Source organism: Pseudomonas sp. B1(2018), from assembly GCF_003097365.1.
GTDB lineage: Bacteria > Pseudomonadota > Gammaproteobacteria > Pseudomonadales > Pseudomonadaceae > Aquipseudomonas > Aquipseudomonas laurylsulfatiphila.
On the sequence record NZ_PYUK01000005.1, the window covers coordinates 115344 to 340473 of the forward strand.

232 protein-coding genes, 4 tRNA genes, 1 pseudogene and 2 riboswitches (2 of these 239 only partly in view) are annotated in these 225130 nt (G+C 59.2%); of the genes and pseudogenes, 102 read left to right on the forward strand and 135 right to left on the reverse strand.

Translation table 11 applies throughout. The features are described from left to right. The 4 genes from C9422_RS09515 to C9422_RS09530 all read left to right on the forward strand — a co-directional run. Positions 1-364, forward strand: the 3' portion of a protein-coding gene (locus C9422_RS09515) for a sugar phosphate isomerase/epimerase (protein ID WP_116580463.1). 419 nt of this gene lie to the left of the window's left edge; the window shows 364 of its 783 coding nt (coding positions 420-783); its start codon lies beyond the left edge, outside the window; the stop codon is at positions 362-364. Beyond that, positions 357-1343 (forward strand): sugar kinase, encoded by a 987-nt coding sequence (locus tag C9422_RS09520; RefSeq protein WP_116580464.1) that lies wholly within the window; start codon positions 357-359, stop codon positions 1341-1343. Before C9422_RS09515 ends, C9422_RS09520 begins: the two co-directional genes overlap by 8 nt. Positions 1344-1446: 103 nt before the next feature. Then, on the forward strand, positions 1447-2745 hold the full coding sequence (locus C9422_RS09525; protein ID WP_007970960.1) for an MFS transporter: 1299 nt from the start codon (positions 1447-1449) through the stop codon (positions 2743-2745). 21 nt (positions 2746-2766) lie between these two features. Continuing rightward, the gene (locus tag C9422_RS09530; protein WP_116580465.1) at positions 2767-3744 is read left to right on the forward strand and encodes a D-glycerate dehydrogenase; all 978 of its coding nucleotides are present in this window, start codon (positions 2767-2769) and stop codon (positions 3742-3744) included. A gap of 51 nt (positions 3745-3795) precedes the next feature. Here C9422_RS09530 and C9422_RS09535 read toward each other — a convergent pair whose 3' ends face one another. The 3 genes from C9422_RS09535 to C9422_RS09550 form a co-directional block, all read right to left on the reverse strand. Further along, positions 3796-4983 carry a pyridoxal phosphate-dependent aminotransferase gene (locus C9422_RS09535; protein WP_116580466.1) on the reverse strand — a complete coding sequence of 396 codons (1188 nt, stop codon included), beginning with the start codon at positions 4981-4983 and terminating at the stop codon, positions 3796-3798. A 210-nt stretch (positions 4984-5193) separates the two neighbouring features. Beyond that, positions 5194-6336, reverse strand: a complete 1143-nt coding sequence (locus C9422_RS09540) for a glycerate kinase (protein WP_116580467.1) — start codon at positions 6334-6336, stop codon at positions 5194-5196. Between the two features lie 196 nt (positions 6337-6532). Then, positions 6533-7657 carry a sugar diacid recognition domain-containing protein gene (locus C9422_RS09550; RefSeq protein WP_116580468.1) on the reverse strand — a complete coding sequence of 375 codons (1125 nt, stop codon included), beginning with the start codon at positions 7655-7657 and terminating at the stop codon, positions 6533-6535. A 170-nt stretch (positions 7658-7827) separates the two neighbouring features. On the opposite strand from C9422_RS09550, the gene C9422_RS09555 reads away from it, so the two are divergent. From C9422_RS09555 to rarD, 3 genes are all read left to right on the forward strand, one after another. Then, entirely contained in the window at positions 7828-9138 is a 1311-nt protein-coding gene (locus C9422_RS09555) for an MFS transporter (protein WP_116580469.1), read from the forward strand. 184 nt (positions 9139-9322) lie between these two features. Continuing rightward, positions 9323-10336, forward strand: coding sequence for an aldo/keto reductase (locus C9422_RS09560; protein WP_116580470.1), 1014 nt, complete (start codon positions 9323-9325; stop codon positions 10334-10336). 197 nt (positions 10337-10533) lie between these two features. Next, the gene (gene rarD, locus C9422_RS09565; RefSeq protein ID WP_007979058.1) at positions 10534-11415 is read left to right on the forward strand and encodes an EamA family transporter RarD; all 882 of its coding nucleotides are present in this window, start codon (positions 10534-10536) and stop codon (positions 11413-11415) included. Between the two features lie 126 nt (positions 11416-11541). Here rarD and hppD read toward each other — a convergent pair whose 3' ends face one another. Then, positions 11542-12618, reverse strand: a complete 1077-nt coding sequence (gene hppD / locus C9422_RS09575) for a 4-hydroxyphenylpyruvate dioxygenase (RefSeq protein WP_007979060.1) — start codon at positions 12616-12618, stop codon at positions 11542-11544. Positions 12619-12868: 250 nt separating this feature from the next. Continuing rightward, on the reverse strand, positions 12869-13813 hold the full coding sequence (locus C9422_RS09580) for a DMT family transporter (protein ID WP_116580471.1): 945 nt from the start codon (positions 13811-13813) through the stop codon (positions 12869-12871). Positions 13814-13891: 78 nt separating this feature from the next. Between C9422_RS09580 and C9422_RS09585 the strand changes: the two genes are divergently transcribed. The 3 genes from C9422_RS09585 (at position 13892) to C9422_RS09595 (ending at position 17005) form a co-directional block, all read left to right on the forward strand. Continuing rightward, complete coding sequence (locus C9422_RS09585) at positions 13892-14764, forward strand: LysR family transcriptional regulator (protein ID WP_116580472.1); 873 nt, start codon at positions 13892-13894, stop codon at positions 14762-14764. 112 nt (positions 14765-14876) lie between these two features. Beyond that, positions 14877-16409 (forward strand): EAL domain-containing protein, encoded by a 1533-nt coding sequence (locus tag C9422_RS09590; RefSeq protein WP_116580473.1) that lies wholly within the window; start codon positions 14877-14879, stop codon positions 16407-16409. 233 nt (positions 16410-16642) lie between these two features. Beyond that, positions 16643-17005 (forward strand): histone-like nucleoid-structuring protein, MvaT/MvaU family, encoded by a 363-nt coding sequence (locus tag C9422_RS09595; protein WP_008065377.1) that lies wholly within the window; start codon positions 16643-16645, stop codon positions 17003-17005. A 163-nt stretch (positions 17006-17168) separates the two neighbouring features. Here the strand turns inward: C9422_RS09595 and C9422_RS09600 are convergent, their stop codons facing one another. Next, complete coding sequence (locus tag C9422_RS09600; protein ID WP_116580474.1) at positions 17169-17687, reverse strand: DUF4946 domain-containing protein; 519 nt, start codon at positions 17685-17687, stop codon at positions 17169-17171. Between the two features lie 144 nt (positions 17688-17831). Here C9422_RS09600 and gloA point away from each other — a divergent pair, with 144 nt between their 5' ends. After that, positions 17832-18353, forward strand: coding sequence for a lactoylglutathione lyase (gene gloA / locus C9422_RS09605; protein WP_116580475.1), 522 nt, complete (start codon positions 17832-17834; stop codon positions 18351-18353). Between the two features lie 129 nt (positions 18354-18482). On the opposite strand, the gene ahpF is transcribed toward gloA, so the two are convergent. The 3 genes from ahpF to C9422_RS09620 all read right to left on the reverse strand — a co-directional run bounded on the left by ahpF (position 18483) and on the right by C9422_RS09620 (position 21825). After that, positions 18483-20045 carry an alkyl hydroperoxide reductase subunit F gene (gene ahpF, locus C9422_RS09610; RefSeq protein ID WP_116580476.1) on the reverse strand — a complete coding sequence of 521 codons (1563 nt, stop codon included), beginning with the start codon at positions 20043-20045 and terminating at the stop codon, positions 18483-18485. Between the two features lie 139 nt (positions 20046-20184). Beyond that, positions 20185-20748: an alkyl hydroperoxide reductase subunit C gene (gene ahpC / locus C9422_RS09615; RefSeq protein ID WP_007975937.1), complete on the reverse strand. Its 564-nt coding sequence runs from the start codon at positions 20746-20748 to the stop codon at positions 20185-20187. Between the two features lie 138 nt (positions 20749-20886). Next, positions 20887-21825 carry a site-specific integrase gene (locus C9422_RS09620; RefSeq protein ID WP_116580477.1) on the reverse strand — a complete coding sequence of 313 codons (939 nt, stop codon included), beginning with the start codon at positions 21823-21825 and terminating at the stop codon, positions 20887-20889. A gap of 178 nt (positions 21826-22003) precedes the next feature. Here C9422_RS09620 and C9422_RS09625 point away from each other — a divergent pair, with 178 nt between their 5' ends. Beyond that, complete coding sequence (locus C9422_RS09625; protein WP_116580478.1) at positions 22004-23014, forward strand: DNA-binding protein; 1011 nt, start codon at positions 22004-22006, stop codon at positions 23012-23014. Here C9422_RS09625 and gorA read toward each other — a convergent pair. Together gorA and galU are read right to left on the reverse strand one after the other, a co-directional pair. After that, positions 23011-24369: a glutathione-disulfide reductase gene (gorA, locus tag C9422_RS09630; RefSeq protein ID WP_116580479.1), complete on the reverse strand. Its 1359-nt coding sequence runs from the start codon at positions 24367-24369 to the stop codon at positions 23011-23013. The genes C9422_RS09625 and gorA overlap by 4 nt on opposite strands. Positions 24370-24499: 130 nt before the next feature. Beyond that, positions 24500-25339: a UTP--glucose-1-phosphate uridylyltransferase GalU gene (gene galU / locus C9422_RS09635; protein ID WP_102702148.1), complete on the reverse strand. Its 840-nt coding sequence runs from the start codon at positions 25337-25339 to the stop codon at positions 24500-24502. Positions 25340-25629: 290 nt separating this feature from the next. On the opposite strand from galU, the gene C9422_RS09640 reads away from it, so the two are divergent. The 3 genes from C9422_RS09640 to C9422_RS32845 all read left to right on the forward strand — a co-directional run bounded on the left by C9422_RS09640 (position 25630) and on the right by C9422_RS32845 (position 26780). Then, a complete protein-coding gene (locus tag C9422_RS09640) occupies positions 25630-25818 on the forward strand; it encodes a hypothetical protein (protein ID WP_007975950.1) in 189 nt (62 codons plus the stop codon). A gap of 420 nt (positions 25819-26238) precedes the next feature. Next, a complete protein-coding gene (locus C9422_RS09645) occupies positions 26239-26520 on the forward strand; it encodes a hypothetical protein (protein WP_007975951.1) in 282 nt (93 codons plus the stop codon). A gap of 17 nt (positions 26521-26537) precedes the next feature. After that, positions 26538-26780, forward strand: coding sequence for a hypothetical protein (locus C9422_RS32845; RefSeq protein ID WP_371924707.1), 243 nt, complete (start codon positions 26538-26540; stop codon positions 26778-26780). A gap of 54 nt (positions 26781-26834) precedes the next feature. On the opposite strand, the gene C9422_RS09655 is transcribed toward C9422_RS32845, so the two are convergent. Further along, a complete protein-coding gene (locus C9422_RS09655; protein ID WP_007975953.1) occupies positions 26835-27191 on the reverse strand; it encodes a hypothetical protein in 357 nt (118 codons plus the stop codon). Positions 27192-27392: 201 nt separating this feature from the next. On the opposite strand from C9422_RS09655, the gene C9422_RS09660 reads away from it, so the two are divergent. The 5 genes from C9422_RS09660 to ada all read left to right on the forward strand — a co-directional run bounded on the left by C9422_RS09660 (position 27393) and on the right by ada (position 30544). After that, complete coding sequence (locus tag C9422_RS09660; RefSeq protein ID WP_007912251.1) at positions 27393-27695, forward strand: DUF1883 domain-containing protein; 303 nt, start codon at positions 27393-27395, stop codon at positions 27693-27695. A gap of 37 nt (positions 27696-27732) precedes the next feature. After that, positions 27733-27900 carry a hypothetical protein gene (locus C9422_RS32175; protein ID WP_007975954.1) on the forward strand — a complete coding sequence of 56 codons (168 nt, stop codon included), beginning with the start codon at positions 27733-27735 and terminating at the stop codon, positions 27898-27900. Between the two features lie 117 nt (positions 27901-28017). Continuing rightward, positions 28018-28722, forward strand: a complete 705-nt coding sequence (locus C9422_RS09665; RefSeq protein WP_116580480.1) for a 2OG-Fe(II) oxygenase — start codon at positions 28018-28020, stop codon at positions 28720-28722. Then, a complete protein-coding gene (gene alkB / locus C9422_RS09670; RefSeq protein ID WP_116580481.1) occupies positions 28712-29392 on the forward strand; it encodes a DNA oxidative demethylase AlkB in 681 nt (226 codons plus the stop codon). Before C9422_RS09665 ends, alkB begins: the two co-directional genes overlap by 11 nt. An 87-nt stretch (positions 29393-29479) precedes the next feature. Continuing rightward, positions 29480-30544 (forward strand): bifunctional DNA-binding transcriptional regulator/O6-methylguanine-DNA methyltransferase Ada, encoded by a 1065-nt coding sequence (gene ada, locus C9422_RS09675; RefSeq protein WP_116580482.1) that lies wholly within the window; start codon positions 29480-29482, stop codon positions 30542-30544. On the opposite strand, the gene C9422_RS09680 is transcribed toward ada, so the two are convergent. After that, a complete protein-coding gene (locus tag C9422_RS09680) occupies positions 30545-31528 on the reverse strand; it encodes an MDR family oxidoreductase (RefSeq protein ID WP_116580483.1) in 984 nt (327 codons plus the stop codon). 213 nt (positions 31529-31741) lie between these two features. On the opposite strand from C9422_RS09680, the gene C9422_RS09685 reads away from it, so the two are divergent. The 8 genes from C9422_RS09685 (at position 31742) to C9422_RS09720 (ending at position 37714) form a co-directional block, all read left to right on the forward strand. Further along, a complete protein-coding gene (locus tag C9422_RS09685; RefSeq protein ID WP_116580484.1) occupies positions 31742-32809 on the forward strand; it encodes a nitronate monooxygenase family protein in 1068 nt (355 codons plus the stop codon). A gap of 125 nt (positions 32810-32934) precedes the next feature. Beyond that, a complete protein-coding gene (gene modA, locus C9422_RS09690; RefSeq protein WP_116580485.1) occupies positions 32935-33702 on the forward strand; it encodes a molybdate ABC transporter substrate-binding protein in 768 nt (255 codons plus the stop codon). A 1-nt stretch (position 33703) separates the two neighbouring features. Further along, positions 33704-34384: a molybdate ABC transporter permease subunit gene (modB, locus tag C9422_RS09695; RefSeq protein WP_007975967.1), complete on the forward strand. Its 681-nt coding sequence runs from the start codon at positions 33704-33706 to the stop codon at positions 34382-34384. Between the two features lie 3 nt (positions 34385-34387). Then, the gene (gene modC, locus C9422_RS09700; RefSeq protein ID WP_116580486.1) at positions 34388-35467 is read left to right on the forward strand and encodes a molybdenum ABC transporter ATP-binding protein; all 1080 of its coding nucleotides are present in this window, start codon (positions 34388-34390) and stop codon (positions 35465-35467) included. A gap of 75 nt (positions 35468-35542) precedes the next feature. Further along, complete coding sequence (locus C9422_RS09705) at positions 35543-36568, forward strand: DNA topoisomerase IB (RefSeq protein WP_116580487.1); 1026 nt, start codon at positions 35543-35545, stop codon at positions 36566-36568. Positions 36569-36640: 72 nt separating this feature from the next. After that, a complete protein-coding gene (locus C9422_RS09710) occupies positions 36641-36862 on the forward strand; it encodes a hypothetical protein (RefSeq protein WP_007975974.1) in 222 nt (73 codons plus the stop codon). Between the two features lie 129 nt (positions 36863-36991). Continuing rightward, positions 36992-37222: a hypothetical protein gene (locus C9422_RS09715; RefSeq protein ID WP_007975977.1), complete on the forward strand. Its 231-nt coding sequence runs from the start codon at positions 36992-36994 to the stop codon at positions 37220-37222. Between the two features lie 207 nt (positions 37223-37429). Then, positions 37430-37714, forward strand: coding sequence for a hypothetical protein (locus tag C9422_RS09720; RefSeq protein WP_007975979.1), 285 nt, complete (start codon positions 37430-37432; stop codon positions 37712-37714). Between the two features lie 16 nt (positions 37715-37730). Here the strand turns inward: C9422_RS09720 and C9422_RS09725 are convergent, their stop codons facing one another. Then, on the reverse strand, positions 37731-38387 hold the full coding sequence (locus C9422_RS09725; protein WP_116580488.1) for a TetR/AcrR family transcriptional regulator: 657 nt from the start codon (positions 38385-38387) through the stop codon (positions 37731-37733). Positions 38388-38566: 179 nt separating this feature from the next. Between C9422_RS09725 and C9422_RS09730 the strand changes: the two genes are divergently transcribed. Together C9422_RS09730 and C9422_RS09735 are read left to right on the forward strand one after the other, a co-directional pair. Next, on the forward strand, positions 38567-39409 hold the full coding sequence (locus C9422_RS09730; protein ID WP_116580489.1) for an NAD(P)H-binding protein: 843 nt from the start codon (positions 38567-38569) through the stop codon (positions 39407-39409). A gap of 93 nt (positions 39410-39502) precedes the next feature. Further along, positions 39503-39691, forward strand: coding sequence for a hypothetical protein (locus C9422_RS09735; RefSeq protein ID WP_116580490.1), 189 nt, complete (start codon positions 39503-39505; stop codon positions 39689-39691). A 36-nt stretch (positions 39692-39727) separates the two neighbouring features. On the opposite strand, the gene C9422_RS09740 is transcribed toward C9422_RS09735, so the two are convergent. From C9422_RS09740 to C9422_RS32180, 3 genes are all read right to left on the reverse strand, one after another. Next, on the reverse strand, positions 39728-40333 hold the full coding sequence (locus tag C9422_RS09740; protein ID WP_116580491.1) for a hypothetical protein: 606 nt from the start codon (positions 40331-40333) through the stop codon (positions 39728-39730). Positions 40334-40799: 466 nt separating this feature from the next. Next, the gene (locus C9422_RS09750; RefSeq protein ID WP_116580492.1) at positions 40800-42347 is read right to left on the reverse strand and encodes a phospholipase D family protein; all 1548 of its coding nucleotides are present in this window, start codon (positions 42345-42347) and stop codon (positions 40800-40802) included. A 251-nt stretch (positions 42348-42598) separates the two neighbouring features. Then, a tRNA-OTHER gene (locus C9422_RS32180) sits at positions 42599-42676 on the reverse strand. Between the two features lie 286 nt (positions 42677-42962). On the opposite strand from C9422_RS32180, the gene C9422_RS32000 reads away from it, so the two are divergent. From C9422_RS32000 to C9422_RS09760, 3 genes are all read left to right on the forward strand, one after another. Continuing rightward, entirely contained in the window at positions 42963-43361 is a 399-nt protein-coding gene (locus C9422_RS32000) for a hypothetical protein (protein WP_133249002.1), read from the forward strand. A 285-nt stretch (positions 43362-43646) separates the two neighbouring features. Then, the gene (locus C9422_RS09755; protein WP_116580493.1) at positions 43647-43856 is read left to right on the forward strand and encodes a hypothetical protein; all 210 of its coding nucleotides are present in this window, start codon (positions 43647-43649) and stop codon (positions 43854-43856) included. Positions 43857-43931: 75 nt separating this feature from the next. After that, positions 43932-44876, forward strand: coding sequence for a hypothetical protein (locus tag C9422_RS09760; protein ID WP_116580494.1), 945 nt, complete (start codon positions 43932-43934; stop codon positions 44874-44876). Positions 44877-44971: 95 nt separating this feature from the next. On the opposite strand, the gene C9422_RS09765 is transcribed toward C9422_RS09760, so the two are convergent. The 4 genes from C9422_RS09765 to C9422_RS09785 form a co-directional block, all read right to left on the reverse strand. Beyond that, complete coding sequence (locus C9422_RS09765; RefSeq protein ID WP_116580495.1) at positions 44972-46879, reverse strand: ATP-binding protein; 1908 nt, start codon at positions 46877-46879, stop codon at positions 44972-44974. Then, on the reverse strand, positions 46866-47318 hold the full coding sequence (locus C9422_RS09770) for an ABC-three component system middle component 5 (RefSeq protein WP_218279141.1): 453 nt from the start codon (positions 47316-47318) through the stop codon (positions 46866-46868). The genes C9422_RS09765 and C9422_RS09770 overlap by 14 nt, the downstream gene beginning before the upstream one ends. Before the next feature lie 41 nt (positions 47319-47359). Beyond that, positions 47360-47920, reverse strand: a complete 561-nt coding sequence (locus C9422_RS32005; protein ID WP_133249003.1) for an ABC-three component system protein — start codon at positions 47918-47920, stop codon at positions 47360-47362. 344 nt (positions 47921-48264) lie between these two features. After that, entirely contained in the window at positions 48265-49059 is a 795-nt protein-coding gene (locus C9422_RS09785) for a DNA adenine methylase (protein ID WP_116580498.1), read from the reverse strand. Between the two features lie 242 nt (positions 49060-49301). On the opposite strand from C9422_RS09785, the gene C9422_RS09790 reads away from it, so the two are divergent. Continuing rightward, entirely contained in the window at positions 49302-49637 is a 336-nt protein-coding gene (locus C9422_RS09790; RefSeq protein WP_116580499.1) for a GrlR family regulatory protein, read from the forward strand. Positions 49638-49729: 92 nt separating this feature from the next. On the opposite strand, the gene C9422_RS09795 is transcribed toward C9422_RS09790, so the two are convergent. The 25 genes from C9422_RS09795 to C9422_RS32505 all read right to left on the reverse strand — a co-directional run bounded on the left by C9422_RS09795 (position 49730) and on the right by C9422_RS32505 (position 72271). Then, the gene (locus C9422_RS09795; protein ID WP_116580500.1) at positions 49730-50773 is read right to left on the reverse strand and encodes a phage late control D family protein; all 1044 of its coding nucleotides are present in this window, start codon (positions 50771-50773) and stop codon (positions 49730-49732) included. A gap of 82 nt (positions 50774-50855) precedes the next feature. Next, positions 50856-51062, reverse strand: a complete 207-nt coding sequence (locus C9422_RS09800) for a tail protein X (protein WP_104449514.1) — start codon at positions 51060-51062, stop codon at positions 50856-50858. Continuing rightward, positions 51037-51894 (reverse strand): phage tail protein, encoded by an 858-nt coding sequence (locus tag C9422_RS09805; RefSeq protein WP_116580501.1) that lies wholly within the window; start codon positions 51892-51894, stop codon positions 51037-51039. The genes C9422_RS09800 and C9422_RS09805 overlap by 26 nt, the downstream gene beginning before the upstream one ends. 9 nt (positions 51895-51903) lie before the next feature. Then, entirely contained in the window at positions 51904-54249 is a 2346-nt protein-coding gene (locus C9422_RS09810; RefSeq protein WP_116580502.1) for a phage tail tape measure protein, read from the reverse strand. 143 nt (positions 54250-54392) lie between these two features. Next, a complete protein-coding gene (locus tag C9422_RS09815) occupies positions 54393-54701 on the reverse strand; it encodes a phage tail assembly protein (RefSeq protein ID WP_116580503.1) in 309 nt (102 codons plus the stop codon). 11 nt (positions 54702-54712) lie between these two features. Beyond that, on the reverse strand, positions 54713-55216 hold the full coding sequence (locus tag C9422_RS09820) for a phage major tail tube protein (RefSeq protein WP_085725766.1): 504 nt from the start codon (positions 55214-55216) through the stop codon (positions 54713-54715). Between the two features lie 12 nt (positions 55217-55228). Further along, positions 55229-56392, reverse strand: a complete 1164-nt coding sequence (locus tag C9422_RS09825) for a phage tail sheath family protein (protein WP_116580504.1) — start codon at positions 56390-56392, stop codon at positions 55229-55231. 102 nt (positions 56393-56494) lie between these two features. Next, positions 56495-57082: a hypothetical protein gene (locus C9422_RS09830; protein ID WP_116580505.1), complete on the reverse strand. Its 588-nt coding sequence runs from the start codon at positions 57080-57082 to the stop codon at positions 56495-56497. Further along, a complete protein-coding gene (locus C9422_RS32365) occupies positions 57082-59391 on the reverse strand; it encodes a phage tail protein (protein WP_116580506.1) in 2310 nt (769 codons plus the stop codon). The genes C9422_RS09830 and C9422_RS32365 overlap by 1 nt, the downstream gene beginning before the upstream one ends. Further along, positions 59384-59995: a phage tail protein I gene (locus C9422_RS09840; RefSeq protein ID WP_116580507.1), complete on the reverse strand. Its 612-nt coding sequence runs from the start codon at positions 59993-59995 to the stop codon at positions 59384-59386. The genes C9422_RS32365 and C9422_RS09840 overlap by 8 nt, the downstream gene beginning before the upstream one ends. Before the next feature lies 1 nt (position 59996). Continuing rightward, the gene (locus C9422_RS09845; RefSeq protein WP_116580508.1) at positions 59997-60875 is read right to left on the reverse strand and encodes a baseplate J/gp47 family protein; all 879 of its coding nucleotides are present in this window, start codon (positions 60873-60875) and stop codon (positions 59997-59999) included. Continuing rightward, entirely contained in the window at positions 60872-61198 is a 327-nt protein-coding gene (locus C9422_RS09850) for a GPW/gp25 family protein (RefSeq protein ID WP_043302559.1), read from the reverse strand. Before C9422_RS09850 ends, C9422_RS09845 begins: the two co-directional genes overlap by 4 nt. A gap of 13 nt (positions 61199-61211) precedes the next feature. Beyond that, complete coding sequence (locus C9422_RS09855; protein WP_116580509.1) at positions 61212-61433, reverse strand: hypothetical protein; 222 nt, start codon at positions 61431-61433, stop codon at positions 61212-61214. Between the two features lie 56 nt (positions 61434-61489). Beyond that, positions 61490-62050: a phage baseplate assembly protein V gene (locus tag C9422_RS09860; protein ID WP_116580510.1), complete on the reverse strand. Its 561-nt coding sequence runs from the start codon at positions 62048-62050 to the stop codon at positions 61490-61492. Further along, positions 62017-62568, reverse strand: a complete 552-nt coding sequence (locus C9422_RS09865) for a hypothetical protein (protein ID WP_116580511.1) — start codon at positions 62566-62568, stop codon at positions 62017-62019. The genes C9422_RS09860 and C9422_RS09865 overlap by 34 nt, the downstream gene beginning before the upstream one ends. After that, on the reverse strand, positions 62561-62887 hold the full coding sequence (locus C9422_RS09870; RefSeq protein WP_256355916.1) for a hypothetical protein: 327 nt from the start codon (positions 62885-62887) through the stop codon (positions 62561-62563). The genes C9422_RS09865 and C9422_RS09870 overlap by 8 nt, the downstream gene beginning before the upstream one ends. 35 nt (positions 62888-62922) lie before the next feature. Further along, positions 62923-63243: a capsid cement protein gene (locus C9422_RS09875; protein WP_116580513.1), complete on the reverse strand. Its 321-nt coding sequence runs from the start codon at positions 63241-63243 to the stop codon at positions 62923-62925. 69 nt (positions 63244-63312) lie between these two features. Next, positions 63313-65379, reverse strand: coding sequence for a ClpP-like prohead protease/major capsid protein fusion protein (locus C9422_RS09880; protein WP_116580514.1), 2067 nt, complete (start codon positions 65377-65379; stop codon positions 63313-63315). Continuing rightward, complete coding sequence (locus C9422_RS09885; RefSeq protein ID WP_116580515.1) at positions 65342-66892, reverse strand: phage portal protein; 1551 nt, start codon at positions 66890-66892, stop codon at positions 65342-65344. Before C9422_RS09885 ends, C9422_RS09880 begins: the two co-directional genes overlap by 38 nt. Beyond that, positions 66889-67101, reverse strand: a complete 213-nt coding sequence (locus tag C9422_RS09890; RefSeq protein WP_116580516.1) for a primosomal replication protein PriB/PriC domain protein — start codon at positions 67099-67101, stop codon at positions 66889-66891. The genes C9422_RS09885 and C9422_RS09890 overlap by 4 nt, the downstream gene beginning before the upstream one ends. Further along, positions 67092-69173 (reverse strand): phage terminase large subunit family protein, encoded by a 2082-nt coding sequence (locus tag C9422_RS09895; RefSeq protein WP_116580517.1) that lies wholly within the window; start codon positions 69171-69173, stop codon positions 67092-67094. The genes C9422_RS09890 and C9422_RS09895 overlap by 10 nt, the downstream gene beginning before the upstream one ends. After that, positions 69136-69690 (reverse strand): terminase small subunit, encoded by a 555-nt coding sequence (locus tag C9422_RS09900; RefSeq protein WP_008015854.1) that lies wholly within the window; start codon positions 69688-69690, stop codon positions 69136-69138. Before C9422_RS09900 ends, C9422_RS09895 begins: the two co-directional genes overlap by 38 nt. A 162-nt stretch (positions 69691-69852) precedes the next feature. Then, the gene (locus C9422_RS09905) at positions 69853-70593 is read right to left on the reverse strand and encodes a hypothetical protein (RefSeq protein ID WP_116580518.1); all 741 of its coding nucleotides are present in this window, start codon (positions 70591-70593) and stop codon (positions 69853-69855) included. Between the two features lie 70 nt (positions 70594-70663). Further along, on the reverse strand, positions 70664-70987 hold the full coding sequence (locus tag C9422_RS09910; RefSeq protein ID WP_008015856.1) for a phage holin family protein: 324 nt from the start codon (positions 70985-70987) through the stop codon (positions 70664-70666). A 909-nt stretch (positions 70988-71896) separates the two neighbouring features. Then, the gene (locus C9422_RS32505) at positions 71897-72271 is read right to left on the reverse strand and encodes a MerR family DNA-binding transcriptional regulator (RefSeq protein ID WP_256589895.1); all 375 of its coding nucleotides are present in this window, start codon (positions 72269-72271) and stop codon (positions 71897-71899) included. A 125-nt stretch (positions 72272-72396) separates the two neighbouring features. On the opposite strand from C9422_RS32505, the pseudogene C9422_RS32510 reads away from it, so the two are divergent. Beyond that, positions 72397-72642 (forward strand): annotated as a pseudogene (locus tag C9422_RS32510) (GDCCVxC domain-containing (seleno)protein); the annotation flags it as partial. An 839-nt stretch (positions 72643-73481) separates the two neighbouring features. Here the strand turns inward: C9422_RS32510 and C9422_RS09930 are convergent. From C9422_RS09930 to C9422_RS09995, 12 genes are all read right to left on the reverse strand, one after another. Further along, positions 73482-74644 (reverse strand): IS3 family transposase gene (locus C9422_RS09930; protein ID WP_116580520.1). Its coding sequence is split into 2 segments (ribosomal slippage): positions 73482-74389 and positions 74389-74644, totalling 1164 coding nucleotides; the frame shifts between segments, so codons are not numbered across the junction. Between the two features lie 59 nt (positions 74645-74703). Continuing rightward, complete coding sequence (locus C9422_RS32195) at positions 74704-75075, reverse strand: hypothetical protein (RefSeq protein WP_165824760.1); 372 nt, start codon at positions 75073-75075, stop codon at positions 74704-74706. A gap of 566 nt (positions 75076-75641) precedes the next feature. After that, on the reverse strand, positions 75642-76097 hold the full coding sequence (locus tag C9422_RS09945; RefSeq protein ID WP_116580523.1) for an Hsp20 family protein: 456 nt from the start codon (positions 76095-76097) through the stop codon (positions 75642-75644). A 435-nt stretch (positions 76098-76532) separates the two neighbouring features. Continuing rightward, entirely contained in the window at positions 76533-76922 is a 390-nt protein-coding gene (locus C9422_RS09950; protein ID WP_178082417.1) for an antiterminator Q family protein, read from the reverse strand. A gap of 4 nt (positions 76923-76926) precedes the next feature. Then, positions 76927-77247 carry a hypothetical protein gene (locus C9422_RS09955; RefSeq protein ID WP_116580525.1) on the reverse strand — a complete coding sequence of 107 codons (321 nt, stop codon included), beginning with the start codon at positions 77245-77247 and terminating at the stop codon, positions 76927-76929. A gap of 39 nt (positions 77248-77286) precedes the next feature. Then, a complete protein-coding gene (locus C9422_RS09960) occupies positions 77287-78564 on the reverse strand; it encodes a site-specific integrase (protein ID WP_116580526.1) in 1278 nt (425 codons plus the stop codon). Next, a complete protein-coding gene (locus tag C9422_RS09965) occupies positions 78561-78770 on the reverse strand; it encodes a hypothetical protein (protein ID WP_116580685.1) in 210 nt (69 codons plus the stop codon). Before C9422_RS09965 ends, C9422_RS09960 begins: the two co-directional genes overlap by 4 nt. A 29-nt stretch (positions 78771-78799) precedes the next feature. Then, a complete protein-coding gene (locus C9422_RS09970; RefSeq protein ID WP_116580527.1) occupies positions 78800-79300 on the reverse strand; it encodes a hypothetical protein in 501 nt (166 codons plus the stop codon). Continuing rightward, on the reverse strand, positions 79300-80082 hold the full coding sequence (locus C9422_RS09975; RefSeq protein WP_116580528.1) for an ATP-binding protein: 783 nt from the start codon (positions 80080-80082) through the stop codon (positions 79300-79302). The genes C9422_RS09970 and C9422_RS09975 overlap by 1 nt, the downstream gene beginning before the upstream one ends. Continuing rightward, positions 80063-80914, reverse strand: a complete 852-nt coding sequence (locus C9422_RS32515) for a DNA-binding domain-containing protein (RefSeq protein ID WP_256589896.1) — start codon at positions 80912-80914, stop codon at positions 80063-80065. Before C9422_RS32515 ends, C9422_RS09975 begins: the two co-directional genes overlap by 20 nt. Position 80915: 1 nt before the next feature. Continuing rightward, positions 80916-81413, reverse strand: a complete 498-nt coding sequence (locus C9422_RS09990) for a YmfL family putative regulatory protein (protein WP_008015871.1) — start codon at positions 81411-81413, stop codon at positions 80916-80918. Between the two features lie 40 nt (positions 81414-81453). After that, positions 81454-81675 (reverse strand): Cro/CI family transcriptional regulator, encoded by a 222-nt coding sequence (locus tag C9422_RS09995; RefSeq protein WP_116580529.1) that lies wholly within the window; start codon positions 81673-81675, stop codon positions 81454-81456. Positions 81676-81781: 106 nt separating this feature from the next. Here C9422_RS09995 and C9422_RS10000 point away from each other — a divergent pair, with 106 nt between their 5' ends. From C9422_RS10000 to C9422_RS10045, 10 genes are all read left to right on the forward strand, one after another. Further along, positions 81782-82504 carry a S24 family peptidase gene (locus C9422_RS10000; protein WP_116580530.1) on the forward strand — a complete coding sequence of 241 codons (723 nt, stop codon included), beginning with the start codon at positions 81782-81784 and terminating at the stop codon, positions 82502-82504. Between the two features lie 162 nt (positions 82505-82666). Next, complete coding sequence (locus C9422_RS10005; RefSeq protein ID WP_116580531.1) at positions 82667-82915, forward strand: DUF1654 domain-containing protein; 249 nt, start codon at positions 82667-82669, stop codon at positions 82913-82915. 321 nt (positions 82916-83236) lie between these two features. Continuing rightward, positions 83237-83686: a tellurite resistance TerB family protein gene (locus tag C9422_RS10010; RefSeq protein ID WP_116580532.1), complete on the forward strand. Its 450-nt coding sequence runs from the start codon at positions 83237-83239 to the stop codon at positions 83684-83686. Further along, a complete protein-coding gene (locus C9422_RS10015) occupies positions 83683-83886 on the forward strand; it encodes a hypothetical protein (RefSeq protein WP_116580533.1) in 204 nt (67 codons plus the stop codon). Before C9422_RS10010 ends, C9422_RS10015 begins: the two co-directional genes overlap by 4 nt. Before the next feature lie 65 nt (positions 83887-83951). Further along, positions 83952-84152, forward strand: a complete 201-nt coding sequence (csrA, locus tag C9422_RS10020; protein WP_116580534.1) for a carbon storage regulator CsrA — start codon at positions 83952-83954, stop codon at positions 84150-84152. Between the two features lie 150 nt (positions 84153-84302). Beyond that, positions 84303-84575, forward strand: coding sequence for a hypothetical protein (locus tag C9422_RS10025; protein WP_116580535.1), 273 nt, complete (start codon positions 84303-84305; stop codon positions 84573-84575). Next, entirely contained in the window at positions 84572-85033 is a 462-nt protein-coding gene (locus tag C9422_RS10030) for a hypothetical protein (protein ID WP_116580536.1), read from the forward strand. The genes C9422_RS10025 and C9422_RS10030 overlap by 4 nt, the downstream gene beginning before the upstream one ends. 434 nt (positions 85034-85467) lie before the next feature. After that, positions 85468-85746 (forward strand): hypothetical protein, encoded by a 279-nt coding sequence (locus tag C9422_RS10035; RefSeq protein ID WP_116580537.1) that lies wholly within the window; start codon positions 85468-85470, stop codon positions 85744-85746. A gap of 43 nt (positions 85747-85789) precedes the next feature. After that, positions 85790-85996, forward strand: a complete 207-nt coding sequence (locus tag C9422_RS10040; protein ID WP_116580538.1) for a DUF4224 domain-containing protein — start codon at positions 85790-85792, stop codon at positions 85994-85996. Between the two features lies 1 nt (position 85997). After that, positions 85998-87029 carry a tyrosine-type recombinase/integrase gene (locus C9422_RS10045; RefSeq protein ID WP_116580539.1) on the forward strand — a complete coding sequence of 344 codons (1032 nt, stop codon included), beginning with the start codon at positions 85998-86000 and terminating at the stop codon, positions 87027-87029. 82 nt (positions 87030-87111) lie between these two features. Here C9422_RS10045 and C9422_RS10050 read toward each other — a convergent pair. Together C9422_RS10050 and C9422_RS10055 are read right to left on the reverse strand one after the other, a co-directional pair. After that, positions 87112-87198: transfer RNA gene (locus C9422_RS10050), tRNA-Leu, on the reverse strand. Positions 87199-87672: 474 nt separating this feature from the next. Next, positions 87673-88404, reverse strand: coding sequence for a hypothetical protein (locus tag C9422_RS10055; RefSeq protein ID WP_116580540.1), 732 nt, complete (start codon positions 88402-88404; stop codon positions 87673-87675). A gap of 345 nt (positions 88405-88749) precedes the next feature. Here C9422_RS10055 and C9422_RS10060 point away from each other — a divergent pair, with 345 nt between their 5' ends. Next, on the forward strand, positions 88750-88959 hold the full coding sequence (locus tag C9422_RS10060) for a hypothetical protein (protein ID WP_116580541.1): 210 nt from the start codon (positions 88750-88752) through the stop codon (positions 88957-88959). 114 nt (positions 88960-89073) lie between these two features. Next, complete coding sequence (locus C9422_RS32010) at positions 89074-89835, forward strand: hypothetical protein (protein WP_133249005.1); 762 nt, start codon at positions 89074-89076, stop codon at positions 89833-89835. A gap of 214 nt (positions 89836-90049) precedes the next feature. Here the strand turns inward: C9422_RS32010 and C9422_RS10065 are convergent, their stop codons facing one another. Then, positions 90050-91234, reverse strand: a complete 1185-nt coding sequence (locus C9422_RS10065) for a DUF4263 domain-containing protein (protein ID WP_116580542.1) — start codon at positions 91232-91234, stop codon at positions 90050-90052. Between the two features lie 192 nt (positions 91235-91426). Next, a complete protein-coding gene (locus tag C9422_RS10070; protein ID WP_116580543.1) occupies positions 91427-92221 on the reverse strand; it encodes a DNA adenine methylase in 795 nt (264 codons plus the stop codon). A 265-nt stretch (positions 92222-92486) separates the two neighbouring features. Between C9422_RS10070 and C9422_RS10075 the strand changes: the two genes are divergently transcribed. Then, positions 92487-92840 carry a hypothetical protein gene (locus C9422_RS10075; RefSeq protein ID WP_116580544.1) on the forward strand — a complete coding sequence of 118 codons (354 nt, stop codon included), beginning with the start codon at positions 92487-92489 and terminating at the stop codon, positions 92838-92840. Between the two features lie 141 nt (positions 92841-92981). Here the strand turns inward: C9422_RS10075 and C9422_RS10080 are convergent, their stop codons facing one another. The 31 genes from C9422_RS10080 to C9422_RS10225 all read right to left on the reverse strand — a co-directional run bounded on the left by C9422_RS10080 (position 92982) and on the right by C9422_RS10225 (position 120937). Continuing rightward, entirely contained in the window at positions 92982-94202 is a 1221-nt protein-coding gene (locus C9422_RS10080) for a HEPN domain-containing protein (protein ID WP_116580545.1), read from the reverse strand. 101 nt (positions 94203-94303) lie between these two features. Further along, on the reverse strand, positions 94304-94819 hold the full coding sequence (locus C9422_RS10085; protein WP_116580546.1) for a lysis system i-spanin subunit Rz: 516 nt from the start codon (positions 94817-94819) through the stop codon (positions 94304-94306). Next, entirely contained in the window at positions 94816-95241 is a 426-nt protein-coding gene (locus tag C9422_RS10090; RefSeq protein WP_116580547.1) for a cell wall hydrolase, read from the reverse strand. The genes C9422_RS10085 and C9422_RS10090 overlap by 4 nt, the downstream gene beginning before the upstream one ends. Before the next feature lie 132 nt (positions 95242-95373). Next, positions 95374-97572 (reverse strand): hypothetical protein, encoded by a 2199-nt coding sequence (locus C9422_RS10095; protein ID WP_116580548.1) that lies wholly within the window; start codon positions 97570-97572, stop codon positions 95374-95376. 12 nt (positions 97573-97584) lie between these two features. Continuing rightward, a complete protein-coding gene (locus C9422_RS10100) occupies positions 97585-100122 on the reverse strand; it encodes a phage tail protein (protein WP_165824761.1) in 2538 nt (845 codons plus the stop codon). Then, positions 100094-100564, reverse strand: coding sequence for a CHAP domain-containing protein (locus tag C9422_RS10105; RefSeq protein WP_116580550.1), 471 nt, complete (start codon positions 100562-100564; stop codon positions 100094-100096). Before C9422_RS10105 ends, C9422_RS10100 begins: the two co-directional genes overlap by 29 nt. Continuing rightward, positions 100561-101418 (reverse strand): DUF2163 domain-containing protein, encoded by an 858-nt coding sequence (locus C9422_RS10110; RefSeq protein ID WP_116580551.1) that lies wholly within the window; start codon positions 101416-101418, stop codon positions 100561-100563. The genes C9422_RS10105 and C9422_RS10110 overlap by 4 nt, the downstream gene beginning before the upstream one ends. Then, positions 101415-102065 (reverse strand): DUF2460 domain-containing protein, encoded by a 651-nt coding sequence (locus C9422_RS10115; RefSeq protein WP_116580552.1) that lies wholly within the window; start codon positions 102063-102065, stop codon positions 101415-101417. The genes C9422_RS10110 and C9422_RS10115 overlap by 4 nt, the downstream gene beginning before the upstream one ends. A 9-nt stretch (positions 102066-102074) precedes the next feature. After that, the gene (locus C9422_RS10120; protein WP_116580553.1) at positions 102075-104852 is read right to left on the reverse strand and encodes a hypothetical protein; all 2778 of its coding nucleotides are present in this window, start codon (positions 104850-104852) and stop codon (positions 102075-102077) included. A gap of 68 nt (positions 104853-104920) precedes the next feature. Next, positions 104921-105124 (reverse strand): hypothetical protein, encoded by a 204-nt coding sequence (locus C9422_RS10125; RefSeq protein ID WP_133249006.1) that lies wholly within the window; start codon positions 105122-105124, stop codon positions 104921-104923. 65 nt (positions 105125-105189) lie between these two features. Further along, positions 105190-105537, reverse strand: a complete 348-nt coding sequence (locus C9422_RS10130; RefSeq protein ID WP_116580555.1) for a hypothetical protein — start codon at positions 105535-105537, stop codon at positions 105190-105192. Further along, complete coding sequence (locus tag C9422_RS10135) at positions 105534-106289, reverse strand: hypothetical protein (RefSeq protein ID WP_116580556.1); 756 nt, start codon at positions 106287-106289, stop codon at positions 105534-105536. Before C9422_RS10135 ends, C9422_RS10130 begins: the two co-directional genes overlap by 4 nt. 10 nt (positions 106290-106299) lie before the next feature. Then, a complete protein-coding gene (locus C9422_RS10140) occupies positions 106300-106752 on the reverse strand; it encodes a hypothetical protein (RefSeq protein ID WP_116580557.1) in 453 nt (150 codons plus the stop codon). 5 nt (positions 106753-106757) lie between these two features. Continuing rightward, the gene (locus tag C9422_RS10145) at positions 106758-107045 is read right to left on the reverse strand and encodes a hypothetical protein (RefSeq protein ID WP_116580558.1); all 288 of its coding nucleotides are present in this window, start codon (positions 107043-107045) and stop codon (positions 106758-106760) included. After that, positions 107038-107250, reverse strand: a complete 213-nt coding sequence (locus C9422_RS10150; RefSeq protein WP_116580559.1) for a hypothetical protein — start codon at positions 107248-107250, stop codon at positions 107038-107040. The genes C9422_RS10145 and C9422_RS10150 overlap by 8 nt, the downstream gene beginning before the upstream one ends. After that, positions 107240-107488 carry a hypothetical protein gene (locus tag C9422_RS10155; RefSeq protein WP_116580560.1) on the reverse strand — a complete coding sequence of 83 codons (249 nt, stop codon included), beginning with the start codon at positions 107486-107488 and terminating at the stop codon, positions 107240-107242. Before C9422_RS10155 ends, C9422_RS10150 begins: the two co-directional genes overlap by 11 nt. Positions 107489-107522: 34 nt before the next feature. Next, positions 107523-108467 carry a Mu-like prophage major head subunit gpT family protein gene (locus C9422_RS10160; protein ID WP_116580561.1) on the reverse strand — a complete coding sequence of 315 codons (945 nt, stop codon included), beginning with the start codon at positions 108465-108467 and terminating at the stop codon, positions 107523-107525. 54 nt (positions 108468-108521) lie between these two features. Then, the gene (locus C9422_RS10165; RefSeq protein ID WP_116580562.1) at positions 108522-108938 is read right to left on the reverse strand and encodes a cytoplasmic protein; all 417 of its coding nucleotides are present in this window, start codon (positions 108936-108938) and stop codon (positions 108522-108524) included. Between the two features lie 41 nt (positions 108939-108979). After that, on the reverse strand, positions 108980-110329 hold the full coding sequence (locus C9422_RS10170; RefSeq protein WP_116580563.1) for a S49 family peptidase: 1350 nt from the start codon (positions 110327-110329) through the stop codon (positions 108980-108982). Positions 110330-110331: 2 nt separating this feature from the next. Next, positions 110332-111942: a phage portal protein gene (locus tag C9422_RS10175; RefSeq protein WP_116580564.1), complete on the reverse strand. Its 1611-nt coding sequence runs from the start codon at positions 111940-111942 to the stop codon at positions 110332-110334. Continuing rightward, positions 111939-112160: a DUF6148 family protein gene (locus C9422_RS10180; protein ID WP_085715656.1), complete on the reverse strand. Its 222-nt coding sequence runs from the start codon at positions 112158-112160 to the stop codon at positions 111939-111941. The genes C9422_RS10175 and C9422_RS10180 overlap by 4 nt, the downstream gene beginning before the upstream one ends. Positions 112161-112163: 3 nt before the next feature. After that, on the reverse strand, positions 112164-114245 hold the full coding sequence (locus C9422_RS10185) for a phage terminase large subunit family protein (protein WP_218279142.1): 2082 nt from the start codon (positions 114243-114245) through the stop codon (positions 112164-112166). After that, positions 114208-114666 carry a hypothetical protein gene (locus C9422_RS10190; RefSeq protein ID WP_133249007.1) on the reverse strand — a complete coding sequence of 153 codons (459 nt, stop codon included), beginning with the start codon at positions 114664-114666 and terminating at the stop codon, positions 114208-114210. Before C9422_RS10190 ends, C9422_RS10185 begins: the two co-directional genes overlap by 38 nt. Positions 114667-114881: 215 nt before the next feature. Continuing rightward, positions 114882-115598, reverse strand: a complete 717-nt coding sequence (locus tag C9422_RS10195; protein ID WP_116580566.1) for a hypothetical protein — start codon at positions 115596-115598, stop codon at positions 114882-114884. 11 nt (positions 115599-115609) lie between these two features. Next, on the reverse strand, positions 115610-115957 hold the full coding sequence (locus C9422_RS10200; RefSeq protein ID WP_116580567.1) for a phage holin family protein: 348 nt from the start codon (positions 115955-115957) through the stop codon (positions 115610-115612). Between the two features lie 260 nt (positions 115958-116217). After that, complete coding sequence (locus C9422_RS10205) at positions 116218-116706, reverse strand: hypothetical protein (RefSeq protein WP_116580568.1); 489 nt, start codon at positions 116704-116706, stop codon at positions 116218-116220. After that, positions 116703-117038: a hypothetical protein gene (locus tag C9422_RS32015; protein ID WP_133249008.1), complete on the reverse strand. Its 336-nt coding sequence runs from the start codon at positions 117036-117038 to the stop codon at positions 116703-116705. The genes C9422_RS10205 and C9422_RS32015 overlap by 4 nt, the downstream gene beginning before the upstream one ends. After that, positions 117035-119734, reverse strand: a complete 2700-nt coding sequence (locus tag C9422_RS10210; RefSeq protein ID WP_116580569.1) for a DUF5906 domain-containing protein — start codon at positions 119732-119734, stop codon at positions 117035-117037. Before C9422_RS10210 ends, C9422_RS32015 begins: the two co-directional genes overlap by 4 nt. Beyond that, entirely contained in the window at positions 119731-119937 is a 207-nt protein-coding gene (locus C9422_RS10215; RefSeq protein WP_116580570.1) for a TraR/DksA C4-type zinc finger protein, read from the reverse strand. Before C9422_RS10215 ends, C9422_RS10210 begins: the two co-directional genes overlap by 4 nt. Beyond that, entirely contained in the window at positions 119930-120418 is a 489-nt protein-coding gene (locus tag C9422_RS10220; protein ID WP_116580571.1) for a phage regulatory CII family protein, read from the reverse strand. The genes C9422_RS10215 and C9422_RS10220 overlap by 8 nt, the downstream gene beginning before the upstream one ends. A gap of 330 nt (positions 120419-120748) precedes the next feature. Then, complete coding sequence (locus C9422_RS10225; protein ID WP_116580572.1) at positions 120749-120937, reverse strand: hypothetical protein; 189 nt, start codon at positions 120935-120937, stop codon at positions 120749-120751. A gap of 12 nt (positions 120938-120949) precedes the next feature. On the opposite strand from C9422_RS10225, the gene C9422_RS10230 reads away from it, so the two are divergent. The 10 genes from C9422_RS10230 (at position 120950) to C9422_RS10285 (ending at position 126796) form a co-directional block, all read left to right on the forward strand. Further along, a complete protein-coding gene (locus C9422_RS10230; protein WP_116580573.1) occupies positions 120950-121699 on the forward strand; it encodes an XRE family transcriptional regulator in 750 nt (249 codons plus the stop codon). 350 nt (positions 121700-122049) lie between these two features. Continuing rightward, positions 122050-122616, forward strand: coding sequence for a deoxynucleotide monophosphate kinase (locus tag C9422_RS10240; RefSeq protein WP_116580575.1), 567 nt, complete (start codon positions 122050-122052; stop codon positions 122614-122616). Positions 122617-122626: 10 nt separating this feature from the next. Continuing rightward, positions 122627-122902, forward strand: coding sequence for a hypothetical protein (locus C9422_RS10245; RefSeq protein ID WP_116580576.1), 276 nt, complete (start codon positions 122627-122629; stop codon positions 122900-122902). Further along, a complete protein-coding gene (locus C9422_RS10250) occupies positions 122899-123282 on the forward strand; it encodes a hypothetical protein (RefSeq protein ID WP_116580577.1) in 384 nt (127 codons plus the stop codon). Before C9422_RS10245 ends, C9422_RS10250 begins: the two co-directional genes overlap by 4 nt. Then, positions 123279-123524, forward strand: a complete 246-nt coding sequence (locus C9422_RS10255; RefSeq protein ID WP_116580578.1) for a pyocin activator PrtN family protein — start codon at positions 123279-123281, stop codon at positions 123522-123524. The genes C9422_RS10250 and C9422_RS10255 overlap by 4 nt, the downstream gene beginning before the upstream one ends. Positions 123525-123583: 59 nt before the next feature. Then, the gene (locus C9422_RS10260) at positions 123584-123925 is read left to right on the forward strand and encodes a hypothetical protein (RefSeq protein WP_116580579.1); all 342 of its coding nucleotides are present in this window, start codon (positions 123584-123586) and stop codon (positions 123923-123925) included. 50 nt (positions 123926-123975) lie between these two features. Then, positions 123976-124785, forward strand: coding sequence for a DUF2303 family protein (locus C9422_RS10265; RefSeq protein ID WP_116580580.1), 810 nt, complete (start codon positions 123976-123978; stop codon positions 124783-124785). An 80-nt stretch (positions 124786-124865) separates the two neighbouring features. After that, entirely contained in the window at positions 124866-125285 is a 420-nt protein-coding gene (locus C9422_RS10270) for a hypothetical protein (protein ID WP_116580581.1), read from the forward strand. A 206-nt stretch (positions 125286-125491) separates the two neighbouring features. After that, complete coding sequence (locus C9422_RS10280) at positions 125492-125728, forward strand: DUF4224 domain-containing protein (RefSeq protein WP_116580583.1); 237 nt, start codon at positions 125492-125494, stop codon at positions 125726-125728. 3 nt (positions 125729-125731) lie between these two features. Beyond that, a complete protein-coding gene (locus C9422_RS10285; protein ID WP_116580584.1) occupies positions 125732-126796 on the forward strand; it encodes a tyrosine-type recombinase/integrase in 1065 nt (354 codons plus the stop codon). Positions 126797-126824: 28 nt separating this feature from the next. Here C9422_RS10285 and C9422_RS10290 read toward each other — a convergent pair whose 3' ends face one another. The 9 genes from C9422_RS10290 to C9422_RS10330 form a co-directional block, all read right to left on the reverse strand. Then, positions 126825-127190 (reverse strand): hypothetical protein, encoded by a 366-nt coding sequence (locus C9422_RS10290; protein ID WP_116580585.1) that lies wholly within the window; start codon positions 127188-127190, stop codon positions 126825-126827. Beyond that, entirely contained in the window at positions 127187-127597 is a 411-nt protein-coding gene (locus C9422_RS10295; protein ID WP_133249009.1) for a hypothetical protein, read from the reverse strand. The genes C9422_RS10290 and C9422_RS10295 overlap by 4 nt, the downstream gene beginning before the upstream one ends. Before the next feature lie 289 nt (positions 127598-127886). Continuing rightward, positions 127887-127960 (reverse strand) — tRNA-Cys (locus tag C9422_RS10300). Between the two features lie 47 nt (positions 127961-128007). Continuing rightward, a tRNA-Gly gene (locus C9422_RS10305) sits at positions 128008-128083 on the reverse strand. A 63-nt stretch (positions 128084-128146) separates the two neighbouring features. Continuing rightward, positions 128147-128707, reverse strand: coding sequence for a CDP-diacylglycerol--glycerol-3-phosphate 3-phosphatidyltransferase (gene pgsA / locus C9422_RS10310; protein WP_102702169.1), 561 nt, complete (start codon positions 128705-128707; stop codon positions 128147-128149). Positions 128708-128739: 32 nt separating this feature from the next. Further along, a complete protein-coding gene (gene uvrC / locus C9422_RS10315; protein WP_007974717.1) occupies positions 128740-130563 on the reverse strand; it encodes an excinuclease ABC subunit UvrC in 1824 nt (607 codons plus the stop codon). Between the two features lie 2 nt (positions 130564-130565). After that, positions 130566-131207, reverse strand: coding sequence for a UvrY/SirA/GacA family response regulator transcription factor (gene uvrY, locus C9422_RS10320; protein WP_008015884.1), 642 nt, complete (start codon positions 131205-131207; stop codon positions 130566-130568). Positions 131208-131343: 136 nt separating this feature from the next. Continuing rightward, on the reverse strand, positions 131344-131778 hold the full coding sequence (locus tag C9422_RS10325) for an N-acetyltransferase (RefSeq protein WP_116580587.1): 435 nt from the start codon (positions 131776-131778) through the stop codon (positions 131344-131346). Beyond that, positions 131778-132536 carry a carbon-nitrogen hydrolase family protein gene (locus tag C9422_RS10330; RefSeq protein ID WP_116580588.1) on the reverse strand — a complete coding sequence of 253 codons (759 nt, stop codon included), beginning with the start codon at positions 132534-132536 and terminating at the stop codon, positions 131778-131780. Before C9422_RS10330 ends, C9422_RS10325 begins: the two co-directional genes overlap by 1 nt. A 161-nt stretch (positions 132537-132697) precedes the next feature. On the opposite strand from C9422_RS10330, the gene C9422_RS32520 reads away from it, so the two are divergent. After that, positions 132698-132826 carry a hypothetical protein gene (locus C9422_RS32520; protein ID WP_256589904.1) on the forward strand — a complete coding sequence of 43 codons (129 nt, stop codon included), beginning with the start codon at positions 132698-132700 and terminating at the stop codon, positions 132824-132826. A 337-nt stretch (positions 132827-133163) separates the two neighbouring features. Further along, on the forward strand, positions 133164-134243 hold the full coding sequence (locus C9422_RS10335; RefSeq protein ID WP_116580589.1) for a 3-deoxy-7-phosphoheptulonate synthase: 1080 nt from the start codon (positions 133164-133166) through the stop codon (positions 134241-134243). A 56-nt stretch (positions 134244-134299) separates the two neighbouring features. Here C9422_RS10335 and C9422_RS10340 read toward each other — a convergent pair whose 3' ends face one another. Next, on the reverse strand, positions 134300-135364 hold the full coding sequence (locus tag C9422_RS10340; protein WP_116580590.1) for a hypothetical protein: 1065 nt from the start codon (positions 135362-135364) through the stop codon (positions 134300-134302). A 338-nt stretch (positions 135365-135702) separates the two neighbouring features. Between C9422_RS10340 and C9422_RS10345 the strand changes: the two genes are divergently transcribed. From C9422_RS10345 to C9422_RS10405, 12 genes are all read left to right on the forward strand, one after another. Beyond that, the gene (locus C9422_RS10345; protein ID WP_116580591.1) at positions 135703-136584 is read left to right on the forward strand and encodes a triacylglycerol lipase; all 882 of its coding nucleotides are present in this window, start codon (positions 135703-135705) and stop codon (positions 136582-136584) included. Positions 136585-136691: 107 nt separating this feature from the next. Next, positions 136692-136973, forward strand: a complete 282-nt coding sequence (locus C9422_RS10350) for a peptidylprolyl isomerase (RefSeq protein WP_007974703.1) — start codon at positions 136692-136694, stop codon at positions 136971-136973. A 135-nt stretch (positions 136974-137108) separates the two neighbouring features. After that, positions 137109-138977 carry an extracellular solute-binding protein gene (locus tag C9422_RS10355; protein WP_116580592.1) on the forward strand — a complete coding sequence of 623 codons (1869 nt, stop codon included), beginning with the start codon at positions 137109-137111 and terminating at the stop codon, positions 138975-138977. Beyond that, positions 138977-140038, forward strand: coding sequence for a microcin C ABC transporter permease YejB (locus tag C9422_RS10360; protein ID WP_116580593.1), 1062 nt, complete (start codon positions 138977-138979; stop codon positions 140036-140038). Before C9422_RS10355 ends, C9422_RS10360 begins: the two co-directional genes overlap by 1 nt. Beyond that, positions 140038-141060, forward strand: coding sequence for an ABC transporter permease (locus tag C9422_RS10365; RefSeq protein ID WP_116580594.1), 1023 nt, complete (start codon positions 140038-140040; stop codon positions 141058-141060). Before C9422_RS10360 ends, C9422_RS10365 begins: the two co-directional genes overlap by 1 nt. 13 nt (positions 141061-141073) lie before the next feature. Further along, positions 141074-142651 carry an ABC transporter ATP-binding protein gene (locus C9422_RS10370; RefSeq protein ID WP_116580595.1) on the forward strand — a complete coding sequence of 526 codons (1578 nt, stop codon included), beginning with the start codon at positions 141074-141076 and terminating at the stop codon, positions 142649-142651. A gap of 79 nt (positions 142652-142730) precedes the next feature. Beyond that, a complete protein-coding gene (locus C9422_RS10375; protein ID WP_116580596.1) occupies positions 142731-144146 on the forward strand; it encodes a sigma-54-dependent Fis family transcriptional regulator in 1416 nt (471 codons plus the stop codon). Positions 144147-144427: 281 nt separating this feature from the next. Next, a complete protein-coding gene (locus C9422_RS10380) occupies positions 144428-145819 on the forward strand; it encodes a GntP family permease (protein ID WP_116580597.1) in 1392 nt (463 codons plus the stop codon). A 7-nt stretch (positions 145820-145826) separates the two neighbouring features. Further along, on the forward strand, positions 145827-146600 hold the full coding sequence (locus tag C9422_RS10385; RefSeq protein WP_102702090.1) for a 3-hydroxybutyrate dehydrogenase: 774 nt from the start codon (positions 145827-145829) through the stop codon (positions 146598-146600). A gap of 224 nt (positions 146601-146824) precedes the next feature. After that, positions 146825-148780, forward strand: a complete 1956-nt coding sequence (locus C9422_RS10390; protein WP_116580598.1) for an acetoacetate--CoA ligase — start codon at positions 146825-146827, stop codon at positions 148778-148780. A 207-nt stretch (positions 148781-148987) separates the two neighbouring features. Then, positions 148988-151525 carry a PAS domain-containing protein gene (locus tag C9422_RS10400; protein WP_116580599.1) on the forward strand — a complete coding sequence of 846 codons (2538 nt, stop codon included), beginning with the start codon at positions 148988-148990 and terminating at the stop codon, positions 151523-151525. A 66-nt stretch (positions 151526-151591) separates the two neighbouring features. Then, positions 151592-151867 carry a peptidylprolyl isomerase gene (locus tag C9422_RS10405; RefSeq protein ID WP_007898282.1) on the forward strand — a complete coding sequence of 92 codons (276 nt, stop codon included), beginning with the start codon at positions 151592-151594 and terminating at the stop codon, positions 151865-151867. 122 nt (positions 151868-151989) lie between these two features. On the opposite strand, the gene C9422_RS10410 is transcribed toward C9422_RS10405, so the two are convergent. From C9422_RS10410 to C9422_RS10445, 8 genes are all read right to left on the reverse strand, one after another. After that, on the reverse strand, positions 151990-152925 hold the full coding sequence (locus C9422_RS10410; RefSeq protein WP_116580600.1) for a sugar kinase: 936 nt from the start codon (positions 152923-152925) through the stop codon (positions 151990-151992). Positions 152926-153065: 140 nt separating this feature from the next. Next, complete coding sequence (locus C9422_RS10415) at positions 153066-154283, reverse strand: amino acid deaminase (protein ID WP_104448353.1); 1218 nt, start codon at positions 154281-154283, stop codon at positions 153066-153068. A 39-nt stretch (positions 154284-154322) separates the two neighbouring features. Beyond that, positions 154323-155087, reverse strand: coding sequence for an IclR family transcriptional regulator (locus tag C9422_RS10420; RefSeq protein WP_102702095.1), 765 nt, complete (start codon positions 155085-155087; stop codon positions 154323-154325). 132 nt (positions 155088-155219) lie between these two features. Next, entirely contained in the window at positions 155220-155609 is a 390-nt protein-coding gene (locus C9422_RS10425) for a RidA family protein (RefSeq protein WP_116580601.1), read from the reverse strand. Positions 155610-155639: 30 nt separating this feature from the next. Continuing rightward, positions 155640-156434 carry an amino acid ABC transporter ATP-binding protein gene (locus tag C9422_RS10430; protein ID WP_116580602.1) on the reverse strand — a complete coding sequence of 265 codons (795 nt, stop codon included), beginning with the start codon at positions 156432-156434 and terminating at the stop codon, positions 155640-155642. Next, positions 156431-157093: an amino acid ABC transporter permease gene (locus C9422_RS10435; RefSeq protein WP_104448356.1), complete on the reverse strand. Its 663-nt coding sequence runs from the start codon at positions 157091-157093 to the stop codon at positions 156431-156433. Before C9422_RS10435 ends, C9422_RS10430 begins: the two co-directional genes overlap by 4 nt. A gap of 9 nt (positions 157094-157102) precedes the next feature. Continuing rightward, entirely contained in the window at positions 157103-157765 is a 663-nt protein-coding gene (locus C9422_RS10440; protein ID WP_116580687.1) for an amino acid ABC transporter permease, read from the reverse strand. Positions 157766-157816: 51 nt separating this feature from the next. Then, a complete protein-coding gene (locus tag C9422_RS10445) occupies positions 157817-158665 on the reverse strand; it encodes a transporter substrate-binding domain-containing protein (protein ID WP_116580603.1) in 849 nt (282 codons plus the stop codon). 499 nt (positions 158666-159164) lie between these two features. Here C9422_RS10445 and wecB point away from each other — a divergent pair, with 499 nt between their 5' ends. The 6 genes from wecB (at position 159165) to C9422_RS10480 (ending at position 168500) form a co-directional block, all read left to right on the forward strand. Then, positions 159165-160319 carry a non-hydrolyzing UDP-N-acetylglucosamine 2-epimerase gene (wecB, locus tag C9422_RS10455; protein WP_116580605.1) on the forward strand — a complete coding sequence of 385 codons (1155 nt, stop codon included), beginning with the start codon at positions 159165-159167 and terminating at the stop codon, positions 160317-160319. Next, positions 160316-162490: a cyclic di-3',5'-guanylate-activated glycosyltransferase NrfB gene (gene nrfB / locus C9422_RS10460; protein WP_116580606.1), complete on the forward strand. Its 2175-nt coding sequence runs from the start codon at positions 160316-160318 to the stop codon at positions 162488-162490. The genes wecB and nrfB overlap by 4 nt, the downstream gene beginning before the upstream one ends. Then, a complete protein-coding gene (locus C9422_RS10465; protein WP_116580607.1) occupies positions 162487-165651 on the forward strand; it encodes a tetratricopeptide repeat protein in 3165 nt (1054 codons plus the stop codon). The genes nrfB and C9422_RS10465 overlap by 4 nt, the downstream gene beginning before the upstream one ends. Further along, positions 165651-166529, forward strand: a complete 879-nt coding sequence (locus C9422_RS10470; protein ID WP_116580608.1) for a DUF4434 family protein — start codon at positions 165651-165653, stop codon at positions 166527-166529. The genes C9422_RS10465 and C9422_RS10470 overlap by 1 nt, the downstream gene beginning before the upstream one ends. After that, complete coding sequence (locus C9422_RS10475; RefSeq protein WP_116580609.1) at positions 166513-167589, forward strand: diguanylate cyclase; 1077 nt, start codon at positions 166513-166515, stop codon at positions 167587-167589. Before C9422_RS10470 ends, C9422_RS10475 begins: the two co-directional genes overlap by 17 nt. Before the next feature lie 185 nt (positions 167590-167774). Next, entirely contained in the window at positions 167775-168500 is a 726-nt protein-coding gene (locus C9422_RS10480; protein ID WP_116580610.1) for a hypothetical protein, read from the forward strand. A gap of 12 nt (positions 168501-168512) precedes the next feature. Here the strand turns inward: C9422_RS10480 and C9422_RS10485 are convergent, their stop codons facing one another. Further along, positions 168513-168917, reverse strand: a complete 405-nt coding sequence (locus tag C9422_RS10485; RefSeq protein WP_116580611.1) for a MerR family transcriptional regulator — start codon at positions 168915-168917, stop codon at positions 168513-168515. A 76-nt stretch (positions 168918-168993) separates the two neighbouring features. Between C9422_RS10485 and C9422_RS10490 the strand changes: the two genes are divergently transcribed. Then, positions 168994-170217, forward strand: a complete 1224-nt coding sequence (locus C9422_RS10490; protein ID WP_116580612.1) for an NADH:flavin oxidoreductase/NADH oxidase family protein — start codon at positions 168994-168996, stop codon at positions 170215-170217. Between the two features lie 122 nt (positions 170218-170339). On the opposite strand, the gene C9422_RS10495 is transcribed toward C9422_RS10490, so the two are convergent. The 4 genes from C9422_RS10495 to cobW form a co-directional block, all read right to left on the reverse strand. Next, a complete protein-coding gene (locus C9422_RS10495) occupies positions 170340-170885 on the reverse strand; it encodes a VWA domain-containing protein (protein WP_165824762.1) in 546 nt (181 codons plus the stop codon). A 119-nt stretch (positions 170886-171004) separates the two neighbouring features. Beyond that, a complete protein-coding gene (locus tag C9422_RS10500; RefSeq protein WP_116580614.1) occupies positions 171005-172012 on the reverse strand; it encodes an ATP-binding protein in 1008 nt (335 codons plus the stop codon). A 149-nt stretch (positions 172013-172161) separates the two neighbouring features. Continuing rightward, entirely contained in the window at positions 172162-176010 is a 3849-nt protein-coding gene (gene cobN, locus C9422_RS10505; protein WP_116580615.1) for a cobaltochelatase subunit CobN, read from the reverse strand. 3 nt (positions 176011-176013) lie between these two features. After that, positions 176014-177084, reverse strand: a complete 1071-nt coding sequence (gene cobW, locus C9422_RS10510) for a cobalamin biosynthesis protein CobW (protein WP_102702111.1) — start codon at positions 177082-177084, stop codon at positions 176014-176016. 101 nt (positions 177085-177185) lie between these two features. Next, positions 177186-177398: riboswitch (cobalamin riboswitch) on the reverse strand. A 180-nt stretch (positions 177399-177578) separates the two neighbouring features. Further along, positions 177579-177805, forward strand: a riboswitch (cobalamin riboswitch). 121 nt (positions 177806-177926) lie between these two features. Here cobW and C9422_RS10515 point away from each other — a divergent pair. The 4 genes from C9422_RS10515 to cobM all read left to right on the forward strand — a co-directional run bounded on the left by C9422_RS10515 (position 177927) and on the right by cobM (position 180077). After that, positions 177927-178118 (forward strand): CbtB-domain containing protein, encoded by a 192-nt coding sequence (locus C9422_RS10515; protein WP_007974650.1) that lies wholly within the window; start codon positions 177927-177929, stop codon positions 178116-178118. A gap of 11 nt (positions 178119-178129) precedes the next feature. Beyond that, positions 178130-178837 (forward strand): CbtA family protein, encoded by a 708-nt coding sequence (locus tag C9422_RS10520; protein WP_116580616.1) that lies wholly within the window; start codon positions 178130-178132, stop codon positions 178835-178837. Then, complete coding sequence (locus C9422_RS10525) at positions 178834-179247, forward strand: cobalamin biosynthesis protein (RefSeq protein ID WP_116580617.1); 414 nt, start codon at positions 178834-178836, stop codon at positions 179245-179247. The genes C9422_RS10520 and C9422_RS10525 overlap by 4 nt, the downstream gene beginning before the upstream one ends. Positions 179248-179330: 83 nt before the next feature. Continuing rightward, positions 179331-180077, forward strand: a complete 747-nt coding sequence (cobM, locus tag C9422_RS10530; protein ID WP_116580618.1) for a precorrin-4 C(11)-methyltransferase — start codon at positions 179331-179333, stop codon at positions 180075-180077. A 169-nt stretch (positions 180078-180246) separates the two neighbouring features. On the opposite strand, the gene nfuA is transcribed toward cobM, so the two are convergent. Together nfuA and C9422_RS10545 are read right to left on the reverse strand one after the other, a co-directional pair. Then, complete coding sequence (nfuA, locus tag C9422_RS10535; protein WP_007912592.1) at positions 180247-180831, reverse strand: Fe-S biogenesis protein NfuA; 585 nt, start codon at positions 180829-180831, stop codon at positions 180247-180249. A 200-nt stretch (positions 180832-181031) separates the two neighbouring features. After that, complete coding sequence (locus C9422_RS10545; protein WP_116580619.1) at positions 181032-183329, reverse strand: fatty acid cis/trans isomerase; 2298 nt, start codon at positions 183327-183329, stop codon at positions 181032-181034. Positions 183330-183485: 156 nt separating this feature from the next. Between C9422_RS10545 and metH the strand changes: the two genes are divergently transcribed. Then, positions 183486-187196, forward strand: a complete 3711-nt coding sequence (gene metH / locus C9422_RS10550; protein WP_116580620.1) for a methionine synthase — start codon at positions 183486-183488, stop codon at positions 187194-187196. A 193-nt stretch (positions 187197-187389) separates the two neighbouring features. Next, on the forward strand, positions 187390-187608 hold the full coding sequence (locus tag C9422_RS10555) for a DUF2970 domain-containing protein (protein WP_007980782.1): 219 nt from the start codon (positions 187390-187392) through the stop codon (positions 187606-187608). A 6-nt stretch (positions 187609-187614) separates the two neighbouring features. Here the strand turns inward: C9422_RS10555 and C9422_RS10560 are convergent, their stop codons facing one another. Beyond that, the gene (locus C9422_RS10560) at positions 187615-188700 is read right to left on the reverse strand and encodes an ABC transporter substrate-binding protein (protein ID WP_116580621.1); all 1086 of its coding nucleotides are present in this window, start codon (positions 188698-188700) and stop codon (positions 187615-187617) included. A 522-nt stretch (positions 188701-189222) separates the two neighbouring features. Here C9422_RS10560 and C9422_RS10565 point away from each other — a divergent pair. Both C9422_RS10565 and C9422_RS10570 read left to right on the forward strand, forming a co-directional pair. Beyond that, a complete protein-coding gene (locus tag C9422_RS10565) occupies positions 189223-190881 on the forward strand; it encodes a nitrite/sulfite reductase (RefSeq protein WP_116580622.1) in 1659 nt (552 codons plus the stop codon). Beyond that, positions 190865-191359, forward strand: a complete 495-nt coding sequence (locus C9422_RS10570; RefSeq protein WP_007976503.1) for a DUF934 domain-containing protein — start codon at positions 190865-190867, stop codon at positions 191357-191359. Before C9422_RS10565 ends, C9422_RS10570 begins: the two co-directional genes overlap by 17 nt. A 52-nt stretch (positions 191360-191411) precedes the next feature. Here the strand turns inward: C9422_RS10570 and C9422_RS10575 are convergent, their stop codons facing one another. Together C9422_RS10575 and sohB are read right to left on the reverse strand one after the other, a co-directional pair. After that, entirely contained in the window at positions 191412-195299 is a 3888-nt protein-coding gene (locus C9422_RS10575; protein WP_116580623.1) for a dermonecrotic toxin domain-containing protein, read from the reverse strand. 429 nt (positions 195300-195728) lie between these two features. Next, the gene (gene sohB / locus C9422_RS10585; RefSeq protein ID WP_116580625.1) at positions 195729-196751 is read right to left on the reverse strand and encodes a protease SohB; all 1023 of its coding nucleotides are present in this window, start codon (positions 196749-196751) and stop codon (positions 195729-195731) included. Positions 196752-196952: 201 nt separating this feature from the next. Here sohB and C9422_RS10590 point away from each other — a divergent pair, with 201 nt between their 5' ends. Next, positions 196953-197663: a histidine phosphatase family protein gene (locus C9422_RS10590; protein WP_015094879.1), complete on the forward strand. Its 711-nt coding sequence runs from the start codon at positions 196953-196955 to the stop codon at positions 197661-197663. Positions 197664-197727: 64 nt separating this feature from the next. Further along, the gene (locus tag C9422_RS10595; protein WP_007987439.1) at positions 197728-198042 is read left to right on the forward strand and encodes an SCP2 sterol-binding domain-containing protein; all 315 of its coding nucleotides are present in this window, start codon (positions 197728-197730) and stop codon (positions 198040-198042) included. A gap of 81 nt (positions 198043-198123) precedes the next feature. Here the strand turns inward: C9422_RS10595 and C9422_RS10600 are convergent, their stop codons facing one another. Further along, on the reverse strand, positions 198124-198720 hold the full coding sequence (locus C9422_RS10600; RefSeq protein WP_133249010.1) for a hypothetical protein: 597 nt from the start codon (positions 198718-198720) through the stop codon (positions 198124-198126). Between the two features lie 186 nt (positions 198721-198906). Here C9422_RS10600 and C9422_RS10605 point away from each other — a divergent pair, with 186 nt between their 5' ends. From C9422_RS10605 to C9422_RS10615, 3 genes are all read left to right on the forward strand, one after another. Continuing rightward, positions 198907-199770, forward strand: a complete 864-nt coding sequence (locus C9422_RS10605) for a LysR family transcriptional regulator (protein WP_116580627.1) — start codon at positions 198907-198909, stop codon at positions 199768-199770. A gap of 106 nt (positions 199771-199876) precedes the next feature. Beyond that, complete coding sequence (locus C9422_RS10610) at positions 199877-201022, forward strand: SRPBCC family protein (RefSeq protein ID WP_116580628.1); 1146 nt, start codon at positions 199877-199879, stop codon at positions 201020-201022. Further along, the gene (locus tag C9422_RS10615) at positions 201019-202098 is read left to right on the forward strand and encodes an SMP-30/gluconolactonase/LRE family protein (protein ID WP_116580629.1); all 1080 of its coding nucleotides are present in this window, start codon (positions 201019-201021) and stop codon (positions 202096-202098) included. Before C9422_RS10610 ends, C9422_RS10615 begins: the two co-directional genes overlap by 4 nt. A 60-nt stretch (positions 202099-202158) precedes the next feature. Here C9422_RS10615 and C9422_RS32200 read toward each other — a convergent pair whose 3' ends face one another. Together C9422_RS32200 and C9422_RS10620 are read right to left on the reverse strand one after the other, a co-directional pair. Beyond that, on the reverse strand, positions 202159-202320 hold the full coding sequence (locus C9422_RS32200; protein WP_007976519.1) for a hypothetical protein: 162 nt from the start codon (positions 202318-202320) through the stop codon (positions 202159-202161). Between the two features lie 109 nt (positions 202321-202429). Further along, positions 202430-202663 (reverse strand): DUF465 domain-containing protein, encoded by a 234-nt coding sequence (locus C9422_RS10620; RefSeq protein ID WP_116580630.1) that lies wholly within the window; start codon positions 202661-202663, stop codon positions 202430-202432. On the opposite strand from C9422_RS10620, the gene C9422_RS32205 reads away from it, so the two are divergent. Then, positions 202662-202838: a hypothetical protein gene (locus C9422_RS32205; protein ID WP_165824763.1), complete on the forward strand. Its 177-nt coding sequence runs from the start codon at positions 202662-202664 to the stop codon at positions 202836-202838. The genes C9422_RS10620 and C9422_RS32205 overlap by 2 nt on opposite strands. 43 nt (positions 202839-202881) lie before the next feature. Further along, entirely contained in the window at positions 202882-203403 is a 522-nt protein-coding gene (locus C9422_RS10625; protein WP_116580631.1) for a DUF4142 domain-containing protein, read from the forward strand. Positions 203404-203578: 175 nt separating this feature from the next. Here the strand turns inward: C9422_RS10625 and C9422_RS10630 are convergent, their stop codons facing one another. Both C9422_RS10630 and C9422_RS10635 read right to left on the reverse strand, forming a co-directional pair. Then, positions 203579-205690, reverse strand: coding sequence for a PAS domain-containing sensor histidine kinase (locus tag C9422_RS10630; protein ID WP_116580632.1), 2112 nt, complete (start codon positions 205688-205690; stop codon positions 203579-203581). 169 nt (positions 205691-205859) lie between these two features. Beyond that, positions 205860-206549 (reverse strand): GntR family transcriptional regulator, encoded by a 690-nt coding sequence (locus C9422_RS10635; RefSeq protein ID WP_007973313.1) that lies wholly within the window; start codon positions 206547-206549, stop codon positions 205860-205862. 140 nt (positions 206550-206689) lie between these two features. Here C9422_RS10635 and C9422_RS10640 point away from each other — a divergent pair, with 140 nt between their 5' ends. The 7 genes from C9422_RS10640 to C9422_RS10670 all read left to right on the forward strand — a co-directional run bounded on the left by C9422_RS10640 (position 206690) and on the right by C9422_RS10670 (position 214076). Further along, the gene (locus C9422_RS10640; RefSeq protein WP_015094871.1) at positions 206690-207775 is read left to right on the forward strand and encodes an ABC transporter ATP-binding protein; all 1086 of its coding nucleotides are present in this window, start codon (positions 206690-206692) and stop codon (positions 207773-207775) included. A 1-nt stretch (position 207776) separates the two neighbouring features. After that, entirely contained in the window at positions 207777-208694 is a 918-nt protein-coding gene (locus C9422_RS10645; RefSeq protein WP_116580633.1) for an ABC transporter permease, read from the forward strand. Next, entirely contained in the window at positions 208691-209479 is a 789-nt protein-coding gene (locus tag C9422_RS10650) for an ABC transporter permease (protein WP_007995935.1), read from the forward strand. Before C9422_RS10645 ends, C9422_RS10650 begins: the two co-directional genes overlap by 4 nt. 17 nt (positions 209480-209496) lie before the next feature. Continuing rightward, positions 209497-210564, forward strand: coding sequence for an extracellular solute-binding protein (locus C9422_RS10655; RefSeq protein WP_116580634.1), 1068 nt, complete (start codon positions 209497-209499; stop codon positions 210562-210564). 156 nt (positions 210565-210720) lie between these two features. Beyond that, positions 210721-211917, forward strand: coding sequence for an amidohydrolase family protein (locus C9422_RS10660; protein ID WP_116580635.1), 1197 nt, complete (start codon positions 210721-210723; stop codon positions 211915-211917). Continuing rightward, a complete protein-coding gene (locus tag C9422_RS10665) occupies positions 211914-213401 on the forward strand; it encodes an amidohydrolase family protein (RefSeq protein ID WP_116580636.1) in 1488 nt (495 codons plus the stop codon). The genes C9422_RS10660 and C9422_RS10665 overlap by 4 nt, the downstream gene beginning before the upstream one ends. Before the next feature lie 12 nt (positions 213402-213413). Then, positions 213414-214076 carry a flavin reductase family protein gene (locus C9422_RS10670; protein WP_007973324.1) on the forward strand — a complete coding sequence of 221 codons (663 nt, stop codon included), beginning with the start codon at positions 213414-213416 and terminating at the stop codon, positions 214074-214076. Positions 214077-214325: 249 nt separating this feature from the next. Here C9422_RS10670 and C9422_RS10675 read toward each other — a convergent pair whose 3' ends face one another. Genes C9422_RS10675 through lexA form a run of 4 tightly spaced genes read right to left on the reverse strand, consistent with a single transcriptional unit; the run spans position 214326 to position 220057 of the window. After that, complete coding sequence (locus C9422_RS10675; protein WP_165824764.1) at positions 214326-217424, reverse strand: error-prone DNA polymerase; 3099 nt, start codon at positions 217422-217424, stop codon at positions 214326-214328. Continuing rightward, entirely contained in the window at positions 217400-218815 is a 1416-nt protein-coding gene (locus C9422_RS10680) for a DNA polymerase Y family protein (protein ID WP_007973326.1), read from the reverse strand. Before C9422_RS10680 ends, C9422_RS10675 begins: the two co-directional genes overlap by 25 nt. Positions 218816-218822: 7 nt before the next feature. Further along, positions 218823-219440: a translesion DNA synthesis-associated protein ImuA gene (gene imuA, locus C9422_RS10685; RefSeq protein ID WP_116580638.1), complete on the reverse strand. Its 618-nt coding sequence runs from the start codon at positions 219438-219440 to the stop codon at positions 218823-218825. Continuing rightward, a complete protein-coding gene (lexA, locus tag C9422_RS10690) occupies positions 219440-220057 on the reverse strand; it encodes a transcriptional repressor LexA (protein ID WP_116580639.1) in 618 nt (205 codons plus the stop codon). The genes imuA and lexA overlap by 1 nt, the downstream gene beginning before the upstream one ends. 1239 nt (positions 220058-221296) lie before the next feature. On the opposite strand from lexA, the gene C9422_RS10700 reads away from it, so the two are divergent. Then, positions 221297-222016 (forward strand): ATP-binding cassette domain-containing protein, encoded by a 720-nt coding sequence (locus C9422_RS10700; protein ID WP_116580641.1) that lies wholly within the window; start codon positions 221297-221299, stop codon positions 222014-222016. Between the two features lie 64 nt (positions 222017-222080). On the opposite strand, the gene C9422_RS10705 is transcribed toward C9422_RS10700, so the two are convergent. The 5 genes from C9422_RS10705 to C9422_RS10725 form a co-directional block, all read right to left on the reverse strand. After that, positions 222081-222359, reverse strand: a complete 279-nt coding sequence (locus C9422_RS10705) for a DUF971 domain-containing protein (protein WP_116580642.1) — start codon at positions 222357-222359, stop codon at positions 222081-222083. Next, the gene (locus C9422_RS10710; protein ID WP_116580643.1) at positions 222356-223318 is read right to left on the reverse strand and encodes a HEAT repeat domain-containing protein; all 963 of its coding nucleotides are present in this window, start codon (positions 223316-223318) and stop codon (positions 222356-222358) included. The genes C9422_RS10705 and C9422_RS10710 overlap by 4 nt, the downstream gene beginning before the upstream one ends. After that, entirely contained in the window at positions 223315-224163 is an 849-nt protein-coding gene (locus C9422_RS10715) for an ABC transporter ATP-binding protein (RefSeq protein WP_116580644.1), read from the reverse strand. Before C9422_RS10715 ends, C9422_RS10710 begins: the two co-directional genes overlap by 4 nt. After that, positions 224163-224945, reverse strand: coding sequence for an ABC transporter permease (locus C9422_RS10720; RefSeq protein ID WP_116580645.1), 783 nt, complete (start codon positions 224943-224945; stop codon positions 224163-224165). Before C9422_RS10720 ends, C9422_RS10715 begins: the two co-directional genes overlap by 1 nt. A 140-nt stretch (positions 224946-225085) precedes the next feature. Beyond that, a protein-coding gene (locus tag C9422_RS10725) for an ABC transporter substrate-binding protein (RefSeq protein WP_165824765.1) crosses the window boundary here: on the reverse strand, positions 225086-225130 show its 3' end. It continues 1362 nt past the right edge of the window; 45 of the gene's 1407 nt are visible here — the last part of the coding sequence; its start codon lies off the right edge, out of view; it ends in the stop codon at positions 225086-225088.

Genomic DNA, 225130 nt, shown 5'->3' on the forward strand with positions numbered 1-225130 from the left:
ACCCTTCCAGCGTTTTTTCACTGAAGTCGAGCAACACCACTTGCCGATCAAAATGACCTTCGATATCGGCAACTGGCACTGGCAGGACCAGTCTGCCGCCAGCGCCGCGCGCCTTCTCGGACGCCACGTCGGCTATGTGCACTGCAAAGCGGTTACGCGTCGCGCCGACGACAAGCTGGTCGCCATCCCGCCGACCGCCAGCGACTTGCAACAGTGGGAGCAGCTGCTGCAGCACATGGCCCAAGGTGTCATGCGGGCCGCGGAATATCCGCTGCAAGGCGATGACCTGGTGCAACTGACCCGCGAACACGTGGCGGCCCTCGCCCGCCTCGGCCAGTCGCAACGGGAGAATGCTCATGTCTGAGATCGATATTCTGTCCTTCGGCGAGACCATGGCAATGTTCGTCGCCGAGCAGGCTGGCGACCTGGCCAGCGTTGGCGCTTTCCACAAACGCATTGCCGGGGCTGACAGCAACGTCGCCATTGGCCTTTCCCGACTGGGCTTTAACGTGGCATGGCTGAGCCGTGTCGGTGCCGATTCGTTGGGCCGGTTCGTGGTCGACACCCTGGAAAAAGAAGGCCTGGATTGCCGCCACGTCGACATCGACACCGCCCACCCGACCGGGTTTCAACTCAAGTCCCGTACCGACGACGGCAGCGATCCGCTGGTCGAGTACTTCCGCCGTGGTTCGGCGGCCAGTCACCTGTCGCCGCAATCGATCGTGCCCGAGTTGCTCAAGGCCCGGCACCTGCACGCCACCGGCATTCCCCCGGCGCTGTCGGAGTCGGCGCGGCAGATGTCGTTCGAGTTGATGACCCGCATGCGCGAGGCCGGGCGCAGCGTGTCCTTCGACCCGAACCTGCGCCCGAGCCTGTGGGCCAGCGAACGACAAATGATCACCGAGATCAACCGCCTCGCCGCCCTCGCCCATTGGGTGCTGCCGGGCTTGAGCGAAGGTCGCTTGCTGAGCGGTTTCGAAGACCCGGCCGACATTGCCGCCTTCTACCTCGACCAGGGCGCCGAAGCCGTGGCGATCAAGCTTGGCCCGCACGGTGCTTACTACCGCACCCATCTTGATCAAGGTTTCGTCGCTGGCGTGCCGGTGGCCACGGTGGTCGATACGGTGGGCGCCGGCGATGGTTTTGCCGTCGGCATGATCAGCGCGCTGCTGGAAAACCACAGCTTTGCCGAGGCCGTGAAACGCGCCAACTGGACTGGCAGCCGTGCGGTGCAGAGCCGGGGGGATATGGAGGGGTTGCCTACCCGATCCGAAATGCTCAGCGAATTCGAGGCCGCCATCGCGAGCAAGCTCGCTCCCACAGGGGATTTATGTCGAACGTAGATCCAATGTGGGAGCGAGCTTGCTCGCGATGAGGCCAGTACAGGCACTGAAGATCCAACCGTTACCTGCTGCGACAAAAACAACAAGCTCAGGAGCACCACTCATGAAAACCGCAACGCTCGCCACCCGCCGCTGGTGGTACATCATGCCCATCGTGTTCATCACCTACAGCCTGGCGTATCTGGATCGCGCCAACTATGGGTTCGCCGCCGCGTCCGGCATGGCGGCGGACTTGATGATCACACCAGGCCTGTCGTCGATGCTCGGCGCGCTGTTCTTCCTCGGCTACTTTTTCTTCCAGGTGCCCGGCGCGATCTACGCGCAGAAACACAGTGTGAAGAAGCTGATTTTCGTCAGCCTGATCCTCTGGGGCAGCCTGGCGACCTTGACCGGGATTGTCTCCAATGCCTACTGGCTGATCGTCATTCGCTTCATGCTCGGCGTGGTCGAAGCGGCCGTGATGCCGGCGATGCTGATCTACCTGTGCCACTGGTTCACCCGCGCCGAACGCTCGCGGGCCAACACCTTCCTGATCCTCGGCAACCCGGTGACCATGCTCTGGATGTCGGTGGTCTCGGGCTACCTGGTGCAGCACTACAGCTGGCGCTGGATGTTCATCGTCGAGGGATTGCCGGCAGTGTTGTGGGCATTCATCTGGTGGCGCCTGGCCGATGATCGTCCGTCACAGGCCAAGTGGCTCAACGATCAGGAAAAGCAGGATCTGGAAAGCGCACTGGCCGCCGAACAGGTCGGCATCAAGGCCGTGAAGAACTACGCCGAAGCCTTCCGCTCTCCCAAAGTGATCATCCTGGCCCTGCAGTTTTTCTGCTGGAGCATTGGCGTGTACGGTTTCGTGTTGTGGCTGCCGTCGATCCTCAAGGCCGGCGCGCAGATGGATATGGTCCAGGCCGGCTGGCTGTCGGCGCTGCCGTACCTGGCGGCGGTGATCGGCATGCTGCTGGTGTCCTGGGGTTCGGACAAACTGCAAAAACGTAAACGTTTCGTCTGGCCGCCACTGCTGATTGCCTCGATCGCCTTCTATGGCTCCTACGCCCTGGGTGCCGAACACTTCTGGTGGTCCTACACCCTGCTGGTGATTGCCGGCGCCTGCATGTACGCGCCTTACGGCCCCTTCTTCGCGATCATCCCGGAGATCCTCCCGGCCAACGTCGCGGGCGGCGCCATGGCGCTGATCAACAGCATGGGCGCCCTTGGCTCGTTTGGCGGGTCCTATCTGGTCGGTTACCTGAACAGCTCCACCGGCTCGCCGGGCGCGTCGTACCTGTTGATGAGCGGCGCGTTGATGTTCTCGGTGGTACTGACGATTTTCCTCAAGCCCGGCGCCAGCGACCGGGAGCGGCCCTCGGCCACGTTAACGCGCGCCGCCACGGCACATTCCTGAACTGAAATCGAGATCTCGAAGATGAAAAAGCAGGTCGTCCTCTACAAGAAACTCTCGCCGCTATTGATGGCTCGCCTGCACGAGCAGGCCGAAGTGACGCTGATCGAAAACCTTGATGCCGAGGGCCTGGGCAAACTGCGCGATGCCCTGCCCCGCGCTCACGGTTTGCTCGGTGCCAGCCTGAAACTGGATGCCGAACTGCTCGACCTGGCGCCCGACCTTCAAGCCATTGCCAGCGTCTCGGTGGGCGTCGACAACTACGACATCGACTACCTCACCGAACGGCGAATCCTGCTGAGCAACACGCCGGATGTGCTCACCGAAACCACCGCCGACACGGGTTTTGCGCTGATCCTGGCGACTGCCCGACGGGTGGTGGAACTGGCGAATATGGTTCGCGCCGGCCAATGGCACCGCAACATCGGCCCTGCGCATTTCGGCAGCGACGTGCACGGCAAAACCCTGGGCATCATCGGCATGGGCCGTATTGGCGAGGCCCTCGCGCAGCGCGGGCATTGCGGGTTTGGCATGCCTGTGATCTACCACAGCCAGTCACCGAAACCGGCAGTGGAACAGCGGTTCAATGCGCACTATCGAAGCCTGCCGGAACTGTTGCAACAGGCCGATTTCGTTTGCCTGACGTTACCGCTGACCGCTGAAACCCAAGGGCTGATCGGCGCAGAGCAGTTCGCCCAGATGCGTCCGGAGACCATCTTCATCAATATTTCGCGGGGCAAAGTGGTGGACGAAGCGGCGCTGATCGACGCCTTGCGCACGGGTCGGATTCGCGCGGCGGGGCTGGACGTATTCGACCGCGAACCCTTGAATCAGGACTCGCCATTGCTGCAGTTGAACAACGTGGTGGCGACACCCCACATCGGCTCGGCCACCCATGAAACACGGGAGGCCATGGCCAGGTGCGCGGTGGACAACCTGTTGGCGGCACTGGCCGGTGAGCGGCCGGCCAATCTGGTGAACGCTCGAGCGTGGAAGGGCTGAGGTAGTCGGCGCCTGTCAGGCAGCCTTCGCGAGCACAGGCGACACAACCCTTCAGGCCCGCCGCACCTCCAGCAAATCCGTCGCACACAAAGCAATGCGCCGGCATGCATCAGCCAGCTTCATCTGATCCACCACCAGACCGATGCGGATATGCCCCGCCGCACTCGGCCCGAAAGCTTCACCGGCCAGCACCGACACGCCATAACCTTCCAGCAGTCGCTCGGCGAAGCGCTGGGCCGACAGCCCGGTCTGGCGCACATCGACCATCACGAACATTCCGCCGTCCGGGCGTATCGGCTTGAGCCCCGGGCATTGCCCCAGGCTTGCACACACCAGGTCGCGGCGCTGGCGATACTCTTCACGCATCGAGGCCACTTCCGGCAGGTCCCGGTCCAGCGCCAACTGCGCAGCGTTCTGCACGAAATCCGGAATGCCGAACAGCATGCTCAGCGACAAATTGACCAGGTGACCCGCCATGGGTTTGGGCCCGATCACCCAGCCCACCCGCCAACCGCTCATGGCGTGGGACTTGGACAGGCTGTTGATCGTCGCGGTGCGCTCGGCCATGCCCGGCAGACTCGCCGGACTGATGTGCTGGCCTTCGAACAGCAAGTCGCTGTAGACCTCGTCGCTGATCAGCCACAAATCGTGACGAATGCACAGCGCCGCCAGCTCCTGCCAGATGGCCAGTGGCAAACTGGCGCCGGATGGATTGTTCGGACTGTTGAGCAGTATGGCGCGTGTCCTGGGCGTGATCCGCGCCGCGACATCCAGCGGGTCGACGCGAAACCCGTTCTGCGGGCGCACGGGCACCGGGACCACGGTAGCCGCACACGCGCCGATCACGCCTTCATAGGTCACGTACATCGGCTCGGCGACAATCACTTCATCGCCCGGGTCGAGCAGGCACTGCGCCACCGAATACACCGCGCACTGCGCCCCCGGAAAGACGATCACATGTTCGCCATCCACCACCTGGCCGCTGCGTTGCCGATGCCGGCGGGCAATGCTGTCGCGCAGCCCTCGACTGCCGCGCACTTCAGGATAGTGCGTATCACCGGCCAACAGGCTGGCGATGGCGGCCTGGACAATGGGTTGCGGCGTATCGAAGTCGGGGTCGCCAATGGACAACAGCAGGACGTCGACGCCCTGTTCGCGCAAATGCAGCGCTCGATCGTGAATCTGCCAGGCCGCCGCTCCGTCACCGGCGATTCGTTGGGTCAAGGCTGAGTAGCGCATCTCGTTCTCCTGTCGCGCGGGTGCTCCAAGCCACAACCCTATCTCAAATCACGAAACGCGCCAGCATGGCGTTCAAATCCAGCCTCAAAATTGCCATCGGCGCTTTTTGTGGCGAGGGAGCTTGCTCCCGCTCGGTTGCGCAGCAACCGCCATTGAATGGGGCCGCTGCGCAGCCCAACGGGAGCAAGCTCCCTCGCCACAGAAAAACCCTCAGTCGCAGCGGACGGCCATCCGCCAGACACGCGCGATGTCGGTTGCCCGCTCACGCAGCAAGCGCGGCGCCTCGGCGCAGGCCTGTTCCAGGGTCATCGGCCCGCTTGCCAGGGCGAACGCAGCGTCAATGCCGTGCTCATAAAGCGCCTGGTACCCCTCGCCCAGCGTACCGGCGATGACGATGACCGGCACGTCGTGCTGCCCGGCGACACGCGCCACACCAAATGGCGTCTTGCCACGCAAGGTTTGCGCATCGAAACGCCCTTCGCCGGTGATCACCAGGTCGGCGCCTGCAACCGCCTCGGCCAGGCCCACCAGTTCGCCGACCACCTCGACCCCGGCCTTGAACTGCGCGCCCAGGAACGCCTTGGCGGCAAACCCCAGGCCACCCGCCGCGCCACTCCCCGGTTCGTCGCGAACGTCGTTGCGCAAAGCGACCGCGCAATGGTCGGCAAAGTGGCCCAGCGCCCGGTCCAGTTGTTCGACTTGCACGGGCGAGGCGCCCTTTTGCGGGCCGAAAATCGCCGAGGCGCCGTGGGGGCCGCACAGCGGGTTATTGACGTCGGCGGCGATGTCGAAGCGCACCTGTGCCAGACGCGGATCGATGTCGCTCAGGTCCACGCGGGCCAATTGCGCAAGGGCGAGTCCGCCCGGTGACAGGGTCTGTCCCTGAGCGTCGAGCAATTTAACGCCCAGGGCCTGCATGGCACCGGCGCCGCCGTCGTTGGTCGCGCTGCCGCCAATCGCCAGGATCACCCGTTGTGCACCGGCATCCAGTGCGGCACGGATCAATTGTCCGGTGCCGAAAGTACTGCTGATGCACGCGTCGCGCTGCGCCACCGGGACCAACTGCAAACCGCTGGCCTCGGCCATTTCGATGATTGCGGTATGGCTCTGCGGCAACCAGCCCCAGGCGGCCTCCACCATGGCCCCCAGCGGCCCGCGTACCAGAGTGCGACGCAGTTCGCCTTCGCACGCGGCCAGTATCGACTCGACAGTCCCTTCCCCGCCGTCGGCCATCGGGCATTTGATCAGTTGGGCATCAGGCCAGACCTGCGCCAATCCCAGGGCAATGGCGTCCGCCACGCCTTGAGCGCTGAGGCTGTCCTTGAACGAATCGGGGGCGATCACGATTTTCATGGGAATTCTCCAGTTCCAATGGCCACATGCTGCCAGCCGCCATGAACAATAACGCCGGTCCGCTGCACAAGCGGCAAAGAGGATTATTGTTCATTTCCACAAACCGGCATTCACACCGACCCCGTAGGAGCTGCCGCAGGCTGCGATCTTTTGATCTTGAAAAGCAAGATCAAAAGATCGCAGCCTGCGGTAGCTCCTACAGGGGGCCTGCTTCGGTTTGCGGGAGGAGCTGGACGCCGAGGTACAACGCGAGCATGCCATCGAGTCGCAGCGGGTCGACGCCGCTGAGCTCGGCAATCCGCTCCATGCGGTAACGCAGGCTGTTGCGATGAATGCCCAGCGCATCGGCGCAGGCCTGGCTCTGGCCGTCGTGTTCACACCAACTGCGCAGGGTTGCCAGCAACTGACCATTGCTGTCCTTGGCAATGACCTTGCGCAGCGGGTTGAGCAATTCGTCGAGGGCGTCGTCGTTGCGGTGGCGCCAGAGCATCACCGGCAACCGATAGCGGTTGAGCGTCAACAGCCGGGAGCGCGGCAACACTTCGCGCCCGTAGGCCAGCAAGTCACCTACCCGGCGATAGCAGCGACGCAACCCCGCCAGCCCATCGGCTTGCCCACCGACGGCAATGCGCAGGATGTTCCAGCCGAGGCCGTCAAGCTTTTCCAGCAAGCGCTCGTTCTCGACCGACTGACTGGCCGGCCGACACCAGAGCAACGAGGTTTTGGCCGAGCTGACGCACCAACTGTCCGGGTGGCGGGTGGTCAACCAGGCACTCAGTGCCTCGACGGTTTGCCCCGCAGCATGTTCCAGGCCCAGTTCGAACAGGTATGGCACCCGGGTCATTTGTGGCTTGAGGCCCAACTGCTGCGCTTCATCGATCAGCCGCGGAGAATCTCCGGCCTCGCTGAGCAGCAGCGCCAGCAGATCATCGCAGCGCTGGCGCCGCCATTGCTGTTCGGCCTGCTGGTTGCGCTGGCCTACCAGCATCTCGGCGGTCATGCGCACCAGTTCGGCATAGGTGCGCAGTTGCTCGGGTTCGCCGGTGATACCCAATACGCCGATCAGGCGCTGATCGAGCAACAGCGGCAGGTTGATGCCCGGCTGCACGCCCTTGAGATGAATCGCCGTCTGCGCATCGATCTCCACCACGCGGCCGTTGGCCAGGACCAGTTGCGCGCCTTCATGGCGGGTGTTGACCCGCTCCGGTTCGCCGCTGCCCAGGATCAGGCCCTGGCTGTCCATGACGTTGACGTTGTACGGCAGAATGGCCATCGCCCGGTCGACGATGTCCTGGGCCAGGTCGTGATCGAGTTCGAACATGCAAGTGATCCTTGAAGACGGTGGTGGAACGGGTTGTTCACCCGCACAGGCCTTGGTTGCAAACCCTGTGCTCAGGCACAAAGACAGCCACCCTGAGGGTGGTCGAGACTCTCTGGGCGATCAACGTTACCCTTTGCATCGCAAAAAATCATAATAAAGAGAGAGCCGCCATGACACAGAGCGCCGTAGCGTCCGAGGCCATCGCTGACGACAAAAACGCCGTCTACAAGCGCATCACCCTGCGTTTGATCCCCTTCATTTTCATCTGCTACCTGTTCAACTACCTCGACCGGGTCAACGTTGGATTTGCCAAGCTGCAGATGCTCGACGCGCTGAAGTTCAGCGAAACCGTGTACGGCCTGGGCGCCGGCATCTTCTTTATCGGTTACGTGCTGTGCGGCGTACCCAGCAACCTGGCCTTGACCAAATTCGGTCCACGGCGCTGGATCGCGCTGATGATGATCACCTGGGGCACGCTGTCGACCTGCCTGCTGTTCGTCACCACGCCGACCGAGTTCTATACCCTGCGCCTGTTCACCGGCGCCGCCGAAGCCGGGTTCTTCCCGGGCGTGGTGCTGTATCTCTCGCAGTGGTTCCCGACCTTCCGCCGTGGCCGCATCATGGCGCTGTTCATGTCGGCGATCCCGGTCTCCGGTCTGCTCGGCAGCCCCTTCTCCGGCTGGATTCTCAACCACTTCGCCGCAGGCCAGGGCGGTCTCGCCGGCTGGCAGTGGATGTTCCTGCTGCAAGGCATTCCGACCGTGATCCTCGGCGCGCTGGCTTACTTCCTGCTCAGTGACAGTTACGCCAATGCGAAATGGCTGACCCCGTTCGAGCGTTCGGTGCTGGAAGCCGACCACGCCGAAGACCTGGCCAACAAACCGAAAACCACGACTGATTCGCTGCTGGCAGTGTTCAAGAACCCGGCAATCTGGGCCTTCGGCCTGATCTACTTCTGCATCCAGAGCGGCGTGTACGCGATCAACTTCTGGCTGCCGTCGATCATCAAGAACCTGGGCTTCAGCGATAACCTGGTGATCGGCTGGCTCAGTGCGATTCCGTACCTGCTGGCGGCGGTGTTCATGCTGGTCGTGGGCCGCTCCGCGGACCTGCGCAAGGAGCGTCGCTGGCATCTGGTGGTGCCGATGCTGATGGGCGCGCTGGGGCTGCTGATCGCGGTGAACTTCGCCGCCAACCCGGCCATTGCGATTCTCGGCCTGACCATCGCCACCATGGGCGCCCTCACCGGCCTGCCGATGTTCTGGCCGGTGCCGACCGCCCTGCTCAGTGCCGGTGCAGCCGCCGGTGGCCTGGCGCTGATCAACTCGATGGGCCAGATGGCTGGTTTCCTCAGCCCGTACCTGGTGGGTTGGGTCAAGGACAGCACCGGTTCGACCGATGCGGCGCTGTACCTGCTGGCCGGGGTGATTGTCTGCGGCAGTCTGCTGGCGTTGCGCATGACTCGTACCCTGCGCGCCTGATCCCCACAAATCCAGTGTGGGAGCGGGCTTGCTCGCGAAGGCGGAGTGTCAGACAACAATATTGTCGACTGATCCACCGCCTTCGCGAGCAAGCCCGCTCCCACATTTGATTCGATTTGCGTTTGCTCCAGGGTGCAGTTCTGGTATCTGATTGAGCCTTTCCCACCGGTAAAAGGATTTGCTCATGAGCTATCGCACACTGGGTCATTCGGGTCTGCAGGTGTCCACCCTGACCCTGGGCACGATGATGTTCGGCGAACAGACCAGTACCGAAGATTCCCTGCGGATCATTGACAAGGCCTGGGACCAGGGCATCAATTTCATCGACACCGCCGACGTCTACACCAACGGCCATTCAGAGGAAATCGTCGGCGAGGCCATCGCCAGTCGCCGTCATGAATGGGTGCTGGCCACCAAGGTCGGTTTCGGTCCCGTGGACGGTGTTCCCAACCGCAGCGGTCTGAGCCGCAAGCATCTGTTCAACGGGATCGACGCCAGCCTGACGCGCCTGGGCACCGACTACCTCGACATCTACTACCTGCACCGTGAAGACCACAACACGCCGCTGGACGTCACGGTATCGGCCATCGGCGACTTGATTCGCCAGGGCAAGATCCGCTATTGGGGTCTGTCCAATTATCGTGGCTGGCGCATCGCCGAAGTGATTCGCGTGGCCGACAAGCTCGGCGTTGACCGGCCGGTGATCAGCCAGCCGCTGTACAACATCGTCAACCGCCAGGCTGAAACCGAGCAGATCACCGCTGCGCAAAACTACGGTCTGGGCGTGGTGCCCTACAGCCCGCTGGCGCGCGGAGTGCTCAGCGGCAAATACGCGCCGGATGTGAAACCGGACGCCAACAGCCGTGCCGGTCGCCAGGACAAACGCATCCTTGAGACTGAATGGCGCGTCGAATCCCTGCGCATCGCCCAGCAGATCCAGCAGTACACCCAGGAGCGCGGCGTCGGCATCGTCGAGTTCGCGATTGCCTGGGTGCTGAACAACAGCGCCGTGACCTCGGCCATTGTCGGGCCGCGTACCGAAGCGCAATGGGACGCCTACACTAAGGCGCAGGCGGTGAAGATCACGGCCGAGGACGAGGCGTTCATCGATTCGCTGGTGACACCGGGGCACCCGTCGACACCGGGGTTCAATGATGTGAGCCATTTTGTTTCGGGGCGTAAACCGCGCAATAGCTGATCAGCCCTTTCCCATGTGGGAGCGAGCTTGCTCGCGATAGCAGATTCACATTCAACATCAATGTTGGCTGGTGTACCGCTATCGCGAGCAAGCTCGCTCCCACAGGTTCCGTGTTGATTGATCGGTCAATATTCGCCTGAAAAAACACGTATCCTCTGCGCCCGTTTCACTCTCACTCAAAATCACGCGAGGACAGCTTGTCTAAAGGTATCGCTCTATCGGTTTCAGCCTCGGTGCTGTTTGCCGTCATGTATTACTACACGTCGCTGCTCACCCCCTTGAGCGGCGTGGAAATCTTCGGTTGGCGGATGCTGCTGACTGTGCCGTGCATGACCGTGTTCATGGTGGTGTCCGGTGAGTGGAAGCGTGTGCTGGAGATCGTACGGCGCGCCAAGGCCGATCCGAAGCTGATTGGCGCGCTGATCGCCTCCTCTGCCCTGCTCGGCGTGCAATTGTGGCTGTTCATGTGGGCGCCGCTCAACGGTTACAGCCTGGATGTATCCCTGGGTTATTTCCTGCTGCCGCTGACCATGGTGTTGACCGGGCGGATCGCCTATGGCGAACGCCTGTCGTACCTGCAAAAGGTCGCCGTGGTGTTCGCCTGCCTGGGCGTGGTCAACGAGGTGTATCAGGTTGGTGGTTTTTCCTGGGCGACCTTGCTGGTCTGCATTGGTTATCCGACTTACTTCGTTCTGCGCAAACGACTGGCAGCGGACAACCTCGGCGGCTTGTGGCTGGACATGGCGTTGACGCTGCCCGTGGCCTTCTGGTTCGTTCAGAGCGGTGCACAGGGTTTTGGCGTGTTTGACCAGCATCCATGGTTGTCGCTGTTGATCCCGCTGCTCGGTGTGATCAGTGCTTCAGCGCTGGTGGTCTACATCATTGCCAGTCGCCTGCTGCCGTTCAGCCTGTTCGGCTTGTTGAGCTACGTCGAACCGGTGTTGCTGCTGGGCGTGGCGCTGCTGCTGGGAGAGAGTATCAAGGCCGGCGAATGGCTGACCTATATCCCGATCTGGATGGCGGTGCTGGTGCTGGTGTTTGAAGGGTTCAAGCATTTGGTGCGACAGCGCAGGCCTTAACCACCGACACAAAACAATGTGGGAGCGAGCTTGCTCGCGATAGCGGTTGTACATTCAACATCAATGTTGACTGACACACCGCCATCGCGAGCAAGCTCGCTCCCACAGTTTTATCGGTGTAATGGTTTAGTCCGTGGACAACACGCCACGACGAACCTGGTCACGCTCGATGGATTCGAACAGCGCCTTGAAGTTGCCTTCGCCGAAACCGTCGTCGCCCTTGCGCTGGATGAACTCGAAGAACACCGGCCCCATCAGGGTTTCCGAGAAGATCTGCAACAGCAGACGCTTGTCGCCCGACTCGGACGAACCGTCCAGCAGGATGCCACGTGCCTGCAGTTCGCCCACCGGCTCGCCGTGGTTCGGCAAACGACCTTCGAGCATTTCGTAGTAGGTGTCCGGTGGTGCGGTCATGAAGCGCATGCCGATGCTCTTCAGGTGATCCCAGGTCTTGAGCAGGTCATCGGACAGGAAGGCAACGTGCTGGATGCCCTCGCCGTTGAACTGCATCAGGAACTCTTCGATCTGCCCGGCGCCCTTGGACGATTCTTCGTTCAACGGGATGCGGATCATGCCATCGGGTGCGGTCATGGCCTTGGAGGTCAGGCCGGTGTACTCGCCCTTGATGTCGAAGTAGCGGATTTCGCGGAAGTTGAACAGCTTCTCGTAGAAGTTGGCCCAGTAGGCCATGCGACCGCGATACACGTTATGGGTCAGGTGATCGATGATCTTCAGGCCGGCACCGACCGGGTGGCGGTCAACGCCTTCGATGAACACGAAGTCGATGTCATAGATCGAGCTGCCTTCACCGAAACGGTCGATCAGGTACAGCGGTGCACCGCCGATGCCTTTGATCGCCGGCAGGTTCAGCTCCATCGGGCCGGTCTCGATGTGGATCGGCTGGGCGCCGAGTTCCAGGGCACGCTTGTAGGCTTTCTGCGAATCCTTGACGCGGAAGGCCATGCCGCACACCGACGGGCCGTGCTCGGCCGCAAAGTACGAGGCCACGCTGTGAGGTTCGTTGTTGAGGATCAGGTTGATCGCACCCTGACGATACAGGTGCACGTCCTTGGAGCGGTGGGTCGCCACCTTGGTGAAGCCCATGATCTCGAAGATCGGCTCCAGGGTGTTCGGGGTCGGCGATGCGAGCTCGATGAATTCAAAGCCCATCAGGCCCATCGGGTTTTCGTATAAATCTGCCATGGTTGGCGCCTCATCATTTTTTATCAATTAACTAAGGTTAGTTGTAAGCAATGCTGAGACCGCTGGGTGGCGCACAGGAGATGCCCCGCACGCTGCGGGCGAGAAAATCACCGTAGATCAGTTGAAACCCGAATATCTTCATTATCGACCCAAGGCTCTTGCGGGCGAGGCTTCTGCTGCCAGAAGACGATTATTATTGTATGCGTAACCTGATTCTACACAGCGTAAATCGTTTTGTCCGCCTTCTGTATCAAATCCCCTTTTTCCTTACCCGCGCAAGGGGTTTGTTGCAGAGGAAAATCCCCGCCAGTATCAACCCGCCACCCAGGCACATGGCCAGCGTCAAGGGCTCATCGAGCAACAGCGCCCCCAGGATCACCGCGGTCAACGGGTTCAAGGCAATGAACACCCCGGAACGCATCGCACCGATTGTGCGGATGCCGTCGTAATAGCCAATGTACGCCAGCGCCGAACCCAGCACGCCGAGGTACAAAAGGCTCAACCATTGCCGGGCATCCAGTTGGGCGATCGCAGTGACACTCACCTCGCCACGGACGATGCAAGTCATCCAGAGCATGACGGTGCCCAGCAGAATCGAACAGGTCACCGTTTGCACCGGTCCGAGGGTCAGGTTCAGCTCTCTGGAGCACAGCGAGTAGACACCCCAGCCGAGCACGCAGCCGAAAATCAGCAGATCGCCGACCCAGGCATCGGTACCGACGGCCAATAATTGCGGGTTGCGACTGACGATCACCATGCTCGCGCCCGCCATGCAGATCGCGATACCGACGACTTTTGCCCGGCTCAAACGCTCCTTGAACAGTAGCCAGGAAGCCAGGCCGATCACGGCCGGGTTCAGCGCCACGATCAAGGATGCCCGTGAAGCGTTGATGTAATGCATGCCATAAAAGAAGCACAGGTTGTAGAAGAAGATCCCGAAAAAGCCAAGCAATACCAATTGCAGCCATTGCCGGGCGCTGGGCCGGAGCAGCGGTATCCGCGCGATGCGTACAAACAGCAGTAATGCCACGCTGGCCAGTAAGAACCGCAGGCTGGCAGCCAGCAGCGGGCTGAGGCCATCAGCCAGAAAGCGTCCGGCAACGAAGGTGCCGCCCCACACCATGCTGACCCCCGCCAGTTTCAGATAGACAGGCAGATCCGAGGGTTTTGACAGGGTTTGCTCACAGATCGTCATAAGATTCCAAGGTCGGATAGCGGAGAGATGGGCTATCATTCGACTAATACTTAGTCATCGTAAAATGAGCAAACACTCATGACCCTCACTCAACTGGAGATTTTCTCCCTCGTGGCCGAACTCCACGGCTTCACGCCGGCGGCCAATCGCCTGGGCATTTCCCAATCGGCGGTGTCCCATGCCTTGAAGTCTTTGGAGCAGGAACTGGGGGTCGAGTTGTTGCGCCGGCATCAAACCCGGGTCGAGCCAAGCGATATTGGCCAGCAGTTGCTGCTGCGCGCCCGCGCGATGCTGGGCCTGGCCAACACCCTGCGCCAGGAAGCTGCCGATGCGCGGGGCATGAAACGCGGCACGCTGCGTATCGGCTCGTTCGGGCCGACTTCATCGATCAAATTGTTGCCGTTGATTCTGCAGCAGTACCGCGCAGCCCATCCCGGCATAGAAGTGCATATCGACGAAGGCCCAGACCGCCAGGTGCTGCAGTGGCTGGAGGAGCGACGCATCGACATCGGCTTTGTGGTGTTGCCCGAGGAGCGTTTCGACACGGTCGCGCTGATCGAAGACCAGATGGTCGCGCTGCTGCCCGCCGACCACCCGCTGGCGGCTCACGACAGCCTGAACCTGAAGGACCTGTGCGACTTCCCGTTTGTGCTGACCGAAGCCGGTTCTTCGGAGCTGGTTTCACGCCTGTTCACCGCGGCCCGACTGGCGCCCAACATCCGTTATCGCTGCTCGCAGCTGATGAGCACCCTGGATGTCGTCGCTCGTGGCGACGGGGTGACGGTAGTCGCCGAAGGTTCATTGCCCCCTCAATCAGACAGCCGCTATGTGAAAAAACCGCTGTCACCGACGGTGGTGCGCCAGGTCGGCCTGGCGGTACTCGATCGACGCCAGGCATCACCCGCGACGCTGGCCTTTATCAAACTGGCACAAAGCCTCGACCTGTGTTGAGCAGCGTAACCGCCTGGGGCCAACTATCATGGCCATTACCCAAACTCTTTATGGGAGGCGTATTGCCCTGCCAGTTGTTGAGAGCCTTACTTCTTCGTGACGGGATTCGCGAATGCCGCTGAAAGCCAAAACCCGCAGTCGCAGCACGAAAATTGCTGTCACCCTGATCAGCGGATTGCTCCCGGTGCTGCTGGGGGCCATCATTCTTTACATGCAGGCAGGGCGTGCGCTCAAGCAAGACACCGAACAAACCGCCGAGGAAGCGGTTCGTCAGTTCGACTTGATGCTCGACAACGCCGCTCAGGCCGCTCGCGAACTGCTGCCGATGGCCGGCCAAAGTTGCGGCGAGGTCAATCTGGCGCTGCGCGAACAGGTCACCCGCCGCCCATTCGTGCGCTCGACCAGTCTGGTGTGGGATAACAACCTCTATTGCAGTTCGCTGTTCGGCGACTATCAGGAGACGGTCAGCCCCGGCGACTACACCCAGGGCGCTTTGTGGCTCATGAGCGGCAATCCGGTGACGCCCAACGCCTCGTTGCTGGTGTACCGCCTGAGCGAAGGACAAAAAGGTGCGCTGACGACCCTCTATGGTTATCACTTGGGCAACGTTCTGCGCTTGATCGGCCGCCAGACCTTGCTGGTGCTGCAGGTTGGCCCGCACTGGATGTCCGCCGATGGCAAGGTTCACACAGGTGCCGCGCCTGAACTACCCGTTGCGCAGAGTCGCTTGATTTCCGGACGCTATGCCTTTGCCGTGGAGGCAGGTTTCCCCAAAGGCGAAACCTGGCGATACATGAGCAGCGAGTATCCCCCCCTGTTCAGTCTGCTGATTTTCTTCGGCGTCATTGCCGGGTCAATTGGTCACTTCCTGCAAAAGCGCTCATCGGCCCCCACCCAGGAAATGCAACGGGCACTGGAAGCCGCAGAGTTCATTCCGTATTTCCAGCCCGTGGTGCATGGCGACAGCAACAGCTGGTCCGGTGCTGAAGTGCTGATGCGCTGGAAACATCCGAAGGAAGGCCTGGTGCGTCCGGACCTGTTCATCCCCTTTGCCGAGCACTCCGGACTGATCGTACCAATGACCCGTTCGCTCATGCGACAAACCGCCGCCCTGCTCGCGCCGCAATCCGCCGGATTCAACAAACCCTTTCACATTGGCATCAACATTACCGCCAGCCATTGCCAGGACCTGGACCTGGTCAAGGATTGCCGCGAGTTCCTCGATGCGTTCGAGCCAGGCTCGATCTACCTGGTACTGGAACTGACCGAACGCGAACTGATCGAGCCAACGGCGATCACCCTGCAACTGTTCGAGCAACTTCGCGAACTGGGCGTGAAGATCGCCATCGACGATTTCGGCACGGGTCATTCAAGCCTTGGCTACCTGCGGCAGTTCAATGTCGACTTCCTGAAAATAGACCAGAGTTTTGTCGCCATGATCGGCATCGACACCCTCTCCAGCCACATCCTCGACAGCATCATCGACCTGGCCGTCAAACTCGACCTTGCCCTGGTGGCCGAAGGTGTCGAAACCCCTGAGCAGAGTGATTACCTCAGCGCTCGCCAGGTCAACTTCCTGCAGGGTTATCTGTTCGGCAAACCCATGCCCGGCGCGGAATTCATTAGTGCATTAAGCGACCATTAACTCGAAAATTTAATCGACAAAACAACGACTACAGGCATAAATTTGAATCAAGACACTACTGCCGTTACATGAAGAAAAAGACAGGATTTACTCTTGGCCAATTAACTACTACAATTTTTCCTGCCTGCGCTAATTTGGCAGGTGAGCCACTATCACCGAGTCGCTTCAAGGCTCTTGGCTTATAGCTTTGTTTGCGGTTGGTATCAGCCAAACACACTATTGGAGTAAAGATATTGTCCAGACTCGCTGAATTTCGTGCAGCCGAAAAGGCCCTTCAAGAACAGCTCAAGCAGTTGGAATCCCTGAAGAACGATGCCGGGCTCAAGAAAGAAATCGAATTCGAAGAGAAGCTCCAGGGCTTGATGAAAACCTATGGCAAGAGCTTGCGCGACATCATCGCCATTCTCGATCCGAACCCGGCAAAATCCGGCCTGCAGCAAGCAGCACCGAAAACCCGCCGCGCTCGTGTGGTCAAGGTTTATCAGAACCCGCACACCGGCGAGCTGATTGAAACCAAGGGCGGCAATCACCGCGGCCTGAAAGCCTGGAAAGAACAGTACGGTGCAGCCACCGTTGATTCCTGGCTGCGCGGCTAACTCTCGCGGCGACAAAAAAGCCCTGCTTGTGCAGGGCTTTTTCATGGGCTTTCTAAATGCCCGCGGCGAGCACAAGACAACTAGCTGGCCGCCAACTACTTTGCGCTTAATCCATTTGGATATCTAAAATTTTTTTCATGCATCGAAAAAGCACTGTCGCCAACTAAAGTTTCAAGCTGTTACGGGCTGCGTCTATTTCATCCTGGCTCGCCTTAAAAGCCTCGGCCTGCCCTGCGTAGGAAAAAACATAGGCCTTATCGGCATCCACCGCTGCCACCAATGTTTGCGAAAGCACGTGCCGGCCGTTTTGCGTGACGGTGCAGGTTGTTTCCAGCGCAGCCAATCGACTCAAGGTAGCCGAATGAATTCGCGTACAAACACTTTGATACCCACCCTGAAAGAAGTCTTTTTGAACTGACTTGCGCATTTCCAGCAATACGCCTTCGAGGTTTACCTGATGATCGCTTTGCACCGGGCTCATGGTCAGTTCCATCACCAGGAGCGGCGATCCATCCTGATCATTTTTCACCGCCCGCTGGCGACTGACCCCCGACGCTGAGTCAGGGACGTCTTCGATCTGCCAGCCTTGCGGCCAGGTCACCACTGGCGCATCGGCACGCGCAGCGCCCGCCAGCGAAAACAGGCTCAGCAGGATAAACAGCAGGTTACGGAATCGAATCATTGCAATCGGCACTCACGGATCAAGCCGTAAAGTGTGGGCCCAGGCCGACTGTCAGGCAATAGCCGACTGTTTGGGTTTGGTGATGTCCGAACCCTTGCGTATCATTGTCACCATTCGTTAGCCCACATATTTCCCGGAGGGCCCATGAGCCTGCACGAATTGAACACCTTCCCCGGCGTCACCGCCCAACCGGACACCGCTACGCAGAAATTTGTCTTCAACCACACCATGCTGCGGGTCAAGGACATCACCAAGTCCCTGGACTTCTACACACGCGTCCTGGGTTTTACCCTGGTGGAAAAACGCGACTTCCCGGAAGCCGAGTTCAGCCTGTATTTCCTGGCGTTGGTCGACAAAAACCAGATCCCGGCCGATGCCGCCGCGCGCACCGAGTGGATGAAGTCGATCCCCGGCATTCTGGAACTGACCCACAACCACGGCACCGAGAACGACCCGGACTTCGCCTACCACAATGGCAACACCGATCCGCGCGGTTTCGGCCATATCTGCATTTCAGTGCCGGACATCGTCGCCGCCTGCGAGCGCTTTGAAGCGCTGGGCTGCGATTTCCAGAAACGCCTGAGCGATGGCCGCATGAAGAGCCTGGCATTCATCAAGGACCCGGACGCCTACTGGGTCGAGATCATTCAGCCGGCGCCGCTGTAAAATCAAAAGATCGCAGCCTTCGGCAGCTCCTACAGAGATCGGTGTAGGAGCTGCCGCAGGCTGCGATCTTTTGACCCAAACAAAAACCCCATGATCGCTCATGGGGTTTTGTGTTTTCAGCGTCGGGTTTTATGCCGGGGCGGACGTGCGAATCAAGTGATCGAAGGCGCTTAGCGAAGCCTTGGCGCCCTCGCCCACCGCGATCACGATCTGCTTGTACGGCACAGTGGTCACGTCGCCGGCGGCGAACACACCCGGCACCGACGTTTCACCGCGAGCATCGACTATGATCTCGCCACGGGGTGACAGCTCGATGGCGCCTTTGAGCCAATCGGTGTTGGGCAGCAAACCGATCTGCACAAAGATCCCTTCCAGCTCCACGCTGCGCACTTCGTCGCTCTGGCGATCCTTGTAACGCAGGCCGTTGACCTTCTGACCGTCGCCGGTGACTTCAGTGGTTTGCGCACTGGTGATCACGGTGACATTCGGCAGGCTGTGCAACTTACGCTGCAACACCGCATCGGCGCGCAACTGAACGTCGAACTCCAGCAGCGTGACGTGGGACACGATACCCGCCAGGTCGATGGCCGCTTCCACGCCGGAGTTACCGCCGCCAATCACTGCCACGCGCTTGCCCTTGAACAGCGGGCCGTCGCAGTGCGGGCAGTACGCCACGCCTTTGTTGCGGTATTCCTGCTCGCCCGGGACACTCATTTCACGCCACCGCGCTCCAGTCGCCAGAATCAAGGTCCTGGCTTTGAGCGTTGCACCGCTGGCGAAGTGAATCTGGTGCAGCTCGCCATTTTTGCCGGGCACCAGTTTGTCGGCACGCTGCAGATTCATGATGTCCACGTCGTACTGCTTGACGTGTTCTTCCAACGCCACGGCCAGTTTCGGCCCTTCGGTTTCCTGAACCGAAATGAAGTTTTCGATGGCCATGGTGTCCAGCACCTGACCACCAAAACGCTCGGCCGCGACACCGGTGCGAATGCCTTTGCGGGCCGCATAGATGGCCGCCGAAGCACCGGCCGGGCCACCGCCGACCACTAATACGTCAAAGGCTTCCTTGGCGCTGATTTTCTCGGCCTGACGCTCAATGCCACTGGTGTCGATCTTGGCGAGGATTTCTTCCAGGCCCATGCGGCCCTGACCAAAGTTCACACCATTGAGGTAGATGCTTGGGACTGCCATGATCTGGCGCTCATCGACTTCAGCCTGGAACAGTGCACCGTCGATAGCGACGTGGCGAATGTTCGGATTGAGCACCGCCATCAGGTTCAGCGCCTGGACCACGTCCGGGCAGTTCTGGCACGACAGCGAGAAGTAAGTCTCGAAGTTGAACTCGCCTTTGAGCGAGCGAATCTGTTCGATCACCTCGACACTGGCCTTGGACGGATGACCGCCGACCTGCAGCAAGGCCAGCACCAGCGAAGTGAATTCATGGCCCATCGGAATGCCGGCAAAACGCAGGCTGATGTCGGCTCCCGGGCGATTGATCGAGAACGATGGCTTGCGTGCATCATCACCGTTGTCGAGCAAAGTAATCTGGGTGGAAAGACTGGCAACGTCTTTCAACAGTTCGAGCATTTCCTGGGATTTCGCACCGTCGTCGAGGGAAGCAACGATCTCGATCGGCTGGGTGACCCGTTCCAGGTACGATTTCAACTGGGCTTTAAGATTGGTGTCCAACATACGGGCGATTTCCTTTTTGCTGTTTCATATAAAGCAGGCATAAAAAAACGCCCGAGCGAATCTCGCCCGGGCGTTTTTATTGGGCGGTGCAGCTTACCGAGTAGGTGCGGAGTTCCGCCCTGATGGATCGATCACAGACTTAGATCTTGCCGACCAGGTCCAGGGACGGCGCCAGAGTGGCCTCGCCTTCTTTCCACTTGGCAGGGCAAACCTGGCCCGGGTGAGCGGCGACGTACTGGGCTGCCTTGATCTTGCGCAGCAGCTCGGAAGCGTCACGGCCTACACCGCCGTCGTTCAGTTCAACGATCTTGATCTGGCCTTCCGGGTTGATCACGAAGGTGCCACGGTCAGCCAGGCCTGCTTCTTCGATCAGCACGTCGAAGTTGCGGGAGATGGCGTGGGTCGGGTCGCCGATCATGGTGTACTGGATTTTGCCGATGGCTGGCGAAGTGTTGTGCCAGGCAGCGTGGGCAAAGTGGGTGTCGGTGGAAACGCTGTAGATCTCGACGCCCAGCTTCTGGAAGGCGTCGTAGTTGTCAGCCAGGTCTTCCAGCTCGGTCGGGCAGACGAAGGTGAAGTCGGCCGGGTAGAAGAACACGACAGACCACTTGCCTTTCAGGTCAGCGTCCGAGACTTTTACGAAGTCGCCATTTTTGAATGCATCAGCTTTGAACGGTTTAACTTGGCTGTTGATGATAGGCATCGTTGACTCTCCGTCAGGGGTTAAGAAGTTGATGGAGAGAACTTTACCCACTCGACGGACGGTTGGCTCATTGGCAAACCTGATGCCGCTGATTGGCTTTAGCTATTAGCCAGCGGTATTAATAGAAGAAAACGATCTCTAGGACTCAATGGCCTTTTCCGTGAGCCGCGCCATGCCGAGGAACGGACTGGCTTCGATGTAGCGCATGGCCGACTTCATGTCCTTCCAGCCCACATAACTCATCAGCGACTTCAGATCCCAGCCACTTTGATGCGCCCAGGTCGCAAAGCCACGGCGCAAGGAATGGCTGGTGTAGAGTTCGCCGGCAATGCCTGCGCGCTCCAGCGCCTGGCGCAACAAGGGAATCACGCTGTTGGCGTGCAAGCCCTCCTCGCCCAGATGCCCCCAGCGATCGATGCCACGAAACACCGGCCCACGCACCAGTGCCGCTTCGGTGATCCAGTCGATGTAGGCCTGCACCGGGCACAAACGCTGCAAGGCCGGCGTCTGATAAGTCTTGCCGAGGTTGTCGCGATCACTCTTGCTGCGCGGCAGATAGAGGCTGATGCCGGAACCGGCACTGGCCTGCACGTGTTCAACCTGAAGCCTGCACAACTCGTCACTGCGAAAGCCGCGCCAGAAGCCCAGCAGGATCAACGCCATGTCGCGCCGGGCACGCAGCAATCCCGGTCGGTCGCCTTCGGCCCTTGCGATTTGCACTTCCAGCTCCAGACGACTGACCACCTGCTCCAGGTGTTGAAGCTGCAAGGGTTCGGCTTGCTTTTCCTGAGCCGGGTGCAACGCACGGATGCCCTTGAACACCTTGCGCACCACCGGTGCCTTGGTGGGATCGGCAAACCCCTGACTGTTGTGCCACTGCGCCAAGGCCGACAAGCGCAGCTTCAGCGTATTGATCGACAACACCCCGGCATGCGCCACCAGGTAGCGCGCCACGCTGTCGCCGGTTGCCGGCAGAAAACCGCCCCACGTGACTTCGAAGTGTTCGATGGCTGCCCGATAGCTGCGACGGGTGTTGTCGCGAGTCGCGGCTTGCAGGTAACGATCCAGTTCAGTCATGGGGTCAACTCTTGAATTCATACCGCTTTGACAGGTCAAAAAACGGTACTTGGCGTATCACACGGGGTAATACCAGTATATCCCGTGTTAAAAAGATTCAGCATTTAACTTTATCAATTGAATGGTACAATGTGTATTTACGTGGTACGTACCACATCAACAAAACCCGGGAGATCTCATGGCACGCGGCGGTGTAAATAAAGCGGTGGTGCAAGCCGCTCGGTTGGCGATCCTCGCCCGTGGCGAAAACCCCAGCATCGATGCCGTACGGATCGAAATGGGCAATACCGGCTCGAAAACCACGATTCATCGCTACCTCAAAGAACTCGATGACAGGAACGAGACGGTCGAAGCGCCAGCGGAACCGATTGACGACGAACTGATGGCGCTGGTGGCGCGGCTCGCCCAAAGACTCAAGGAGCAGGCGCAGGAGCCCATCGACCAGGCGCGCACGCAGTACGAGGAACAACGCAAGGCGCTGGAGAATCAGCTCAGCGAAGCGCAAGAGGCCAACAGCGAACTGCACCAGCAATACGAGTTCCAGAGCCTGGCACTGACTCAGGAGTCCGAGGCCCTGCACGAAACCCGCGCCATGCTGCAAACGGAGCAAACCCGCAACGCCGGGATGAACCAGGCGCTGGCCGATTTCGAATTGCGCTTGAAAGACAAGGACGAGCAGATCCGCTCCCTTGAGGAAAAGCACCTGCACACCCGCGACGCGCTGGAGCACTACCGCAATGCGGTCAAGGAGCAGCGCGAACAGGAAATGAGTCGCCACGAAGGCCAGGTGCAACAGCTACAGATGGAGCTGCGCCAAGCACAACAAAGCGCCCTGGTACGCCAGGATGAAGTCACCCAGTTGCACCGCGACAACGAACGCTTGCTGACTGAAAACCGCGGCACACTGCGCGAGCTGAGCCTGCTGCAGGAACAGCTCAAGCAAAGCAATACCCGCCAGGATCAGCTGCTGGAGCAGGCCACCCGTGTCGACGGCGAGCGCACCCTCCTCCAGGAACGCCTGCGCGTCGCCCTGCTGGAAAGTCAGGCACTCAAACAGAACGTCGATGAGCAATCGCAGCTCAACAAGTCACTGGAAATTGAACTGACCAGGACCCGGACGGATCTGGAAGAACGCGTACGTCTGGCCGCGACCCTTGCGGCAGCGGCAGACGCAGCGAAGGACGATTAACCGGCGACCGGCGTGCGCATGGTGACGAACTCTTCGGCGGCCGTCGGGTGCACACCGATGGTTTCGTCGAAGTCGCGCTTGGTGGCGCCGGCCTTCAAGGCAATCGCCAGGCCCTGGACGATTTCACCGGCATCCGGGCCAACCATGTGGCAACCCAATACCTTGTCAGTCTTGGCATCCACCACCAACTTCATCAGCGTGCGCTCCTGGCATTCTGTCAGGGTCAGCTTCATTGGCCGGAAGCGGCTTTCGAAGATCTGCACGTCGCGGCCGGCTTCGCGGGCCTCTTCTTCGGTCAAACCGACGGTGCCGATGTTCGGCAGGCTGAACACCGCCGTCGGGATCATCTTGTAATCCACCGGACGATACTGCTCAGGCTTGAACAAGCGTCGCGCAACCGCCATGCCTTCAGCCAGCGCGACCGGCGTCAGTTGAACACGGCCGATCACATCGCCCAGCGCCAGGATCGACGGCTCGGCGGTCTGATACAACTCATCGACTTCGACAAAGCCTTTCTTGTCGAGCTTGACCCCGGTATTTTCCAGCCCGAGATTGTCCAGCATCGGACGACGCCCGGTGGCGTAGAACACGCAATCGGCTTCCAGCTGGCGGCCGTCCTTGAGCGTGACTTTCAGGCTGCCATCGGCCTGCTTGTCGATGCGCTCGATGTCCGCGTTGAATTGCAGGTCCATGCCGCGCTTGGTCAACTCTTCCTGCAAGTGCTTGCGCACGGAACCGTCAAAGCCGCGCAGGAACAGTTCGCCGCGATACAGCAACGTAGTCTCGGCGCCCAGACCATGGAAGATCCCGGCGAATTCGACCGCAATGTAGCCACCACCCACCACCAGCACCCGCTTGGGCAGCTCTTTGAGGAAGAACGCCTGGTTGGAACTGATGGCATGCTCGTGCCCCGGAATCTCCGGAATCTGCGGCCAGCCACCGGTCGCGATCAGAATGTTCCTGGCGGTAAAGCGCTCGCCATTGATCTCGACCTGATGCGGATCGACGATCTTCGCGTGCCCCTCATGCAAGGTCACGCCGCTGTTGACCAGCAGGTTGCGATAAATGCCATTGAGGCGATTGATCTCGCGGTCCTTGTTGGCGATCAGCGTCGCCCAGTCGAACTGCGCTTCATCCAGGCTCCAGCCAAAACCGGATGCCTGCTCGAAGTCCTCGGCGAAGTGCGCACCGTAGACCAGCAATTTTTTCGGCACGCAGCCGACGTTCACACAAGTGCCACCCAGGTAGCGACTCTCGGCCACCGCCACTTTCGCGCCAAACCCGGCGGCAAACCGCGCAGCCCGCACACCACCGGAACCGGCACCAATCACATAAAGGTCAAAATCGTAGGCCATTTTCAATCTCCTCGGCAGGTGACCAGCATACCTGCGGACATTTGTGGAGCAAGCGCTGAACACGATATGAGGCCGGAAAATGAAAAAGCCACCCGAAGGTGGCTTTTCTATACAAACAGGTCGCCAGCTATCAGTAAGCCTTGCCCGTCTTGTAGAAGTTCTCGAAGCAGAAGTTGGTCGCTTCGATGTAGCCTTCGGCGCCACCGCAGTCGAAACGCTTGCCCTTGAACTTGTAGGCCATGACGCAGCCGTTCTGGGCCTGCTTCATCAGGGCGTCGGTGATCTGGATTTCACCGCCCTTGCCTGGCTCGGTTTGTTCGATCAGGTCGAAGATGTCCGGGGTCAGGATGTAGCGGCCGATGATGGCCAGGTTCGACGGTGCGTCTTCCGGCTTTGGCTTTTCAACCATGCTGTGTACGCGATAGATGTCGTCACGGATCATCTCGCCGGCGATCACGCCGTACTTGTTGGTTTCTTGCGGGTCGACTTCCTGGATGGCCACGATCGAGCAGCGGAACTGCTTGTACAGCTTGACCATCTGGGTCAGCACGCCGTCGCCTTCGAGGTTGACGCACAGGTCATCCGCCAGTACCACGGCGAACGGCTCGTCGCCGATCAGCGGGCGGCCGGTGAGGATCGCGTGGCCCAGACCTTTCATTTCGGTCTGACGGGTGTAGGAGAACGAGCATTCGTCGAGCAGCTTGCGGATGCCGACCAGGTATTTTTCCTTGTCGGTGCCCTTGATCTGGTTTTCCAGCTCGTAGCTGATGTCGAAGTGGTCTTCCAGGGCGCGCTTGCCGCGGCCGGTGACGATGGAGATTTCGGTCAAGCCGGCATCCAGTGCTTCTTCGACGCCGTACTGGATCAGTGGCTTGTTCACCACCGGCAGCATTTCTTTGGGCATGGCTTTAGTCGCTGGCAGGAAGCGAGTACCGTAACCGGCTGCTGGGAACAAGCATTTCTTGATCATATAAGTCCTTGAAAGGGCTGTGTGTACGAGTTTCGGCGCAGTCTAATCAGGCGGCGTGCACCTTACAATGCCCCCGCGCTGGCTAACTGATGCCAACATAGAGAATTATTCTGGCGGATAGTTCCCTGCGAGGTTGCACAGGCGATAGCACAGCCTCTTATGCATAGCAGAGACTGGCGCAAATGCACGGTTTTCTACCGCCCGCAACCCATCACCATACGCTCATCGGCACCCGTTGCGTGCGTTTGCCGGTATCATGGCGCGATTGAACCAGACAACGAGGCAAATAGATGTCGGAAGCAAAAAGCGTCAATGGATTCCTGATCAACAAGGTGAAAGACGGTCAATGGTGGGTGGCCAGTGTCGCCGGTGAAAATATCGCCGGGCCTTTCCCTTCCGAAGCCCTGGCAATCGAAGTGGCCTCGGTGCTGGAGCTGGAGCACCCGGAACCCAAGCGACGCGGCAAGGACAAGAGCTGATCGACGTCCCCTCTCGAATAGCCCTGTCTTGGCACAGGGCTTTTTTATGGTACTTCACGGAATCCCGGGGAACACTGTAGGCGCTGCCGAAGGCTGCGATCTTTTGATCTTGCTTTTACGATCTGGAGATTGCTGAAGATCAAGATCAAAAGATCGCAGCCTTCGGCAGCTCCTACAAGGGTCAGGTTGACCTTACAACCCCGACTTCAACCAGTTGAACGCCCGATTGAAGTGTCCAAAATCATTAGGCCAGTTCAGATGCCCACCCGCTAGACCGCATCACGGTCCCTGTAGGAGCTGCCGAAGGCTGCGATCTTTTGATCTTGATCGGAACACCGAAAAAGAAGTGGCCTTTGGCTATAACCTTTTGACTCCGACGCTGTCTCAGCCTTAGCCCACCCCACTGACGATGATCAAACCATGAATAAAGTTTTGCCTTTGCTAGCGGTATTGGCCCTGAGCGGCTGCGCAACGTCGAAAGAAACCTACCTGGGCAACGGAGAACAGGGTCTGACGATCGATTGCTCGGGAGAGGCGAATTCCTGGGCCGCCTGCTACGAAAAGGCCGATGCCTCCTGTGCAGGTACCGGCTACCGGATCGTCGGCACCGACGGCACGCCAGCGCTCAAGGTCAGTGAGAAAACCCTCGGCGCCGATATCGGCAATTACAAGAACCGCAGCGTCGTGGTGGTCTGCAAATAAGGGGCCCGGCCCTACAGATGAATCTCGGCGAACCTGATCCCGAGTCCGCGCACCGTTTCAATCAAATCGTCGAGCTTGCCGAAGGACTCGACTTCGTCATTGTCATCCACCAGGAAATAGCTGCGCCCGGCGCTTTTCTTGAAAAACACGATCCATTCCCCCAGCTCCGCCGGATTCTGGATCACATGGGTGGCAGAGATAAGTCCCTCTGCATGGCGCTCCCGGACCTGCTCTCGTTTCATAGTCGACTCCAGAAATGACGATGCCGCCAAAAACAGGCTTTGGCGGCATCGGTGCTGTGGGTCGATAGTTTATCAGCCGGAAATGCACTCGGTGGCAGCCTTCTGTACATCCTTTGGACGCACCGGGACATTGGACATGCTCTCGTGCAGCTTGATGCTGCTGCCACCCGAGCGCTCTTCAATGTCGAATACGGCTGACGGCCCCGTGGAATACTTGAGCGGCACGATCACACGCAGGCCATCCTTGTGCGGTTCGATTTGCAAGGCACCACGACTGTCGGCCAGTTTTTCGCTGAGGCATTGCGCATATTCATGGGGTTTCTTGCCAGAAATCACGCTCATGGTCGGCAGTGACTCGTTGATGTCAGAGACGTTCGCACAACCGCTCACCAATGCCGCCAGCGCAACAACCCACAAACCCCACTTCATACAAAACCTCCGATAAAGAGGCTCGGACAACGCAGATGCGTTTTTTCTCCGAGGCAAACTGCTTTATCGCTCATCAAAGGTGAAATTAGCGTTTTTAATTGTCAAAGCGACCGGATAATAAGGCCTTCGGGCTGATAAACTGCGCCCATCGCCCATGCTATCGTTTTGATTTTGTAGAAAAAGCCCTTCTGGAGGCGCCCCATGAAATTTATCCATCAGCGCGAGCACCTCAATGAAGACGACATCGTCGTCATTCAATGCTCCCAAATGTGCAACATCCGTTTGATGAACGACGCCAACTTCCGCAGCTTCAAGAATGGCGGCCGTCACACCTATCACGGCGGTGCATTCGACACGTTTCCGGCGCGCATCACTGCCCCCAGCACCGGTTTCTGGAACATCACGATCGACACCGTCAACCGCCGCGCTATCAGCGTGACGCGCAAGCCCACCCTGACGCATTCGATCAAAATCATTCGCCGTTCCAGCACGAAACTGAGCTGACCGGCACACCCGAAACACAAGACAGGCAGATACGACCGTGGCCCAAACGACCAAGTACGTCATCAAATACAAACTCAACGGTGAGCGCCGCTTCGAGTTCGCCCAGCTTGAACACGGCACCGCAGAAGAAGCCAAAGCGGCGCTGGATGCCATTCATGGGCAGGACGACGTCATCAGCGAAATCAGCGTCAGCAAAGCGCTGTAACGCAATCCGGAGCGACAGTGGACGTCGGCTCCCGTTCGCAGTTCGACCGCAAGCGCCGGAGTGTCTGCTGCATTCAAGTCTTGCAGACTGGCCACCTCAATCACTAGAGGCCCGGCAATGAGCGAGCAATATCTGGACCGGCTGGACTGGCCCCGGCTGGAACAGCAACTTGACCTGGACGGTTACGCCGTCATCCCTTCACTGCTGAGCCACAAGGCTTGTGATCAGGTCAGCGCCCTGTACCCCCGGACCGAGTCCTTTCGCTCGCACGTGGTGATGGCTCGTCACGGCTTCGGCCGCGGCGAGTACAAGTATTTCAGCTACCCGTTGCCGGAACTTGTGGCGCGCTTGCGCAGCGCGCTCTACCCGCGCCTGGCGCCGATCGCCAATCGCTGGCATGAACAAATGGGGTTGCCGCAGCGTTTTCCTGGCACTCATCCCGCCTTCCTCGAGCGCTGTCATGCCGCTGGTCAGAACCGTCCGACACCCTTATTGCTGCAATATGGTCCGCAGGACTACAACTGCCTGCATCAGGATCTGTACGGCGAGCACGTTTTCCCGTTGCAAGTGGCGATTCTGCTGTCGGACCCCGATCAAGACTTCAGCGGCGGCGAATTTGTCATGACCGAACAACGTCCACGAATGCAGTCACGACCGATGGTCATCGACCTGAAAAAAGGTGACGGGCTGATCTTTGCCGTCAACCAGCGGCCGGTCAAAGGCACTCGCGGTTACTACCGCGTGACCCTGCGCCACGGCGTGAGTCGCCTGCACAGCGGCAAACGGCATACCCTTGGAATCATCTTTCACGATGCGACATGAGCCCATGAACCCGCTGACGTTCGATCTGTTTGCCGATGCAGAGCCCGAGCAAGAGCCCAGGAGCGAGCAGATCGGCGAACAATCCTGGGTGCTCAGACGCTTCGCTCTGCCCTGGCTCGAGCGTTTGCTGCCCGCGCTTGAGATGGTGCTGGAGGCCGCGCCGTTTCGGCAGATGGTCACACCCGGCGGCTTTACCATGTCGGTCGCCCTGAGCAGTTGTGGCACATTCGGCTGGACCACGGACCGCAGCGGATACCGCTACACCCGTCACGACCCCCAGACCGGTCAACCCTGGCCGACAATGCCCGAGGTGTTTTTCCAACTGGCACAAGCGGCGGCGCAGGCTGCTGGGTTCAGCGACTTTGTGCCTGATTCCTGCCTGATCAACCGCTACATCCCCGGGGCAAAAATGTCATTGCATCAAGACAAGGACGAACATGCCTACGCAGCCCCCATCGTTTCGGTATCGCTGGGCTTGCCGGCGATGTTCCTGTTCGGCGGCTTTGCACGCAGTGACAAAAGCCAGCGCATCCCTCTGCTGCATGGTGACATCGTGGTCTGGGGTGGCGTGGATCGCCTGCGTTATCACGGCGTATTGCCGATCAAGGACGGCCTTCACCCGCGACTGGGCGAGCAACGCATCAACTTCACCTTCCGCACCGCCGGATGAAGACTTCGAATTTGACCGCAAGCGCCGGAGTGTGTGGGGATTGCCCCATGGTTAATGTGCAGGCAACTCCTCAAAGGACGTGACGCCATGACAACCCAATCGACCAAGATCCTCACCGAAAACGATCCGCGCTGGGCCGCCGTGGTCGCGCGCGACCCCAAGGCTGACGGGCAGTTTGTCTATGCCGTGAAGACCACAGGCATCTACTGCAACCCCAGCAGCCTCGCGCGCCTGCCCAAGCCACAGAATGTCGAATTCTTCGATAGCGCCGAACAGGCCCGGGCCGCGGGTTATCGTCCGAGCAAGCGCGCGGCAAAGGATCAGAGCGAACTCGCCGCGCAGCATGCCGCCACCGTGGCCGCTGCCTGCCGCCAGATTGAAAGCGCCGAAACGCTGCCCACCCTGGGCGAACTGGCCGAGGTTTCGGGATTGAGCAGCTTCCACTTCCATCGCGTGTTCAAAGCCGTCACCGGCCTGACGCCCAAGGGCTACGCCGATGCCCATCGTTCACGCAAGGTGCGCGAGCGCCTGGCAGACGGCGGTTCGGTGACCGATGCCCTGTATGACGCCGGCTTCAACTCCAACAGCCGGTTTTACGAAGCGGCAGACCAACTGCTCGGAATGAAGCCCGGGGACTACCGCGCTGCCGGGCAAAACAACGACATTCGTTTTGCCGTGGGCCAGTGTTCGCTGGGGGCGATTCTGGTGGCGCAGAGTGAACGCGGGGTTTGCGCAATTTTGCTCGGTGATGATCCGCACCAACTGGTCTGTGATCTGCAGGACAAGTTTCGGCGAGCCAATTTGATTGGCGCCGATCAGGCGTTCGAAGCGTTGATTGCCAAGGTCGTCGGCTTTATTGAAGCCCCGGCGATTGGCCTGGACCTGCCATTGGACGTGCGCGGCACCGCGTTCCAGGAACGGGTCTGGCAAGCACTGCGGGAGATACCCGTTGGCAGCACGGCGAGCTACGCCGATGTCGCGCTACGCATCGGTTCGCCAAAAGCCGTTCGCGCCGTGGCTCAAGCCTGCGGCGCGAACAACCTGGCTGTGGCGATCCCGTGCCATCGCGTGGTGCGCAGCGATGGCAATCTCTCGGGCTATCGCTGGGGTGTCGAACGCAAACGCCAGTTGCTGGAGCGCGAATCGCGGTAATCAGCGATTCACGTCCACCACCACGCGCCCGCGCAATTGCCCGGCAAGCAAGCGCGGCGCGGCTTCGATGGCTTCGCTCAAGCCGATTTCGTGACTGATCAACGGCAACAGATTGAAGTCCAGGTCCTTGGCCAGGCGACTCCAGGCCTCCACGCGCTTGGCTTTGGGCTGGGTCACGCTGTTGATGCCGGCCAGGGTCACACCGCGCAGGATGAACGGCGCAACGGACGCCGGAAAGTCCATGCCCTGCGCCAAACCGCAGGCCGCGACGGTGCCATTGGCCTTGGTGCTGGCGCACGCATTGGCCAGGGTGTGGCTGCCGACCGAATCGATCACGGCCGCCCAGCGCTCCTTGGCCAAGGGCTTGCCCGGCTCTGACAAGGTGGCGCGATCGATGATTTCGCTGGCGCCCAGTTGCTTCAGGTAGTCGTGCTCCGAGGTACGTCCGGTGGATGCGACCACCCGATAGCCGAGCCTGTTCAGCAACGCGATGGCGAAACTGCCGACCCCACCATTGGCGCCGGTCACCAGGATTTCACCCTGCCCGGGCGTCACACCGTTATGTTCCAAAGCCAGGATGCACAGCATGGCCGTGTAGCCCGCCGTACCGATGGCCATCGCCTGGGCGGCGGTAAACGCCTTGGGCAACGGGATCAGCCAGTCACCGTTCAGGCGAGCCTTCTGCGCCAGGCCGCCCCAATGCCCTTCCCCTACGCCCCAGCCATTGAGCAGGACATGGTCACCGACCTTGTAGTCCGGATGCCCGCTGACCTCGACCACACCGGCCAGATCGATACCCGGCACCATCGGGAATTTGCGCACCACCGGACTGCTGCCGGTGATCGCCAGGCCATCCTTGAAGTTCAGCGTGCTGTAGGCAACACGCACCGTGACATCGCCCTCGGGTAACTGATCGTCCTGGATCTCTTGCAGGGTGGCCCGGTAACCGCTGTCGTCTTTGTCGATCAAAATACCTTTGAACATTACGGCCTCTCAATGGAATCAGTCTGGTTGTGGTGCATTTGAAATAACACATGGCAGCAGATTGTCGTACTCGACTTTAAGCCAATCAGCGACCCCAGCGGGCGCCGAAGAAAGCCTGGCGAACTGAAAAGACGACTGGCCTTGCGCCAATCGTTGCGTTACAAATCCTGTTCTACCGCCCCTGTCCTGCTTCAACGTCGGAGAACACAGCACATGAACCCATGGCCAGATACCCGCATTCTTGACCTGCTCGGGATCGAACTGCCGATCATTCAGGCGCCGATGGCCGGAGCCCACAACTCGGCCATGGTGATTGCAGCCTGCAATGCGGGTGGCCTGGGCTCGATGCCAGCGGCGATGCTCAGCACGGATCAACTGCGCGAAGAGCTGAAAACGATCCGCCAACACACCCAGCGCCCGATCAACGTCAATTTTTTCTGTCATCAAACTCCAGCCCCTGATGAGCAACGCGCGCAGGACTGGAAAAACCTGCTGCAACCCTACTACCAGGAACTCGGTGCCGATTTCGATGCGCCAACCCCGGTGTCCAATCGGGCGCCGTTCGATGACGCGGCCTGCCAAGTGATCGAAGAGTTTCGCCCCGAGGTGGTGAGTTTTCACTTTGGCCTGCCGGAAAAATCCCTGCTCGACCGGGTCAAAGCCACCGGTGCAAAAGTATTGTCCTCGGCCACCACCGTCGCAGAAGCCGTGTGGCTGGAGCAGCATGGCTGCGATGCGATCATTGCCATGGGCTATGAAGCCGGAGGCCATCGCGGGATGTTCCTCAGCGATGATCTGAGCAGCCAGGTGGGGACTTTCGCCCTGGTGCCGCAAGTCGTCGATGCAGTGAAAGTACCGGTGATTGCCGCTGGCGGCATCGCTGATGCACGAGGCGTCGCCGCTGCCTTCATGCTGGGGGCTTCGGCGGTACAGGTGGGCACCGCGTACCTGTTCACCCCGGAGGCCAAGGTCAGCCCCTCCCATCACAAAGCGTTGCGCACCGCCAGGGAAAGCGAGACGGCGGTGACCAACGTGTTCACCGGTCGCCCGGCTCGGGGCATTCTTAATCGGGTGATGCGTGAACTGGGGCCGATGAGCACCAAGGCTCCGGCCTTCCCCCTGGCCGGTGGCGCGTTGATGCCGTTGCGGGCCAAAGGTGAAGCGGACTTCAGCAACCTCTGGGCCGGCCAGGCATTTACTCTCGGCGTTGAATTGACCACCGAGGCACTGACTCGAAAACTGGCCGAAGAAGGACTGGCGAGGCTGCTGCGTCGCACCTGAGCATCATTTGCGATAAAATTGTATACAGTTTTGTGAAAGCACATTCCGTTTAAAGGCAATTCGCTATATATTTCTGTACATAACGATTCACCCCCTGCTGCAATTGCCTTTAACGGAGCCGTTTCATGACCCTTCGCGCCTCACGTTTTACCCCTGCGTGCCTCACGAGCCTGCTCGCCGTATTCGCCTTCGGCTCAGCCCAGGCGGACGAAGTCCAGGTGGCTGTCGCTGCCAACTTCACCGCGCCCATCCAGGCCATCGCCGCTGATTTCGAAAAGGACACCGGGCATAAACTGGTGACCGCCTTTGGCGCCACAGGCCAGTTCTACACCCAGATCAAAAACGGCGCGCCGTTCGAAGTGTTCCTCGCGGCAGACGACAGCACCCCGAAAAAACTCGAAGCCGAAGGCGACACCGTCAAGGGTTCGCGCTTCACCTACGCCGTCGGCACCCTGGCGCTATGGTCGGCCAAGGAAGGCTACGTCGATGCCAAGGGTGACGTGCTGAAAAAGAACGAGTACCAGCACCTGTCCATTGCCAACCCGAAGGCTGCGCCTTACGGCCTGGCGGCGACCCAGGTGCTGGCCAGGGAAGGTCTGACCGACAAGGTCAAGGACAAGATCGTTGAAGGCCAGAACATCACCCAGGCCTATCAGTTCGTCTCCACCGGCAACGCCGAGCTGGGTTTTGTCGCGCTGTCGCAGATCTACAAGGACGGCAAGATCACCAGCGGTTCGGCCTGGATCGTACCGGCCAGCCTGCACGACCCGATCAAGCAGGACGCCGTGATTCTCAACAAGGGCAAGGACAACCCGGCCGCCAAGGCATTGGTTGACTACCTCAAGGGGCCGAAAGCGGCAGCTGTCATCAAGTCCTACGGCTACGAAATCTAAAATGTCGCTATCGAGTGCCGATTTTTCCGCCATCTGGCTGACCCTTAAACTGGCGTCCCTGACGACCGTCATCCTGCTGATTGTCGGCACTCCGATTGCGTTATGGCTTTCGCGCACCCGCTCCTGGTGGCGCGGTCCGGTCGGGGCGATTGTCGCCCTGCCTCTGGTGTTGCCACCGACCGTGATCGGTTTTTATCTGTTGCTGGCGCTGGGCCCTCACGGGTTCATTGGCCAGTTCACCCAATCACTCGGTCTTGGCACCCTCACCTTCAGTTTTGCAGGGCTGGTCATCGGCTCGGTGTTGTATTCGATGCCTTTTGTCGTCCAGCCGCTGCAAAACGCTTTTTCCGCCATTGGCACGCGTCCGCTCGAAGTGGCTGCGACGCTGCGGGCCAATCCCTGGGACACCTTTTTCAGCGTGACCCTGCCCCTGGCCCGCCCCGGTTTCATTACCGCCGCCATTCTCGGTTTCGCCCACACCGTCGGCGAGTTCGGCGTGGTGCTGATGATCGGTGGCAACATTCCCGAGAAGACCCGCGTGGTCTCGGTGCAGATCTACGATCACGTCGAAGCCATGGAATACGCCCAGGCCCATTGGCTGGCCGGGGCGATGCTGGTGTTCTCGTTTGTCGTCTTGCTGGCGCTGTATTCCAGCCGGAAAACCAAAGCGGGCTGGAGCTGAGCGATGATTCACATGCGCCTGAAACTGGATTACCCGGGCTTCGCCCTGGACGTCGATCTGCAACTGCCGGGTCGTGGCGTCACCGCGCTGTACGGTCATTCCGGCTCGGGCAAGACCACTTGCCTGCGTTGCATCGCAGGCCTGGAACGGGCCGATCAGGGTTTTATCCAGGTCAACGATGAAGTCTGGCAAGACAGCGCCAACAAGGTTTTCGTCGCGCCGCACAAACGCGCGCTGGGCTACGTGTTCCAGGAAGCCAGCCTGTTTCCTCATCTGTCGGTGCTGGCCAACCTGGAGTTCGGCCTCAAGCGCATCCCGAAGCCGCAGCGGCGGGTCGACATGGCCCACGCTACCGAATTGCTCGGCATCCGCCATTTGCTGGACCGGCACCCGCAACACCTTTCGGGCGGCGAGCGACAGCGCGCCGGCATCGCCCGCGCCTTGCTCACCAGCCCGAAACTGTTGTTGATGGACGAGCCCCTGGCGGCGCTGGATACCCAACGCAAAAGTGAAATCCTGCCTTACCTGCAGCGGCTGCACGACGAACTCGAGATTCCGGTGCTGTACGTCAGCCACTCCCAGGATGAGGTCGCGCGGCTGGCCGACCATATCGTGTTGCTCAGCAACGGCAAGGCACTGGCCAGCGGTCCGATCGGCCAGACCCTGGCGCGCCTCGACTTGCCTCTGGCCATGGGGGACGACGCCGGTGTGGTGATCGAAGGCCGCGTCAGCGCCTATGACGCCGACTATCAATTGCTGAGCCTGCAATTGCCCGGCACCAGCCTCAACATTCGTGTGCCGCATACGCCCATGGATGCAGGCCAGGCACTGCGCTGCAAGGTCCAGGCGAGGGATGTCAGCCTGAACCTGCACAGTGCCGGGCACAGCAGCATTCTCAATCGCCTGCCGGTCACCGTGGTCAGTGAAATGAACGCCGACAACGCCGCCCATGTGCTGATTCGCCTGGACGCCGCCGGCACGCCGCTGCTGGCGCGGATCACGCGTTATTCCCGCGATCAACTGAACGTCCACCCTGGCCAGCAACTCTGGGCACAAATCAAAGCGGTCGCAGTGCTGGCGTAAATCCGTCGGCACGACTGCAGCGGGGTGCGGTCCATGGCTGTAACGCCCCGTGATTCCTCGCCCAGGACGCCTGTCATGCCCGATGAACTGCCGCCTGACCTGCATTATGTCGATGACACCCAGCCGGGCATCACCCGCCGGAAACTGCGCGGCAAATTCGCCTATTTCGACCCGGCGGGCCAGCGCATCACCGACCCGGAGGCAGTCAAACGCCTCAACGCACTCGCGGTGCCGCCGGCTTATACCGAAGTGTGGATCTGCGCCGACCCATGCGGGCACCTGCAGGCCACCGGGCGGGATGCCCGGGGTCGCAAACAATACCGTTATCATCCGCGCTGGCGGGAGGTGCGCGACGCCGACAAGTACTTGCGCCTGCGTGAGTTCGGCCTGGCCTTGCCGAAACTGCGCCAGCGACTGGAAGCCGAATTGGCGGCACCGGGGTTCAGTCGCGACAAAGTCATGGCCACGGTCATCACTTTGCTGGACACGACGTTGATCCGAATCGGCAACAGCCAATATGCCCGGGACAACCGCTCCTACGGCCTGACGACCTTGCGCAGCCGCCATGTAGAGATCAACGGCAGTGCCATCCAGTTCCAGTTCCGCGGCAAAAGTGGCGTCGAGCACCAGATCACCGTGAAAGACCGGAGACTGGCGCGGATCATCAAACGCTGCCAGGACATTCCCGGGCAGAACCTGTTCCAGTACCTGGACGAAAACGGAGACCGGCACACCGTCAGTTCATCCGACATCAACAGCTATTTGCAAACGCTCACCGGCGCCGACTTCACCGCCAAGGATTACCGCACCTGGGCCGGCAGCGTCCTGGCTCTGGCGATGTTGCGCAAACTGCAGTGGGAGCCTGAAACGGACGCCAGGCGGCACCTGGTGGAAATGGTCAAGAATGTGGCCAGGCAGCTCGGCAATACCCCGGCGGTGTGCCGCAAATGCTATATCCATCCGGCGGTGCTGGATGGCTTTGTTCTCGGTGACCTGGCGCAACTGCCAAGGACCAGAGCGCGCAAGGGGCTATCGGCCGAAGAGGTCGGGCTGGCGATCTTCCTTGAGAGAATGCCCGCCGCGCCTGAACCGACGAATTGACCTGCCTATTTTTTGCACGATCACCAATGACTTCTATAGTTGAACTGAACACGAATCCGCTGCGGAGACGCCATGGAAGACATTTTCGTCGTGAAGCGTTGCAACAAGATCATCATTCATGGCCGCCGTGCGGGTGAAAATGACCATCTGCCTCCGGATGCCGCGGTCTGGTATCGCATCGCCGATACCCGCACCCAAGGCTTTATCGGCGATGGCTACGACACTGAAGAAGACGCTCAGCGTGTTTGCCGGCAGTTGAACGCCAAATCACAAGTGACAGCCCGACAAGGTTGAGGGCCTGCCACCATTTTTTAACGGGTCTATACTGAAATGGCTGAAGGAACAGCGACCCCAACGGCAGAAAGCTCGCTCCAGGCGGGCTTTTTGCTGCCACACCAGGTTTCTTGAACGGAGGTGTCTCCCATGTCCGAAAAAGAGTCCATCACCACCCTGCTCACCTTGCTCGACTCCCGTCAGGCGCGCCTGGCTGCGGCCTGCAAGGAAATCGCCGACTGGGTCGATCATCAAGGCGGACACCCCACCGCCCTCAGAATTCGTGATCGCCTGAACGACATCGAGAAGGACACGCCGCTGATCCGGCACACCCTGTCTTCTCTCCAGCCTGTCGACCGGCCTCTGCCTCGGTTCAGATGATCCGCCACGGATTCGCGGTACGAGGACAGGCCCGATTCGGGCAGCATGACCGGTGGCACTGACGCCTCCGGATAGCCGGCTGGCTGCCGAGTTTTCACCCTCTCTTGCAACCCGACCTCGTGCCGGGATTTTTTGTTGCGCAAAATCAATCGAACGCCACCGCTCACGTGGGGTCAACCGATCACACGTCACCAAGGAGACGTTCCAATGGTCACTCATTTCAAAGTCAGCGGGCACCTGGCCTGCGGTCACCACGGCAACAACCTGGTATCGACCCGCGAACTCAATCGGGTGAAATGCAGAAGTTGCCGAAACACCGACGCCTACAAAGAAGCCCGCAAGGCTGAACGCAACGCCGCCCGCCGCGCAGCACGCAAAGCCAAAGCCGTGCACACCGCCGATAACTGGCGTTCAGCCTGGACCGAACGACTGACCGCGATGGCCGGCCTGCAACGACTGCCACGGGGATTTGCCGGCCAACCTTTCGTCTAGGCAGCTTCTACTACGATCAGATGTCCCTGCACGCTGGCTCCATGACCTCGCGCAGGGACATGCGCTTGAACGCCTCGACCAGCGCGCGCCCTTCCTCTGGCGTACAAGTGACCGCCAAGCGCATGGTCGCCTCGCCCAGGTGCCAGATCAAAAACGCGGATTGCCGGACCTTCAGCTCATCGCTTTGCGGATATACACGAAGCATGGCCTGGGCCAGCAGCGCCCCGGCCACCCGGCTCTCCTCCAGCTCCAGATGCATCAACTGCTTGTCGGCCTGCATGCCGGACCAGATGTCACGCATCACCGGTGTCGCCATCACGATCTCGTAATACAGGTCGAGCAACTGCGAATAGGCGGCCTGCAACCCTTGGGCATCCTCGACAGCCTCCAATGCCTGTGCAATGCAACGACGGCTCTCGGCGTTGTAGCGTTCGGCGAGTGTTCGAATGACGGCGCTCTTGTCGGGGAAATACTGATAAAGGGAACCGATCGAGATCTCGGCACGCTCGGCGATTTCACTCATCTTGAGCTGATCGCTGCCCTTGTCCGCAATCAATTGGGTCGCCGCGGTCAGAATCCGCTCCTGACGCTCGCGACTGCGCTGTTGCGTGGGATTACGCCGAACAGCTTCTGCAGCAGGCTGTTCGAAGGCTTCAGGGGTCTTTTTGCGCACGAGTGAATTTTCCGATCAATAACGTGACATGTACTCACCTTAGCATCGCCCATCCCCATGCCAAACAACAGATGCCCGCACGTCGGGTGATTCGACCTGATGGGTTGACGTACAAACATGAGGATCTATCATCTTTAAAACGTGAGCATCGCTCACATTAACCGATGGAGATGAACGCGATGAACACCGCCCAGCAAACCCTGTTGGTCCTCGGCGCCACCGGCAAAACCGGACGGCGAATCACCCAACGACTCGAAGCGGCCGGCCTGCCCGTTCGCCAGGGTTCCCGCGATGCGAATCCTCCTTTCGACTGGGAGGATCGATCAACCTGGGACGCGTTAATCGAGGGTGTTCATGCTGTCTACATATCCTTCCAGCCCGATCTCGCCGTTCCAGGCGCCGTCGAAACCATCCAGGCTTTCACCGACCTGGCGGTGAAAAGCGGAGTCCGCAAACTGGTTTTGTTATCCGGGCGCGGCGAAGTCGAAGCGCAACAGGCCGAACGTGTCGTACAGGACAGCGGGATTGACTGGACGATTCTGCGGGCCAGCTGGTTTTGCCAGAACTTCAGCGAGGCGCACTTTCTTGAACCCATTGTGCAAGGTGAACTGGCACTCCCCGTCGGTCAGGTCGCCGAACCCTTTGTCGATGCAGACGACATCGCAGAGTGCGCCGTCGCCGCATTGACCCAGCCCGGGCACACAGGCCAGCTCTATGAATTGACCGGCCCTCGGGCGTTGACCTTTGCCGACGCCGTGACCGAGATTGCCCGTGCCACCCATCGCAACATCGAATTCGTGGCCGTACCGGCGCCCGCCTATCGACAGGCAATGGAACAGGAACAACTTCCCCCGGCGTTGATCGATCTGGTGCTGTACCTCTTCACCACCGTGCTCGACGGCCGCAACACACCGGTGACCGATGGCGTGCAGCGGGCACTGGGACGACCGGCGCGCGACTTCAGCGACTACGTGCAGCGCACCGCGGCTGCGGGCATCTGGGGTAACGGGCGTCCGATGTAACGCATTGGCGAGAACAGGGTTCGTCGGCTAGGGTCTCTTGCGTATCGAACTGCGGCACCTTAATTGGCAGGAGCCTGATCAAGGAGAAAACGCATGTCACTCAATCGTAATGCCGAACAAACCTACCGCCAGTGGTCGACCCCGATCCTGCTGGAACTCAAGGAGCGAGAGCATGAAATGACCCCGTCAGACCGCCGGGCGTTGGAAAACGTGTTGCAGGAAAGAAGGCTGATCAACACCGGCAACCCGACCGGCAGCGATCGTCGCAAGGCAGGCCCTTGATCCCGCATAACGCCCGTGAGCGAAGTCTTTACCGCGCTAGAACCACCCACTGCGATCATCTTCCAGCGCCTGACGACACTGCTTGAGTTGGGCGTTGTAAATCTCCGATTGCTTTTGCACTTTCTGGGCAACCTGCATCAGCCACGGTTTACTGCGATAGGAATTGCGGCTAAAGCCCCCACGCCCCTCGTGATAAGCCAGGTACTGATTGTAGGTGTCCCATTTGGAGATTCCGAGCTGGCGTTGCGTGCCCGTGGTGTACCAGCCGATAAACATGATCGCGTCGTCGAAACTGTCACGTGAACCGCCGTTGCCAGTGCTGTCCTTGTACTCACCCCACACCGGGTCCTGAGCCTGCGCATAACCATAGGCCGAACTGACTCGCCCCCAGGGGATCACCCAGAGCAGGTAGTCACGCGGCGGCAATGCGTCCGCCACATAGCTGCTTTCCTGCTTCATGATCGCCATGGCCACATGCAGAGGCGTCCCATATTCACTCTGCATTTCCAGCGAGTCCTCGTACCAGTCGGGATACTCACGGTAAATGTTGCAGAGATTGTCCTGATCCTTGGGTGGCATCGTCGTGCAACCTGTCAAAAACATGAACAACAAAGCCAACAGCAAAAAATTTCGTTGTGTCATTCATCACGCTCAAAAATAAGGTACTGCGCACAATCCCGGGTAACTACTGTAAGAGCTGCCGAAGGCTGCGATCCCTTGATCTTGATCTTGAACAGCAAAATCAAAAGATCGCAGCCTTCGGCAGCTCCTACAAGGGTCGGGTTGACCTGACAACCCCGATTGCAACCGGCTGAACGCCCGGATCAAGATGATCGAGATCGGCTCGACATGGAGCCCTTTCCGGACAGCGGCGGCCTGCTATCCATGGCAGATGCCCACCCGCCAAACCACTGTAGGAGCTGCCGAAGGCTGCGATCTTTTGATCTTGATCTTGACGCAGCCTTCGGCAGCTCCAAGGCACCTGAGTCAGGCAATTGCAGGCAAAAACGTCAGAAGACTTCCAGCTTGATCACGTCACCCTTATCGAAAGGGTTCTTTGTAAATTCCTGTTGCACAACGAGACCAGAGGGGGACTCCGGGTATCGATTCAGAGCATCTTCTCCAGCCCGACCTTGTCGCTGAGCCAGGCTTTGAAGCTGCGCCATTTGCCGCCGGGTTCCTTGCGCAAGGTATGTTCTCGGCCGTCGTCCTCGGTGAGCCAGACGACTTCGCCGTTTTCCAGTCGGGCCTGGTAACTCATGGCCGGCGCCATGCCATCAAGCGCCGCCTGGCGCACGTAGCCGGCCAGTTCGGGACTGTCGACCAGCACTCCGACTTCAGTATTCCAGAACAGTGAACGCGGGTCGAAATTGAACGAACCGATGAACACTTTCTGCCTGTCCAGGATCATGGCCTTGGTGTGCAGGCTGGAGACCGAGCCACCACTGAATCCAAACGAAGAACTGCGGCCGGTATCTTCCGGCTGACGCCGCAGTTCATAGAGTTTCACGCCATGTTCTAGCAGCGTCTTGCGATACGGTGCATAGCCGCCATGCACCGCCGGGACATCGGTGGCTTCCAGTGAGTTGGTCAGCAGGCGCACATCAACGCCGGCATCGGCACGCCCCAGGAGATAGTCCATGCCCGACTTTTGCGGGACGAAGTAGGCCGACATCATGATCAGCTCGTTGCTGACGCCATCGAGTTCAGGCCGCAGTTGTGTGGCCATCAATAACGCACGTGCCGGTTCGCCGTCAGCCAGGACCTTGCTCGGAGCATCCCACATCGCCGTGCCATGGGCCCAGATCAGTTGCTTGCGCCACGTCTCGAATTGCGGCCGAGTCTGGTAGGTCATGAGATGGTCGTACAAAGCCCTGTGCTCGGTACGTGAGGACTGGAGCGACTGCTCCAGACGTTGACGGCTCTCGCGCAAGTCCTGTGCTGTCGGCTTGTTGATCTGGAAGTCACTGATCGATTGGCTCAAGGCGCTGTTCCAGTACTGATCGAAGCTGTGCCCCAATTGCTCGGCGACCGGTCCGATGCAAAGCAGGTCCATGTCGGTGAAGTTGAGATCGGGCTTGGCGTCGAAATATTCATCCCCCAGGTTGCGCCCACCGACGATGGCTGCGCTGTTGTCAGCCAGCCACAGTTTGTTGTGCATGCGTCGGTGCTGCTGGGAAAGATCAAGCAAACGGCCCATGGTTCGAGTCACCACGGTGCTGCGCCCCAGATGCAAAGGGTTGAAGACGCGGATATGGATGTTCGGGTGCACCGCCAGGGTAGCGATGACTTCTTCCTGGCCGTCGGTGGCGGTGTCATCGAGCAGGATACGTATCCGTACGCCGCGATCGGCAGCCAGCAGCATTTCATTGACCAGTGCCCGGGTGCTGAGACCGTTATGCACAATGTAGTACTGCAGATCGACGGATTTCTGCGCATTGCGGATCAACTCGGCGCGCGCCCGGAAGGCTTCACTGCTGTTGGGCAGCAAGCGAAAACCCGAGCGCCCCTCATGCGCGGCAGCCTGAGTCTGGATCGAGCGCCCGAAAGCCGATTCGCTGGCGGGGATCGCCTCGCTGAAGTCGTGGGGCATGCGCGTGGTGGCGCAACCGACCAGCAGCAACGCGAAAAACATGGCGCAGAGGAACCGGGACATGGGCTGGTCCTCAACCTCGACGGGTGTAGATGTGGACCCGGCATCCAGCCAGTACCGGCTGCCGAGAACACGCAGCCCTCGATAATCCGCACGACTTTTTCCAGTAAAGCCCGTTTCAGGCAGCCTGTCGAAAATTACGCTTCCCTGCAGAGCATGCAGCCCGGGCAGTAGCGAATTGCGGAAAAGATTTTTTGATGGCGGAAAAAACTAAGGGCCTGCATGAGGTATCTCACGCAAGCCCTTGATATTCGTGGTGCCCGAAGCCGGAATCGAACCGGCACGCCCTTACGAGCGGGGGATTTTAAGTCCTGAGGGAAAATCAATCAGGCCGGGGCTTACAGATAGTTTTCCGGGCCGCAATCAAGCCTATTGATATGCCATGCAGCCTAATGTTTCCGCACCCCTCTACAATATTGCGGTCCAGAAAACACCGCCCCTCAAGCGCGAAATTACGCACTCAGGAAAGCTTTACAAAAATCGAACGTATGCCGATCTTGCATACTTACCGCGTTCACTCAGTATCACAATTACCGATCTACCTTGGGGGTGAGATATGCTGAGGCATATCGCGCGGCCCAGGTGCCGAATCAAAAAATATAAACAAGGGAATGTTGGATGAAAAAGCTCGCCCTCTCTCTCGTGATTCTCTCTCTGGCTGGCTGCTCAACACCGCCACGGTCTGCCCCAGCCAAACCGATGACACTATATCGATATCCGATGAGTGAGAATGTCATTCAGCTTGCCCATACAATGGCGAGCCACGATCTGAAAGATCCGGAAAGCGCAAAGTTTCGCGATACTTTTTTCGTTACCTCCGATGGTAGTGGGGAGGCGCGAGATAAATCGAAGGACTCTTGGTGTATCGAGATCAACGGAAAAAATAGCTATGGCGCATATGCGGGTTACACTTGGGCTCTAGTCCCTGCCGGTGGAAAGTCGGTGATCATGGGAACCTCGTCAGTTGGTGCAGTTGCAGCTCAGATTTGCTCATCTGCAATCTACCCACCAGCATGAGTGCTTCAAGGCAACGGCCTTGAAAATCGTCGACTGTAACAGGTCCATGAGTGCGAATCCCATCGCCATCTTTATACGACAAAGCCCTGATTTTTGAGGGATTTGTCGTTTCTGGGGTTTGGGAATCGGTGCTGTTTTTTAGAGCCGTTACAAAACTATTTGATAACCGTTACAAAACTTTCCGTTTTCTTCCTTCTCTGGCGTCCTGCCGACCGCTGCGATCCCCCATGTGTGTCATTGCATTTCCGCTGCTACGATGCCCCCTCTTTCATGGAGGATTTCGTGATGCCAAACTCAGACCTGCTCCCTTCCCTACTGTTCAAGATCAACGAAAACCAACTTGCGCTCGAAGCCGCGATCATGGAGCTGACGCTTTGGGTTGAGCAAAGAGGATCAGCGGAGGTGGCCGGCAACGTTCGCGGCGCCCTGCAAACGATCGACAATAACGAAGAATTTATCAAAATGAGCCTTGCAGTACTCATGGCGCCGGAGTGAGCACTTGAATATTTCAATATCTCGTGAACCAGCCCTCTCCTTGGGCTGCTGAATTGCGTTGAAAGAGGGGGTCGTATGAAGCAATATCAAGGTGCTGTTTTTTTCGTGGATATGCTGGGGGTCGGCGCATTAACTCAAAATCAAGTCACTCTCGGCGAGAATGATTTCACAGCTTGGGGGATGAGCCCCTCCTCACCTCCGTCGGCAAATCTTTTCTGTGGACAGCTACTAACTGAATTTCGCTCCTGCTTAGCAGCAGTCAGTGCGTCTCATAAGCAAGTAAAAATCGCTCAGCTTTCTGATTGTGCATACATCTGGTCCGAGAATGTCCTGGCTGTTATGGACGCTGCTCGTGCATTCATGTGGAGTTCGGTTAGCGTTGGACTGCTATCAAGGGGGGGGATCTCCTATGGAGAGATCGTCGAGCCAAATAAAATCAATCGAGCAATCGGCCAATTCATATTGGGTAGTGCAGTTACTCAGGCGGTAGGTCTGGAGAAGGCGGGCAAAGGATGTAGAATTTTCGTCGACAACATTATCCACGAACGTTCGATATCCTTGCACAACAGCCCATTTAAGAATGGGGCCGTTAAGGCGCTAAAAAATCCACTTGATGGCTCAGTCGTAAAAGAGTTTTGCTGGTACAAGTCGGGCGGGAGATCTGGAAACTGGCAGAATGAGCAACATATTGCAGCTGAGAAAATAATTACGCTTGTTACCCAGCTTCAATACTCACCGCGTTTCAGTTGGAATGATACAAGCCCCCAAGGACGCATCCAGTTGGCGTGCAGTATTGATTCGATTTCTGATGCTACGCCTGACTTTATCGGTAATGGAAACTATATATTCAAAGGTGAGGAGTATCTTTTGCAGTTCCGTGATAATCAAGAGCGATCTGCGCTTGCCTGCCAGCGAGTCCTTAATGAACGACTGAAAGATATCGATAGATTTTTTATTAATGGAAAACAAAAAGATATAATGGATCGCTGGTTAGAACTGAATAACGACCCCATCGTTTAAAGATGCAGCCGAATGAAAGTTTTTTAGACGGCTGGCGGCGCTTTAATAACGCGGGACGCTTCCGACGAAAACGTCCCATAGCAAACACATCACAATCACCGAATATCTAAGGACCTTGCTTCTGGATTGAAATAACGAGAAACCACCAAATCAGTATTCTCAAATTCCGGATTTATCTCAGAAGTTGCAAAAATCAATTGAAACTCAGACTTAAATGCATTGCATTCATTAACAATTATTTTTTGCAAGTTGTGACTCCTGTCTTTTTCCATACCGCCATCATCAATACCATCTAGCATCAGATAACGAGGAACCCGCATAAATGGGAGTTCTAAACTGGTAGACAAAAGTGCCAAATGGAAAACATGTCGCAAAACAACTGCCGAACTTTCCGAAAAATTCCGCGATCCATTTACATACACAGAGTTTTCAACAAAGTCAAAACTTACGGAGTGAGGATTGATAAACTCAAGCTGCAACGGCAAGTCCTGCTTCAGAAGACGGATCATGTTTTTTTCTAGAACCCTTGAAACCTCCAACTTCCTGGACTCCTGCCCAGCCTCAAGTGATTCCACCAATTCGTTCAGTTCATTGAACTCCTTAGATAACGCATCTCTTTTCTTTTGAAGCTCACCAATTACTGCAAAGAGTTTTTGCTTTTCATAAGCTTGTCGAATTTCTTCGTCTAAAGCACCCAAAGCGCGGCCAGTCTGCTCCAATATCGTCTCGATTTCAGAAGACCACGAGGACGCGACTGACCCATACTCCTTTTCAAGACGCCTAACTTCTTTAGTCGCCAAAGGAATATCGTTTCTAAGCTGCTGAACTTCCGCCTCTTTGGCAACCATCAAAGAAGATGATTCCTTAATCTGAATACTCAACTCGTTACGCATTCTCAAAAGTTGAATATCACCATTACCGTCTGCCGTAGATTTACACAAATGACATGAGTGAGCAGCATCATCCACTTTGATTTCTGCAAGGCAACTTGGACAAAATTGAAAAGATACATCACCAAAATACTGACGAGTCTCTTTAGACTCGTCCAAATTATTTAGCCGCAGCTTCAGCTCTTCAATAAACAAACGAGAGTCAAGTATATCTAACTCTCTGATCGCCAGAGCGTCCTTTAGGGTGGACTCATATCTTTTTGCGGAGTTCAACTGAGTCCGCAAGCTATCGGATTTTGAAACAGCCTGAGTTTTCTCTTTTCGCGAAATGACCCGCGTGCTTTTTAAGTCCTCGATATAACGTGTAAGCTCATCACGCTTATCTTCTAAATCTGGTATAGCGCTCTTTGAAGCTTCAATATCTGGAGCCTGACCCGATCTTCCAAGGACACTAAAAATACCTCGCAACTCTGCTGTTTTTTTATCTAATTCCTTACTAACCTCGCGCACCCTAAGCTGCGCACTGTATAAATCATCATTATAAACTCCGCACAAGTACCCGCCTATCATTTCCCGTGTCAGCGCACTATCGAAAGTGTCCATACGAAAAATTGGGCTATGAACAGATGGTTGATCTGCATATAAAACGCGGAGCAGTTGATGCATGGTAAGGTTAGACGCGCCCTGGCCTTGTGCCAGGGGCAACTCTAGCGCACCGAACAACGCCTGGGAAAAACTAATTTTTTGCTCTGAACGCTTAAATGGATAACGTTCCCATTCAGCAGGTCCTGCGTCAAAGGCTAAGTCGATTCGCCCCCAATATATTAATAATGGCCGCTGAGTCTCGCTGCTAATTTCACGTAGCAGAGTAACTTGCGAACCATTCAGGGCAACCTCCACCATAGTACTAGAACACTCAAGTGCCTGAGGCTTCCATCTAATATTCTCAGCACCTAAAGAATATGCCAGCAGGTCCATGATTGTAGTTTTACCAGAACTATTACGACCTCGAACAACATTCACACCAGAATGAAATTCGCAATCAAAAGCACGATGACTCCCCTGAAGAACGACAAGGCGACATACTCTAAGGGATGGCTTAAGAAGCGTCATATCTATATTCCAGCAATTCAGTTCGATGTTTAAGGCCATTTAGACCACGAAGAGGCAGCGACGCAAGCTCTTTTAAGACGAAGTCCACTACAGTTTGTTGACCTGATAAAAATGCAGAAACTTTTTCAAGAAGGCTTGCAGGTAGAGCAGTATCCATACGCTCTATCATGCCCTTTTCAAACTGCTGTAAATTTATCAATCCAGAAGCAGCAATACTACGCAAGGCTGACGATTGAATCTGAGCCATATCGCGAAACGCAACCTGAGGATTGAGAGGGTCATGATAGACATTAGATACAGACTTCGCTATTTTTCGCCCGTGTGACAAGGAAGCAGGAAGCCTAATATCCTTCATGGCAGATGGGAACATAAGATAAAAATCTAACAGCCGAGCTTTCTCAACTTCCAGACTTGGTACCACCTGAATTACTGCCAACATCCGAAACACACAATGATAAGCATCAAAGGCCGGGTGATATATTAACATTTGTCCCACCGAATATGGCAATTCCCTGCCAAAAAGTATAACAAGCCCAGCAAGTCTTTTACAGTGAACTCAAGAAAATTCTCACCAAGCATTGCCTTGATAGTTTGCAATGCCTGATTAATACATAAGTCTACCGCCTGCCTATCTCCCCCCGCCTCAATTACAGGTGTGACGGTAAGCATATAAATTGTATGCAATTCATCCAGTAATATGGTGTATACCCGTTGAGCACTCTTAGATGATTGATACTTCATCACTAACTTAGCTGCGGCTTCTTTCTGAAGCATTGCAAAGTGAAGCATATCCAGTCGACCGCTTTCCCGCAGTTTTGCTTCCAGCCCTCGAATATCACCATCCGTTGGGGCTGACATGTAATGCTGCAGCTTATGACAGAAACTATTCCCAGACAGATCGCCCAACCCATCAACTTTAAGCTTTGCATATAGTAACGCAAGCTCCTCTACCGAAGCAGAGTTTATGATATTGATGCTTGTTTTACTTATATTGCCACCAGCAATATCATTGGCGACGTTCCCACTTTGATTCGTAAACAAGGTTCAGGCTACACTTTGTTATTTTTATTGATGTCACCAGCAGCCATATCCCCGCCAACACTATTTCCCGTTTGATTAGCAAACGTTGTTCTAGATTTTCGCGAGGATCGATTACTCACAAAAATCTTGAGTGTCCACCCTGCGCCCAAACCGGCAAGGAATGTCAAAACATGTGAAAGATAGTCCATTACCGCACCTAAGATCTGATTCAAGTTAATGTCAAAAAAGGTAACCATACGACGTAGCTTTGAGCAGCGTAGCCGAACGCCAGTATCTCGTCTACGTGGATCACTGGATCAGGAGAGCAGTGCTGCTTAAGGAAAGTCACTTGATTACCCTTCTTGCTAGAACAGCCCTCCCAAGGCTGCGGGCTCCCAATTCATAATCACTAATTCGCCGCTGACCTCGGCCTTGCCCTGCCGCTGGTTGCTCGTGGTGTAGCGGATATCCAGCGTCTCGAAGTGAAAGCCTTCGAACACTCGGCGGATGTCCGGGTGGTCGTTAATGCTGACCATCACCTTCCCCTTACAGCGGCGCATGAAGTCGGCCATCCGCTCGTAGTTTTCAAACGGAAAATCCACGCCATAACCGGCGGTCTGCCAGTACGGCGGATCCATGTAATGGAACGTATGCGCCCGGTCGTAGCGTTCGGCGCATTCCAGCCAGGGCAAGTTCTCGACGTAGGTGCCGGACAAACGCTGCCAGGCGGCCGAGAGGTTCTCCTCGATCCGCAACAGGTTGATCGACGGTGTGGTGGTCGCGGTACCGAAGGTCTGCCCGGAGACCTTGCCGGCGAAGGCATGGTGCTGCAGGTAGAAGAATCGGGCGGCACGCTGGATGTCAGTGAGGGTTTCGACGCGTGTCATTTTCTGCCACTCGAACACCTGCCGTGAGCTGAGCGCCCATTTGAACTGGCGCACGAACTCCTCGAGATGGTTCTGCACCACGCGATACAGCGTGACTAGGTCGCCGTTGATGTCATTGAGCACTTCCACCGGCGCAGCCTGGGGTCGCATGAAATACAGCGCGGCGCCGCCGGCAAAGACTTCGACGTAGCATTCATGGGGTGGAAACAGTGGGATGAGGCGGTCGGCCAGGCGGCGTTTGCCGCCCATCCAAGGGATGATAGGTGAAGACATAGATAGCAAGACCTTTACTGTATAAATAAACAGGTGCTAGGCTCGCTCTGCTTTGTGCACAGAGCAGGAGCCTTGGCGGGACTTGCAGGGACAATCTGCGGGGACGGTGGCCAGGCTGAATGTTGACGCATCCAGACTGGCCGCTCCTTTACGTGATTAGTAATACTGTTTGGATTCAACTTACTTGCGTAAATGACGTTGAACCCTATGCTCACCCCTGTCATTGCGAAGGAGTCTGCACGATGTCTAACGGAATTTTTTCTGTGAATTTCAAGGCCAACACGGGTGCTTTCGGTAGTGGTCTTGTAGTAGTGAAGGATGGAAAAGCCAATGGTGGTGACCCTCACTACCTTTATCAGGGGGATGTTCCTGTTCAATCAGGTGCGTTCAAGTCTCAATTTAAAATTAGTAAATGGCTAGACGGAAATACCAACGTAGTAAGAATAGACAGCTACACATTGAATGCTGCCGGAACGGTGAATTATGAAGCTGGAACAATTGAGCTCAAAGGCTCGGTTGTCGGTGCACCTCATCTCACAATGGAGATTATGGGCATCAAAATTTCGGATACCGTTTAACCTTTACCCGCAATCCCCGAACGCCATGAAGTGACAGGTGTTCGGGTCACCATGCAACGCTCACATCGACCGACTGAGTGTCCTTACGTCTCTTAGGGCATTCCACCAGGCACTTCAAGCACCTCTTTCTGCGGTTTGCCGGAGGCCTTGGCCTTGCCCTCCTTGCCGCCATTGCACTCCACCGACACCGTCCACCCGGATGGGGTGAAGGTGTGATCGACCGACTCCACGAGGTACTCGCCATCGAGTCCACACTTGAAGCCCAGTGCCTCGATCATGCTTTCGGCAAACAGGTCGGTCCGGCCCGGCAGGTCCAGGCGGACCGAGGCGGTGGAACGATTGAACGCCGCCAGACGCGCCTTCGCTGCCTCATCAGCGGCTGTTCTGTCCGGGTAGAGATGCCGGTCGGTGTGCACCGGCGGCAAGCCTTCCGGCACGTTGGGGTTGTCCAGGTGCGAGATCAGCAACTCTCCACTGGCCGGGTCCTGATACTGGGTGCTGACGCCTTGGTGTGTACTACGGTCGCTCAAGCGAAACTGCCAGCGGGTCACGTCACTGCGCTGCAGGGAAATGACCGCCAAAGTCTTGCCACTGGCGCTCTGCCCACCCTGTCGCGGCAGGACCAGCAGCTTGCCGTTGGCCACCTTGGCGGTGCAGTCGTGTTTTTTGGCCACGCGGGTGATGAAATTGAAGTCGGATTCATTGAGCTGGTCCATGCGTGGCACCCGGGTGTCGACCGGGCACGACGGCTGCCAGCCATTGCGCACGGCCACGTCACCGACGATCTGCGCCAGGCTGACGTCTTCCCAACTGCCGCTGCGCGTGGTCTTGCCGCTGCCGCGCATGTCGCTGGCCTTGCCGCTGATCACCAGCGTGTCCGGCGGGCCGGAAACCGCCACCTCGTCCACGGTGTAGCGGCCCATGCGCGTAAGGTCGGCGCCGGCATACCCCAGGTAGACCTCAATGCTCGCGCCACGCACGGGCAGCGACACCGCGCCGTCGCGGTCATCAATGCGCAGCTCAAACGAATCCGAGGCCATCCCGGGCCGATCGGAGAGCTGCAGCGAGATCATCCGATCATTGATCAAGGTAGTGATGTCGGCACCGTCGGCCACGATGCGAAAATTAGGCGTCATGGATTTTTTCCAAAAAAAAACCCGCACAAGGCGGGCAAGAAAGTAAGGGGTTTTAAACAAGAAGCGACACCAGTGTAGTCCATCAATCCCACAACGAAATGACGCTGTCCGGCTCCACCACCAAGTCCGGCAGCGTGATCAGCACGCCGGCCCGGAACGGTTGCGGCTCATCGGCCAGGCCCTGATTGGCCGCCAACACTGCCTCGACACTGCGGTTCAGGTGGCCGTAATAGTGGTGGCACAGGGTATCGAGCAGATCCCCATCAGCCGTTCTGCAGGTCATCGCCATAACGGACAAACTCCAATGAAAAGCCCTGCTTGCGCGGGATCGCCCCGGGTAGCAACGCGCTTTGCTCTTCGTCAATATTGGTCAGGCACCAGTTGCCCAACACCTCTCCATAACCGGTGGTGAGGTTCAGCGGCAGCAACTTGGCACCGATGCTGCGCAGCCTATCCAGCTGCTTCAGCCCACCTTTGTAGCTCGGGTAGATCGCGCCTTTGATCGTGATTTTTTCCTCACCCTGGCCCACCGCCTGCTGTGCCGGGCGCCGGGTCAGGCGCTCCTGCGCGGCCCAGCGAAACGCCGTCTGCCGGCGCAGCTCGTCAAACGCCGCGGTGTCCAGGTTGAAGTAGTACGGCCGCTCATTGGCTTTCAGTGGGTAGAGGATCAGCAGGTGTGGGAACGGCTTCACCGCGTCGGGAATCGGCGACATGTCGCCGGCAAACCATTCCGAGGGGAAGATGTTGCCCAGCGCGGCATTGGCCTTGCCGGCGACCTTGTTGAACGCCGCGCCAAAGCGGCCAATCTGCTCAGTCAACGCGGAAAAGTGCTCATCAAATTGAGACAGGGCGCGCTGGGTCTGGTTGTAGTAGCTGGCCACCTTGCCGATCTTGGCCTGCGCCGAGTTGATTGCACTTTGCAGGCGGCGGGTCTTGTCGCTCAGCTCCTCGCTGAGAAAGGGTAAGCCTTCCAGCGCATCGGCCGCCCCGCTGATTTCATTGAGCGCGCCATTCATGGGTCCGGTCATTGACTCGATGTCCGTGCGGCCGGTTTCGCCGGCGTCGACCATGTACTTCAGGCCACCCTGCAGGTGCTCCAGGTAGGTTTTTTCATCCGCCATAACACTTCCTTAGCCCACATGGGGCGCATCAAACAACTGGCGGTCACGCGCCTCCCGGGCAAAGTCGTCGAACTGGCGCCGCAGGTACGGCATCATTTCCTGAACGAACTGCGCCGGGTCTTTCACATCGCCGTGCACCTGAAAAACCGGAGCCGGGGCGAAGGTGAATTGCTGATCAACCTTCGGCCATTCGGGTGTTTTTGCCGCCGTGTTCGACATCAATGCCGCCGCCGTCACCGGCACAGTGGTAGCGTTTTCAATCGAGCGTACGACCGCTCCCACCCCTTCGCCGGCGGTCATGGGCAAGATGCCGATCGGTGCTTTGGCCGGCGTGTCCGGCCCGCCAAACAAGGCCTTGCCCATGGTCGCACCCACGTCACCGCCGCCCCACGCGCCGACCATGCCACCGATCACTCCGCCAATCGCGGTTCCAATCAGTGGGATGATCGAACCGATGGCCGCGCCGGCCGCTGCACCCGCCAGGCCACCAGCCAGGGTACCTGCCGCCTCGCCGTAGCCTTCGGCCTTCTCATCGCGCGTGGTCGCGTTCTGGTAAGTGTCCAACACCTCAATTCCGGCGCCGACCGCCGCCAGCGCCCCGCCAACTTTCATAAAGCGGGAACCGCGGGACACCCGACTTCCGGCACCTTTTCGTTTTCGACCTGGATCTCGATCCAGCCCGTCGTCATCAACGTCATCCGCGTTGGTCACGAACACCCGCTGCACGATGTTGGACCGGTCACCGGCTGAACCACGGGCGATGTTCACCAACCCCCGGCCGATCTTCAGTGCGGCCCAGGCCTTGCCCAGCACCAACGCTCCGGCAGTGAGTGCCGCCAAGCCCAGCACCGCCTTGGGCGTTTCCTCGGACAACGCGGTCAATCCACGCGCTGCCGCACCAATCCCGGTGGCCAGCGCATCTGTCGCCGGACGCAAGGCATCCCCGATAGCCCGAAGCGAATCGTTGAACGCCTGACCGGTTTCGGCCCAGCGTTGTGACGAGGCCTCGCGCCGCTCGCTCAGGTTTTTGTCGAGTATGTCATTGCGCTGGCCATTGGGGTCCGCAGCGTCCCTTTTCAGGTCCGCATACAGTTTTTTGTTCTGGGTGTAGGCCATCAGCGCGGTCTTGACCTGCATGTCGGCAAACACGTCGCCGGTGCGCAGGGTCGCGGCCAGGGCATCGGCCATCGCTTGCGCCTTGGCCGGGTCCGTCTCCTGGTTAATTTTGGTCAGGCCCTGATCCAGCTGTTTGGCCTTTTTCGGGTCGGTCTTTTCCACGTACCGGCGAGCCAGTTCAAAACTGGCTTCAAAGGTCGACAGGCCCTTGCCAATGGCGGCATTCATCGAGCCCTGATAGTCAATCCCGGCATCGGCATAACCTTTGACCGTTTCCCCTGAACCGATTTTCGCAATCCAGTTTTTCAGGTTGTTCGCCGCCTCATCGGCACTACCGGCGCTCTTGATCTGAACCTGCAGCATGGCGCCCAGCTGGGTCACCGCATCCTGACCAGTGATGCCGCTGCCGGCCATCTGCGCCAGAAGTTCCGGAAACCACTTGGCCATATCGGCCGCTTCAAAGCTGCCTTGCTGGCCCAGCAACGCGACCGACGCCAAGGCCTGCTCCATTTTTATCGGGTCGGTGATCTTGGCGTTGTTCTGCATCGCCAGAATCATCTTTGCCGTGTCGGTGCCCGACGCGCCCTGCCCGACCGCAAACTTGGCGGCCACCGGGGCGTACTTCAGCGCTTCGGTCAGATCCATGCCGCCACCGACCAACTGGTTCACCAGCTCGGCCACCTGGGTGTTGGCCATGCCGGTGTCTTTCGAAGTCTGCACAATGTCGCGGGCGGTACTTACTTCCTGTTGAGTATTGGCGGTACCGGACTTGATCGCGATGTCACGAATGATCGCCTGAAAATCCGCACTGACTTTGGTCGGCACCGCAGCCAGGGTGGTGCCGGCCACCGCCGTGCCGAAACCGCTACGCAGGCTTTCCTGCCCCTCCTGCACCTGCGCCATGCCTTTGGCCTTGAACTCGGCGCTTCGCACCACCTTGCCCAGCGCCAGGTACTCCTGACGCAGGCGGCCGACTTCGACCCCCTGCTTGCGCAGGCTGCTCGCGTTGGTCTCCAGTTTGCGTAGCAGGGCATCGGCGTTGGCCGCGCCGCTGTCGTGAGCCTTTTTCCATTCATCGCGCAGGCGTATGGTTTCGCCGATGACTTTCTGCAAGCCCTTGGCGCGCATGGTTTGCGCCTCGAGCTTTTTCATTTCGCCGCTGACGTTCTTGAAGGCGGCGCCGAGCGAAGAATCGACGGCACCGCCAATCACCAGCCCGAGCGAGAGTTTGTTCGCCATGCAGGGTACCTGTGTTCAAAGGGGGATGGGCTCAGTCCGTGAGCCACCAGACCATCTCGGAAAACGACAGGCCCTGAATCTCGGCCGCCGAAAAATTCAGCTCGACAGCCAGGCGTTTGGCCAGGGCCTTTTGCAGGCGGGGGTTAAACCCCGTCGTCTGCTCCCAGACGAAAATAGGCGGTCTGCAGACGACGGTAATCACGCATCAGCAGCCCCTCCAAATCCGCGCGGCCGATGCTCGCCAGGCTGCAGAACAAGACCATTTCCTGTTCTTCTTCGTTGCTTCCGCCCTGCAGGGTCGCGGCGCGCATCTCACGCACCGTCGGCTCGCGCAGGGTCAGCTTGTCGACCTTGATGCCATTGGCCTCGCTCGGTTTGGATAAGAGGACGGTGGCGATGCCATCGCCCAGTTGCAGCCACTTGGGCAGGACATTGTCTTTTGCGTTACTCATGGTGGAATTCCTTACATGCCCAAGGCAGACCGCACAGCGGCCAGTTGATCGGTGCCATCGATGACGCGGATCGAGTTGAGGGGATCGATTTCAAACATCACGCTGCCGTCGATCTCCAGCTTGTAATAGGTCACGGCGACGGCGTACTTGAACTCGCCTTTTTCACCCGGTTTCCAGTCCCCCGGGTCGACTTCCTTGAGGCTGCCCCGCAGGGTGGCGACCACCGACTTGACCACACCTTTCTGACCCTTAAAGGCACCGCGGAACGAAGCGTTGAACCCGGTCAGGTCGGACTGGCCGAAGAACTTCAGCACCTCGCGGCGCACGCCATTGGTGAGGAAGCTGGCTTCCAGCTTCTCCATACCCATGTCGAGCTCGACCGCCGCGTCCATGCCGCCCGCGCGGTATTCGTCAGTCTTGAGGGTCAATTTGGGCAGGGTCAGGCTCGGCACATCGCCTTGCAGGCTGATGCCGTCGACGAACAGGTTGGTGTTGTAGAGCACTTCCGGAATCATAAAGCGGCCTCCTTAGGCGGCGGTGTCCAGCACTTCAGTGATCCACTGATCGGTCACCTCCACGCGAAAGTTCGGGTTTTCGGCCGGCGGCACATCGGTGAACCGGATATTCCAGTACACCTTGCCGTCGCTGAGTTCGCTGGAGGTGTTCAGCTCTTCGTCGGCATAGACTTCGAAGTTGATGATCGCGCCCTGATTCTTCAGGTCGCGCATGAACGCCTGCAGGCCTTCGGTCACGTCCTTGACGTAGGTCGCAGTGATCGAGCGGTCGACCGCCCACTTGTGCGCGTAGAGGATGGCGTCCATGACGATATCCAGCGTGCGCACGCGGGTGACGAACTTCCATTTCGGGTCACTGGACAGTGTGCGGTTGCCCCACAGCCGGTACCCGTCATCACGAATGATCGTGGTGATATTCGCGTTGTTCAGCACGTTGGCCCGGCAGGACGCATCGCCGTCGAGAAACTCGATCGGCCGCGTGGTGCCGGTGATGCCGACAAACTCCTTGTTCGACGGCGACGCCCAGAAGCCGTAGGTGGCATCGGTCCAGGCAAACAGGCCGGCGGTCCAGGCCGAGGCTGGTGCGTTGACGGTAGCGCTGGTTCCGGTGTCCCAGAACTGCACGCCCGGGTCGACCATGTAGGCGTGTTTGCTGCCGAAATTTTCGGCATAGGCGATCGCCGCTTCGTCGGTGGTGTTCGGCCCGTCGAGGAGGGCCATCGCCCGCATCTTGTCGCCCAGCGCCACCAGCTCGGTGGCCACCGCCAGCGTCGCCGAATACCCCGGCGTCACCAACAACCGTGGCTGCGCGTTGAACTTGCTTTTGCCGTTGAGCAACGCCTGCATGCCGGTCCGGCTACCGTCGGCCCAAACCCCGCCGATGATCGCCGACAGTTGTTCGGCCGGATCCTCCAGCACCGGCACGCCGACGGCGACAATCACCGCCTTGGACCGCTTGAAAATGGCCTTGCAGTCCTGGGTGATCGCCGCATCCGGTCCCCAGGCGGCGACCGCTTCGCTTTCGCGGGTGATCAGCAGCAATTCGTTGGCTGCAGCCGTGGCTGGCGGGCCCACGGTAAAGGTGTTGCACAGGCCGATGATCGACGCGGACGGGGTGGCGATATGCCGGGCGCCGGTGTCCACCAGGGTCACGGTGACGCCGTGAAAGAAACTCATAGAGTGATGCTCCAGAAACGAAAAAGCCCCGCATAAGCGGGGCCGTGGGGATGTGCGGTGACGTGCAAAATAGAAAAGAAAACGCCCCGGCAATGCGGGGCGTCAGGACGCGGTGCGGGCCTGCCCGTCCGGCTTTAGCGGCCGTTTATCACTGTCTGGAAAGTTTGGCGAAGTTGGCCAGGCCCGCAATTCATTGCGGTAGGTGCGCCAGGCGAGTTCGGTGTTGAGCGCGGCCGGGTCAGCATCCAGATGCTTGTCGATCTCTCGGCCAGCCCAGTGCAGTTCATTTTCGATCCACGATCGTTCTCGCCGGCTCTGTAGCGCCAGATCGCGTGCGGCATCGAGCACCCAAACGAGACCATCCCAAATATAGGCCGCACTCGGTCGCGGCAAAGCCGTCAGCTCGGCCGGCAACTCGCCCGGCATCGAGTGCGTCACCTCGGCACCGTCAGTGGTGCGGAAAACCACGCCCCGGAAGTCGGGCACGACACCCCATGCATCCTGCTGTCTAACGACCACCTGTTGTTCCGGAGCTTGTGGTGGTTCATCCAGCGTTGCGCCAGCCGGCAGACCGCAGCCAGCGCTCACATAGATTTCGTTCTTTCCGAGGTATTCACCTGTGGATTCACTGAACGTGTAAGCCTCGACCCAGCCGCTCTCTTCAAAAAAACCATTCACTAAAGTAGTCATCAGTACATCCTGCAGATGTAGTTGTACGCCACGTTACGCATACGGGTTTCGGTACTCACACGGACAACTGCCGATGGATTAAAAGTTGCAGACATATAGCCCGTTGTAGTCATGCTTGGTGCAGCAGGGATATTGGCCGTCGTATAACCAGTAGCCGTAAATACGCCGGTCGCGGTGTTAACAAGCAACATCGAATCATCGTCCTGCAGCCTGAGCTCACCCGTCATGTTTTGCATCGTGTCGAGTTGAAGGCTCAATACCGGGCGCCCGGAGTCCGGGTCAATTCCGCGCCCGCCGTCCAGACCACGAATCGATTCCCCGCGTAGGTCTGGCAAGAAGCCGCTGGGATATACGGCTGCCAATATCGGGTACCACTCGACATTGAACGGCTGCCCCCCCATCAACACGCATTTCTCGGGTGGCGTAGCGGTTGGCCATGGAAACGGCACGCCGATAGGGACGGCAAATATGGAAGCAGGATCAAAATTGCTTTCGGTCCAGATCTTCCCGAAGTCGGTTGCATCAACCTGTAAACCCACGTCGCTCGAGGCGGGTCGATAACCAATGTAGACCTTATTCGACTCCTGACCCGCACCACCGCCTTGCTGCACGGGAGTGAAACCCAGTGCCGCCTGGTACGCAGCAGGGTCAAAGTTGCTAGTGTTCCAACCCGTTACCCACTCACTGAATTCATATCCCTCTGGGGTCTGAACTGCGCCTCGGGTATAGGTTGTACCGGAGTTATAGCTGGTGATTTGTTGCCAAAGGGTGTCTTGACTGACTGCAACCAGCATGGGGGAGAATTGACCACCCTCTGGAACGTTCGGGCCGGGGTTCACTCGGTACATACCCACGGTGGTGACTGTGTTTAGATCGGTGCCGTCGGGAAGGACAATCCCCCCGTGACCGATGCCATAAGCACCCGTGAGCAATACACGGCCTGGCGTGTCATCTTGGGGAGAGGTTTGTTTAACCAGATTGGTTGAGTCCCAGATGCTTTCCCATTCGCCCCAAACACCGGCAGTCAAGGCCCGACGGTATAGGGTGTGGTCGGCATTCCCATAAATCTCCTGGAAGGCATATTGACCTGGTGTAATCGCCGAGACGCGAACCCAACCCTCATAGATCCCGCCACCTGGCCCCCCTATGCCATTGCTGATGAAATAGAGGGCCGTCTCCGCGTTCAAGCCACCGATGTCAACATCACTGACCGCATAGGCGGGCCCGCCCCAGCCGAACGCTCCGACCTTCATCAGCGCATCAGGCGTTCCATCGTGCAGATGGACCTGCACGTCAGCGGTCGCGGCGGTGCCCAGCCCGAGGTTATTCCGAGCCTCGACCACATCCGCAACATCGCCCAGGTTTTCACTCACCGCCAGGGCATCGGTGATGCCGTAGCCGGCCAAGGTGGTCGGATTGGTGCCGGCGATCACACGCCCAAGGGCATCGACGGTGACACTGCGAAAAGTGCCCACACCGCCCCCACTGCCGCCCGCGATCATTTCAAACTGCAAACCGGTGGTGCCGAGGGTGATCGGCGCGTCGGTGACCAACTGCCAGAGGCTGTCGCCGTTGGTCGTGCCCTGCTCGACGTGGATAAACAACCCCGGTGTCACTTCCAGGCTGTTGTCGGCATCGACGGCCCGCGTCCAGCCTTCGGCGCTGACCACGTAGACACCGTTGTTCTGGGCCTCGGCCTGGGCGGTCACCAGCACGCGATCACCGGCGGCCACGGCCACGCCATCGATGGTTTGCACATTGCTCAGGGTGATGGCGACCGTGGCCGCCACCCGCGCTGACTGTTTGTGATCCAGCTTGGCCAGCGCCTCACTGATCGCCAGGTCGACGTATTCACGCGTGGCCAGCACCACCGCCGGGTCAATCTTCAGCACGATGTTCGCCGAGCTGCTGACGATGAAATTCATCCGCACGACCTGGGTTTTGCCACTGCCCTGGTCCAGCAATGGTTTATAGCTTGGCGCGCAGTTGGCCACCGCCACCAGATCACCGTCGACATCGTACAGACCGATCTCGCGAATCCATTCGCCGCCGACTTCCGGCGGAATAATCTGCTCAGTGATCACCGTGTTGGGATTGGCCGGATCGACCCGGATCTGGTTGATCGGCGCCCGGCGCCATTCGTTGATCAGCTGAGTCTGCAGGCGATCGGGAATCGGGTCAGTGCCGTTGGCATCGCCCAAGCCCATCTCGGTGAACATCCAGTCCAAGCCCATAGCAATGGCATTGGCGTGCTTGGCTTCACCGACCGCCGTGAGAATGGCAAAAAACTGACTGGTTTTATCAATCATAGGGATAAACGTCCAAAGTATCGGTTTCATCGACGCAGAGCGCCGGGCCAAAAGTGCCGGTCACGTCGATGTCTTTCGGGGCCGGCGGGTACACGTCGATCTCCTCACCTTCTTGCACGCACACGGCAATGCCCAGCACCCCCTCGGTCTGCAGGCTGAGCGCCAGGTTGGTCATTTGCCGGCTGACCGGACGGGCGTCGTCGATCAACCACGCCAGTTCCTCGTATAGTTCCTCGGTGATACCGGCATCGTTCAGGCCGACCTCTAGGGCGAAGGTGCCGGGCACGCCTTCCGGCACGGTGTCGAACCACTCGACCACGTCGATCAGGTAGCCCAAGGGCTCGACCACCCGACGCAGCGCACCGATGGTGCCTTTGCGTGCATGCACGTCGTACGCCGAACGGATCGCCGTGCGCTTGGCCTCCTGCGTCCAGTTATTGTTCCAGCGGTCCACCGACCAGGCCGACGCTAGGTACGGCAACAAGTGTTCCGGGCAGGTGTCGGCGTTGTACAAACTGCGCAGCGGAATCAGTGTGTTTTCGTAATTGGCCGCTTCCACAGCCAGCTCCAGCGGCGTGCTGTTGAGGGGCAACTGACTGCTCATGTCAGGCCCCCAGCGTCACGGCGTAGCCGGTGCAATACGCGGCCTCGGCCTTGCTAGGCTTGATATCGGTCCAGCCCAGCAGCTCTACCCTGGCGATGCCGGGAATGTGCAACTGCGCATCGATCCCCGAGCGCGCCACTTCCAGACCGAGGCGACGGCGTGGGTTGATCCACTCGCTCAGACGTTTCTGGCTTTCGGCCAGGTAGGCTTCGTTTTCGGGCCCCGGAGCCTGCGGGTACAGCACCGCTTCAATGTGGTAGTCGATGACCATAGCGCTCTGCACCGTGAGGCGGTCGGCCACCGGCCGCACGTCTTCGTCATTTAGGTGCAGCCGGACCTCTTCCAGCAGTTCCGGCGAGGCGGCGCCGCTGCCTTCCAGACTGAGCACGGTGACCACCACCACGGCGGGTGATGGACTTTCCGCCGTGGCATCGGCAACCAGGCCCGAGGCGTTGCGCGCATGCAGGATGTAGCTGTTTCGCGGTCCCGCCGTGGTCAGCCCCTCATACGACATCTGCACCCGCTCACGCAGGGCATCGTCCTCTTCGAGCACCTGCGGCGTCGGTGGCACCGTGCTCGGATCTCCGGCCTGAATCACCAGGCGTTGCAGGTTGACGTTGGCGGCCAGGTGATCGAGGTCGGCCCGCTCGGCGTGGGCCAAAAGCAACGCCTTGCCCGCGTCGTTGACCCGCGCCCGGTTCTGCAAGGCGCCATACGCGGCCTGCTCGATCAGCTTGAGCACTGGGTCGCTCTCCAGCTCCGCGCTCCAGTTGTCGCCCATGCTCAGACGGAAGGCTTCCAACTTCTCCTGGTAGACGACCTCGAAGTCGAGGTCTTCGAGCACTTGCGGCGGCGGCAGGGCCGCCAGTTCCATGGTCATGCGGACACCTCCAAAGTCACGTCGCTGCCCAGGTACTGCCCAGTCAGCTCAAAGGTGATACGCCCGTCGAGAATGGCCACGGCGCGCACACGTCCGAGTTTCAGCCGCGGCTCCCAGCGACCCAGGGTGCTGGCCACCTCCGCCTGCACCGCACTTTTCCAGCCGTCATTGACCGGCAGGTCGACAAAGCGCCGCAGCTTGCTGCCGTACTCCGGGCGCATGCGCCGGCTGCCCAAGGGCGTGGACAAGATGTCCTCGATGGACTGGCGCAGGTGATCGAGGCCGGAAATGAGTTGGCCGGTGCGGCGGTCCAGTCCGATCATCCCGATCATGGGATCAGCCCTCGACCGCAACAAAATCCTTGCGGCCATGCAAATACTCGAGCGCGACCGTGTCATCCGATGCCACCGCGACCTGACCCTTTTCCACTTTCAAGGTGCGCCCGGCGTCCAGCAGGATCAGCACCCGCGAGGTGTACAGCGTGTCGCGAAAGATGCTCAGCGTGGCCGGCTCGGGTGCATCCGTGGCGGCGGGAACGGCCTTGGTTTTACTCGTCATGCTTTTCTCCAGACATGAAAAAGCCCGCGCGCGGCGGGCTCAAAGTGAATGTGCACTCAATGCGAGTGGTTGCTGCTGTTACCGCCGGCATCCATGATCGTGCCGGCACCGCTGATGTCGCCGGACACGCTCAGCGATCCGTCGATAGCCACCTCACCCGCCAGGGTGATTTGGCTGGCCGTCACCCGCACTTGATCCGGCGTCACTTCAAACTGCGAGCCACCGACCGTGATAGTCGCGCGACTGCCCTCGGGCAGCGCAATGCTGTAGCTGCCGGCTTCCCAGTCGTAGACCAGTGAGCCGCCATCGTCGAAATGCCAGGCCTCGACGTGCTCGCGGTTGTCCGGTGGCGTCCCGGCGTTGCCATACAACCCCGGGATAAAGGTGCCCATGGCCGGATCACCGCTGGGGCTGAACAGCACGCCCTGCTCCCCCGTACTCGGCGCACGCCAATGAAGGGCCTTACCGGCGGCCAAGCTATGCCAGCGCACCCAGGCACTGACCCAGGTTCCGGCCTTGACCCGCACCCGCCCGGCCATCAGATCTACGCCGACCACCACGCAGGGCAGCAGCATGGCGGCTATCATCCGGTCGTGTTCGGCGCTGGCGTATCCCATGCCAGATCCTCCGGTTGAAAGTAGTGATCTTCATTGCCGGTACCGGTGCAGCCATCGACGTTCAGGTACAGAGAACCCGGCGGCTCGACTGGCCATAACCATTCGGTTTCACCGATCTGGAATATCTGCTTCCACTCAACAATCCACACCACAAATTGCGCCAGCTCCGGCATCGAGTCGTCCGGGAATGCACGCACCTCCTGCACCTCTTCGACAAAGTCCAGCCCCCAATACTGCCCACGCAAAATCTTGCTGATCTCTGCGGCCAGAATGGCAGCCTGCAAGGCCGCTTTGCTGATTGTGGAATCGACCATGATGCACACCTGAAAGCGGCCGCTCAGGGAAGTTTTGCCGCTGCCATTGTCGGGTGCTTCGCCGATTTCCGTCAGGGCGAACAACACCGCCGGCAGACCGACTTCAGCATTCAGCTCGGGAAACGCCTCGACGCTCACCACCGACGGCAAGCCGGCGCGGAATGTCGCCTCGATCGCATTGTGTAAGATCGTCAGCTCATCCATTGTTCAAACTCAGTATGAAAGTGACCATGCCGGCGCCGTCCGGCTCGCGCTTGCTGACCTTGTAGCGACCACCGCCCTGCTCCGCCGGTAGATCGATGGTAAGAAAGGAGTCTTTCTCGATGCCCACCGCCTCCACCACGCGAGCGGTGAAGGTGGGTGCCAGAACGTTATCCGTCACGATGGCATTGCCCAGGCGCACGCTTTTCGATTTACCGCCGACATCCGCACCGACAAAGGGCGAGAAGAACGCACCGGACAACGGTAGGCCGTCCGGCTTGATGGCGCGATCGCCGAGGCGATCGACCAGCACTGCATCCATCCGGGCTGTGACGTCACGAAAGCGGCCCAGCGTGGTCACTGAATCAACAACGCTTCGGCAATACCGCCGACCGGAGCACTCATCAGCTTGCCGAAGGGCACCGTGTCACCAGTAGCCGTGAGCGGATCAACCAGCACGCCGGCTTGCAGAGCCACCTTTTGCCCCTGCAGCAGCGCTGCATCGGCAGGCAGGCGCCAGACGCCGTCGAGATGGCCGACCAAGACATCACCCGCCACACCACTGGCGATCGGGATGACCACCGTATCAACCAGCACCAACGGCACCCCCGCCATCGCGCCACCGTCTGGCGCCACAAAAGTCAGCGTGCTGCCGGGACCCGAATAATTCTTGGACATGCGCATTTCTCCTGCACAGAAACAACAAACCCCGCTCGCGGCGGGGGTGTTTAGGGGACTCTTCAACCGTTAACGGCTGGCTTTAGCAAGTGGCACGACACCGACTGATTTGTTCAGACCGCGATAATCCAGCGCCGCGACCCCGGCATCGATCCGAACCTTGCTCGTCACACCATCAATGGTGAAGCCCTGCTGTTGCTCCATGTAGGGCTGTTCAACGCCGTCCAGGTAAGCAACTTCGATGGTGTCAGCACCTTGGCGGGCGGCCTCATACCAGGTGACCGGCGAATCATCGTCCAGGCGTGGCTCGGCGATCACCGTGGCGAAATTGCGGATCGGGTTGTCGATGCCAGCATTAGTGTCGACGCCAGGCACCGACGCCGAGCGAATCAGTTGGTTGGTCTTGTCTTCCAGCGCCACCGGCACCAGGACAAACGCCGGGCGAATGTTCAGGGTGCGAGCCTTGCCACCCTCGACCTCGGTTTTCTGCAAGGCCATGGCGGTCTTGGCCTTGCTCAGCGCCTCAATCGACATATTGGCGCCGGTACCGGAGAACAGGTTGTTGCGCTCGGCATCGAACAGCGCTTTGCCGTCGCTCATCACCGGTGAATGGATCAACGTGTCATAGACTAGATCACCGATGGTGCCGCGCGCGGCCAGACCCATGTTGTAAGGCACCGTGCTCAACTGGTCGAGGTCATCGTTGATGATCGCCTGCCGGGTGATGCTGAACATCTCACCGTAGGTTGCCAGGCGGATTTTTTCGCCACGGTCATTGGTGGTGATGTACTTGTATTCAGCCCCTGGGCGAACTTCACGCAGGCTCGGAAACGCACCCATGCCGACCCGGGACGCCACCTTGAAGTCACTCAAGCGGCCCTTTTTGGTCCACAGGTGATAGGTCTCCGGCGCCTCGTCCCAGCCGAGCAGGACCGACTTGGCGGCACTGTCCACCAGGATGTTGCCGAAGTCGCTGGAGTCATGGGTGAACGCCAAGCCGACCATGGCCATCGGATCAAGGGTGGCCACTAGAATGCCGCGATCATGCAGCGAGGCACGGGCCAGCTCGCGCAGGCTCATGTGGTTATAGGCGTTGTCTTTCTGATTTTCCGCCTGACCCAAACGGCCCGCCAGAGAGGCGCGCACCGAATCGCCGACCAGATTGCCATTGCTGATGTGGCCATGATGCCCGGGGCCGCTCGTTGGGGTGGTGGTCGAACCCAGCGCGACCAACAGTTTTTCACGCGCCATCTCGGCCGTGCAGCTCAGGTCATTGAGGCAGGTGTTGAGCAGCTCGGTGTGGCTGGTGACCAGCGAGCCGCAGAACGCGGCATTGATTGCGGTACGGCGAGCACTATCCGCAGCCATGACCTGGGCGCGCATCTGATCCAGGGTCAGCGCAACCGGCGCCGGATCAACAACCGGCGCAGGTGTCGGGGCTGGAGCTGGAGCGGGCGCTGGGGTTGGAGCAGAACCGCGTGGATTGAACAGATTTTTTGCCGAGGTAGGCATATTGGTGAACTCCTGCATTCGTTTTGAAGTGAGTTGGGCGGCCGCCTTGAACGGATCAAGCACGTTGTCAGCGAAACCGGCCGCCACCGCTTCGTTGCCATCCATCCAGGTTTCCGCCTTGAGCAGCGCCTGAATGTCCTCGATCGCCTTGCCCGACTTGCGCGTATACGCCTGAATCAGCGTGCTCTCGACCTTGTCGAGTAAGTCGGCGTACTCGCGCATGGCGTCGGCATCACCTACCTGACCACCCCATGGCTTGTGAATCATCATCATGGCATTGGCCGGCATGTTGATTTCATCCCCGGCCATGGCAATCACGCTGGCCATCGAAGCGGCGAGACCGTCGATGTACACCACCACCCGCGCCGAATGGCCGCGCAGCAGGTTGTACATAGTGGTCCCTTCAAACACGTCGCCGCCCGGAGAGTGAATGTGCAGGTTGATCTGAGACACATCGCCGATGGCGGCCAAATCGCGGGCGAACTGTTTGGCGGTAATGCCCCACGCGCCGATCTCGTCGTACAGCATCACCTCGACTACCCCGCGCTGCTGCGCCGCACGGAGCGAGTACCAGCTTTCACCGGGCTTATTCGTCGGGGTTATCGAGGCCCTCGGCCTCATCATCGGCAGGCTTCGTTTTGTTTTGCTGTTCATTGCTTTGCGATTTTCCATAGGTCTCGTGATAGAAGTCCGAACTAAAGACCAGTCCCTGTTCCCGGTTGGTTTTGATTTCCGAAGCCCGGGAACGCTTGAGTTCCTGCGGATTGCGCTGCCGCGCCCGCGCCACTTCCGATTCATCGGAAAAACCGGCCTCGACCAGAATTTTCCAGGCATTGGCCTCATGGATCGGGTTGATCCAAGGCATCACCGGCCCTTGGTAGATCGCGCCAAACACCGTGTCCGGATCAACGTCGACCGGCACCTTGATCACCCCGCTGGCAATCGCCATGTGCAGCCATTCGCGATAGACCGGGCGGCTCCAGTAGTCGATAAATTCGTGCTGCAGCAGGTCATAACCTGCCTGCCCCTCGACCAGCTCCTGACGCTGTGCGGAATAGGTGCCGTCGTAACTGCGGGCAACACTGGAGTAGGTGCCACGGGTGCCTGCGGCCACGGCCTTGAGCTGACCGTTGCGGAAGCCTTCCAGAAAAGGGTTGGGCCGATTGCTTTCGATCATGCCGACGTCCTCGCCAGGCAGCAGGCCGTCGAACACCATGCCCGGACCGATGGGAATGCTGCGAGCAGCGGCAGCCTGGCCATTCACCGCCGATGGCGTGGTGTAGTCGTCCGGTGTGCCTTTTTTGATGTACATGGCCAGTGCCGCGCTGATACGTGCGGCAACCCGTTCGCTTTCCTCGTAATCCTTGATGTCCGCCAAGCGAATCAGCACGGCATGCAGCAAGGGTTGACCGCGGTTTTGACCGATGCGCTTACGGTGCGCGATGTGAATCATCTGTTCGACCGGCACGCGCTTGGTGGTCAAAGTCAGCTGGAAACCGGCGGCATGCCCGGGGTGATGCTTGACCAAGTGATAGGCCCGGACCCGCCGCCACTGATTGCGCTCGATACCCTGCACAATGCCCTTGGCTTCATCGTTGTATTCCCACGGCAGGTAATCCGGCTCCAGCAACTCCAAAGCGAAGGGCACCACGCTCAAATGCTCATAGCTGGGCACACGCCCCTTGAGCTTCTGCGCCAAGGCTTCGCCATCGCGCAGCCAAGTTCGGCACACCTGCCGCTCCATCTGCGGTCGGGACAGCTCGCCGGACGTTTCCGGGCGCAACGACCACTCGGCCCAGCGGGCCTTGATCTGCGCAGCAAATTCCAAATGCACTTCCCCGGCATAGCTCAACGGAAACGGCTCAACCGCGATGCCCATGCCGCCCACCACCCGCTCTTCCAGGCGATCGAACAAGCCGGTGACGATGTCGTGGTCTTCGTCCAACTTGCGGCACTGCTCGCGCAAAGAGCGCGCCGAACGTTGCAGCGAGCGGTCCGCGCTGGCCGATTGTTTTTTGGCTTGGTGGGTGCGGGTCGCCTGCGCCGCTTCAAAGGCCATGATCGTGCTACGGGCACGCAGTCGGTCAGCCACCAGCCCGGGAAACACCGGGGCCAGCACACGATCCAGCAGGTTCATCGGAATGTCGCCAAGGCGTACGGCGGTTGCCCCGCCACTGCTGCCTGTTGTGCTCGCAGCCGGCGTTCCCATTCCAATCGGCCGGCGCGGATTTCCTCCAGGTCATCCATGATCAGCTTGCGACCGTTAAAGAGGATTTCTTTGCCCTGCAGGATGGCCAATTCGGCCTCCAGATAACGGTCCACCATGTCTTGAGCGGTTATAGCCATGCGCCTTGCCCTGTATTAAGCCAGCCACCCGACTCGGCGGGCTGGTCGGATGATTGTTCCGTCTCTACCTGAGACACCGGGGCCGGGGCCGATTCCGGTGCGGCAACGGTGGCCGGTTTGCTTTCCTGCTCGATACTCACCGGCACAACCCAAGTGCCTGACGGCAACTGCTGTGCGAGCAGGTCGAGATTCATGCCAAAGCGCTGCTGTGTTATGCGTAGCGCTGCCAACGCGTACACCAGGCAATCGAGCGCTTCGTTTCGTCGCCCGCCTGCGTCCCAACGCTGGACGCGCTGGTGTTTGACGATCACCCACTTGCGGCGCTCGGCGGTCAGTTGCCGCAATTCGTCTTCGCCGCAAATCATCTCGTTGGCAGGCAGGTGGATACAGCCAGGCACAGGCACGCCCGAACCGTCCGGCTGCATCTTGAGACGGCCATAAATCAGCTCTTTGGCATTGTCGGTACCCACTTCGACCAGGTACGCACGTCCGCCTTTGACCTTGGTTTTCTTACGCGGCCAGGTCGCAATCGGCTTGCCGTAGGTCGAGGCACCGAATACAGGGATCACCCACTGGGTGCCGTGTTTGATGCATTCCTCACGTACTTCGTCGCAGTAGTGACCACCCTGGTCCCAACACCAACGCTCCACACCCATCACCGTGCCATCCGCCCGGGTGAAGGTCTTGTGGATCTCGATGCCGACCTTAGCCCTTAGCTCGATGCTGCCCGGGTCACCTTGCAGCACGAACTTATGGACCAGCCATGCTTCCTCACCCGCGCCAAACGCCCAGACCCGGCCTTCATAGCGGTCATCCTGGGTATCAATACCGCCGAATAGGGCAACCGCTTTAGCCGGCACTTGCGGGTAGATCTCCCGGCGCGCTTGCAACTGCTGCCATTCCAGCTGCTCACCTTGGTCTTCTTCCCACGCTTCGCCCAGGGTGGTGTTGACGAAGGTTTTGAGCTTGCCCCGATCCTTCTTGATCTTGAGCCATTCCGTGACGACTTCAGCCCAGGTCACAAACTCCGAGTACACCGTCCAGATATGGAAAGTCACCGAACGCGGCGACGGCATTGAAGTGTCCACATCGGTGAACCAGTCCATACCGTCACGCGTCCAGATACCGGTCCGCTCGCAGATGTAACGACCGTTGACGGATGCCGCGACCATTTCGTGGTATTCGAAGGTACAGCCATGGCCGGACTCGCACAGGTACCAGGCCTTGGTCACCTGACCCAGCTCATCTACGGCCCACTTGATACCGAACGGCGTAGCCGGGTCACCCCACTTTAGGTATTGCTCGGTACCGCAGCACGGGCACTTGATGTTGAAGCGCAGAAAGTGTGGGGAGTCATTGGCCGCCCGAGTGATCTGGCAACCCTCCCCCGAGGTTTCCTCATTGGCGTCGGCGACAACCACTGTCGTCGGGGTCGATCCGCGTATGGACTTTTTGAACGTGGCACCTTCCAGGCGTTTGTCGCCAAGAATGGTCGGGGCCCCCTCACCCTCGATGTCCGCGTTGAACTTCGACAGCTCGTCATAAATCACTTCATCCGGGCTTTTCTCCCGGTAATTTTTCGCCGCCGTGCCACCCAAGCACCACAGCATTTTGGCGTTATCGAAGCGCTTTTCATCCAGCGTATTATCGCGATGCTTCACCCCATACCAAGGTGCCAAAGCGCGCATCACAGGACTGTCACGAATCATCGTTTCGATGTGCCGCTTCATCATGCCGTCAGCGTCGCCATCGGTTGGGCACCAGACGATGACGTTGCGTTTCTTGTGCTGGACCTTGTAGCCCATGTTGGCCACCAGCATTTTGGTGTAGCCAACCCGCGCCGACTTCAGCACGTTGACTTCACGGATCAGGTCGTTGCCCATCGCGTTGAGAATCGCAACCTGAAAAGGCGCTGTCGTCCAATCACCTTCCTGATAGGACGACTCTGACGACAGATAGAAATGTTCATCGGCCCATTCAACCGCTGTGCGCGGCGGCTCTTTGTAGAGCCCGGCGAGCCCCTTGCGGACACCCTCAACCAGCGCCCTCATCCAAGGTGTCGACAAACTCATCAAGCAACTCCGGCAAAAGATCAGCCAAGCCGACCGCATCGTTACGCGTCACGGCGACTTCGCGCTGGATCGCCTCAAGGTGACGCACCTCGATGTCGGGGCACTTGCGTTTAACCTTCAAGTGCACGGTGTCGAGGGTTGACCCGAGCTTTGCGCTCAGGCGAGACAATGCGAACAAGCAAAAATCAACCGGTACCAGCTTCTTGGCCTTCACCTTGTTGCGCATTTCCTGAGCGTCCGCCTGCTCAGTTGTCAGCCGCAATTTTTGCTGCGCCTGTTTGTACTCAATGAGCGGATCGATCGGATCACCGTTGTCGTCGACAGGTTGGTCTTTTGTCACCTGATGCTTGAGCCGGTTATCCAGCACCGACCGGACGTCGTAGAAGACGTCGCGGCCGATCTTCGCAACAGGCTGCACGCCCCATTTATCAAAGGCCTGAGTCGTGATGCCGAGGCTCGTAGCCATGCGCGACTTGTTCAGCCAATGAGGCTCGCGGGAGATGGTCGGATTGGCCATGGACTAAACAACAACCTCGATTCAAAAATGGGTCATATATAGCGAAGCAGCGGGGCCCGAATTACCCCCTGCCCCCCGCCCCCTCGGGAGGACCCGTTAAATTTTCGTCTGGGCAAACAAGTCGAGCATTACCAGCCAGAAACCGGTCTTTCTTGCTCGTCGTTAGGGCTTGGCAGTGGCCATTGCATCGGCAAATGCATCGCGGAACTCAGCGCTGTAGTTGGCCTTGCAGATGTTGTTGGCGATCTTGAAGAACGGGAAGATCGTGCGGTACATCGGCGCGCTCCGGCTGAAGACAAACATCGGCCTGATCGCATCACCGAACGCCGTCTCTTTGCGCTCCCACACACCGGCCGTTCCTCCAACGATGCCGGAGAAATAGCTCCTGGCATTGCCCTTGCGCTGACTGCGCTTGCTGTTCGAGGCATTGGCCTGATAGCCACGCGATGTTTCGGCTGCCCCCAAGCCCGACAAGATCCGGGTCATCGTTCCTCGGGAAACGTTGCCATGCTTGTCGAGGACGTTTGGGTTGGGGATAGCGAACTGGCTGGACTTCATGAAGCCTCGTGCGATCAAGGCCATTTCAAAGCGCTTATGCGGTCGTGGCCCGCCCCTGACAGTCTGCTGAAGGTAGGTATCAGCGGGGATGCCAGAGGTCCAAGAGTCCTTGAAATACACCTCGGCCGGCTTGCTTTTGGTGGCCATTTTGACGAACAAGCTGTTCATCGTGGTTCGGGTTGGCCGGTCCAAGCGCTGCGCCATGACGGCCAGTTCACCCTTCTTCACCCGCCGAGCCAAGCGTGTAGCGGTCAAGGCAAGCACATGCGGAATGTGCTTTTTCTCCAGCTCCAGCAGCGCTTCAGACACGGGCAGCATGTTGGGCGTGATCTTGATTTTGACCATTTAGTTTTCCGCGATAGCCGAGAAGTAGCTGTCTGGCGGTCCGTTGAGCGAGCCAGGCTGCTTTATCACGCTATGAATTATGCGATCTGATACCAGCTTTTCTGGCCAGAAACTGGGTGTACAAACCGCCGGTTACATCGGCACCGATGACCGCGATTACGATGCCTAGGCCGGCGGCAAGATAGAAGCTGCTCCACAGCGCCATCGCGAGCAACAACGTAGCCATGCCCAACAGGCCAGACGCAAGAAAACGCAGCGCTACACGCTGGAGGATCTGCCGAAGTCCAAGGTCAGTACCTGATGCTCTCAACATCTCCCCAGACAAACCAGCCATGCTCAACAATACCAATAGCCAAAGGGGCACATCGGCGAGCGCCTGATGCTCTGTGTTCATCTGTAGTCCTCGAATAGGTCCGGCCTCTATGTCACTGTCATCCGCTCGGAGCAAAGAGCCAGGCGTAGGGCCGAAAACGAAAAAGCCCCGCTCGATGGCAGGGCTTATAAAAGGGTACAAAAAACCGACTCCATGGTCGGGTTCTTGAAAGGCGTCTCGCTGCGTTCACAGCAACACACGCTGCTATAAAAGCAGGTCTATCCCGTGCGGAAAAGATCTTTCCGCAATATATGCGAAATTACCCCCAACTTGACTACCGCGTTTGCATTTGAACGTACCGCCGGATGCATGAACTTTGCCCATTATGCTTTAACCATGATGTACAGAAAATAACGCACGCCAGGCCTGTGCGACAGTCGGCAATCGGCCAAAAAGGCCATTCAACATTGTCCGCCTGCTAAATCGTCCCCGGGTTTCCTATCTGCCTTGTTCTGCCGTGTGCCCCAGCGGCAAAGCATTAACTTAGGACTTATATCCTGCTGGGCGCCATCTGGACGAGCGTACCCCCACATGCGGGGAATCTCATTTTTTTGGGGGGTGAATTTGGGGACAATTTTCGTCTGAAAGCACTAGCCAAGAACGCAACGTTACAGGCCAAAAGCGCATCCAAGCGTCCTTCACTCATATGGCTTAATTATTGCCTTACTGCTCATACGAACTCATGAGTTTCACGGCCCCCAATTTACCAAGCACTAAAATAAAAACGTTTATGGGAGTTTGGTGTCATGTGGAATCACCCTTTGATGCTCGCGGTTGTCTACCTGACTATTACCCTCAGCATCGGATGGTTGTTTACCATGGCCATCCTAGAATTGCTTTGATCCAACGGAATAGGTGTTGCTGCAATCATTAACGGAGCCAAACGACAGTCTCACTCTGCCCACTGCTATCGATTACTCCGTGGTCACCTTAGGTGGCCTTTTTTTTACCCGATGATTTAGGCAGCAGCTTGACCACCTCAGACAGCTGAAGCTCAGCCCTTTGCAGTGCAGACGCGGCACAGTCTGACCAGATGGTTTGAAGAGGAAGCAGATCCATCTCGACCTGGACCTTTTGGCACCACTGATAGTGATCGTGCCAATCGCCCAAGGCGGTTTGAAGCCCCTTCAGCAGTTTCGCTTCGCCCGTGGACAACCGTTTGACCTGCTCCGGTAGATAGAGCCGATAACCGCTGAGCGGCTTTGGCGGCTCATCCAGCAAGCCGCGTCGCTGGTAATAGCGAATAGTCTCGATGTTCACCCCGGCAGCTGCCGCCAACATGCCGATACTCAGCCCTGTTGCCATCACACGCCCCTTGATTCTGTACCCGGGTACGGGGTTAGAGTGACTCTAGGTTAGATCGATTTAACGGAGAAAACGATGACTCAACAGATCGGCGGATCCTGAGACGTTAACCAAGGCGACGACGAATGCGGATTATCCCTCCACCGTGCACAAACGAGGCAACTACTAGCACCGTCATCTTCGAATCCGTGTTGACCTGCCCGCATTGCGGTTTCGCCAAGCAGGAAGCCATGCCCACGGACGCCTGCCAGTTCTTCTACGAGTGTGGCAATTGCAAAACCCTGCTACGCCCGAACCCCGGTGACTACTGTGTGTTCTGTTCGTTTGGCATGGTGAAGTGCCCGCCGATTCAGGAGCAGCACGGATGCTGTGGTACGTTATTCGGTTTATCAGACGCCCCTAACGCGCCTCAAACCGTGGTTATGGGAGATCAGTGTCATGTGGAATCACGTGCTGATGCTCGTGGTGGTCTACCTGATCATCACCCTCAGCATCGGCTTGTTGTATACCATTGCGCTCCTGCATTGGTTTTGATCCTACGGGTGACGATCGGTCAGTCCGCAATGGGTGCCGTTTTCGGTAGGTAGCCTTGTCCCGATCACAGTCGTTGGGGAGTGGCTGCAATGGGTTGTTTACTGTACTTGGCGACAAGCAGCAATTGGCCGATTGTGTTGAAAAAGTCGGTCCTTCCAGGCATCCCTCGTACTGGCTGCTGAAAATGCCTTTTTTTCGCGCAGCTACGCGAAATCTGGGCCCGGAACCCTCTGCTCAAAGTAAAGATTTCAATCTCAAGCGCGTACTTTTCTGCTGTGGAAACCGTGGCCGACTTTTTCAACACAATCGGCCAGTAGCGGACGGTGGGCAGAGTGACGGCAAATCGGTTGTAGGGATGATCAGCTTCACAAGCACGGCAGCGTTACAAAACGCAAAGCGAGCATAACCACGCGTTGCACCTCTTCATTGCCCTCGATACCAGCGAAGGCAGCAATGCACTGAGGTAGAACGATGTATGGAGTGTGACTAAATTCGTTTTTAAGGGTTCTGGTTAGACGCTCTACCAAGTGTAGAACTTGGTCAGGGTTATCGCGTCGCACGGGGTGTGCCAGCGGGTGTAATTCTCATTGACGCCGCTCTTTGGGCTTCGAGGCTAGCTTGGTCTCCAACTCAAAAATCTGCCTATCAATTTCTGCCAGCAGAGCACGTGTAGTGGTCAACTAATCCCGGACACGACGTTAAGTTTTTCTTCGACCCGAGCTGGCGCCAACCCACCGTTGAATTGGTGAGGCCGAACCCAGTTATACCGATGCATCAAGAAGTGGCTGATATCACGCTGGGCTTCTTGAGCTGTTCTGTAGCCCGTGGTCGGTATCCATTCCGTTTTTAAGCTGCGGAACACGCGCTCCATTGGCGCGTTGTCCCAGCAATTTCCCCGGCGACTCATGCTCTGGCGCATGCGATAACGCCACAATCGCTGACGAAATAGCCGGCTTGCGTATTGCGACCCCTGATCCGAGTGAAACAGCAGACCCGAAGGCCTGCCACGCTGCTCGTAGGCCATATCCAGGGCCTTGATCACCAGTTCAGCGTCCGGCTTTTGCGACAACCCCCAGCCCACCACCCGGCGCGTGCATAGATCCAGCACGACCGCCAAGTAATGCCATTTCCCCTGGGCCCAAATGTAGGTGATGTCGCCGCACCAGACTTGATTCGGGGCTGGTACATCAAACTCACGGTTCAAGGTATTCGGGATATCGAGTCTTTCTACTGTCGCTCGTTTGTAGGCATGTGAGCCGGGTTGTTTACTGACTAAATCTAGCTCGCGCATCAAGCTGCGTACTTTGAATCGACCGAGCTGCTCACCGTCTTCACGCATCAGCGACAAGATGCTGCGGCTGCCGGCAGCGCTACGACTTTGCGTGAACAACTCGCTCACCCGGCTGCGCAACCGAAGTCGTTCAACATCAGGCGTGCGGCGCCTAAGGCGCTGGGCGTAGTAGCACGAACGAGTGACTTCAAACACCTTGCACAGCCAATCAACTGGCTCATGGACGCTCAGCTGATTGATCAGCGCGTACGCTCGTGATCTTCCGACATCAAGAGCGCGGTAGCCTTTTTTAATATCGATTTTTCCCGTTCAAGGCGGGCGATCCGGGCTTCCAACTCCTGAATTTTCTGTTGTTCCGGGGTCAATGCTTTGCTCTGCGGCGTGACGCCTTGGCGCTCCTGCTGAACCTGATCAACCCAGCGGCGCAGGGCCGACTCGCCGACGCCGAGTGAACGGCTGGCTTCGATGTAGCTGTAGTTTTGCTTGAGCACGAGGTCGGCAGCCTCGCGTTTGAATTCAGCAGAAAAGGAACGGCGTTGTTTGGTCATCAGACACCTCGATCTGGCGAGCATTCTCGCCTAAATGGGTGTCCGGTTTCATTAGACCACTACACACGTAACAATTTCTGCTGTCCTCTGCAGAAGTCCAAGCGGTATTGATTTTCAGGCTGTCGTCGCTCAGTAAGAAACGTTTTGAAGTCGTCTTCAAGGGCAGCTACAGAGTTGGCGTAAGATTTACTGGCTTCTTTGGTATTTGCTGCACCAGTCCTGGAGGTGCCAGAAGAATGGATAGCGTACCTATCAATCCAACTATTGAGGCTGGTAATGTTGGTTTCGTATGGTTCGCCTTTTGAGTTCATAACAAACTTACGCTTATTAGGTTTCTCGCCAGCAGCTGTAGCTTGAGCAACATGCTCTAACCACTTTTCAAGTACCAGTCTCCTCTTCGTTTCCCGCTCCACCGTCACCGACCAAGACATATTGCCTCCCCCTGCTCTGCGTTGGACCGCTTTCAACGTTCGTGAGCACAGCCCTTAAAGTGTAGCTCAAGCCGCCCAGCCGGGTGAAATCAAGCTGGGCTGAAGCAAGCCTAATACCTAATGATTGGCAATATAAAACTGTCTAACGGACTGCTATCGGCCGATTCTGTTGAAAAAGTCGGCAATGGTTTCAACGGCAGAAAAGTACGCGATTGAGATTGAAATCTTTACGTTGAGCAGAGGATTCCGGGCTCAGATTTCGCGTAGCTACGCGCAAAAAAGGCGTTTTCAGTGGTCAGTATGCGGACAGTCTGGAAGAACCGACTTTTTCAACACAATCGGCCAAAAGCTGCCTCTCATATGGGCTCTACGATATCGGGACCGATTCATCCTGATCTGCCAGGCCATCGACTCCAATCTGGTGGTTCGTAAAGCTAGACTATGCTCGTGGAATCGTTCAATTAGGAGATATTCGTGGGATATCTTTTGAGAGGCCAGAGAATGTCTTCTATTGGCCGATTCTGCAGTTAAGAAAGGCGCTCCGAAGAGCGCCTCGTTTGCTGCTATCAGTTGATTTGTTTCAGATCAGACCTCCCCGAGCCATCAATGTTGATGCGCCGAGGCTTGGCTTCCTCTGGTACAACCCGCAGCAGATCAATGCTCAACAGCCCATTGGACAACGATGCATTTTGAACCTCAATGTGATCCGCTAAACGGAAAGACAGTCGAAATGCACGTTGAGCGATTCCCTGATGAAGGTAAATCGTCTCCTGATCGCTTTCTCGCTTGCCACCGGCGATGGTCAAAACCTCCTTCTCGACTTGAATGTCCAAATCCTCCTCACTCAGACCCGCCGCAGCTATGACAATTCGATAATGATCGTCACCGTGCTTCTCGACGTTATGAGGTGGGTAGGTAGTCGAGGCCGCCTCGCTGCGTAGCGCGGATTCAAAAAGGTCGTTGAAACGATCAAAGCCTACCGACTGACGGAACAGTGGGGCCAACGAAACGGTACTAGCCATAGCTAAATCTCCTGAGTTTTCTCCAAGTGATTTATGGCGCGACCCGATTTCGGCATCGCGTACAAAAATATATAGCGATGTGAGAAAAACGATTCAAGAGGAGCAAAAATAATTTTTTATTCTCAAAAGACGAAGGCATCAACGAGGTCATTTATATTGGCCAAAGGCATCGGCTTGGCACGCCCTTTATCGCTTCGAAAGCTGACTGGTTGCCGGAAGGGCAAACACTACAACCGGGACGACCTCAATAACCAATACAGAGCTAGACGACTTACTGAGAAACGAAAGCCCCAAAGTCGCAGTTAAAGTTATTGACGTTTGCCAATCTGGACCCCCTACATAAAAGATGAATCGCCCCTGATTTTGTAGACGCAAATGACTGGCAGCAATGGGTCGTTCTCTGCCTGTCGCAACAGGCAGCAATCGGCTAATAGCTTAAGCAGCTTTTCGCATTTCATCGACAGCACAATCTATCCACGCGATCCCTGCTCTCACTAATTCCCGCGTCTTCCCTTCACTTATGCCGTAGTGCTTGCCAACCCGAAGCATGGGCCATTTAGCACCGTAGTAGAGCCAAATAATATCGCCCATCTGTCGGTCACGATGTGAGAGCCGCGCAATCGCGCTATCAATAGCTCCGGCCCATTCATCTGTGATGCAATAGCTCTTGCTTGCCGACACTTGCGGCATCGCCTGACGCATTAGTGCAAAAGTCGGAGAGATATAGGTTGGGACACCGGCCCCATCCATCCGCCACCATCCCCACTGCTCCAGCAGGTATTCGGTATCACCCAAAGGTCGGCCCGCTGGTTTTCGAATCATCATGTTCTCAATCCCCTGTGTAATTTGTGCCGCCGGCACCGCGACGGTTGTTCATTTGGTGATACTCGGTCTGGTCAGATATCGACGAGCTCTGCTTAAGCACCTCAATTTCACGCTGAGCCTGCTGCAGTTTGAAACTCAACTGGGTGACTAATTCGTCCGAAGAAAGCACCAACCTGCTACCCAAAACAACCCAACCTGAGCCGTTGCAAGCAGTACAAATCTGCTCATAAAACACTCCTGCCACTACCGCTTTGCGCTTGCAGATCGAGCAAGGCTCCAGATCGATTCGCTCCCTCTTAATGCCAAGCGCCTGCCCTTTATGCATGTTTGAATCCTCTTGTAAGATTAATTTCTGTTTTCGGCTTCAGGCCAACCAGCCTGAGGGGTCCAGGGCAACCGGCTTACTCACGCGTCTTGCTCCTGTCTTGTCCTGCAATGCATCAAAACCCTGTGCGTCGAGCCAGCAATGCCACCGCTCCAGGGCGTTGCGCTTTACCACCTCACCCATCGCCTGAAAGTAGGTGCGCTCCAGTTCGGTCAGGGCGTGGTTGAGTAGCAGTTTTCCCACCAGTGAATCGACACCGAGGTTGGCCCAGATGGAAGGTGCCAGTTTGCGCAGGTCGTGACTGGTCCACTCGCCGGCTCCCAATCGGGCAAAAATGGCAAAGGCCTGGCTGCGTGAAATCGGGCGCCCCGCACGTGAAGTCGCCGGAAACAGGTACGCCCCGTCGTAACCCTGGGCCCGCTGCTGCGCACGGTAACGTTCCAGAAAAGCCACGGCCTGCGTGGTCAACGGCAACAGGTGGTCGCGCTTGGATTTGGTGTCATCGGCTGGGATGAACCACTCCCCCGCCTCCAAGTGGATGTTTTTCCACTTGGCCAGACGGGTTTCGGTGATCCGCGTGGCATGGGTCAGCATCAACACCAGCAGCGTCACGGCCGCCGGTTCTGTGGTGAACGCTTCACCCCATTCGGCCAGCAGGTCCACCACGGCGACGTGTCGCAAGCGCGCGCCCTTGGGCTTGATTTTGGCCTTGGTGAAGTGACTGAACGACACACCAAGCAGTGGATTCACGGTGATCTTTTTCAGCGTTAAGGCGGCGCCAAACACCACCTTAAGTACGTCCAACACCGACTTGACGTAGGACAGGCTGTATTCAGCCTGCATGTGCCAGACCAAGTGTCGGTCCAAGGTATCGGCATTGAGTTTGCACAAAGGCAAATCACCCAGAGCGGGCAACAACTGGCAACGGATCGCCGACAACGACGATCCCCGGCGGCTTTTGGACAAACTGTTATCGGTGTTCAGGCGCGCGGCATACCACTCCAACACCTGCCCGACACGCTCCCAACCATCCACCGTGGCAGCAGCCGACGGATCGGCCAACAACCGGGCCTGTACGACCGGCAAGCTGTCGAGCATGACCCGCGCCGGCACATCGGGCCAGTTGGCAGCCTTTTTCCATTTGGCGCCCTTGTCGAAACGCACCAGGTGCCAACTGCCTTTGCTACGGTCGTGACGGTAACGAAAGCGCAGCGGGTGCCGAGGATCCTTCAGCTCGGTAATGGTCGGGTCGACGGCATGCTGTTTGATGACGGCATCAGACAGTTTCACAGTCAGGGTTTTCAAAGTAGCAGTCATTGGTCCTCGCCCCTTTTGCCAAGCAGGTCGACCACTTCAAATGTCGAGGGCCACATCCAGGCGCCGTAGCGCTCGGCCATTGCCTGGTCAACGAACAGCGCCAATGCGTGATCGGGGGTGCTGCCCAAGTCCACCTTGTACGAACAGCAGAACACGGCAAACCGATAGTTTGCCGGATCCGGAATACCCAGGCGGCGATCAGGCAACTCCAAGCTGATCCCCATGCGCTTGCCCATTAGCCCCCCTTTAGCAGAGATTGCAGGAGCTTGAATTTGTCGAGCGCTTCAGCATTGACCTCGCGCTCTGCCTCAACGGACAACGCCACTTCCTCGATACGCGCGGCGAGCTTTTTCATGCGCTGACCGACCTCCTCGGCAAAGCTGATTACCTCGCCAGACAGCACCGCCAATGTATCCAGAGCGCTACCCTCAGGGTTCTTGGTGGTAGCCTCGGCCGGCTTGGTTTCTTTCGACATGCTCTGTGCTCTCTGGGGCGTGATGGTGATGGCGGTGCGCTGGAAATGTCCGTTAACAGGTTCACGAATGAGACCTGCGTCCTTCAACTCGCCCAAACCGCGACGTACGGCCGGAAACTGGGCACCCGTGGTTTCGGCAACCATCAACGAATTGAAAATATCGTGAGCACTCCAGCGCTCCTGGATTGGCACGACTTGAAATACTTTGCGGGCGAGCGACGATTGCCCGGCGAGCACGTTTTGTTGCTTGGCGGCGTTCATCAGAAGCCCTCCTTACCGCGTTGAGATTCCCAGTCGAATGCCACGCCAATGCAGCCGTTTTCGCGGATGCGGTCGACACAGCGCGCACCAATGGCGTCGTTCAGTTCGGTGGGAGACAGGTTGCTGACGATGATCGTCGGACGGCATTGCTCGTAACGACCATTGATGATGCTGAACAGAGTGGCCAGCTCGAACTCGCTCTGCTTGGTTGCACCAACTTCATCGAGCACCAGCAGGTCCGCGCCAATCACCTCCCGCAAGATGTGCGCCTCGGACTCGCCTGAGCGATCATTGAACGTCGCCCGAATCTCGCCGATGAGAGTGCCCACCGTGCGGTAAATCGCCTTGACCATGCATTCGTTGATCAGGTGACTGGCCGAAGCAATGGCCAGGTGGGTCTTGCCGGTACCGACCTTCCCCAACAGCAACATGCAGCGACCTTCCCGGCGATGCTTCGAAAAGTTGTCGACATAGTCGGTACACGCATCCAAGGCAATCTGCTGGGCCGGATTCGATACGACGAAATCGGCGAATGTCTTTTCCGCGAAACGCTTCGGAATCCGGGCGCTTGAGTGCTGAACTATCCGAAACTGACAGCGTTTGCGCTCGAGCTCTTGCATGTCGCGCTTGTTGCTCGCGCAGACGGGACACCCAGACAGGTTGCCACCCTTGAGGATGACCGCCGAATATTCGCCATGATCGAAGCAGCTCGCTGGCTGACGGCCGATGACACCGAATTTGCGGTCCATGTGAGCGCCGAAGTTAGAGACGGAAGGTGCCATTGGCGTTCTCCTTGGTGCCGGCCTTGTAATCGCGAGTGTCAAAGCCGGAATGGCGGCTGGTCGGAAGTGGTACGGGGATGACTGCTTTGTCGGGGAAGATCCCCGTCCATCCGTTGCTGATCGAAAGGGATAGAACGGAGTCGGGGGCTGGATGGTTCGCCAAGGCCTTGGCCTGTTGTTCGCAGCTCTTAGCGGTGAGGGGCTTGTGGATTTCCTTGCGGTGCTGGCACCAATCGCCCCAAACCTCGACGCTGACGTTTTCCGGTTTGGCGGCCAGCGGGTCGAATCTTGACGATTTGCCTGGCGCATTAGCGCCCTGACTTTCCTGATTACTGGTTACCTGATTGGTACCCTGATTACTGGTACCCTGATTTGTCGGAAATTTTTCCGACCCTCCTCGGATTTTTTTCCGACCCTGTTCGGATATTTTTCCGACCTTGCTCGGAGATTTTTCCGAGGTAGATCGGATTTTTTTCCGACCCTCAAACGCATCAGAGGTCGGATATTTTTCCGACCCGTCCAACTTGCGATTCCACTCTTTGGCCTTTTCGGTCAAACGAAACAAACTGATGTTGGACGTGTGGGATAGCTCGATCAGCCCGGCGGTCTCGAGCCCTTTGAGAAGTCGATACGCGGTATCTGGTTTGTCGGTGAGCAAGGGCAATTCCTCCACGATCTTTGCCTTGCTCAAGGCAAAGAAAATCCCGTTATCGGTCTTGATTGGCCTTGCCCAGCTAGGACACTCGTAGACAAACGAAAACAGCAGCGCCTGTTGGGAGTTCAACCCCCACTCCAGCGCTTTAACTTGGTTGATCGCGATCGTGAACTGCATGTCAGCCCTTCCCGCTTGGCGTTCGGGCTGGGCGTTTCGACTTGTGCAACTCAATCAGTGCGGTCACCTCCTCGTGTCGGGCAGCCAAGTGTTTCGCGTGCAAGGCCAGAATCTCTGCGGCTTCCGCTGCAGTGATTTCTCCGTCCTCCAGCGCTAGGGCAAGAAACTGGTCAACGCGGCCGCGCTTCACAGAAGTACGTAAAGAGCGCTGGTGCATGTCTACGTTGTCCAGCTCACCAACCTCAGGCAGACGAACAAATACGCCGCCGTACATAGCGCAGATGTAGTCCGGCAAGAAGGTGGTTTTGGCTTCAGTCTCAAGCGTGCAGACCTCATCGTCGGTGAGGGGCCTGACACCTGCCGACTCGTAAATCCGGTTTTTGAAGCGTTTGAGATTTTCTTCGCCAAGAAAGTCAGAGGCGTATGCAAGTCCGCCAGGGAATGCATTGGCAGAGGCAATGACTGCTTTGCGACGGGTGTCTAGCACTGGCGATTTCATCGTCTAGTTTTCTCTCGGCGCCGTTGCGCTCAAAGTTTGCTCATGAAATGGGCAGCATCCGGCGACGCGGCCTTTTTGCGCTTTGGACCGGGAATGGTCTGAGCTCTTCAGCTGTGAAAGAGCCATCTGCGTGTTCAGTAACAAAAATGTCACGACCAACCTGCAGAGCTTTGTTGAGCGACCCTTGGGACATCCCAAGCAGATTTGCTGCGTTGGTTTGCCCACGTGCACGAGCAAACTCATCCAGACTTTTTCGGCTCATCTCGCCGATCTCCTTTACTAAACACCCAATAAGTATCTCCGGCGGAATTTATTTTATCAAGCCCGGCGGCATTTGATTAAATATCGCCGCTAGGAATAATCGTGGAATGAAAAAACGCGAACTCGAAGACTGGGAAAAAGAAGAGTGCTTGGCACTCAAAGCGGCTGTGGATGCCTTCAACACAGGCAAGTCGCGGCGTGACGCCCTGACTCAGGGAAAGATCGCAGATGCCCTAGGCATAAATCAGGGCTCCGTCAGTTCGTACCTGAACGGCTACAACGCACTGAATGCGAAAGTCGCTAGCGCAATTGCCGGATTGATTTCCAAGCCCGTGGAGTCATTCAGCCCTCGACTGGCTGATGAGATTGCGAAAATGGCGCAGTCCAGCTTCGAATCCAATGTCGAGGCTGGCCCCCCCATCTATTCCTCACCTCGCAGAATCAATATCGAAGGCACCGCACAGCTCGGCAGTGAGGGATATTGGACAAGCCTTGACCAGGCAGCTGGCTGGGTTGAGACCTACTCCAGAGATGAGGATGCCTACGCACTTCGGCTCAAGGGTGACTCAATGGCACCAGCGATCCGTAGCGGGTGGGTCGCTGTCTGCGAACCTAATCACCGCCTAGTGCCGGGTGAGTATGTGATGGTCACCACCGTTGATGGACAAAGCATGGTTAAAGAACTTCTCTTCGAGACCGAAGAAGAGGTCAGCCTCATGTCGATCAACTCGGCTTACGGCGAGCGGCTGACAGTAGCTCGGATTGATATCGAGAAAATCCATTACGTAGGGGCAATTCTTGCTCCCAGCAAGGTGCTGGGCAGAATCTAAATTTGAGCCCTTCGATTTGTCTCTAATTCCCTTGAACACCTCCCTCCTAAAGCCCGCAAACTGCGGGCTTTTCTCTGTTAAATAATTGTTTTTAATCGTTAATCTTTAGCGCTTAGGGTTCAAGCCATTCACTGTGTATCCATACATAAAAGGAGCAGTGCTATGGCAAAGCCAAAAAACAAACCAACACCGCCAAATTCGTTTGAGCTTCTTGGACTCCGTATCCAAAAAATCATCAGTGCCCCCGCTGCCCAAAAACGAAAAATGGCAGTCATTTGCAAGGAAGCAGATGAATGCCTTGAGGACTGGAAACGGCTCCTTGAAGAGATAGCAGAAACCGAGCACGTACTAGTGCGTCAAGAAGATGACTGCGCCGCGCGTATCTCTTGGGACCTCCCCGCAAATATCTAGCCCAAAGCCAGCCCGACCAGCACGGGCCTTTTTTCATAGCGCGGATTTATATCTCCGGCGGCATTGACTTTAAATATCCCCGGCGGCAATATTTGTCCGCCGCAGTGAATCGCGGCGGCAATACGGGGCCACCCGCCGCTCTTTAACAACCCGATCGATTCAAAGCTGTCAGCTGCAAAAAGACTAACGCACCCGGCGTGGGCGACACCTACCTAAGTGCGCCGTATCTGGGCCCCGCTGACAGCCCGATCAGATTTCACTTCATAGCCTTGGCAGCAGGGCTATGTGGGAAATCCCCCTCCCCTGCAATGAGAAAACACCATGTTCGGAATGAAAAAACTCTTCGGAAAACAAGTCGGTAACGCCCAGGCCGAAATGAAGAAGGTCGTTACCCGCGACTTGATGCAGGCCATTGTCGGTGGCGGCTTATTGGTTGCCGCGGCCGACGGAGAGATTGAAGCCAGCGAGGTTTCCAAGCTGGATGAGTTGATTCGCTCTAACCCGAATTTGACGCACTTCGGCAGCGAGATCACCGAAACCATCAATCGTTTTACAGGTCAGTTGAACGCCAACTTTCAAGTAGGCCGATTGGCGATCAAACGCGAACTGGCCGACATCAAAAACGTTCCGGCCGATGCGGAGGAAGCCTTCGTCAACATTCTTGCCATTGCCCAGGCTGACGGCCTGATCGAGCCAGCAGAGTTTGTGGTGCTGAAGGAAATAAGCATGCACTTCGGCCTGCGCCTGGCTGACTACGGTATCGAGGCGTGAAGTACGCGACAAAGGTTCTGTTAATCCTGCTGGCACTGATCCTGGGTGGCATGTTGCTGAGCAGTCTTGCCTCTCGGGCCACTTGCTCCTACTACGGCTTCCAGACTGACCGAGACACCCGCTACGCCGCGTTTGTTGGCTGCATGGTTCTGGTTGACGGGGCGTGGTTCCCTCGCAATGAAATCCGCGTAATGCAGTGACATTTCACTGATGCCGCTTCTTGCAAGGCGGCATTGGGAAACCCACTCACGCAAGGAAATGGACAATGCTGATTTTGACTCGCAAAGAAGGCGAAAGCATCAACATAGGCAACAACATCACGATCACAGTGCTGGGTGTTAGCGGCAAACAGGTACGTATCGGAACTAGCGCACCAAAGGATGTCCAGGTGCATCGAGAAGAAATCACACAGCGCATTCAGGCGGGTTTGTCGAAGTCCGCAATGGCAACACCTACGATCACTTAAGCAGGTCTTTGTGACGCAAACAATGCCCGGTTCAGATCGGGCTTTTTTACGCCTGCCATTTATCAATCAGCCCCCCTTCCCTACCCAATCGCCACCAGCAGGTGGTCGGAGTGCTGATGAATACATCTAACCTATTCCGAGGGATCGACCATGCATCCATCATTTCAAGAGCGCATCGATGACCTCGGTGTGCCGCTGCAACAATCAAGTGCCGTCCGGGTCGGGTACTTCGCCCGTATTGGACGACCAACCCCAGCCAAACCGGTGCGCTACCAAATCGCCGGCGGAAGCTTCGGCATGTACCAGATTAAAGACCTCACCACAGGCAAGACTTGCGCCTTCAGTGGTACCTACAAGGCCGCTCACGACCTTGCCATGCAGTTTGAAGCAAAAGCCAATCGCCAGATTGCAGTGACGCTATGAAAAAGCGAAAGCCCAATAACATGCGTACCCGGTTAGAGCGAGCGAGCCGGGCACTGCTCAATGCCAATCACGTCGCGGTGGTCCACATCGACCCCAGCGGACGCCAAGGGATGATCAACAGAAAGAGCTGCAAGAGCATCCCGCCAGGGCAGCGCATGGCAGAAGCAGTCTGCGACATTGCCCACCGCTGGACGATCTATGTCAGCGTCCAGTGTCGCGATCAACAAGGGCACCGCTACACTAAATCAGTAGAGGTTGCTCCCCAAGGCAACTATCTGGCCGCGCACCTCGAAAAAGTGATCGAGGAGACCTACAAAGACCTGGTCGCCGAGAGCAATCCGAATCATCGGATTGCTTCGGGCTGGATCGCCATTCCCGCCGAAATATCGCTGACTGAAGAACAAGCCGCCCAGGTGTTCGACGCCGTGGGAGTCTGGAATCAGCAGAGGGCAGCATGAGAAGCATCAGCAACCAGGTGCGCCAGCGCCGGCGACAGACATGGCTGGATCTGCCGGCCCACAGAATTGAAGAGGCAGGCCGTGGCAGTAGATCAGAAAGCCCGGTCAGCGAAGATTGCAGCGAAGAGAAAGAGCCCACCCCGCCCAGTTGCCCGAGGGAGCATCGTGCGAACGTCGCCCCTACGGGGTGAGCTGTTCGACATTAACCCACAAACCAAGATATTGCATCACAGCTTCAAACTTTCGCCAGCGCGGGGCCACGGCATTGAAGTAAGGGTCCACCCCACCAGTTACCTCAGGGGAGAGTGTGTGTAACGCAACTGGTGAGGCGGACCAATAAACCTTAGCGCACCCGATCAGCTCGCCTGACGCCCCTCATCTGATTTCACAATCCACTTACCAGCCTGCCGGTGAACGGCGGGCGAGGAATCCTCATGACCAAAGAAAACTTGTACGACGAACAAATCAGCCCGCTGGTCCAAAAGATCATCGCGATCTGCCGAGAGCATGAGATCGCCCTACTGCTTTCCGCTCAGCTTGAGGACGACGATAAGCGAGAGCTGTTCTGCACCACCATCCTCCCTGGCACTGATGAGGTGTCGTGCGAGAAGTTTGTCCAAGCGTTGAACATCATCCGGCCGCCAAGTCGACCTGTCATGTATCTGACTACCACTCATGCCAATAGCAGCCAAACGCTAACCGCCATCATCTGACCCACCCCCACCCTCTGCCGCCACGCACGGCATGGAGCAGCTCATGAACATCCAGTTTCTTTCCCACGAGGAGGTTTGCGAGCTCACGGGCGCGCGGACTAAGGCAGGACAAATCCTCAACCTGAAGAAAAACGGCGTCAGGCACACCATCAAGGTGAATGGCTGGCCAAGCGTCACCGCAATGGCCGTAACAGCGGTCGGAATATTTGAAGCAGAAAAATTAGAATGGAAACCACGCAAGGCTAGCTGACATGGGACGACGACCAAGTAAACCGGGCTCAATTGCCCGACTGCGAGAGCGGAAAAAAGCCAGCGGCCGGGTTTTCTATTACTACGAGATAGGCGGAAAGGACCGGAAAGAGATCGCACTGGGTAGCGATTACGGCCTGGCGATCATGGAATACGCCAAACTTGAGCGTGACCGCACAGCGACTGCCTTAGTCGCCAAAGTGATCACGTTCAGGTATGTGGCCGAAAAATACATGATCGACGTTGTGCCAACGAAAAAGCCGGCGACACAGAAGGACAATATCAGGGAGCTGAAGAACTTGATGTCATTTTTCGATGACCCACCAGCCCCCCTCGAAACAATCCAGCCACTGCACGTCCGCCAGTACCTGACATGGCGCAAGGCCGCACCGGTTCGAGCTAACCGCGAAAAGGCCCTGCTCAGCGCGATCTGGAACTTCGCCAGGGACGTTGGATATACGGCTCTGGCCAACCCATGTGCTGGGATTAAGGGCAACAAGGAAACAGGTAGAGACATCTACATCGAGGACGCGCTGTTCAAACGAGTGTATGAGAAGGCAGATAGCGGCCTTCAGGATGCAATGGATCTTGCCTACCTCACCGGTCAGCGGGTCACAGACACACGCTTAATGGACGAACGAGATGTTCGCGACGGGCAAATCTGGGTGCTGCAGGGGAAAACAAACGCCAAACGGCGGATTGAGATCACAGGAGAACTTAAGATTTTGATTGATCGGATCATGTACCGAAAGTCAGAACATAAGGTCCGCTCAACACGGCTGATCGTTACAGAGGATGGCACACCAATGTCGGTGGCAATGCTGCGAGGGAGATTTGACTTGGCCAGGGAAGCGGCTGGTGTTGCGAAGTCCGAGTTTCAAATGCGTGATTTACGCGCCAAAGCCGGTACGGACAAGGCGGAATCAAGCGGCGACATTTTGCAGGCCAGAGATCAACTTGGGCATACGACCGTAGTTATGACCGAGCAGTACATCCGCAACCGAATTGGCAAAAAAGTCTCGCCAACTAAGTGAATTGCGAACCAAATCTAAAATTGCGAACCGGAAACAAACAAGGGTTTGCATCAGCTTTCGCCCGCAAACCCTTGATTTTAAATGGTGCCCGAAGCCGGAATCGAACCGGCACGCCCTTACGAGCGGGGGATTTTAAGTCCCATGCGTCTACCAGTTTCGCCATTCGGGCGGTAGCGCGGTGAAGCGTCCAGGTTTTTGCCACATAACGATCTGGCAGTTCTGACGCCTGTGCAGCAGAGGTGGAAATATATACATCCCGCCCCGGTGAAGCAAGTTCGCAAATACCCTTTTCAAGACTAAATCTTGCAGGCTACTGCAAATAAAAAAGCTCCGTAAATCATAGATCTACGGAGCTTGTTTATTAGTGGAGGCCGAGGTCGGAATCGAACCGGCGTAGGCGGATTTGCAATCCACTAACAAAGCTAAGCAGATCAGTAGGTTAGCATGCGATGCGTTCCGCAAGCTACTGATTTTTAAAGAGCTGTAACCCAGTCAGATCAAGCGTCTCTATTGTGGTTGCGGAACTCTTTTCATCTGTACCCGCTCCTGTCAAATGGCGCGCCCACACAACTGTATATTTAAACAGTAAAAAGGAATCGAGCACCGACAATCTTCACTTTGATTTGCTCGCCACCTGAAAGATTTATTTATCGCTACCAGGAGTCGCAGAGTGTGCGTACAGCTTCAATAGCTGCTTTGAAAGCTCGGCCTTCGTTTGACTCTTAAGCTCTGCGCTGGCCTCAGGAATTGTCGCAATGACCTGGACCGCCATACCAACGGCGTTGATTCTCTCAAGAACCGTTACGTACTCCTTTGATTGAGCCAAAATTGATCGATAGATCAGAAGAAACGAGCCACCAATAAAACTGATAAGTACACCGGACGCAGCGGCCACGATGGAAACAGGTAGTTTTTCTGGGTTCTGAGATGCTTGAAATAGCCCATAGCTCACGAACGCAAAGCCACAGAGCATAACGACTAAGGTCAGCCAATAAATTGATTGGACCTGACTAAGGTTACGATCCAGATAGCTTTCGAGTTTGACTCGCGCGAGATCCCAAGCCAGCTGTGGTTTCTCGGGGTGTTCTCGAACACGCCGCTCTACGGTTTCGATTATTTGCTCTCGAGCCTCTCGGTCGATTAGCGTCTGATAGGCCACAACACCACAGCCAATGAGCCCTGTTAGCACGAGAAGCGTAGCAGCGACTCTCTGAGCGATGACTTTGTCAAGACCTCCTGATTCACCAAGCACCGCTATAGGTATCCCGACTGCCGTTAAGGCAACTGCTAATCTCAGTGCTGCCCGTACGTGCTTGTCATCACGCTTCCAAGCCTTAAGCAGTGATTCAAGTATTGAAATATATGGGTCAAACATCATGTCTTCCGGCCAAATAGCGTGCGATAAGGTGGGAATTACTTTCCAACAAGCAGAAAGGCTAGCGTGCCACAATAGATCCAATGCGTACCAATTTTGTACCACCAATGTTGAAAACTGAGCGTTCCGAATTCAGCCTGACCGACATCACTCCTCGCCAAGCCATCATTGGAAGCTCAGCTATCGTGCGTTTGCCCCATTTTTGCCCCATCCCCGACCAAGCTGCCACTCGGGTTAACGGTCGCGCTAGGGAACCCTAACGACTACGAATATAAATCGCTGCTACAGACCGCTTCCAGCTAGTCTACATCCTGCTACCCTTTCCTCTTCATGGAGGAAACACCCGTGCCAAACGCAGATCTGCTCCCTTCCCTGCTATTCAAACTCAACGAAAATCAACTTGCCCTCGAAGCCGCCATCATGGAGCTCTCGAACTGGGTCGAGCAGCATGGCTCGACAGAGGTCGCCGACAACGTGCGCAGCGCCCTAGAGGCAATCGATAAGAATGATGAGTTCATCAAGATGACGCTCGCGGTGCTGATGACGCCCGAGTGACTGCAATCGACCGATTGACCAGAAACAATCGAACTAGCTTGCCTGAACTTCACTCACCAGGAATTGCGTCTGTTACCAATAACTCTGATTCACAGGCCTCTTATGAATACCTGCATGCTCTGTCTGCAACAGCACAAACTCGTCAAAGCACACGCGATCCCCGAAGCCTTCTTTCGTGAGCTGCGAGTTGATGGGGAAAAGCCACTTCTGGTTTCTAGCGAACCTGGCTTTTTTCCAAAGCACGCGCCAATTGGTGTATATGACGATACAATCTTGTGCAACGTATGCGAGAAGAATTTTGACGGTATCGATAACTACGGAATCGACGCATTACTTAGTAAATTTCACAAATATTTTCAGCCGCTTGAGCGCAATGGCGAAACCCTAGGATTTGAATCCTCTCAAGTAGACAAAAATCGACTACTTCAGTTTCTAGTGGCCGTTCTATGGCGAGCCTCAGTATCGTCACATCCTTTCTATTCAAAAGTAAATCTTGGCCCTCACGAATCTCTGGCACGCGCAGCGCTAAACACTAATACCACTGCCCTGTCTCCAGTATTTGATGCCGTTTTATCACGATGGCGCGATGAAGGTGAGCATATTCCCACTACAGCCATGCTTGATCCAAGACGTGAAAAGTGGTTCGGTGTCAACGCATACCGCCTCTATTTTGGTGAGACCGTCGCTTACATTAAAGTTGACAAGCAGCCTTTCACACCTCAACTCAAGGCAATCTCATTGCGTACCGCGCCACCTATTTTCGTTGTTAACCGAGTCTTGAGCGAGTCAAAAGATTTTCACATGATCAAGCGTACTGTTCAGCGCTCTCAAGCCAATAAACTCAAATATCGCAATGCGCGCCTTTCAGACAAGTGAGCGGCCTCCTTTCCACATTTGATCCACCTCCGACATCAGTCGCTTCACCCTCAAGATAAAAATGCCAAGTGTGACTCCATCAGGAATACAGTGGCGCCCCGCAAAGCGACCAGAAACGAAGTCTATGCCGAGTGCAGAACAAGCACCACGTGCGGACCGTGTGGATCGCACCATTGCCATATTTGGTATGAAAAATATGGCATGGCCGACATTGTTATTGACGCTTGTCTGCGGTCGCCCCCAGAAAAAGATGGCAAAGCGTATCGTAATCTATAATTTTAACATCTGGATAACGACGACACGCTTGGAACACTTCGTCACTATCTGAATTATCCCAATTACCCACCACCAATACTAAGTTTGGCGCATTAACCTCAATCTGATACTTCTCTCTAGCAAACTTGGCATTTTCAGGATAGGTAAAATATTCTCGATAATTTGCAAGTTGAGCTACCCCTTCTTCAACATAATCAATAAATCTTCGACGTTTCCGCCCACCCTTTGTCACATTCTGCTTATCAACCAAGGCAGTTTTTAGGTCGTAAATATCATAAAAACCGTCCTCTCTCCTTACCAAAAGATCAGGATTTATAGCGACGTCTTCGCAAGTACCATCATGCTCAATCCAATTAAGAAAAGGCTCATAAAGAAAATTCGTTGTTTTAAAGGCTCCATGCACGACCTCCGGATGAAGGCGAAAAAATTCACCCAACGTTGTCTCATGCAATCCCCGCAACAAAAATAGATTTTGCAGTTGCCCCGCTACCAACTGCCTTTGTACATCCTCAGTTGGCACGCAATGCATGCCATGAACTTCTTTCTCCCCCATGTAAAATTTAAAAATATTCTCTAAGCCGCCAGAGTTAACATTATTTTTGACTATCATTAAATGAAGTACGTTTTTGCACCTGTAGTACTCTTCACGCACATTAACAAAAAGACATTCATCTAAAATACAATACTGAAACCGCTCGCCAAAACCTAACAAACTTCCGCTACCATTTTCGCGCACCAAGGCAGACTTGGTAAGCTCAACACAAGGAAACCTCTCGGCGACCTTGTCTAGGTCCGACGTTTGCGAAAATGTTATACCTGCGCTTCTAGAAAACTCATCAATTCGAAAAATAGGATCAGGCTCATCATCATCAAACTGACTGAGATACCTGTAAATAGATTTTTCACTATGACGCTTGAGGGTAAGCCCAGTGTATTTTTCGGAAACGCCGAGGAGCTCACAAGTATAGTATCCAGAACAATTCGTAAAAAGAATCATATTAGGAAAAAGAACTTCATGCCCCTCAGGAAAAGTCAGGCGACCTTTGTCTTTCTCTAAACTTTTCGCTGAAAAATATTGCCTCCAATAACCTGAAACCTGCTCAACAAATTTATCAAACAGCATCAGCAACCCCCAATGAATTACACCAAATTATCTAAATATCACAGCAGCTCAATAAAATATAGCCGAACGCCACCACCCAATCTATTAATTTAATATACCAACATCACCCTCGCTGGCGCTCGCCGAGGCTTACGCGGCCGACCGGATGTTCAGTGTTCAACACCCGACTACACGAACGAGCATCTTTGATAGCTAAAACAGCCCACCCAAAGATGCCGGTACCCAGTTCATGATGACCAGTTCGCCGCTGACCTCAGCTTTCACCTGTCGCTGATTCGTCGTGCTGTAACGGATCTCCAATGTCTCGAAGTGAAACCCTTCAAACACCCGCCGAATGTCCGGGTGGTCGTTGATGCTGACCATTACCTTGCCTTTGCAGCGACGCATGAAGTCGGCCATCCGCTCGTAGTTCTCGAATGGAAAGTCCACGCCGTATCCGACCGTCTGCCAGTACGGCGGGTCCATGTAGTGAAAGGTATGGGCACGATCGTAGCGTTCCGCGCATTCGAGCCAGGGTAAGTTTTCGACGTAGGTGCCAGACAACCGTTGCCAGGCAGCTGAGAGGTTTTCCTCGATCCGCAGCAGGTTGATGGCCGGGCCGGTGGTCGCGGTACCGAAAGTCTGCCCGGTGACTTTACCGGCGAAGGCATGATGCTGCAGGTAGAAAAATCGGGCCGCGCGCTGGATGTCCGTGAGGGTTTCAGGACGGGTCATCTTCTGCCACTCGAACACCTGGCGCGAACTGAGCGCCCATTTGAACTGGCGCACGAACTCTTCGAGGTGGTTCTGCACGACGCGGTAGAGCGTCACCAGGTCGCCATTAATGTCGTTGAGGACTTCAACAGGCGCGGCCTGGGGGCGCATGAAGTACAGCGCGGCTCCGCCGGCAAAGACTTCGACATAGCATTCGTGAGGCGGAAAAAGGGGGATGAGACGGTCGGCCAGGCGGCGTTTGCCGCCCATCCAAGGGATGATTGGTGTGGACATAGAGTGCAAGACCTTTACTGTATATATAAACAGGTGCTAGGCTCGCCGCGCTTTGTGCACGGAGCAAGAGCCTAGGCCGGGCTTGCAGGGACCATCTGCGGGAACGGCGGCCGGGCTGGATGTTGACGCATCCAATCCGGTCGCTCTTTTTACGTTGATGAAATTACGAAGCCGAAATGCCGACCCAGCAGTTCGTCGCCTTCCTCTCGCCTGATCGCGACACCTCAACTACTGTATATAACACCAGTATACGTAAGGTGTGACCGTGGAACAGTACGAAATCGAAGACACCAGCGATTGGCTCGGCTGCCCGACATCGCTTGAAACCTGCCGGCATCAACTCCGGATGATCGAGAACGAAGTCGAGGAACTGACCCTGCAGCTTCGCCAGGCCCGACAGAACATCTTCAAACTCGTCGAGATGCACGCCGAAGCGACCAAGGAGTGCAATACGCTTCGAGTGCAGCTTTCCGATGCCATGGCCGATGTGGCTCGAGGGCATGCTCAAGTAACCGAACTCTCCAGTGAGCTCCGCGCCTTGGCGAACGTTAAACATCAGAACTCGCACCTGTTCGAGGAAAACCAGCGCCTGCTCAGGGAGAAGCGGCAGAGCCGATAGCTCTGAAGTACATGCGCGAGTTTGCTGGCGTTTTTGGACTGGGGGTTAAAGGGCTTCAGGGGCATGCCCCCCTACAATTGGTACAAAAATGGTACGTAAATCTCGACACCAAAACAGTAATTTACTATTTGACTTCAACCTTTAAGCCTCGTCACCATTATCCATTCCTAGCAATAAGTCCTCCCAGTTAATATTTCCTGCATTTATAACAGCCTTGATAGCATCTGCGCACAACTTAAGCCCTTCAGTAAGTCTCCCGCAGGCATACTCATGTTCTTTTATTTTTGAAGTTAGTTTGCCTGTGTGCGCCGCAGTCGATCTATAGGTGTACACATCCCTGAGAAGCTTGTATATTTTCTTACGCTCATCTAAATCCTTTCCCAACAGCCACGACCCGCGCAGTCTAAACTGAAGAGCGAGCTGTGTTTGATCAGGCTGGTCACGCAAAAGCAGAGCCTCTAAAGCGACACCTAAATCTATCGCCCTATCTACTGGATTATGATGCCTGGCAGCCTCCCTGAGCCTATGCAAAGGAACATCGAGTTTTGAGCGCCGATCATCACTTAGAGCTAAGTATTTAGACAGGATATTTCGGAAACTTTCCAAATCTTCATCTGTAGCCTCCCGAGATCCAACCCCTAAATCAGCCCACCCCGATGATGACCAAGAGCATAGATCAAGTGACTCTAAAAATGAATTTCTAAGTGCCCCAGAATAGTAACTATGGCGAATTGAGTTTTCTGGAAAAATCAACGGAAGTAAATTTGAGATTGTTCCCACAATAAAATATTTTTTCGCTTCAACTTCAAACTTATTCAAGTCAGCATCAAAAGGAAAAAACTTTGGCTTAGCATTAATCACCTTGTAAATAACAGAGTCTGGCGGATCATCAGACTGATAGTCATTGAAGGGTGACATCACGCCAAAATTTCCTGTATGCAACCGTAATTTATAATCATTAAGATGTCGAATCAGCGGTAACGACGGAACATCTTCAGGCTTGGCAATAAAGACACCATCAAACAGCTCTACAGAACGAACAACTTTAATTCCTCGCAACATCAAAACTTGTACGCAAGGGGTGTAATCTTGACTTACATAATCAATTAAGGAGTCAACCGTCTTTTCAATGCCATTATTCAGTGCTCCGATTACAAGCAACTCGGCGACAACGCTCACCCCTACAGATCTCGATGCGGTTCCTAAATTCACGCTATTTTTGATAATTTCTTTTATTGGCGGCAGATCCTGCATTTTCTTTATTAAGTGATCAGGAACGTTAATCGATACCTTCCCGTGCCGAAACGGACGCTCGCACCTAAATAGCTCGTTAGAAATTTCTATTAATTCCTGGCGATACATCCGATGCTCCCCGATGAACTTACAAATCGTACAAATGGACAATCTACACATCGGCAAAATAACATGCCAATACCGACCTGCAACGATTAGTATTCAACGCCCTAGCGAGACACCTCCCGTGCGTACGCCTGGCACGCCCCCAGCGCGATCAGTCCTTGGTCGCCGGCGTCGGTGATGGCGACAATTCGTTGAGCATGCGCTGGGTCAAGTCGGGCGCGCGTTCCTCCATGAACCACGCCGCCGGCGCCGGTACCGGCTGGCACTGAACAGCCACTGGCTGAATCCGTGCTGTCGAGGAGGACTGACAGCCGCAAATCAGCAGTGGCAAGGCGATCGCGCAGGCGAGCCTGTTTCGTTTGAGCATCGCTCAGTTCCTTGTAATGGGTTTGTTCGCTGGCCGACAGCCGCTGCTCGAGGGCGAGACGTTTGTCCTGCTCGGTCCGTTGCGCGGTGGCGGCAGCATTGTTGATGGCGTCGAGGTCTGACTGGTGCAGCCCCACCTGCTCGGCCAGCTGCTTTCCGTAGCGCCAGTCCTGCACCTTCCAGATACCACCCGCGGCGGCCAGCACCAGCAGCAGAACGCCAGCCAGGGCGCCTTTCAATGCACCAGGACTCATGGCACATCCTTAAAGAAAATGTGATGGCCGAGCTTCAACGTCTCCTTGGCGCCTTTTACCCAGGCCGGCGGCTTGGGCATGGTAGTCGCGTAGTAGTGCGTGGCACCTCCGGTGGGATCCGGCACCTTTCCATCGATCACCTGGTCAGCGGCAATCCGCGCCTGTGCGAGCTCACGGAACGGAATCGGCTTGGCGCCACTCAGGGAGGCAAAGTTCGGGTCGCTCCTGTTCCAGCAACTGAACTGGTAGGGCTTCTGGCACACGCCGGCATAGCCCTCCCCCCACCACGATTTGTCCTTGCCATCGTTCACGCGGTTGCGGATGGTCCAGGCCACGGCGATCTGGCCGGCCAGGGATTCACCGCGGGCTTCGCCCCACAGCGTGCGGGCGAGAATGTCACGGTCTTTATCGGATACGGTCATCACTTTTCTCCAGGCATAAAAAAACCCGCTCGAAGGCGGGTCTTCAAATTTCAGGTACAAAAAAACCGCTCAAGGCGGCTACTCATCTGGGCACCATTTAACGATGTGCTTTTCGTGCGTCGCTGGCCGCCATCATCCCTGGTAGTCGTTCGGCGAAATATCGACTTGGCAATCGTCCATATTCAATGCCGCCGCCGCGTTGTGACGGATGCGCAACTGCCAATATTGCCCCGGTGCACCGGACACCTTGAATACGGTCTTGATGCGATCCTTATCCGGGTTGACGCCCTTCGCCTCGCCTTCTCCATCGACGTAGGTGCCGCCCGAGTCGACCAGTTCAACGGCGATGTACTTCGCCGCGCCATCCACCGCCATGATTACCGATACGGTGATGGTCATTTTCGAGCAGCCGTTCGGCATGACCAAACGCGTAGGGTTAGTCAGCGAAAAGGCGCCTACGTTGTCTTCTGTAATCGTCGCGAACGATATTAGGTTGATCGCCAGGCCGTTGCTGATCGACTGATTGGTCTTGCGGATCTTGGTCGAGCGCCCGCGCAAGGAATACGGCAGAAGCGATGCCGGAATGATCTGGCGTTGCGGTGTGTAGGCGTTCAGGTCGTGGCTCACGTCGTCGATGAGAATCTTGAAGTATTCGTAAGCCTTTCTGCCGGTCGCGGCCTCAAACGCCGCCATGTAAGCCGGAATGTTGGTCGACGACAGGTTGGCGATGATTGGCCCCGACACTGGACCGGTGCAGCCGCGCATCTCAAAGCGGTTGGGGATATGGCCTTGGATCGCCATCACGCACGAATCAGGTAGACCATCAGGACCCGCGAACAAGAAGCAGTGGAATAGCTGAACTTCCGTACTGTTCCAGGGGAACTGGGTATTTGGTGCGCCGATATGAGCAACGATTTGCATGCCGCCGCTTTCGCCGCCGAAACGGGTGTGTGAGGCGGTGAAGCTGCCGTAGTTATCGACCCAACGGACATTGGGCACCCGGTCAACGCCCACGGTGCCCATGTTGGGGATCATGAACGTGTCTTTGATGTGCAAGCGCGTCAGGGCGTTAGGGTCGCTGGGGGACGTACCCTTGTTGATGATGGCCGCCGTCGAGGGCGCCATGTTGGACTTGTCCTGTTGAATCCAGCTCTGATTGACGCTCATATGGTCGCAAGCGTTGTTGATCGCTTGCTTGCACGAGAGAATGCGCACCTTGTGAAGGTTGCACTCGGTAGACAGGTGGGACCATGCGTTACCAAGGGCATCTGCGCCAGTGGCGAAGGTGTTAATCGCGAAACCGTCGGCCAGCATGATGTCGCAATCCATGATCTCGACCATGGCCGAGTTGATGTTGTCGTTGTGGAAGTTGATCGGGTTGCGACCGCCTACAAAGTTGAAACCTTGGATCTTCCACTGGTAAGCCACACCCGCGAAGATATCTTTCATGACTCCGCCGTTCTGCGTGATCAGGACTTCTTCACCCTCAAGGTTTACGTAGGGTGGAATCGCCAATTCGTCAGAAATGCGGAGGTCAGCTGAACGCACAATCACCCGTGGCGTGGTGGCGCTGTAGCTGGATTTAAGGCCGCCAATAGTGATCAGGCGGCTGGTCGTCTTATTCGGGATATCGGCCAGCATGTTCTTGAACTGGACGGTATCGTCAGCACCACCGGCAACATAGCCAGCAAACTCAATTTCGCGCTGAACCTTGCTATAGAGACTGCGCACAACTGTGTTGGCGCCAGGGATCTGGATCGAAATATTCTGAGCGCCAAGCGCACTCATCAGAACCTGGCGAAGTGAGATGTCACCCACAGCCAAAAGCTTCAGGTTATCGATCGACCAGGTTCCAGTGAGCGTCAGCGGGAGCGTGGCCTGATCGGCCACTCGATAAAGTTCGCCATCACGTTGCACCAGCTGGGTTTGGCGTTGGACAACTACGCCCCCGGCATAGGCAAGAAAAACAGTTTCGTAACCGGAGTGCTGCAGCAAGTTTTCGAAATCATCTCTCGCCTGATCAAGAACCTGATCGATTTCCCCTCGAACCTGCTCAACGGCTGTAGCCACATCCACAGTCGAAATGTCGAGCAACATCGGCGCTACGTAGCCGTAACGACTGATCCGAATATCGATGCGGTTGGTCGTCGAATAGAAGAACACGCGGGCGTTGGCATCAGCGCGCAAGGGGTTCTCAAGTGGAACGGTGCCCGCCGAATCCGAAAACAAGACGGCGCGGTCCTGAGTACCATGGGCGAACACATCCACGGTTGCATCAGGCAATAGGGCACCGTCTTCGGCTCTTGCGGCGAAGAACTGAATGGGTTGCATAGTTGTTCTCTGTCAGGTCGTAAAGGTTATCGCCGGGGCGAAATTGAGTTGCGAGCGAACGCTGCTCCAGGTGTCATAAGCCGCCGCGCGCAAGTAGTAGGTCGTACCCGGCGCCAGGCCTGTGATCTGGCCAGCGACCGAAGCGCCCTGATACCCGACGGTGCCCGAAATGGTCGGATCGAAGCCGGACACGGTTGAATAGACGTACATGTAGCCCGCCGCGTCCGGGGCCGAGCTGGTGCTGCAGCTCACGTTCGCAGTGGTGCCAGTCACCGTTGCGGCAACGCCACTGACTGCCGGCGGCGCCGTATTGATCACCACCAAGGCCGTCACCGCCGCATTGCCCGCCGAGTTCCGCTCGATGACTTCCACGCGATAGCTACGGACCAAAGCACCGTCCACCAGCGCGTCAGCTCGTTGATAGGTGAACGTCGTGCCGGTGGTGATGACTTCACGCAGCAAGGCGTTATTAGAAGCGTTGCGGATCCTGATGATGCGATCCGCCGCGTTGCTCCCGGCGGTCCAGCTAACGGCGAAATACGGTGCCTCGAACGCCCCGACCAACAACAAACCTTGCGCCGCAGTGGGAACTACCCGAGCCGGATTGAGGGTGATGCTGTAGGCCGTCACGTCGGCCAGATCCTGCAAGGCTCTCCCGAACACGTTGAATGAGCGGAACTTCACCCACACTGTTTTTCCGATCTGATCCACGGTGTAGCTGTACTTCCAGATCGCATCATCAAGGCGAACGAATGGGGCACCCACCGGATGACTGATCACGGAGGACCTGAGACGCCCGCGTCGCAGGTACTGCAGGTTGTAAGCTCCAGCCCCGGTGAGCGTTGCATCTCGATAGCTGATCAACTCACCGTTGACCCAGCACAATGTGGCACCGCTGTCGGCCTCGGTGGTCGTTGCGGCTGTGAGCTGGCCAGCGGCTGACAACTGCACCTTTAGAGTGTTGGTGACGTCAGGATCCACCCCGACGGCGAGAGGCGCGGTGAGCTGACCAATTCGGGCGCGCCCGTATATGCTTTCAACCATCCGATAACTGTCGCCGTCAGCGCTGATCCAGACCTCACAGCCTCCCCAGTTTTCGTCGGCACCGGCCACCGCTCCCCAGACCTGTGTCTCGCCGGGAAGCAACAAGCTATCGGGTGGATTGAAGATAATCGGGGCCAGCACGGGACCTGGGGCAGCGTTCTGATTGCCCTGATACCCGGCCTTACTCTGTACCGGGTAGTTCGGCGCACTGCCGACACCCAGCAGGGCATCTTCGGCAACGACAGTGAGCTTGCCGTCCTCATCTTCCTCAATCGACATCAGCCGGACCAAACGGCGATCAATGTTCAGCCCGGGCTCAGTCACGGTGACCAGATCCATCGGCTCAAGCAGCACATGCTGCCAGCCCAAGGAAAACTGGTATTCGTTGCGGATGTAGAGCTTGCGTTGAACCAGCAACTGAGCAGCGTGCGACGCGATCGCCGTGTTGCAGATCTCGTAAGCCTTGATGGTATCCATTGGCCTGGAACCGAACTGCTCAATGGCCGCCTGATCAAGGCCGCGCACTACGTCGGTGTTGTACTCATGATCACGATCGAGGATCTCCAGGGTCACTTCGTTGTAGCTGTCGGCCTGGCTCTTGATCTTGATTTGAATCGGTGGCGTCCCTTCCTCCGCCAGAAAGTCATCATCGGTCAGATCCGCCACCGGGGTGACATTCGGGTACCAGGTGACGCCGTTGCCGGTGACGACCTGGTCACCGAAGGGAATGATCTTCATCTTCCCTGCTGACCAGACCAGTTCGCTGTTGGTCAACTGCAACCAACGGGCGATGGCTTCGCTGGCCGCGGCCTGCTCATCAAGGACCGGGCTGAGCAGCAGGTTCTCTGCCAGGCAGTAATCCCGATAGTTGTTCATGTCGTCGATCCACTGCGGATCAAACCCGACACCGTCCAGCGGATCCATCAGCAACGCCGGCAAGAAAAGCCCAGGGTTCGCGTCAGGCAATCCCGGCACCTGGTAGGGACCATCAACTTCGAAGGTATGGTTCTGCACGCCAGCGTTATCGTTGAGCAGGTAACGCGGCGAATACACATACGCCGTACTCGAGTAAGCGATCGCCTCGGCCGGGTGCTTGGTTGCAAGGTAGCCCCATACCGGTTGATCGGGCGAGCCGGTCATAAAGCTAAAACCGATCTGGGCCAGGGACGACTGCACGACACCCCCTACAACCTTTTCCTCGAACACTTCCTTGTCCCGGAAAATCCGGCGAACCGCGCTAAGTGACCCCCGGCCGATCGCCAGAATGAGCGCCGCATAGTAGGTGTAAGTCGTGTCCTTCTGAGTCGCACCGCCGCCGCCCTTGCCGCCGGTCTTGGTCTTGGTCGTCTTGGCGACTGCCTCGAAGTCGGTGTAGTAGATCAGGTTGGGACTGATGCGATTGCGCCCGGCCATCCAGGCGATCGGCTTGCCTGCGGCGCTGCTCTGGATTTGCATGGCGTTGATGCGCGTGGCGCTGTTAGAGATCGTGGTGCTGCTGCCCCCCATCGCTGCCTCCGTAATTATCAAGTGTGTAATAGCGCACGGGCCGGCAGACAAAACGCTCTTCGCGCATGTCGGCCACTTCAACGCCGATATCGCGATAGGCATGGATGATCCGGTGATCATCGATGACCACGGCGGCGTGGCTGTAGGTGCGCCCGAACTTCCAGATCGCGACATCCCCCGGCCGCGGGCTCTCGACCTCATGTCCGTACTCGTCCAGCCAGCCCAGGTACAGCTCCTGGCTTCGGTGCAGGTGCCAGTCCTGCGCATAGGCCCCCGGATCGATTCGCGGCATCAGGCCCGCCGAATGAAACACCTCGATCAGCAACCAGGCGCAGTCGACTCCAACACCGTGGAGGTGCTGTCGGTGCTGGTAGGGTGTTCCGAGCCAGTGCCGAGCCTCGGCCAGCACCGCGTCACGTTGCTGCTGCTCCTGGTCGGTCATAGGGACGTCTCCGCTACCGGGATGAAGGGCATGCCGCGATAACGGCCGCGGTTGCCGAATTTGTTCGTGCAGGCATCCAGCGTGCGTGGGCAACCTGGATAAATCAGGAACTGATCCCCGGGTGCCGGTACCGCTGGCAGGCCCAGGATCAAACTGACCACGCCGTCCCCCGACTGGCGCCGCACCGTGCGCGCAACGCCGGCATTACCACCGTTCACAAAACGGATAACGCCCTGGTCAAACCATCCGTTGCCCGCGGAGAGATTGGTATGAATGCGCAGTGCTGTGGTGTCCGCCAACACCTGGCCGGCCGTCTCAAACAACGAGCGGTTCACCCCACAATCCGCGCTGTACACCGTGCGCAGGCAGCCGGGCTGGTAAACGCCTTTGGGCACCTTGGTATCCAGCAACTCCATCGGCGACTTGACCTCGACGGTGGCTTGTTCGCGGTCCGCTTCGACCCCTGCCACTCGGCCGATGAAACGGATCACAGTGCCGACCACGGATCCGCCCCAGTCGGGCATGAACGCCCGGGCAAGCGTCAGGGTCGCGCCGTCGAAACCACCACCGGCAATGAACGCCAGCACCGGCTCGCCCAGTAGCGTGTCATCAACGCCGGCATACAAGGTCACGCTCAAGGTGTCGACCTCAATGCCTCGAACGATCCGCACACCCGTACGCTTGATCAGCGGGCCGGATGCCGAATAGTTCACACCGCCCGCATAAAGCTGGATGCCGGCGTCGGTGTAGCGCAGGACCTGCCCGCTGGCCAGGGTGATGGTGTACAAGTCAGCCATCACGAAGCTGCGCGCCGTGGCCAAAAACTGCTGCAACTCAGGACTGGCTGCGATCATGGCTTGATGCTCGTGAATGAGATGTTTTTCATTTCCCAGATCTTCCCGAATGGCTGCGCGCTATCCAGTGCGTCTGAGTCATAGGCACAACGGAAAAAGAACCCCCCCGTCCACTCCAGCGGCGCACCGCTGGCCGGTGCATGGGTAAAGGTGATTTGCCCCAGTGCATCGACGGTGAAGCCCGCTGCCGGCACGCCGGCCACGCTCAAGCGCTCGATGTTGACGACGCCATAAATCGGCTCGACCCAATTGCCAATGGCCCGGGACAGTTGAAAGGTTCGGGTAATGCCGTCGCCGGTACCGAACCGATGCTTGTTGACCTGGTGATCGGTGCGATCAAAGAACAGGAACTCGCCAAACTGCCCTTTGCGGTCGTTGAAGAAGTTCAAGATCCGCGACCATTCGTCCAGACCTGGTCGCTTGCGAATCGCGTTGTAGTTCATCTGGAACGTCCACAACGGCGCCGAGTAATACGCCGTCGTTCGGCGTCGACCACTCACCGATTTCTGCACTCCAGTGCTCCACTCCGGCGCCTTCTTCGCGAGCAACGTTTGCCCGGGCATATGCGGCAACACGTCATCCGCCATCAAACCGCGATCCGGAAAGCCCGCAATCCAGCGTGCCGGAAAAAAAGGCCCTAAAAGCATGATTACCCCTTATGCCTTGATGGCACCGTTGCGCTTGAGCTTCTGCATTTCCTCGGCAAACACTCGAGCGTTACGACGAATGTCCGAGGGCGTCAGACGGCCGCTGTTGTCGTGGTAGTGATACCCGCCTCCACCGCCCCCCAGTTGGCCTTCACCATTCGCCGCCTGGCGGATAACGTTGGCGTACTGCTTGGGCAGAACCATTTCCTGTTCGTGGAGTTGGGTCATCGGGTTGGTACCTGCCGGGATGTCGTAGCCGCCCTCGGCAGACGCCACGTTCTTCACCATCCCGAACACAAACGCACCGGCCGCCACAGCCGCCGCCACCCCAAGGGCGGGACCGATGATGGGAATCGCCGACATCGCCGCGAAGGCGCCGGCCATGGCCTGCCAGGCACTGGCCATGATGTTCTTGATCGTTGCGGCGCCCCAGATCGCCACGGACATTGCAGCCCCGCCCGCCTCCGCCGCGGTGCGCATGCCAACGCCGGCCACCGTCACACCGGTTTTCGCCGTCTCACCGAAGATCCAGGCCATCAACGGCTTGGTCACCATGTTCTCGATGAACGCGCCACCGATGCTGCTGAACAACCCATTCAACAGTCCGCGGGTGTTCATGGTGCCGCTCAGGATTCCATTCATGGCGCCGGACCAGCTCCCGCGCAAACTATCGACCATGCCCGTCCAGTTGCTCCGGGACTCCATCGTCTGCTGACGGCCAATGACAGCCATGCTATTGCGGTGGGTCTGCTCCAAGGCTTGAATCTGCTGCTGGACCTGCTGCAGGGCGACCGGGTTGCGATCGGGGTCCTGCTCCAGCAACGCCTTGCGCTGGACCAGCGCCCGGGCCTCAATTGCATACCGCTGTTTTTCAAACTCCGCCTGGGCCTGCAGCAGTTGCCCTTGGGTGATCAGGTTGGCTTGCAGATCCAGCTGCGCCATCTGCTCTGCATGGGCAACGTCCGCCAACCGGGCCTGCTGGTCGGCGCCGAACTGTTGCTGTTTCATGTTGGTGATCTGTTGCTGTTTCTCCCGCTCGATCGCCACCACCTCAGAGGCCGCCCGCTGGTACTCCTGGGAGTCCTGGCCATAAAGCAGCCGGCTGCGATCCAGCGTCTGTTGAGCAATTTGCAGCCGAGCGTCCATATTGTTGCGGTACTGCTGGGCCTGGGCTTGCAGATCGGCAAACGCTTTGCCTTCGTCCTGACGCCGAAGCCCGTTCAAGGCACCCAGGTAGTTGCGCTGCACCGTGAGCCTTTCGGAGGCGCTGAGGTCAGTCCGTTTAAGGATGCCCTGCCAGTAGTCCATTTCCTGCTGTTGCGAGAACTTCAGAAAGGTCCCCTGCTCCGACTGCAACTGCGCGTGCGCGACCTTCTGCGCATCCAGCGCTTCAGACCACTGGCTGACCCGGGACTTTGCCGCCCCAGTCGGTGCGGTCGGAGCGTCCGTTTTCGCCGGCGGTGGTGTAGTGGTTTGAATCAGGCTTTTGCGATGCTCGACGGCAGCGGCGTAGGCCTGTTCAAGCTTGGTCAGGCGTGCGATCTCAATGCCATAGGCGGTGGGAGCGACGCGCCCTTGCTGGGGAGCCTTGGTCAGCGCGGTATCGCCGCTCGCCGCCATTTCCGCGACCTTGGCTCGCTGCGCCTCGATTCGTGCCATGCGCGAGCGCATGCCGGCGTCTACCTGATCGATCTTCGTAGAGGTGAGTTGCATACTCTCCAGCAACAGACGCTCTTCCTGCAGCGTGCCCTCGAGCTGGGCCCTGCCTCCTCCACCCCGCGACCCTTTGTTGTCAACGTTTGCCAGCATCGCTTCATAGCGAGCGACATTCGCCGACACTTCCTCGACGGTCAGCCCCACCCCCGTCATGCCTTTGAGAATGCCATTGAACCAACTGGCGGTTTCAGCCAGACGCTTGTTCAAGCTGATGAAAACGGGCTCGAGGACAGTGCCAATGGTGACTTTGAGTTCATTGCTCCTCGAGTCGAGCTCAGCCTGGCTCCCCGTCAGACCTTCGGCGGCCTTCTGCGCATTGCCGACCTGGGCCTCGGTCTCCTTCATGATCCCGTTGTATTCGGCCTGAATTTTCTGCGAATCGCTGAGCTTGTCGCGCGACGTGCCAATGCTCTTGGCGTACTCGTCCCACATTTTCGCGACGTTTTTCGTTACCCCGGCGTTGTCGACCAGCACCGAGTTTTCGTTCTTCAAGCCCTCGGTCGCGGTCACCACCGCTTCGGACATACTGAGGCTGGCTTGTCGGTTGAACGCCGCAGCGTCCTTCAAGCGGTTGATAACCGACACCGCCTGGTCAACGCTGTAGCCACGACTCAGCAAATTCTGCAAAGCCTTGGCTGCATCCCCGACGCTGACCAGGCCATCGGCGGCCAGCTTGTTGGCCTCATCCATGGCCCGGCCGATACCGACGCCCGCATGGTTGGCCACCGCCTCCAAGCCGCGATAAGCGGCCTGCTGCTCGATCGCCGCATCCTTGCTGTCACTGACCATCTGGCCCAGCTTGAAGGCACCGAGTCCAAACACGCCCAGAATGCCCGCGGCTACACCGCCAAGCCCAGAGCGCATAACAGTGGCGACGCCCGCAAAGGCATCATTCACCGCCGGACCAAACTTGCTGATCTGGGCCTGGCTACCGACCATGTCCGTGTTGATGGCCCGCAACTCTCGGCTGAGCGTGGTTCGAGCGTCACGCATGTTGCGCTCGATGCTTTCAACTGCGCGGTCAAACCCCTGAGTGCCGGCAGTGAACTGGTACGCGATATTTCTATCCATGCCGGACACTCACTGTGCAAGAAATGAAAAACTCCGCCGAGGCGGAGTTCCGTTGATGGTGTTCACGATCACTGAAGCGGCTCGGATGACACGACAAACGCATCCAGTGCGCCGCGCAAATGCGGCGGCAGCTCGTCGCGCATATCGGCTGCCAGTGCCGCCATGTTGGCCGCCAGATCAGGGGCCGGCCCCTCCGCCTGCGTTGGCTTGTATCCCAGGTACCCGGCAACCAGCACATGCACCGGTGGGTGGTGATGCCAGTAGTCGGTCATGTGCCCGACCATGACCATGTCCCAGTCACGCCGTAACGTGACCGGACTCTGGCCGGTACTGGCGATCAGGTGTGCGTAGAGCTGGCCCCAGTTGAAGGGGCCACTGCTTCCCCCGGCGTCGCATCCCGGACTTCCATGCCCGAGGCGTTCATCACCGCATTGAGGGCATCTCGCATGTTTCGCAGGTCCAACAGCGCGGCAACCTCGCTGCGCTCGATATCGGGATAGTTACGTCGCAATGCCGCGTGCGTCGCATCGATCACGGTCGCGACGCCGTCCTTGTCCATGTTGCCCGCCATCACCGAGTTGATGCGGTCCAGCAGTTGCTCCAGATCACCCAGAGCCAGCGGCGGAATCACCAATACCTTCCCGGGAAACGCGAAATCGACACCCGGTATATTCACGACCGTCATTCGCTGGCACTCCAGTACGCGACCTCGCCAAACTCATCGGCGTAGCCGGTGAATTCAAAGTCAGGGATGGTGTAGTCGTCCTGCTTGGTACCGAGGCTCAGCTTGTTGCTGACGAAGTTCGGCACCCGGACATAGATCGCTTTGCCCTTGTACTTCAGGTACAGCTCACCCTGGAACACCGGCATATCGCCCATGGGCAAGTTGCGAACCGACAGACTCTTGCCCGTGGAAACGGAGTAGCGATAGTCGATAAACACCGGTACATCGACATCAGCCGCCGCGAAGCTGTACTCGCCCGTCGAGGCGTTATAGGTGTACTGCCCGACTTCAGGAGCGCTCAGCACCCGCTCGAAAGGCAGCGCCCCGCCGCCACGTACTCCAAGATCACCTGCCAAAAGACCACCAGAGGGCGGCGTCACGATGATCTTGCCGCCGGCAGGTACAGGGGTCGGCGTGGTCGCGTGATGCACCAGCACCTGACCGGGCTGCAGGTTCTGGCCGAACACCAGCGCATTCCACTGCGAAAGGCTGATCTGCGCCGCTTTGGCCTTGCCGGACAGCTTGCCCTGACCGCGCGCGGCGTCGACCGCGAACTGCTCGCTACCGAACAATTCCTTAGAGTCGTAGGACAGATCTACCGAGGCTTCCTGCATGATGCCGAGCAGGATGGGGGTCGGTGAGGCCAGCGAGTTGCCATAGGCGTCCATCAGCGGGGTGGCATAAAACAACCCGCTGCCGAATGCAATTTGCATAATGTGTTCCTCAGTAAAAGGTAGGGCCGGACGTCAGGTCGCCGGTATTGCACAGGTAAGTGAAGCGGTAACGCACCATGCAGTTACCGGCTGTGTTGTCCCCGTCTTCCTCGATCCAATCGATGTAGAAGCGTTGAACCCGGTCCGCCTCAACAAACGCATCCTCGGCCAGCATGACGGCATGAACCGCGACCTTGACCAGATCGGCAACCTGGTCCCAGGCCTCACCGGTGGTGGTGTTCTCCCGTGCCAGAATTTCAACTGACAGTTCGAACTGGTTACGGTCCACCGAGTGGCTTTCGCGCTCGGTGGTTTCCAGGTCAGGCCGCAGCACGATGGCCGGGGTCATGCCCCGCGTCAGCGCTTCAGTACGGCTGCGAAACACACGATCTTCTGCCAACGTACCGGCAGCCAAAATCAGCGCCTTCGCCTTTTCGACGATGCGTTCTTGAATCGAGGGCATGGGATTTAAACCTTGGTGAGAGAGGCCAGACTGAAAGCGCCGTCATCGATCATGCGGCGATCGCGCACCCGGAAAGTGACGCCACCGACGCTGATCAACTTGGGGTTGTCGATGCCGAGGCGTTCAGCCTCGGCGGTGATAACCAGGATCTCGTACCCGGTGGACTGACTGTTCAACCCACCCATTCCAACAATCTCGTCGGGCATATCTCGGGCCGCCAGAAAGGGTTGTCCATCAATCACTCCCCCGACGTCGAAATCTTCCAGGAAGCCCGCGAGATCCTCGTTAAGCACTGCCACCTTCCTTGGCCTGGGTGCCTTTGCGAGGGACGCTGGCCTGGACTGGCTGGGCGACGGCGTCCGCCTTCACCTCAACCAGCTGATGGCGAAAACGTTCGGCAACGTCGGCGGGCAGTTCAATCTGGCCACCGAGTGCGGTGACCTTGTTGTCCGGTCCGCGAAAGGTCCCGGACACGACGGTGTAGGTCTTATTCCCCATCACTGCCCCCGGCTGCTTTCTCGACCTTACTCACGCGTTGCGCCAACGCCTTGTCCGGTTCGCCAGGGATAACGATCACCTCCCCCGCCTTGAACTGAACGGCATCCAGAATGACGTAGCGCCCCTTTTTGCCCTCGACTGGTTCCAGGCTGTGCGCACGTGCAGCAGCCTGGGCAGCGGTCAAGATCAACTCACCGCTATACAGCGTGATGGGCTGATCAACTTTGTACTTCGGCATATCGATGTCCTCGATAATGTGTAGGCCCGCGGGCTTACACCAGTTTGTTCAGGACGGCGTACTGCCAGCGCCCGAAGCCAACGTTGCGCCAGGTGTCGACACCGTACTGGTGGGCATCGTTGTCAAACTCGTATTCCGAGCCTTCAGCTTTGGCCTTCATCACCACGTCGGTTTCCTGCTGGCGAATGAACGCTTTCAGGCGACCGTCAGTACGCAGGGTGACGAACTGGTCCTGCCAGGCGTTGAGACGGACGTTGCCCACCACGCGTACCACGACGTTATCCGGCATGACGATTTCGCTGATGCTGGTACCGCGGGGAACGCTCAGCGCCGCTTGGGCAACACTCAGCAGGTTGAACGGCACCATCACCAGGAATTCGCGAGCCAGTTCGTTGATCGGTTCGCCCTGATCGTCTTTCAGGCTGGTCAACTGGGTGACCGACTTGGCTACTGCCTGCTGGAACTCTTCAACGCTCGGGGCCGTCGGGGTGCCGTGCACCTTGGCCGGAAGGTTGGCAATGGTTGTTGTGATCTTGTTGGACTGGACACCGCTCTGGCCTTCCTGGTGGTCGGTGTCGAAGTAGTACTGCCCGTCGTAGCAGACCTGGCTCTCGCCGTTGAGCAGCAACACCGACAGCAGGCGCGCCCAGTGCGCGTTGGTACGGTCAGCCAGCTCGCCCAGACGAATGCGCAGCTGACCGGTTTTGTCGCGGCGCAGCTCCTTGACCAGGACTTCGATGGTCGCTTCAAAGTGCAGGTTCTCGATTTCGAGTTCAGCACTGTTGAAGCCCTTGGCATGACGCCCGCCGATCCATTCGCGCAGGGTTGGCACCATGCCGATCCATGGATAGGTTTCTTTGGCCTGGTCGGAGTCGAACAGGTTGGACACCGCATCGATCCAGGTATTGCCGACATTTTGTTCGAGCAGCTCGTAAAACGTACCGATCACGGCACGACTGGACAGTACTTCAGCACCCATGGGTGATTCTCCCGAAGAAGGATGAATTTGAAAAAAATGGAGTTACGCGGGGTGTTACGGAGCGACCGGAATGGCCTGCGCAGCGAACTTGACGATGCCAACGCCGCCGCTAACGAAACGGTGCACATGGCCGACGCGGCTATTTCCAGCCGCGGTCAGCACGAAGGTGCCGCTGTCACTGGCATAGACAGCCTTGCCGATGTCCGTGATCGCCAGCGCAGCGACGGCCAGCTGAACCTTGCCGTGCTCACGCGTGCGAACGCGGATCGCGCCAGCGCCGCCGACGCGGTTGTCAGCACTGCGATCTGCAAAGCCGGCAAACAGATCACCTGCGGCGAGCGGTCGAGCCAGGCCGCTGGCGGCAACAATGCCGATCGCCGAGCCTTCGAAAATTTGAGCGCCGCCGGCGACGGGCAGATCATTGATGTCCCCCGTTTCGTATGCGCGTGGGGTGTCGAGGGTAAGTGGCATAGGATTCTCCAGGGCCAGGGGTTAGAGGATTTTCCAGGTACTTACTTTTTCAGGACCTTGATCAGGCCCCTTTCGGAAGCCCGGCGATAGCCGTGATAGGCCTCGAAGGTGCCGAACTCATTACGCAACTCCTTGTCGCTATCCCATGTTGCTTTGGCGCGCTCTTCCAGCGGCGCGTCCGGATCCTCAGTGGTTTTAGCCGCCGGTTCCGGGTCGGGTGCAGGGGCATTCGGGACGGGCTGCGGGGCATCGCTGCGGAGCGTTGCCAGGGCATTTGTGCGTTTGGCCCGTTCCGCTGCGATCACCTGGGCGGAAGCCTCAGGGCCACTGGTAACGCCGTCGAATTTGAGACTGGCGATCAGCTCTTCATGGCCAGGTAGCGCGGCGGCTTCGACGCCCTTGATGCGATCGCACTCGGCGCGTGCACCTGCGGCATGGGCGTCATGCTCCAGTGTGGCCAGCAGTTCGGCATGGTTCGCGGCCAGGTACTCACGGTTGATGACAGGTTTATCGCCAGGCTCGTTACTTGGCTTCGTTGCGGTGGTAGACATTGATCGATCTCCAGTTGAGGTGTTCAGTTCAGCGATTAAGTTTTCCAACGTGGACTCGCGGTCGGCCATGCCCAGCGCCACTGCGTCAGAGCCAATCCTCATGTCGCCTTGACCAAAATCGGCGAGTACGTCGTCGACGGTCACACCGCGATAATTCGCAACGTCTTCGATGAAGATGCCGGCCAAGCGATCGACATGGCTCTGTACGACGGCCCGACCCTGTTCGGTCGTAAAGTCCGGGCGTTTGTTCGGGCTCTGGCTGCTGACAATCTCCAGACTGCCGTCATCCTTGTTGGCCCGGATATTGAGCACGGCGCCAATAGAGCCAACACCACCGGTGCGACTCATCACGATCTCGTGCGCCGCGGAGGCCATCCAATAACCCGCACTGGCAGCATTGCCCGACACGTAAGCGACTACTCGTTTAGGGGAGGCGCGAATCATCTGCGCGAACTCGGCGATACCGCTGGCTTGCCCGCCCGGGGTATCCATCACCAGGATGATGCTTTCGGTACGTGGATCATCCACCGCCGTAGTGAAATCCTTCGCCAGTACGTCCAGCGAGGTCGCACCGGACAAGGCGGTGAACAGGTTCGCGTAGCGAAAGACCGGACCAGTGACCGGAACCAACGCCACACTGCCGCGCTGGGTGACCGTGCGGCTGTTCTGCAGGGGGCGGCCTTGGCGAGCCTCCACGGCTTCGGGGCCTTCATGTTCACGCCGGGCGATGGCGGCGATGGTGTTGAGCATGTCCGGGGTAATGGCCCAGGGTTCACGCGACACCAGGTCGAACGCCGTCACCCGGTGCACGGGTGGTGCGTCGGTTGGTTTATCGGTCATGGTCAGGTCCGTTCAGGTAAATCGGGGTTTTGCGGCAGTTGATCTTCAGGCTGTGAGGCCGGCGTTGCCGACAGGCCGTCCTCCATGCGGCGCCTCACTTCCAGTGCGCGCTGCTCGTGGTTTTCTTCCCAGTCGCTGCCGTCGTAGAGCATGGATTCCTTGGCCAGGGTGCTGACGCCGAGATCGACACGCCCCTTGGCCGCGTTGATGTCTTTGAGCGGGTCCACCGTCCCCGGGCCATCCCCCACCCACAGCGAGCCGCAGTAGGCATAGCGCAGTAGCGGGTGATCGAAAAAGCCGGGGGCATCGACATCACCCTGAGCGACGGCTTCCTCAAGCCAATGCTCGTACACCGGCTGACAGAAGCCGGTGCCAAGGAAGTCACGACAACCGCGGATGAACTGCCAGGCCTCCATCACCGCCGCACGGGCGGCGGTGTAACTGGCGGTAAAGTGCTTGATCAGCACCTCATATGGCAGCTCCAGCGCCATGCCGATTTGCCGCAGCATGGCCAACACGAACGGGTCGAAGGCCAGGTTCGGCCGTCCCGGTGCGGCGGTTTCGATCGAGGCGCCATCGTCCAACTCGGCCACGATGCCGCCGCTGAGCGAGCCGTCCCAACCACCCGACTCGCGCCCGGCTGGACTATCACCGCCCACCGGGGTGTTGCCGGTCGCCGCCGAGGCCAGCGGGCTGAGCTGGCCGCCGTTACCGGGTTTGATAAACACTGCGAAGAACGCAGACACCACGGCGGCTTCCAGCTCCGCGTCGGTGTAGCGATCGAGTTGCTTGAGTTTTTCGATCACCGGAGTGAGGTACGGCACACCGCGAGGTTGCCCCACACGTCGGCGCCGATACAGATGCAGCAGCGCCCGGCCACCCCGTTCATTGAAGAACGGGCGCTCATCCCAGACCCGCTCTTTAACGCCCAGGGCACCGGGATGGCTGCGCAGGATGTGCGCCTTGACGGGCTCCCCGTCCGCATCTCGTTCGATGCCGGCGGTGAGCGTTTCCGTGTCCGCCTTTCCCGAGGGATTGCAGATCCGATCGGCCTCAATCAACTGGATGCAGGCTGAATAGTGCTGACCCGGACGTTCCTTGTGCGTCAGCAGCGGAAACACGTCACCGCTGCTCAAGACGGAACGCCACGCCAGATCTTGCAGCCCATAAAAGTTTTGTTCGCGGGTGATGTCGCACGCCGTGGTTTCAGCCCAGGACTTGAACAGCGACTCGGTGTTGCGTTGCCATTCCCGAGCGGTGTCCTCATCCCAACCGAGGATCTGCCGATTGACCACCGACTTGAGGGCCAGGCCGGTGCCCACCGTCTTTGTGGTGACCGTATTGATCGCCCCGCCACCGATCGGGTTGTTACGCTCCAGGTCGCGGCAACGTTCCCGCAGTGTCGGCAGATCCGGAAGCAGATCTGCCGCTGCACTACCCGCCGACGTATTCCAGGCACTGAGCGAGCGCTTGCGTTTGGATGCGCCGCTGTAACCACCCAGCGCCGACAAGGTCATACGCGCCTGCATACGTTTGGCGCCGCTTTCGGGGCTGAGCCAATTGATCGCCCGATCCAACAAGGTGGGCTCAGGAACCTTCGGTGCGCGACTCATAACGGCGTGATCCCACGCAGCGTTATACCCCGAGGTCGTCCGCTGGCCAGCCGATCAACCTGGCCTTGCCAGTAGTCGATCATCCGCGTGATTTCAGCGGCATCGGCGTACTCAAGTTGCCGGGTGCCGATGCGATAGCTCTGTTTCTGACTGACCTTGATGCTTGCGTCGAGCCACGCTTGAAGCTGGCTCTGCGCCTGTTCCAGTGTGATGGCCATGGGTTAGTTCCTGCGTTGGGAGAGCACACGCATGGCACTGCGGCGCCCAGAAATAACTCTCCCGCCAGTTGGCGGGAGCTCAGGTGGTTCAACAGGTGCGGCCGGCGCCGGTGGCTCAGCAGCTGCAGCAGGCTCAGGATCTGGATCGTGAGCCGGCTCAATCGCCGGGGGGGCATCGAAGAAAAGCGCCCCCTGCCGAATCTGGGCATCAAGCGCCGCCCAGTCGTGCTCTTGCAGCAGGTGAGTTTTCAGCGAGCGGGCCGCGTGGAGGGCGTAGGTTTCACAGTCGGTGGCTTCGTTCGGCTCACCGGCCTTTTTCTGCCACACCTTGCGGTAATGATGCCGGCGGCTGGGGGCTTTCACTTCCGCCGTGATCTGCCGCCAGTAATCCGGCCGCACTGTCTTGTAGAAGTGCATCCGGCCCGGTCCGTCTCCGGCCAGCGGCAATCGACCCTCAATCCAGAGATCCTTGGCTCGCGAGGTGCCGACGATGTATGGGCGCAGGCCGTACTTCGACGCCTTCTGCTCTTTGTCGGTGTCCACCCCCTGCCGCGGTGCGCTGAAGATTTCTTTTCGTTCATCATCCCGGCTGTTGCCTCGCTCGCTGGCGCCCTTGATCGCCATAACGCCGCGTTGTTGATGCTTACGGCAAAACGCATAGGCCGCGTCCTGGGTGACGGTACCGTCCGAGGTGTCGAGTGACACCGCGAGCACCTTCAACTTGGCACCGCAGGCGTGGGTGATGGGAGCAAACAGCAGTTTCTCCAGGTCCAGCCACACGCCCTGATCGGGCAACACCACCTCGCCGTAGATCTCGCCCCAGTAGAGCAGCCAGGATTCCTCACCCCGGCCCCAAGCCCGCATGACTACCGCGAGGCGGTCATGCTGGACGTCCACGCCGGCAGTGACCACCAGGCCCCCCATGGGCACGAACAGTTCGGGGTAGTCTTCCGCCCGCTCTGCCAGCTTGTCCGCCTCGGGCAGGTCGGATTTGTACTCGTAGGCCCGGCCCTGCTTCTGATTGACGAACTTGATCAGCAGCGACAGGTCGCCCATCGACGCTCGGTGCTCTGCGTTGAGTTTCTCGCGCACGATATCGGCCAGACTGGTGCCCGGCAGGCAGGCATAGAGTTCGTTCAGCTCAATGAAGCCGGCACGCCCGGCAAAGGGTTTTGTCGGTACCCAGCCACAGTTCGGGTCACCGGCATCAATGGCGTTGAACACCGTGTTGCGGATGTTCTCCTTGCGCTGGTAGTCGTCCCAGATTTCCCCGCAGTGCGGGCAGGCATAGCCCGCTGTTGCCGGATCCGCACGCCCGTAGATTTCATGGGGCTGGGCTTCTTCTTCGATGTCCAGCCACTTGATGTGCGCGAAGTCCAGCACATGAGCCTGGTCGCAGGTGTGGCAGATGATCGGCAACACCCGGCAATCGGTCTGGGCCAAGCGCGCCTCGGTCTTGCTCGCGCCCTTGATCGCCGGCGTACCACCCACCAACATTTTCGAACCGGGATAACGCTTGCCACGCTCTTCGAGCAGGGCGATCGCATCCCCCTGCCCCTTCACGTCGTCGCTGGTGTCGTCTGGTTCCTCGACCACCGACAGGCCGACAGACGAAGTGGATTTGACGTTGCCGGGAGAGTTGGATGCCACCAGCTTGAGGAACCCGCCCGGAAAGGTCTTATGGTCCCAGCGGTTGCCGGAGGTGCGACTGACGTCGACCGGCATCAGCTTCGCCACTTCCGTGTTCGCCGTGACACCGAACTTAAGCTTTTCGTCGTGGAAGTTCTTGCCGTCCTTTTCCTTGGCAAACAGAATCATGATCGGCCGCGGCAGGTTGTGAATGAACTTGAACAGGTAGCCGATCAGGAACCACGTCCAGCCGATCTGCGCCGCCTTCATCAGGTCCACTTCGCTGACCCGCGGATCATCCAGGGCAGCGGCAACGCCGAGAAAGTAAGGTGTGTACTGGAAGTCGTAGAGCCCGTGCAACACGCCGCTCTCTGAGGGCAGGTAAAACTCGGTGCTCAGGTAATGCGCGGTCGGAATGTCACGCGGCGGGTTGAATTTCCCCGCTGCTGCCAACAAGCTCCGCGCCAAGTTTTCGCGCGTAGCCTGCAATTCGCTCGGTTGTAGGTCCAGCAACTTTGGCCACCACTGTTCGATCAATCGTGAGTTTCTGCACGTTTTCGATTTCCTGAAGGATTCGCTCAAGGCCGCCCAGGTATTCCCGGTTTGCGAAGCTGGCCCAGTCGGACAGCACCCGCTCAGCCTCGCCGGCGGAGATCAATGAGCGCAGCTTTTCGTGATACGCCAGCCGGCCGTTTGCCGCCTTCTGCTGCAAGTCATCGATCCGCGCTCTGTTGAGTTGTTCGAGCTGGCTACCCCCGCGCCCCGCCGCTTTTCCCCGCAGGTCGCGGATGTAAGCCGTGCGGATCTCGTCGAGGGGCGCCGTCTGCCCGTCCAGGCTCAACCCCTTGAGCACGTCGCGGGCATTGCGCTCACTCATGTCCAGGTGTTCGGCGATTTCACGTTGGGTTGGCATGGTCTGGTCCTGTTGCTGACAGGGAAGCGGAACCCCCTATGTCAGGTTGAATCTGCAAAAAAGTCGGGGTTCGAATTACCCCATTCTCAATATCGTCCGGAAGGACCCATTGATCATGGCAACATGGCCCTGCCCCATGCCCAAGCCACCCCAGCACCGGGCGAAATCGAGGCCCGGCGTCACCCCCGGCCCATCTCGCGGGCCAATGCCCGTCGAAACAGCGGTTCGAACTCGGCAGCCGCCACACGATTGGCGACACCGTAGAAATCGAAGCGACGCCGGTAGGTCGGACGCTTGACGAAGATCAGGATGGGACGCGCCCCGCTCCCGACACGCTGCCAAATGCCCAACGGCGCAGTGCCGTTGCCTGGGCGTCCAACGAAGTAGTCAGGGGCATTGCGATTGCGCCGTTTACTGCGCACCGTGCGGTTGGCCATGAAGCCCGATACCCGCTCGGCGGCGCCAAGCGCTGACAGTATCTGTACGATCTGGCCCCGGCTGATGTTGCCGTTGCCATCCATTCGAGCCCGTCGACCTGGTACCGCATACATGTCGGCAGGCATCAGGCCATAGTGGATCAGTGCCTTTTCGAAGCGCTTGTGCGGTCGATTGCCGCCGTCCATATGCACCGGCAAGTACTTCGAGGCGGCAACACCCGAACTGGCTTCATCCTTGACCCACACGCGAGCGAACAACCGGGTGGCTGTGGCACTGCGTTTATAGATCGAGTTCAACGTCCAGCGGGTGGGACGATCAAACACACGGGCGAGCTCGGTTTTCTCGGCGAGCTGTACCCGCTCGGCGGTGAACGTCAGTGCCTTGGCCGCTGCCGTTGGCACCTTGTTGCGGGCCAGTCCGCGCATCTCACGCACGATCTTGTCGATGTTGTCACGCATCTCAAGCCGCATCATTGCCCTGGTTCACCACCAGTGGCGGACGACTCACTGACGCCGAGACGCTTGGCGGCCCACCGTTCATACAAGCCAATGGCGACATCCGCGCCGGCCATCGCAGTCAAGCAACCCAAGGCGCCTGCCGTCCAAATCGACATGCCGGCGGCAATCATCAGCATCATTGCCGACACGCCGCAAACAATGCAGGCACCAGACCGCAGCGCCAATCGACGCAACAACACCCAACCGCGCGCGCCGTCTTTGTCAGCTCGCCACATCTCACCCGAAACGCCACCGACCAAGGCCAGGACGATCACTAACCAGATCGGCATCTCTGCCAGCGCTTGCTGCTCATTTGTCATGTTGTGCCTCAAGTGAAGGAGTGTGCCGGACGGAAAAAAGAAAACCCCGCCGGGGGGCAGGGTTTCAGTGTCATGACGTGAGCCAAGACGGAGTGCACAGCACGTGCTCGGGGAGCGCCAAGGCGCAAATTTCATATCGTGGACACTTTTTACCCCCCTCCGGAAAAACCGAAAAGGGGTCATTTTCGGTAGGTCAACAAACGACTTGAATACGACCACAATACGACCACAACACGACAAAGCACCCCGACGAACGGTAGTTAACAGCACCGGACGCGCTTGCTCGTTGATGCTCGAGTCAGGTTGGTTTCCTGTGTACCACTGCGGCGATCGCGCCCACGCGTTGTCGCGCTGCGTACAGTCAGTATCAACAGCACCTGTTGGTGCAGCCGATGAACCCAGTTCCGGTAAGTCCGGTCGGCATCCTCAGCAAGCTGCAACAACCGCAGTTGCTCGCGCACGGTCATGGGAGGCTGGGCCAAGTAGCGATTACGGGCCAACAGGGCCAGTTGGGCGCCCTTCTTCGATTGCCGTTCGAGCTGGGCAACAGCGGCTGCCACCTCGGCACTGGCGTGGTCCAGACCACCACCTGCCGACATCATTAGATCTCGTGAACCTGGAGTGCCTCGTGGAGCACAGCCGCCATACTGCATGATCGTCGCCATCGGACTACCCAAGCCCCCACCGTCGCCTACCTGGCCGTGCTGAGCGCCCCAATGCTGCATCAACGCTTCAATTTCCTCGATCATTGTCCCTTCCCCCGAAAAACCGAACCCAACACAGAAAACACACAACCCAACACAAACCCAACACAAATAAATCCCTTTAAAATCAATGCTTTTATTAACTTTGAGTTGAGTGTGTTGGGTTTGTAGGGTTTTTCAGTCCTCGCATAAGGAAATTTATTGATCATTGCTTCCGGTGAAAATAACGTCACGCATGCGCGCACGCGACACCAAACCCAACACACCCAACACAGCAGCCGCGAACCCGCGAAAACAAAGGCCTGAAATTGTGCTGGGTAGCCAAAACCAACCCGACACACACCTGACACACCCAACACACTTTTAGACGTACTCATGCGGCAGCCGCCTTGATGTGGTCCCAACTGTCCACATGCCAGCCCGCAAGCTTCGCCTTGGCCCGCCAGTTTTCGACCTGCTTGCCCAGCTCAGCTGCCTTCAGTGATGGGGGCGGGGAAGCGTCCGGATCGACGGGAAAGAAGAACGCACCAAAGCGCCTGTTGTTGCCATCGGTCCAGGGAATGGCGCGGGTTTTATCGACCTCAGAACTGATGAACAGCGAGAACTTCGTCTGACTCATCACATGCTCTTTGTTGCGCTGACACCATTCGAGGAACAGCGAATAGAGGTCGGTTGACAGACACGGCCCCCAAAGCCCCTGGCCCAACTCGCTGTACTTCCACAGATGCAAGAACGTCTGCCACCCGGCGCGACTCAAGGCCACCAGACGCTCACGGGCATCAGTCGAAGGTGGTCGCGTCCGCTGGTTGAAGTCACCCAGATCGACGGACAACAACCAACCGTACAGCGCCGCAACGCCACCCTGTTCCAGCTCCCGCCCGATCGCCTTTTGCCGCTCGACCGGCAAGGTTTCCATAGGCCACATCACCAGCATCCGCCGGTCGCTGTCACTTATCGGCCACGGCAAAATTTCATTGCTTAGGAACACCGCGTTCATATGGTTGGCTTCCTCCCAACCGTTGATGAACTTCGATTCCATCCGCACCGTCTTGCCGGTGATCAGATGTTTGATCTTGCCCACCTGGTTGTATCGCTGATCGCGACTCACTACCTCTTCAAATACCGACCACAACTTGCGGCTTTGCCAGGCGTTGAAATTGCTCTCCAGCTGCGTCTGACCGACTGTGGCCGCGTACTGGCCGTACAGCATGCCCAGTGCATCCGCGAACAGCAGGCTTTTACCTGAGCCTTCCATGATCGAGTGCATCAGCACCGCGGTGTCCATCTTGGCGCCCAGGTGCTGCAACGGATACGCCAGCCAGCGGGTCAGCCATTGGGCCGCTGCTTCATCGTGGTTGCAAAGAAACGAAATGAGCCAACGCAGGTTGGCGCAGGCGTCGTCATCCCTGACCGGCTCGAGCGGCAGACCATCAAAAGTGTTGATGTACACCGCAGGATCCTTGCTCATGGTCGGATCAAACACGATATGTTCGACATCCACAGTGCGCCGCTCGCTACTGTTCAACCACAGCGGATACGTGTCACCCAGTGCCATCTTCACCGCGCCCTCGGCGATACGCCGCTTCTTTTCCCGGTCCCAGACATCCTTGGTGCCATCGATGTACACGTATCGGTCAGTCGGTGGCATGCCCAGCGCACCGCCCTTCTTGCCCGCCATGCGTCGTGCCTGTTCGATGTCGCGGACATGATCATCTGCAATCAACCGTTTGCCCGTGTCATCCAGCCACGCCTTCGCGAGCGGCTTGCCAACCCGAGCTTCGAACGCTGACTTTTTCATCACCCGCGACTGATCGCAGTCCCACACATGCGTGGTCCCCTCGACCAATGCGAAACGCCGAAGCAAGTGATCAAGCGTCATCACCTCCCCCGCCCCCCCGTTAGCCGCAGGAGCGGCCTCGCTGGCGTCATCGTTCGCGCAGTTCGGCTCGCTCATCTCACCGGATGGGGTCGGGGGAAGGTCATGCGGATCAGGGCGTGATGAATGCTGCATACCCAGCATGCGGGCAGCGTCTTTCACTGCCTTTGACTGGTCGCCGCCGTGCTCGAGTAAACAGAACACCTCGAAAGCATCATTCTGATGCCCGTTTGCGAGGGGGTCGGCACCGTGGTGCGAATAGACCTTGCCCTCCTCACTGATCGTCACGCCGGGCAGCCCTGTGCTGCTCTGTGGGTAAAGCCACTTACTGCCTCGTTTGATGTAACTGTGCGCGCGCAAAAGCTCTTCAACATCATGACAGCGGTTGAACTCATCAATCACCGACGGCCGCTGACCCACCGACGCAGCTGAACGTTTGGAAACTTTCGCCGGCACCGCTGTAGGCTTGATCGCCCAGGGGCACGCCGCCTCGGCATCGCGCTTAAAGAAGTCCCAGTTTTTCCAGACAGAAAGCAACTCATCGGTCAGCGTTGGCAAACCGTCCGCGGCATTCGGTGGGGTTCTCCAGGTGTAAGGCTTACCGGTACCTGGATGAATCGACGGTGGAAAAACGTCCTGCACCAAACCAGCACGCAGTTCGAATACCGTGAAGCGCTTGTATTCTTCAGCCTCAGCGCGGGCCAAGGCTTCCCCATCGGCATCACCCTGCTCTTTCGCCGCCTTGGCCTTATCCATCAGGCGTTTGTGAATCGAACCGTCAGGGTCTTTTTCATTCGGCCATGAAAGAGAATGCCGGCTCAGCTCAACGCCGTCCGGCACCTTGAACACCACCCGAAAGCGCGCTGGGTTACCAACTATGGTCGGATACACCAGCGCCATGGCATCCAGATCGATACCCAGCAGCTCATACAACACATGCCGGGTCCACTGAACATCATCGACGTCCAGCGAACAGACACGACTCGGCCCGAGCACGACGCCGAGGTTGTGGTTGGGGTTTCGTTGCCAGAACACTTCAGCCGTGGCGGCGTCAGTGATGTAACCGCCCGGCTTGTTCCACCCCTTGCCCTTGGGGCCTTTCTCACCGGGTTCAATAGAGACCAGGGCCAGGTCAAAGGTATTGATGTAACGTTTTGCCCAACTGGCGATGGCTATTCCTTTGGCCGGTTCACTCATCGCCGAGCCTCCCGCAACCCCTGGCAGTCAACACAGGTTTCACAACCCTCAATCGACTGTTGTCGGCGTAACGGAATAGATTCGTCGCAATCCACGCAGAACTGTGCGCTGACGCGATTCGTAGGCACACGCCGACTGCGCTGAAGGGCAACGTCGAGCAGGTATTGCGCCTGGTCGTTGGCACGATCGATTTCATCAGCCATGGTTGCGATCCTCCATCGCCTGACGAGCACCCGCCATGATGCCGAGAACTTCGCGGATCACGTCCATACCGTGCTTTTCGAGTTCCATGACCTCATGAAGCTCCCAAACATTGTCGGCCGCACCATCGTGCATCTTGGCTACAAACTCACCCGTCTCGCCGAGCAATTTGCCCACGGCCTTCAGAGCATCGCGTGTCGCCGGGACCGGCACCGGGCGATACCAAACGGCACCCGCTGCACGCATCAATGCATCAAGCAAACGCGAGTCGCCAGTCAGCCTGATTAGCTCTTCAAGCTCATCAGGGTTCAGCCAGCGGCGATCGTCGTCGAGCTTGAGTTTCTTCTGGAGAGTGTCGTTGTCCAACACCATGTCAAAGGCAAGAGCGGTAATTCCACCCTTGTAGTCACGACCAGCGCGATAGATCGCCTGGCGTAGAGAAAGGACCGGACCAGCGTCCGGCAAAAGATCAGTGCGACTCATAACCGTAAATCCCCTGTTTACGGTGTGGCCGCAGAGTCAAACACGCTCTATCCTACGACCACGACCGATGTGCTGTGCGAATCGTGCTGTGCAGCACGGTTCATCGTTCCAGTCGGCCCAGGGGATTCTTATGGTGAGAGGTCCTGGGCCGACGCGCTATGTAGCGACTTGCATGTACGTGTAGCTCGTTACTTCCGGCCTGTAGTTTCTTTGGTGAGAGGTTTTAGGCCGGTGTTTCATGTGGCGTTATGGTGTGTGCTGCGTATCGCCACCGCTGGGCTGGGGGATTCTTATGGTGAGAGGCCCCAGCCCGGCACCCTTCTAAGCTGCCTAGTTCAGGTCAGCCGCTTCTTTTTCTCGAAGGTAAATTCGCTCAATTGCCTTTCCCGTTTCGTAAGAAATCCCCGCGCCCTTACTGGCGCGATGAATGGTCGGCTGCGTTGACCCGACCTCATCAGCTATCGCTTTCTGAGAAAACCCACGCCCCGCTAGATAGGCAAGCATCTCCTGAATTGTCATGACTCTGTCTCAATGAACTTCCTCATAACAAATCATACAAAAACGTATAACTGCACGCAATACAATTCGCATAATTCGAAAACGTATGGTGTGCCGGTGAATATTGCAGAGCGTCTTCGCAACAAGATGCGCGAGCTTGGATTGAATGAGAGCCAGCTAAGCCGCAGGTCGTCGGTCCCACAACCCACGATCAACAGAATTTTATCTGGCGAAAGCTCAAGTCCTAGAAAGCCAACTGTGGAATCGCTAGCCCGACCTTTGGGTGTATCTCCCGATTGGCTTCTTTTCGGCTCCGGATCCGAGGCGCCTACCGGCTCTCCAAGCGCAAAGGACTACGCGTTGATTCCACAATTTAAGGCCAAGGGTTCTTGTGGGCACGGCTACCTTAATGAGCATGTAGAAACCACCGAGGGGCTTGCATTTAAGCGTGACTGGCTGCATCGAATGAAAGCAAAACCCGAAAACTTGTACGTTATCTATGCCGATGGCGATAGCATGGAGCCGTATATTTTCGAGGGCGACGTTGTGCTTTTCGACACATCGTCGACAGAGCCGAGAGACAAGCAAGTCTATGTAATCCGCCGACCAGACGGTGGCAATAGCATAAAAAGACTGACTCAACAGCTCTCAGGTACCTGGGTAATAAGAAGCGACAACCCTGACAAAGTAGCGAATCCAGATGAGCCCGTTTCCGAGGAAGCGATTCATGAAATGCCAATTTTAGGCCGTGTCATCTGGAGAGGCGGCGGAGTCGGCGGCTAAACCATCACAGCTGCCCCTCTTCTGAATTAACCCGCCAGTGAGCGGGTTTTTTACGCCCACGAAACAAATTATGCGAATTCGCATTGACTGAAATTATGAGCATTCGTATAGTCCGCCTCGTACACCTCTCACCAAAGAGTACGAGACATGCAAACCACACAGCACAGCAATACCCGCTGCCCTGTCTACCTGCATCCAGCTGCATGCAGTAGCCGCGCAGCCGTAGAGGCCATCCAGCGCCGCACAGGACTGCTGGTGATCACTACCTCCAAAGGTCACACCGAGGCAATTCAGCCTCACAACACCGCCGCAGCCGATGAAGATTTCTCCCCGTTCGGGGGGGACGCAGCATGACGACACTTCTAATCGGTCTTGCTGGACGGGCTCGTTCGGGCAAAGACACAGCAGCACAACACTTGGTGAACCATCACGGATTCCAGTCCTACGCGTTCGCCGATCCGCTACGTGACGGCCTGATGCACATCCTCAACCTGAGCCCGTGCGACTTCGAAGGCGACCAGAAAGAACAGCCGCTCCCCTGGCTGGGCCGCTCTCCTCGCGAATTGATGCAGTCCCTGGGCACCGAATGGGGCCGCAACACTGTGCACCCTGAACTGTGGCTGCTGCTGGCCGCGCAAAACCTCGACCTGCTGGCACGCACCCACGACAACGCCACCGGCTTCGTCGTCAGCGACCTTCGGTTTGAGAACGAAGCCCAGTTCATCCGCGAACGCGGTGGCGTTGTGATTCACCTGTATCGGCCATCTGCGCCGGCGGTGAACGCACACGTCAGCGAAGACGGCATCCGCAGCACGGAGCATGACTTGGTGCTGGCGAACTTCGGAACCATCGACGAGCTCCGCCAAAACCTCAACTCCATCGTGGACATTCTGCGCGCCCGCGCAGCCGCAGCCTGAGGACCGCACCATGAACCGCACCCTGGACGAAACGGCCGCAGTGCTCGGCCTCAAACCTCGAAAGTTTCGCGAACAATTGCGGGCGCTCCGCGTGCTGACGCAAAGCGGCGACCTGGCCAGCCATCACCGTGGCGGCGGCAATCTGTTTTCAGACCCGCGCAGTGTCCAGATCGGAACCACCAACCGTTACAAGCACTACGCCGTGGTGATGGTCACCGAGGCAGGCGTGCAATGGCTGGCGAAGAAGCTGGGCATCGCCATCACGCACAAGGACGCCGCAGCATGAAAACCAATTACTTTAACGCTTACACGCAAGCCCTCGGCGCCCTGCGGCTGATTCCAATCTATCTGGACAGCCCGGGTGTGGTCAGCCGCGCCACGCTGATTGGTGCCGCAAGCGAAGCCATTGACCTGCTGGACAGCATGCCTTGCCGCACAGTGGAACTGGCCGAAGTATTTCGCTGCGTCAACGACGTGATTCAAGAAGGCCAGGTGGCCTATGTCACCCCCACCAACTCGCCCGAGTTTCCTTTCGGCGCCGTGGTCGCTGACGAAAAAGGCCAGATCTGCGCCGCAGCCAGGGGCAAGAGCAAAGAAGGCCTCGCCGAAATGATCCGCCTCAAGTTGCTGCCCCCATCGGAGGGGCTCGGGGAGGATGCTGCGTGAGCAACACCATTGACCAATTGCGAAAGGAATGGGCAACACCATGCCCAACGCTATCGGCCATCCGTCAGCGTTACTTCTCCCACATTTCCAGCGACCGCTACCTACTACGCCGCATCAGCGCCGGACGAATTCAGCTGAAAGTGACCCGCCTGGGCGGATCTGGGAACAAAGGCACAGCCGTTGTGTACCTGCATGACCTTGCCGACTACCTCGACTCGCAAGCGAAAAGAGAAGCGGCCTGATTCAACGGTGGCCCCTGCCGTTCAGGGGCAAACAACATCTACTCAATAAGGCACAGCACATGAAAGCCACAGACACGAACGACTTTTTCAACTCACTCAATGCCGGTGTGTTTGCGCAACAAATCGGCCAAGCACTCTCGAACGTCGCCGCCGGCGTCATTGACTATGGCAAGGCCGGTGAAGTGACCATCAAGCTGAAGATGAAGCAAATCGGCCAGAGCAATCAGGTTGCCGTCAGCCACACCCTCGATTTCGCCCAACCCACCAAACGCGGGAAATTGCGCGAAGACTCGACCTTGGACACACCGCTGTACCTCACGCCGCAAGGCCTCACGCTGTTCCAGAACGATCCGACTTCGCAGCTCTTCAAGAGCGAAGACACGCCGGTAGTTCCTCGCTAACAGCAACACCGCTACGCAGTACCAAATCCTCTCACCAAAAGGAAGCATCAATGCCACTCGCTAAAGACGCACTCGAACACATCCTGGCTCAAGCCCACGCAGCCACCGCCCTGCCTACGACACTGGTACCTGTGACGGCATTGCCCGCGGACGTCAAAATTCACAATCTGGAACATCTCCAGGCTCTCCGCTCGCGCTTTCGCGGAACGCTTTCCACCCACAGCCTGGGGGATTTTGCTAACTACACCATCTCCCGCAACGGTCCCGAGGCGCAGGGTTTCATCAATCAAGACGACATGAGCTGCAAAGTGTTCTTCAACCTGGGCGATGAAATCACCCCAGGTCACGCCGACGACGTGGCGATCTTGAAACTCAAGCCAACTGCCGCGTACAAGGCGCTGCAAGAAATTGCCGGGAGGAAGCTCAGCCAACGGGACCTGGCCGAGTGGATCGAAGACTGGCACCTCAGCCTTGTGGCAAGCAAGGAAGGTGGCGGCACCATGCCCATCAGTGCCGCCGTCGCCAGCGTACGGAACATCACCATCGAAGCCCGCAGTTCGGCCACCAGCAGCGAGCACAACTTCGGCGCCGCCCGTAGCGCAATGGACAGCATCGAAGCCGCGAGCGCCGAAAGCCGCATCGAAGCTCTGCACTTCTCGCTGATCCCATACGAAGGCCTGGCTGTGCGTGTCTTCACCCTGAAACTCAGCATCCTGACCGGCGATGACAAACCGACGCTCAAGTTGCGCTGGGCTGGCGAAGAACAGCAAGTCGAGGAGATCGCCCAGGAGTTCAAAACGACACTCGCCAAAGAAGTCGGCGGCGCCGCGATCCTGACCCTGGGCACCTTCAGCGCGTAATCACTCAACCCACGTGGCTACATCCCGTCGCCGGACTCTCACCAAAAATCCCGGCGGCGGGCTCTACCGAGGCACAGCACATGACAGCAATTGAAATTTTCGCCCTGATCGTATTGATCCTGCTTTTCGCCCTCACCTATTGGGCCGGCTATCGCGGCGGTCTAATCGATGGTCGAATTGAGGGCATTGACGAAGGCAAGGCTATTCAACAATCGGATGACTCGGAAACGATCCGCAACCTGCATCTTTCGCTTGATCAGGCCCAGGGCCGCTGGATGCAACTGTACTCCCACTACGAACGCGCACTGGCCGCTTCGAAACTCGGGGAACAAGAGCGTCAGACCCTGCTGGCCATCGCAGAGCAACTCAGAATCGCGGCAGAGACATTCGCAGCGTTCCGCACTGGCAAAAAACTCGAACGAGACACCCTCTCGCTCCGCGATCAAGCGCTCGCTATGGCAACACTTCTGGTGCCGGCTGCCCAGGAGGACGCAGCATGAGGAGCACCCCATGACAGCCCTTCGCCGAAGAGTCCGAATCCGGAGCGGGCAAATGCCGCCTCTCGATTTACAAACCATCTGCGACAAGTGCAACAAGTCGCGGGCACATGGCAACCACCAAAAATGCAGCAAACAGCGCCAAGCCGAAGGCATCGCTCGCCGTAATACACAACATTCAACCGTCACGCACGGGATGGACTAGCACCATGGAAATGCAAAGAGAAACGCTTGCCGAAGACGAACTAGCCACCATAACTGGCTACCAGACCCCTTCCCGGCAAATTCAGTGGCTGATGGATAATCACTGGCAGTTCGTGTTAACCGGTGCCCGTCGTCCGATCGTAGGCCGTATGTACGCACGCTTGAAACTAGCTGGCGTGAAACCCTCAGCGTCCAACGCGATCGCCGAAGCCTGGACACTCGACCTTGCGAACGTGAGTTGATCAATGCGCCATAAGAATGCAGCCAACCGGGATTTGCCGCCGCGCATGATCCGCAGAACCCGCGCACGAAAGAACGGCGAAACATGGGTTGGGTACTACTACAACGGCAGGGACGCCGCCGGAAACAGAAAAGAAATCCCGCTGGGAAGCGATATCGACCAGGCAAGGATCGAATGGGCTCGACTAGAACATAAGGCGGCGCCGAAGCCAGCCCATTTGATGGGCTCGCTGTTCGACCGTTACGAAGAAAAGATCATCCCTGGGAAGAAGCCGCGTACCCAACAGGACAACCTCAAGGAACTAAAACAGCTCAGAAAAGCATTCGAAAACGCCCCCATCGAGTCCATCACCCCCCAGGTGGTGGCACTCTATCGGGATACCCGAACCGCAAAGGTCAGGGCGAACCGTGAAATCGCGCTGCTTTCGCATATGTTTACCATCGCAAGGGAATGGGGCCTCACCGATAGGGCAAACCCATGCTTTGGTGTTCGACGAAACAAAGAAAAACCCCGGGATTACTACGCAAGTGAGACCGTGTGGAATGCAGTTTACGCCGAGGCCGTGCAGGAGCTCAAAGACGCGATGGACCTGGCGTACCTCACCGGCCAACGCCCTGCAGACGTTCTGAAAACTGCTGCAACCGATTTAAACAATGGCTTCTTGATGGTCGGCCAGGGCAAAACAGAGAAACGCCTGCGCATCCGCCTGGAAGATGAAGGCGCCCAATCCAACTTGAGCGCCTTCATCGACGCACTGCTTGAGCGCAAATCAATCAACGGCATTAAAACGTCGACACTGATTACCAACACATCCGGCCTTAGAATGAGTCAGCAGATGCTCCGGAATCGTTGGGATGAAGCTCGAGAGAAGGCTGCAATCAAAGCTGCTGCCAATGGCGACTCTGCACTAGCTGTTGGCATTAGAGAGTTTCAGTTCCGAGACATTCGACCAAAAGCAGCCAGCGAAATCGACTTAGACCACGCCAGTCGGTTGCTCGGACACTCAACCGAAGAGATGACGAAGAAAGTGTACCGTCGTGTCGGTGAAATCGTGAACCCTACAAAATAAAATAGGGCTCGACAATGAGCCCTTTAACTTAGGCCTGTTTATTTTGGATTATCTCAATCAAATCTTCTAACGAGGTTGCCTTTCTAAGCTTAAACAAACTATGTAAAAACCACAAAAAACAACCAGAACCAAACATAGCAAACATCGCAGCCCATGAGTCCGCAGAAAGACCAAATGCGCTTTTAAAGGTCGAAGAACAGAACACCACTACAACACCAACTAACAAACTCAACGGCATTTGCCATTGATCTTTCTTTTGAACACAATCCAAGTGGGCGATGAGGGCGAGCCGAAGCTTATCAGTAGTAATGGTAATGACTTCTTGCGAAGTATTGTTGTGAATTTGCTCAACATTAGCAACGGTCTGAACTCGATTTCCAGGAGCAATTTTCATTTAATTGCACCCATCATAAACTGAAGTTCAATTTTTGTGATTTTTCCGAACTTATACACCGAGGCTAGGAAGGTTATTTGGCGAGTCCCTCCTACCACCGCTACAACCTGTGGAACTTGAATGGTTTGGCCATATGTTTTATTAAAATTATGAAACTTCATCACAGCACAAATAATATCATCACCAACGGCCGGCGTAGTTGTTTTCGAGGTTTCATACTCGATCACAAATATAGGATCCGCCTTCTCGTCTTCTATCGAATTTGTGACATCGTTGGTGATTAGTATCTTTACTGGTAGCCTCCCCCCCTCTTCACCAGCATCCACCTCAAAGCTGACTATCTCGTTCTCAGGTACGAATAGCACCTCACTTAATACAACAGTCGTATCACCGACCTTTATTGGCATCATCCACCCCCCAAAAAAATAAACATCATAATAACATCATCAGTCACGCCCCCAAAGGTATCGCAGCATCATCAAGCTGAGAAACGACTCGGGCCAACGCGCCAGCATTAAGCTGCCGCACGGACAAAATGATTACTATTAACTTCAAGCCTAGAAACGCAAGGGGTGCGGGCGAAAAACAGTTAGCGCGACGTGGTTGCGGAACACCTGCGAAAAATTGCGGAACACATCACCTTTCCGTCTGCAATAAAAAACCCCGTAGATCGTTGATCTACGGGGTTGTTTATAGTGGAGGCCGAGGTCGGAATCGAACCGGCGTAGGCGGATTTGCAATCCGCTGCATAACCATTTTGCTACTCGGCCTCAAAACATTTGATATCTAGTAGCGCGACATCAAATGCGTACAAACTTGGAGCGGGAAACGAGACTCGAACTCGCGACCCCGACCTTGGCAAGGTCGTGCTCTACCAACTGAGCTATTCCCGCGTCTTGGTGTGGCGCATTCTATAGAATCCAGAAGCCCCGTCAACCCTTTGATTCAAAAAAGTTTTATTTCTTTTCAACGTCGGTCTTCAGATGTGGCCAGGCAGCCCGCAAGTACTGGACCATCGACCACAAAGTCAGGCCGGCCGACACCATCAGCAAGGTGTAGCCCAGCAAGACCCAGAAACTGAAATCCTTGGGATTGGCCAGCAGGATCACCAGCGCGAGCATTTGCGCGGCGGTTTTCCATTTGCCAAGGTTCGATACGGCGACGTGGGCACGTGCGCCCAGTTCGGCCATCCATTCGCGCAGTGCCGAGACGACAATCTCGCGACCGATGATCACGGCAGCCGGCAGCGTGAGCCACAGGTTTCCGTGTTCCTGCACCAACAGTACCAGTGCAACCGCGACCATCAGCTTGTCGGCAACCGGATCGAGAAAAGCCCCGAACGGTGTGCTTTGTTCCAGGCGGCGGGCCAGGTACCCGTCCAGCCAGTCGGTGGCGGCAGCAAAGGCGAAGACCGAGGCGGAAGCCAGGAAGCTCCAGTGGTAAGGCAGGTAGAACAGCAAAATGAAGATCGGAATGAGCAGAACGCGTAGAACGGTAATCAGATTAGGGATATTCATCGGCACAACTGGCTACGAGGTGAGGGGGCATTCTACTCGCTGTGCAGATTTGCATAAATCAACTCTGCGAGCTTTTTACTGATCCCGGGGGCTTTGGCAATTTCTTCGATGCTTGCACGAGACAGCTCCTGCAATCCACCAAAATGTTTCAACAAATCCCGCCGACGTGTCGGACCGACGCCTGCGACGCCTTCCAGTGTAGACGTCCGGCGGGTTTTTCCACGCCGGGCGCGGTGCCCGGTAATGGCAAATCGGTGGGCTTCGTCGCGAATCTGCTGGATCAGATGCAGCGCGGGAGAATCGCCACGCAAGGTGAATTCATGCGCGGCGTCGTTCAGGTACAGGGTTTCGAAACCGGCCTTGCGCGTCGCGCCTTTTGCCACGCCGAGCAGGATCAGATCAGGCACGGCCAGTTCATCGAGCACGTCGCGGGCCATGGACAACTGGCCTTTACCGCCATCCACCAGCAGGATATCCGGCAGCTTGCCCTCCCCGTCCTTCAGTTTGCTGAAGCGTCGGGTCAACGCCTGGTGCATCGCCGCGTAATCATCGCCGGCCGTAACGCCCTCGATGTTGTACCGGCGGTAGTCGGACTTGATCGGGCCTTCGGGGCCGAAGACCACGCAGGACGCCACTGTCGCCTCGCCACTGGAATGACTGATGTCGTAGCACTCCAGGCGTTGTGGAGGTTCATCCAGCTTCAGCACCTCGGCCAGTGCATCGAAGCGCGCCGTAATATGCTGACGATTCGCCAGGCGCGCACTCAGCGCCTGCTCGGCATTGGTCACCGCCAATTGCTGCCAGCGCGCTCGCGTGCCACGCACGCGATGGCTGATGGTCAGTTCACGACCGCGCAGCTCGTCGATGGCCGCGATCAGTGTTGGAAAGTCTTCGTGGACCACATTGACGATCAACTCGCTGGGCAGGTCGCGTTCAGGGCTGCTGATGAAGTATTGGCCGAGAAACGCAGCCATGACTTCAGAAACGTCTTCTTCAATACCGACCTGAGGGAAGAAGTTCTTGCTGCCCAGCACCCGCCCGCCCCGCACGCTGATCAAGTGCACACAGGCACCGCCCGGGTTGACGAACGCGGCGATCACATCGACGTCCCCGGTCCCGCCTTCCATGCTCTGCTGGTCCTGGACCCGACGCAGCAACGCAATCTGGTCCCGCAGCTCGGCCGCTCGCTCGAACTCCAGATTGATCGCCGCCTCTTCCATCCCGGCAGACAACTCGTCAGTCAGCGCATTGCTGCGCCCCTCAAGAAACATCACCGAGTGGCGCACATCTTCGGCGTACACCTGAGGCTCCACCAGCCCGACGCAGGGCGCCTTGCAGCGTTTGATCTGATATTGCAGACAAGGACGGGTGCGGTTCTTGTAATAGCTGTCTTCGCATTGCCGAACGAAAAACGTCTTTTGCAGCAGGCTCAGGCTTTCGCGGATCGCGCCGGCGCTGGGGTAAGGACCGAAATACTTGCCCTTGGCCTTTTTCGCACCGCGATGAATGCTCAGGCGCGGAAACTCTCCGTCGGAGAGAAAGACATAGGGGTAGGATTTGTCGTCGCGCAGCAGGATGTTATAGGGCGGGCGCCATTCCTTGATCAGCGTCTGCTCGAGCAGCAAGGCTTCGGTTTCGTTGGCAGTGATCGTCGTTTCAACCTGGGCGATACGTGCGACCAGTGCGGCGGTCTTGGGGGCAAGCCCGGTCTTGCGAAAGTAACTCGACAGGCGATTCTTGAGGTTTTTCGCCTTGCCGACGTAAAGCAACCGCGCTTCGCTGTCGAACATGCGGTACACGCCGGGGCGACCGCTGACGGTCGACAGAAAGGCGCTCGGATCAAAGGTTTCGGTCATTTTCAGAGGCTGGCGTCGACCATGCCATGACGCACCGCCAACAGCGTCAACTCGACATCACTGCTGATCGAAAGCTTTTCGAAGATGCGGTAACGGTAGGTGTTCACGGTTTTCGGGGACAGGCACAATTTGTCGGAAATGATCTGTACTTTCTGGCATCCGACAATCATCAGCGCGATCTGGATTTCCCGCTCGGACAGGGCATCGAAAGGCGAGTCGTTGGTGGGCTGGAAGGACTTGATCGCCAGTTGCTGGGCAATTTGCGGGCTGATGTAGCGTTGCCCGGCGAACACCAGGCGAATGGCCTGGACCATTTCCGGCAAACCTGCCCCCTTGGTCAGGTATCCTGCCGCACCGGCTTGCAACAGCCGCGTAGGAAACGGGTCCTCTTCACACACGGTCACCGCGACGACCTTGATATCCGGATGACTGCGCAATAATTTGCGAGTGGCCTCAAGACCGCCGATACCCGGCATCTTGACGTCCATCAACACCACATCGGGTTTCAGCTCACGCGCCTTGAGCAGCGATTCTTCACCCGACTCGGCCTGGCCGACTACTTGCAGGCCATCGATGTCAGCCAGCATTCGTGTAATGCCTGTACGAACGAGATCATGGTCATCGACTACTAGCACCCTAATCAAGCAGACACCTCGCGATATGGTCTTATTGGGTTGCCAGACACCTTAGCAAAAAGCATCTGGCAGACCTAGCGGAAAGCATCAGATTAAAAGTTTCAATTCATCTTGAAAGGCTGGTCGCAAACGCGTTGCGGCAATGTCATGGATTGATATCAAGCTGCATTCTCAGGAAACATTCATCCTGACCCACCACCGTGAATCCTTTGCGCTCGTACAACGCCCGCGCCAGGTTATCTTCAAAAACCGTCAAGCGTAACGCCGGTCGCCGCTCCTGGTGCGCGACTGACAGTACCTGATCGATTGCCCAGGAACCAATGCCCTGCCCGCGAAACGCTTCGACGACTTGCAGTTCGCGGATGTACAACGCCCTGGCATCACGGCTCAAGCTTACATAACCCAGCCACTGATCGCCGCTTGTCAGCAAGCGGTTGTCCCGCCCTGCCCAGGCCACGTCAAAAGCTTCGTCCTGCCACATCAGGTCGTGCCGAATGTAGTAGTGCAGCATGTTTTTACAGGTCAGATGGCGGGCGAAGGCCAGGTCCTCTGGCGTGGCCGCACGCCATGCGCAGTCCATCACGCCAGCTCCACGGCGACGACTTCCCCGCTCCAGCCCTCGCTGTTGCGCCGGGCCACAACCATCTGGCTACCAGTACCGGTGGCGGCGGCAATCAACAAACCGTCCGACGCCCAGATCGCGCTGCGTCCTGCCGACACCCAGCCACCTGTCGCGCCACCATGATTGGCCATCAACACCACCATGGCGTGCTGCGCGGCATAGCCTTGCAGCAACGCGGTATCCGCGACGTAGCCGTTTTCCGAGATCAGCACGCCTGCGGCGTAGACACCTGCACCCTGGCACGCCGCAGCGGCGGCATGGCTGGCGTGGGAAAAATCGGCGCAGACCGCCAGTGCAATCGTGTCTGTCCCGATGGTCAGGGGCTCCCCCCCGGCGCCCGGTGCAAACGCCACTTCTTCCCCTGGATGCAGATGCTGCTTGCTGTAGACCCCAAGCGAACCATCGGCTCCCAGCACCAATGCACCGATCAGGACCGGCGAGTTATCCGACAGCCTGATCGGCATACCGACAACCGCCGTCACACCGACTGCCCGGGCGAAGTCCCGCAGCGGTTGCAGGATGGCGGCATCCGGCACAATGGCCAACTCGGCCGCGAGCCTGCCTTCGTAGCCGGTCAGCGACAGCTCAGGGAACACCAGCAACTGCACGTCCTGCTCCGCGGCTGCCGCGATGAAGCGCTGATGCCTGGCGATATTGCCGACAAGGTCTCCGGCGATGGAGATCGATTGGGCTGCGGCGATGGTCAGCGGAAACATGAAGCGTCCTTGTGTCGATGTGTTTTTGAACAGACGCAGAGTTTGTCACAACCCTCAGGCCACTCAAGCGATAGAAAACCCTGTCGCCGGCCAATAGCATTTTCTGATTGAATCTGCGCACCGGCCTCTAGTAAGCTCGACCCATCCATCGGAGACAGACCATGTTCAACACCCTCTCACAGCTTCGTACCGCCAGCGCCCTGCGCTCGGTTGCGGCTGCCCGGGTGAATGACGGTTGTGCTCCGGTCAGCTTTTATTTTGGGTATTGGTTTAGCCACTGGCGCGCCTGATACCCACACGGCGCCCACTTTAAACGGGTCGCCACCAGAGAATTCTCAACCCCCGGTCGGCCTCCCGACCGGGGGTTTTGTTTTTTCAGCCCCAACACTTTTAGCGACACACCAGACATTCAGAGGATTCACAACATGAACTACGCCACTTATTACCGTTACGACAGTTTTACCGCCTGGCGATTTACCACCCTCCGCTCGGGACAGCCTGCCGCCTCCGATCGGTCGCCCACAGGTGGCAAGCACACACACACAGCCAGCCTGGCTAATTGTCGAACACCCCAGTAGGGCCGAGCGCGCGGGCACGAACCCGCCACCAGCCCAGGAAGCCTTGAATATGAACTCGTCCGTCTCCGCACTGCCGCTGTCCACCTTGAGCCCTGCCAATGAAGCGCTGACCCTGCGTCTGCCCAGCTCATTGCAACTCAAACAGCAATTGCCCCTCGGCAACCTCCTGACCCAGCAAGTCGCCAGCCACCGCCAGGCGGTTCGCGCGATCCTTAACGGTGAAGACTCCCGTCTGCTGGTCATCGTAGGCCCATGCTCGATCCACGATCCGGAATCAGCCCTCGAATACGCGGGCAACCTTGCCCGTCTCGCCACCGAAGTCAGCGACAAAATGCTCCTGGTGATGCGCGCCTACGTCGAAAAACCCCGTACCACGGTTGGCTGGAAAGGCCTGGCCTACGACCCGCACCTGGATGGCAGCGATGACATGGCCGCCGGCCTGACACTGTCCCGCGAGCTGATGCGCGAAATGCTTCGCCTGGGCTTGCCCGTCGCCACTGAATTGCTGCAACCGATGGCCGCCGGCTACTTCGACGACCTGTTGAGCTGGGTGGCGATCGGCGCGCGGACCACGGAATCGCAGATCCATCGGGAAATGGCCAGCGGCCTGGGCATGCCTGTCGGGTTCAAGAACGGGACTGACGGCGGTGTCGCTGTCGCCAGCGACGCCATGCGTTCCGCCGCCCATCCGCATCGCCATTTCGGTGTCGACAGCCAGGGACATCCGGCGATCATTCAAACCCCGGGGAATGCGGACACTCACCTGGTATTGCGTGGCGGCCATCGCGGGCCGAACTACGACAGCGCCAGTATTGCCCGGGTGAACAGTGACTTGGCCCGGCTCAGGATTCCGGCCCGCATCATGGTCGATTGCAGTCACGCCAACAGCGGCAAAGACCCGTTGCGCCAGCCGGCCGTGTTCAACGATGTACTTGAACAGCGTCTGCAAGGTGATCATTCGCTGATCGGCATGATGATCGAGAGCCATTTGTTCGAGGGCTGTCAGCCGTTGAGTTCGTCAATGCAATACGGTGTGTCAGTGACCGATGGCTGCCTTGGTTGGGCCGGGACAGAACAACTGTTGCTTGAAGCGGCAGGTCGGTTGCGAGTGCAAGACAACGCCCAATAACCGGCAGCACCGGCCGCCCTCCGGCCTTCATGTGAAGACTGGAGGGCAAATGGCGATCAGTGCCCCATCAGGGATTGCACCTGAACCTGTGTCACCCCGGATTGCTGAGAGGTGTTATCAAGGCGCTCGACCGAACAGGAAATACGGATCGCAGAATCTCGATGCTCCCTCCAGAACCGGTAGGGAACGATGAATATCAACGGCTCGCCCGCGGTGTCTCTGGTGATTTCGCGCTCGTCACAGTGATTGAATTTCTCCCCGTCGCATCTCAGGCAGACCATCTCCCCTTTTTCAGCCCTGGGGTTTTCGATGACGACGGTCACGCCATCCTGCGCATCTAGCAGATCCACCCAACCTTCGTCGGCTTCCAGCACCATGGGGGCTGGCAGTGGTCCCCGTTCCATCTTGCCGATCATCAGTGTCGTTGCTTCAGAGTAACGAGGACCCTGCCCTGCTTGCTTGACGCAATAGTCGACGGAAACCGAGGAACCCAGATTGAGCGCAACGCACTCCGGGCTGACCCAAAACGACAGTTCGCCCCCCACCGCAAAGGACTCGACCTTGAGTGCATCACTGAAACTTGCTTCGACCGAAACGCCAGCCCAGGTCAGCAACACCCAGTCGCCCGCCGTCATGCGCGCATAGGGTTTGATTGTAACGATCGCCCCTTCCCTGACCCGATCCGGATCAAGCGTTCTGCCCACCGCGTCGTTCACCGTCGCGGGTAACAGGTCTGACTGCACATCACCCACACACAGCTGTAACCGATGGGAATGCACGAGCCCGGTAAAACGACTGCTCAGGAGCGAGTAGCTGATTTCGAGTGAACCACCGTCGAGCGCCTCGATATAAGCGCTACCCACGGCAAATATCATGTCCTCGCCGACCCGGTCGTCACTGACAAAACGCGTCACCTGATGATTGCAGGCGAGGCCATCGGCATCCAGACCTGCCCAATTCAATAGCAATTTGTCGCCGCAGGTCATGCCTGGGTAAGGACGGACCCTGATCACGGCTTTTCGGTCAGAGGGGTTCAGAACGCCGTTTTCCGCCTGCTCCAGTACGGGCGGTGGCAAGGGTTGCAGCACGAGATTCAAGGTATCGGGTTCATAAACAGTCATTCATTCGCTCCATTCCCTGGAATAAATACCGAACGGGTGGCCGGCTTTGGATGACGTCTATTTAACCTCACGACTATTCGCCGAGATGTCGGCCTCTCACTCAGCCTCACTCGGAAAGTCGATACATGTGAAGTAGGTCTTTGATCAGGAGCCACCTGATTGCCGTGAAAAATCGTCAAACGATTCCGACTAAAGCCTCAGCAAATCTTGAGCATTCGCACTTGCTCTATTCCGTTTTCCGGAGGTTTCGGCGGACTTTTCATACATCGCGCCAACCTCGAGTGTTTTAGAGTGAAGCGCCATGCAGTCCCGACGAACTTCTGTGCAAAGGTGTGAATATGCAAAGGAATGCAAGCACTCGTTATCCCATACTGCTGATCCACGGCCTTTTCGGCTTCGAAAGAATCGGCAAGTTCGAGCTGTTTCACGACATCAGGCAGGCGCTGAGGAACGCCGGAGCAAGGGTGTTCGTTCCCCACTTGTCGGCCATTCACGACAACGAAGTACGCGGTAACCAATTGCTCGCACAGATCGAGCGGGTACTGGAAGGAACCGGTGCACGCAAAGTCAACCTCATCGGCCATAGCCAGGGTGCACTGGCCGCACGTTATGCCGCAGCGGTTGCGCCACACTGTGTGGCATCGGTGACGTCCGTCAGCGGGCCGAACCATGGCTCGGAGATCGCCGATTTCCTGCGCAAGGCATTGACACCGGGTCGTCTGCCGGAACATGTGGCCGAGACGGTGGTGACCCTCTTCGCCGACTTCCTCGCGACCCTGAGCGACAACCAGTACCAGCCGCAGAACGCCATTGCCGCCCTCAATGCACTGACCACCGAAGGCGTTGGCGCATTCAACGACAAATACCCGCAAGGACTGCCTGCCACCTGGGGTGGCAAGGGGCGCGAACGGGTCAACGGTGTCCGTTACTACTCGTGGAGCGGCATAGTGCAGTCGAATGTGCTCAAGGAGGGGCTCAATGCGCTCGATCCGCTCAACGCTTTCTGCCGGGCCCTTTCTGGTTATTTCGTCACGGAAGCCGAGCAGAACGACGGTCTGGTCGGTCGCTTCAGTTCTCACCTGGGCACGGTTATCCGCTCCGACTATGCGCTGGATCATCTGGACACCCTTGGCCAGCCGGCGGGCCAGTTGCGCACAGGTGTCGACCCGGTCGACCTCTATGTCCGGCATGCCGAGCGCCTGAGCGCCGCCGGCCTTTGAGGGGCTGCCCGCCGTGAATCCCGCATGGAACGGAACTTTGAGGAGAAATAGCTCACTGAATCCGGTAGGCTCCGCATTTTACCGAATATTGAAAGGAGTATTTCCCCATGGCCAAAGCCACTGCCCGTCACATCCTTGTTGCCTCGGAAGCCAAGTGCAACGAACTCAAGGCCCAAATCGAGGCTGGCGCCGATTTCGCCGACGTTGCCAAGGCAAACTCCACCTGCCCTTCCAGCCGCCAGGGCGGTGATCTGGGTTCGTTCGGTCCAGGCCAGATGGTCAAGGAATTCGACACCGTGGTCTTCAGCGCGCCGCTCAACGTGGTCCAGGGCCCGGTCAAGACCCAGTTCGGTTACCACCTGCTGGAAGTGACCAGCCGTCAGGACTGATCGACGCTCGAGCTATCCACACAACGGCCCGCCTTTTGGTGGGCCGTTGTGTTTCACACGCGTAATTCGGCTGGCGAGGGACGCGCCGCTAGCGTACAAATTGTCGTTAACGACCACCCGGCTCTAAGGCTGACAATGCGACTGGCTTTCCCTACCTTGTTGTTCACGGCCGTGGCCCTGCTGTCGGGTGCCGCGGGTGTGAATGCGGCACCGCAACCGGCAATGACCGTGTACGGCGAACCGGCAAAATACCCTGCCGGCTTCAGTCATTTCGCCTACACCAATCCGCTGGCCCCCAAAGGCGGCACAATGCGGCGATCGGCGATCGAAATCGGGCAGTTCGACCACGTTTTGCCTTACATCGACAAAGGCATCGGCGTCACCCAGATCGACGGCTTGCTCTATTCGCCGCTGGCCCAGCGCTCGCTGGACGAGCCGTACACCGTGTATGGCCTGGTGGCAGAGAAGATGGAGCGTTCCGACGATGGCCTGTCACTGCGTTTCTACCTCAATCCCAAGGCGCGTTTTGCCGATGGCAAAGCCATTACCGCCGAAGACGTGCGTTATACCTTCGACCTGCTGATGACCCAGGGCAGCCTGCGTTACCGCACCCAGTTCGCCGACGTCAAAGGCGTCGAAGTGGAATCGCCGCTGACTATTCGCTTTGATTTCAAGAACAACGAAAATCGCACCCTGCCGCTGGATATCGCGACCCTGCCGGTGTTTCCCGAGCACTGGTGGAAGACTCGCGATTTCGCCGGTGGCGGCGGCTATGAAGCGCCGTTGGGCAGCGGCCCCTATAAAGTCGGCAAGATCGATTCCGGGCGCAGCATCACCTTCGAGCGCAATCCCGACTGGTGGGGCAAGGACCTGCCAGTCAGCCGTGGCCTGTACAACTTCGATCATTTCAGCATCGAGTACTTCGGCGATACCGACGTGGCGCGCCAGGTCCTGCGCGGTGGCGCCTATGACTACAACCGGGAATTTTCCGCCACCGGGTATTCCATCGGCTATGACAGCCCCGCCCTGAGCGACGGTCGTCTGCAGAAGGCCCACCTCGCCACAGAGGCGCCGCAGCCGGCCCAGGGTTTTGTGTTCAATCTGCAAAAACCCATGTTCCAGGACCGTCGCGTGCGCCAGGCGCTGGTGATGCTGTGGGACTTCGAGTGGAGCAACCGGCAGATGATGCGCGACATGTACATCCGCCAGCAGAGCTTTTTCTCCAATACCGACCTCGCCGCCCGACAACTGCCGGATGCCGGGGAGCTGGCGATTCTCGAACCGCTGCGCGGGCAGATTCCCGACGAAGTCTTCACCCAGGTGTTCGAGGCGCCGAAGACCGACGGCAGCGGCGTGATTCGCGACAAGCAGTTGCAGGCCCTGGACTTGCTCGAACAGGCCGGCTGGAAACCCGAGGGCGACCAACTGGTCAATGCCGACGGAGAGCCGTTGAGCTTCACCTTCCTGGTCAGCCAGAACGGCATGGACCGTCTGCTGCTGCCCTATAAACGCACGCTGAAACAGATCGGCATCGACCTCAATATCCGCCGCATCGACTCGTCCCAGTACGTCAATCGCCTGATGAGCCGCGACTACGACATGATCGTCACTGGCTACCCCGTCACCACCTCTCCGGGAGGTGAACTGCTCAATTACTTCGGTTCCGAGGCGGCCACCGACCCAGGCTCCAACAACTACATGGTGTTGAAGAACCCGGCAGTGGACACCCTGATCACCGGGCTGATCCGGGCCAACACCCAGGCTGACATGCTGCATTACGCCCATGCCCTGGACCGGGTGCTGCAATGGAACTACTACTGGATTCCCAACTATTACCCGCCGGGCACCTCGACGGTGTGGTGGAACCGCTTCGGCATCCCGAACGTGCAAGCGAGCAACGACGAAGCCATCGAGAGCTGGTGGGAGATGAGTACCACGCCATTGACCAACCAACAGATGACGGCCGAGCGTATCAGCCGTGGCAAACCCGGAGGGCCGCACTGATGTGGGCTTACATACTGCGACGCCTGCTGCTGATCATTCCGACGCTGGTGATCATTCTTCTGGTCAACTTTGTCATCGTCCAGGCCGCGCCGGGCGGACCGGTCGAACAGGCCATCGCACACTTGCAGGGCATCGGCGGTGCCGCGGTCGGCGGCGGCTCCGGCGAATCCATGAGCGGCAAGTCCCGGGCCAGTCGCGGGCTCGATCCGCAGTTGATCAAGGACATTGAAAAACAGTACGGCTTCGATAAACCGGCACACGAACGCCTCTGGCTGATGCTCACCAGCTACGCGCGCCTGGACTTCGGCAAGAGTTTCTTCCGCGGCGCCACCGTCACCGATCTGATCCTCGAGAAAATGCCCGTGACCATTTCCCTCGGACTCTGGGCGACGCTGATCACTTACCTGGTGTCGATTCCCCTGGGCATCCGCAAGGCCGTGCACCATGGCAGCCATTTCGACATCTGGAGCAGTACCGCGATCATCATCGGCTATGCCATGCCGGCGTTCCTGTTTGCGATGTTCCTGATCGTGGTGTTTGCCGGCGGCACTTCACTGAACTGGTTCCCCGTTCGCGGACTGGTCTCGGACAACTTCGAATCGCTGTCGACCCTGGGCAAAGTGGCCGATTACTTCTGGCATCTGGTGTTGCCGGTCACCGCGCTGGTGATTGGCGGATTCGCCACGCTGACCATCCTGACCAAGAACTCGTTCCTCAATGAAATCACCCGCCAGTATGTGGTCACTGCCCGGGCCAAGGGTTTGAGTGAACGACGGGTGCTCTATGGACACGTGTTCCGCAACGCCATGCTGCTGGTGGTGTCGGGCATTCCACAGGCGTTCATCAGTGTGTTTTTTGCCGGCTCCCTGCTGATCGAAGTGATCTTCTCCCTCGACGGCCTGGGCCGCATGAGTTACGAAGCAGCGGTATCCCGGGACTATCCGGTGGTGTTCGGCTCGTTGTTCATCTTCACCCTGTTTGGCCTTTTGATAAAACTGGTCGGCGACCTCTGCTACACCCTGGTCGACCCGCGTATCGACTTCGCCGCGAGGAACGCCTGATGTTCAAGCTTTCACCGCTGGCGCGCCGGCGCTTCGAGCGTTTCAAGAAAAACCGCCGGGGCTGGTGGTCGCTCTGGCTGTTTATCGGCCTGTTCCTGATGACCCTGGGCGGCGAACTGATCGCCAACGACAAACCGTTGATGGTCAGCTATCAAGGCCAGTGGTATTTCCCGGTGTTCAAGCGCCACACCGAACAGGAGTTCGGCGGGCAACTGCCGTTCCAGGCCGACTACCGCAGCGACTATGTGCAGCAGTTGATCAGGAAGGATGGCGGCTGGTTGCTGTTTCCACCGATTCCGTTCAGTGACGACACGCCCAACTATGACCTGAACAAACCCGCTCCCAGTCCGCCCACCAGCGTCAACTGGCTGGGCACCGACGACCAGGCGCGGGATGTTCTGGCCCGGGTGATCTTCGGTGCCCGGGTGTCGATCCTGTTTGCCTTGATGTTGACGTTTGTCAGCGCGCTGATCGGCATCGCGGCCGGTGCCCTGCAAGGCTATTACGGCGGCTGGGTGGATTTGCTCGGCCAGCGCCTGCTGGAGGTGTGGTCCGGGTTGCCGGTGCTGTACCTGCTGATTATCCTGTCGGGTTTCGTCGAGCCGAATTTCTGGTGGTTGCTGGGAATCATGGCACTGTTTTCATGGCTGGCCCTGGTGGACGTGGTGCGCGCCGAGTTCCTGCGCGGGCGCAACCTGGAATACGTCAAGGCCGCGCGCGCGCTAGGCCTGACCGACCGCAAGGTCATCGTCCGGCACATTCTGCCCAACGCCATGAACGCGACCTTGAGCTACCTGCCGTTCATTCTCACCGGGGCGATTTCCACCCTGACGGCACTGGACTTCCTCGGTTTCGGCATGCCGGCGGGCAGTGCTTCCCTGGGCGAACTGATCGGCCAGGGCAAGCAGAACCTGCAAGCGCCGTGGCTGGGCCTGACGGCGTTCTTCACCCTGGCGCTGATTCTTTCTTTACTGGTGTTCATCGGCGAGGCGTTGCGAGACGCCTTCGATCCGAGATCTTGAGCGGACGGCGGCAATGACCAACCTGATCGAAATCCGTGACCTCAGCGTGGCCTTCAGCGGCCAGACCGTGGTGCGCAATCTGTGTCTGGACATCCGCCCCGGTGAATGCCTGGCGCTGGTGGGCGAATCGGGGTCGGGCAAGTCGGTGACGGCCCACTCGATCCTGCAACTGCTGCCGCAAACCGATACCCGGACAACGGGCAGCATCCGCTATCGCGGCCAGGAGCTGGTGGGTGCCGATGCCGGCAAGTTGCGACAACTGCGCGGCAATCGCATTGCGATGATCTTCCAGGAACCGATGACGTCCCTGAACCCGCTGCACAGCATCGAAAAACAGATCGGCGAAACCTTGCTGGTGCACAAAGGCCTGGCGGGCAAGGCGGCGCAGGCGCGAATCCTTGAACTGCTGCACCTGGTGGGCATCCAGAAACCCGAGGAGCGCCTCAAAGCCTATCCCCATCAATTATCCGGCGGCCAGCGCCAGCGAGTGATGATTGCCATGGCCCTGGCGTGCGAACCGGAACTGCTGATTGCCGACGAGCCGACCACCGCGCTGGACGTGACGGTGCAGCGCAAGATCCTGCTGCTGCTCAAGTCCCTGCAACAGCGGCTGGGCATGTCGCTGCTGCTGATCAGCCACGACCTGAATCTGGTGCGCAGCATCGCCCAGCGCGTGTGCGTGATGAAGGCCGGGGAAATCGTCGAGCAGGCGCCGTGCGAAACCCTGTTCACCGAACCGAAGCACCCTTACAGCTGCGTATTGCTGCACGCCGAACCCGAGGGCGAAGCCTTGCCCCGGGACGAGCGCGAAAACGTACTGGAAGTAAACGATCTGCAGGTGCGGTTTCCCGTCAGTGGCGGCCTGTTCCAGCGCAAGACCTGGCTGCGTGCCGTCGATGGCATCAGCCTGAACATCCAGCGCGGCAAGACCCTGGGCATCGTCGGTGAATCCGGCTCCGGCAAATCCACACTCGGCCAGGCGATCCTGCGTTTGCTCGACTCCGAAGGCAGCATCCGCTTTCAGGGCCAGGCGCTGGATGGCCTGACGCAAAAACAGCTACGGCCGTGGCGCAAGAAAATGCAGGTGGTGTTCCAGGACCCCTTCGGCAGCCTCAGCCCGCGAATGTCGGTGGCGCAGATCATCAGCGAAGGCCTGGAAGTGCACAGCCAGTTGAGCACTGAAGAGTGCAACGCCGAAGTGATCCGCGCCCTGAGCGAAGTCGGCCTCGACCCGCAAAGCCGCCATCGCTATCCCCACGAATTCTCCGGTGGCCAGCGCCAGCGCATCGCCATCGCCCGGGCACTGGTGCTCAAGCCTGCGCTGATCCTGCTCGACGAGCCGACTTCGGCGCTGGACCGTACGGTGCAGAAACAGGTGGTCGCCCTGCTCCGCCAGCTCCAGGAAAAGCACGGTCTGACCTACCTGTTCATCAGCCACGACCTGGCGGTGGTGCGCGCCCTGGCCCACGACATGATCGTGATCAAGGACGGCAAGGTGGTGGAACGCGGCGCCAGCCATGAAGTGTTTGACTCACCGCAGCATCCGTACACCAAGGAGCTGTTGGCGGCGGCGTTGCTAGGACAGACATAACCGCCATTCCCCTGTAGGAGCTGCCGCAGGCTGCGATCTTTTGATCTTGATCTTGATTTTCTGACAATGGATGCCCCCCATGAACACCACCGAAAGCCTCAAGGACTACCAGCGCGTTCGCCTGCTGGCGATCCGTTCATTGTTCGAAATCATCGAGCAATCGAGCGAGGGCACGGTGATTGTCGACCGCGATGCCAACATCGTCTGGATGAATGAGCGCTATGCCCGGCGCTTTGGCCTGCCATCGGCGCAAGTGGCGATCGGCAAGCCCTGCGAAAGCGTGATCCCCGGCAGCCTGTTGCGTGAAGTGGTGCGCACCGGCCGGCCTATTCTGCTGGATATGCAAGACACCCCAAAAGAGCCGCTGGTGGTCATGCGCCTGCCGATTCACGACGATGCCGGCGTGGTGATCGGCGCCATCGGTTTCGCCTTGTTCGATGAGTTGCGCAGCCTGTCGCCGATGCTCAAGCGCTACATGAGCATGCAGGAAGAACTGGCCTCCACCCGCTCGCTGCTGCGCGCGCGGCAGACCAAATACAACTTCGCCCATTTCATCGGCACCAGCGCCGCCAGCCTGGAAGTCAAACGCCGCGCCCGGCGCAGTGCGAGTACCGAATCGCCGGTACTGCTGCTCGGCGAAACCGGCACCGGCAAGGAGTTGTTGGCCCAGGCCATCCACAATGCCTCGCCCCGTGCGCACAAAGCGTTTGTCAGTATCAACAGCGCCGCGATTCCCGAATCACTGCTGGAGGCCGAATTCTTCGGCACCGCCCCCGGCGCGTTTACCGGTGCCGACCGCAAGGGGCGCGCCGGCAAATTGCAGATCGCCCAGGGCGGCACCTTGTTCCTCGACGAAATCGGCGACATGCCGCTGCCCCTGCAAAGCAAACTGCTGCGGGTGTTGCAGGAAAAGGAATTCGAGCCGGTGGGGTCCAACGAAGTGATCCAGAGCGATGTGCGGGTGATCGCCGCGACCTCGACTGACCTGGAGGCGGCGATCAAACGCGGCGAGTTCCGCGCCGACCTGTACTACCGCCTCAACGTGCTGCCGATCCAGGTTCCGCCCCTGCGCGACCGCCTCGATGACGTGCCGGCGCTCAGCGAAGCGATTCTCGAGGAACTGCGCAGCCAGCATGAACTGCACCACGAAGCCCTGGAATTGCTGGGGCAACACGCCTGGCCGGGGAACATCCGCGAATTGCGCAATGTGCTGGAGCGCGCGGCGCTGCTCAGTGATGACTTGCGCCTGACAGCGGCGGACATCCGCGCGGCGATTGGTACCTTCACCCGGGTTGAGCGCGTGACGCCCGTGGCCCAGGAACCCTTTGCCCATGAAACGTTCAGTGCGGCGCGGGAGCGATTCGACCGGCAACTGATCGAAACGACCCTTGCGCAATGCGGGGGCAAGGTCATTGAGGCGGCGGCGCGATTGGGGCTGGGGCGGTCGACGCTGTACAAGAAGATGGTGGCGCTGGGGATTGTTGAGTCTCATTAAAGAGACATTAATCTCTATTTGTAGAAATTCCTTTAAAGATCAAAAGATCGCAGCCTTCGGCAGCTCCTACAGGGTTTTCCGCGTTTCCCTGTAGGAGCTGCCGAAGGCTGCGATCTTTTAACGCACTACAAAGTCTCAACAAATAGACAAACACGCCGCAAACCCATTTTAAAAATAGAATAAACCCTTATATTTCAATAACTTAAGCATATGGCACAAAACTCGCTATACGCCTCCCTACCCGTTCCACCCTACAAAAATAACAACCCAGGAGACACACCATGAGTGTGATCATTGCCTTGGCAGCCCTCGCGCTGCTGATGCTGGCTGCCTACCGTGGCTATAGCGTTATCCTTTTTGCCCCGATTGCCGCCCTCGGCGCTGTCCTGCTCACCGACCCCTCTGCCGTCGCCCCCGCTTTCACCGGGGTGTTCATGGAAAAAATGGTCGGCTTCATCAAGCTGTATTTCCCGGTGTTCCTGCTCGGCGCAGTGTTCGGCAAGCTGATCGAACTGTCCGGCTTCTCGCGCTCCATCGTCGCCGCGGCGATTCGCCTGCTCGGCACCCGCCAGGCAATGCTGGTGATCGTGCTGGTCTGCGCCCTGCTCACCTATGGCGGCGTGTCGCTGTTCGTGGTGGTGTTCGCGGTCTACCCGTTTGCCGCTGAAATGTTCCGCCAGAGCAACATCCCCAAGCGCCTGATCCCGGCGACCATTGCCCTGGGCGCGTTCTCGTTCACCATGGACGCCCTGCCCGGCACGCCACAAATCCAGAACATCATCCCCAGCACCTTCTTCAACACCACGGCCTGGGCGGCGCCGTGGCTGGGCGTGATCGGCACGATCTTCGTGTTCTGTGCCGGCATGCTGTTTCTCCAGCGCCAGCGCAACAAGGCACAGCGCGCCGGTGAAGGTTATGGCTCCGACCTGCGCAACGAGCCGGAAACCGCTGCCGACCTGAAGCTGCCCAATCCGTGGCTCGCACTGTCGCCACTGTTGGCGGTAGGCATCATGAACCTGCTGTTCACCCATTGGATTCCGCAGGTGTACGGCAAGACCCACAGCCTCGCGCTGCCAGGCATGGCCGCGCCGGTGACCACGGAAATCGCCAAGCTCACGGCGATCTGGGCGGTACAGGCCGCCTTGTTGGTCGGCATCCTCATGGTGCTGGTGTTTGGTTTCCAGGCGATTCGCAGCAAACTCGCCGAAGGCAGTAAAAGCGCGGTCAGCGGGGCGCTGCTGGCGGCCATGAACACCGCTTCGGAATACGGTTTCGGCGCGGTGATCGCGTCTTTGCCCGGCTTTCTGGTGTTGGCCGACTGGCTCAAGAACATTCCCAATCCACTGGTCAACGAAGCGATTACCGTGACCCTGCTGGCCGGCATCACCGGCTCCGCCTCCGGCGGCATGAGCATTGCGCTGGCGGCCATGTCCGAGCAGTTCATCAGCGCTGCCCATGCGGCGAACATTCCGCTGGAAGTGCTGCACCGGGTCGCCGCGATGGCCAGCGGCGGCATGGACACCCTGCCGCACAACGGCGCGGTGATTACCCTGCTGGCGGTCACCGGGTTGACCCACCGCGAGGCTTACAAAGACATTTTCTGTATTACGCTGATCAAGACCCTGGCGGTTTTCGTGGTGATCGGCACTTTCTACGCCACTGGCATTGTGTGAGGTATTCATGACGACTCTTTCGGGCAAGACCGCACTGGTCACCGGCTCCACCAGCGGCATCGGCCTGGGGATCGCCCTCAGTCTGGCCAAGGCCGGGGCCAACCTGATCCTCAACGGTTTTGGCGATGCCTCCAAAGTCATTGCCGAGGTGGAACAGTTCGGCGGCAAGGTCGGCCATCACCCGGCCGATGTCAGCGATCCGGCACAGATTGCCGACATGATCGCCTACGCCGAGCGTGAGTTCGGCGGCGTCGACATCCTGGTCAACAATGCCGGCATTCAACACGTGGCAGCGGTGGATGAGTTTCCGGTGGAGCGCTGGGATTCGATCATCGCGATCAACCTGTCGTCGGTGTTCCACAGCACCCGCTTGAGCCTGCCGGGCATGCGCGCCAAGGGCTGGGGCCGGGTGATCAACATTGCCTCGGTGCATGGCCTGGTCGGCTCGGTGGGCAAATCAGCCTATGTCGCCGCCAAGCACGGGGTGATCGGTTTGACCAAAGTGGTCGCGCTGGAAACCGCAACCACCCAGGTCACCTGCAACGCGATCTGCCCAGGTTGGGTACTGACGCCGCTGGTGCAGAAACAGATCGACGACCGTGCCGCCAGCGGCGTTGATCCACAGCAGGCGCAGCATGATCTGCTCGCTGAAAAGCAGCCATCGCTGGAGTTCGTGACACCGCCGCAACTGGGTGAACTGGTGCTGTTCTTGTGCAGCGACGCCGGCAGCCAGGTGCGGGGCGCGGCGTGGAATGTGGATGGTGGGTGGTTGGCGCAGTGATCAGCCTCTAACCCTGTGGCGAGGGGGCTTGCCCCCGTTGGGTGGCGAAGCCGCCCTATAAACTCACAGACGATTAAGTTTGTCTGATTTTACGACTGCTACGCAGCCGAACGGGGGCAAGCCCCCTCGCCACACAAGCTCCCTAGCCACACCTAGCCACACCTAGCCACAAAAGCCTGCGCCACATCAGCCTGTGTGAAGGCATAAAAAAGAAGAGGCAAACCATGTCCGACATCCTCTGGCAACCCGACGTCAAGCGCATCGGCAAGACCCGCATGGAGGCCTTCCGGCGCTTCATCAATCAGCGGCACCACCTCAAGATTGACGACTACCCGGCCTTGCACCAATGGTCCATCGAGCAACGCCCCGACTTCTGGCAGGCCATCGTCGATTTCTTCGACATCCGCTTCCACGAACAACCCGACGCCGTGCTGCTCGAAGGCCCGCAGATGCCCAGCGCCCAGTGGTTCCCGGGCGCCACGCTGAACTTTGCCGAACACCTGCTACAGCGCCGCGATGATGCGATCGCCGTGGTAGCCGTTGGCGAGAACGGTCAGCGTGAACATTTGACCTGGGCCGAGCTGGCCGAACAGGTCGCCGGCTTTCAAAACGGCTTGATCGCCGCCGGCGTCGGTGTGGGTGACCGGGTCGCCGCGTGCATGCCCAACACCTGGCAAACCCTGGTGGCCATGCTCGCCACCACCAGCCTGGGCGCTGTCTGGTCCTGTTCTTCACCGGACTTCGGCACCCAAGGGGTGGTTGACCGTTTCGGCCAGATCGAACCGAAAGTGCTGGTGACCTGCGCCGGCTACCGCTATGCCGGCAAAGAGATCGACCAGACCGCCAAGATCAACGAGATCCTCCAGCGTCTGCCGTCACTGCAACAACTGATCGTCGTGCCTTACACTCGCCCACAAGCGCACATCGAACACTTCCGCACCCCGGCCAACGTGACGCTGTGGGACGATTTCTACGCACCCGGCGGCGAACCGGATTTCGTCCCGGTGTCCTTCGCCCATCCGCTGTACATCCTCTACTCCAGCGGCACCACCGGCGTGCCCAAATGCATCATCCACAGCACCGGCGGTGTACTCCTGCAACACGTCAAGGAACATGGCCTGCACTGTGATCTCGGCCCCGGCGAGCGCCTGTTCTACTACACCACGTGCGGCTGGATGATGTGGAACTGGCTGGTCTCGGCCCTCGCGGTAGGCAGCGCGGTGGTGCTGTACGACGGCTCGCCGTTCCACCCTGACCCGCAACGCTTGATCGACCTGATCGACGACGAAGGGATCAGCGTCTTCGGCACCAGCCCGAAATACCTCGCCACCCTGGAAAGCAGCGGCATCAAGCCCCGTGACAGTCATGACCTGGGCAGCCTCAAGACGTTGCTGTGCACCGGCTCGGCGTTGTCGCCGCAGAGTTACGACTTCGTCTATCGCGACTTCAAGGCTGACCTGTGCCTGGCCTCGATGTCCGGCGGCACCGACATCGTCTCGTGCTTCGTCAACGGCAACCCTGTGTCACCGGTGCGGCGCGGCGAAATCATGGGCAAGAGCCTGGGCATGGCCGTCGAGGTATGGAACGACGCCGGCCAGCCGGTGATCGGAGAAAAAGGCGAGCTGGTCTGCACCCGGCACTTCCCGGCGATGCCCGTTGGCCTGTGGAACGACGCCGATGGCGAAAAGCTGCGCCAGTCCTATTTCAGCCTGTTCCCCGGTGTATGGGCCCAGGGCGATTACGCCGAACAATTGCCCCATGGCGGGATGATGATCCACGGCCGCTCGGATGCCGTGCTCAACCCCGGTGGCGTGCGCATCGGCACGGCGGAGATCTACCGTCAGGTGGAAAAGATTCCGCAGGTGCTCGACAGCGTGGCCATCGGCCAGCAATGGCAAGATGACGTACGGGTGGTGCTGTTCGTACGCTTGCGCGACGGGCTGGAGCTGGACGAGGCCCTACAGCAGCAGATCCGCCAGACGATTCGCGCCAACACCACGCCGCGTCATGTACCGGCGAAGATTGTCGCGGTCACCGACATTCCGCGGACCATCAGCGGCAAGGTGGTTGAGTTGGCGGTGCGCAATGTGGTTCATGGACAGAAGGTGAAAAACACCGATGCCCTGGCCAACCCCGAAGCACTGGAGCAGTACCGCAACAGGCCCGAACTCCAGTTTTGAACCGCCACAAGAACCTGTGGGAGCGAGCTTGCTCGCGATAGCGGAGTGTCAGTTGACATCAATGCCAATTGACCCGACGCCATCGCGAGCAAGCTCGCTCCCACAGGTCCTGCGTCGCTTAACCGCTCAAGCGCCTGAATCAACCTGCGCCTGCCACCTGTGCAAGAATAGACGCCAGCTAAAGCGACTCAGGCGCAGGACTCCCGGATGAACGCAATACCCACCGCCAGCGATGCCCAGGCCCTGATCGCCCGGATCGACTGGGCAAACAGCCCGCTGGGCGCTGCCAGCACCTGGCCACAGAGCCTGCGAACCGCCGTGGACATTGTCATTCACTCACCGATGCCGATGCTGCTGCTATGGGGCCCGCAACTGACACAGATCTACAACGACGGCTTCGCCCTGCTCGCCGGAAGCAAGCACCCGCAGGCTTTCGGACAACCGACACACCTGATCTGGCCAGAGTTGAAAGACTTTACCGACCCGATCTACAGCGCCGTCCTGCAAGGCCAGGTGCGTACCTACAGCGAGCAGCGCTTTACCCTGCAACGTGAGGGCCGGGAGTCCGACTTCTGGCTCGACCTGACCTACAGCCCGATCCGCGACGAAGGTGCCGAGGTAGCCGGGATCCTGGTCACCGCCATCGAAACCAACGAACGCCGGCGCATCGCCCTCGAACTCGAGCAACGCTCGGCGGCCAGCCTCAAGGCCCAGCGTGAAACCGAGGAACGCCTGCAACTGGCCCTCGCCGCCACCGATGCGGTCGGCACCTGGGACTGGGACATCAGCGAGGACCGTTTCATCGCCGATGCGCATTTTGCCCAGCTTCACGGCGTCGACCCGGCCATGGCCAACCAGTTGCCGATCAGCGAATACCTGCACGGCGTACACCCGCAGGACCGCGCCCTGATCACCCGCAGCATCAAGCACTGCATCACCCACGGCAGCGAATACGCCGAGGAATATCGCCTGTTGCAAACCGACGGCCAGATGCGCTGGGTGTTTGCCCGCGGTCGCTGCTACAAGGACCATCACGGCCGGCCGATCCGATTCCTCGGTGCCGCCCTGGACCTGACCGAGCGTAAACACACCGAACAGGCCCTGCGCCAGAGCCAGACCGAGCTGCAACTGATCATCAACGCCATGCCGGTCCTGATCAGCTACGTCGACCGCGAAGAACGCTTTCGCCTCAACAACGCGGCGTACCTCGACTGGTACGGGCTGACGCCGCAAGAGCTATACGGGCGAACCATTCTTGAAGTGCTCGGCGAAGAAGCCTACGCGCTACGCGCCCCGTACATCACCGAGGCGCTGTCCGGCCGGCCCTGCTGTTTCAGCATCAGCACGCCGCACCGCGACGGCAGCCTGCGCCAGGCCTTGATGAATTACCTACCGCGCCACGGTGCAGATGGTGCGGTCAACGGCTTCTACATCTTCGTGATCGATGAAACCGAACGCAAAATGACCGAAGAAGCCTTGCGCAACTTGAACGAAACCCTTGAGGAACGGGTGGCCGCCCGCACCCGACAACTGGCCGAGGCCAACGAGCGTCTGCAAAACGAGATGTTCGAGCGTGAACGTGCCGAAGACGCCTTGCGCCATGCCCAGAAAATGGAAGCCGTCGGCCAGCTTACCGGCGGCATCGCCCATGACTTCAACAACATGCTCACCGGCATCATTGGCAGCCTCGACCTTATGCAACGCTACATCGCCGAAGGCCGCGCCAACGAGATCGGCCGGTTCACCGAGGCGGCAGTGTCCTCGGCCAACCGTGCCGCCGCCCTCACCCATCGCCTGCTGGCGTTCTCCCGGCGTCAGTCGCTCAATCGCACGCCGCTGAACCCCAATGACCTGATTCGCTCGCTCGAAGACCTGTTGAGTCGTACCAAGGGCGACCACATCGAACTCAAACTGCAATTGGCGGAGAACATCTGGCGGGTCAACACCGATGTCAGCCAGCTGGAAAACGCCCTGCTCAACCTGGTGATCAACGCCCGGGACGCCATGCCCGGGGGTGGCGAGCTGCAGATCGAAACGGCCAACGTGTACCTCGACGGCAGCGACATCACGACCCTGGAGCCGGTCAAGGCTGGCGACTACGTGATGATTGCCGTCAGCGACAACGGCACCGGCATGACGCCCTCGGTGCTGGCCAAGGCCTTCGACCCGTTCTTCACCACCAAGCCCATCGGCCAGGGCACCGGCCTGGGCTTGTCGATGATCTACGGTTTTGCCCAGCAATCGGGGGGCCACGTCAGCCTGTTCAGCCTGCCCGGACGGGGCACCAGCGTGCGTTTGTACCTGCCGCGCCTGCATTCGACCGAGCCGGAAAAAGTCCTGTCACCCCTGGTCGGCGAGGCGCCGGCGGCGATTGCCGGCGAAACGGTGATGCTGGTCGAGGACGATGCGGCGGTGCGCATGCTGGTACTGGACCTGCTCAAGGAACTCGGTTACCGCGCCCATGAAGCCGAAGATGCCAAGGACGCGCTGCCGGTGCTGGAGTCGGACCTGCGGGTGGACCTGCTGGTGACCGACGTGGGGTTGCCGGGCATGAATGGCCGACAACTGGCGGAAATCGCCCGCCAGCATCGTCCCGGTCTGAAAGTGTTGTTCATGACCGGTTACGCGGAGATCGCGGCCGAGCGCCAGGGTTTCCTTGAAGAAGGCATGGACATGGTGACCAAACCGTTTTCCATCGATCTGCTGGCCAACAAGATTCGCACGATGATCGGTCAACCGGACTGAGTTGAGGCATAATCGCGCCCCCCGCTGCCACCCACATAGCCAGAATCGTTGCAAGGTAACCGCCCCATGAAAGCTCAAGCCCGCCATATCCTGGTGAAAACCTCGGAAGAAGCCGAGCAGCTCAAACAACGCATCGCCAAGGGTGAAGCGTTCGATGTGCTGGCCAAGAAGTATTCGACCTGTCCGTCGGGCAAGCGCGGCGGCGACCTCGGCGAAGTGCGGCCGGGGCAAATGGTCGGCGTGATCGATGCGGTGATCTTCAAGAAACCGCTGCGGGTGGTGCATGGCCCGATCAAGAGCAAGTTCGGCTATCACCTGGTGCAGGTGTTTTACCGGGATTGACCACAACGTCATTGCCAATTGATGACCTGTAGGAGCTGCCGAAGGCTGCGATCTTTTGATCTTGATCTCTAAAAAACAAGATCAAAAGATCGCAGCCTTCGGCAGCTCCTACAGGGTTTTGTTCAGGTGCGGGGGATCAGAGCCCCGGGCACCTGAATCACCTGGCTCGCCAACCGGTGTCCCGCTTGCGCCGCTTCGACCGGGCTGCCGCCCTTGAGCCGACTGGCCAGGTACGCGGCACTGAACGAATCCCCCGCCGCCGTGGTGTCCACCACCCGCTCGACCTTCTGCGCCGGCACCTCGAATGACTCGCCATCACAACGAATCAGGCACGCTTGCGCGCCGCGCTTGAGCACCACTTCCGGCGTACCCATCTGCTCATACGCGGCAAACACCGCGTCATCATCGGCATAACCAAACAACGCCTGTTCGTCATCCACCGTCAGCAACGCCAGGTCGACTTGCGGCAGCACGCTGCGATACGCCCCCCGGGCGTCCTCGACCGATGCCCAGAGCCGTGGCCGGTAGTTGTTGTCAAACACGATCCGCGCATCGCGCTGGCGGGCTTCGATCAGGGTGTCCAGGAGTTTTTCCCGACCTTGCACGCCGAGTACCGCGAGGGTGATGCCACTGAAATACAGCACATCGTAATCCGGCAGCGCCGCGAGGATCGGTGCGGCGGCCGGGGTGGTGAAACAGTCGCGTACCGCCGCTTCATTGCGCCAGTACAGAAAGCGTCGCTCACCGGCGGCGTCAGTCTGGATGCAATACAAACCCGGCAGGCGTCCGGGCAGGCGCTGGACCATCTCAAGGCCGATGTTCTCCGCCGCCCAACTCTGGCACATCGCGTCGCTGAAACTGTCATCGCCCAGGGCGGTGACGTAGTCCACGGAGCCGTCCTCTCCCAGTTCCCGGGACAGGTACACCGCCGTGTTCAAGGTGTCGCCGCCGAAACTCTGCTGCAGGCTGCCGTCGGCGCGATGCTGCAACTCGATCATGCATTCGCCGATCAGGGCGATGCGCGGGGTGTTGGGGCCGAGGGTGTTGATGGTGTTCATGTTGTGGGATCTCAGATGTTTCGGTGTTGTCTGGCAGGGCCTCATCGCGAGCAAGCTCGCTCCCACAGGGATTTTGTGAATGCCACAGATCCAATGTGGGAGCGAGCTTGCTCGCGATGGCAGCACCTCGGTCCTCAGCCTTAGAAACAGGTTTCCATGGTCTCGATGACGTTCAGTTGCTCATCGACCAGACAGCCGACACGCCACTTGTCGAACGTCAGGCACGGGTGCGAAGTGCCGAACGAAATAATGTCGCCCACCCGCAGATCAACCCCCGGCGCCACGGTCATGAACGCATGCTGGTCCATGACCGCGGTGACTTTGCAGGCACTCACGTCATCGCCGCTGGCCGGCACCACGCCCGCCTTGTAGCGCCGCAACGGCACCGGCAAACCGGCGTCGTAGGCGACGTCGCGCTTGCCCAGGGCAATCACCGCAAACCCCGGCTCCGGCAACGACTGCACGTGCGCCCACACTTCCAGCGCCGGGCGCAGGCCTTCGTGCAGGTCACTGCGACGGTCGAGCACGCAGCACTGCGCTTCCTTGTAGATGCCATGGTCGTGCGCCACGTAACTGCCGGGACGCAGCACGCTGAGGAAGCGTCCGGCGGCGTTCTGTGCTTCGAAGGACTCGGCAATCAGGTCATACCAGGCCGAACCCGATGCGGTGATGATCGGCTTGGCAATGGCGAAGGCGCCGCTGTCCTGCAACTGCACCGCCAGACGCACCAGTGACGCGGCGAAATCACGGATGCCGGTCACGGCGTGATCGCCATGGATCACCCCTTCGTAGCCTTCGATCCCGGTCAGGGCCAGTGCCGGTTGCGCGGCGATGGCCTTGGCCAGGTCGAGCACTTCCTGTTCGCTGCGGCAACCGCAACGCCCACCGACCACGCCGTATTCGATCATCACGTTCAGGCGCACGCCACGGGAGGCGAAATAGGCACCGAGGTCGGCGACGTTGTCCGGGTGATCGACCATGCAATAGAAGTCGAACGTCGGGTCGGCCAGCAGGTCGGCGATCAATGCCATGTTCGGCGTGCCGACCAACTGGTTGGCCATCAGGACACGGCGCACGCCATGGGCATAGGCGGCGCGGGTTTGCGTGGCGCTGGCCAGGGTGATGCCCCAGGCACCGGCGTCCAGTTGGCGACGGAACAACGCCGGGGTCATGCTGGTCTTGCCATGGGGCGCCAGTTCCGCGCCGCTGTCGCTGACGAACGCCTGCATCCAGCGGATGTTGTGCTCCAGCGCCTCGCGGTGCAGTACCAGCGCGGGCAGGCTGACATCACGCACCAGGCTGGCACCGATGGGCGCCGCGCCTTTATCCACGTTGGCAGTATGGGGGGCAGAAGACATGGTCGAACTCCTCGTTCACGCGGCTGCAGGCAGCCGCTGTTATTCGTTGATGCGACGGGCCAGGCTGTTGGCGCTTGCGATCAGCACCCGGCGGTAGTCGTTGTAGTTTTTCTTCGCATCGGCCCGCGGGGCGACGATGCACAGGGTCGCGATGGCCACGCCATCGGGGTTTTTGACCGGCGCGGCGAAGCAATGGGTAAAGGTGTCGGCGACACTATCGAAGGAAAAGAACCCATCGATACCGGCCTGACGGATTTCCTTGAGGAACTGCGCAAGCTCCAAGCGTTCGCCATCGGGCAGGATGAAGTCGTCGTGGTCGATCAGGTCGACGATCTCCTGGTCGCTCAGGTGCGCCAGCAACAGGCGCCCGGAAGCGGTCCAGGGGATGGGCGCGTTTTCGCCGATGTCCGAGGAAATGCGAAAATGCCGCTCGCCTTCCTTCATCAGCGCCACCGTGTACTTGCGCCCGTTGAGCAGGCACATCTGCGCGGTTTCATGGGTCTGGCTGACGATGTCCTGCAAGGCGTGATCGGCCTCGCGGGTCAGGTCGAAATGGCGCAGGTGGGCCTGGCCGAGAAAGTACAGCTGACGACCGAGGTAGACATGACCGTCCTTGCCCACCGGCTCCAGGATCCGTCGTTCCAGCAGCGAGGCCACCAGTTCGTAGACCGTGGATTTGGGGCTGCCGATGCCGTTGGCGATGTCGTTCGGGCGCAGGGGCTGGCCGATCTCCTTGAGGAAATCGAGGATATCGAACGCCCGGTCCAGACCGCGTGCCCGGCGCTTGATGGTGTCTTCGGTCATGTCAGTATGCTCACTCATTGATGCCCTGTAGGAGCTGCCGCAGGCTGCGATCTTTTGATCTTGCCTTTGGGCCCGTGCAAAAAACGGCAAAAGATCGCAGCCTTCGGCAGCTCCTACAAGGGCCGGTGTGAATCAGGCCTTTTTCTTGTACGCGATGCAGTCGATCTCGACCTTGCAGTCGACCATCATGTTCGCCTGCACGCAGGCCCGTGCCGGGGCGTGCTCGGGTTTGAAGTACTCGGCGAACACCTTGTTGAAACTGGTGAAATCCCGCGGATCCTCCAGCCACACGCCAGCACGCACCACGTCTTCCAGGCCGAAACCGGCCTCTTCGAGAATCGCGATCAGGTTCTTCATGGTCTGGTGGGTCTGTTCGACAATGCCGCCAGTAATGATCTCGCCATCCACCGCCGGCACCTGCCCGGAAACGTGCAGCCAGCCATCGGCTTCAACGGCGCGGGCGAAAGGGCGAGGCTGACCGCCAGCGGCGGTACTGCCGGTGCCGTAACGAGTAATGCTCATGAGTGTTTCTCCTGATTGAAAATTGAAGGATCAAAAACGGGTGCTTTTGAGAAATTCCGCCAGTCGTGGCGATTGCGGGCGCTCGAACAGGTCCTTGGGCGGCCCCTGCTCTTCGATGCGCCCCTGATTCATGAAGACGATCTTGTCCGAGACCTCGAAGGCAAAGCGCATTTCGTGGGTCACCAACAGCATGGTCATGCCGTCTTCGGCCAGGCCCTTGATCACGCTCAGCACTTCGCCGACCAGCTCCGGGTCCAGTGCCGAGGTCACTTCGTCGAACAGCATCAGGCTCGGGTTCATCGCAATCGCCCGGGCAATCGCCACGCGCTGCTGCTGGCCACCGGACAACTGACCGGGGAAGTGGTCGCGTCGTTCCAGCAGGCCAACGCGCTCCAGCCATTTCTCGGCCAGGGCCACGGCCTCGTCCTTGTGCAGTTTCTTCACCTTGAGCAGGCCCAGGGTGACGTTCTGCAACGCGGTCAGGTGCGGGAACAGGTTGAACTGCTGAAACGCCATGCCGGTCATGGCGCGATGCCGGGCGATGACTTTTTCCGGGTGACGCACGCGCTTGCCGTTAACCTCGTCATAGCCGATGGACTCGCCATCGAGCAGGATCTGCCCGCCCTGGAACTCTTCGAGCATGTTCACGCAACGCAGCAATGTGGTCTTGCCCGAGCCACTGGAACCGATCAAGGTCACCACGTTGCCGCGCTGCATGCTCAGGTCGACGCCCTTGAGCACTTCGAGCTGGTCGTAACGCTTGTGCAGGCCGCGAATGTCCAGCAGGGGTTGGCCGTTTTGAATATTGGTCTGAGTCTGAGTCATGGCAAAGCCACCCGCTTTTCAATGTGCCGGCCGAGTAACTCGATGCCGTAGTTGATGACGAAGAACAGGAAACCGGCGAACAGGTAAAACTCCAGGGTCATGAAGGTCCGGGCGATGATCTGCTGGGTACTGAGCAGCAATTCCGCCACGCCGATCACCGACAACAGGGTCGAGGCCTTGACGATCTCGGTCGACGAGTTGACCCAGGTCGGCAGGATCTGCCGCAACGCCTGGGGCAACAGCACATAACCGAGCGCCTGGTAGAACGTCAGGCCGATGGCCTTGCTCGCCTCCATCTGCCCACGCGGCAATGCCTGCAAGGCTCCGCGCACGATCTCGGCGACGTGGGAGCCGCAGAACAGGGTCAAACCCAGTGCACCGGCCTGGAACGCGCCGATCTGCCAGCCCAGCGCCGGTGCCATGTAAAAGCACGCCAGCACCAGCACGAACACAGGTGTGCCGCGAATCACATCGACATAAAAACGAAACGGTGCGCGCATCCAGAATTTGCCGTAGGTCAGCACCAGCCCGGTGACCACCCCCACCAGCGTGCCGAGCAGAATCGCCAGCACCGACACCTGGACACTGGTCAGAAAGCCTTGCCACAGCACTTCCCGCGCCACCCACAACTCATGCAACCAACTCGGGGATTCGTACATGGGGAGCTCCTATCGGCGAATCGCCAGACGCTGTTCGAGGTAACGCAGCATCATGGCAATCAGGTAACAGGCCGCCACATAGAGCGCCGTGGTCACCAGCCAGGTTTCAATCACCCGGTAGCTCTCGACATTGATCTTGCGCGCGTAATAGGTCAGCTCCGGTACGGCAATCGCGGCCGCCAGCGAGGTGTCCTTGAACAGCGAAATGAAGTTGTTCGACAGCGCCGGCAACACATTGCGCAGCATCACCGGCACGGTGACATAGGCCTTGACCTGCCACTCGCCCAGCCCGATGGCCAACCCGGCTTCGCGCTGGCCCTTGGGAATGCTCAGCAAACCGCCGCGGAACACTTCGGTCAGGTAGGCCCCGGCATACAGCGACAGGGTGATGATGAACGAAGGAATCTTGTCCAGGCGGATGCCCAGGCCTGGTAGCGCAAAGTAGATCAACAGAATCAACACCAGGATCGGCGTGTTACGAATCACCGTGACATACACCGACGCCATGACCCGCAATGCGCGGTGCCTGGACAGCAAGGCAAACGCCATCATCAGGCCGATCACGCAGCCGATGGCGATTGACACCAGCGCCAGTTCAAGGCCCAGGCCGAGCCCCGCCAGCAAGGTGTCGAAGTCGCGCCAGACGGCGGCAAAGTTCAACTGATAGTTCATGGTCAGCAGTACCTGAACGGGGCGATTCATCACCGCCCCGCTCTCACGGGATCATTGAAATTCGACGGGGAAACCAATCTTTGGCGAAGGCAGGTCGACACCGAACCACTGCTTGAACGACGCCGCGTAAGTCGGGAATTCAACACCGGTCATGGCTTCATGCAGGGTGGTGTTGACGAAATTCAGCCAGTCCTGATCGCCGCGCTTGACCGCGCATGCATAGGTCTGTGGGCTCCAGGCGTAGGCCGGGCTGCGATAACGGCCAGGGTTCTGCACCATCAGGTACTTCACCGAAGACTGGTCGGTGGCCGCCGCGTCGGCCCGGCCGGAGTTCACGGCCTGGTACATCAGGTCCACGCTGTCGTACTGATCGACCTTGGCCTTGGGCAACGCCTGGTGCACCAGCTCCTCGGCGTAGACGTTTTGCAGCACCGCCACGGTGACGCTGTCACCGGCGGCCTGCATGTCGTCGATCTCCTTGTACTTGCTGTTCGCCGGCAACAGCAGGCCGACACCTTCGCGGTAATACGGCAGCGTGAACGCCACTTGCTGGGCGCGGCTGGCGGTCACGGTGATGAACTGGCAACTGATGTCGACCTTGTCGGTGAGCAGGTTCGGAATCCGCGCATCGGACGACTGCACCACGTATTCAACCTTGGTCGGGTCGTTGAACAACCCCTTGGCGATCATGTGCCCGATATCGATATCGAACCCCTGCAACTTGCCATCCGCGCCCTGGAAGTGCCACGGCGCATTCGTGCTGCCGGTGCCCACAATCAGTTTGCCGCGGGCCAGAACGCTATCGAGCTTGCTGTCCGCCGCCTGGGCCACGCCCATGGCAGCGGCTGAAGCTGCGAAAAGAAAAACACACGCTTTGAACAAGGATGGTCGGCGATGCATGGCAAGCACTCCAGGGTGATGTGTATTCCGCTATACCGGAACTTGGTATGTAACAACGGAATAGACAGCAGAAAGTGTGCCACAGGAAGTGGAGCGTTTCCCAGTGCATTTGAAAAATGAGCGCAATCAACAAGATGGCAATTCGTCGCGGTAAAGACGTTACCCATCGCCTCGATAGGGAGCGCTACCGTTGGCTACAAGGCACGGGTACCTGGGCCCCAATCATGTGCACAGTCGCGGCAATTGCCCCATTAGCCGACTGCTTTTGCTTGAAGGATTCACCTCCAGCCCCCAATGTGCCATCTGTTAGGGAATTTTTTTGGCAAATGGCCATCCTATTGCCTTTACCGACGATCACCACCGCGCTGGTGATCGTCACCCGGGCAGCCCGGAACTGGATTGGACAACGCCGGATTCGACTGCTTTTATTCAGGTTCAAGATGGAATGAACTGCTGCTGGCGACCCTGCGCGCCAGCCTTCGATGCTCCAGGAGGGTTAATGTCTTTTAAGGTCATGATGGTATTCGGTACGCGTCCGGAGGCCATCAAGATGGCTCCACTGGCGCGGGTCCTGCGTAACTGGCCCGGAATCGAACTGAACATCTGCTCCACCGGCCAACACCGGGAAATGCTCAAGCAAGTGCTCGACTCGTTCGAATTGGCGGTCGACGAAGACTTGCAGGTAATGACCCAGGGCCAGACCCTCAACGGACTCTCCGAACAACTGCTGGGGCATCTCGACCGAGCCTACGAGCGAGTGCAGCCGGATATCGTACTGGTGCACGGCGATACGACCACCAGTTTCATTGCCGCCCTCGCCGCCTTCAATCGCCAGATACCCATCGGTCACGTCGAGGCAGGCTTGCGTACCGGCAACTTGCGCGCCCCTTGGCCGGAGGAAGCGAACCGCCATCTGACCGGTGTCATCGCCGATCTGCATTTCGCGCCGACCACCAATAACGCAGACAACCTGATGCGCGAAGGCGTGCCCAAGGCCAACATCGAGGTCACCGGCAATACGGTGATCGATGCGCTGGTATGGATGCGCAATCACCAACAGCAAGTCCACTGGCACCCGGCCGCCGACTCGCCACTGGCCGTGCTCGACGACACCAGGCGAATGGTGCTTATCACCGGGCACCGCCGGGAAAACTTCGGCGGCGGCTTTCGCAACATCTGCCTGGCCCTGGCCACCCTCGCCGAACGTTATCCCGATGTGCAATTCGTCTATCCGGTGCACCTCAATCCACAGGTGCAGAAAGCGGTCTACAGCGTTCTCTCGGACAAACCCAATATCTATCTGGTGGCGCCGCAGGATTACCAGCATTTCGTCTGGCTGATGGACCGCGCGTATTTCATTCTCACCGATTCCGGTGGCATCCAGGAGGAAGCCCCCGCCATTGGCAAACCGCTGCTGGTACTGCGCGAAGTCACGGAAAGGCCATTGGCGCTTGAAGGCGGAACAGTGGTGCTGGTGGGCACCGATACCGACCGTATCGTCAGGGAATCAAGCCTGTTGTTCGATGATGACGCCACGTTCCAGCGCATGAGCCGAGTCCATAGTCCTTATGGCGACGGACACGCCAGCGAACGCATCGCCAATCGCCTTGGCATTTGGCTGAAACACCGTGCGGTGGCGGGTAAAGCCGTATGAGCCTGGCGTTTGTCGACTTCTTTGCCTATGCGTTGTTCGGACTCAAATACCTCGCCATTACCCTGGCCTTGCTGATGTTCATACTCGGGCTCGATGACCTGTTCATCGACCTGGTGTACTGGACCCGCAAACTGATCCGACGCTGGCGGATCTATGAAAAATTCAGGCGCGCCGATGAAGAACGGCTGTACAGCATCGGCGAAAAGCCCCTGGCGATCATGGTACCGGCGTGGAACGAAGTCGGTGTGGTCGGTGAAATGGCGCGCCTGGCCGCCTCGACCATCGACTACGAGAACTATCAGATTTTCGTCGGCACCTACCCCAACGACGCCGAGACCCAGGCCGACGTCGATGCGGTGTGCCGGCATTACCCCAACGTGCACAAAGTGGTGTGCGCACGCCCCGGCCCGACCAGCAAGGCCGACTGCCTGAATAACGTGATCGACGCCATCCTGCGTTTTGAAAACGATGCAAAGATCCAGTTCGCCGGTTTCATCCTGCACGATGCCGAGGACGTGATTTCACCCATGGAGTTGCGCCTGTTCAACTACCTGCTGCCGGCCAAGGACCTGATCCAGATTCCGGTCTATCCCTACGCGCCGGAGTGGAATGGTTTCACTGCCGGGCACTACGTCGACGAGTTCGCCGAGAACCATGGCAAGGACGTCATCGTGCGTGAAGCGCTGACCGGGCAAGTGCCCAGCGCGGGGGTCGGCACCTGTTTCAGCCGTAAGGCCATCAGTGCCCTGCTCGAGGACGGTGACGGTATCGCCTTCGACGTGCAGAGTCTGACCGAAGACTACGACATTGGTTTTCGCCTCAAGCAAAAAGGCATGAAGTGCATCTTTGCCCGCTATTCGGTGACCGACCCGAAACTGGCACTGGAACAACCCTGGGTGTTCGGCATGGATCGCGCGTTTTCCCAGGTAATCTGCGTGCGCGAGCACTTTCCCCGGGACTTGCAATACGCGATCCGGCAGAAGTCGCGCTGGATCGTTGGCATTGTGTTCCAGGGCACCAAGAATCTGGGCTGGAGCCGCAAAGGCCTGCTCAACTATTTTCTGTGGCGCGACCGTCGTGGCCTGATTGCGTACCTGTTGAGCTTCCTGGTGAACATACTGCTGGTGGTGTTGCTGGCGATGTGGCTGGTCACCGTGATCGCGCCGGATGCCTGGCGGTTCCCGTCAATCCTCTCTGACAGCGCCTTGCTGGCGAGCCTGCTGTGGCTCAATGGCCTCATGCTGCTCAATCGGCTATTCCAGCGTGGCTGGTTTGTCACCCGTTTTTACGGGCTGGGCGAAGGGCTGCTGTCGGCCCCCCGGATGGTGTGGAGCAATTTCGTCAACTTCTTTGCCAACCTTCGGGCGTTGCGCCAGGTGATGGAAATGGGCGATTCGCGTCGCGTCGCCTGGGACAAGACCACTCATGAGTTTCCGGCCCTGGCCGAAGCCCAGCGCACCCCGCTGGGCCATCGCCTGGTGGAAAAAGGCCTGCTGACCGAGGATCAACTGGAAGCTGCGGTCACCAACCCGGTGCGTCGACGCCTGGGTCGGGAACTGCTGCTGCGCGGGCACATCGACACCACGCAACTGGTGCAGGCCCTGGCCGAGCAACTGGACCTGGAATGGGCGCCACTCAACCCGTTCAAACTCGACAAGCGCCTGATCGCTGCGGTGCCTCGCAAGATCGCCACGCACTATGGCGTGCTGCCGGTCGCCGAGGAAGGCGACACCCTGGTGCTGGCGTCCGAAGGTCCGGTGAGCCAGGTATCCCTGGGAGCCATCAGCCGTCAACTGAAACGCCCGGTGCGTTGCCGCCTTGCACCACAAGGCCGGGTGACGCTGGGGATCCGCTACTGGTACGCCAGCCCTCGTCAAAGCGAGGAAGTTCATCAGATGCTTGAGGTGCTTGAGAGAAATCAGGACGACGAAGACCTGATCGAGCGCGTCAGCCATCACCAGGTGTTGCTGGGCAACCTGTTGCAAGTACGCGGCATGGTGCCGCCCACCCTGTTCAATCAGGCGCTGATCGATTTCGATGCGGAAAAAATGTCTTTAGGTGAACACTTGATTGAACGCGGCATGATCACACAGGAAATCCTCGAACAGGCCTTGGTCGATCAGGCGAGCGAGCAGCACGCTGCCTACTGCATTGCCCGGGAGGCTGCATGAAGCCTGTCCATCGTCAGACCTTGATGGCCGGTAGCCTGTTGCTCTGCCTGAACACGACAGCGTGGGTGCAAGCCGAACCCATGACCGATTTCGATCAGTTCCGCAGTTACCCCTATATGGACCGCAGTTACCGCGAAGCGAAAGCCGGCAACTGGAAGGAAGTCGAACGGCTGATGCGCCATCTGCTGAGCAAAGTGCCGGGAAACGATGAGGCACGGGCGCTGCTGGTGCAATCGCTGGTCAAGCAGCAACGCTACGAGGACGCCGTGCAAGCGCTGCAGGATACCCCTGCCAATAGCGACACCCTGCTCAACCTGCGACTGGCCTGGATCGAACAGGATCCGCCGGACAGAAAACAGGTGGAGCAATGGATAGCCTCCAGCAATCCGGAGCATCGTGTGCGCCTGTGGCAGGCCTACAGCGCGAGCCTGGCCAAGCGCGGTGGCGCCGCCTCGGCCCATGACTGGCTGGCCCAGTTGCCACCCAAGGGGGACGAGCGCGCGCTGCAACAGGCCCGGGCCAACTGGTCCGAGCAATTACGCGATTGGGATGGCACCATCAAGGAACTCGCGCCCCTGGCCGCGAACCAGCAACTCGATGCCCAAAGCTGGCAACGCCTGGCCAACGCCTACGTGCAACGCCTTGACGAGCAACCCTTGCAGCAATTGCTGCAAACGGCGCCAAGCCCGGAAGCTGCGCGCAAGACTCGACTGGCCATGGTCGACCGGGCGATTGCCATGGGTCACGTCCAGCAGGCGCAACGCTGGATGCAAACGCTGCCGCCCGCCGATCTGGCCGATCCGGCGCAACGCCAGCGCCTGTGGGAACTGGCGCGGCAAACCGGTGACAGCGCAACGGTACAACGCTTGAGTGGTGAGTTGCAGCGGCCGTGCCTGGAGACCGCCGACTGGCTGTCGCGTCGTGATCTGCAAGCGGCGCTGACCCAATTGAAAGCTTGCCAGCCCGAAGACAATCCGCAAGCCTGGCTGGTCCTCGCCCAGCGCCTGCAAGCCACCGACCTGCTGCAAACGACCCGCCTGCCGGAACCCTGGGACACGCAACGCCGCGAACAGCTGCTCGCCGCCTGGCAGGATGAAGGCCGCAGCGACAAAGTCATGGCCTACCTCGCCAGCCAGCCGCAGACCGCCGACGTGGTCAAACGTCGCGCTGAACTGCTCCAGGCATCGGATCACGATACCGAAGCGGCGGCATTCTGGGAGCGGCATTACCAGCAGACAGGCAACCTCAACTCGCTCAATCAGGCAACCTACCTGGCGCTCAAAGCCGGCCAGCGGGAACATGCGCAACAGTTGCTCGAGAGCGCCTTCGACCGCCACGGCGGCAAGCTGCCGACGCCCCTGCTGCAACGGTTGGCGGGGTTGTATGCCGCATCGACACCGACCACGGCACAACAACAACGCATCGTTACGTTGCTCAACCGCGTCGACCCCGCCACTCGCGGGCAACTGCTGGCGCAACTGGCGGAAAACGGCCAGTGCGGCGCGGTTCAACAGGCGATTGGCGATAACCCGCAAGCCGCAGGCGACTACCGCGCCCTCGGTCGCTGTGCAATGCCCGAGCGTCCCGGCGAAGCGGTGGTGTACTACCAGACTGCCGAAAAAATGGGTGACCAGAACACCCGCCTGCCACTCGCCTACGCCCTGGAAGCCTCTGGAGATTCGGCGGGTGCCCTGGCCATCTGGCGCAGCATTGCGGACGCCGAACTCAGCGACAATGCCCGCCTCACCGCCAGCCGTGGTGCCCTGAATATCGGTGACACGCAAACGGCCGAACGTTACTGGCAATTAAGCCGCACCCGTGGCGCCAATGAGTGGACGTTGGGTGCGGCGATTGCCGATGCCCGGGGCGATCACGCGCTCGCACTGCAGCGCCAGCGTTCCGCCCTGCAACTGGTGCCGGATGCCGAGCATTACTATGCGGCTTCGGTCACGGCACAAAAGGCCGGCGACCTGCAGCAAAGTAACGAATGGCTTGCCGAAGCGGTGCGCCGTGAGCCGGACAATCCCCGATATCGTGCCGACTACGGCGTGCGCCTGGCCGGGGCCGAGACCAAGGCAGAACGCGCCAGCTCCATCCCGTATCTGCAACGCGCCACCCAGGACTTCCCGGAAGACTATCGCCTCGGCGAAACCCTGGCCTGGCGTTACGACGAGGTCGAGGACAGCGCCTCGGCGCGCAAGGAACTGGAACGCGTGATTGACCTGGAGCAGAACCCGGTGGCCGCCGATGACGAGGAAGGTAGCATGGAGGCACGGCGCTATCGCCAGCGTCGCGCTCACGAAAGCCTGTCCCGTCGCGACTCATTCACCATCGCCAGTACCTGGTCACCGGCCGGGATATCGACCAACGACTTCGTGCGCCCTGACCAGAGCACCGGCACGCAGCGACGCTCCAGCTCGCAGAATGTGCAACTGGCCATGTGGGACCACGCACTGGGCGATGAACCCAGCCGCGCCGGCAGCACGCTGTCGGTCTATGGCCGTGTGTTGCTTGGCGGCGTGGGCCGGTCGAGCTACGCCGAATCCCTGGGTACCGGCGTCGGCCTGCGCTACAAGCCCTGGGGCACAGCCAACATCAACTTCTATGGCGAGATCTACAAACAAAGCCAGTTCGATGACCAGGACAACCATGGCCTGAGTCTCGGCCAAATGCTGGTCCCCGACAAGGTATCCGATCAGGCCGAGGATCACCGCGATGATGGCCACACCACCACCGACTATCTGCTGCGGTCAACGGCGTCGTTCCTTGATCAGGGTCGGTTCCGCAACGATTGGCGGGTCGACGAAAGCGATTGGGAGGAGCGCTTCCTCTACCTCGACGCGGCGTGGTGGACCAAGGCCGGCGACCATCAATGGCTGTCGCGCTTCCAGCAAGGTCACACCTGGAAGCTGCCGTTCAACGGCGCGCAAACCATCATGCCGTACGGTTTTCTCGAATTCGCCAGCCAGGACCCGAGCAACGACTGGCGCCAGGATCTGCGCACCGGTCTGGGCCTGCGTTGGCAATGGTGGTTCAACGATGACACTTACAACGCCTATCGCGCGCACCTGACGGTGCGCACCGAGTATCAACAAGCGTTGGGCGGCAATCTGTATGACGGCGGCAACGGTGTGCTGGTGGGCGTGGAGTTGAATTTCTGATGAAACGACTTCTTTTGGCTTTGTGCCTGTTGTTGGGCGCCACGGCGCCCCATGCCGACGAACGGATTTTCTATCAGCCGCTCAACGCCGATGCCAGCCTGAGCCAGGCGCAATGGCAGCGAATCTGGCAGGACACCGCCCACCAGGGCGTGCATACGGTGATCGTGCAATGGACGGCCTATGGCGATTCGGACTTCGGCGGCGCCAACGGCTGGCTCGCCTCCAGCCTGAAACTGGCCCGGACGCAAGGTTTGAAACTGGTGATGGGCCTGCACATGGACCCGGCCTATTACCAACGCATCGATGAGCTGGACAGCGCCGGACTGGAAACCTACTGGCAGGCGCAATTGGGGCAGTCGCTGGCCCGGCAGCAAACGCTGCGCGAGGACTGGAAACTGCCGGTCAGCGGCTGGTATCTGCCGATGGAACTGGATGACCTGCACTTTCTGCCGCTTGATCGCCGGCAAATCCTGCAACGCCAGCTCAAGGATTTCGCCGGCAAGCTCGACGCACCGCTGCACATCAGCGTGTTCAGCGTCGGCAAACTGTCGCCACAGGTGAATGGCCAGTGGCTTGGGGAATTGGCCAGCGCAGGGATTCAAGTGTGGTGGCAGGACGGAGCCGGCACCGGACGCTTGCCAGTCGTGGTTCGCAACGGCTATGCCCAAGCCCTGCCCTGCTCCATTGGCATCGTCAGGGAAGCCTTTCGCCAGGTCAGCGCCGCCGGGCAACCCTTTCGTGCCGAACCCATGCCTCCCCAATCCACATCACCGGGTTGTCACCCGACGTCGGTGTTCTCCCTGCGCTACCGACCGTGGGGCCGGGTGATTCTCGACAACCAGCACAACAGCAAGGTCGGCGATGTACAAAACCATTGAAGACGAAGTGCTGAGAAAGTCGGCGCCGGCCAAGCTCAAAGCCGAGTTCCTCCAGCATGAATTTGATCGGCTACGCTCCTTTTGCGTATTGATCTACATCGCCAGCATTGCGATCTGGATTGCTTACGACCTGATCCTCAGTTTCATCGGCGGACAACCATTCACCTGGCTTTCGCTGGTGTTTATCGGCGCCTTCGCGACTTTCGTCATCGTCCTTCGGCTTATCCGCGATGCCCGGCATTTCCAGACGCTGAACCTGCTGTTTGTGTTTGCCATGGCATTCGGCACGCGACTGCTCACCGAAGGCCTACCCGACGATCACCAACCCGGATGGCTGTTGCTGGCGGCTTCGACCACCCTGTTCACGGCCTCGGTATTGCCGCTGAACCGCTGGTCGTTCTTTGCCGCGCAAATCGTCACTTGGTCGTTTCTCAACCCGTTCTACAACACGGATCTCGGACACATGGAGCTGAGGGGGGTGATGGCCATCAGTTACTCGGCATTTATCTGCGGCCTGACCATCTACAGCTTCCTGACACTGCGCAAGGCCAAGCTGTACAACTTCATCATGTCCAAGCTGCTGCTGGACCAGGCCTACATCGACACCCTCACCGAAATCCCCAATCGCCGCTCGTTCATGACCCGCGCCAACCAGCATTTGAACAAAGTGCCGCGGGAGAACGACCACTACCTGGCGATGGTCGATATCGACAATTTCAAGAAGGTCAACGACGTCCATGGCCATGACATTGGCGACGAGGTCCTCAAGCGCATCGCCCAGGACATCAAGTCGGTGATGACCCGTCACGAATATGCGCGCCTCGGTGGCGAGGAGTTCGCGGTTTACCTGGCCGGGGCTCGCCGCGAAGACGCCGAGGCGCTGGCCGCTGAGTTGTGTCAGGTGGTGCGCGAACAAGCCACTCGATACCCGGTGACCATCAGCATCGGCCTGGCCCGGGTGCTCGACGGCGACACGCTGAACCAGGCGCTGGTCAAGGCCGATGAAGCCTTGTATGAGGCAAAGCATACGGGGAAGGATCGGTATACCTTTCATCAATGAACTGACCTATCTCACTCTCTGCACTGAGCGTTTCTCATCGGTGCCGAACGTTAGGCGTCCATTGAAAAAAGATCTGTTTAAACGCGAAAAAACTGATCACTACTGTCAACTATGACAGTAGACGCTTCGAAGCATAGGAGGAAATACTGGCCGCAACCTTCTGTCGACACCAAAGGGAATCGGACATGCATACGGCCAGAACTCTACTTTTTTGCACAACGCTGGGAATGGGTTTAACGGGCTGCAGCGTCCATCAGGACGCGACTGTTTCTACGGTCAACGAAGAGTGCCGCGACTTGGTCGACAGAGGGCGCATTGGCCAGAATGGCCCGGAAGTTTGCGTCACTACCCCCCTTTCAAAAAGTGCCACATCCATCTCCGGGACTGTCGTTGGGACCGCGGCCACAGGCCCGTTCATCGTAACGGCGGTAACCAGCGATGGGGACATCTTGAAACAGGTACCTACTCTGTCGAACCTCAACTTCACGATGTCTCAATTGAATCTGCAAAACCTGCCAGGCAAGGGCATTTCATTTTCGGTGTTTGTAAACGATATGAGTTCACCGCCTACCAACCTGGTCATTGGCCAGGAGCCACCTTCAACATGTTTACGTAACACTCCAAACTATCCGCTGTGCGGCACTCACCCGGGTGCAATCTTTTTTCCGATAAAAACATCCATCACCACTATTTTTTCGGTTCCGTCGAAGGCGAATTACGGAGCGACGCTGCTCCCCCACCTGATGGGGCTGAACCCGATTAACTGGAAGCAAGACCGATATATCAGCTACTTGCCAAACGTTCCAGTGCCGATAAAGCCAGGGGAAGTACAAACCGTTTTTGCGACCATCAACGCCGACGAATCGTTTGCCTACCCGGTCAAGCAGACTGTTCTGCCAAGCCAACCGTAACACTGAGCTGACCTAGTGCTTGAATGATGTCATCACCCGTTCGGCATTTTCATCGCAACTCATGCCCTCAGGCTTCGCCTGGATGGTGTCGATCCACCCCAACAACTGCGCCTTGCTATGGGCCAGGTGCCGTTGCATCTCTTCGATTTGCTCGACCTTGCGATACAGGCCGGCCATCAGCTCATCGTGCTTGAATGCGCCGGTCACATTGTCGGGGAGCAACTGTTTGAGTTCTTCCAGGCTGAAACCGGCCTGTTGTGCGCATTGGATCAGTTGCAGGGTTTGCAGCGCCTGTGGCGAGTAACGCCGATACCCGTTGGCAGAGCGCTCGACCTGGCGGATCAAGCCCTGAGACTCGTAAAAACGGATGCGCGATGCGGTCAGGCCGCTCAACTGCGCCAATTCACCAATTTTCATTGCGACCTCATTTACCTGCTTGACATTAAAGTTAACTTTAAGCTTAGCCTCTGCTCATCAGTATGAGGAGTCAAGCATGTCACCCTTCCAAACCTTGAATTTGCCCAACGGCCAGACCATCGGCAATCGCATTGCCAAAGCCGCGATGGAGGAGAACCTCGCCAACACCGATCAAGTACCCGATCAGGCACTGCTTCGCCTGTATCAGGCCTGGGCCGAAGGCGAAGCCGGTCTGTTGCTGACCGGCAATGTGATGATCGACCGCCGCGCCATGACCGGCCCCGGTGGTGTCGCACTGGAGGACGAGCGACACCTGGAACGCTTCCGCCAGTGGGCCCGTGTCGGCCGGGCCTGCGGTGCGCATTTCTGGATGCAACTCAACCACCCTGGCCGCCAGACCATGGCCAACCTCGGCCAGCAAGCACTGGCGCCGTCGGCGGTTGCGCTGGATCTCGGCCAATTCTCGAAGATGTTCGCCGAACCTAAACCGATGAGCGAGGACGACATCCAGGAGGTGATCCGACGTTTCGCCAGCAGCGCCGCACTGGCGGAGAAAGCCGGTTTTACCGGCGTGCAGATTCACGCCGCGCATGGCTACCTGCTCAGCCAGTTCCTGTCGCCGCTGACCAATCGACGCACCGATCGCTGGGGTGGTTCGCTGGAGAATCGCGCGCGCCTGCTGTTGTCGGTCGTCGAGGCGGTTCGCCAGGCGGTGTCGCCGCAATTTTGTGTGTCGGTAAAGCTCAATTCAGCGGATTTCCAGCGCGGTGGTTTCGATGCCGATGATGCACGGCAGGTGATCCAGTGGCTCAACGAGCAACCGATCGACCTGCTCGAACTCTCCGGCGGCAGTTACGAAGCCCCGGCCATGCAAGGCGAAGCGCGCGACGGCCGGACCCTGGCCCGAGAGGCGTACTTTCTGGAAATGGCCGGTGAACTGGCCAGCGTGGCGCGCATGCCAGTGATGGTGACGGGCGGGATCCGGCGTCTGGCAATCGTCGAACAGGTTCTCGACAGTGGCATCGCCATGGCCGGCATCGGCACTGCGCTGGCCGTGGAACCGCACCTGGTCAAGCACTGGCGTGAAGGCCAGAACAGCCACCCGCAACTGCCGCCGATCCGTTGGAAGCGCAAACCCCTGGCGGCGCTGGCGAGCATGGCGGTGGTGAAGTTCCAGCTGCATCGCTTGAGCCGTGGGCGCAAAACCCGACCTGAGGTCTCGGCGCTATGGGCGTTGATTGTCGACCGGTTGTATATAGGCAAGCGTACCCGGCAGTATCGGCAGGCGATGGGCAAGTAATTCAAAATTGATATTGACTGACCCACCGCCTTCGCGAGCAAGCCCGCACACATTTGGAATGCGTTCCCCCCCGTGTGGGAGCGGGCTTGCTCGCGAAGAGGCCAGCCTGGGCAAAGGAGAATTCAGCGAGGAAGCAACTCGTCAATATGCCGATACTCAGCCTGCAACTGCGCCGCCAACACCCTGCTGCGCCCGAGCCGGATCGGTCCGCGCTCGATGTCGATCAACAGCCCCGGACACTCCAGCACAGGCAGCAGCGACCAGTCCTTCAACCGACCATCGGTCACCAGCAGCAACCGTTGCTGCTCCGCCGGAAAACGCTTTTGCCTTGCTGCGAGCCACTGCCCCGCTTCGCCCAATGCCGCCAGCAACGGCGTGCCACCACCCGCGCCAAGGCCATCAAGCCAAAGGCGCAGCCCCGTCGAGGCCTTCAGTCCCTGCACCTGCCACTTGGGGGCAGCACCGCTGGCCGTGAGCAACGCCAGTCGCGCACGCTGGCGATAGGCATCGTCGAACAACTGCGCCAGCAAGCCCTTGGCATCGCTCAACGCCTGATGACGGCGGGTCGATGCGGAGGCATCGACTATCACCAGCCACAGTTCATGGGGCGAACGCGTGCGCAGTTGAAACATCAGGTCGTCGCGCTGACGCGGCCGGCCATTGAGCAATGTACCGGGCCAGTTGACCGAGCCATTGCGTGCGGTGTGACGCTTGCCCAGCTTGCCGTGGTCCAGCCGCCCGGCTCGGGGTCTGGCATTCGCCCCCGCGTCGCAACGAGGGCGAATGCCTAAGGCTTTTTTGGCCAGGTCGGCACTTCACGTCGTGCACCGACCGCCAACGCCTGGGCAGGCAGTTCGCCCCACTGGCCCTGCCCCTCGCTCGGATTGGCCTGCTGTGGCGCGGAGGGTTGCGGCGCGTGGGATGGCTGAGGCGCCGCCGCCGAATGCTCGCGACGACGATGGCGCAAGGCGAACTCGGCGACGGCGTCGATATCTTCCTCGGCGATAGCGTTCGCCCCACGCCAGGCGGCGTGAGCCCGGGCGGCACGCAGCCAGACCAGGTCGGCGCGCAAACCATCGACGCCAGCGGCAAAGCAGCGCTCCGTAATCCGGGCCAGCGTCAGGTCATCGAGGGGAATACTTGCCAGGGCGTTGCGTGCGTGTTGGCAACGTTCACGCAGAGACGCCTGCGCCGCTTCCCATTCAGCGCAGAAACCTTGCGGGTCGCTGTCGAAATCCAGGCGACGGCGGATAATTTGGCCTCGTTCGGTAGGCGCGGTGTGGCCACCGAGGGCGACATTCAAGCCGAAACGGTCGAGCAGTTGCGGACGCAGTTCACCCTCTTCCGGGTTCATGGTGCCAATCAGCACGAACTTCGCCGAGTGCCGATGGGAAATGCCGTCGCGCTCGACCAGATTGGTGCCGCTGGCGGCCACATCGAGCAGCAGGTCAACGAGGTGATCGGGCAACAGATTGACCTCGTCGACATAGAGCACCCCACCGTCAGCCTTGGCCAGTACGCCGGGCGAGAACTGAGCCCGCCCCTCGCCCAGCGCCGCGTCGAGATCGAGGGTGCCGACCAGGCGCTCTTCGGTGGCGCCCAGGGGCAATGTGACGAACTGACCGCTGGCCAGCAGGTCCGCCAGACCACGGGCCAGGGTCGACTTGGCCATGCCGCGCGGGCCTTCGATCAGCACTCCGCCGATTTTCGGGTCGATGGCGGTCAGGTACAGGGCCAATTTCAAATCGTCGGCGCCGACCACGGCGGAAAGCGGGAAATGCGGGGTGTCGGTCATTGTTCTATCTCGGTCATGGTCGGTGATCTCACAGGCGCTCCAATCCCTGTGGGAGCGAGCTTGCTCGCGATGGCGTTTGTCCAGTCGAAGAAGATGTTGCCTGACAGACCGCTATCGCGAGCAAGCTCGCTCCCACAGGTTCAAGCGTGTCAGCTGTCTTCTTCTATATCCAGCAACAGATTCTCCAATGCCTCGCGGTAGGCGCCCGGTTCCTTCCACATCCCGCGTTGTTGCGCCTCGAGCATGCGTTCAGTCATGTCGCGCAAGGCATGGGGATTATGTTCACGGACAAAATCCCGGGTGTCCGGATCAAGCAAATAAGCGTCGGCCAGCAACGCGTACTGGTGATCGTCGATCAACTGCGTGGTGGCATCGAAGGCGAACAGATTATCGACGGTCGCGGCCATTTCGAACGCACCTTTGTAGCCGTGGCGCTTTACCCCATCGAGCCACTTCGGATTGGCCGCCCGGGAGCGGATCACCCGGTTCAGCTCTTCCTTCAAGGTGCGAATCTTCGGCAGGTCCGGCTGACTGTGATCGCCATGATAGCTGGCCGCCGCCTCGCCTTTCAGGCTTTCCACCGCCGCGAGCATACCGCCCTGGAACTGGTAGTAATCGTTGGAGTCGAGCAAATCGTGCTCGCGGTTATCCTGGTTTTGCAGCACCGCCTGTACCTGGCTCAGGCGCTGGCTGAACTGTTCTCGTGCGGCGGTGCCTTCGTCGGAACCGCCGTAAGCGTAGCCGCCCCAGTTGAGGTAAACCTCGGCCAGGTCCTCGCGGGTTTGCCACAGGCGACCGTCGATGGCGCCCTGCACGCCTGCGCCATAGGCACCGGGCTTGGCCCCGAAAATCCGCCAGCCGGCCTGCCGTCGCGCAGCGTCTTCATCCAGCCCGGCCTGCAACAAGGCTGCACGCTCGGCACGCACCTTGGCCGCCAAGGGATTGAGGTCGTCCGGCTCATCCAGGTCGGCCACCGCCTGCACCGCCGCGTCAAACAGGCGGATCAGATTGGCAAAGGCATCACGGAAGAAACCGGACACGCGCAAGGTCACGTCGACCCGAGGACGGTCGAGCAAACTCAACGGCAGAATCTCGAAATCGTCGACCCGGTGACTGCCGGTCGCCCAGACCGGACGCACGCCCATCAACGCCATCGCCTGGGCGATGTCATCGCCACCGGTGCGCATGGTCGCGGTGCCCCACACCGACAGACCGAGCTGGCGCAGATGATCGCCGTGGTCCTGCAGGTGCCGTTCGAGAATCAGGTTGGCCGACTGGAAACCAATGCGCCACGCCGTGGTGGTCGGCAAATTGCGCACGTCCACCGAGTAAAAGTTGCGCCCGGTGGGCAGCACGTCCAGACGACCGCGACTCGGCGCACCGCTGGGGCCGGCCGGGACGAAGCGACCGCTGAGGGCGTCGAGCAGACCGCGCATTTCCGCTGGGCCGCAGGCGTCCAGGCGCGGGGCGACTACTTCGCGAAGGCCATCGATTATGGCACTCACTTCAGCCCAACCTGCCTCCTGTGGGAGCGGGCTTGCTCGCGAAAGCAGTGGGTCAATCGACATCAATGTTGAATGTTCAACCGATTCGCGAGCAAGCCCGCTCCCACAGGGGTTATTCAACGCGTCCGAAATCAACTGCGCTGCATACAGCTCCAGGCGCTCGCGGGTATCGCCCGCTGTGCGCCAGATCTCGTCACTGATAAGCAAAAGAGACTCGGGACGCGGCCCGGTCCACGGCTCGGCCAATGCACAATCGAGCGGATCGAAGCCCAACGCAAACGCCTTGGCCAGCGCCCGCAGCAGGCTCGATTGCGCGCCTCGGCCATCGCCCCGTGGAATGCGCAACAACGCCAGCAAGGTGTCGATACGCAGGCGACCGGTGGGCGATTCGCCGAACACATGCAGGCCGTCGCGGATCTGCGACTCTTTCAAGTCGCACAGGTACGTGTCGAGTCGCGGCAACCAGATCGCTGCGTCGGTATCGCTGTCGAGCTGCTCGTCCAGTTGCAGTTCACGGTCGATGTGTGAGTCACGCACCAGTTGCAGGATGTCGCGCTGCAACTCGCGTGCGCGGCGCGGATCGAGCAACTGCGCTTCGTAATATTCGTCCGCCAGCAGTTCGAGGTTGCGCAGCGGGCCGTAGGTTTCGGCGCGGGTCAGCGGTGGCATCAGGTGATCGATGATCACCGCCTGGGTGCGCCGCTTGGCCTGGGCGCCCTCGCCCGGGTCGTTGACGATGAACGGATAGATGTTCGGCAGCGGCCCGAGCAGCGCATCCGGCCAGCAGTTTTCCGACAGCCCCACGCCCTTGCCCGGCAGCCATTCGAGATTGCCGTGCTTGCCGACGTGGATCACGCCATGGGCGCCATAGGTGTGGCGCAGCCAAAAATAAAACGCCAGGTAGCCGTGGGGCGGCACCAGGTCCGGGTCGTGATACACCGCGCTCGGGTCGATCTGATAACCCCGTGCCGGTTGAATGCCGACGAAGGTCAGGCCAAAGCGCAGGCCGGCGATCATCATCCGCCCACTGCGGCACATCGGGTCGTTTTCTGGCGCGCCCCAACGTTCGAGCACCGCCGCACGATTGGCTTCGGGCAGGGCATTGAACATCCCCAGATAGTCGTCCATTCCCAGGCTTTGCTGGCACGGGCGCAGGTCCAATGTATCGAGGTCGTTGCTGACGCCGCCCAGCAACTGCTGGATCAGCGCGGTGCCGCTGTCCGGCAATTCGGCCGGCAGCGGATAACCCTCGGCATGCAGTGCCCGCAGGATATTCAGCGCGGCAGCCGGGGTGTCGAGACCGACGCCATTACCGATGCGCCCGTCGCGGGTCGGGTAATTGGCGAGAATCAAGGCGATGCGTTTTTCGGCGTTGGGCACCCGCGCCAGTTCGACCCAGCGCCGCGCCAGTTCGGCAACGAAGTCCATGCGCTCCGGTTGCGGCCGGTAGCAGACCACATCCGACTGGCTGCGCTCACTGCGCCACGCCAGGTCCTTGAAGCTGATCGGACGGCTGATAATGCGCCCGTCCAGCTCCGGCAAGGCAATGTGCATCGCAAGATCGCGCGGACCAAGCCCCTGTTCACTGGCGCGCCACCCCGGCTCGTTGTCCTGGGCACAAATCGCCTGGATCACCGGGATGTTGCGGCGAAACGGCCGCAGGTGCGGCGCTTCGGGGCTGGACTGGGCGAAACCCGTGGTGTTCAGGATCACCGAGACGCCGGCCTCATCCAGCCAGTCCTCGACTGCAGCCAGGCAGCCGGGCTCTTTCAAACTGGCCAGCGCAATCGGCAACGGATTCAACCCCGCAGCCTGCAAGCGTTGGCAAAAAACATCGATGAACGCGGTGTTCGCCGCCTGCAAATGCGAGCGGTAAAACAGCACCGCCGCCACCGGTTGATCGGCGTGCCAGACGGCCTGCCAGTCGCTCAGTGCGGCAGAATGTTTGTGCGGGTGGTAAATCGCCGTGCGCGGCAGGGTTTGCGGCTCGGCCCAGGTGTAATCGCGTGCCAGCCAACGGTTGGCCAGGCAGCGGAAGAAATCCAGGGCGTTGCCCATGCCACCTTGACGCAGAAACTGCCAGAGCCGGTCGCGATCCTCGGCGCCGACGGTGCTCAGGTCACTGAGCTCCGGGTCCGGGCGGTCATCGCCCGGCACCAGAATCACCTGCACGCCGCGCTGGGACAGCTCGACCAGGCGCTCGATGCCGTAGCGCCAATAGGCGATGCCGCCGTGCAGCGAAATCAGGATCACCCTGGCGTGACGCAGCACCTCATCGACGTACAAATCGACCGAGGCATGGTTCTGCACCTGCATCGGGTTGGCCAGGCGCACGCTCGGGTAATCCTCGGGCAACTGCTGCGCCGCCTCGGCGAGCAGCGCCAGGCTGGAGTCGCCGCTGCACAGGACCACCAGCTCGGCGGGGGTTTGTCCAAGGTCGGCGATGTTGTCATCCGACACGAAACCGCCGGGCTGGGTCCTGAGCAGGTGCATGGGTTACACGCTGAGCGCAGCGCGCAGTTGCGCTTCAAGTACGGCGGCGTCCAGTTCCTGGCCGATCAGCACCAGACGGGTGATGCGCGCCTCTTCGGCGCCCCACTGGCGGTCGAAGTGCTTGTCGAAACGCGTGCCCACGCCCTGGATCAGCAGGCGCATCGGTTTGTTCGGGACGGCGGCAAAACCTTTGACCCGCAGGATGCCGTGCTGGACCACCAACTGAGTCAGCGCGTCCATCAGCAGGCTTTCGTCGGCTTGTGGCAGTTCGATGGAGATCGAATCGAAGGCGTCGTGATCGTGGTCGTCATGATCATCGTCGCCATCGTGATGATGGTCATGGTGGCTGTGGCGGCTGTCGATGTGTTCTTCGGAGCCGGCACCCAGGCCGATCAGCACGTCCAGCGGCAGACGACCGCTGCTGGCTTCGATGATTTTCACCGCTGGCGGCAACTCTTCGGCGACTTCCAGGCGCACGCGGGCCAGGTCGGCCGGGTTGATCAGGTCGGATTTATTGAGAATCACCAGGTCGGCGCTGGCCAGTTGGTCGGCAAACAGCTCGTGCAATGGCGATTCGTGGTCCAGGTTCGGGTCGAGTTTGCGCTGGGCATCGACCTGGTCCGGGAAGGCGGCAAAGGTGCCGGCGGCCACGGCCGGGCTGTCGACCACGGTGATCACCGCGTCAACGGTGCAGGCACTGCGGATTTCCGGCCACTGGAAAGCCTGGACCAAAGGTTTTGGCAGGGCCAGGCCCGACGTTTCGATGAGGATGTGGTCGAGATCGCCGCGACGAGCCACCAGTTCGCGCATCACCGGGAAAAATTCTTCCTGGACGGTGCAGCACAGGCAGCCGTTGGCCAGTTCATACACACGGCCGTTGGCTTCTTCTTCGGTGCAACCGATGGAGCACTGCTTGAGGATTTCGCCGTCGATGCCCAGCTCGCCAAACTCGTTGACGATTACCGCGATGCGACGCCCCTGGGCGTTGTCGAGCATGTGCCGCAGCAGCGTGGTTTTACCCGAGCCGAGAAAGCCTGTGACGATGGTGACGGGAAGTTTGGCCAGTGTTTTCATCGGATGCCCTATGGCTAGGTGGCGGGCATACGGGACGACAACCGGCAACGCAGATGCGCGTGCCTGAAGAGTTCGCCACCGGATCACCCCGCCCGGTTGAATTTGAGAATCTGTGTCGAGGCAGGTCTCCTGGCTGACGGTGTGCCGGCTTGAGCCTGGCATTCGCTGCGCCTTCCCGCCGGCCTCATGGATTGAGCCTGCAGTGGCGTGGCAACGAACATCACCGTTCACAGTTGCGGGGGCAGCCGCGGCATTGACCGCGTTCCCTTCTTAGCTTCGACAAACGCCGAAGAACCTCGAAAGCGCAAGGCTACGCATGGTAGTAAGACCGGTCAATCACTGTAGGAGCTGCCGAAGGCTGCGATCTTTTGATTTTGCTTTTAAAAACAGGATCAAAAGATCGCAGCCTGCGGCAGCTCCTACAAAGAGCCGGGGATCGTTTCGATTCAGTTGAGAACCCTTGCCAATTGACGCCCAACCCTCGCCCATGCTCTCCTACGCACCTTGTTACGGGTGCCCTTCACAGGGTGAAACGGGAAACCGGTGAATCATGTGCTTTACTCTAAAGCCATGTCAGTCCGGTGCTGCCCCCGCAACGGTAAGCGAGCGAAGCATCAGATCCACTGTGCCACTATGGCATGGGAAGGTGATGTTTTCAGGTTCAGGCCCAAGCCTTTGCCCCTCGTGAGCCCGGAGACCGGCCCGCAACATAAAGTGACCATAACGATCACTGAAACAACAAACCCGCGGTGGGCGGGCGCTGTTTGAAACGCTGTGCGCCTGGTCGTGCAGGTTTTTGCATGCGCTCTTGATTCCCCGCTGACAGACCAGAGGGAAACGCCATGTCGATCATCAGCAGCACCGGCCACACTACAGCCAGCACCACTTCTACCCTGACTCAACGTCTGACCGCCGCCGTCTGCGCGTCGATCCTGGGCGCGTGCCTGGTGTATTTCGCCGGTTTCTCGCACATCGAAGCGGTGCACAATGCCGCCCACGATACCCGTCACAGCTCCGCGTTCCCGTGCCATTGAGACCTGCTGACATGATCAAGCGTATTGCGCAAACCGCAGGTTTCACCGGGCTGCTGGCCGCCCTGTTGCTGACCCTGCTGCAAAGTTTCTGGGTCGCCCCTCTGATTCTGCAGGCCGAAACCTACGAAAAAGCCGAACCGGCTGCCGTTGAAATGCATCAACACGCCGATGGCGCGATGGCTGCCCACACCCACGACGCCGAAGCCTGGGAGCCGGAAGACGGCTGGCAGCGCGTGCTGTCGACCACTGGCGGCAACCTGGTGGTGGCCGTCGGTTTCGCCCTGATGCTGGCCGGTCTGTACACCTTGCGTGCGCCGACCAAAACCTCCCAGGGCCTGCTCTGGGGCCTGGCCGGTTATGCGACCTTCGTGCTCGCGCCGACCCTCGGCCTGCCACCTGAACTGCCAGGCACTGCCGCTGCCGATCTGGCACAACGGCAACTGTGGTGGATCGGTACCGCCGCCTCCACCGCCGTCGGTATCGCGCTGATCGTGTTCAGCCGTCACTGGCTGATGAAAGTGCTCGGTGCGGCAATCCTTGCCGTTCCCCATGTGATTGGCGCACCACAACCGGAAGTGCATTCGATGCTCGCTCCGGAGGCACTGGAAACCCAATTCAAAATCGCTTCGCAACTGACCAACGTGGCGTTCTGGCTGGCCCTGGGCCTGATCAGCGCCTGGTTGTTCCGTCGCAAAAGCGATGGCCAATACCACGCATGACGGACCTCAGCACAGCGCCGACCCTGGTGGTCGGCCTGGGCTGCCAAAAGGGCTGCCCCGTCAGCACCTTGCTGGCGCTGCTCGACCAGGCACTGGAGGCGCACCAGATTGCCCGCCATGAAATCAAGGCGCTGGCCAGTATCGATTCGAAGCGCGACGAACCTGCACTGATCGAACTGGCTCAGCAGCTTGGCCTGGAATTGCAGTACTTCAGCAGCGAACAACTGGCCCCCTATGAGCCGCAACTCAGCCATCAATCGCAAATAGCGTTTGAACGCACCGGTTGCTACGGCGTGGCGGAAAGCGCCGCACTGGCCCTGGCCGAACAACTGGCCCAGGCCCCGGCAAAACTGCTGATCCCCCGACAAAAATATGCCCAGGCAACCCTGGCATTGGCCGGCGCGGCATAAAATCCCCGATAATCCCCGCATCGATCATGAACATTCTTCATCTGAAGCCCTGTTCAGCCCCTTTATTTCCACAGGAACCGACGATGACCGTCTACTTCATTGGCGCAGGTCCCGGCGACCCCGAACTGATTACCGTCAAGGGCCAGCGGCTGATTCGCAGTTGCCCGGTGATCATTTATGCCGGCTCGCTGGTGCCTGCCGCAGTACTGGAAGGTCATTGTGCCGAGCAGGTCGTCAACAGCGCCGAACTGCACCTGGAACAGATCATCGAGCTGTTCAAGGCCGCCCACGCCAAAGGCCAGGACGTGGCCCGGGTACACTCCGGCGATCCGAGCCTGTATGGCGCCATTGGCGAACAGATTCGTTATCTGCGTGAGCTGGGCATTGGCTTCGAAATCGTCCCGGGCGTGACGGCCACCGCCGCTTGTGCAGCGCTTCTGGGTGCAGAACTGACGCTGCCGGACGTTTCACAGAGCGTGATCCTGACGCGCTACGCCGACAAGACCGCCATGCCACCCGGAGAGGAGTTCGCCAGCCTGGCGCAACACGGCGCGACCATGGCGATTCATTTGGGGGTCAATCACCTGCCGAAGATCGTTGAGGAACTGCTGCCGCATTACGGCGCCGATTGCCCGATTGCGGTGGTTCACCGCGCGAGCTGGCCGGATCAGGACTGGGTGACGGGAACGCTTGAAGACATTGCCGAAAAGGTTGCCGCCAAAGGGTTTCGGCGCACGGCGTTGATTCTGGTGGGACGGGTGCTGGGCAGTGATCACTTCAGCGAATCGTCACTGTATCGCGCGGGGCATGCGCATCTCTACAGGCCCTGAAACACTTGTGGCGAGGGAGCTTGCTCCCGCTGGACCGCGTAGCGGTCCCAACATCAGCCAATGCATTCATCACGTGAAAATGCATCGACTGATGTTGTGATGGCTATGCCATCAAGCGGGAGCAAGCTCCCTCGCCACAGCGCCGTTTTTTTATTTCGCAGCGAACACCTTAGTAGTAGGCGTTTTCTTTCTGCGTGTGGTCGGTCACGTCGCGAACACCCTTGAGCTCGGGAATACGCTCGAGCAGAGTGCGCTCGATGCCTTCCTTGAGCGTCACGTCGGCCTGGCCGCAGCCCTGGCAACCACCGCCGAACTGCAGGACGGCGATGCCGTCTTCGACCACGTCGATCAGGCTGACCTGACCGCCGTGGCTGGCCAGCCCCGGGTTGATCTCGGTTTGCAGGTAGTAGTTGATGCGCTCGTTGACCGGGCTGTCGGCGTTGACCATCGGTACTTTGGCGTTTGGCGCCTTGATGGTCAGCTGGCCGCCCATGCGGTCGGTGGCGTAGTCGACAACGGCATCGTCCAGGAAGGCTTCGCTGAAATGGTCGATGTAGGCAGTGAAGCTTTTCAGCCCCAGCGCGGTGTCTTCGGGTTTTTCTTCGCCCGGCTTGCAGTAGGCAATGCAGGTTTCGGCGTACTGGGTGCCAGGCTGGGTGATGAAGACGCGGATGCCGATGCCCGGGGTGTTCTGCTTGGAGAGCAGATCAGCCAGATAATCGTGGGCGGCGTCGGTAATGGTAATAGCGGTCATGGAAACTCCTCGCAGGCTTGGGCGCAGTTTACGCCAATCGGCGCGCCGGACAAAGTCCCAGTATTTTTGTCAGGAAAGATTCCGACGATATCCTCTGTGTAGGAGCTGCCGCAGGCTGCGATCTTTTGACTTTGATTTTAAAAAACAAGATCAAAAGATCGCAGCCTGCGGCAGCTCCTACACAAGGGTTCGGTGAGTGGTCAGAGGTTCTCGTAGCGGTTCATGTCCAGCACGCCCTCTTCCACCGGATCGGTCTCCTGGATGTAGCGGCTCAGGTCATGGAAATACTGCCAGAATTGCGGATGACTGCGCCGTATTCCCCAACGTTCGACGATTTTCTCAAAGCTGTCGCTATCCTTGGCGTTTTCCATCGCATCTACAAATGCCGGCACTTGCCCGGCCGGAATGTTGAACATGAAATTCGGGTAGCTGCTGAGCACACCCGGGAAAATCGTCAGGGTATCGAGCCCCGGCTGATAGCGCAGCGATTCGCCGAGCAGGAACGCCACGTTACTGTGGGCCCGGTTGCGCAGCAGGCTGTAGACCTCACGCTTGCCGCTACCGGTTTCGATACGCAGCATGGTCGCTTCCGACAGTTGATCAATCACTTTCAACCCCGCCGCCGGACGCGAAGTCAGGCGGCTCAACACCTGCTCGGCATTTTGCAGGTCCGGATCGATGTTCGGCCGCGAGCAGTAGGCGCCGTCGCAGCGGTTGATCGGGTCGGGCCTGGCATTGAGGTCGCCATAACGAGCCAGCAATTGCTGGGCGAAATCGCGCTTGGGATCCTGCGGATCAAGCTTGAGCGCTGTCGGTTTGTCATCGTCGATGGACTCGTAGTCCAGCCACATCTTGAATTTGCCGCTGTTCTGATACCAGTCGTCGAGGTAGCCCTCCCGCGAATCGGCGGGCATCAGGCGCAGGAAATTCTGCTCGGCGCCGTTACGGATCAGGTCGAAATACAGGCGCGTCTGGGCCTGATGGGACACGTTGCCGAACACGTCGAAATTGACTGCCAGTTGATAGTAGGTGCGCTCCAGCAGCGGATAGTCGAACAGCCACATCGTCTGCGGCACTTCGCCGATCAGGCCTTTGGTCACCGAGGCGCTGTCGAAATGGCGAAAGATGCTCAGCAGTGCGTTGTCGTTGCCGGCCCACAGGGTGGACCAGCTCGGTGCCGGCTCGTCGGCGTAACTGTCGCGGCGCAGGGCCTCGTATTCGTTGCGTTTGTCGCGGTAGTCATGCCACAGGGTCAGGACGCTGCCGACATCATCATTCTGCCCCGGCATCGCCAACAAGGGCGTGGCTTGCCCGCGATAGTTCGGGTCGGTGATGTAGAGGTCATGTTCAGGTGCCTGGAACAGCGCCCAGAAGTTATCGCGAATCACGTCCGTGGCGATCTGCCCACGACACACTGGCCCTCGGATAAAGGTGCGCACGAAGTACTCGGCGTTATCGAGCATGAACTGATAGCGCGCCTGGGCCGGAATCGCTTCGAAGGTGGCAAAGGGGTTGGCCCGGCTCTGCGGCCCGTAGCCCGGCAATGCATTGACCTCCCAGTTGCCGCTGTAGAACAGGGATTTGACCCGCGCCAGCTTCGCCGCACTCAAGGGATAGGAGATGTGGGTCTTGTGCACGATCACGCCCTGCACCGGCCACAAACGGTAGTAAAACTCCGTGCCCGGATCATCGTTGGGGCGCCGGGTATTGATCAGGTCAATCGGCTGGCCGGTCGGCGTGCGCGAACGCACCCACTGGAAGAAATGCCCGGGCTCACCCTCCTTGAAGTAAAGATGGGCGAGGAACCAGTGTTCATACAGCCAGCGTCCCACCAGGCTTTGCCGGGCGCCCGGCGAATTGAGCAGGTTTTCCCACTGGATCACTTGCTGCGCTTCCTTCGCACTCGGGGCCAGGGCCTGTTGATCGATAGGTGCGCCTGCGGCCAGCCAGCGTTGCAGCGTCTGGTACTGCTGGTCGGTCAGGCCGGTTACCGCCAGCGGCATGCCTTCCTTCGGGTGCGAAGCGGCGTAGCCATCGAACTGCGCGGGCATGGCACACATGTTCTCCCGGTTCAGGCCCAGGACGATGTCTTGGGGCAGCCTGGCGTTGGGTTGCAAGGGGTTGTTGTGGCCCAGTTCCAGCATCCGCGCCATCAATCCGGCCTGGCTACCCTGGGCATCGAGCACCGAAAAGAAGCCCTTTTGCTGCCAGGCGGCTTTTCCGGAGGCGTCCAGAAACAACCGCGTCGGCGCCACCGCCTTGGTGCGATCACCGTCGTAAACCGGGACTTTCGTCGCGCCGCGTGCCGCGCCCTCGCCGCTGCCCAGGTTGAGCTGACAGGCGGCGTCGTTGCAGGCGTGGCAGGCCACGCACTTTTCAGTGAAGATCGGTTGAATGTCTCGACTGTAGGAAATGGCAGAGGAATTCGCCGGACTTTGCGCCGCAGCGCCCCAGCTTAAAAGCATCAACACACTGCTGATGACGAAGCGATAAGACATGTCCCTGGTCCTGGATCCTGAAAAAACGCCGCGATTCTACCGGTCTGTCATCCTTACCAACATGAACGATATTCATGCAAAACCGAGTCATGCTCTAAAAGCGCACAGGTTTGCTATCATCCCGGCCCTTCGTCATGGCCTTACCGAGTAGTCCAAATGTCCGATCGCAGCGTTCGCCTTCAAGCTCTCAAGCACGCCCTCAAAGAGCGCATCCTGATTCTCGATGGCGGTATGGGCACGATGATCCAGAGCTACAAGCTCGAAGAGCAGGATTACCGTGGCAAACGCTTCGCTGACTGGCCGAGCGATGTCAAAGGCAACAACGACCTGTTGGTACTCACGCGCCCGGACGTGATTGGCGGCATCGAGAAAGCCTACCTCGACGCGGGCGCCGACATTCTGGAAACCAACACCTTCAACGCTACCCAGATCTCCCTGGCCGACTACGGCATGCAGGGCCTGGCGTATGAATTAAACGTAGAAGGCGCTCGCCTGGCACGCAAGGTCGCCGACGCCAAGACTCTGGAAACCCCGGACAAGCCGCGCTTCGTCGCCGGCGTGCTCGGGCCTACGAGTCGCACCTGCTCGTTGTCCCCGGACGTGAACAACCCCGGCTACCGCAACGTGACCTTCGATGAGCTGGTGGAAAACTACACCGAATCCACCAAAGGCCTGATCGAGGGTGGCGCCGACCTGATCCTGATCGAAACCATCTTCGACACCCTCAACGCCAAGGCCGCGATCTTCGCCGTACAGGGCGTGTTCGAAGAGCTGGGCGTCGAACTGCCGATCATGATTTCCGGCACCATCACCGACGCCTCGGGCCGCACCCTGTCGGGCCAGACCACTGAAGCCTTCTGGAACTCCGTGGCCCACGCCAAGCCGATTTCCGTTGGCCTGAACTGCGCCCTCGGCGCCAGCGAGTTGCGCCCCTACCTCGAAGAGCTGTCGAACAAGGCAGGCACCCACGTCTCGGCGCACCCGAACGCCGGCCTGCCGAACGAGTTCGGCGAGTACGACGAACTGCCGTCGCAAACCGCCAAGGTCATCGAAGAGTTCGCTCAAAGCGGCTTCCTCAACATTGTCGGTGGCTGCTGCGGCACCACGCCGGGCCACATCGAAGCCATCGCCAAGGCCGTGGCCGGTTATGCGCCGCGCCAGATCCCGGACATCCCCAAGGCTTGCCGCCTCTCGGGCCTGGAACCCTTCACCATCGATCGCAGCTCGCTGTTCGTCAACGTCGGCGAGCGCACCAACATCACCGGTTCCGCCAAGTTCGCCCGGCTGATCCGCGAGGACAACTACACCGAAGCCCTGGAAGTCGCCCTGCAGCAGGTCGAAGCCGGCGCCCAGGTGATCGACATCAACATGGACGAAGGGATGCTCGATTCGAAGAAGGCCATGGTGACCTTCCTCAATCTGATTGCCGGCGAACCGGACATATCCCGCGTACCGATCATGATCGACTCCTCGAAGTGGGAAGTGATCGAAGCCGGCCTGAAATGCATCCAGGGCAAGGGCATCGTCAACTCGATCAGCATGAAAGAAGGCGTCGAGCAGTTCATTCACCACGCCAAACTGTGCAAGCGCTATGGCGCCGCGGTGGTGGTGATGGCCTTCGACGAGGCCGGCCAGGCCGACACCGAAGCGCGCAAGAAGGAAATCTGCAAACGCTCCTACGACATCCTGGTCAACGAAGTGGACTTCCCGCCGGAAGACATCATCTTCGACCCGAACATCTTCGCCGTGGCCACCGGCATCGAAGAGCACAACAACTACGCCGTCGATTTCATCAACGCCTGTGCCTACATCCGTGACGAGCTGCCGTACGCGCTGACTTCCGGTGGCGTGTCCAACGTGTCGTTCTCGTTCCGCGGCAACAACCCGGTGCGTGAGGCGATCCACTCGGTGTTCCTGCTGTACGCCATTCGCGCCGGGCTGACCATGGGTATCGTCAACGCCGGGCAACTGGAGATCTACGACCAGATCCCGATGGAACTGCGCGACGCCGTCGAAGACGTGATCCTCAACCGCACCCCGGAAGGCACCGACGCCCTCCTCGCCATCGCCGACAAGTACAAGGGCGACGGCAGCGTCAAGGAAGCGGAGACCGAAGAGTGGCGCAACTGGGACGTCAACAAGCGTCTGGAACACGCACTGGTCAAAGGCATTACCACCCACATCGTCGAAGACACCGAAGAATCGCGCCAGTCCTTCGCTCGCCCGATCGAAGTGATCGAAGGCCCGTTGATGGCCGGCATGAACATCGTCGGCGACCTGTTCGGTGCCGGCAAAATGTTCCTGCCCCAGGTGGTGAAATCCGCTCGCGTGATGAAACAGGCCGTGGCGCACCTGATCCCGTTCATCGAACTGGAAAAAGGCGACAAGCCGGAAGCCAAGGGCAAGATCCTCATGGCGACCGTGAAAGGCGACGTGCACGACATCGGCAAGAACATCGTCGGCGTGGTGCTGGGCTGCAACGGCTATGACATCGTCGACCTCGGCGTGATGGTCCCGGCGGAGAAAATCCTCCAGGTGGCCAAGGAGCAGAAGTGCGACATCATCGGCCTGTCAGGCCTGATCACCCCGTCGCTGGATGAGATGGTCCATGTCGCCCGCGAAATGCAGCGCCAGGACTTCCACCTGCCGTTGATGATCGGTGGCGCCACCACCTCCAAGGCGCACACGGCGGTGAAAATCGAGCCGAAGTACAGCAACGATGCGGTGATCTATGTCACCGATGCCTCCCGCGCCGTGGGCGTGGCGACCCAGCTGCTGTCCAAGGAACTCAAGGCCGGTTTCGTCGAGAAAACCCGCCAGGACTACATCGAGGTTCGCGAGCGCACGTCCAACCGCAGCGCCCGCACCGAACGCCTGAGCTATGGCGCGGCCATCGCCAAGAAACCACAGTTCGACTGGGCGAGCTACACGCCGGTCAAACCGACTTTCACCGGCACGCGGGTGCTGGACAACATTGACCTCAACGTGCTGGCCGAGTACATCGACTGGACGCCGTTCTTCATATCCTGGGACCTGGCCGGCAAGTTCCCGCGCATCCTCCAGGACGAAGTGGTCGGTGAAGCCGCCACCTCGCTGTACAACGATGCAAGGGAAATGCTGCGCAAGTTGATCGACGAGAAGCTGATCAGCGCCCGTGCCGTGTTCGGTTTCTGGCCGGCCAACCAGGTGCATGACGACGACATCGAACTCTATGGCGATGACGGCAAGCCAATGGCCAAGCTGCACCACCTGCGCCAGCAGATCATCAAGACCGATGGCAAGCCGAACTTCTCCCTGGCCGACTTCGTTGCGCCAAAGGACAGTGAAGTGACCGACTACGTGGGTGGTTTCATCACCACCGCCGGCATCGGCGCCGAAGAGGTGGCCAAGGCCTACCAGGACGCTGGCGACGACTACAACTCGATCATGGTCAAGGCCCTGGCGGACCGCCTGGCCGAAGCGTGCGCCGAATGGCTGCACCAGCAGGTGCGTAAAGACTATTGGGGCTACGCCAAGGATGAAGTGCTGGATAACGAAGCGCTGATCAAGGAGCAATACACCGGCATCCGTCCGGCACCGGGCTACCCGGCCTGCCCGGATCACACCGAAAAAGCCCAATTGTTCGCCCTGCTCGATCCAGAGGCCGAGGAAATGCGCGCCGGCCGCAGCGGCGTGTTCCTCACCGAACACTACGCCATGTTCCCGGCAGCAGCGGTCAGCGGCTGGTACTTCGCTCACCCGCAGGCACAGTACTTTGCCGTGGGCAAGGTCGACAAGGATCAGGTGCAGAGCTACACCTCGCGCAAAGGCCAGGAGTTGAGCGTGACCGAACGCTGGCTGGCGCCGAACCTGGGTTACGACAACTAAGCGGCTCTATTGGCCACGATATTGTGGCCAACACATACCTCTGTGGGAGCGAGCTTGCTCGCGATGGCGGACTGACAGTCGCATGGATATCGACTGTTACGGCCTCATCGCGAGCAAGCTCGCTCCCACATTTGTTTTGTGCATGCTGTGATTTGTCTATGCTTGCCTCACACACATTCGTGGCGAGGGTTTTATGGACGATCCGGCCGACAACAAGCCGCCGAGCTTCTGGCAAATGCTGCACAGCGTCATGGCGGCGGCGTTCGGGGTGCAGAGCGGGAAGAACCGGGCCCGTGATTTCACGCACGGCAAGCCCAGCCATTTCGTGATTCTGGGGATCCTGTTCACGGTGGTGTTCGCCTTGACGCTGTTCGGCATCGTCAAGCTGGTGCTACTGCTGGCCGGGGTTTGACGCGGCTCAGTGCATCAGGGTTTGCAGGGTGAACGGGTAACGCCAGGACGCGGGACGCCCCTTGGCCGAAAGTTTGTGAAAATCCACACCGAAGTCCTGCGTGGCGCCCATCGCCAGCAGTCGTCTGGCCTGTGCCCGGTCGATCAGCTGCAGCAACGGAATCTGGCGGTCACGGCCGCCGTACTGGCTGATGTCCACGCCTTCATCGTAGTCATGCAATTGCACCAGCGCCCAGCCACCCAGACTGAAGTGCCCGCCCAGCAAAACACTCAGGCGACGGTCCAGCAGTGCCTGCAACGCCGCGGGTGAATTGTTGATCGCGCCGAACAACACGCCTTTGCCTGGCTCACCGCCGGCCTCGACATACGCCTGCATCACACCGAACGCCATCTCGTCGTTCGCGGCCCAGACCAGCGTCGTCTGCGGGTAGCGCTTGAACAACAACCTGGCCTGCTCGTAGGCACGTTGCCGGGTCCAGCCGCCGTACACCAACTGGCGCAAACGCACCTCCGGGTGCTCGGCCAAGGCGCGCCGCAGGCCTTTCTCGCGATATTGCGCGGAGGGGGTGATCTTCAAACCGGAAAAGGCCAGCAGTTCAATCGTCTGGCCGGGGGCCACCGGGCCGTGCTGCCGGATCAGTTCCTTGAGCATCAGGTAGCCGCCCTCTTCGTCATTGGGCACCAGGCTGCCCAGCAGATCGGGATACTTGTCAGGCCGCGCGCCAATCAGTTTCATCTGATCGGCCGTCAGGGCGTTGTTGACCATGAACAGCTTTACCCCGCTGCCTTTGGCCAGCCGCAGGACCTCGGGGGCGATGTATTGCTCGTTGACGAAGACCAGGTAGTCGGGACGATGGTCGCCCTGAAGGGCTTCACGAGCCTGGCGGATGGTGTTTTCGGAGACGCGGTCGGAATACTGGATACGCAAGTCCATCCCCAGGTCCGTCGCCGCAGCCTGCATGAACTGCGAGTAACTCGCCCAGAACGCTTCCGTTGGGGTTCCCGGATTCAGGAACAGCACTGACGCCGCTTGGGCACAAGGTCCCACGACCATGCCCAGCGTCAGCAATACGCCATACAGAAACTTCAACATTGGTCGTCCGAGCCCCCGGAAATTCGCCGCGCATTATAGCCAGCGAAGGTCCGTAAAACGGCGATTTTTCCGGTTTTTGTCGGACAATCGTCGGAACCGGGCCCGGACGGGTCGTTTATTGGTGGCTGACCCAGAAAACCGCCGTCCCCACGACCAGAATGATCAGGAACAAGATTGCCCAGGCATCTACGGTGCTATCGCTTTTCCGTGCTTTGGTTGGGTTGCTCATTGCATCGCCTCTTGTCGGTTTTATCGGTGATTGCATAAAGACTCGAGCAGAGTAAAGACGACGATTGCCCGCATCACAAACAGGGTCTTTGCAACAACGATTCTCATTAGGCGATTTGGTTCTTTACATATGCTCAAACATCACTTTTACGCATAACTGCAAACTGGTATCTTGCCCCGGCTCCGTAGGGAGTGCGCGGCCGTGCGCGCAGAATTGCCGAGGTTTTATCGGACGCCAGCCAGCCAAAAAACGCCGCTGTTTCCGACCGGCCCAAGCCTGAGAACAGGACTTATATGTACGTATACGACGAATACGATCAGCGGATCATCGAGGACCGCGTCAAGCAGTTCCGTGATCAGACCCGACGCTATCTGGCAGGCGAGCTGAGCGAAGAAGAATTCCGCCCCCTGCGCCTGCAAAATGGCCTTTACATCCAGCGTTTCGCGCCTATGTTGCGAGTCGCCGTGCCTTACGGCCAACTGACTTCGCGGCAAATGCGAATGATGGCCAAAATCGCCCGGGACTACGACAAGGGCTACGCCCACATCAGTACCCGGCAGAACGTGCAGTTCAACTGGCCGGCCGTGGAAGACATTCCGGACATTCTCGCTGAACTGGCCACCGTGCAGATGCACGCGATCCAGACCAGCGGCAACTGCCTGCGCAACGTCACCACCGACCAGTTTGCCGGTGTCGCCGCCGACGAACTGATCGACCCGCGCCCATGGTGCGAGATCGTGCGCCAGTGGACGACTTTCCACCCGGAATTCGCCTACCTTCCGCGCAAGTTCAAGATCGCCGTCAACGGTTCGACTTCCGACCGCGCCGCCATCGAAGTCCATGACATCGGCCTTGAGCCGGTGCACAACGCCGCTGGCGAACTGGGCTTCCGTGTGCTGGTCGGTGGTGGCCTGGGCCGTACGCCGGTGGTGGGGGCATTCATCAACGAGTTCCTGCCATGGCAAGACCTGTTGAGCTACCTCGACGCCATCCTGCGGGTCTACAACCGCTATGGCCGTCGTGACAACAAGTACAAGGCGCGGATCAAGATCCTGGTCAAAGCGCTGACGCCTGAAGTCTTCGCGCAGAAAGTCGACGCGGAAATGGAGCACCTGCGCGGTGGCCAGACCACGCTGACCGAAGCCGAAGTGCAGCGCGTCGCCAAACACTTCGTCGACCCGGACTACAAGGCGCTGGACAACCAGACCGCTGCCCTGGCCGAGCTCGACCTGCAGCACCCGGGCTTCGCCCGCTGGCGCGCACGCAACACCCTGGCCCACAAGAAACCGGGCTACGTGGCCGTGACCTTGTCCCTCAAGCCTACCGGCGTTGCACCGGGCGACATCACCGACAAACAGCTCGACGCCGTGGCCGACCTGGCCGAGCGTTACAGCTTCGGTCAACTGCGTACCTCCCACGAGCAGAACATCATTCTGGCCGACGTCGAGCAGGACAAGCTGTTCGTCCTGTGGGGCGAGTTGCGCGAGCAAGGCTTCGCCACGCCGAACATCGGCTTGCTGACCGACATCATCTGCTGCCCGGGCGGCGACTTCTGCTCCCTGGCCAACGCCAAGTCGATCCCGATCGCCGAATCGATCCAGCGCCGTTTCGACGACCTGGACTACCTGTTCGACATCGGCGAGCTGGACCTGAACATCTCCGGTTGCATGAACGCTTGCGGCCACCACCACGTGGGCCACATCGGCATCCTCGGGGTGGACAAGAAAGGCGAAGAGTTCTATCAGGTTTCCCTCGGCGGCAGCGCCAGCCGTGACGCCAGCCTGGGCAAGATCCTCGGCCCGTCCTTTGCCCAGGAAGCCATGCCTGACGTGATCGAAAAGCTGATCGACGTGTACATCGAACAACGTACCGAAGACGAACGCTTCATCGACACCTATCAGCGTATTGGTATCGACCTCTTCAAGGAGCGTGTCTATGCAGCGAATCATTAAGAACAACGAGGTCGTCGACGAGACCTGGCACCTGCTGCCCAAGGACTTCAGCATTGACGAGATCACCAACTGCGACGACTACATCGTCCCGTTGCAGTTGTGGCGCGAACACAGCCGTATGCTCCTGGCCCGCGATGGCGGCCTGGGCATCTGGCTCGACGCCGATGAAGAAGCCGAGGAGATCGGTGAAGACGTCGCGCAGTTCCAGGTCATAGCCCTGAACTTCCCGGCATTCACCGATGGCCGCAACTACTCCAACGCCCGCCTGCTGCGTGACCGCTACGGCTTCAAGGGTGAACTGCGGGCCATTGGCGACGTGCTGCGTGACCAGTTGTTCTACATGCATCGCTGTGGTTTCGACGCGTTCGCCATTCGCCCCGACAAGGATCCGCACGAAGCCCTTGAAGGTCTCAAGGACTTCTCGGTGACCTATCAGGCCGCGACCGACGAACCGCTGCCGCTGTTCCGTCGCCGCTGACCGTCCCCCCTTGAACCCCGGCCCCGGGGTTCAAGGGGTTTTATACTTGACGCTAGAACACCGGATGTTCCACCAGCGGAATCGGCCGCCCCATGGCGACCCAGTCACGGTATAACCGGACTCGTTCTTCCAGCACCACGAACATCCTGAACGGGTTTTGCGCATCGCCAACCCGGGTTTCGACACTCTGACGCAACCAGCCCCACAACTCTTCTGACGTATCCGCTTCGTGCAGCAAGCGCCACACACGCGCCTGCAGCGCCCGATAGCCGACCTGGAAATCCGCCGTCAGGCGCAATCCATCCATGACCCGCAGCAATGCACTGCCCGATGGCTTGACGGCCAGTCGTTGCCAGATCTGTTGCCGCGCCTCGCGCACGCCTTCATCGCCCTCCTCCAGCCAGGGCGTCGCACTGCCGTAATCGGCACCCGGTTCACTCAGCCACAGATTGATGCCGGTACGCTCGCGATGATCGACCAGGCGCAGCAAGGTATCTTCATCCGTCAGCGGATTACCCCACAGCTTCACCCGGTCCCGGGAGACCGCCTGATTCAGTATCGTCTGGGGAACCCGGCTGATCCGGTTGCCTCGCAAGTCGAGCGAGGTGAGGTACGGCTGATCGGCGATGCCCACCGGGCAACGACTGATCCCGGTGTTTCTCAGGTTCAATACACGCAACTCCTTGAGCCCCAGGACAACGGGCGGGACGGTCAAGGGGTTGTCACTCAGGTCCAGCGTTTGCAAGCTCACCAGATCACCAAACTGTGCAGCCGTGTTCTCCTGAAACTGCAGCAGAGTGGAACTCAGGTTCAGCGTAGTGAGACGGGTCATTTGCCGAATCGGTGGCGGCAACACACCTTCCAGTACGCCGTCTGCGTTGAGTCGACGCAGGTCGACACGCTCCAGGTTCAGGGAACGCAGGTTCGGAAAACTTTCGAGAAAGGCGCTCAGGCTTTCGCGCTCGATCAGGTGCAGGCCCAGCATCGATAACTCGACGACCTCATTGAAGCGTACGTTCATCGTCGGCAACCGATGGTAGTCCTCGAAAGCCAGGTCCAGCCTGTACCCGGAGAACGCCTCACCCGACATCACTCTATTGATCCGGGGCGGGCATTTTTGCCAGATGCTCATCAGCTCATCGCCCAACTCGGTTCGAGTTTCACGCTCGTAATCGATCACGGTTTGCAGCAGTTGGACATTGTGCGCCGCCACCTGCCCCAGGGTCATTCCCTCTGCTTCATCATCGCCAACGGACAGAAAATCGATGTCCATGTCATCGGCATCCAGCACGGACTGGTCGATCCACTGGCGCAGATCGGCATGCAACTGCTGCATCTGTGCTATCAGGCGATCCACCAGAGCCTGAGCCCCGGCACCCGCCTCAAACAGCAATTCATCCGCCTGAGCATCGGTGAAATCCGGATACAGATCCTTGACCTGCAGACGCATGACTCCATGGGTCAGCGCTGCTGCCTGTGGCGTGTTCGGGAAGCCGCCACCGCGCAATCCCCCGGCTTCGAAAGGCAACCGCGAATCCATTCGATTCAAGCCCAGTATCAACTCGGAACGGGCCAAGGCATGACCGCCAATGCGCAACCGCAACGCGCTGGCAGCATCCGGCGAGTCAAGCGACATCGCCGTACGTTCCTCCACGGACAAGAGGTCGACCAGCGCGGTAAACAGTTCCGAACCCTCGCCGTCGTTAGCCGCCACCGCGGTGTATCGATAGCGCTCGCCGACCTTGATCAAACGCCGGCAATCCGTGGAATCGAGCGGACCGCAGCGGTCGAGGACACGGCCACTGATTGCCCCGTCGAGTACCTCGATGCGCAGGCCTTGCGGCCAGTCGGGCAGGCGCTGCAGGGAGTGCAATGCCAGGACATCGGTGTCGGGGTACTGGACCGAACGCAAGTACAAGCCTTCATAGGCCCGGTTGAGTCGTACATGCTGTTGGTAGTCTCGCGATTTGTTGTCCAGTCGCTTGAGCAATTGCAGCGCCTCGTCAGCGTCGAAGGGCCGATGGATGTCGACTCCCGAACGGTCGAGGATTTGCTCCACGGCGCCTTTCGGCAATCCGGGGTATTCGCGCTGAAACAGGCGAACCCATTCCTGCTCCGAGTGCTGGAGCGCCTGATAGCGGGCGTTGAACAATCCGGCCCGCGCTTGCGCATCGGTGACGCCTTCGAGTTCCTGATCGAGCTTGAAGCGCGTGATGGTATCGGCCAGCAACGGCGTTGGCGGTCGACCTGCCTGCATCAGGCGCAGCATATCGTCGTCGACCGTGCTGACCCGGGCGATCTGCCCCAGTACCTCATCAGTGAAGGCATCATGGGGTGCGCAAACCTCACGCAACAGCGCTACGCGGGTCGACACCGGCGCCGGAATCGATCCGGCTACGGGCTTGGCCAGCGTACCGGGATGCGGCTCACTCGCGGGCTCTCCGGGCTCGTGCAGAATTCCGGCGATTTTTTCTTCGCCCTTGAGTGCCACCACGGCCCCGACCAGCGGGAGCGCATTGAGCAAGCCGAACACGCTGCGCGTCACACCCTCGGAGCGCTGCTCCGGTGTCTTGCCGTTGATGGCCTGATCAAGGCCATAACCGGCGTCGATCAGGCCGGCCAGCACCAGGACGCCCTCGCCTCCCGGAATGAACAATGCCAATGGCCCCAACCGGTTGATCCAGCGCACCAGCGGCTCCACCACCGCGCTCAGGTTGTCGCGATTGACCTGGGCATCGTCACGGATGGTTTTGACGCTGGCCATCGAGGCCTGCTTCATGGTCAGCACCAGTTGCGCGAACGGATCGGTGCCGGAGGGAGCGCGCTCAAGATCGATGTAATCCTGCGGGTCCCAGAAACCGTCGTCGTTGAAGAGCCCGGCGCTCCTTTTCAGCCAGTGTTCGTTCGGGTAAACCGCCATGCCCTCCAGCGCGGTCGACACACCCGCATGGAAGGTGCCGTCTTCCCTATCGTCCTCGGTAAAATGCGCGAGCAGCGCCTGGCGTGTGGCCGGCACCCGGCCCTGGGCCACGATCCATTGGCGCAGGTGCCGCCAGTCGGCAAATTCATGCAAGGGTGAGGAGTTGCCCGGGATATTCAGCAGGACCCGGCCGCTGTGACGGTGGCGATAACACCAGATATCGTCCGACGTGTAGCGATAGATCGTCAGCCGACCGGCCTCGATCGGCGCGCCGACACGCGTCGGCGCCTGGAGCTGATCGAGGGTCAACGCACTCCACGCCTGCCCCGCTGGCAAGCCGGCGGCCTGCATGGCAAGGGCCAGGCCCTCCTGACTCAAACTGCCCTCCTGGTGTTGCAGGCAGGCGCTCATGATAAAGGCGGCCTTGGCCGAGGTTCTCAGGTCGTAAGGCGCCGCCTGGACGATTCGCTTGTCGGAGGGCCAGGTGCGATCAAGGTAGGCCTGATAGCGAGTTTGCAAATCCAGCTCCCACACCCACTGTTTGAACGCCGCCGGCCTGAGGGCAATTTGCGTTGCCGGCCCATACACCTGGGGCGTGGTCCGGCGATAGATGCCTTCGTAGGTATGGTGGTTGCCATTGCCGTGGTCGGCGAACTCATCGACATGCTCCACGATGCGAATGGACGGGCCGACATCGGGTGGTGTGTACAAGCCGAACGCGCTTTCGGCGAAGCGCCCGTCGCCGACGGTCTGATAGTTCTCCAGCAACGCCTGGACCAGGGTTTGGCTGCTTGCCACCTGACCTTGCTCGACGCCGTCCTGCGGCGGGTGCCCGCGGTAGCGGTAATCCAGGGTGACCAACAGCGCGGTTTGCGGGTCGATGTCTTGCCCCCATTCCTCCTTGATCAACTGCGCACCGAACTGCTCGGGAGACTGCGGTAAAGCCGCGCTCACCACAGACTGCAGTGTTTCGCGCAGAGGCGCAGGCTGGGGATTTAGCGGTGTCTGAAGGTCATTCATGTGCATTCCATGGCAACTATTTTTGGAACACCAACATAACCAGCCGCCGCGTTGCCGAAAGCAGGAACGATCGCCTGCCGACTACAGAGATTTCGCCGCGCCGTGGAAGACATCGGGCAAGCGTTCGCTGGCAAGCCAGCTCCTACCGATAATTGAAGACGACACAAATACCGAAGTGCTTGAGGGCATTACGCTGCGCGGTTTATCCCGTTCAGCGAGCTGTTCTGAAACGGCACGAACCCTGTAGGAGCTGCCGCAGGCTGCGATCTTTTGATGTTGTCTTTCAAGATCAAAAGATCGCAGCCTGCGGCAGCTCCTACAAGGGACCGTGCCCGCGCTGAAAATGACGTGCACTCCAAACCAGTGAAAACACCAAAAAAAACCGGGGCAAATGCCCCGGCTGGATGTTTGGCAAAATTTCCCGGCCCGTTACCAGAAACGTTGCTCGGTCAAACGGCTCCACCAACTCAACAGCACGCGATCGACCGAGCCGCTGGCCGCCATGCCGATGCGCTCCGGCAGGCTTTTGCGTTCGGCGTAATGCAAGTGATAGAGCTCGGACTTGCTGGCGCGCTCGGCGAGGTATTCATCACTGGTCTTGAGTTCGTCGACCAGGTGCTTGTCCAGCGCCGCGACGCCCAGCCAGATTTCGCCGGTGGCCACTTCATCGATCGCCAGTTGCGGACGGTAGCGCGACACGAAGTTCTTGAACAGTTGATGGGTGATGTCCAGGTCTTGCTGGAACTTCTCCCGGCCCTTCTCGGTGTTTTCGCCAAACACGGTCAGGGTACGTTTGTATTCACCGGCGGTCAGCACTTCGAAATCGATGTCGTGTTTTTTCAGCAACCGATTGACGTTGGGCAACTGCGCCACCACGCCAATCGAGCCGAGGATCGCGAACGGTGCGCTGATGATCTTCTGGCCGATGCACGCCATCATGTAACCACCGCTGGCCGCAACCTTGTCGATGCACACGGTCAGGGGCACGCCGGCTTCGCGGATACGCGCCAGTTGCGAAGAAGCGAGGCCGTAGCTGTGAACCATGCCGCCGCCGCTTTCCAGGCGCAGGACCACTTCGTCCTTGGGGGTGGCGAGGGTCAGCAAGGCCGTGATTTCGTGGCGCAGGCTCTCGGTGGCCGAAGCCTTGATATCGCCGTTGAAATCGAGCACGAACACCCGGGGTTTGACCTCGGTTTTTTTCTTCTGCTTCTTGTCGGTCTTGGCCTGGGTCTTGCGCAGGGCCTTGAGCTGGTCCTTGTCGAGCAAGGTTTGCTCCAGACGTTCGCGCAGCCCTTTGTAGAAATCATTGAGCTTGCTGACCTGCAACTGGCCGGACGACTTGCGCCGCCCCTTGCTGCGCAGGGCCGCAAAACTGGCCAGGACCACCAGAATGGCGATCACCAGGGTCACGGTCTTGGCCAGAAAAATGGCGTACTCGGAAAAAAACTCCACGGGGACTCCTCAAACGATGCGCGGCTTGAACGCGCGCGGGATACCTCCAGCATACCCATGCGCCGACCTTGCGACCAGCCGTGAAACCTCTGGCAACGGGCCTGTAACGAGCATTTCAAACAAGCGTATGTTTTTTCATTGACAGCTCACCGCCATCCTCATAACCTCGCCAAACCTTCAACGTACCGGGATGACGCGGACGTGGGCAGTATCTATTTGATTCGACATGGCCAGGCCTCCTTCGGTGCAGACGACTACGACGTCCTGTCGCCGACCGGCATCCGTCAGGCGGAAATCCTTGGCCGGCACCTGGCCGAACTCGGGATCAGCTTCGACCGCTGCCTGGCAGGGGATCTGCGCCGCCAGCAGCACACGGCCAACAGCGCGCTGGAACAATTCGCCGCGGTGGGCCTGCCGGTGCCGCTGCTGGAAACCGACTCTGCCTTCAACGAATTCGACGCCGACGCGGTGATCCGCGCGCTGTTGCCGGCCATGTTGCCGGACGAACCCGAAGCGCTGAACATCTTGCGCAACGCCGCGCAAAACCGTGGCGAGTTCCAGCGCATCTTCGCCCTGATCATCGAACGCTGGCTCGCCGGTACCTACGACACACCGGGCCTGGAAAGCTGGCTGGGGTTTGTCGAGCGGGTGCGGGCCGGCTTGCATCGCATCCTCGACCAGGCCGACAACACCCAGAAAATCGCCGTGTTCACTTCCGGCGGCACCATCACCGCCCTGCTCCACCTGATTACGCAAATGCCTGCCCGGCAGGCCTTTGAATTGAACTGGCAAATCGTCAACACCTCGCTCAACCAGCTGAAGTTTCGTGGTCGCGAGGTGTCGCTGGCTTCCTTCAACAGTCATGCGCACCTGCAACTGTTGAAGGCCCCGGAACTCATCACGTTTCGCTGAGTCCGGACTATTGTGACCCTGGCTGTAATCACCCAGCTCTTATTACCCAAGAAAGGATCGAACCATGACCTCCGTAGCAGACGCCGTACAAGCAATGAAAGCCAAGTTCAACCCAGCCGCTGCTGCCGGTCTGGACCTGGTCTTCGGTTTCCGCATCGACGACACCAAGAACTTCTCGCTGATCGTCAAAGACCAGACTTGCGAGCTGCAGGAAGGCGAGAACCCTGACGCCCAGGTGACTCTGGTGATGGACGGCGAAACCCTGGAAGGCATCGTCAGCGGCGAAACCGACGGCATGCAAGCGTTCATGGGCGGCAAACTGCGCGCTGAAGGCGACATGATGCTGGCCATGAAACTGTCCGAGCTGTTCCCGTCCTAAGCACCTGGCTCCCGATCTTCGGGAGCGTGCAAGGCCGCAATCGAATCCCGCCCCTCGTGGCGGGATTCGTCGTTTCAAGGCTCAACGAGTACCGGCGTCATCCATTTCTTCGAAGACTTTGATGTACCCTTCGTGCTCTTCGTTTGTGTTGTCCACTTCCACCACCTCACCGTCAAAAGCAAGGTTGCCATCGTCTCCATCAAGCTGAACACCGATGACAAACCGGCGATAGCTCACCTGAAGATAAAGGTTGTAAATATCCGACGGTTTGTCCGGGGCGCTGAAGACGCTGTAGTCGTAACGCACACGCCGGGTCAGTACTGGCCAGGCATTCCAGACGGGACTGGTGTTCACTTCGGGCTGAACATCCTCCAACGCCTCAATGGCTGCCTGGATCAGAAACTCGTTGTCCTTGGCCTTGAAAACAAAGGGCTTGCTGCGAGTCATGATGTAGGGATTCACCTTGCCATCGAGTTCCTGAGGCACGTACATGCCACTGCGGAACCATTTCGTGGCATCGAACATGGGCCCGCTCGCCCCTGTCGCGCGACTCGTCATCATGATGGTGTCAGGCAGGTTGCTGGCGGAGATGGCGCGCACAGGAGTCCCGGCCAGGCCGACGGCTATCAGCACCGCGATCAAGAGGCCTTTTGGGTTACTGCCATTAAGAAATAACACTGGGTAGCTGTCCTTGTCCGTCAAATCGAGCGGGGGAATCTAACCGATCTATCAGGGACTTAAAACTCTCGGCCGGAGAATGTGTCGTCCGTGCACTGGCAGGGCAATCATGGAAGCGGCCTGGCTTGGGTATCCGAAGGGAGTGAGTGAACTTACAATGCCCGGACTCCCCACACCGGCCGCCCCATGGACATCGACCTCGCCCGCACCTTCCTCGAAATCGTCCGCCATGGCAGCCTGGCTGCCGCCGCGCAAAAGCTCCATGTCACCCAGACCGCGATCACCGCACGGGTGCAGAAACTCGAGAGCCAACTGGGCAGTACCCTGTTCGTGCGCAACCGTGCCGGTGCTCGCCTGACGCCCAACGGTGAAGCGTTCGTGGTGTACGCCAATCAACTGGTGCAAACCTGGGACGCCGCGCGGCGTGATCTGCCCTTGCCCGAGGGTTATCGCGATGTGCTGCATATCGGTGGCGAGGTGAGCCTGTGTAACCCGCTGATGCTCGGCTGGGCCGGCGCAATCCGCAAGCACATCCCCAGCCACGCCCTGCGCATGGAAATCCATGACGGCGAAAACCTCCTGCGCCAACTGGAGTTGGGCGTTCTGGATGCCGCGCTGGTGTATCAGCCCGAGTATTGGCCGCGTTTGCAGGTCGAGCAGGTGCTCGAAGAAAAACTGATTCTCGTGCGCCTGGCCGACAGACCCGATCCTTATGTGTACATCGATTGGGGCGCCGAATTCCGGCGCCAGCACGATGCCGCCCTGCCGGAAAAAGCCAAGGCTGCGCTGAGCTTCAATCTTGGCCCGTTGGGCTTGCAGTACCTTCTAGAAAACGGCGGCAGTGGTTACTTCCGCACCCGTGTCGTGCAAAGTTATCTCGATAGCGGCGCCCTGGAACGGGTGCCCAAGGCTCCGGAGTTCAGCTACCCGACCTATCTGGTCTACTCCCGCGATCGTGACTCGCCGACGCTGCAACGCGCCTTCGACCTGCTGCGCGAGGTGATCGATTCCGACGAAGACTGGTCGCAACGCTGGGACCCGCTGACGTGAAACCGGTTTGCACCGGATCATGGCCGTTGTGTCCTCAAGGTTCGCCCCGCCAAAACAGCGGAATCGACTAATCTGCAGGAAATAACAATAACCACAGGTGATTGCAGTGAGGCAGACCACCGAAGGATTCCGCAGCCGTTACCGCGCCGCCATTCATCCGCTCTACAACCCTTGGCTGCACGGCGCTTTTGTCCTGTTGGTCGGGGCGCTGGCGATCAGCGCTTTCTGGAGCAACGTGCATCGGGTACAGCCGGCGCAATGGCTTGCGGTACCCGTCACGCTGCTAGCGTTCAACCTCGGCGTGTACATGGTGCATCGCCACCTGGGGCATCATAAAAAGCGCTTCGCCCGGATGTTTTATGCCCGTCACGCCGGCGACCACCACAGCTTTTTCACCCCTGACCACATGACCTACGACAGCGCCCGCGACTGGCGGGTGATCCTGTTTCCGGCCTGGCTGATCGTACTGCACACACTCGCCGTGGCCCTGCCCATCTGGTGGCTGCTCAAGCACTTCGATAGCAACGTCGCCGGACTGGTCGGCGGCGTTCTTGTCCTCGGCTACCTGGCTTATGAAGTGTTTCATGCCTGTGAACATCTGCCGTCGCACAATCCGCTCACACGGCTGCCGTGGATCCGCCAGATGCGCCGGCTGCACGAACTGCACCACCGCCGCGAACGGATGCAGGAGCGCAATTTCAACATCGTTTTCCCGCTGATGGACTACCTGTTCGGCACCCTCTATTGGGAGCCGGAACCTGCGCCGCTCAACCCGACGAGAACGCCCATGACCCGCATGCAGCATCAGATTGTCATTGCCGGACACCCGATCGATGTATTGGCCTACGCCAGCACCGTGACCCTTTGGCCGCAATGGCACCCGTCGTCGCTGCATATCGACGGGCCAAAAGGTCCATTGCAGGCCGGCGCACGTTTCGAGGAAGACATCCGTGCCGGCGGCCGTGAAGGACACTTGATCTGGGAAGTGGCGCACTACCTGCCCGGCCAGCGCTGGAGCGCGCGTGCCCAGGGTGACCATGGCCTGTCGCTGGTGCTGACCTACGAATGCGAAGCCCTGGGCAAGGACACACGTTTCGTCCGCACCCTGGAATACCGATTCAGCGGTCTGGCGATGCGGATTGCCAACCGGTTGTTGCTCAAGCGGCGAATCGATCGGGAATCGGCGGCGTCGATGCAAGCATTGCGCGAGATGGCGCAGAAATACCTGGTGGCAACCGGAGTCAACGCGTGAGCAGAATCCTCAAATGCCTGCTGCTGGTCCTTGTCGTCATCGGCGCCTTCCTGCTGCTGATGCCGACCAAAGTGCGACCGGTGGCCTGGACGCCACAACCCGCGCCGTCCCTCTCCAGCGGAATCTACGCCGACAATCAGCGCCTCAAAGGCATGGAGCGCGTCGGTGCCGCCGGTATCGACGGGCCGGAAGCCCTGCTGCTGGAAAACGACACGCTGATCACCGGCCTGCACGACGGCCGCCTGATCCGCACCAGCCTGGATGGCAAGACCACCAAAGTCCTGGCCGACACCGGTGGCCGCCCACTGGGCCTGGCCCGGCATCCCAACGGTCTGCTGGTGATCGCCGATGCCGTCAAGGGTTTGTTGTCTCTCGACGCCCAGGGTCGCCTGGTGGCCTTGACCACAGAAGCCGGCGGCGTTCCCTTCGGTTTTACCGACGATGTGGTCATCGACAAACCCGGTCACTACGCTTATTTCAGCGATGCTTCGAGCCGCTTCGGGTATGGCCACGACGGTGAGGCCGTGCTCGAACACGGTGGTGACGGTCGATTGCTGCGCTACGACTTCCAGACCGGAAAAACATCGGTTGTGCTGGACAAGCTGGAGTTTGCCAACGGCGTGGCCCTGGGACCGGACGATGCCTACGTGCTGGTCAATGAAACCGGCGCCTACCGCATCAGCCGCTATTGGCTCAGCGGCCCCAAGGCCGGCACCCAAGACCTGTTCATCGACAACCTGCCGGGCCTGCCAGACAACCTGTCCTTCAATGGTCACGACCGGTTCTGGGTAGCATTGTATGCCCCCCGAAACGCCCTGCTCGACGGCACGGCGGCGCATCCGTTCGTGCGCAAAATGATCGTGCGAGCCATGACTGTCCTGCCCAAACCCGTGGAAAAGCGCGGGTTCGCCCTGGGCCTGGACCTTGAAGGCAAAGTGATCGCCAATCTGCAGGACGGCAGCAGCGACAACTACTCACCGATCACCACGGTACGCGAGTATGGGGACTGGTTGTATTTCGGTTCACTGAAGGCGCAGAACATGGCGCGGTTGCCTTTGAGCAAGGCGTTGCAATGATCTGTTGAGTTCAACCAAGCACCAATGTGGGAGCGAGCTTGCTCCCACAGGGGACGGTGTTCATTCTGGATCGTTGTCGACACCTTCATCGTCCGGCCATTCATCGATGCCCGGTTCTTCCTCGGGATTGACCGTGGTGTGTTCGGGGCTCAGCGGTTCGGGATGAGTGGGTATCGGGTCGTAGCCACCCTGTTGTTCACTGGGATATTTGGGCTGGGTCATGAGGCACCTCGTTGAGAGCCGTAATATCGGTCTCTGAGCATTCGAGGTGCCGGTTCTGGTGGCCGTTCCAACTTTCCAGTCACCGATCGTCGGTGGCAGGCACGCTGGATCAGGACCGCAACTGGAGTTGTTTGACGATCTTGTCCTTGACCTCCAAGCGCTTCGCCTTGAGCTTCGTCACCGCATCATCGCTGGATTTGGCTTGCTCCGCTTTCACCACATCGGCATCAGCCTGGGAATACTTGTTGATCAGTGAATCCAGTAACGGATCCTTGGTGCGTTTCTGCTGGATTTCTTCCTTTGTGCAACTCAGATCCTGAAAAAGGTCATGGGGCACCGGCATGGAACACCTCCGTTTGTTAATCGGTAGCAAACGCCGACTGATTGCGTTCACCAACTATCAGAATGGCCTCGGTTGGCCCATTCTGTCGACCACCTGTCAGACCAGCGGTGCCCGTTCGTCGTCCTGTCGCAAATGCGATAAAACCTTTGTCTGCGCCGTCGCCTCCACCGGTTAACGATCACTCGATCACCTTTGGAAACCTGTGTGGAGAATCACCAATGGACAGATTCAACGTACGTCACCTGGCCCTGGTTATCGCAATGAGCAGCTGCATGGGCAGTGCCCTGGCTGCCACGTCCAATGACTTTGTCGACAAAGCAGCCGCCGGCGGCATCGCCGAAGTCGAGACCAGCCGGCTGGCCCTGGAAAAAAGTGCATCGGCCGACATCAAGAAATTCGCCAAGATGATGATTACCGATCATTCCAAGGCCAACCATGACCTGGCCGCCCTGGCGAAAAAATTCGACATCGAAGTGCCGGACAGCACGACGCTGACCAAGCAAGCCAAGGAAAAAATCCTCGACATGCGCGACGAATCCTTCGACGCGGCCTATGCCGACAACCAGGTCAAGGCCCATGAAGAAACCATCGACCTGTTCAAGAAGGAAGCCAATACAGTGACGGACGACCGGGTCAAAGGCGCCACCGAGCTCAAGGGCTTTGCGCAAGAAATGCTGCCGACGCTGGAAAAACACCTGAAAATGGCGAAAAAACTCCAGGCCGCCCATCCGAGCAAATAACTGTGCCATCCATGGTACTGATGGAAGAGTGTTTCCCTGTAGGAGCTGCCGCAGGCTGCGATCTTTTGATTTTGATTTTTGACAATGTCGAAGGGGGCGCAAGATCAAGATCAAAAGATCGCAGCCTGCGGCAGCTCCTACAGGCCGAGCGTTAGCTCGCCCACAGGGAATTTGGTCAGCCGCCAAGAACTGTCCGCACCATTTGCGTCAACGCTTCAGGACTGTAGGGTTTGCTGAGCAAATGGGTATCCGGACTAAGCTGGTGATTGCGCGAGATGATGTCGCGGGTATGCCCCGAAGTGAACAGCACCGCCACCGGCGGCTCCTGCACCTTAGCCCAGGCCGCCAGATCCGAACTCTTGATCAGGCCGGGCATGACCACGTCGGTGAATATCAGGTCCACCGTCACCCCATCCAGCAACATTTGCATGGCGACGTCTGCGTTGGCGGCCGTGAGGACTTGATAACCCTCCTCGCCCAACAACTCCACCGCCGACACTCTCACAGCCTCATTGTCCTCGACCACCAGGATGCGTTCGTGCCCGCCCCGTTGCGGTAAATCGGGCCCCGGCCTTTCACTGGGTACCGCGCGCAGGGTACGCGGAAAGTACAATTGCACCCGGGTCCCCCGCCCCACGTCACTGGCGATTTCGATATGACCGCCACTCTGCTTGACGAAGCCAAACACCATGCTCAAGCCCAAGCCGGTGCCCTGCCCGTCGGCCTTGGTGGTGAAGAACGGCTCGAACGCCTGGGCCAGCACCTGTGGCGGCATGCCGACGCCGGTATCGGTCACGGACACCCGCACATAGTCCCCCGGGGCAATGCCCCTACCGGCGCAAAACGTGCGATCGAGGACGATGTTTTCCGCGCACAGGTCAATCCTGCCCTCGCCTTGAAGGGCGTCACGGGCATTGATCGCCAGATTGAGAATGGCGTTTTCCAGTTGGTTGCGATCAACAAACACATTCCACGAATCCTCGGGTGCCGTCATGTGAACCTGAAGGGTTTCACCCAGGGCCCGCAGCAACAACTCCGCCAGGCCATCGAAAATCTGCCGCAATGTGAAGACCGCGGGCGACAAGGGTTGGCGGCGGGCGAACGCCAGCAATTGCGAGGACAGCTTGGCACCGCGCTCGACGGCGGCAATCGACGCCGAGACCCGGCGCTGCACATTGGCGTTACCCCGCTCATGGCGCGCCAGCAAGTGCAGGTTGCCGGCGATCACTTGCAACAGGTTGTTGAAGTCATGGGCCACACCGCCCGTGAGGCCGCCGATGGCTTCCAGCTTCTGTGACTGGCGCAATTGATCTTCCGCCGCCAGCCGCGCCTCGACCTCATCGGCCACCCGCTGCTCCAGGTTGCGGGTGAACTTGAGCAAGGACTCTTCGGCGGTCTTGCGTTCGTGGATGTCGATCAGCACGCCGGGGAAACGAAACGCCTCGCCCTGTTCATTGAACTCGCAACAGCCACTGGCGAGTACCCAGAGGTAACTGCCGTCGGGGCGCCGGATCCGGTATTCGACGTTGTAGGGCTCGCCCGTCTCCACCGACAACGTGACGCGTTCCCGGACCCAACTGCGGTCATCTGGATGGATGCGGCTTTCTGCGATTTCCTGGGACAGGTTTTCCAGGTCTTGCCCGAGGGGATAGGAAAACGTGCGGGCAAAACGCTCATCACCCGACATCACGTTGGCCTTGATGTCCCAGACAAAGGAGCCGAGCAATGCACCGGCGTTCAGCGCCAGGCGCACCCGTTCGTTGTCGGCGCGGTAGGCGTCTTCAGCCGCCTGTCGCCGATGTTCGGAGATCACCCGATCCGTGGTTTCCACCACCATGGCCATGACCCCGGCCGGGCGTCCGTCATCGTCGGCTACCGGGCTGTAGTAGAGGTCCATCCAGACATCTTCCGGAACCCCGTCACGCAGCAGCACCAGTTCTTTGTTGCGAAAGGACAAGGTGCCGCCCGCCAGGCAGGTGTCGACCACGTGGCGATTGAATTCGGCGACTTCTGGCCAACCCAGTTCCACAGTGGAGCCGAGCAGGTACGGATGACGCCCACCGGCAAACTTGGAATAAGCGTCGTTATAGATCATGTACCCGGACTGGCCCCAGAGCATCACCATTGGCAGCGGCGAAGCGAGCATCAACTGCACCGCGCTGGTCAGACTCCTGGACCATGAGTCGAGCGGGCCAAGTTCGGTCCGGCTCCAGTCGAACGCACGAATGCGCCCGGCCATTTCGCCGTTCCACCCGGCACACCCGTGGCTATCCGCTAGAAACTGCATCGGCTGGCTCTATCCCGGTAAATGGCACCCGTTTGTTTCGAGCATTCCGGGCGCGATTCGTTTCATAGAGGTATAGCTGATGCGATGAAATGGGTGCCCCCTGTAGGAGCTGCCGCAGGCTGCGATCTTTTGACTTTGACTTTTAAAAGATCGCAGCTTTCGGTAGCTCCTACACCTCAATCAGGTGCTTGAGCGGGTTGTAGCTGCTTTTCAGGGTCGCCGCGACATCGAGAATCGCCTTCTCGATGCCATTCAAATGCATGCAGGTCAGCTCGATGGCAGCGCTCTGGTTGCCCGCTTCGATGTATTCGATCAACCGCAGGTGTTCATCGTCGCGGCAGGCTTCGTGGCTGTCGTCATCGAGCGCGGCGGCATACAGCGATGCCCGGGAAATCAGCTTCTGGAACCAGTCGAGCAGCACCGGGTTGTTCAGGCTGCGGGCCAGCTTGATGTGGAACTCGCCGAGAAGGTGAATCAGCCGTTCGTGATCACCGCTTTGATGCGCTTCATCTTCCAGCAGCAAGTGATCGCGCAGATCCTGGGTCACCGCCGTATCCCGGCGACGGCACAGTTCACTGACGATACCGATCTCGACCAGACGCCGGGTTTCGAACAGCGAGCGGATCTCCTCGTCACTGGGCAATGACACCGATGCACCTTTATTGGGCTCGGTGGTGACCAAGCCATCGGCCTCCAACTGCTTGAGGGCAGCCCGCACAGACGTGCGGCTGACGTTGAACAGTTCTGCCAGCGAGGCTTCGCCCAGCTTCATCCCCGGACGCAACGAGCGCTTGCTGATCGCCTCGTAAACCCCTTGGTAGACGCGGTCGACCGTGGTTTCCAGTTTCTTTTCCGTCATTCATCAACTCCTTGCGCCCTGTGCAAACGCCCCTGGCGAATGATCAGCCTTTGAAAAAGGGGCTTGCACGAGCAGGTTAATCCGGGTATTTCTAAATTGCATCCAGATTTTGCATACAATAATTAGAGGAATGCACCATTATGGGTCATCCAGTTGCAATTGAAGTGCGAAACGTCTCCAAACGATATTCCGACGACCCTGGGCTGGCGCCAGCCCTGGACAATGTTTCTGTCGACATCGCCGACAACGAATTCTTCACCCTGCTCGGCCCCTCGGGCTGTGGCAAGACCACCCTGCTGCGCACCATTGCCGGCTTCGAGCACGTCAGCGACGGTGAGATCCGCCTCGCGGGCGAGCCGGTCAACGATTTGCCGCCGTTCAAACGTCGGGTCAACACGGTGTTCCAGAGTTACGCGCTGTTTCCGCACATGAGTGTTGCGCAGAATATCGCCTTCGGCCTCGAGATGCAGGGCCTTGATCGCAAACTGATCCCGCAGCGGGTCGAGGAAATGCTCGCGCTGGTGCAAATGCAGCACCTGGCCAAACGCAAACCGGCCGAACTGTCCGGCGGCCAACAGCAACGGGTAGCTCTGGCCCGGGCCCTGGCGCCGAAACCGAAAGTGCTGTTGCTCGACGAGCCGCTGTCGGCGCTCGACCTCAAGCTGCGCAAGGAAATGCAGGTCGAACTCAAGCGCGTGCAAAAAGAGGCCGGGATCACCTTCATTTTTGTCACCCACGATCAGGAAGAAGCGCTGACCCTGTCCGATCGCATTGCCGTGATGTCCGCCGGCAAGATCCTGCAAATCGGCACGCCCAACGAGATCTACGAACGTCCGCAGCATCAGTTCGTCGCGCAATTCATCGGCGACATCAACTTCCTCCCCGGGCATCTCAAGCGTGGCCAGCAGAACGAAAAGCTCTTCGTGCCCAACGGCATGCCCGTGGAAATCCCCTGCCCGGCCCAGGGCTTTGACGGCAGCAAGGTGCAACTGGCGTTCCGCCCCGAGCGTTCGCAACTGGTCGAACCGTCGCAGCCCCATCATCTGCGCGGCGTGATCGAGGCCGTGCTGTATGTCGGCACGGCCACGCTCTATCAGTGCCGTCTGAACAACGACATCAAGGTCATGCTGCGCGAGAACAACGAAGGCCTGAACCACGGGCGGGTGGTGGGCGATCGCGTCGCGGTCAACCTGCCGCCCCACGCCTGCCTGCTGATGGAGGCCTGAGATGAGCGTCAGCAGCACTTCCCCGGCCCTCAACCGCGCGCTGTTGCTCAGCCCGGTCGTCCTGACCCTGCTGGCCCTGATCGCCATTCCGCTGGGCATCATGGGCTACATCAGCCTGTTGCCGCGCAACGTCTATGGCGGCGTCGACTGGCAGGCCAACTGGCAATTGCAAAGTTATGTGCAGCTGTTTTTCCAGGAAGGTTTCGATGGCGAACTGGAGCTGAACTGGGTCTACGCCCAGGCGTTGTTGCGCTCGGTGTTCCAGGCCGGTGGCACCACGGTCCTGTGCTTCCTGTTCGGTTTCCCGGTGGCGTTGTGGATGTCGAGCCTGACGCCGCGCCGACGCAACCTGATGGTGTTGCTGATCACCATCCCATTCTGGACCAACCTGCTGATTCGCAACTATGCCTGGCTGATCATCCTGCGCGAACACGGCTGGGTCGCCCAGAGCCTCAACGCGCTGTTCCCCCAGGCCGGTGGCATCACCCTGCTCTACAACGACTTCGCGGTCAGCGTCGGCCTGGTCTACAGCTTCCTGCCGTTCATGATCCTGCCGATCTACTCGACCCTGGAAAAACTCGACTGGCGTCTGGTGGAAGCCGCCTACGACCTGGGCGCCAATCGCTGGCATGCGTTGCGGCGGATCATCTTGCCGCTGTCGATGCCGGGGGTGATTGCCGGTGCCTTGCTGGTGTTCGTGCCGAGCCTGGGTGCCTTCATTACCCCGGCGATCCTCGGTGGCGGCAAGACGCTGATGATCGGCAACCTGATCCAGCAGCAGTTCGGCACCGCGCGCAACTGGCCGCTGGGCAGTTCGCTGTCGTTCCTGCTGCTGGGGATCATGTTGCTGTCCCTGGTGCTCTACGCCCTCTATAGCCGCAACGCCGCCAGGACCCAACGCCCAGGAGCCCAAGCATGATTGCCCTGCACCTGAAGAAACTGCCGCTGACCCGCGAAGTCAGCCTGTTGATGCTGGCCTATCTGTACCTGCCGATCTTCGTGCTGATCGCCTACAGCTTCAACGCCAACCGTTCGGCGACGGTGTGGACCGAGTTTTCGTTCGCCTGGTACGGACGCATCCTGGCCAACCCGTCGATCCAGACCGCGGCGTTGAACTCGATCATCGTCGCCAGCATCGCCACGGTCTGCGCCACGGCGATTGCCCTGCTCGCGGCACTGGCGACGTACCGGCCGTTCTACGGACAGAAAATGGTCGAAGGCGGGATCAACCTGCCGCTGATCCTGCCGGAGATCGTCACGGCCGTCGCCACCCTGCTGCTGTTCATGGCGCTGGGAATCAAGCTCGGTCTGCTGACGGTGATCGTCGCCCACATCGGTTTTTGCATCCCCTTTGCCTACCTGCCGATCCGCGCGCGGCTCAATGACCTGGACAAGAGCCTGCTGGAAGCGGCGAACGACCTGTACGCCAACCCCTGGCAGGTGTTTCGCCGGGTGACCTTGCCGCTGCTGTGGCCGGCGGTGCTGTCCGGCTCGGTGCTGGCGTTCGTGGTCAGCCTCGACGATTTCATCATGACCTTCTTTGTCGCCGGGCCGGGTTCAACGACCTTGCCGGTGTACATCTTCTCGGCGATCAAGGCCGGCGTGACGCCTGAGATCAACGCGATTTCGACCCTGATGCTGGTGATTTCCATCGTGCTGGTGGTGCTGGCCTTCTGGCTGGGACAGCGCGGCAAACAACAATGAGCCTGGAGGTTACTTTTATGAGCAATAAAGTGAAAAGCATGCGTTTCGCCGTTGCCGGTCTGGCCTTGAGTTGCTTCACCGCGTTCACTGCGTTCAGCGCCCAGGCCGCCGAGCCCAAGGAGCTGTTCTTCTACAACTGGACCGATTACTACCCGGTCGACCTGCTGGCCAAGTTCGAAAAGGAGACCGGCATCAAGGTCACCATGGACGGCTACGACAGCAACGAAACCCTGCTGGCCAAGTTGCAGGCCGGGGGCGCAGCCTATGACGTGATCGTGCCGTCGCAATCGATCATGCGCACGTTGATCAACCAGGACCTGCTGCTGGAAATCGACGCCTCGGCCCTGCCCAACTTCCAGTACGTCAAGCCGGCATTCCGCGACCCGAGTTTCGACCCGGGCCGCAAGTTCTCGGCACCGTACCTGTGGGGCACCACCGGGTTCTCCTATGACAGCGCCCGGGTGCCCGGCGGCAAGCTCGACGACTCGTGGAAAGAGTTCTTCGAGCCGCGCAAGGAACTGCAAGGCCAGCTCGCCGCCCTCGACACCTCCAGCAGCGTGATCAACGCCGCCAGCCACTACCTGAATGTCGACGAGTGCAGCGAAAACCCTCAGGACGCCAAGCGCATCCTCGAACTGCTGCAAAAACAGAAACCCTTCCTGAAGATGTACAGCTCGGACAACACCGTCGACCGCATGGCCTCCGGCGAAGTGATCATGATGCAGAACTGGAACGGCTCCACTGCCCGCGCCACCCTGCAGAAGAGCACCATCAAGTACGTGTATCCGAAGGAAGGCCTGGCGATGTTCCAGGACAACTTCGCCGTACCGAAGAGCGCGCCGCACCCCGGCAACGCGAAGATTTTCATCGACTGGATGATGAAACCGGAAAACGCCGCCGCCGTGTCCAATGCCATCGCCTACGACAACGGCATCCAGAGCGACAAGCTGATCGACGCCAAATGGCGGGTGATGGATGCCATCAACATGCCCGACGAATTCGCCTCGCGCCTGCGTCCGGAAAAGGAATGCAGCAACAAGGCGCGGGAGCTGCAGGACCGGATCTGGGCCAAGCTCAAGGGCTGATTGTTTGACTTGAAACCGAGTTGCGGCCATCGCTGGCAAGCCAGCTCCCACAGGGTTTGGTGGTGTTCACAAATTTTGTGCCCAACACAAATCACTGTGGGAGCTGGCTTGCCAGCGATGAGGCCCTCCCAAACACCACAGAATTTGAGGTTTTAAATGACCCAACCCCGCTGGCTACGCAACGTGCGCCCCTACGGCACCCCCGCCGAAGACCTGCTGATCGAAAACGGCCGGTTCACCCAACGTCGCCCAGCTTCGAACGAAGCCCTGGCCGCCACCGACATCGACGGCCAGAACCAGTTGCTCACCCCCGCCCTGGTGGAAAGCCACGTCCACCTGGACAAAACCCTCTGGGGCCAGCCCTGGCGCCCCAACAGCGCCGGTCCGACCCTCAAGGACTACATCGCCAACGAACGGCGCATCCTGCGTGAAGTCACCACCCCCATCGCCCAACGAGCCGGCGCCCTGCTGGAAAACTGCATCGCCCGCGGCTCGCTGACCATGCGTTGCCACGTCGACATCGACCCGGAGTTCGGCCTGCGGCATGTCGAGGCCATGCAGCAACTGCGCGAACAATACCGCGACCTGATCGACCTGCAACTGGTGGTGTTCCCGCAAACCGGGCTGATCAGCCGCCCCGGCACCGCCGAACTGATGCGCGAAGCCATGGTCCTGGGCGTGGAGAACGTCGGTGGCCTGGACCCGTGCGGCATCGACAACGACCCGATTGCCCAACTGGATTTCGTCTTCAAGCTGGCCAGCGAATTCGACCGTGGCGTCGACATTCACCTGCACGACAAGGGCGAACTGGGCCTGTGGCAGATCGCGCTCATCGCCGACTACACCGAGCGCTTCGGCCGCCAAGGCCAGGTGATGATCAGTCATGCCTACTGCCTCGGCATGCTGCCATGGAGCCAGGTCAAACCGGTGGCCGAGCGCCTGGCGACACTGGGAATTTCGCTGATGAGTTCGGCCCCGGCCGATTGCGCGGTGCCGCCGTTCCTGGCCCTGCGCGAAGCCGGCGTGAATCTGTGCCTGGGCTCGGACGGCATTCGTGATGCCTGGTCGCCCATGGGCAACGGCGACATGCTGGAGCGCGCGATGCTGTTGGCGTTCCGCTTCGATTTGAACAAGGACGAAGAACTCGCGGCGGCGTTCGAGGCGGCGACCGTCAACGGCGCCCAGGCGCTGGGTTGTGCAGCCAATCGCCTGGAGATAGGCCAGCCAGCGGACTTCCTGCTGATGCCCGTGCAAACGCTGGGTGAAGCGGTGGTTTCGCGACCGCCGCGTCAAGTCTATCGCGCGGGTCGTTTGATCGCTGCGGGCGGTCGTTTGCTGGAAAGCCGTCTGTGAAGCGCATCGGCTTGCGAGCCAGTTGCGTGGTCGGCTTCGACGGCACGCAGCATGTGCTGTGGCGCGACGGCGAAGTGGTGTTCGAGGGCTCGCGCATCGAGTTTGTCGGACGCGGCTATCCGGGCCCGGTGGATCAGTGGATCGATTACGGCAACGCGTTGATCGGCCCCGGCTTCATCGACCTGGATGCCCTTGGCGATCTCGACTCCACGGTACTGACCCTGGACAACGGCGACGAACGCGACATGGGCCGGATGTGGTCGGCGCAGTACTTGGCGCGCGGATCGCGGGAAAGTTACAGCCCCGAAGAAGAAGTCTTCAAATACCGCTACGCCTTCACGCAACTGATCCGCAACGGCATCACCACGGCCATGCCGATCACCTCGATGTATTACCGCGAGTGGGCCGAGACCTACGACGAGTTTGCGGCGGTCGCCGGCGTGGCGGCCGAGTTGGGACTGCGCACTTACCTGGGGCCCTGCTACATGAGCGGCATGAGTTACTGGCGCGCCGATGGCACCCTGGCGCACCACTGGGACGAAGCCCGGGGCATGGCCGGCCTCGATGCCGCCGAACGGTTTTTCCGGGATTTCGACGGTGCGAACAACGGCCTGATTCGCGGTGCACTGTTGCCCGATCGCATCCAGACCTGCACCCCGGCGCTGCTGCAACACACCGCCGCGCTGAGCCGGGAACTGAACGCACCGATGCGCTTGCACTGTTGTCAGGGCCTCGGTGAAGTGGCGATGGTCGAGCAATTGCGCGGCACCTCGTCGTTGGGTTGGTTACAGCAGCTAGGGCTACTGACTCCACGCAGCCTGCTGCCCCACGGTATCTACACCCAGGGTGATGACGACCTGCAACGTGTGGTGGATGGCGGCGCGAGCCTGGTGCATTGCCCCGTGGTGTTTGCCCGGGACGGCGAGGCCTTGAATTCGTTTGGCCGCTATCGCGCCAAGGGCGTCAACTTTGCCCTCGGTACCGACACCTGGCCGGCGGACCTGCTGGACAACATGCGCCAGGGCCTGAACATCGCCCGGCTGATGGAGGGCGGCAACTCACTGACCAGCACACTGGATATGTACAACGCCGCGACCCTCGGCGGCGCCAGGGCCCTGGGCCGCGACGATCTTGGCCGACTGGCACCGGGGTGCAAGGCCGACATCAGCGTGTTCAACCTGCGCGGAATGCACCTGGGGCCTTTGTTCGACCCGCTGAAAAATCTTGTGCTGGCCGGTCGCGGCGACGACTGCATCGCCAGCTACATCGATGGCCGCTGTGTGATGCAGGACGGCCAGGTCGAGGGCGTCGACTACCCCGCCCTGCAACGCCAGGCCCAACGCCAATTCGAAAAACTGATGCGCAGCCACAGCGACCGGGCCTTCGGCCAACCGGACTGGAAAAACCTGTTCCAGCCGGCCATCCCGTTCGCCGACGACTACAGCGCACAGACGCCACTGAGCGCGATCGAGCCTCTCCTTTAGGGAATTCTGCCTATGCAAAGCTTTGACTTCAGCACACTGAGTCCACGGGACAAATACAAGATTCTGATCGGCAGCGTCGTGCCACGACCGATTGCCCTGGTCACCACCGTCGACGGCGAAGGCCGGATCAACGCGGCGCCGTTCAGCTTTTTCAATGCGCTGTCGGCCGATCCGCCGATCCTCGCCCTTGGCGTGGAAAACTACGGCGACCAAAGCCCCAAGGACACCACCCGCAATATCCAGCTCAACCAGGAGTTCACCGTGAACATCGTCAGTGACGCGCTGGTGGAGGCCATGAACGTCTGTGCCGTGCCCTTCGCCCCCGGCTTCGACGAACTGACCGCCGCTGGCCTCACCGCCATCCCCGGCACCACGGTCAAATGCCCGCGCATCGGCGAAGCCCCGGTGGCGCTGGAGTGCCGGCGGATGATGGCGCTGTCCATCGGCCAATCCCGGGAAATCATCTTTGGTGAAGTGCTGATGGCGCATGTGCGTGACGAACTGATCGACCCGAAAACCCTGTACATCGATCAGTTGGGGCTTGATGCGATCGGACGCATGGGCGGGCATGGCTATGCACGCACGCGGGATTACTTCGATTTGCCGACACGCTCGTTACAGGCGTGGACGGATGCCCCGGGCGGTGGCGAGCGGTTTTGGCCACTGGCCAAATAATTTCTGCATACATTCCATGTAGGAGCTGCCGAAGGCTGCGATCTTTTGATCTTGCTTCTGGCGGCTTCAAGACCGCTGAAGATCAAAAGATCGCAGCCTCCGGCAGCTCCTACAGAGGTTGCAGTAGGCGCGGACAGGCCGTCACCCTTGAAGGTTGCAACCACTTGCCCATGATCGAACGCCCTGTGGCAACAGGGCAGCTACTCACCGACTTTGCTGCCGACACTCAACGCCCTGAAGCCCTGTGACTCAATGAAAGTCCCGGCTACGCACAGTGATGCCATCGAGCAACACACTCAGGTCACTCAAGCGTCCGGCTATCAGATGCCGGACCTCGCCCTCCTTCTCCCAGCGCCCATCGACCTTGAGCAGCTGCGAGCCGACCAGCACCTGGCGTTGGCGCTCGGCCAGGTCGCGCCACACCACCACGTTGACGTTGCCGAACTCGTCCTCGAGGGTGACAAAGGTCACGCCGCTGGCGGTGGCCGGGCGTTGCCGGCCGGTGACCAGCCCGGCGACGCTGACCGGCCGACCGTGCTCGACGTCCAGCAATTCTTTCGAACTGCGGCAGCGTCGCGCCTTCAACTCACCCCGCAACAGGGCCAGCGGATGCGGCCCGAGGGTGGTGCCGACACTGGCGTAATCGGCTTGCAGGTCCTCACCCACGGTAGGTTTGGGCAGCGCCACCGCATCCTCCTCCTGGCTCGGCAGGCCGGCAAACAACCCCAGCTGCTTTTGCACCCCGGCCACTTCCCAGCGCGCCCGGTGGCGATCGCCGGCCAGGCCACGCAACGCGCCGGCATCGGCCAGTTGCTCCTGGGCGCGGGCATCGAGCCGCGCCCGCCCTCCGAGGTCGGCGATGTCGGCGAACGCGCCTTGCGAGCGGGCCGCTTCGATGCGTCGGGCATCGTCCTCGCGAAAGCCCTTGATCATGCGTAGCCCCAAGCGAATCGCCGGTTGCGCACCGCTGATCGGTTCCAGGCTGCAGTCCCAGTCACTGGCGCGCACGTCCACCGGGCGAACCTGCAAATGATGACGCCGAACGTCCTGCAGAATCTGGTCCGGGCTGTAGAACCCCATCGGCCAGCTGTTGATCAGCGCACAGGCGAAGGCCGCCGGCTCGTGGCATTTCAACCAGCAACTGGCGTAAGTCAGCAAGGCAAAGCTGGCGGCGTGGGACTCGGGGAAACCGTAGCTGCCAAAGCCCTTGATCTGCTCGAAGATCTGCGCGGCGAACTCGGCGGTGTAGCCGTTTTTCTTCATGCCGGCGGCCAGCCGCTCCTTGTGCGGTTCGAGCCCGCCGTGGCGTTTCCAGGCGGCCATGGAGCGGCGTAGCTGATCGGCCTCGCCGGGGCTGTAGTCGGCGGCGACGATGGCGATCTGCATCACCTGTTCCTGAAACAGCGGCACGCCAAGGGTGCGCTTGAGCACCACTTCCAGTTCCGGCGACGGATACGCCTCCGGCTCTTCCTTGTTCCGTCGCCGCAGGTACGGGTGCACCATGCCGCCCTGGATCGGCCCCGGCCGAACGATGGCGACCTCGATCACCAGATCGTAAAACGTCTTGGGCCTGAGCCTCGGCAACATCGACATCTGCGCCCGGGACTCGATCTGGAACACGCCGATGGTGTCGGCCCGACCGATCATTTCGTAGGTGGCCGCATCCTCGGCCGGGATGGTCGCCAGGCTCAGGTCCTGGCCCCGGTGCCGGCGCAGCAGATCGAAACATCGACGAATCGCGCTGAGCATGCCCAGCGCCAGGATATCGACCTTGAGCAGGCCCACTGCGTCGAGGTCATCCTTGTCCCACTGGATGATGGTGCGCTCGGCCATGGCGGCGTTTTCCACCGGCACCAGACTGTCCAGCGGCTGCTCGGAAATCACGAAACCGCCGGGGTGCTGGGACAAATGCCGGGGGAAGCCGATCAACTGCCCCGTCAGGCTCAGCACCCGGTGCAGCACCGGGCTCTCTGGGTCAAAACCACCTTCACGCAGGCGTTCGACAGGGGGCGTTTCATCGCTCCAGTGACCGCAGCAATCGGCCAGGGCGTTGATCTGGTCCGGCGGCAAGCCCAAGGCCTTGGCCACATCCCGTACCGCACCGGCGGCGTGGTAAGTGCTGACCACCGCCGTCAGCGCGGCGCGGGCCCGGCCATAACGCTGGAACACGTACTGCAAGACTTCTTCGCGGCGTTCATGTTCGAAATCGACGTCGATGTCCGGCGGTTCGTTACGTTCCCTGGACAGAAAGCGCTCGAACAGCAAGGTGGTGCGATCCGGATCGATTTCGGTGATCCCCAGGGCGAAGCACACTGCCGAGTTGGCGGCAGAACCACGACCCTGGCAAAGAATCTGTTGCTGGCGGGCAAAGCGGACGATGTCGTGGACCGTCAGGAAATAACTTTCATAGCCCAGTTCGGCGATCAGTTGCAGCTCTTTATCGATCTGCACCAACACTTCGTTTTTCGGCCCTTTTGGCCAGCGCCACTCGATGCCCTCCTCGGTCAAATGACGCAGCCACGAGGTGGCCGAGTGCCCTTGCGGCACCAGTTCGCGAGGGTATTGATAACGCAGCTGGCCGAGGTCGAAGGTGCAGCGCCGGGCAATGACCAGCGTTTGCGCCAGCAAGTCTGGCGGGTACAGCGCCTGCAGCACATCGAGACTGCGCAGATGGCGCTCGCCGTTGGGGTGCAGGCGCAACCCGGCATCGGCCACCGGCAGGTGGTGACGGATCGCGGTCATGGTGTCCTGCAAGGCCCGTCGTCCGCGTGCGTGCATGTGCACATCGCCACTGGCCACGGCGGGAATTCGCAGTTCCCGAGCCAGTGTGAGCAAATCGTTCAGGCGTTGCCCATCGTCCTGACCGCGATGCAACTGCACCGCCAGCCACAGGCGTTCGCCGAAGACCTGCTGGAGCCAGTGGCCCTGTGCAAAGGCATCGACAGCGTCCGGCACCCACAACGCCAACAACCCCGGCAACGGTTCGCCGAAGTCTTCGCGCAGCACCTGATACTGGCCTTTCTGCGTGCGGCGCCGGGCGCGGGTGATCAATCGGCAGAGCGCCTGATAGCCCTCGAGGCTCTCCACCAGCAGCACCAGTTTCGGCCCGTTCTCGATGCGTATTTCACTGCCGATGATCAGCGGCAACTCCACGGACTTCGCCGCTTGCCAGGCACGAACGATGCCCGCCAGGGTGCATTCGTCGGTGATCGCCAGGGCTTGGTAACCCTGTTTTTTCGCGCGCTGGAACAGCTCGAGGGCACTGGAGGCACCACGCTGGAAGCTGAAGTTCGACAGGCAGTGCAATTCGGCATAGTCGCGGCTCATGCGAACCAGCCCTGCAACCACAACGGGCCGTCCTCGCCGACCGCCCGGTAGGCCCAGCCCTGTTGCCCGGCACGGGTTTCGATCAGGTAATAGTCGCGGCGTACGTCGTCACCGTCCCACCAGCCGGACTCGATACGCTCCGGCCCCATGAGGATGCGCGCCGAGCCCTGGTGCACGGCCAGCGGCTCGGTCAGCAGCCAGCCCGGCCGCTTCACGGCGCCCAGCGCTGCGCACGGCTGGCTGTCGGCACTGGCCTGCCACGCGCACTCGGGGCGATGATCGGCCTGGAAGCGCAAGCCATGCACCGCATCATCCCCCAGCCGTGCCCGCAGGCGTTCGCGCAGTTGCTCCCAGGGCAAGGACTGCTGCGGGCGATCGTCGAACAGCTCTTGATGCTGGGGCACGAAGGTCGGCAAATCCTCGGCACACAAGCGAAAGCCGCGCACCGGCGCCTCGACCTGGACTTGCTCCAGCCGCCCCCGGGCCAGTTCGAAGAGCATCGCCGGATCACGCTCGGCGCTGAGCAGGCCGACCTTGATCAGCGTATCCGGCAACCCGGCGTGCTCCAGATGCAGGTCGAAACGCTGTACGCCGCTGTCGCGACCGCAGAGGAACGCCGACAGGTCACCCGTCAACCGGCGCAACGGAAACAGCAGGGCTTGATGGGACTGCACATCGAAATTGAGCTCGATACGCACATCGAAGCGGTCCGGCGGCAGGTAAAAGGCCAGCGCCAGCCGCCGCGTGCCAAGCAACGCATCCAGATGCTTGAGCACCTGGGCCTCGAAACGCCGGGCCAGGCTATGTCGGGGCAACGCCTGCACCTGGCTCAAGGTGCGCAGGCCCATGCGCGACAAGGCCGTGGCAACCTGTGCTTCGAGGCCGATCCGGTCGACGGGCATCTGCCCCAGGTGATGCTGCAAGGCTTGATCATCCGGTACCACCAGGCCGTCATAGGCGTTGGCCAGCACCCGCGCCGCCACCGGGTTGGGCGCGGCCACGATGCGGTGCCGAAACCCCAGTTCGCCGAGCTCACGGCGCAAAAGCGCTTCGAATTGCGGCCAGGCGCCAAACAGGCCAAGACTGGATTCGATCTCGAACACCACGGCCCGGGGGTAATGCACGCTGACCTGGGAACTGAAGCGATAGGCCCAGGCGGCGAGAAACTGCTGCCAGCGCTCGATTTCACTGGCGTCGTATTCAGCCGTGGCAAACCCCTTGCTCAAGGCCTGTGCCGCGCTCATGGACTGACCGGGACGCAAACCCAGCGCCCGCGCCGCAGCGTTGACGGCCTGCAGCACCCGGCGCTGGGCCGGGCCGGTCAGCAACGCCAGGGGTTCATCAGGATCGGTGCGCTGACGCAATGCCGCGTCCAGCGCCAATTGCGGGAAAACAATGCAGACCCAGCGCATGGCAACCTCAATGCCCCACGGCGAAGGCAATCGGCGCCGGACGGACCAGGCCGCCGCGGCACTTGAGCACGCGCAGCTGTGCCGGCCGGGCATCGATGGCGATGCGCAGGGCCGCGGGCGAAGGGTTGATCGCTTCACTGAGGGGACGATAGGCGAAGGCCAGGGTCTGGCCGGTTTCCGCCGCCACCTGCAAACGACGCAAGGCGCGGTCATCGGCCTTGTGCGGCCAGCACAGCACCGCGCCGCAACTGCCCGAACGCAGGCATTGTTCCGCGGCCCACAGCGCATCGCGCTCACTGGCCCGGATAATCGACAGCTGACGCAGATCGACCCCGGCGCCCTGCCACGCCTGGGGATACGGCACATAAGGCGGCGCCACCAGCACGATGCGTTCGCCCGCCGCCGACAGCCGTGCCAGCGTCGGCCACACCAGTTGCAACTCGCCCACGCCCTGCCCGGCCAGCAGGATTTCCGTCAGCGCCGCCTCCGGCCAGCCGCCACTGGGCAATGCCGCGTCCAGCGCGGCATGCCCGGTGGGCTGCGGGCTGGCGGCCGGCGGCGCAGGCCGGCCCCTCCAGACCTGGCCGCCATTGAACAGCGTATCCAGCGCAACGACGGCACCCATCAGCCTTGCCTCACCAGGCCACAGAATACGCCTTCGATGGCCAGGTCCTGATCGGCGTGCACAATGATCGGCTGGTAGGCCGGGTTGCGCGGCAGCAGGCGAACCACATCGCCGACCCGCTCGAAGCGCTTGATGGTGACTTCACCGTCGAGCCGCGCCACGACGATCTGGCCGTTGAGCGCCTCGGGGTTGCGATGCACGCCCACCAGATCGCCGTCGAGAATGCCGTCCTCGATCATCGAATCACCGCGCACCCGCAACATGTAGTCCGGCACCCGCGAGAAGAGCGACGGATCGAGCAGCAAGCGGCTATGGATTTGCGCATCGACCCCGATCGGCGCACCGGCCGCCACCCGACCAAGCACCGGGATGTCCAGCAACTCGGGACGCGGTGGCTGCCCGAGCAGGCGAATGCCCCGGGCCTGATGCGGGTTGACCTCGATAAACCCGGCTTCGGTCAGCGCCAGCACATGCTTGCGCGCCACACTGCGGGAGGCGAAACCGAACGCCTCGCTGATCTCGGCGAGGCTCGGAGGCTGACCGTGCTCGGCGATACGATCGCGGATGAAGATCAGGATGGCGGTACGGCGGGGAGTCAGAGTCGTCATGGAGTACATTTGTACTCTTTCGGCATTTACCTGGCAAGGACTTGTAGGCGCTGTCGAGTGAAACGAGGCTGCGATCTCTTGAGGCCAGAGCAAAAAGATCGCAGCCTGCGGCAGCTCCTACAGGAGGCCGGTTCAGTCCACGGATAAAACCTGCCGCTCGTCGCCTTTCTGAAAAAATCAGCATTTGAAGAAAATAAAAATCCATACAAAAGTACAAAACGCACACTTACTCCTACAGAAATACTTTACTCAGAATAGCAAGATCATTTCTGTGTGCCGAAAACTAAACCACCGTTTCAAAAAGGAATTCCACGGATCCACATTTGAACCCGCACCCACTAGAACCATTAAGCTTCCCAATCACATGTAGGAGATATCTTAAAAAGCCATAAGACCCCCCTACAACATCACTTGCACCCAACGCCAAAATCAACTAATCAATACCCAGCAGCAAACCACAAACGAAAGCCAACTAAAAAAAACAACCTCAGGGTGGCACCATTCAATGACTAAAAACATTTTACCCAGAGTGCTCTCCCTAACCTCCATATTCATCAAAGAACAACTAAAAGAACCCATCGCCTTTTTCTGGATCATGATATCCCCTTGTGCAATGTTCTATTTTTTTGCAACAACCAGGCAAGACCCCAACTATTTCTCCAGCCATTACATTACGATTTCGGCATGGTTTTATGCCTACATCTCTTCAAGTGTCGCACTATTCGGATTCGCCTTTTACATAATCGGAAGAAGGGAAAGCGGATTCACTCGATCATTCATTTACTCCAGGGAATCAAAACTGATTTTTCTTTTATCGCATTTCATTGCCTACTCGCTAATATCAATATCTTATTGCGCAACCTTTTACTTGACGACCAAGCTTCCATTTGGAAACTACGCCCTCAATGAACTACTGAATCTCGCACTACGCTTTTACATCTGCTTTATCATGTTTTGTGCTCTCGGGGCTGCCTTCTCATTGCTACCGATCAATTTTCAAAACTCGAACACTTTGCTTTCCATTTTTTCGTTCTGCATGTTGATCCTCGGAGTAATGAGTGCCAGCAGACCAACCCCCATCACCGACGCTTTGAACCTCGCAAATCCACTGACACTTGCAAGCCAAATAATGGAACAAGGCCTTGAATCCAACAAATTCATCACAGCTGCAATAGTTCTTTTGTTTATTTTTGTACTTTACAAAACGTTCAAACACCTAAGAATAAATCCCGTATGGAGCCGGTACTGATGAAAAAATTCACGGCGCAGAACATTGACTTCTCCTATACAGACACGCCCCTCTTGACCCAGGCATCTCTTGAGGTCGCTCAAGGCGACGTTGTCGGCATTCTGGGGCCCAACGGATCTGGAAAAACAACTTTTTTCGATATCGTCTGCGAGCTTAAAAAAGCAAAGTCCGGCTTCATAAAAAACGACTTCAGTCGCTTTTTATACCTTTCCCAGATCATCTCCACTCCCCCACCGCTGCGCATGCGCGACATTTTTAAAATGGTATCTGCGCTGTCATCAAACGAGCCCATGACACAAGATAAAATCCTGAAAAAACTAAGTGCCTGGAGCCCAGCGATAGTTGACCGATACCAAGACATATGGAACAAAAAGTCATCGCTATGCAGCTACGGAGAGACACGCTGGTTCTTTACGCTTTCCCTTCTTTCAATTTCTGCAGACTTTGTGATTCTCGACGAACCTACTGCCGGTGTAGATCCCGAATTTCGTCACTATATCTGGCAATGTCTTCACGGCGCTGCCAGGGAGGGCACCGCCATTCTGGTTTCCTCGCACAATGTTGATGAAGTCATTAACCATTGTGATTATTTTTATATGATCAGCCAGCAACGTTTCAATCGCTTTAACAACGGCCGTGAGTTCATGCAAAAGTATGGAGTAAAGACTGTGGACGATGCGTTTATCCGGGCCGTTACTGAACCTGTATTCGCAACATAAACCACTGGAAGCGTACGGGGGAGCTGCCGCAGATCGCGACAACTCCCGAGGAATGGAATTCGATTCAGTCGGTAAGTCCAGCCAGATACGCCCACGGATAAATCCCCCGCTCATGCCCATCGCTGAAGACCAGTTGCAGGCCATAGCCCTGCGGGTTCAGTTCGATTACCCGAACCCGGGCATCCACCAACGGCACCATCCCCCGCATACGAAAGGCCCGGCACTGCGAACATGGACACTGGCGACGCAACTCGGCGTGGTCCAACCACTGTTCGCGGCCATCAGGCCAGTTCAATCGCAGCTGCTGCCTACTCTGCGAATTACCCACCGCCAGCGGATTCATTGCAGTTGACTCAAGGCAATGCGCACGGCCTTGCGCACTTCAGGGTCGCCGTCGTGTTGTGCGGCCTGCAATGGCGCAATGGCCCGTGGGTCGTTCAGTTCGCCGAGGGCCAGCGCGGCTTCCTTGCGCAGGTTGCTGATGCGATGGCCGAGGGTGTCGATCAGCGCTTCGAGCGCCGGTCCATAACGCAAGCGACCGAGGCTGCGGGTGGCGCGCAGACGCACCTGCCAGTAATCGTCGCCCAAGGCGTCGACCAGGGCCGGGCCGGCGTCGGGGTGGCCGACTTTGCCCAGGGTGGTGGCGGCTTCTTCCCGGACTTGCCAGGCAGCGTCCCGCAAGGCCTGGCGCAAGGCCGGCAGCACCAGGGTGTCAGACGCCAGGCCCAGCGCCCCGGTGGCGGCCCGCCGCACGTCGGTGTCTGGGTCGGCACTGGCCAACCGCGCAAGTGCCGGTAAGGCATCAAGCTGCTTGAGCCAGCCGAGTACGCCCACCGCCTCGCGGCGCACGCTGGCGCTTTCATCGTCCAATGCCCGGGCCGCCGCTGCGGCAGCATCGGGGCAGCGCAACTCGCGCAACGCCCTGAACGCGGCAATGCGTACGCCGCTGTCGGCGTGCTCGGTCCATGGCAGAATGACCCGCCCCGCCGCTTCGCTCTTGAGCAGACTGAGGCTTTGTGCAGCGGCCGCCTGCACCGCCGGGGATGGATCCGTCAGGGCCTGGCACAAGGCTTCGACCACGGGCGGGTCCTCCCAGGCTTCCAGCAACCGGGCGGCTTCGGCGCGGACCTCGGCCATCGGGTCTTCGGCCAGTCGATCGATCAACCATTGCAGGCCGTCCGGCTCCTCGAGATCGGCCAGTTCGATCAGCGCGATCCGGCGTACGCCGGGGTCGTCATCGGTCAGCCGTGGTTGCAGGGCCAGAATGTCGTCGTTATCGGTTACATCGAATAGTGAGGTCATAGGGCAAATCGCGGCAGTTTGTTTTCAGGGGGAAGTCCGAGCGGGTTCAGGCGCGGCAGTTGCCGGCCGTCTTCGTGCCGCAGGAATTCAAGGCAATGGCGTTTCAGATGCGAGAATTCAGGACGGGTCATCAGCTCCGTGCTGCGCGGCCGGGGGAAGTCCAGGCGCAGGTCTTCGATGATTCGCCCGGGGCGTGAGCTCATGACCAGCAAGCGGTCGGCGAGGAACAGCGCTTCGTCAATGTCATGGGTGACAAACACCACGGTGGTGCGGATGCGCGTCCAGATGTCCAGCAGCAGTTCCTGCATGTTCAACCGGGTCAGGGCATCGAGGGCGCCAAAGGGCTCGTCCATCAGCAACAGGCGCGGACGGTTGACCAGCACCCGGGCGATTTCCACCCGCTGCTGCATGCCGCCGGACAATTGGTCGGGCCAGCGCCCGGCAAAGCCTTCGAGGCCCACCAGGGCGAGGATTTCATCCGCCGCCTTGAGCCGTTCGACCTTGCCGACGCCACGCATTTTCAGGCCGAACGCCACGTTGTCACGCACCGTGCGCCACGGAAACAGCGTGTGCTGCTGGAACACCATGCCCCGTTGTGGCGATGGTCCCGACACCGGCGCGCCATCCACGCTCAAGCTGCCGGTGCGCGGTTGCAGGTGGCCGGCCAGCGCCCCGAGCAAGGTGGATTTACCGCAACCGGACGGCCCGAGGATGCACACGAATTGCCCTGGCTCGATCTGGCAGTCGAGGCCCTGCACCGCTTCGAAAGCGCTGTGGCCCTCGCCCAGGCTGATCGACAACCCGCGGATATCGATACGCCCTTCCAGGTGTTGAAAAACGCTCATCAGGCTTTTCCTCGTGGTCGATGCCAAGGCGTGAACAGCCCGCCCAGGCGCTTGATCAACAGGCTGCTGCCCATACCGAGCACGCCGATCAGCAACATGCCGACGACGATGTCGGCGTAGTTCTGGATGGTGTAGGACTCCCAGGTGTAATAGCCGATGCCGAATTGGCCGGAGATCATTTCCGCCGTCACCAGGCAGAACCACGAGGTGCCCATGCCGATGGCCAGGCCGGTGATGATGCTCGGCGCGGCGCCCGGTAGAACGACCTCCAGCAGGATGGCCCGGCGCCCTGCGCCGAGGCTTTTCGCCGAGGCGATCAGCCGTGGGTCGACGCCTTCGACGCCGTGCACGGTGTTGAGCAGGATCGGGAACAGGGCGCCGGTGAAGGTGATGAACACCATCGACAGTTCCGACGAGGGAAACATCAGGATCGCCAGGGGAATCCATGCCACGGCCGGGATCGGTCGCAGGACTTCCAGGGGCGGCAGCAACAGATCTTCGGCCCATTTCGAGCGGCCGATGGCCAGGCCCAGGGCCACACCGATGATCAGCGCCGCGAGGTAGCCGGCGAATACCCGGCCGAGGCTGCTGCTCAGGTGCTGAGCGAGTTTGCCCGAGTCGCCGAGGCCAAGGGCGGCTTCAATGACCGCCAAGGGTGTCGGGACGTTGGCGAAGGTCACCAGGCCAAGGTTCCAGTGGTGGCTGGCGGCAAGTTGCCAGAACAGCAGGCAGAGCAGCAGTGAAGCGGCTCTGGGAATCCAGCGTAAGAATGATCCGGACATACACATTTCCCGAGGGCAATCACAACCCCTGTAGGAGCTGCCGAAGGCTGCGATCTTTTGACGGCTTCACGATTGCCGAAGAGCCCGATCAAAAGATCGCAGCCTTCGGCAGCTCCTACAGGGACCGTGGTGTTTGGGGGTTAGCGGGTGGCTACGGCCTGGGTTGTGGCATCGGTGAAGTCGAA

Coding starts and splice junctions, on each gene's coding strand:
- modB (WP_007975967.1), top strand. CDS start 33,704: ATGTCGCTATCGAGTGCCGATTTTTCCGCCATCTGGCTGACCCTTAAA.
- C9422_RS10710 (WP_116580643.1), bottom strand. CDS start 223,318: ATGACCTCACTATTCGATGTAACCGATAACGACGACATTCTGGCCCTG.
- C9422_RS09730 (WP_116580489.1), top strand. CDS start 38,567: ATGAACACCGCCCAGCAAACCCTGTTGGTCCTCGGCGCCACCGGCAAA.
- cobN (WP_116580615.1), bottom strand. CDS start 176,010: ATGCACCTGCTCAGGACCCAGCCCGGCGGTTTCGTGTCGGATGACAAC.
- C9422_RS10120 (WP_116580553.1), bottom strand. CDS start 104,852: ATGGATAGAAATATCGCGTACCAGTTCACTGCCGGCACTCAGGGGTTT.
- C9422_RS10265 (WP_116580580.1), top strand. CDS start 123,976: ATGCCACTCGCTAAAGACGCACTCGAACACATCCTGGCTCAAGCCCAC.
- C9422_RS32000 (WP_133249002.1), top strand. CDS start 42,963: ATGAAAAAGCTCGCCCTCTCTCTCGTGATTCTCTCTCTGGCTGGCTGC.
- C9422_RS09755 (WP_116580493.1), top strand. CDS start 43,647: ATGCCAAACTCAGACCTGCTCCCTTCCCTACTGTTCAAGATCAACGAA.
- modA (WP_116580485.1), top strand. CDS start 32,935: ATGACCCTTCGCGCCTCACGTTTTACCCCTGCGTGCCTCACGAGCCTG.
- C9422_RS10345 (WP_116580591.1), top strand. CDS start 135,703: ATGCAAAGGAATGCAAGCACTCGTTATCCCATACTGCTGATCCACGGC.
- C9422_RS09950 (WP_178082417.1), bottom strand. CDS start 76,922: ATGATGATTCGAAAACCAGCGGGCCGACCTTTGGGTGATACCGAATAC.
- C9422_RS10290 (WP_116580585.1), bottom strand. CDS start 127,190: ATGAAAATTGCTCCTGGAAATCGAGTTCAGACCGTTGCTAATGTTGAG.
- C9422_RS09875 (WP_116580513.1), bottom strand. CDS start 63,243: ATGTCCAAGAATTATTCGGGTCCCGGCAGCACGCTGACTTTTGTGGCG.
- C9422_RS10355 (WP_116580592.1), top strand. CDS start 137,109: ATGCGACTGGCTTTCCCTACCTTGTTGTTCACGGCCGTGGCCCTGCTG.
- C9422_RS09620 (WP_116580477.1), bottom strand. CDS start 21,825: ATGACTGAACTGGATCGTTACCTGCAAGCCGCGACTCGCGACAACACC.
- uvrC (WP_007974717.1), bottom strand. CDS start 130,563: ATGACCGAAACCTTTGATCCGAGCGCCTTTCTGTCGACCGTCAGCGGT.
- C9422_RS09550 (WP_116580468.1), bottom strand. CDS start 7,657: ATGTTCGAACTCGATCACGACCTGGCCCAGGACATCGTCGACCGGGCG.
- C9422_RS09560 (WP_116580470.1), top strand. CDS start 9,323: ATGAGCTATCGCACACTGGGTCATTCGGGTCTGCAGGTGTCCACCCTG.
- C9422_RS10635 (WP_007973313.1), bottom strand. CDS start 206,549: ATGACGGAAAAGAAACTGGAAACCACGGTCGACCGCGTCTACCAAGGG.
- C9422_RS10630 (WP_116580632.1), bottom strand. CDS start 205,690: ATGCAGTTTCTAGCGGATAGCCACGGGTGTGCCGGGTGGAACGGCGAA.
- C9422_RS10040 (WP_116580538.1), top strand. CDS start 85,790: ATGAACATCCAGTTTCTTTCCCACGAGGAGGTTTGCGAGCTCACGGGC.
- C9422_RS10415 (WP_104448353.1), bottom strand. CDS start 154,283: ATGTCTTCTGCCCCCCATACTGCCAACGTGGATAAAGGCGCGGCGCCC.
- C9422_RS10385 (WP_102702090.1), top strand. CDS start 145,827: ATGACGACTCTTTCGGGCAAGACCGCACTGGTCACCGGCTCCACCAGC.
- C9422_RS10520 (WP_116580616.1), top strand. CDS start 178,130: ATGATCAAGCGTATTGCGCAAACCGCAGGTTTCACCGGGCTGCTGGCC.
- C9422_RS10350 (WP_007974703.1), top strand. CDS start 136,692: ATGGCCAAAGCCACTGCCCGTCACATCCTTGTTGCCTCGGAAGCCAAG.
- C9422_RS10470 (WP_116580608.1), top strand. CDS start 165,651: ATGAAACGACTTCTTTTGGCTTTGTGCCTGTTGTTGGGCGCCACGGCG.
- C9422_RS09525 (WP_007970960.1), top strand. CDS start 1,447: ATGAAAACCGCAACGCTCGCCACCCGCCGCTGGTGGTACATCATGCCC.
- C9422_RS10035 (WP_116580537.1), top strand. CDS start 85,468: ATGACCAAAGAAAACTTGTACGACGAACAAATCAGCCCGCTGGTCCAA.
- C9422_RS09820 (WP_085725766.1), bottom strand. CDS start 55,216: ATGATTCCGGAAGTGCTCTACAACACCAACCTGTTCGTCGACGGCATC.
- C9422_RS10370 (WP_116580595.1), top strand. CDS start 141,074: ATGACCAACCTGATCGAAATCCGTGACCTCAGCGTGGCCTTCAGCGGC.
- C9422_RS10140 (WP_116580557.1), bottom strand. CDS start 106,752: ATGCCCTCGATTCAAGAACGCATCGTCGAAAAGGCGAAGGCGCTGATT.
- C9422_RS10250 (WP_116580577.1), top strand. CDS start 122,899: ATGAAAACCAATTACTTTAACGCTTACACGCAAGCCCTCGGCGCCCTG.
- C9422_RS10055 (WP_116580540.1), bottom strand. CDS start 88,404: ATGTTTGACCCATATATTTCAATACTTGAATCACTGCTTAAGGCTTGG.
- C9422_RS09850 (WP_043302559.1), bottom strand. CDS start 61,198: ATGATCGGACTGGACCGCCGCACCGGCCAACTCATTTCCGGCCTCGAT.
- imuA (WP_116580638.1), bottom strand. CDS start 219,440: ATGGGTGCCGTCGTTGCGCTGGATACGCTGTTCAATGGCGGCCAGGTC.
- C9422_RS10165 (WP_116580562.1), bottom strand. CDS start 108,938: ATGCCACTTACCCTCGACACCCCACGCGCATACGAAACGGGGGACATC.
- gorA (WP_116580479.1), bottom strand. CDS start 24,369: ATGGCCTACGATTTTGACCTTTATGTGATTGGTGCCGGTTCCGGTGGT.
- C9422_RS10215 (WP_116580570.1), bottom strand. CDS start 119,937: ATGGCTGATGAAATCGATCGTGCCAACGACCAGGCGCAATACCTGCTC.
- C9422_RS09900 (WP_008015854.1), bottom strand. CDS start 69,690: ATGGCCAATCCGACCATCTCCCGCGAGCCTCATTGGCTGAACAAGTCG.
- C9422_RS09990 (WP_008015871.1), bottom strand. CDS start 81,413: ATGAAATCGCCAGTGCTAGACACCCGTCGCAAAGCAGTCATTGCCTCT.
- C9422_RS09585 (WP_116580472.1), top strand. CDS start 13,892: ATGACCCTCACTCAACTGGAGATTTTCTCCCTCGTGGCCGAACTCCAC.
- C9422_RS10155 (WP_116580560.1), bottom strand. CDS start 107,488: ATGCCGAAGTACAAAGTTGATCAGCCCATCACGCTGTATAGCGGTGAG.
- C9422_RS10135 (WP_116580556.1), bottom strand. CDS start 106,289: ATGCAAATTGCATTCGGCAGCGGGTTGTTTTATGCCACCCCGCTGATG.
- C9422_RS09750 (WP_116580492.1), bottom strand. CDS start 42,347: ATGTCCCGGTTCCTCTGCGCCATGTTTTTCGCGTTGCTGCTGGTCGGT.
- C9422_RS10115 (WP_116580552.1), bottom strand. CDS start 102,065: ATGCTTTTAGGGCCTTTTTTTCCGGCACGCTGGATTGCGGGCTTTCCG.
- C9422_RS09910 (WP_008015856.1), bottom strand. CDS start 70,987: ATGAACACAGAGCATCAGGCGCTCGCCGATGTGCCCCTTTGGCTATTG.
- nfuA (WP_007912592.1), bottom strand. CDS start 180,831: ATGACCGCTATTACCATTACCGACGCCGCCCACGATTATCTGGCTGAT.
- C9422_RS09655 (WP_007975953.1), bottom strand. CDS start 27,191: ATGAAGTGGGGTTTGTGGGTTGTTGCGCTGGCGGCATTGGTGAGCGGT.
- C9422_RS09740 (WP_116580491.1), bottom strand. CDS start 40,333: ATGACACAACGAAATTTTTTGCTGTTGGCTTTGTTGTTCATGTTTTTG.
- C9422_RS09540 (WP_116580467.1), bottom strand. CDS start 6,336: ATGAAAATCGTGATCGCCCCCGATTCGTTCAAGGACAGCCTCAGCGCT.
- C9422_RS09830 (WP_116580505.1), bottom strand. CDS start 57,082: ATGACTACTTTAGTGAATGGTTTTTTTGAAGAGAGCGGCTGGGTCGAG.
- C9422_RS09790 (WP_116580499.1), top strand. CDS start 49,302: ATGTCTAACGGAATTTTTTCTGTGAATTTCAAGGCCAACACGGGTGCT.
- C9422_RS09640 (WP_007975950.1), top strand. CDS start 25,630: ATGTCGGAAGCAAAAAGCGTCAATGGATTCCTGATCAACAAGGTGAAA.
- C9422_RS10220 (WP_116580571.1), bottom strand. CDS start 120,418: ATGAGTCGCACTGATCTTTTGCCGGACGCTGGTCCGGTCCTTTCTCTA.
- C9422_RS10270 (WP_116580581.1), top strand. CDS start 124,866: ATGACAGCAATTGAAATTTTCGCCCTGATCGTATTGATCCTGCTTTTC.
- C9422_RS10175 (WP_116580564.1), bottom strand. CDS start 111,942: ATGAGTCGCGCACCGAAGGTTCCTGAGCCCACCTTGTTGGATCGGGCG.
- C9422_RS09800 (WP_104449514.1), bottom strand. CDS start 51,062: ATGGCGATGACCTGCAGAACGGCTGATGGGGATCTGCTCGATACCCTG.
- C9422_RS10070 (WP_116580543.1), bottom strand. CDS start 92,221: ATGTCCACACCAATCATCCCTTGGATGGGCGGCAAACGCCGCCTGGCC.
- C9422_RS10680 (WP_007973326.1), bottom strand. CDS start 218,815: ATGCGCTGGGTCTGCATTGTTTTCCCGCAATTGGCGCTGGACGCGGCA.
- C9422_RS10245 (WP_116580576.1), top strand. CDS start 122,627: ATGAACCGCACCCTGGACGAAACGGCCGCAGTGCTCGGCCTCAAACCT.
- C9422_RS09815 (WP_116580503.1), bottom strand. CDS start 54,701: ATGAGTAACGCAAAAGACAATGTCCTGCCCAAGTGGCTGCAACTGGGC.
- C9422_RS10640 (WP_015094871.1), top strand. CDS start 206,690: ATGGGTCATCCAGTTGCAATTGAAGTGCGAAACGTCTCCAAACGATAT.
- C9422_RS10595 (WP_007987439.1), top strand. CDS start 197,728: ATGACCTCCGTAGCAGACGCCGTACAAGCAATGAAAGCCAAGTTCAAC.
- pgsA (WP_102702169.1), bottom strand. CDS start 128,707: ATGAATATCCCTAATCTGATTACCGTTCTACGCGTTCTGCTCATTCCG.
- C9422_RS09855 (WP_116580509.1), bottom strand. CDS start 61,433: ATGACGAGTAAAACCAAGGCCGTTCCCGCCGCCACGGATGCACCCGAG.
- C9422_RS10465 (WP_116580607.1), top strand. CDS start 162,487: ATGAAGCCTGTCCATCGTCAGACCTTGATGGCCGGTAGCCTGTTGCTC.
- C9422_RS10700 (WP_116580641.1), top strand. CDS start 221,297: ATGAAAAAATTCACGGCGCAGAACATTGACTTCTCCTATACAGACACG.
- C9422_RS10325 (WP_116580587.1), bottom strand. CDS start 131,778: ATGGACTGCGCATGGCGTGCGGCCACGCCAGAGGACCTGGCCTTCGCC.
- C9422_RS10000 (WP_116580530.1), top strand. CDS start 81,782: ATGAAAAAACGCGAACTCGAAGACTGGGAAAAAGAAGAGTGCTTGGCA.
- C9422_RS32520 (WP_256589904.1), top strand. CDS start 132,698: ATGTTCAACACCCTCTCACAGCTTCGTACCGCCAGCGCCCTGCGCTCG.
- C9422_RS09625 (WP_116580478.1), top strand. CDS start 22,004: ATGGCACGCGGCGGTGTAAATAAAGCGGTGGTGCAAGCCGCTCGGTTG.
- C9422_RS10380 (WP_116580597.1), top strand. CDS start 144,428: ATGAGTGTGATCATTGCCTTGGCAGCCCTCGCGCTGCTGATGCTGGCT.
- C9422_RS09600 (WP_116580474.1), bottom strand. CDS start 17,687: ATGATTCGATTCCGTAACCTGCTGTTTATCCTGCTGAGCCTGTTTTCG.
- C9422_RS10335 (WP_116580589.1), top strand. CDS start 133,164: ATGAACTCGTCCGTCTCCGCACTGCCGCTGTCCACCTTGAGCCCTGCC.
- C9422_RS10170 (WP_116580563.1), bottom strand. CDS start 110,329: ATGACCGATAAACCAACCGACGCACCACCCGTGCACCGGGTGACGGCG.
- C9422_RS09810 (WP_116580502.1), bottom strand. CDS start 54,249: ATGGCGAACAAACTCTCGCTCGGGCTGGTGATTGGCGGTGCCGTCGAT.
- C9422_RS10500 (WP_116580614.1), bottom strand. CDS start 172,012: ATGACCGACACCCCGCATTTCCCGCTTTCCGCCGTGGTCGGCGCCGAC.
- C9422_RS10430 (WP_116580602.1), bottom strand. CDS start 156,434: ATGACTCAGACTCAGACCAATATTCAAAACGGCCAACCCCTGCTGGAC.
- C9422_RS09555 (WP_116580469.1), top strand. CDS start 7,828: ATGACACAGAGCGCCGTAGCGTCCGAGGCCATCGCTGACGACAAAAAC.
- C9422_RS09890 (WP_116580516.1), bottom strand. CDS start 67,101: ATGGCTATAACCGCTCAAGACATGGTGGACCGTTATCTGGAGGCCGAA.
- C9422_RS10475 (WP_116580609.1), top strand. CDS start 166,513: ATGTACAAAACCATTGAAGACGAAGTGCTGAGAAAGTCGGCGCCGGCC.
- C9422_RS10195 (WP_116580566.1), bottom strand. CDS start 115,598: ATGCGTGACAACATCGACAAGATCGTGCGTGAGATGCGCGGACTGGCC.
- C9422_RS10420 (WP_102702095.1), bottom strand. CDS start 155,087: ATGACCGAAGACACCATCAAGCGCCGGGCACGCGGTCTGGACCGGGCG.
- C9422_RS10100 (WP_165824761.1), bottom strand. CDS start 100,122: ATGGGGGGCAGCAGCACCACGATCTCTAACAGCGCCACGCGCATCAAC.
- C9422_RS09580 (WP_116580471.1), bottom strand. CDS start 13,813: ATGACGATCTGTGAGCAAACCCTGTCAAAACCCTCGGATCTGCCTGTC.
- C9422_RS10490 (WP_116580612.1), top strand. CDS start 168,994: ATGTCACCCTTCCAAACCTTGAATTTGCCCAACGGCCAGACCATCGGC.
- C9422_RS09760 (WP_116580494.1), top strand. CDS start 43,932: ATGAAGCAATATCAAGGTGCTGTTTTTTTCGTGGATATGCTGGGGGTC.
- C9422_RS32205 (WP_165824763.1), top strand. CDS start 202,662: ATGGAACACCTCCGTTTGTTAATCGGTAGCAAACGCCGACTGATTGCG.
- C9422_RS10260 (WP_116580579.1), top strand. CDS start 123,584: ATGAAAGCCACAGACACGAACGACTTTTTCAACTCACTCAATGCCGGT.
- C9422_RS09805 (WP_116580501.1), bottom strand. CDS start 51,894: ATGGCGGATGAAAAAACCTACCTGGAGCACCTGCAGGGTGGCCTGAAG.
- C9422_RS09535 (WP_116580466.1), bottom strand. CDS start 4,983: ATGCGCTACTCAGCCTTGACCCAACGAATCGCCGGTGACGGAGCGGCG.
- C9422_RS10525 (WP_116580617.1), top strand. CDS start 178,834: ATGACGGACCTCAGCACAGCGCCGACCCTGGTGGTCGGCCTGGGCTGC.
- C9422_RS10375 (WP_116580596.1), top strand. CDS start 142,731: ATGAACACCACCGAAAGCCTCAAGGACTACCAGCGCGTTCGCCTGCTG.
- C9422_RS09705 (WP_116580487.1), top strand. CDS start 35,543: ATGCCCGATGAACTGCCGCCTGACCTGCATTATGTCGATGACACCCAG.
- C9422_RS10030 (WP_116580536.1), top strand. CDS start 84,572: ATGAAAAAGCGAAAGCCCAATAACATGCGTACCCGGTTAGAGCGAGCG.
- C9422_RS10200 (WP_116580567.1), bottom strand. CDS start 115,957: ATGACAAATGAGCAGCAAGCGCTGGCAGAGATGCCGATCTGGTTAGTG.
- C9422_RS10340 (WP_116580590.1), bottom strand. CDS start 135,364: ATGACTGTTTATGAACCCGATACCTTGAATCTCGTGCTGCAACCCTTG.
- C9422_RS10670 (WP_007973324.1), top strand. CDS start 213,414: ATGCAAAGCTTTGACTTCAGCACACTGAGTCCACGGGACAAATACAAG.
- gloA (WP_116580475.1), top strand. CDS start 17,832: ATGAGCCTGCACGAATTGAACACCTTCCCCGGCGTCACCGCCCAACCG.
- C9422_RS32200 (WP_007976519.1), bottom strand. CDS start 202,320: ATGACCCAGCCCAAATATCCCAGTGAACAACAGGGTGGCTACGACCCG.
- C9422_RS09645 (WP_007975951.1), top strand. CDS start 26,239: ATGAATAAAGTTTTGCCTTTGCTAGCGGTATTGGCCCTGAGCGGCTGC.
- C9422_RS10330 (WP_116580588.1), bottom strand. CDS start 132,536: ATGTTTCCGCTGACCATCGCCGCAGCCCAATCGATCTCCATCGCCGGA.
- C9422_RS09785 (WP_116580498.1), bottom strand. CDS start 49,059: ATGTCTTCACCTATCATCCCTTGGATGGGCGGCAAACGCCGCCTGGCC.
- C9422_RS10240 (WP_116580575.1), top strand. CDS start 122,050: ATGACGACACTTCTAATCGGTCTTGCTGGACGGGCTCGTTCGGGCAAA.
- C9422_RS09770 (WP_218279141.1), bottom strand. CDS start 47,318: ATGTTGGCAGTAATTCAGGTGGTACCAAGTCTGGAAGTTGAGAAAGCT.
- C9422_RS10650 (WP_007995935.1), top strand. CDS start 208,691: ATGATTGCCCTGCACCTGAAGAAACTGCCGCTGACCCGCGAAGTCAGC.
- C9422_RS10225 (WP_116580572.1), bottom strand. CDS start 120,937: ATGACAATTCAGGAGATGCTTGCCTATCTAGCGGGGCGTGGGTTTTCT.
- C9422_RS10205 (WP_116580568.1), bottom strand. CDS start 116,706: ATGATCGAGGAAATTGAAGCGTTGATGCAGCATTGGGGCGCTCAGCAC.
- C9422_RS09530 (WP_116580465.1), top strand. CDS start 2,767: ATGAAAAAGCAGGTCGTCCTCTACAAGAAACTCTCGCCGCTATTGATG.
- alkB (WP_116580481.1), top strand. CDS start 28,712: ATGCGACATGAGCCCATGAACCCGCTGACGTTCGATCTGTTTGCCGAT.
- C9422_RS10545 (WP_116580619.1), bottom strand. CDS start 183,329: ATGTCTTATCGCTTCGTCATCAGCAGTGTGTTGATGCTTTTAAGCTGG.
- C9422_RS10010 (WP_116580532.1), top strand. CDS start 83,237: ATGTTCGGAATGAAAAAACTCTTCGGAAAACAAGTCGGTAACGCCCAG.
- C9422_RS10160 (WP_116580561.1), bottom strand. CDS start 108,467: ATGGGTGCTGAAGTACTGTCCAGTCGTGCCGTGATCGGTACGTTTTAC.
- C9422_RS10570 (WP_007976503.1), top strand. CDS start 190,865: ATGCAGCGAATCATTAAGAACAACGAGGTCGTCGACGAGACCTGGCAC.
- C9422_RS10705 (WP_116580642.1), bottom strand. CDS start 222,359: ATGAATCCGCTGGCGGTGGGTAATTCGCAGAGTAGGCAGCAGCTGCGA.
- C9422_RS10405 (WP_007898282.1), top strand. CDS start 151,592: ATGAAAGCTCAAGCCCGCCATATCCTGGTGAAAACCTCGGAAGAAGCC.
- ada (WP_116580482.1), top strand. CDS start 29,480: ATGACAACCCAATCGACCAAGATCCTCACCGAAAACGATCCGCGCTGG.
- C9422_RS09685 (WP_116580484.1), top strand. CDS start 31,742: ATGAACCCATGGCCAGATACCCGCATTCTTGACCTGCTCGGGATCGAA.
- C9422_RS09905 (WP_116580518.1), bottom strand. CDS start 70,593: ATGGTCAAAATCAAGATCACGCCCAACATGCTGCCCGTGTCTGAAGCG.
- cobM (WP_116580618.1), top strand. CDS start 179,331: ATGACCGTCTACTTCATTGGCGCAGGTCCCGGCGACCCCGAACTGATT.
- C9422_RS09860 (WP_116580510.1), bottom strand. CDS start 62,050: ATGGGATACGCCAGCGCCGAACACGACCGGATGATAGCCGCCATGCTG.
- C9422_RS10620 (WP_116580630.1), bottom strand. CDS start 202,663: ATGCCGGTGCCCCATGACCTTTTTCAGGATCTGAGTTGCACAAAGGAA.
- C9422_RS10625 (WP_116580631.1), top strand. CDS start 202,882: ATGGACAGATTCAACGTACGTCACCTGGCCCTGGTTATCGCAATGAGC.
- C9422_RS10565 (WP_116580622.1), top strand. CDS start 189,223: ATGTACGTATACGACGAATACGATCAGCGGATCATCGAGGACCGCGTC.
- C9422_RS10660 (WP_116580635.1), top strand. CDS start 210,721: ATGACCCAACCCCGCTGGCTACGCAACGTGCGCCCCTACGGCACCCCC.
- C9422_RS32365 (WP_116580506.1), bottom strand. CDS start 59,391: ATGATTGATAAAACCAGTCAGTTTTTTGCCATTCTCACGGCGGTCGGT.
- C9422_RS10180 (WP_085715656.1), bottom strand. CDS start 112,160: ATGGCCATCACACTGGAACAGGCGCAGAGCCAGCTTCAAGCGTGGCTC.
- wecB (WP_116580605.1), top strand. CDS start 159,165: ATGTCTTTTAAGGTCATGATGGTATTCGGTACGCGTCCGGAGGCCATC.
- C9422_RS09970 (WP_116580527.1), bottom strand. CDS start 79,300: ATGAACGCCGCCAAGCAACAAAACGTGCTCGCCGGGCAATCGTCGCTC.
- C9422_RS10440 (WP_116580687.1), bottom strand. CDS start 157,765: ATGAACTATCAGTTGAACTTTGCCGCCGTCTGGCGCGACTTCGACACC.
- C9422_RS10210 (WP_116580569.1), bottom strand. CDS start 119,734: ATGAGTGAACCGGCCAAAGGAATAGCCATCGCCAGTTGGGCAAAACGT.
- C9422_RS10445 (WP_116580603.1), bottom strand. CDS start 158,665: ATGCATCGCCGACCATCCTTGTTCAAAGCGTGTGTTTTTCTTTTCGCA.
- C9422_RS09975 (WP_116580528.1), bottom strand. CDS start 80,082: ATGGCACCTTCCGTCTCTAACTTCGGCGCTCACATGGACCGCAAATTC.
- C9422_RS10410 (WP_116580600.1), bottom strand. CDS start 152,925: ATGAACACCATCAACACCCTCGGCCCCAACACCCCGCGCATCGCCCTG.
- C9422_RS09520 (WP_116580464.1), top strand. CDS start 357: ATGTCTGAGATCGATATTCTGTCCTTCGGCGAGACCATGGCAATGTTC.
- C9422_RS10575 (WP_116580623.1), bottom strand. CDS start 195,299: ATGAATGACCTTCAGACACCGCTAAATCCCCAGCCTGCGCCTCTGCGC.
- C9422_RS09870 (WP_256355916.1), bottom strand. CDS start 62,887: ATGGATGCAGTGCTGGTCGATCGCCTCGGCGATCGCGCCATCAAGCCG.
- C9422_RS09845 (WP_116580508.1), bottom strand. CDS start 60,875: ATGACCATGGAACTGGCGGCCCTGCCGCCGCCGCAAGTGCTCGAAGAC.
- C9422_RS10390 (WP_116580598.1), top strand. CDS start 146,825: ATGTCCGACATCCTCTGGCAACCCGACGTCAAGCGCATCGGCAAGACC.
- C9422_RS10715 (WP_116580644.1), bottom strand. CDS start 224,163: ATGAGCGTTTTTCAACACCTGGAAGGGCGTATCGATATCCGCGGGTTG.
- C9422_RS09660 (WP_007912251.1), top strand. CDS start 27,393: ATGAAATTTATCCATCAGCGCGAGCACCTCAATGAAGACGACATCGTC.
- C9422_RS09895 (WP_116580517.1), bottom strand. CDS start 69,173: ATGAGTTTGTCGACACCTTGGATGAGGGCGCTGGTTGAGGGTGTCCGC.
- C9422_RS10025 (WP_116580535.1), top strand. CDS start 84,303: ATGCATCCATCATTTCAAGAGCGCATCGATGACCTCGGTGTGCCGCTG.
- ahpF (WP_116580476.1), bottom strand. CDS start 20,045: ATGTTGGACACCAATCTTAAAGCCCAGTTGAAATCGTACCTGGAACGG.
- C9422_RS09945 (WP_116580523.1), bottom strand. CDS start 76,097: ATGGCTAGTACCGTTTCGTTGGCCCCACTGTTCCGTCAGTCGGTAGGC.
- C9422_RS10090 (WP_116580547.1), bottom strand. CDS start 95,241: ATGACCGTATCCGATAAAGACCGTGACATTCTCGCCCGCACGCTGTGG.
- C9422_RS10280 (WP_116580583.1), top strand. CDS start 125,492: ATGGAAATGCAAAGAGAAACGCTTGCCGAAGACGAACTAGCCACCATA.
- C9422_RS09715 (WP_007975977.1), top strand. CDS start 36,992: ATGTCCGAAAAAGAGTCCATCACCACCCTGCTCACCTTGCTCGACTCC.
- C9422_RS10720 (WP_116580645.1), bottom strand. CDS start 224,945: ATGTCCGGATCATTCTTACGCTGGATTCCCAGAGCCGCTTCACTGCTG.
- C9422_RS09995 (WP_116580529.1), bottom strand. CDS start 81,675: ATGAGCCGAAAAAGTCTGGATGAGTTTGCTCGTGCACGTGGGCAAACC.
- C9422_RS10295 (WP_133249009.1), bottom strand. CDS start 127,597: ATGCCAATAAAGGTCGGTGATACGACTGTTGTATTAAGTGAGGTGCTA.
- C9422_RS10005 (WP_116580531.1), top strand. CDS start 82,667: ATGGCAAAGCCAAAAAACAAACCAACACCGCCAAATTCGTTTGAGCTT.
- nrfB (WP_116580606.1), top strand. CDS start 160,316: ATGAGCCTGGCGTTTGTCGACTTCTTTGCCTATGCGTTGTTCGGACTC.
- C9422_RS10365 (WP_116580594.1), top strand. CDS start 140,038: ATGTTCAAGCTTTCACCGCTGGCGCGCCGGCGCTTCGAGCGTTTCAAG.
- metH (WP_116580620.1), top strand. CDS start 183,486: ATGTCCGATCGCAGCGTTCGCCTTCAAGCTCTCAAGCACGCCCTCAAA.
- C9422_RS10435 (WP_104448356.1), bottom strand. CDS start 157,093: ATGTACGAATCCCCGAGTTGGTTGCATGAGTTGTGGGTGGCGCGGGAA.
- C9422_RS09955 (WP_116580525.1), bottom strand. CDS start 77,247: ATGCATAAAGGGCAGGCGCTTGGCATTAAGAGGGAGCGAATCGATCTG.
- C9422_RS32010 (WP_133249005.1), top strand. CDS start 89,074: ATGCTCTGTCTGCAACAGCACAAACTCGTCAAAGCACACGCGATCCCC.
- C9422_RS09665 (WP_116580480.1), top strand. CDS start 28,018: ATGAGCGAGCAATATCTGGACCGGCTGGACTGGCCCCGGCTGGAACAG.
- C9422_RS32015 (WP_133249008.1), bottom strand. CDS start 117,038: ATGAGTACGTCTAAAAGTGTGTTGGGTGTGTCAGGTGTGTGTCGGGTT.
- C9422_RS10645 (WP_116580633.1), top strand. CDS start 207,777: ATGAGCGTCAGCAGCACTTCCCCGGCCCTCAACCGCGCGCTGTTGCTC.
- C9422_RS09960 (WP_116580526.1), bottom strand. CDS start 78,564: ATGACTGCTACTTTGAAAACCCTGACTGTGAAACTGTCTGATGCCGTC.
- C9422_RS09680 (WP_116580483.1), bottom strand. CDS start 31,528: ATGTTCAAAGGTATTTTGATCGACAAAGACGACAGCGGTTACCGGGCC.
- C9422_RS10560 (WP_116580621.1), bottom strand. CDS start 188,700: ATGTTGAAGTTTCTGTATGGCGTATTGCTGACGCTGGGCATGGTCGTG.
- C9422_RS10515 (WP_007974650.1), top strand. CDS start 177,927: ATGTCGATCATCAGCAGCACCGGCCACACTACAGCCAGCACCACTTCT.
- C9422_RS10400 (WP_116580599.1), top strand. CDS start 148,988: ATGAACGCAATACCCACCGCCAGCGATGCCCAGGCCCTGATCGCCCGG.
- C9422_RS10480 (WP_116580610.1), top strand. CDS start 167,775: ATGCATACGGCCAGAACTCTACTTTTTTGCACAACGCTGGGAATGGGT.
- C9422_RS09795 (WP_116580500.1), bottom strand. CDS start 50,773: ATGACGCCTAATTTTCGCATCGTGGCCGACGGTGCCGACATCACTACC.
- csrA (WP_116580534.1), top strand. CDS start 83,952: ATGCTGATTTTGACTCGCAAAGAAGGCGAAAGCATCAACATAGGCAAC.
- hppD (WP_007979060.1), bottom strand. CDS start 12,618: ATGGCAGATTTATACGAAAACCCGATGGGCCTGATGGGCTTTGAATTC.
- ahpC (WP_007975937.1), bottom strand. CDS start 20,748: ATGCCTATCATCAACAGCCAAGTTAAACCGTTCAAAGCTGATGCATTC.
- C9422_RS10110 (WP_116580551.1), bottom strand. CDS start 101,418: ATGATCGCAGCCAGTCCTGAGTTGCAGCAGTTTTTGGCCACGGCGCGC.
- galU (WP_102702148.1), bottom strand. CDS start 25,339: ATGATCAAGAAATGCTTGTTCCCAGCAGCCGGTTACGGTACTCGCTTC.
- cobW (WP_102702111.1), bottom strand. CDS start 177,084: ATGAAAACACTGGCCAAACTTCCCGTCACCATCGTCACAGGCTTTCTC.
- C9422_RS10230 (WP_116580573.1), top strand. CDS start 120,950: ATGAACTTCCTCATAACAAATCATACAAAAACGTATAACTGCACGCAA.
- C9422_RS10125 (WP_133249006.1), bottom strand. CDS start 105,124: ATGACCGACTACTGGCATCACCACCCACCGGTGCATGTGCTGGTTGCC.
- C9422_RS32515 (WP_256589896.1), bottom strand. CDS start 80,914: ATGCAGTTCACGATCGCGATCAACCAAGTTAAAGCGCTGGAGTGGGGG.
- C9422_RS10285 (WP_116580584.1), top strand. CDS start 125,732: ATGCGCCATAAGAATGCAGCCAACCGGGATTTGCCGCCGCGCATGATC.
- lexA (WP_116580639.1), bottom strand. CDS start 220,057: ATGTACTCCATGACGACTCTGACTCCCCGCCGTACCGCCATCCTGATC.
- modC (WP_116580486.1), top strand. CDS start 34,388: ATGATTCACATGCGCCTGAAACTGGATTACCCGGGCTTCGCCCTGGAC.
- C9422_RS09840 (WP_116580507.1), bottom strand. CDS start 59,995: ATGAGCAGTCAGTTGCCCCTCAACAGCACGCCGCTGGAGCTGGCTGTG.
- C9422_RS10065 (WP_116580542.1), bottom strand. CDS start 91,234: ATGCTGTTTGATAAATTTGTTGAGCAGGTTTCAGGTTATTGGAGGCAA.
- C9422_RS10095 (WP_116580548.1), bottom strand. CDS start 97,572: ATGCAACCCATTCAGTTCTTCGCCGCAAGAGCCGAAGACGGTGCCCTA.
- C9422_RS09880 (WP_116580514.1), bottom strand. CDS start 65,379: ATGATGAGGCCGAGGGCCTCGATAACCCCGACGAATAAGCCCGGTGAA.
- C9422_RS10045 (WP_116580539.1), top strand. CDS start 85,998: ATGGGACGACGACCAAGTAAACCGGGCTCAATTGCCCGACTGCGAGAG.
- C9422_RS10605 (WP_116580627.1), top strand. CDS start 198,907: ATGGACATCGACCTCGCCCGCACCTTCCTCGAAATCGTCCGCCATGGC.
- C9422_RS09735 (WP_116580490.1), top strand. CDS start 39,503: ATGTCACTCAATCGTAATGCCGAACAAACCTACCGCCAGTGGTCGACC.
- C9422_RS10130 (WP_116580555.1), bottom strand. CDS start 105,537: ATGACGGTCGTGAATATACCGGGTGTCGATTTCGCGTTTCCCGGGAAG.
- C9422_RS09710 (WP_007975974.1), top strand. CDS start 36,641: ATGGAAGACATTTTCGTCGTGAAGCGTTGCAACAAGATCATCATTCAT.
- C9422_RS10425 (WP_116580601.1), bottom strand. CDS start 155,609: ATGAGCATTACTCGTTACGGCACCGGCAGTACCGCCGCTGGCGGTCAG.
- C9422_RS09885 (WP_116580515.1), bottom strand. CDS start 66,892: ATGAACCTGCTGGATCGTGTGCTGGCCCCGGTGTTTCCCGGGCTGGTG.
- C9422_RS09720 (WP_007975979.1), top strand. CDS start 37,430: ATGGTCACTCATTTCAAAGTCAGCGGGCACCTGGCCTGCGGTCACCAC.
- C9422_RS09765 (WP_116580495.1), bottom strand. CDS start 46,879: ATGACGCTTCTTAAGCCATCCCTTAGAGTATGTCGCCTTGTCGTTCTT.
- C9422_RS10080 (WP_116580545.1), bottom strand. CDS start 94,202: ATGTATCGCCAGGAATTAATAGAAATTTCTAACGAGCTATTTAGGTGC.
- C9422_RS10105 (WP_116580550.1), bottom strand. CDS start 100,564: ATGACCGACCAGGAGCAGCAGCAACGTGACGCGGTGCTGGCCGAGGCT.
- C9422_RS09865 (WP_116580511.1), bottom strand. CDS start 62,568: ATGGATGAGCTGACGATCTTACACAATGCGATCGAGGCGACATTCCGC.
- C9422_RS09825 (WP_116580504.1), bottom strand. CDS start 56,392: ATGAGTTTCTTTCACGGCGTCACCGTGACCCTGGTGGACACCGGCGCC.
- C9422_RS32845 (WP_371924707.1), top strand. CDS start 26,538: ATGAATCTCGGCGAACCTGATCCCGAGTCCGCGCACCGTTTCAATCAA.
- C9422_RS32505 (WP_256589895.1), bottom strand. CDS start 72,271: ATGGCAACAGGGCTGAGTATCGGCATGTTGGCGGCAGCTGCCGGGGTG.
- C9422_RS32195 (WP_165824760.1), bottom strand. CDS start 75,075: ATGTCTTGGTCGGTGACGGTGGAGCGGGAAACGAAGAGGAGACTGGTA.
- C9422_RS10150 (WP_116580559.1), bottom strand. CDS start 107,250: ATGGGGAATAAGACCTACACCGTCGTGTCCGGGACCTTTCGCGGACCG.
- C9422_RS10190 (WP_133249007.1), bottom strand. CDS start 114,666: ATGAGTGAGCGCAATGCCCGCGACGTGCTCAAGGGGTTGAGCCTGGAC.
- C9422_RS10555 (WP_007980782.1), top strand. CDS start 187,390: ATGGACGATCCGGCCGACAACAAGCCGCCGAGCTTCTGGCAAATGCTG.
- C9422_RS10360 (WP_116580593.1), top strand. CDS start 138,977: ATGTGGGCTTACATACTGCGACGCCTGCTGCTGATCATTCCGACGCTG.
- C9422_RS10655 (WP_116580634.1), top strand. CDS start 209,497: ATGAGCAATAAAGTGAAAAGCATGCGTTTCGCCGTTGCCGGTCTGGCC.
- C9422_RS10485 (WP_116580611.1), bottom strand. CDS start 168,917: ATGAAAATTGGTGAATTGGCGCAGTTGAGCGGCCTGACCGCATCGCGC.
- C9422_RS09590 (WP_116580473.1), top strand. CDS start 14,877: ATGCCGCTGAAAGCCAAAACCCGCAGTCGCAGCACGAAAATTGCTGTC.
- C9422_RS10085 (WP_116580546.1), bottom strand. CDS start 94,819: ATGAGTCCTGGTGCATTGAAAGGCGCCCTGGCTGGCGTTCTGCTGCTG.